The 230,686-nt window shown below is 47.4% G+C and carries 163 protein-coding genes, 5 tRNA genes and 1 pseudogene (2 of these 169 cut by a window edge); 93 read left to right on the top strand and 76 right to left on the bottom strand.

Annotated features, from left to right (window positions below; genetic code table 11):
- Together NQ510_RS02030 and NQ510_RS02035 are read right to left on the bottom strand one after the other, a co-directional pair.
- Positions 1-92: the 5' end (the start) of a Rid family hydrolase gene (locus NQ510_RS02030; RefSeq protein WP_005825000.1), read on the bottom strand. Its footprint begins 1,036 nt before the window's first position; 92 of the gene's 1,128 nt are visible here — the first part of the coding sequence; its start codon is at positions 90-92; its stop codon lies beyond the left edge, outside the window.
- Between the two features lie 260 nt (positions 93-352).
- Positions 353-1,681 carry a VapE domain-containing protein gene (locus NQ510_RS02035; protein ID WP_005825002.1) on the bottom strand — a complete coding sequence of 443 codons (1,329 nt, stop codon included), beginning with the start codon at positions 1,679-1,681 and terminating at the stop codon, positions 353-355.
- A gap of 359 nt (positions 1,682-2,040) precedes the next feature.
- Here NQ510_RS02035 and NQ510_RS02040 point away from each other — a divergent pair, with 359 nt between their 5' ends.
- The gene (locus NQ510_RS02040; RefSeq protein ID WP_005834825.1) at positions 2,041-2,682 is read left to right on the top strand and encodes an HU family DNA-binding protein; all 642 of its coding nucleotides are present in this window, start codon (positions 2,041-2,043) and stop codon (positions 2,680-2,682) included.
- A 321-nt stretch (positions 2,683-3,003) separates the two neighbouring features.
- Here NQ510_RS02040 and NQ510_RS02045 read toward each other — a convergent pair whose 3' ends face one another.
- The 14 genes from NQ510_RS02045 to galA form a co-directional block, all read right to left on the bottom strand.
- Complete coding sequence (locus NQ510_RS02045; protein WP_005825006.1) at positions 3,004-3,726, bottom strand: hypothetical protein; 723 nt, start codon at positions 3,724-3,726, stop codon at positions 3,004-3,006.
- A 70-nt stretch (positions 3,727-3,796) separates the two neighbouring features.
- Positions 3,797-4,654 carry a hypothetical protein gene (locus tag NQ510_RS02050; RefSeq protein ID WP_005834823.1) on the bottom strand — a complete coding sequence of 286 codons (858 nt, stop codon included), beginning with the start codon at positions 4,652-4,654 and terminating at the stop codon, positions 3,797-3,799.
- 26 nt (positions 4,655-4,680) lie between these two features.
- Positions 4,681-6,450: a RagB/SusD family nutrient uptake outer membrane protein gene (locus NQ510_RS02055; protein WP_005825008.1), complete on the bottom strand. Its 1,770-nt coding sequence runs from the start codon at positions 6,448-6,450 to the stop codon at positions 4,681-4,683.
- A gap of 12 nt (positions 6,451-6,462) precedes the next feature.
- Positions 6,463-9,711, bottom strand: coding sequence for a SusC/RagA family TonB-linked outer membrane protein (locus NQ510_RS02060; protein WP_005825009.1), 3,249 nt, complete (start codon positions 9,709-9,711; stop codon positions 6,463-6,465).
- A 405-nt stretch (positions 9,712-10,116) separates the two neighbouring features.
- On the bottom strand, positions 10,117-11,814 hold the full coding sequence (locus tag NQ510_RS02065; RefSeq protein WP_005825012.1) for a glycosyl hydrolase: 1,698 nt from the start codon (positions 11,812-11,814) through the stop codon (positions 10,117-10,119).
- 67 nt (positions 11,815-11,881) lie between these two features.
- Entirely contained in the window at positions 11,882-13,867 is a 1,986-nt protein-coding gene (locus NQ510_RS02070; protein ID WP_005825014.1) for a hypothetical protein, read from the bottom strand.
- Between the two features lie 21 nt (positions 13,868-13,888).
- Positions 13,889-15,190, bottom strand: a complete 1,302-nt coding sequence (locus NQ510_RS02075; RefSeq protein WP_034525433.1) for a glycan-binding surface protein — start codon at positions 15,188-15,190, stop codon at positions 13,889-13,891.
- Between the two features lie 16 nt (positions 15,191-15,206).
- Positions 15,207-16,928, bottom strand: a complete 1,722-nt coding sequence (locus tag NQ510_RS02080) for a RagB/SusD family nutrient uptake outer membrane protein (protein ID WP_005825019.1) — start codon at positions 16,926-16,928, stop codon at positions 15,207-15,209.
- A gap of 20 nt (positions 16,929-16,948) precedes the next feature.
- Positions 16,949-20,215, bottom strand: a complete 3,267-nt coding sequence (locus NQ510_RS02085) for a SusC/RagA family TonB-linked outer membrane protein (RefSeq protein WP_005825021.1) — start codon at positions 20,213-20,215, stop codon at positions 16,949-16,951.
- 225 nt (positions 20,216-20,440) lie between these two features.
- A complete protein-coding gene (locus NQ510_RS02090; RefSeq protein WP_005825023.1) occupies positions 20,441-21,421 on the bottom strand; it encodes a glycoside hydrolase family 5 protein in 981 nt (326 codons plus the stop codon).
- A 112-nt stretch (positions 21,422-21,533) separates the two neighbouring features.
- Complete coding sequence (locus NQ510_RS02095; RefSeq protein ID WP_005825026.1) at positions 21,534-22,826, bottom strand: glycoside hydrolase 5 family protein; 1,293 nt, start codon at positions 22,824-22,826, stop codon at positions 21,534-21,536.
- 91 nt (positions 22,827-22,917) lie between these two features.
- The gene (locus NQ510_RS02100) at positions 22,918-24,201 is read right to left on the bottom strand and encodes an acetylxylan esterase (protein WP_005834805.1); all 1,284 of its coding nucleotides are present in this window, start codon (positions 24,199-24,201) and stop codon (positions 22,918-22,920) included.
- Positions 24,202-24,273: 72 nt separating this feature from the next.
- Positions 24,274-25,161: a helix-turn-helix domain-containing protein gene (locus NQ510_RS02105; protein WP_009037794.1), complete on the bottom strand. Its 888-nt coding sequence runs from the start codon at positions 25,159-25,161 to the stop codon at positions 24,274-24,276.
- Between the two features lie 304 nt (positions 25,162-25,465).
- Positions 25,466-27,910 carry a beta-galactosidase GalA gene (gene galA, locus NQ510_RS02110; RefSeq protein ID WP_005825033.1) on the bottom strand — a complete coding sequence of 815 codons (2,445 nt, stop codon included), beginning with the start codon at positions 27,908-27,910 and terminating at the stop codon, positions 25,466-25,468.
- A gap of 222 nt (positions 27,911-28,132) precedes the next feature.
- Between galA and NQ510_RS02115 the strand changes: the two genes are divergently transcribed.
- The 5 genes from NQ510_RS02115 to NQ510_RS02135 all read left to right on the top strand — a co-directional run bounded on the left by NQ510_RS02115 (position 28,133) and on the right by NQ510_RS02135 (position 35,247).
- The gene (locus tag NQ510_RS02115; RefSeq protein WP_005825037.1) at positions 28,133-30,619 is read left to right on the top strand and encodes a GH36-type glycosyl hydrolase domain-containing protein; all 2,487 of its coding nucleotides are present in this window, start codon (positions 28,133-28,135) and stop codon (positions 30,617-30,619) included.
- Between the two features lie 18 nt (positions 30,620-30,637).
- Positions 30,638-31,642, top strand: coding sequence for an aldo/keto reductase (locus NQ510_RS02120; RefSeq protein WP_005825039.1), 1,005 nt, complete (start codon positions 30,638-30,640; stop codon positions 31,640-31,642).
- Positions 31,643-31,648: 6 nt separating this feature from the next.
- Positions 31,649-33,664, top strand: coding sequence for a glycoside hydrolase family 97 protein (locus tag NQ510_RS02125; protein WP_005825041.1), 2,016 nt, complete (start codon positions 31,649-31,651; stop codon positions 33,662-33,664).
- 191 nt (positions 33,665-33,855) lie between these two features.
- Positions 33,856-34,494, top strand: coding sequence for a DUF4136 domain-containing protein (locus NQ510_RS02130; protein ID WP_005825043.1), 639 nt, complete (start codon positions 33,856-33,858; stop codon positions 34,492-34,494).
- Positions 34,495-34,617: 123 nt separating this feature from the next.
- Positions 34,618-35,247 (top strand): outer membrane beta-barrel protein, encoded by a 630-nt coding sequence (locus NQ510_RS02135; RefSeq protein WP_005834794.1) that lies wholly within the window; start codon positions 34,618-34,620, stop codon positions 35,245-35,247.
- A 107-nt stretch (positions 35,248-35,354) separates the two neighbouring features.
- Here NQ510_RS02135 and NQ510_RS02140 read toward each other — a convergent pair whose 3' ends face one another.
- Genes NQ510_RS02140 through NQ510_RS02155 form a run of 4 tightly spaced genes read right to left on the bottom strand, consistent with a single transcriptional unit; the run spans position 35,355 to position 43,146 of the window.
- Positions 35,355-38,399: a glycoside hydrolase family 3 N-terminal domain-containing protein gene (locus tag NQ510_RS02140; RefSeq protein WP_005825051.1), complete on the bottom strand. Its 3,045-nt coding sequence runs from the start codon at positions 38,397-38,399 to the stop codon at positions 35,355-35,357.
- Positions 38,400-38,419: 20 nt separating this feature from the next.
- Complete coding sequence (locus tag NQ510_RS02145) at positions 38,420-41,434, bottom strand: glycoside hydrolase family 3 N-terminal domain-containing protein (RefSeq protein ID WP_005825053.1); 3,015 nt, start codon at positions 41,432-41,434, stop codon at positions 38,420-38,422.
- A 1-nt stretch (position 41,435) separates the two neighbouring features.
- Complete coding sequence (locus NQ510_RS02150; RefSeq protein ID WP_005825055.1) at positions 41,436-42,353, bottom strand: bifunctional metallophosphatase/5'-nucleotidase; 918 nt, start codon at positions 42,351-42,353, stop codon at positions 41,436-41,438.
- A gap of 22 nt (positions 42,354-42,375) precedes the next feature.
- Entirely contained in the window at positions 42,376-43,146 is a 771-nt protein-coding gene (locus NQ510_RS02155; protein WP_016273980.1) for a 5'-nucleotidase C-terminal domain-containing protein, read from the bottom strand.
- Positions 43,147-43,405: 259 nt separating this feature from the next.
- On the opposite strand from NQ510_RS02155, the gene rplS reads away from it, so the two are divergent.
- On the top strand, positions 43,406-43,759 hold the full coding sequence (rplS, locus tag NQ510_RS02160; protein ID WP_004292313.1) for a 50S ribosomal protein L19: 354 nt from the start codon (positions 43,406-43,408) through the stop codon (positions 43,757-43,759).
- 757 nt (positions 43,760-44,516) lie between these two features.
- On the opposite strand, the gene NQ510_RS02165 is transcribed toward rplS, so the two are convergent.
- A complete protein-coding gene (locus NQ510_RS02165; protein ID WP_005825067.1) occupies positions 44,517-45,497 on the bottom strand; it encodes an ROK family protein in 981 nt (326 codons plus the stop codon).
- Between the two features lie 176 nt (positions 45,498-45,673).
- Here NQ510_RS02165 and NQ510_RS02170 point away from each other — a divergent pair, with 176 nt between their 5' ends.
- From NQ510_RS02170 to NQ510_RS02190, 5 genes are all read left to right on the top strand, one after another.
- The gene (locus NQ510_RS02170) at positions 45,674-46,390 is read left to right on the top strand and encodes an ABC transporter ATP-binding protein (RefSeq protein ID WP_005825069.1); all 717 of its coding nucleotides are present in this window, start codon (positions 45,674-45,676) and stop codon (positions 46,388-46,390) included.
- A gap of 54 nt (positions 46,391-46,444) precedes the next feature.
- On the top strand, positions 46,445-47,704 hold the full coding sequence (locus NQ510_RS02175) for an ABC transporter permease (protein WP_005825072.1): 1,260 nt from the start codon (positions 46,445-46,447) through the stop codon (positions 47,702-47,704).
- A 5-nt stretch (positions 47,705-47,709) separates the two neighbouring features.
- Positions 47,710-48,951 (top strand): ABC transporter permease, encoded by a 1,242-nt coding sequence (locus NQ510_RS02180; RefSeq protein ID WP_005825074.1) that lies wholly within the window; start codon positions 47,710-47,712, stop codon positions 48,949-48,951.
- A gap of 78 nt (positions 48,952-49,029) precedes the next feature.
- A complete protein-coding gene (locus tag NQ510_RS02185; protein WP_005825076.1) occupies positions 49,030-50,133 on the top strand; it encodes an efflux RND transporter periplasmic adaptor subunit in 1,104 nt (367 codons plus the stop codon).
- Positions 50,134-50,163: 30 nt separating this feature from the next.
- Positions 50,164-51,492, top strand: coding sequence for a TolC family protein (locus NQ510_RS02190; RefSeq protein WP_005825078.1), 1,329 nt, complete (start codon positions 50,164-50,166; stop codon positions 51,490-51,492).
- 84 nt (positions 51,493-51,576) lie between these two features.
- Here NQ510_RS02190 and NQ510_RS02195 read toward each other — a convergent pair whose 3' ends face one another.
- From NQ510_RS02195 to NQ510_RS02205, 3 genes are all read right to left on the bottom strand, one after another.
- A complete protein-coding gene (locus NQ510_RS02195; RefSeq protein ID WP_005825085.1) occupies positions 51,577-52,494 on the bottom strand; it encodes a hypothetical protein in 918 nt (305 codons plus the stop codon).
- Between the two features lie 14 nt (positions 52,495-52,508).
- Positions 52,509-53,201 (bottom strand): DUF4476 domain-containing protein, encoded by a 693-nt coding sequence (locus tag NQ510_RS02200; RefSeq protein WP_005825088.1) that lies wholly within the window; start codon positions 53,199-53,201, stop codon positions 52,509-52,511.
- Positions 53,202-53,301: 100 nt separating this feature from the next.
- Positions 53,302-54,138: a CvfB family protein gene (locus tag NQ510_RS02205; protein ID WP_005825090.1), complete on the bottom strand. Its 837-nt coding sequence runs from the start codon at positions 54,136-54,138 to the stop codon at positions 53,302-53,304.
- Positions 54,139-54,331: 193 nt separating this feature from the next.
- Here NQ510_RS02205 and NQ510_RS02210 point away from each other — a divergent pair, with 193 nt between their 5' ends.
- The 3 genes from NQ510_RS02210 (at position 54,332) to NQ510_RS02220 (ending at position 55,631) form a co-directional block, all read left to right on the top strand.
- On the top strand, positions 54,332-55,333 hold the full coding sequence (locus NQ510_RS02210; RefSeq protein ID WP_005825092.1) for a malate dehydrogenase: 1,002 nt from the start codon (positions 54,332-54,334) through the stop codon (positions 55,331-55,333).
- A 137-nt stretch (positions 55,334-55,470) separates the two neighbouring features.
- Positions 55,471-55,543: transfer RNA gene (locus tag NQ510_RS02215), tRNA-Phe, on the top strand.
- 15 nt (positions 55,544-55,558) lie between these two features.
- Positions 55,559-55,631: transfer RNA gene (locus NQ510_RS02220), tRNA-Pro, on the top strand.
- 41 nt (positions 55,632-55,672) lie between these two features.
- Here NQ510_RS02220 and NQ510_RS02225 read toward each other — a convergent pair.
- The 6 genes and pseudogenes from NQ510_RS02225 to NQ510_RS02250 form a co-directional block, all read right to left on the bottom strand.
- Positions 55,673-56,588, bottom strand: a pseudogene (locus NQ510_RS02225) (AraC family transcriptional regulator).
- Positions 56,589-56,710: 122 nt separating this feature from the next.
- Positions 56,711-57,865, bottom strand: coding sequence for a lactaldehyde reductase (fucO, locus tag NQ510_RS02230; RefSeq protein ID WP_008662885.1), 1,155 nt, complete (start codon positions 57,863-57,865; stop codon positions 56,711-56,713).
- Between the two features lie 25 nt (positions 57,866-57,890).
- Complete coding sequence (gene rhaD, locus NQ510_RS02235) at positions 57,891-58,700, bottom strand: rhamnulose-1-phosphate aldolase (protein ID WP_005825102.1); 810 nt, start codon at positions 58,698-58,700, stop codon at positions 57,891-57,893.
- A 47-nt stretch (positions 58,701-58,747) separates the two neighbouring features.
- The gene (locus tag NQ510_RS02240) at positions 58,748-59,758 is read right to left on the bottom strand and encodes an L-rhamnose/proton symporter RhaT (RefSeq protein ID WP_005825105.1); all 1,011 of its coding nucleotides are present in this window, start codon (positions 59,756-59,758) and stop codon (positions 58,748-58,750) included.
- 22 nt (positions 59,759-59,780) lie between these two features.
- A complete protein-coding gene (locus NQ510_RS02245) occupies positions 59,781-61,034 on the bottom strand; it encodes an L-rhamnose isomerase (RefSeq protein ID WP_005825107.1) in 1,254 nt (417 codons plus the stop codon).
- 41 nt (positions 61,035-61,075) lie between these two features.
- On the bottom strand, positions 61,076-62,548 hold the full coding sequence (locus NQ510_RS02250) for a rhamnulokinase (RefSeq protein WP_005825109.1): 1,473 nt from the start codon (positions 62,546-62,548) through the stop codon (positions 61,076-61,078).
- Positions 62,549-62,862: 314 nt separating this feature from the next.
- On the opposite strand from NQ510_RS02250, the gene argR reads away from it, so the two are divergent.
- The 10 genes from argR (at position 62,863) to NQ510_RS02300 (ending at position 72,168) form a co-directional block, all read left to right on the top strand.
- The gene (gene argR, locus NQ510_RS02255) at positions 62,863-63,336 is read left to right on the top strand and encodes an arginine repressor (protein WP_005825113.1); all 474 of its coding nucleotides are present in this window, start codon (positions 62,863-62,865) and stop codon (positions 63,334-63,336) included.
- Positions 63,337-63,372: 36 nt separating this feature from the next.
- Positions 63,373-63,930 carry a GNAT family N-acetyltransferase gene (locus NQ510_RS02260; RefSeq protein ID WP_005825115.1) on the top strand — a complete coding sequence of 186 codons (558 nt, stop codon included), beginning with the start codon at positions 63,373-63,375 and terminating at the stop codon, positions 63,928-63,930.
- Positions 63,931-63,943: 13 nt separating this feature from the next.
- Positions 63,944-65,149, top strand: a complete 1,206-nt coding sequence (locus tag NQ510_RS02265) for an argininosuccinate synthase (protein WP_005825117.1) — start codon at positions 63,944-63,946, stop codon at positions 65,147-65,149.
- On the top strand, positions 65,150-65,368 hold the full coding sequence (locus NQ510_RS02270; protein WP_005825120.1) for a PspC domain-containing protein: 219 nt from the start codon (positions 65,150-65,152) through the stop codon (positions 65,366-65,368).
- Positions 65,361-66,329: an N-acetyl-gamma-glutamyl-phosphate reductase gene (argC, locus tag NQ510_RS02275; protein WP_005825122.1), complete on the top strand. Its 969-nt coding sequence runs from the start codon at positions 65,361-65,363 to the stop codon at positions 66,327-66,329. The genes NQ510_RS02270 and argC overlap by 8 nt, the downstream gene beginning before the upstream one ends.
- Before the next feature lie 5 nt (positions 66,330-66,334).
- Positions 66,335-67,456, top strand: coding sequence for an aspartate aminotransferase family protein (locus NQ510_RS02280; protein ID WP_005825124.1), 1,122 nt, complete (start codon positions 66,335-66,337; stop codon positions 67,454-67,456).
- A 129-nt stretch (positions 67,457-67,585) separates the two neighbouring features.
- Positions 67,586-68,359, top strand: coding sequence for a pyrroline-5-carboxylate reductase (gene proC, locus NQ510_RS02285; RefSeq protein WP_005825128.1), 774 nt, complete (start codon positions 67,586-67,588; stop codon positions 68,357-68,359).
- 121 nt (positions 68,360-68,480) lie between these two features.
- The gene (locus NQ510_RS02290) at positions 68,481-69,035 is read left to right on the top strand and encodes a helix-turn-helix domain-containing protein (protein WP_005825132.1); all 555 of its coding nucleotides are present in this window, start codon (positions 68,481-68,483) and stop codon (positions 69,033-69,035) included.
- 7 nt (positions 69,036-69,042) lie between these two features.
- The gene (locus tag NQ510_RS02295) at positions 69,043-70,698 is read left to right on the top strand and encodes an AMP-binding protein (RefSeq protein WP_005825134.1); all 1,656 of its coding nucleotides are present in this window, start codon (positions 69,043-69,045) and stop codon (positions 70,696-70,698) included.
- Positions 70,699-70,917: 219 nt separating this feature from the next.
- Positions 70,918-72,168, top strand: coding sequence for an acyloxyacyl hydrolase (locus NQ510_RS02300; RefSeq protein WP_005825139.1), 1,251 nt, complete (start codon positions 70,918-70,920; stop codon positions 72,166-72,168).
- A 349-nt stretch (positions 72,169-72,517) separates the two neighbouring features.
- Here the strand turns inward: NQ510_RS02300 and NQ510_RS02305 are convergent.
- From NQ510_RS02305 to prmC, 7 genes are all read right to left on the bottom strand, one after another.
- Positions 72,518-72,601, bottom strand: a tRNA-Leu gene (locus NQ510_RS02305).
- A 20-nt stretch (positions 72,602-72,621) separates the two neighbouring features.
- Positions 72,622-72,694: transfer RNA gene (locus tag NQ510_RS02310), tRNA-Gly, on the bottom strand.
- Positions 72,695-72,796: 102 nt separating this feature from the next.
- Positions 72,797-74,137 carry an argininosuccinate lyase gene (gene argH / locus NQ510_RS02315; RefSeq protein ID WP_005825140.1) on the bottom strand — a complete coding sequence of 447 codons (1,341 nt, stop codon included), beginning with the start codon at positions 74,135-74,137 and terminating at the stop codon, positions 72,797-72,799.
- Between the two features lie 28 nt (positions 74,138-74,165).
- Positions 74,166-74,576, bottom strand: a complete 411-nt coding sequence (locus tag NQ510_RS02320; RefSeq protein ID WP_005825141.1) for an SRPBCC family protein — start codon at positions 74,574-74,576, stop codon at positions 74,166-74,168.
- Between the two features lie 93 nt (positions 74,577-74,669).
- Positions 74,670-75,308 carry an orotate phosphoribosyltransferase gene (gene pyrE, locus NQ510_RS02325; protein ID WP_005825142.1) on the bottom strand — a complete coding sequence of 213 codons (639 nt, stop codon included), beginning with the start codon at positions 75,306-75,308 and terminating at the stop codon, positions 74,670-74,672.
- Positions 75,309-75,390: 82 nt separating this feature from the next.
- Positions 75,391-75,870, bottom strand: a complete 480-nt coding sequence (locus NQ510_RS02330; RefSeq protein ID WP_005825143.1) for a regulatory protein RecX — start codon at positions 75,868-75,870, stop codon at positions 75,391-75,393.
- Complete coding sequence (gene prmC / locus NQ510_RS02335) at positions 75,867-76,703, bottom strand: peptide chain release factor N(5)-glutamine methyltransferase (RefSeq protein WP_008662876.1); 837 nt, start codon at positions 76,701-76,703, stop codon at positions 75,867-75,869. The genes NQ510_RS02330 and prmC overlap by 4 nt, the downstream gene beginning before the upstream one ends.
- Positions 76,704-76,777: 74 nt before the next feature.
- Here prmC and ribD point away from each other — a divergent pair, with 74 nt between their 5' ends.
- From ribD to NQ510_RS02390, 11 genes are all read left to right on the top strand, one after another.
- Positions 76,778-77,833: a bifunctional diaminohydroxyphosphoribosylaminopyrimidine deaminase/5-amino-6-(5-phosphoribosylamino)uracil reductase RibD gene (gene ribD, locus NQ510_RS02340; protein ID WP_005825145.1), complete on the top strand. Its 1,056-nt coding sequence runs from the start codon at positions 76,778-76,780 to the stop codon at positions 77,831-77,833.
- Positions 77,834-77,967: 134 nt separating this feature from the next.
- The gene (locus tag NQ510_RS02345; protein ID WP_005825147.1) at positions 77,968-79,332 is read left to right on the top strand and encodes a DUF6242 domain-containing protein; all 1,365 of its coding nucleotides are present in this window, start codon (positions 77,968-77,970) and stop codon (positions 79,330-79,332) included.
- Positions 79,333-79,337: 5 nt separating this feature from the next.
- Entirely contained in the window at positions 79,338-80,072 is a 735-nt protein-coding gene (locus tag NQ510_RS02350; RefSeq protein ID WP_005834753.1) for an isoprenyl transferase, read from the top strand.
- A gap of 52 nt (positions 80,073-80,124) precedes the next feature.
- A complete protein-coding gene (gene bamA / locus NQ510_RS02355) occupies positions 80,125-82,764 on the top strand; it encodes an outer membrane protein assembly factor BamA (RefSeq protein ID WP_005825149.1) in 2,640 nt (879 codons plus the stop codon).
- Between the two features lie 41 nt (positions 82,765-82,805).
- Positions 82,806-83,321, top strand: a complete 516-nt coding sequence (locus NQ510_RS02360; protein WP_005825150.1) for an OmpH family outer membrane protein — start codon at positions 82,806-82,808, stop codon at positions 83,319-83,321.
- A gap of 128 nt (positions 83,322-83,449) precedes the next feature.
- Positions 83,450-83,956, top strand: a complete 507-nt coding sequence (locus tag NQ510_RS02365) for an OmpH family outer membrane protein (protein ID WP_005825151.1) — start codon at positions 83,450-83,452, stop codon at positions 83,954-83,956.
- Positions 83,957-84,065: 109 nt separating this feature from the next.
- Positions 84,066-84,905 carry a glutamate racemase gene (gene murI, locus NQ510_RS02370; RefSeq protein ID WP_005825152.1) on the top strand — a complete coding sequence of 280 codons (840 nt, stop codon included), beginning with the start codon at positions 84,066-84,068 and terminating at the stop codon, positions 84,903-84,905.
- A 75-nt stretch (positions 84,906-84,980) separates the two neighbouring features.
- A complete protein-coding gene (locus NQ510_RS02375) occupies positions 84,981-85,220 on the top strand; it encodes a DUF2007-related protein (protein WP_005825154.1) in 240 nt (79 codons plus the stop codon).
- Positions 85,210-86,289 (top strand): glutamate 5-kinase, encoded by a 1,080-nt coding sequence (proB, locus tag NQ510_RS02380; RefSeq protein ID WP_005825155.1) that lies wholly within the window; start codon positions 85,210-85,212, stop codon positions 86,287-86,289. The genes NQ510_RS02375 and proB overlap by 11 nt, the downstream gene beginning before the upstream one ends.
- Before the next feature lie 66 nt (positions 86,290-86,355).
- The gene (locus tag NQ510_RS02385) at positions 86,356-87,603 is read left to right on the top strand and encodes a glutamate-5-semialdehyde dehydrogenase (protein WP_005825156.1); all 1,248 of its coding nucleotides are present in this window, start codon (positions 86,356-86,358) and stop codon (positions 87,601-87,603) included.
- 44 nt (positions 87,604-87,647) lie between these two features.
- Positions 87,648-88,601, top strand: a complete 954-nt coding sequence (locus NQ510_RS02390) for a Rossmann-fold NAD(P)-binding domain-containing protein (RefSeq protein ID WP_005825157.1) — start codon at positions 87,648-87,650, stop codon at positions 88,599-88,601.
- A 141-nt stretch (positions 88,602-88,742) separates the two neighbouring features.
- Here the strand turns inward: NQ510_RS02390 and NQ510_RS02395 are convergent, their stop codons facing one another.
- From NQ510_RS02395 to rpmH, 7 genes are all read right to left on the bottom strand, one after another.
- On the bottom strand, positions 88,743-89,129 hold the full coding sequence (locus NQ510_RS02395) for a rhodanese-like domain-containing protein (RefSeq protein ID WP_008662859.1): 387 nt from the start codon (positions 89,127-89,129) through the stop codon (positions 88,743-88,745).
- A gap of 13 nt (positions 89,130-89,142) precedes the next feature.
- Positions 89,143-89,811, bottom strand: coding sequence for a NigD1/NigD2 family lipoprotein (locus tag NQ510_RS02400; RefSeq protein ID WP_005825161.1), 669 nt, complete (start codon positions 89,809-89,811; stop codon positions 89,143-89,145).
- A gap of 4 nt (positions 89,812-89,815) precedes the next feature.
- Positions 89,816-90,973: a hypothetical protein gene (locus NQ510_RS02405; RefSeq protein WP_005825164.1), complete on the bottom strand. Its 1,158-nt coding sequence runs from the start codon at positions 90,971-90,973 to the stop codon at positions 89,816-89,818.
- A gap of 12 nt (positions 90,974-90,985) precedes the next feature.
- Entirely contained in the window at positions 90,986-91,966 is a 981-nt protein-coding gene (locus NQ510_RS02410; protein ID WP_005825166.1) for a D-alanine--D-alanine ligase, read from the bottom strand.
- Positions 91,963-93,033, bottom strand: coding sequence for an RluA family pseudouridine synthase (locus NQ510_RS02415; protein WP_005825168.1), 1,071 nt, complete (start codon positions 93,031-93,033; stop codon positions 91,963-91,965). The genes NQ510_RS02410 and NQ510_RS02415 overlap by 4 nt, the downstream gene beginning before the upstream one ends.
- 53 nt (positions 93,034-93,086) lie before the next feature.
- Positions 93,087-93,734: a PASTA domain-containing protein gene (locus NQ510_RS02420; protein ID WP_005825170.1), complete on the bottom strand. Its 648-nt coding sequence runs from the start codon at positions 93,732-93,734 to the stop codon at positions 93,087-93,089.
- A gap of 170 nt (positions 93,735-93,904) precedes the next feature.
- Entirely contained in the window at positions 93,905-94,066 is a 162-nt protein-coding gene (gene rpmH, locus NQ510_RS02425) for a 50S ribosomal protein L34 (RefSeq protein ID WP_004292199.1), read from the bottom strand.
- A gap of 194 nt (positions 94,067-94,260) precedes the next feature.
- On the opposite strand from rpmH, the gene efp reads away from it, so the two are divergent.
- The 3 genes from efp to radC all read left to right on the top strand — a co-directional run bounded on the left by efp (position 94,261) and on the right by radC (position 96,680).
- Entirely contained in the window at positions 94,261-94,827 is a 567-nt protein-coding gene (gene efp / locus NQ510_RS02430; protein ID WP_005825176.1) for an elongation factor P, read from the top strand.
- Positions 94,828-94,972: 145 nt separating this feature from the next.
- A complete protein-coding gene (locus NQ510_RS02435) occupies positions 94,973-95,962 on the top strand; it encodes a glycosyltransferase (protein ID WP_005825178.1) in 990 nt (329 codons plus the stop codon).
- Between the two features lie 31 nt (positions 95,963-95,993).
- Positions 95,994-96,680, top strand: coding sequence for a RadC family protein (gene radC / locus NQ510_RS02440; protein WP_005825180.1), 687 nt, complete (start codon positions 95,994-95,996; stop codon positions 96,678-96,680).
- Positions 96,681-97,165: 485 nt separating this feature from the next.
- Here radC and NQ510_RS02445 read toward each other — a convergent pair whose 3' ends face one another.
- Together NQ510_RS02445 and NQ510_RS02450 are read right to left on the bottom strand one after the other, a co-directional pair.
- The gene (locus tag NQ510_RS02445) at positions 97,166-98,167 is read right to left on the bottom strand and encodes an IS3 family transposase (RefSeq protein ID WP_227212994.1); all 1,002 of its coding nucleotides are present in this window, start codon (positions 98,165-98,167) and stop codon (positions 97,166-97,168) included.
- Positions 98,149-98,529 (bottom strand): transposase, encoded by a 381-nt coding sequence (locus NQ510_RS02450; RefSeq protein ID WP_005828537.1) that lies wholly within the window; start codon positions 98,527-98,529, stop codon positions 98,149-98,151. Before NQ510_RS02450 ends, NQ510_RS02445 begins: the two co-directional genes overlap by 19 nt.
- Before the next feature lie 178 nt (positions 98,530-98,707).
- Between NQ510_RS02450 and NQ510_RS02455 the strand changes: the two genes are divergently transcribed.
- From NQ510_RS02455 to NQ510_RS02470, 4 genes are all read left to right on the top strand, one after another.
- On the top strand, positions 98,708-99,019 hold the full coding sequence (locus tag NQ510_RS02455; protein WP_005824875.1) for a metal-sulfur cluster assembly factor: 312 nt from the start codon (positions 98,708-98,710) through the stop codon (positions 99,017-99,019).
- Between the two features lie 39 nt (positions 99,020-99,058).
- Entirely contained in the window at positions 99,059-99,823 is a 765-nt protein-coding gene (locus tag NQ510_RS02460; protein ID WP_005824878.1) for a UDP-2,3-diacylglucosamine diphosphatase, read from the top strand.
- A 41-nt stretch (positions 99,824-99,864) separates the two neighbouring features.
- Positions 99,865-101,721 carry a serine hydrolase gene (locus NQ510_RS02465; RefSeq protein ID WP_005824880.1) on the top strand — a complete coding sequence of 619 codons (1,857 nt, stop codon included), beginning with the start codon at positions 99,865-99,867 and terminating at the stop codon, positions 101,719-101,721.
- A 99-nt stretch (positions 101,722-101,820) separates the two neighbouring features.
- On the top strand, positions 101,821-102,033 hold the full coding sequence (locus NQ510_RS02470) for a hypothetical protein (protein WP_005824882.1): 213 nt from the start codon (positions 101,821-101,823) through the stop codon (positions 102,031-102,033).
- Between the two features lie 106 nt (positions 102,034-102,139).
- Here the strand turns inward: NQ510_RS02470 and NQ510_RS02475 are convergent, their stop codons facing one another.
- The 3 genes from NQ510_RS02475 to pta form a co-directional block, all read right to left on the bottom strand.
- A complete protein-coding gene (locus tag NQ510_RS02475; protein WP_005824885.1) occupies positions 102,140-103,540 on the bottom strand; it encodes an alkaline phosphatase in 1,401 nt (466 codons plus the stop codon).
- A gap of 180 nt (positions 103,541-103,720) precedes the next feature.
- Positions 103,721-104,917, bottom strand: coding sequence for an acetate/propionate family kinase (locus tag NQ510_RS02480; RefSeq protein ID WP_005824887.1), 1,197 nt, complete (start codon positions 104,915-104,917; stop codon positions 103,721-103,723).
- A gap of 21 nt (positions 104,918-104,938) precedes the next feature.
- Positions 104,939-105,958, bottom strand: coding sequence for a phosphate acetyltransferase (gene pta, locus NQ510_RS02485; protein ID WP_005824889.1), 1,020 nt, complete (start codon positions 105,956-105,958; stop codon positions 104,939-104,941).
- 322 nt (positions 105,959-106,280) lie between these two features.
- On the opposite strand from pta, the gene NQ510_RS02490 reads away from it, so the two are divergent.
- Genes NQ510_RS02490 through NQ510_RS02505 form a run of 4 tightly spaced genes read left to right on the top strand, consistent with a single transcriptional unit; the run spans position 106,281 to position 109,337 of the window.
- Entirely contained in the window at positions 106,281-106,619 is a 339-nt protein-coding gene (locus NQ510_RS02490; RefSeq protein ID WP_005824896.1) for a CidA/LrgA family protein, read from the top strand.
- Positions 106,616-107,311: an LrgB family protein gene (locus NQ510_RS02495; RefSeq protein ID WP_005824898.1), complete on the top strand. Its 696-nt coding sequence runs from the start codon at positions 106,616-106,618 to the stop codon at positions 107,309-107,311. The genes NQ510_RS02490 and NQ510_RS02495 overlap by 4 nt, the downstream gene beginning before the upstream one ends.
- Positions 107,312-107,363: 52 nt before the next feature.
- Entirely contained in the window at positions 107,364-108,278 is a 915-nt protein-coding gene (locus NQ510_RS02500) for a DUF2156 domain-containing protein (RefSeq protein ID WP_005824900.1), read from the top strand.
- A 42-nt stretch (positions 108,279-108,320) separates the two neighbouring features.
- Entirely contained in the window at positions 108,321-109,337 is a 1,017-nt protein-coding gene (locus NQ510_RS02505; RefSeq protein WP_005824902.1) for a GNAT family N-acetyltransferase, read from the top strand.
- A gap of 2 nt (positions 109,338-109,339) precedes the next feature.
- Here NQ510_RS02505 and NQ510_RS02510 read toward each other — a convergent pair whose 3' ends face one another.
- The 4 genes from NQ510_RS02510 to folP all read right to left on the bottom strand — a co-directional run bounded on the left by NQ510_RS02510 (position 109,340) and on the right by folP (position 113,942).
- Positions 109,340-110,659 (bottom strand): TldD/PmbA family protein, encoded by a 1,320-nt coding sequence (locus tag NQ510_RS02510; RefSeq protein ID WP_005824904.1) that lies wholly within the window; start codon positions 110,657-110,659, stop codon positions 109,340-109,342.
- A 22-nt stretch (positions 110,660-110,681) separates the two neighbouring features.
- On the bottom strand, positions 110,682-112,220 hold the full coding sequence (locus tag NQ510_RS02515; RefSeq protein ID WP_005824906.1) for a TldD/PmbA family protein: 1,539 nt from the start codon (positions 112,218-112,220) through the stop codon (positions 110,682-110,684).
- A 79-nt stretch (positions 112,221-112,299) separates the two neighbouring features.
- Complete coding sequence (cdaA, locus tag NQ510_RS02520; RefSeq protein WP_005824908.1) at positions 112,300-113,064, bottom strand: diadenylate cyclase CdaA; 765 nt, start codon at positions 113,062-113,064, stop codon at positions 112,300-112,302.
- Positions 113,065-113,090: 26 nt separating this feature from the next.
- On the bottom strand, positions 113,091-113,942 hold the full coding sequence (gene folP, locus NQ510_RS02525; RefSeq protein ID WP_005824910.1) for a dihydropteroate synthase: 852 nt from the start codon (positions 113,940-113,942) through the stop codon (positions 113,091-113,093).
- A gap of 184 nt (positions 113,943-114,126) precedes the next feature.
- Between folP and NQ510_RS02530 the strand changes: the two genes are divergently transcribed.
- Positions 114,127-115,425, top strand: a complete 1,299-nt coding sequence (locus tag NQ510_RS02530) for a UDP-N-acetylmuramoyl-tripeptide--D-alanyl-D-alanine ligase (RefSeq protein WP_005824911.1) — start codon at positions 114,127-114,129, stop codon at positions 115,423-115,425.
- 2 nt (positions 115,426-115,427) lie between these two features.
- Here NQ510_RS02530 and NQ510_RS02535 read toward each other — a convergent pair whose 3' ends face one another.
- A complete protein-coding gene (locus tag NQ510_RS02535) occupies positions 115,428-115,811 on the bottom strand; it encodes a VanZ family protein (RefSeq protein ID WP_005824913.1) in 384 nt (127 codons plus the stop codon).
- A gap of 103 nt (positions 115,812-115,914) precedes the next feature.
- Between NQ510_RS02535 and NQ510_RS02540 the strand changes: the two genes are divergently transcribed.
- The 3 genes from NQ510_RS02540 to NQ510_RS02550 all read left to right on the top strand — a co-directional run bounded on the left by NQ510_RS02540 (position 115,915) and on the right by NQ510_RS02550 (position 120,688).
- Positions 115,915-117,282 (top strand): sodium-dependent transporter, encoded by a 1,368-nt coding sequence (locus tag NQ510_RS02540; RefSeq protein WP_005824915.1) that lies wholly within the window; start codon positions 115,915-115,917, stop codon positions 117,280-117,282.
- Positions 117,283-117,288: 6 nt separating this feature from the next.
- Complete coding sequence (locus NQ510_RS02545) at positions 117,289-118,239, top strand: helix-hairpin-helix domain-containing protein (protein WP_005824917.1); 951 nt, start codon at positions 117,289-117,291, stop codon at positions 118,237-118,239.
- A gap of 124 nt (positions 118,240-118,363) precedes the next feature.
- Positions 118,364-120,688 (top strand): TonB-dependent receptor, encoded by a 2,325-nt coding sequence (locus tag NQ510_RS02550; protein ID WP_005824919.1) that lies wholly within the window; start codon positions 118,364-118,366, stop codon positions 120,686-120,688.
- A 2-nt stretch (positions 120,689-120,690) separates the two neighbouring features.
- On the opposite strand, the gene NQ510_RS02555 is transcribed toward NQ510_RS02550, so the two are convergent.
- From NQ510_RS02555 to NQ510_RS02565, 3 genes are all read right to left on the bottom strand, one after another.
- Positions 120,691-121,350, bottom strand: a complete 660-nt coding sequence (locus tag NQ510_RS02555) for an ABC transporter ATP-binding protein (RefSeq protein WP_005824920.1) — start codon at positions 121,348-121,350, stop codon at positions 120,691-120,693.
- A gap of 64 nt (positions 121,351-121,414) precedes the next feature.
- Positions 121,415-122,125, bottom strand: coding sequence for a tRNA threonylcarbamoyladenosine dehydratase (locus NQ510_RS02560; RefSeq protein WP_005824922.1), 711 nt, complete (start codon positions 122,123-122,125; stop codon positions 121,415-121,417).
- A 1-nt stretch (position 122,126) separates the two neighbouring features.
- Positions 122,127-124,256, bottom strand: coding sequence for a cation:proton antiporter domain-containing protein (locus NQ510_RS02565; protein ID WP_005824924.1), 2,130 nt, complete (start codon positions 124,254-124,256; stop codon positions 122,127-122,129).
- A 154-nt stretch (positions 124,257-124,410) separates the two neighbouring features.
- Here NQ510_RS02565 and NQ510_RS02570 point away from each other — a divergent pair, with 154 nt between their 5' ends.
- Positions 124,411-125,418, top strand: coding sequence for an aspartate-semialdehyde dehydrogenase (locus NQ510_RS02570; RefSeq protein WP_005824925.1), 1,008 nt, complete (start codon positions 124,411-124,413; stop codon positions 125,416-125,418).
- A 200-nt stretch (positions 125,419-125,618) separates the two neighbouring features.
- Here the strand turns inward: NQ510_RS02570 and NQ510_RS02575 are convergent, their stop codons facing one another.
- From NQ510_RS02575 to NQ510_RS02590, 4 genes are all read right to left on the bottom strand, one after another.
- Positions 125,619-127,037 (bottom strand): C10 family peptidase, encoded by a 1,419-nt coding sequence (locus tag NQ510_RS02575; RefSeq protein ID WP_005824927.1) that lies wholly within the window; start codon positions 127,035-127,037, stop codon positions 125,619-125,621.
- A 143-nt stretch (positions 127,038-127,180) separates the two neighbouring features.
- Positions 127,181-128,995, bottom strand: a complete 1,815-nt coding sequence (locus tag NQ510_RS02580) for a RagB/SusD family nutrient uptake outer membrane protein (protein WP_005824929.1) — start codon at positions 128,993-128,995, stop codon at positions 127,181-127,183.
- Between the two features lie 7 nt (positions 128,996-129,002).
- A complete protein-coding gene (locus NQ510_RS02585; RefSeq protein ID WP_005824930.1) occupies positions 129,003-132,326 on the bottom strand; it encodes a SusC/RagA family TonB-linked outer membrane protein in 3,324 nt (1,107 codons plus the stop codon).
- A gap of 407 nt (positions 132,327-132,733) precedes the next feature.
- The gene (locus tag NQ510_RS02590) at positions 132,734-133,582 is read right to left on the bottom strand and encodes a hypothetical protein (RefSeq protein ID WP_005824933.1); all 849 of its coding nucleotides are present in this window, start codon (positions 133,580-133,582) and stop codon (positions 132,734-132,736) included.
- A 403-nt stretch (positions 133,583-133,985) separates the two neighbouring features.
- On the opposite strand from NQ510_RS02590, the gene NQ510_RS02595 reads away from it, so the two are divergent.
- The 5 genes from NQ510_RS02595 to NQ510_RS02615 all read left to right on the top strand — a co-directional run bounded on the left by NQ510_RS02595 (position 133,986) and on the right by NQ510_RS02615 (position 141,526).
- On the top strand, positions 133,986-137,381 hold the full coding sequence (locus NQ510_RS02595) for a SusC/RagA family TonB-linked outer membrane protein (RefSeq protein WP_005824938.1): 3,396 nt from the start codon (positions 133,986-133,988) through the stop codon (positions 137,379-137,381).
- A 22-nt stretch (positions 137,382-137,403) separates the two neighbouring features.
- Complete coding sequence (locus tag NQ510_RS02600) at positions 137,404-139,089, top strand: RagB/SusD family nutrient uptake outer membrane protein (protein WP_005824940.1); 1,686 nt, start codon at positions 137,404-137,406, stop codon at positions 139,087-139,089.
- Positions 139,090-139,297: 208 nt separating this feature from the next.
- A complete protein-coding gene (locus NQ510_RS02605; RefSeq protein WP_005824945.1) occupies positions 139,298-140,851 on the top strand; it encodes a hypothetical protein in 1,554 nt (517 codons plus the stop codon).
- Between the two features lie 90 nt (positions 140,852-140,941).
- On the top strand, positions 140,942-141,214 hold the full coding sequence (locus NQ510_RS02610) for an HI0074 family nucleotidyltransferase substrate-binding subunit (protein ID WP_005824947.1): 273 nt from the start codon (positions 140,942-140,944) through the stop codon (positions 141,212-141,214).
- Between the two features lie 3 nt (positions 141,215-141,217).
- Positions 141,218-141,526: a nucleotidyltransferase domain-containing protein gene (locus NQ510_RS02615; RefSeq protein ID WP_005824948.1), complete on the top strand. Its 309-nt coding sequence runs from the start codon at positions 141,218-141,220 to the stop codon at positions 141,524-141,526.
- A gap of 148 nt (positions 141,527-141,674) precedes the next feature.
- Here the strand turns inward: NQ510_RS02615 and NQ510_RS02620 are convergent, their stop codons facing one another.
- Complete coding sequence (locus NQ510_RS02620) at positions 141,675-142,298, bottom strand: HU family DNA-binding protein (protein WP_005824951.1); 624 nt, start codon at positions 142,296-142,298, stop codon at positions 141,675-141,677.
- A gap of 371 nt (positions 142,299-142,669) precedes the next feature.
- Here NQ510_RS02620 and NQ510_RS02625 point away from each other — a divergent pair, with 371 nt between their 5' ends.
- The 15 genes from NQ510_RS02625 to NQ510_RS02695 all read left to right on the top strand — a co-directional run bounded on the left by NQ510_RS02625 (position 142,670) and on the right by NQ510_RS02695 (position 167,302).
- Positions 142,670-144,763, top strand: coding sequence for a BT4734/BF3469 family protein (locus NQ510_RS02625; protein WP_005824953.1), 2,094 nt, complete (start codon positions 142,670-142,672; stop codon positions 144,761-144,763).
- A gap of 230 nt (positions 144,764-144,993) precedes the next feature.
- The gene (locus NQ510_RS02630) at positions 144,994-146,160 is read left to right on the top strand and encodes an exo-beta-N-acetylmuramidase NamZ family protein (protein ID WP_034525429.1); all 1,167 of its coding nucleotides are present in this window, start codon (positions 144,994-144,996) and stop codon (positions 146,158-146,160) included.
- 158 nt (positions 146,161-146,318) lie between these two features.
- Positions 146,319-147,773 carry a sodium:solute symporter gene (locus tag NQ510_RS02635; RefSeq protein ID WP_005824960.1) on the top strand — a complete coding sequence of 485 codons (1,455 nt, stop codon included), beginning with the start codon at positions 146,319-146,321 and terminating at the stop codon, positions 147,771-147,773.
- 15 nt (positions 147,774-147,788) lie between these two features.
- On the top strand, positions 147,789-150,899 hold the full coding sequence (locus NQ510_RS02640) for a golvesin C-terminal-like domain-containing protein (protein ID WP_005824962.1): 3,111 nt from the start codon (positions 147,789-147,791) through the stop codon (positions 150,897-150,899).
- A 19-nt stretch (positions 150,900-150,918) separates the two neighbouring features.
- A complete protein-coding gene (locus NQ510_RS02645; protein ID WP_005824965.1) occupies positions 150,919-152,778 on the top strand; it encodes an outer membrane protein assembly factor BamB family protein in 1,860 nt (619 codons plus the stop codon).
- Positions 152,779-152,802: 24 nt separating this feature from the next.
- Positions 152,803-154,263 (top strand): glycosyltransferase family 2 protein, encoded by a 1,461-nt coding sequence (locus NQ510_RS02650; RefSeq protein WP_005824967.1) that lies wholly within the window; start codon positions 152,803-152,805, stop codon positions 154,261-154,263.
- A gap of 1 nt (position 154,264) precedes the next feature.
- Positions 154,265-155,197: a DUF4922 domain-containing protein gene (locus NQ510_RS02655; protein ID WP_005824968.1), complete on the top strand. Its 933-nt coding sequence runs from the start codon at positions 154,265-154,267 to the stop codon at positions 155,195-155,197.
- A 41-nt stretch (positions 155,198-155,238) separates the two neighbouring features.
- On the top strand, positions 155,239-156,558 hold the full coding sequence (locus NQ510_RS02660) for a SpoIID/LytB domain-containing protein (protein ID WP_005824970.1): 1,320 nt from the start codon (positions 155,239-155,241) through the stop codon (positions 156,556-156,558).
- Between the two features lie 27 nt (positions 156,559-156,585).
- Positions 156,586-157,908 carry an MFS transporter gene (locus NQ510_RS02665; RefSeq protein WP_005824972.1) on the top strand — a complete coding sequence of 441 codons (1,323 nt, stop codon included), beginning with the start codon at positions 156,586-156,588 and terminating at the stop codon, positions 157,906-157,908.
- A gap of 48 nt (positions 157,909-157,956) precedes the next feature.
- Positions 157,957-159,198 (top strand): exo-beta-N-acetylmuramidase NamZ family protein, encoded by a 1,242-nt coding sequence (locus NQ510_RS02670; RefSeq protein WP_005824974.1) that lies wholly within the window; start codon positions 157,957-157,959, stop codon positions 159,196-159,198.
- A 176-nt stretch (positions 159,199-159,374) separates the two neighbouring features.
- Positions 159,375-162,335 (top strand): FAD-binding and (Fe-S)-binding domain-containing protein, encoded by a 2,961-nt coding sequence (locus NQ510_RS02675; protein ID WP_005824976.1) that lies wholly within the window; start codon positions 159,375-159,377, stop codon positions 162,333-162,335.
- Positions 162,336-162,368: 33 nt separating this feature from the next.
- Complete coding sequence (locus tag NQ510_RS02680) at positions 162,369-163,553, top strand: acyltransferase family protein (RefSeq protein ID WP_005824978.1); 1,185 nt, start codon at positions 162,369-162,371, stop codon at positions 163,551-163,553.
- A 129-nt stretch (positions 163,554-163,682) separates the two neighbouring features.
- Positions 163,683-164,522 (top strand): BadF/BadG/BcrA/BcrD ATPase family protein, encoded by an 840-nt coding sequence (locus tag NQ510_RS02685; RefSeq protein ID WP_005824980.1) that lies wholly within the window; start codon positions 163,683-163,685, stop codon positions 164,520-164,522.
- 46 nt (positions 164,523-164,568) lie between these two features.
- Positions 164,569-165,378, top strand: coding sequence for an N-acetylmuramic acid 6-phosphate etherase (murQ, locus tag NQ510_RS02690; RefSeq protein ID WP_005824981.1), 810 nt, complete (start codon positions 164,569-164,571; stop codon positions 165,376-165,378).
- A gap of 28 nt (positions 165,379-165,406) precedes the next feature.
- Positions 165,407-167,302 (top strand): serine hydrolase, encoded by a 1,896-nt coding sequence (locus tag NQ510_RS02695; RefSeq protein ID WP_005824982.1) that lies wholly within the window; start codon positions 165,407-165,409, stop codon positions 167,300-167,302.
- Positions 167,303-167,446: 144 nt separating this feature from the next.
- Here the strand turns inward: NQ510_RS02695 and NQ510_RS02700 are convergent, their stop codons facing one another.
- The 12 genes from NQ510_RS02700 to NQ510_RS02755 form a co-directional block, all read right to left on the bottom strand.
- A complete protein-coding gene (locus NQ510_RS02700; RefSeq protein WP_005824983.1) occupies positions 167,447-168,091 on the bottom strand; it encodes an FKBP-type peptidyl-prolyl cis-trans isomerase in 645 nt (214 codons plus the stop codon).
- A 68-nt stretch (positions 168,092-168,159) separates the two neighbouring features.
- A complete protein-coding gene (locus NQ510_RS02705; RefSeq protein WP_005824984.1) occupies positions 168,160-169,701 on the bottom strand; it encodes a glycine--tRNA ligase in 1,542 nt (513 codons plus the stop codon).
- A 238-nt stretch (positions 169,702-169,939) separates the two neighbouring features.
- The gene (locus tag NQ510_RS02710; RefSeq protein WP_005824986.1) at positions 169,940-172,276 is read right to left on the bottom strand and encodes a beta-glucosidase; all 2,337 of its coding nucleotides are present in this window, start codon (positions 172,274-172,276) and stop codon (positions 169,940-169,942) included.
- 13 nt (positions 172,277-172,289) lie between these two features.
- Complete coding sequence (locus NQ510_RS02715) at positions 172,290-173,486, bottom strand: esterase (RefSeq protein ID WP_005824987.1); 1,197 nt, start codon at positions 173,484-173,486, stop codon at positions 172,290-172,292.
- 35 nt (positions 173,487-173,521) lie between these two features.
- On the bottom strand, positions 173,522-175,063 hold the full coding sequence (locus tag NQ510_RS02720) for a DUF1593 domain-containing protein (RefSeq protein WP_005824988.1): 1,542 nt from the start codon (positions 175,061-175,063) through the stop codon (positions 173,522-173,524).
- A gap of 21 nt (positions 175,064-175,084) precedes the next feature.
- Entirely contained in the window at positions 175,085-176,632 is a 1,548-nt protein-coding gene (locus NQ510_RS02725) for a RagB/SusD family nutrient uptake outer membrane protein (RefSeq protein ID WP_009037748.1), read from the bottom strand.
- A 20-nt stretch (positions 176,633-176,652) separates the two neighbouring features.
- Entirely contained in the window at positions 176,653-179,709 is a 3,057-nt protein-coding gene (locus NQ510_RS02730; RefSeq protein ID WP_016272477.1) for a SusC/RagA family TonB-linked outer membrane protein, read from the bottom strand.
- A 74-nt stretch (positions 179,710-179,783) separates the two neighbouring features.
- Positions 179,784-180,800, bottom strand: a complete 1,017-nt coding sequence (locus NQ510_RS02735; RefSeq protein ID WP_005834661.1) for a GRP family sugar transporter — start codon at positions 180,798-180,800, stop codon at positions 179,784-179,786.
- Positions 180,801-180,835: 35 nt separating this feature from the next.
- Entirely contained in the window at positions 180,836-182,260 is a 1,425-nt protein-coding gene (locus NQ510_RS02740) for an L-fucose/L-arabinose isomerase family protein (protein WP_005830248.1), read from the bottom strand.
- Between the two features lie 38 nt (positions 182,261-182,298).
- Positions 182,299-183,777 (bottom strand): FGGY-family carbohydrate kinase, encoded by a 1,479-nt coding sequence (locus NQ510_RS02745; RefSeq protein WP_005830250.1) that lies wholly within the window; start codon positions 183,775-183,777, stop codon positions 182,299-182,301.
- Between the two features lie 48 nt (positions 183,778-183,825).
- A complete protein-coding gene (locus NQ510_RS02750) occupies positions 183,826-184,749 on the bottom strand; it encodes a transketolase family protein (RefSeq protein WP_005834658.1) in 924 nt (307 codons plus the stop codon).
- Between the two features lies 1 nt (position 184,750).
- Positions 184,751-185,584, bottom strand: a complete 834-nt coding sequence (locus NQ510_RS02755; RefSeq protein ID WP_005830255.1) for a transketolase — start codon at positions 185,582-185,584, stop codon at positions 184,751-184,753.
- A gap of 254 nt (positions 185,585-185,838) precedes the next feature.
- On the opposite strand from NQ510_RS02755, the gene ribB reads away from it, so the two are divergent.
- Positions 185,839-186,453 (top strand): 3,4-dihydroxy-2-butanone-4-phosphate synthase, encoded by a 615-nt coding sequence (ribB, locus tag NQ510_RS02760; protein WP_005830259.1) that lies wholly within the window; start codon positions 185,839-185,841, stop codon positions 186,451-186,453.
- 7 nt (positions 186,454-186,460) lie between these two features.
- Positions 186,461-187,222 carry a DeoR/GlpR family DNA-binding transcription regulator gene (locus tag NQ510_RS02765; protein ID WP_005830261.1) on the top strand — a complete coding sequence of 254 codons (762 nt, stop codon included), beginning with the start codon at positions 186,461-186,463 and terminating at the stop codon, positions 187,220-187,222.
- A gap of 79 nt (positions 187,223-187,301) precedes the next feature.
- Here the strand turns inward: NQ510_RS02765 and NQ510_RS02770 are convergent, their stop codons facing one another.
- The gene (locus NQ510_RS02770; protein WP_005830263.1) at positions 187,302-188,828 is read right to left on the bottom strand and encodes a MutS-related protein; all 1,527 of its coding nucleotides are present in this window, start codon (positions 188,826-188,828) and stop codon (positions 187,302-187,304) included.
- Between the two features lie 138 nt (positions 188,829-188,966).
- Between NQ510_RS02770 and NQ510_RS02775 the strand changes: the two genes are divergently transcribed.
- Entirely contained in the window at positions 188,967-190,070 is a 1,104-nt protein-coding gene (locus tag NQ510_RS02775) for a glycoside hydrolase family 43 protein (RefSeq protein ID WP_005830266.1), read from the top strand.
- An 81-nt stretch (positions 190,071-190,151) separates the two neighbouring features.
- Here the strand turns inward: NQ510_RS02775 and NQ510_RS02780 are convergent, their stop codons facing one another.
- The gene (locus tag NQ510_RS02780; RefSeq protein ID WP_005830268.1) at positions 190,152-192,149 is read right to left on the bottom strand and encodes a glycoside hydrolase family 2 protein; all 1,998 of its coding nucleotides are present in this window, start codon (positions 192,147-192,149) and stop codon (positions 190,152-190,154) included.
- A 244-nt stretch (positions 192,150-192,393) separates the two neighbouring features.
- Here NQ510_RS02780 and NQ510_RS02785 point away from each other — a divergent pair, with 244 nt between their 5' ends.
- The 18 genes from NQ510_RS02785 to NQ510_RS02870 all read left to right on the top strand — a co-directional run.
- On the top strand, positions 192,394-196,404 hold the full coding sequence (locus NQ510_RS02785; RefSeq protein WP_005830273.1) for a hybrid sensor histidine kinase/response regulator transcription factor: 4,011 nt from the start codon (positions 192,394-192,396) through the stop codon (positions 196,402-196,404).
- A 119-nt stretch (positions 196,405-196,523) separates the two neighbouring features.
- Positions 196,524-199,700 carry a SusC/RagA family TonB-linked outer membrane protein gene (locus NQ510_RS02790; RefSeq protein WP_005830275.1) on the top strand — a complete coding sequence of 1,059 codons (3,177 nt, stop codon included), beginning with the start codon at positions 196,524-196,526 and terminating at the stop codon, positions 199,698-199,700.
- A gap of 43 nt (positions 199,701-199,743) precedes the next feature.
- Complete coding sequence (locus NQ510_RS02795) at positions 199,744-201,366, top strand: RagB/SusD family nutrient uptake outer membrane protein (protein WP_005830278.1); 1,623 nt, start codon at positions 199,744-199,746, stop codon at positions 201,364-201,366.
- 40 nt (positions 201,367-201,406) lie between these two features.
- On the top strand, positions 201,407-202,864 hold the full coding sequence (locus NQ510_RS02800; RefSeq protein ID WP_034525954.1) for a glycan-binding surface protein: 1,458 nt from the start codon (positions 201,407-201,409) through the stop codon (positions 202,862-202,864).
- A gap of 130 nt (positions 202,865-202,994) precedes the next feature.
- Entirely contained in the window at positions 202,995-204,428 is a 1,434-nt protein-coding gene (locus tag NQ510_RS02805) for a cellulase family glycosylhydrolase (RefSeq protein ID WP_005830286.1), read from the top strand.
- A gap of 31 nt (positions 204,429-204,459) precedes the next feature.
- Positions 204,460-206,532, top strand: a complete 2,073-nt coding sequence (locus tag NQ510_RS02810; protein ID WP_005830289.1) for a glycoside hydrolase family 97 protein — start codon at positions 204,460-204,462, stop codon at positions 206,530-206,532.
- On the top strand, positions 206,529-210,254 hold the full coding sequence (locus tag NQ510_RS02815) for a beta-galactosidase small subunit-related protein (RefSeq protein ID WP_229031903.1): 3,726 nt from the start codon (positions 206,529-206,531) through the stop codon (positions 210,252-210,254). Before NQ510_RS02810 ends, NQ510_RS02815 begins: the two co-directional genes overlap by 4 nt.
- A 26-nt stretch (positions 210,255-210,280) precedes the next feature.
- Entirely contained in the window at positions 210,281-212,341 is a 2,061-nt protein-coding gene (locus NQ510_RS02820; protein WP_005830295.1) for a beta-galactosidase, read from the top strand.
- A gap of 22 nt (positions 212,342-212,363) precedes the next feature.
- On the top strand, positions 212,364-215,471 hold the full coding sequence (locus tag NQ510_RS02825; RefSeq protein ID WP_005830298.1) for a glycoside hydrolase family 2 TIM barrel-domain containing protein: 3,108 nt from the start codon (positions 212,364-212,366) through the stop codon (positions 215,469-215,471).
- A gap of 57 nt (positions 215,472-215,528) precedes the next feature.
- The gene (locus tag NQ510_RS02830) at positions 215,529-217,145 is read left to right on the top strand and encodes an alpha-L-fucosidase (protein WP_005830301.1); all 1,617 of its coding nucleotides are present in this window, start codon (positions 215,529-215,531) and stop codon (positions 217,143-217,145) included.
- Positions 217,146-217,159: 14 nt separating this feature from the next.
- Entirely contained in the window at positions 217,160-219,550 is a 2,391-nt protein-coding gene (locus NQ510_RS02835; RefSeq protein ID WP_005830303.1) for a glycoside hydrolase family 31 protein, read from the top strand.
- 49 nt (positions 219,551-219,599) lie between these two features.
- Positions 219,600-222,440, top strand: a complete 2,841-nt coding sequence (locus NQ510_RS02840; protein ID WP_229031904.1) for a family 43 glycosylhydrolase — start codon at positions 219,600-219,602, stop codon at positions 222,438-222,440.
- The gene (locus NQ510_RS02845; protein ID WP_070100546.1) at positions 222,440-222,724 is read left to right on the top strand and encodes a hypothetical protein; all 285 of its coding nucleotides are present in this window, start codon (positions 222,440-222,442) and stop codon (positions 222,722-222,724) included. The genes NQ510_RS02840 and NQ510_RS02845 overlap by 1 nt, the downstream gene beginning before the upstream one ends.
- 137 nt (positions 222,725-222,861) lie before the next feature.
- Positions 222,862-225,543 (top strand): DNA gyrase/topoisomerase IV subunit A, encoded by a 2,682-nt coding sequence (locus NQ510_RS02850; protein ID WP_005830314.1) that lies wholly within the window; start codon positions 222,862-222,864, stop codon positions 225,541-225,543.
- Positions 225,544-225,604: 61 nt separating this feature from the next.
- Positions 225,605-226,459, top strand: coding sequence for a DUF3316 domain-containing protein (locus NQ510_RS02855; RefSeq protein ID WP_005830316.1), 855 nt, complete (start codon positions 225,605-225,607; stop codon positions 226,457-226,459).
- A gap of 44 nt (positions 226,460-226,503) precedes the next feature.
- Complete coding sequence (locus NQ510_RS02860; protein ID WP_085931088.1) at positions 226,504-227,520, top strand: S41 family peptidase; 1,017 nt, start codon at positions 226,504-226,506, stop codon at positions 227,518-227,520.
- A gap of 76 nt (positions 227,521-227,596) precedes the next feature.
- A tRNA-Leu gene (locus NQ510_RS02865) sits at positions 227,597-227,678 on the top strand.
- Positions 227,679-227,846: 168 nt separating this feature from the next.
- Positions 227,847-230,686 carry the 5' portion of a helix-turn-helix and ligand-binding sensor domain-containing protein gene (locus tag NQ510_RS02870; RefSeq protein WP_005830320.1) on the top strand. 25 nt of this gene lie beyond the right edge of the window, so only the first 2,840 of its 2,865 coding nucleotides appear in the window; the start codon lies at positions 227,847-227,849; the stop codon falls past the right edge of the window.

The raw sequence follows: 230,686 nt of genomic DNA on the forward strand, positions 1-230,686 counted from the left end.
ATCATCACATGGTATTCCGTCACTCCGCCGGTCACAACAAATGCAGCCACTTCCGCCCTGCCTGAAGGATAAGAGTATGATGTGTATTTCATATCATTAACAAGAGATTGTTTCAATCGCAAAGATAAGTTTTTTATCCGACAAGGAGTAGTGAAAATCGCAACTTTCGCTTGTTTTGTTCTTATAAAAAAGTTACTTTTATAGAAATCTATAAAATATACAGTTATTATGAGCGAAAATATTTATCCCATCGGCATCTACAACCTGAATTAATAGGAATCTATGTCAATCCGTAATGAGACTATAAACCGGCTTTCTCTTCCTTCACCCCTTCACCTTTCGCATTATTTCCCTATCGTTCAACCCTTTCCGGTGAAACTTCTTTCTTCCTTCTCACCACCTCATATACATTGCCGTACTTCGTATGCCGGCGTTTCAGTCCCACCCGCAGCAGCACCGAACCGAACTGCATGGGATTGCTGCCACGCATCAAGGCGGGATGCGTTTTTTGTAACTCATCAAAGATGTCGGCGGCAGTCAGGTCGAAGCTCTTCTCTGCCGGAAGCGGGGTACGAAACAAGCTGTGAACCGCCTCCTCCACAAGGCTGACACGATAGAAAGCCTCGTTATGCCATTGCAGTTCCTCCTCCTCCGGCTTGGTGAACCAGTTGCGCCGCCCGGCAATGAGTTCCGCTTTCAGTTGGGCAAAAATCTGGTCGTGCTCTATGCCTATGCAGTCAATATTGTGCTTCACCTCGATGCAGAGGAAGCGCCGGCTCCCGGTGGGGTCGGTCAGCAGGTCGAACCGGTTGCTGGTGCCGATGAACGAGGCGATACGGGGCAGTTGCCTGAAGTTCTGCTGATAGGCCTTGCGGATGTTGAGCACCGACATCTGCATCAGATTTTTCAGTAAGGGCATTTTGTTGTCGGCATACTTGTCGAACTCGTCCATATTGAGCAGCCCCATTTCCGCCAGCATTCTCTCAGCTTGTCCCTGCGAGGTCAGTTTCAGGTTGTCGGCGTAGTAACGCGTCAGCACGTCAGGCATCAAGGCGCGACAAAAGCTGGATTTCCGTCGTCCCTGCTCGCGGCTGACGAGAACGGGAGCCACGCTGTTGGCATGCAGTCCGGACACGCCCATCCATTGCGAGGCAAGTCCCAGCATCCAGGTATGGAATCCCCGCACCCAGTGAGGCCGAGAAGAGACGCGGCAGGCAAGCGCAGTCAGCCGGTCCTTGCCGTCCCAATCGGGCAGTTCGTCCATGTAGAGCAGGAAGGGATGGTAGGCAGGGATGTAAGTGGAATAGACGTATCGGTTCAAGTCCTTGTCCCAGCAAGGAATACCTTCGGCATGGGCTTCGATGCAGAAAGTGTTCAACTCGCGCTTGCCCACGGGGGTGAAGGCGGCAGAGCGTTGTCCGGCGGGGCGGAACTCGGTTTCATCCGTCAGCAGATTATAGCGAAAGTCGTAGCGCGAAGTGAGGAACTCCTCGATGTCGCCGCTCAGTGCAGTCACGGTGCTTGCGGCTTTCGCGCTCCGGCGGCGCTGCTCTTCCCGCTCCTTCCAGTTTCGGTCGGTCGTTTCTTTTTGTGCGTGTTTCAGCCTTTCGGAAAAGGCTATCAGTTGTCCCGCTTCCTTCAAGAGCCGGTGTTGCTGCAAAGTCATCAGTTTTTTCTTCATAAATATTTTTTATTAAAATGATTATTGGGAGGTTTCGAGGAAGGGAATCATCCTTTCTTTCCTCTCGCCTCTTCGCCAAAGTTACTGCCTGCCGAGGGCGTTTTGCAAACCATTCTCCGCTTATTCTTCAAAAATCATTCCTGCCGACAAACATACTTATTTATGCTTCGGAACCCTTTATTTTCAGTACCTTTGCACGGTTCTTTATAAGTGAACGCCCCGGGTCGTCCAATCGACTGACTTAGGTCGTTCAATCGAACGACCCGGGTTATTCGTTCGGCCGACCGGAGTCGTTCACTTACAGGAAGACACTTCCGAGGGAAGAAACAAGTATGTTGAACGCACTAAAACCTATTGATATGGCAATACTATATGACTGGTACGAGAATCCGGGCACTAATGAGGAAGCCCCTGAAGAGAGAGGCCTCCATCCCCGCCCGTTGCTCAACGGGAAAGTAACCATGCGGCAGCTCTACAACCGCGTGCATGCCCGCAGCTCGCTCACGGTGGGCGACGTGATGAACGCGATAGACTGCCTGGCGCAAATTTGCGGCGAAGAACTGCGCGACGGCCACGAGGTGCACATCGAAGGGCTGGGCTACTTCGCCCCCACCCTGGAAGCCACACAGAAAGTGACCCGCAGCACCCCGAACAAGCACCTGAAACTCCGGCTGAAAAGCATCAGCTTCCGTCCCGACGTCAGGCTGAAACAAGCGATGACGGGAGTCAATGCCATCCGCAGTAAATACACCCGCCACTCCCTGAAGCTTTCGGAAGTGGAGATAGACATGAAGCTGAAAGAATACTTTGCCGACCACGACGTGCTGATTCGCAGTGACTTCCAAGCGCTCTGCGGCATGGCGCGCACCACCGCGAACGTCCACCTGAAACGGTTGCAGCAAGAGGGCAAGCTGAAGAATGTGGGGAAGCCCACGCAACCCATCTACCGGGCCATGCCGGGATACTACGGCGTGTCGCGCGATGCAAAGGCGGGGCGATGAGGGTGGAAAGCGGTTTCACCGGGAAAGCCAATGAACAGGAGGATGGGAGAAGGAGGTGAAGGAGATGCAGGGATAAAAAGAAACATTCTGCGCCCTGAAATCAGGGGTAATACAAAAAGGAATGTGAATTGCATCCGGAAAGGCAATAGAGAATGAATGCGAAAAGGCGAATCTCACGACTCGCCTTTTCCTGATTTAACCATTAAACAATTGTACTATTCGGTTAATGCATTTACAATTATCCGATGTTACGGGCGACTAATAAAGTCGGGGGGGTAACGACAACTGCTTTGAGTTGAATAATTCATTTATAGATTATTCTTAAAGTGCCTTTTTAGAAAACACAATGGAGAAGAATGACGCAGGAACTGTGAAAGTCCTACCAGCAGAAAGCGGTTGTCTAACATTTCCATACTCCAAATAAATATAATTTCCATTGGTAGCACTCAAAGATTTTATAGTGTATGTGCCTGGCTTAATGTAAAAGTAATGAGCACCGCCTATATGTCCGGTATAATTAAAGATACCATATTCTTTTTTGTCAGAATCAACCAACACCCCACCGCCGTTTGTCTCTATTCCATACACTTTCATTATATTGTAACCTACTTTGGAAGGAGGAACATTATCATCAGTACCCGATGCTTGAACAATACTTGGAGTAGAGATTGTTCCTATATAATTTAAAGAAATATAGCCACCTCCTGTCACTTCGAAAATTGTACCAACCGTAAGTGCGCCCCAATTAGATTGTGCTGTACAATCCTCTAAAGCGACCACGCGGTAAACGCCATAAGCCAAGAAATAACAATATGGAGCAGCATTTGGGGTAGTAGTTCTCAAAACATACTGTTGACCACTTTCGTCACAAACAGTTATGCTTACGGCTACCGAAGCGTCAGCACCTCCTATCGGAAGTACAACCCGAGCATATCCGGTTGGTGTGGGAGGTACATTACTATCCATTGTATACGGTCCCAAAACATCCGCTTTAACAAAAAGAGCACAGAAGAACAGTAATATCAAAAAGAAAGTTCGTTTCATTGTTGCATTTTTTTAATTAGTAATAAAAGTATACGAGTGGTCGTTACCCACCCGTACCTTTCAATATTAACTATTTTTTCTTGAAGTTCCAGAACCATGCCGTACCCCAAGCGCCAGCACCGGGTTCAGGAGCACAAAGACGAAGTTCATCTTCTGTAATCTTCAAAATATGATACTCATACTGACGTGCATTTCCTTGATTCGGCTGTATACCTAACAATGGAATAGTACCAGAGAACTCCATAGTACCTACATCCCAACCGGATTGCACCACATCTTCTGACACCTTGACAGAACCACTTTCACCACGACTTGTCTGAACACCAGTCAAACTAAGTGAGAACCAACCATTTAATCCATCATCAGGCAATCCTTTTCCTACAGCTTGTTCATCAATTTGCCCTCTACCGTTTCCGACATCTCCCACAGCATCACAAATCCACCAACCGGGGCCGGTATTGCCGAGATAACCTCCATTACCCCAACAACCGTCTGCAGCTTCTGTATTCCAGACCCAAGTGGTTGTTCCATAACCACCGTCCGGAGTTGTGCCGAATACATCAGCATAAATAGCGGGAAGATCTGTATACTCCGTTACTGCTATTGATTTGGAAGCCGATTTTGTTATGGAGCCGTCCGAATTAATGGTTGTTACATATACTTGCAATTCTTTATTAGGAGGAGCTACTTGAACCGACGGAGCCGTACCTTCTGCCAACTTGATATCAGACGTAGCATCATAAACCTTCACATAACGTGACGGAGTAGGAACAATCTGAATGTTGTTGTTTCCCTGGTTCTTGGCCACAAGTTCAAAAGTAAGATTTTCCGGTGTGACATTGGGATCCGGACTGATTTCATCCACTATCGGATCGCAAGCCACCAGCAGCATTGCAAACAAAGGTATTGCGAATAATATCTTTTTCATATCTTTTTTCATTTTAAATTCATATTCTATTCTTGCCAACCATTATACTCAGCACTTGCATCCGTATAACCCTCATTTTGTTCTACCTTTCCTTCATTCAGGAGGACTTGGTTTTCGGGAATCTTCTGGAAACCTGCCGTAGCCTTATAACGTGCGGCATAACCACCGTTCTGCGCCACATTACGGCTTTCAGCCCCATTTGTATAAACCTTTGCTCCCGTCTGTCTTTCAAGGGCATCGGCAGCAATATGCCAACGGCGAATATCGTTCCAGCGAGTACCTTCAAAACATAATTCCCAACGGCGTTCATTCTGCAATGCAGCCAACGAATATGTACCAATAGGTTCAAGTCCGGCACGACTACGCACTCTGTTTATACCGGAAACATCTTCCTTCAATTCAGACTGCATCAACAATACATCCGCAAAACGAATCAAAACCAAATCATGAATAGAACCGGTTTGCATCAGATTATCATTAATCCAGCCGTCGGCACCATACATTATCTTCTCAAATACCGGCTCAATCGTTTTATTTCCAGCCGCATCCGTACTATAAGCCATGATAGAACCTATTTTCATCTGATAATAATCCGTTTCTTGGATAAAGCCGTCACCACCACCTTTATTATAACTCGGCATATCCTCCGTCTTGAATACGGAGGCCGGACGACGGGCATCATCTTGTTCTGCCACACTCCAATCATTATAAAAATTGGGAGCTACAGGACCGGCACCCCATCCTTGTCCGAAGGGGAAAGAATTGGCCTGATCATTGCCACGTACACCAAAATGCAGAGCATAACCGTTACCATAACCGATAGTAGTGCTCCAAGATGCAAGTTTATTATATTTAATGGCAAACATGGATTCGGGATTTACCGCTGCATCATCTTCTACCCACTTCAATCCCTGACCGGCAGTAAACGGAAAATCTTCTACCGTACATTTATTGGTATATGCCCACAAATTACGAAACTCAGGAACAAGACTATAACCAGAATTATTCACACAATCATCAATATACCCAACCACATCCTGCTTGGTCAAAGTTGTCCCATCAGGCAAATCAACTGAAGTCAACGGACTATAGTTCGTACTAACCAAATCGTTCAGAGTTTCACCATTGCCATACATACCAGTATAATACAACCAAGCACGTCCTAACATAGCTTCAGCCGTATATTTATCAACATGCCCATCCGACTTGCGAACAGCCGGCATATTTGCAGCCGCATCGCGAAGATCCTGCAGAATCTGCCCCCAGATAACAGCGGCAGTCGGAGGAGTAGTATCTTCGGGCAACAAAGCAGTAATCACCAAAGGTACGCGCCCATACATGGAAGCCAACTCGTAGTAATAAAAAGCACGAAGGAACTTGGCTTCGCCCTCAGCCTGCGCTCTTACTTCCGGATCCATTTCAATACCAGCAAGAGCCTCCAACAACGTATTGGCACGGTTGATTCCTTGATAGCGAGCCACCCAGTAGTCCTGCGTAGCATTTGTACCCGTATTACAAATAAGGTCCAAAGATTGCATCAACTTATCATTGGGACCACCACCACCCAACATATCATCGCAAGCCAGCAGAGAATTATACAAGAAAGACTGCTGTGGAAAAGCATTGACATTATTCAGGTTCTGATATATGGCAGCTAAAGCCTGATTGGCATCTTCAGCCGTTTTAGGAAAATTGGTCGTATCTTTTTCCGTCAGACTCATCGAGTCCAAGCTACAAGAAGCAAACATTCCTGCTATCATCAAAGCTGCACCTATTAAATATGCTATTTTTTTCATCGTGTATCAATTTTAGAATTTAACATTAACACCTACCATATAAGTACGAGGTTGAGGATAGTTACCTACATCAACACCGGTTACCCACGGTTCTTTGTCATTGAGGGCTCTACCATTCTCCGGATCCATCCCTTTATAACCGGTAAAAGTAAATAGATTCTGTGCAGCAGCATACACACGAAGTTGCTGGAACGGACAGTTCTTCCAAATTCTCTTGAAATCGTATCCTATAGTCAGATTTTGAATGCGAACATAGTCGGCATCATCAATATAAATATCTGAAATGGCCTGGAAATTCTGTCCACTATTTCCCGGCGCAAGCAGCGGATATCTGTTTGAGGTTCCTTCGCCATGCCAGTAATCGTAAACTTCTGTCGTATAGTTTTCATACTGTCCATCTGAGAACTTTCGCCAAGAGCGAGCTACCTGTGCACCAAAAGCGCCATAGGTTGTTACAGAGAAATCAAATCCTTTATATTCCGCACTTAACGTAAGACCCATTGTCACGTCAGGATGAGGATTACCCAAATCAGTCTTATCGTCATCATTAATCACCCCATTTCCATCAACATCCACAAACTTCAAATCACCCGGTTTAATACTTGCACCTTGCTTAGAGTTTGCCGCATTTCCTTTACAATTCTGGTCAAGATATGCCTGCAAGTCATTCTGGTTCTGAATGACACCATCCGTCTTATAACCATAAAAATAGCCAATAGGATGTCCTTCTTCCATACGGACAAACCGACCCGTACTTTGAGCCAACAAATCATTACCGCCTTCAATAAAATGATTGGCGTTATTAACCTCCGTTACTTCATTCTTATTATAGGCCATATTGACATTCACCCCATACTTGAACTCCTTACCAATCTGATCTCTCCAGCCCATTGAAAGTTCAAGGCCAGTATTCTTTACCGTACCAGCATTTTGATATTGAGTAGCGAAACCGGAAGCCGCATTGGTACCCACTTCCACTAACAAGTCTTTCGTCTGCTTGCTATACCAGTCCATGGTAAAACTCAGACGGTTATCCAAGAAACGGGCATCAATACCGATATTGGTCTGTTCTGAAGTTTCCCATGTCAAATCGGGGTTAGCCAAACGATTCGGGTAAGCTCCGGTTGTACCTCCATTCTTATCCGAGCCAAATGTATAAAGACCATAATCGCCAAACTCGTAACCGGCACGCCAATTTGAATTAGGGATATTGTCATTACCATTCTGTCCCCAACCAGCACGGACTTTCAAGAAACCAAGCCAAGAAGCAGTATTCTTCATAAAAGCCTCGTTTGAAATAACCCAACCAGCAGAGAATGATGGGAAATATCCCCATTGATTGCCTTTCGCAAACTTAGACGAGCCATCGGCACGAATGATAGCAGAAAACATATAAGTTTCCTTAAAGTCATAATTCAAACGTCCAAAATAAGACATCTTAGAACCATAATCCGAGGGATAACCATTTACTGTAGCAGTAGCTTTACGTTCTGTATTATGCAAATAAGCATGTGTAAAGTCACCAAAAGCACTATTATAACCGGTTGCCTCTACTGATTCGCCATAAGTTGGTCTTGATTTAGAATACTCTGTACCAGCCAAAACATCAAAATGATGTAAGTCTGTAATATCAAACCGATAACTCAACGTATTAGTCAAACTCCAGTTCCAACCCAAAGACACGTTATTTATCGTTTGGTCTTTATCACGGCTATCTCCCTGATTATTAATTTGGTAAACGGGAAGATATGAACGCCATGAACTTGACCATTGTTTGTAACTAACCTGACCTTTATAAATAAGATTCTTAAGTGGTTGTACTTCCAGATATGCCGCTGTGTTCAGATTAAAATTCTTATTCTTATTATTCCCAGCCTGATTATATACCATGTGAGCCATCGGATTAGAAGCATATGCAGTATAATCAAGTATACCATTAGCACTCGTTCCAAAATTCTTCAAATCATCATACATGAAGAAATCACCATTTTCATTATATACAGGAATCAGAGGAATAGCACGCAAAGCATTAGAAAGGTCATTCGAATATTGATTACCTAACTGCACACCTTGATTCTGTTTGTGCTGATAATATATATTCTCACCAAACTTTATCACATCCACATCTCCCTTACGATATATCACATGCTCAGAATTAATGCGGAAAGTAAAACGACGATAGTCAGTCTTCACCGGACCACCGAATGCACCATCCTGATACTGATAGCCTATACCTGTCGAAAATTTGGAGAATTCAGAACCACCTGTTACATTCAACGCATGATTAGTAACCACAGCATTTTTATTCCGGAATTCTTTTACCCAATCTGTACCAGGATTGGTACCATTCTGATAAGCAGTCAGCAAATCAGCATCTACGAATTTTGACCAATCATACGGTTGGCCTCCATTATTATAGGCCACTTGATCCATTACCGCCATATATTCTTTGGCATTCAACATATCAGGCATCTTATATATATTTGCCCAACCTATGTTTCCATCATAAGATACAGAAACCTTTCCTACCTTACCCTGCTTCGTAGTAATAAGGATAACACCGTTGGCACCGCTCGAACCGTAAATTGCACAAGATGCAGCATCTTTCAACACGTCAATACGTTCAATATCGGCAGGATTCAAGGCGTTAATATCGCCACCGGCTACACCATCAATAACGTAAACTGGAGCTGTATTTCCGTTAGTACCAGCACCACGAATATTAATTTTAAACCCATCACCCGGCTGACCGGAAACGGCCTGAATATTTACACCCGGAGACTGGCTTTGTAAAGCGCCCAATGCCTGCGTAGTATTTAATTTTGCGATGTCTTCGCCTTTTACCTCAACCGTAGCACCTGTCACCAGTTTCTTCTTCTGTACACCGTAACCCACTACGACTACTTCATCCAACAATTCCGTATCTTCCTTTAGCTGAATCTTGAAACTAGTCTGGTTACCTACCACTATTTCTTGCGGCTGATAACCGATAAAAGACACAACAATCGTTGCTCCCGGCTGAACATTCAATGTGAAATTACCGTCAATGTCGGTAATGACACCATTTGTGGTTCCTTTCTCCAATACATTGGCACCGATGACCGGTCCCATTGCATCTGTTACAGTACCTGTGATTTTTTTTGCTTGCTGCACAGCATCTATTGCATCGACCGATGCGGCGAAAAGTTGCGGAGTATAAGTCAGGCTGACAGCCGAACAGATACCCACGAGCAGCGCGGTTCTTCTGAAATTTAAATTCATACTTGTATTTTTCTTAGATTAATGAATTGGTATTGCCTGGCGGCATCTACCGTTTAATATAAGGTTAAACTTCTCTTTTTGAGGAAAAATTAAATATACCTTATTCTATAAAGTGGTTGGTATACATATCACTCCTTTCTCATAGGCATTTTTCATTTCATTAGCGGTTAAACATTATATGATTATTATCAAATTTTAATTAGGCTTGACAAAAGTAGACTTTTAGCAGCAAACCTTATAATACTATTTTATCAAATAACGACACTCATTTAACATCCATTACTATTTTTCCTAAAAAGTATAAAGCATGAATTCTATAACCAACAACTAAAAGCTATAAAAGACAGAAAGGGTTGCCCCGATACTAACCAGAGACAACCCTTTCTATTTTATTATTAAAAATTGCTATTCCATAGAAGGAAGCTCTTCACGGGAAACAACAAATTCCTGGCTCATAGCATCCTTCCACCATGCTTCATCAGCATGGACTACCGGGCTACCATCCTCATTTGTCCCGTCATACCACGGCATGAACCAACTCCAACGTGCACCAGATGCCCATTGTTCGGAAATAAGTCCGACCGTACCACATTCACTCAGCGAAACAATCTTGTTTCCATAATTTTCGGCAATGGAAGTATATTCTGAAACACAATCTGCAGTTTCCTTATTATAAACATCACGTCCCACGATGTCTACATATTGATCTCCCGGATACCAATCGGCATCATTGCCCTCGGTAGTCCAAACCCAGATAAGATTATCCAATCCTTCAGTCTTGAAGTAATTGAACATAGCAATCCACAGAGATTTAAAGCTGGCAGCATCCTTACCCCACCAGAACCAGCCACCGGCTGCCTCGTGGAATGGACGCCACAATACCGGAATATCCGCATCTCTCAATAGCTTCAAGTAAGCGGCAGCATTTTTCAAATCTTCGGTAAACACCTTGTTTTCCCAAGTGCCTTCCACTGTGGCATTGGTAGCATCAAACTCCGTATCTGCCTTATAAAAGGCATAATCCTTATTCGGGTCGAGAGCTGTACCGTTATTTTCAAGATAAACAGCAACTGCTGTATAATCATGTCCACCAATGATGAGACCACCTTCTTGCAGGGATTTCAAAACATCTTCGGTAATCACCAATGTATAGTCCCCGGATATGTCAAAATAATCAGTTCCTGAAGCAATCTCGCTCCAACCACTGTTTTTGAACGAACCTTGTGCACCCGCTGCCACATCCTTCACAGCCACGCGTATCACCTGACCCACTTGTGCATCAGCAAAGACAGCTTTTGCAGCATCATCCGTCATCTGTACATTTCCACTCCAATCACCCGGCATTACTGTCTCTCCTTCCCATATTTGGGTAGAAGAAGCTTCGCCTACAGCTTTCTTGGGTACATTCCAATGCCACATGGCAGCTACGATGCCACCTTTGTCAGACCAATCCTTAACAGGAGTAATGTCACCGTAATTAATCCAGTCTGCTCCAGCTACAGATGCCGGCAGATGAACATAGTCGAAACAGTTGATAGCCGGATATTTTCCAGTCCATCCATACACCTTTTCGGACATTTCCGTATTCCAGGCAACATTGGCCATCATAGCTGAAAGTGTCTTCGTCTCGAAGTTATCCAATAGATAATTGTACAGTTTCACAGCTTTGGCCGAACTAGCGGCAACCAGTGCCTTGTCCAAAGCGACAGTAGAGAACTGAACCGATACAGCCGGAGCAGGCATCTGGTTCGGTCCGGTTACTATTCCCTCGGGGATAGAGAGAGAACAAGCCGTCTCTCTCCCGGGAACATTCACTTTTACAGTCAGTATATTGCTTGCGCCAAGTACATCGGCACTTATCAGTTCACCACCGGTAAACTTGATTTCGCTCAGATTGTCTGTTGCAAAGAATATATTCTTGTCATATTTCACCTCAATAGTGATTTCTCCCGTTTTCACTTTGGCTGCTCCACTTTCAGGAGTAGTAGACACCAATACCGGTGTATCCACTGCTGGGATATCATGATCGACATCAGTATCGCAGGAGGCAAAAGTAAAAGCTGCTATCAACGAAAGCATCCATTTTATATTCAGTTTCTTCATCTTAATTATGATTTTATTTCATTCTTAATCAGGGCATCCATAGTCACATTCTTCAAGCCACAATTCATCAATTTACAATCGTTATTTTTGTAAACGTCAAATCACTGCCCTGAATAATGATACCTACATTTGTCTGGTCTTCACAATCTCCTTGTTTAGCTTGAATATTATCAAGTATCTCCTGAGTCAACGTCAACTCCATCACACGGCTCTCGAAACTCCATCCGTAAATGTCTGTCGGTACCATAGTCGTATCAAACAAAGAGAAAGCTATGCCACTCCAATCGCCATAGTTAAACTGAGCCTGTGCCCAAGTCTGGTCTTTCTGATCAAAATAGACTTTCATGACAGTGCCTGCCGTTACCTTGGCAAAAGATACAGCCGGTACCAACACACGTCCTCCATCACCCCAACTAATATCAAGCGGACCAGCCCAAACTGTTTCTTCATTGGCAACTACAAGAACATCATAAGCAATTTCACCATTTGAAGAAATCAGTTTTAGGCTATAAGTTCCATCCAGCTCAGCCGGTACATTCAACATCAATACCCCTTTAGCTGCATCATTGATATACTGAACAGCAGCCTCATTCAGCAATACATTTGTCAGCTTATCAGCATTAACAATCTCAAGTTCCACAATTCGTCCCCGAACCAATTTGTCAGGCAATGCCGGCAAATAGGCACATACCGGTTTCTCTATTGTCAAAGACGGTGCTTCCACAGATTCACCATTGGCCATCTTCAAGAGTAAGGCCCCGGTTTCAGCAGTTGTGGGTACAGTCAAGGAAATGGCAGTAGCGGTGGCATCGGATACGGTAACCTCCACATTACCACTGAATACAACAGCCGAAACTACATCCATATTTACTCCTTTGACAGTCAAAGCCTCTCCTGCCGGGACCGTCGCCGCACTATAAGAAATGTTTTCCGGCTTTGCCGTTGCAATAGATACGGCAGTTGCTTTTCCACTATTTGTATTCAATTGCAAATCACCACTAATAGCCGCAGCCGGCATCAAGACCTTTATTTCAGTCGAGTTTTGTGATTCCAATCCTACTGCTTCTTCTACACCAGGGAACGTTACATCAGTCACCAAATCCATATTGGTACCTTTCAAGGTAATCATATCTCCACCACGCAAGTTTACAGCAGGAACAGCCACTACGTTCGAAGGCGTAGCTACTACAACAGTAGCGACCACAACTTTTACATCCGAAGCAGGAAGTACCGTAACTTCTCCGTCCGAGACATTATCCGGCAATGTAAAAGTAAGTTCATCTCCTTCGGAAGAGGCAGTCATCGTAAATTCAACTTCATCCCCATTCGGCATCTGCACTTTCTTCACCAAATCAAAGTTTTCACCAGAAACTCGAATGACATCCCCCGGCTTCTTATCTACCAGGTCGAGTGGAGCCTCTACCGATGGCAAAGTAACCTCCAGTTCCCCTTCAGAATAAATCCAATTGGGGATTTCAGCTCCATCAGACAAGATGAACTTACCGGTCTGAGCAGAATCAGGAACAATAACTTTAATCTCCTGACGGCTTTGACTGACAAACTCATCAGCAGGCACTGTTACCTCGTCAGCAAATATCACTTCTTTAATCAAATTCAAATATTCACCAGTAATGGTCAATTCACTACCAGGCTTTACTTCTGCCGGTGCAAAAGCCTCCAAAGCAATCGGCTCCGTAAATGTCAACTCGGTTTTTGTTGTAATATCCCCTTTCGGAGTCTTCAAGACAACCAACCCCGGCTGGGCTGTCTGAGGTACAGTGACACGGATTTCCGTATCACTGACTACTTCGATGTCTGTTATATCGTCGCAACCGGGAATAGCGACCGCAGTCACCTTATCCATGCCACTGCCTAGGAAACGGAGTACACCGCCGCGGGATACGGGACTCGGTCCGAATACATTCAGACTGATTCCCCCTTTATATTGGTTGGTATCTTCATCATCCCCATTGTCGCAGGCCGTAAACGTCAAGCAACTGAAGAGCATCAGGCACATCATCCACAGTGCCGGAAATTTATATGTTTTATTCATATCAGTATTCTATTTAAAAGGTTATTCAATAGGTACCACACGGATGTTGTCAATCATAATCACCGGATTGCAATCCTTACCTTCCACACCACCTGCCCAGACAAAGAATGTCAATCCGGTCAGCATAGTCTTGTCAAAAGTTCTATCACACTTATTACCTTCATGCGTCTTGTTGAACTCGGACAGATTCATGGAAACGGTTGTCCATTTACCACCCGTATCATACGAACCCGTATTCTTCCAAGGCAACCACAAACCACGCGGCACATTCGTATCACTAAAATAAGCATTAGTTCCCGTCGCATAAGTCACCACATCATTACCCGTAAACATCACTTGTAGAGCGCAAGACTGCCACGGATTGGAAGAAGGAATATTCACCTCGAATTTCAGTTGCAAGCCATTGACGCCATACTCCTCGAGCAGTTCTGCAAACTCAGGACGTGCAGAAAGTTCGGGATAACCGGCAGACGGTTCCGGCCAATAGTTGAACGAGAACTCATCTTCTGCCCAAGTAGCTCCGATAGCACCGTCAAGTGCTCCGGTGAGACAGATATAAGCACCGTCAATACTGTTTTCATCGGCTTCTCTCAACACCTTGCTACCATCGCGCCAACCGTGGGCAATAGCCATACCGCCATGAGAACCGTCCCAGTCAAAGAGAATGTTACGTGTATCATAATAGCGGAACTTGGAACGTCCGGTACCATAAATGGACTTCACGTTGATATAGCCTGCAGGAGCATTGTCCGGAAGAATAAAGCTGACCGCAGTCTTGGTTATGTTCGTAATATTAGTCACTTCCACATTACCGGCCATCGTAATGGTCAGCGGCACATTCGGGTCATCAATGAAATAGTCACCAATCAGTGTCACCTCACTACCCGGCTTTGCAAACTCACAAGAAATGGAGTTCACGGTAGGAGCCGGAACCAACACCTTGAAATCATAATCTATGGTATCCTTTGCTTTGGTCACCATATAAATCTTATCAGTCACTACCGAAGGAATCTCTTTCGGAACATCTACCATAAGTGTATGGTCAGTGATGTAACTGGTATTAAGTATCGCCTTCTGGTCATTGAAATAGAGCTCGTAAACACTCCGCAGATTTTCACCGACCAGACAAATCGTATTCGCCATATAAGCCCCCGACAGCAAAGAGTCTGCCGCTGCCGGATCAGGGACACGAACATATTTCAAGGTAGGCTTTCCCCCTGCCACTTCATATTTATCCGGTTCATCCTCACAAGCCGCCATGGAAAAGCCTGCTACAACAACAGCTGCCGCGAAGAACCAATTCGTATATCTATTATTTTTCATCTTTTCAAGCATTAAATTAATAACTGAATTCAGAACGTACATCTACGTGTACCGGGTCTTTCATCAAATTAGGATTGAACACCACGTCTTCTGTCGGGAACGGCAATGTAAAGCTGGAGACTGTCACATTCGGCGCCTTTGCATCCGGATTGTAACGGGTCTCGTCCGGATTCACCGTCCAACTGCCGTTTTCATAATAAGCCTTATAAGTAGTACCCAGACTATAATAAACATCACGGCGCTGTGCCTTCAGCTCATTGATAGCACGCTGGGAATCATAATATGCCAAACGTACATAATCATACCAACGGTCGCCTTCGCAAGCCAGTTCCAGCCGGCGTTCCTTCCAGACGTCCTCCCAAGTAATGGAGGTTTTCGGAGTAACTCCCGGAATGGCACGGCCACGTACTGCATTGAAAGCATCCAGTGCACTCTGGTCTGTAGTAGAGGTAGCCAGTCCCATTTTCGCCTCGGCATATACCAGATAGATATCGGACAGGCGCAGGATATGGGTTGCCAGGCCGCTGTACATATTACCAGCCGATACGCCCAAGCCCAATACATGGTCATTATTGTTACCATAGAGATGCTTCACGTGATTGGCACCGGTAGGAGACTGGTAATCGCCATTAGGTCCTCCCTTCCCATATTCGGCATCATAAATAAACCGCAGATAATCAAATCCGCCCTTGTCCTGCCAGAAATAATCGTATACATCACCTGCCATCATCATAGTAGCCTTACGACGGGTATCCGTATCCGAACGCGTCTCAGGACTTTCCAAAGCGGAAATTCCAAATGCATCCTGCAAATCAACCGACGGACCTGCATAGCCGCCCCAGCAATCACCAAATTCATCGAATCCCACCATTGCCAAGTCCGACTGCAACGTATTCTGCTGTGTCCAGGGGTCACGTCCTGCCGACCAGTGCCAGGAGAAGAGACACTCTTCATTCTTGTTGTTTGCCAAACGGAAAACATCGGAATAGTTAGCCAGCAAGTTACGGCCGGAATTATTAATTACATCCTTGGAATATTCTGCCGCTTTCGCCAAATCATCCGCATTGCGGGTACCGGAAAGGCCACTCTTAGTTAGATACACCTTAGCCAAAAGACCTTCGGCACAATAGCGGTCAATACGTCCCGTTTCACCTCTGGCCGGAAGCAACTCCATAGCTTTCTCCAGAGTCATAATGATATATTCGTACACATCTGCTGCCTCCACTTTGAATTTGGAGTTATAATTACCGGAATTCAATTCGTCCGTATTATCATGGATAATGGGTACTGCGCCAAAACTACGTACCAAATAGAAGTAAGCCATGGCTTTCCATGCCAGACACTCGCCCATACACTGATTTTTCACTGCTTCTGACGCATTTGCCGTCTTCAAACGAGTATATACAGTATTGGCATGGCCAATCACTGCCCATAGAGAATAGGACATGTTCACAAGGTTTTCATCCGTACCATTCACCGTAAAATTCAAGTAAGGGCTGTTTCCCTCGTATACGTTTCCGGACAAGATTTCACCGACTTTAATAAAACCGCGCTGAAAGTCATACCAAGGTGAGTTATAAAGATAATTAACCCCCTGCACACATTGTTCGTCATTCTGATAGAAGTTCGATTCGTTATAATTGTCTTCGGTAGGACGGTTCAGGAAATCCTCGCATGAAACTGTTCCCATACCGAGTACAGCTGCAAACGCCCAATATTTAATATATCTGATTTTCATGTTTTCTTCAATTTAAAGTGTTAGAATGAAACGTTCAAGCCGAATGAATAAACTGTAGGAGACGGATAACGTCCGTTGTCCAAACCATAGACATTGACGCTTGAAGTGCTGGCACCAATTTCAGGGTCATAGCCGTCATAACCGGTAATGGTCAGCAGGTTCTGGATATTGGCATAGATACGCAAGTTGCTCAGTCCCAGTTTATCAATCGTCTTTTTCGGGAAAGTATATCCCAAAGAGATGTTCTTCAGACGGATATAAGAACCATCTTCAATATAACGGTCACTGATACGGTCGTTGTCATTCGGGTCATTGATAGTGGCGCGTGGAATGGAAGCTCCCGGGTTTGCCACCATGACGTTAGACACATCATTATACCACATCGTTCCATCTTCGTAGACCTTGTTCGGATTGATAGGAACAAGCTGTGCACGTCCGTTTACAGCATTCAGCTGGTTAGTCCAGGGAGAGTTCATATGTGTCAGCTTCATGGAAAGGTAGTTATACACCTTGTTGCCATAGGAACCGTTGATGAAAACGGACAAGTCGAAGTTCTTGTAACGGAAAGTATTGGTCCAGCCAAAAGTAAACTTAGGCATCGGAGAACCGATATTGGTCTTGTCATAGTCGTCAATAACGCCATCGGGCACACCGTCAGGACCACTGATATCCTTATATTTCACATCACCCACCCATACGGTATTGGTACGGTCGAATACACCGTTTGCCGGGTACTTGGCAGGTTTCGGAGAAGTCTGAAGGTCCTCCAGGTCCTTGTAAACACCATCACAAACAAATCCATAGAAGTTATAAAGTGATTCGCCTACACTGGATACACTGACTACATCGGTCCACTGTCCGTAACCCACAATCTGCGCATTGGCTGTACCAGCCAATCCTTTCAGTTTGTTCTTGTTGAAAGAAATCTGGAAGTCAGAATCCCATTCAAACTTACCCGTAATAGGATGTGTGTTCAGAGAGATTTCAAAACCGGTATTCTCTATGTCACCATAGTTACCTTTCGGAGCAGCCAATGCAGAAGAGGCATTACCGGAAGTACCCATATAAGAAGGCAACTGCAACGGCATCAACATATCACTGGAAGTTTTCTTGTACCACTCTACCGTCAGGTTGATACGGTCGTGCAGGAATCCCAAATCCACACCGACGTTCCATTGCTCCTGGGACTCCCATTTGATGGAAGTATTCGGTATATTGGAGGGGCGATACCCCATACCCAGACCGGAAGGCATACGACTCATGGATGTACCCCAAGCATAACCACCGATGTTGGCATTACCAGTTTGTCCCCATCCCAGACGCAACTTACCGTTACTGATGACCTTCTTCAACGGTTCAAAGAACGTTTCGTTGGAAAAGCGCCAGGAAGTAGCCAATGAATGGAAGCCTGCCCAACGGTTCTCGGGACCGAAGTTTGAAGAGCCGTCATAACGATAGGTATAAGTACCCAGATAACGGTCGGCATAGTTATAAGTCAGACGTGTAAAGAAAGATGCCATAGACGAGCTTCCAAAACCTGCATTGATAGTCGGGGTTCCCGTACCCAAGGCAGGATTGTGCACTTCATCCGAAGGCAGACCGCTATTGAACACACTCGTGAAGTCATAGCTGGACTCCCAGCACTCCTGGCCCACCATGGCTGTATAATGATGCTTGTCGCCTATGTTTCCGGAATAGGTCACATAGTTCTTCAATTGCCAGAATGTACTGCTGTTTTTCTGGATATTGCTTTCATTACTGGAACGTACCCATCCACCCAAATCAACCATCGGCTTGTAGCGCTCACCTTTGCTGGAACTGATGTCATAACCCAATTCGGCATGCCATACCAGATTTTTAATCGGAGTAACCTCAAAGAAAATATTACCCGTCAGTTTCTGACGGTCCAGCAGAATGTCATCCATCATGGCAAGGGCAATCGGGTTAGGATTCGTGTAGCCTTCGCGAACAACGGTGGCATAGCTGCCATCCAGATTATAGATAGGTATATCAGGAAGAGTGGTCAACGAGTAGTTAATCAAACCTTCATCACTGTCTGCCAGTTTCAGGTCATCACCCGTTGCTGTATAGGTGGCGGTCAAACCGAGTTTCAACCACTTCTTCAGTTGGGCATCCAAGTTGGCACGGAAGCTGTAACGGTTAAAGTTTGAACCGATGATGGTACCGTCCTGATCCATATAGGAAGCTGATACGTAGTATTGTATCTTCTCTGTACCACCTTGTGCCGAAATCTGGTGCTGATGCTGCAAAGCAGTCTGGAAGATGGCGTCCTGCCAGTTTGTACCTACTCCCAGCAGAGAAGGATCGGCATAATAATTACTAGGGTCAGAGATTTCACCCATGTTTGCCAAATCATTATAATAAGTGGCATACTCACGCAGATTCATCATATCCAGACGCTTTGTCTGGCGTTGAACGGCAAACATACCGTCATAAGTAAACTTAGCCTCACCCGCCTTACCACGTTTGGTCGTAATCAAAACCACACCATTGGAACCTTGCGCACCGTAAATGGCGGTTGCCGAAGCATCTTTCAGAATTTCCATACTGACGATATCAGCAGGGTTGATGGTGGAAAGCGGAGAAATGGTGGAAACCGAGCCATTACCCAGTGCATCGCCCAAACCATAAGATGAACCGCTTTGTCCCTGACTCTGTACAATCACACCGTCAATTACATACAACGGCTCGGCATTAGCATTGATAGTGGCCTGACCACGTACGCGGATAGAGGAGGAAGAACCCGGAGCACCGGAAGTGCTGACTGCCGTCACACCGGCAGCACGCCCTTGAAGGGACTGGTCGAGATTGGTGATAATAGAACCCTTAATCTTGTCTTCACTCATGGAAACGGAAGCACCGGAAAGGTCGCTTTTCTTCATCGTACCGTACCCCACAACCACCACTTCGTCCAACATCTCGGAGTCTTCCTTCAGCGTGATGTTCACTGTTGTCTGGTTCGTTATCTTTATTTCCTGGCTGACATAGCCTATAAAGGAGACTACAATGGTAGCTCCTGGTTTCACATTCAAGGCAAAGTTACCGTCAATGTCGGTAATTACACCATTCGTTGTACCTTTTTCCAATACATTGGCACCGATAATAGGGCCCATAGCATCACTGACGACACCCGTAATTTTCTTTGTTTGCTGCACTGCCTCAACGGTATCCGTCGATGATACTGCGAAAAGCTGAGGAGCATAACCCAGACTGAACACCGAGCATATCCCCGCAAGCAGCGCTGTCTTTCTAAAATTCAAATTCATACTGTATTTCTTAGATTTAAAACAAACACAAAACCTCCCAAAAGAAGATTTTTTTAGTTAACAAAATGAGAGTAAGTCAAGAAACCGTGACATGCAATCAAGGCGTTGACACTTAAAATTACTTCCAAACAATTCATGTTTTCACAGCATCATTCTTCTTTTCTTCCATAAGCACAATTCTTTTTTCTTAATTATTAATGGTTAAATCATATTGTTTTTAAAGGGCTATTTTTTCAGTGTCGTCAATTCGTCACGAACCATTCTCCCCCACTCTTTCATGTCTGCATCTTTCCAGTTTCCCTCGGAAGAAGCCGACGGATAAAGCATGGAACAAGTCTCGTCTTTGTCCGACAAGGACCAAGCCACCCAACTGATGGAATGCCGCTGCATCCACTCCAGCCAATTCCCCCACTCTTCTTTACTGATGGGGCCGTCCCCACTTGCCTCCATACCGGCGCATTCGGAAACGAAAATCGGCAAGCCCTTGCCCAGAGCATAGTCGGCGCGGTCGCGCAGCCACTGTCCGTGGGTGTTGGCATAAAAGTGGAGTGTATACATTATATTGCTATATCCGGTAATAGGATCGTCCGCTGCCAAATGGATGTCCTGGTCCCAATGCGGACAACCAACGAGGATAACGGCATCCGGTTCTATGGCACGAATCGTCTTGATAACCTCCACAGAGTATGACTTCACCTGCTCCCAACTGTCTTCCACCGGTTCGTTGAAAACCTCATAGATGACATTAGGAACCCCTTTGTAACGGGTAGCCATTTGGGTGAAGAACTCCTTTGCTTCTTCCTGCCGCAGATTGTGGCTATGCCAGTCGATGATGACGTAAACGCCGTTCTCGATAGCAGCATCCACCACTTTCGTAACACACTCAATACCGAATTCGGGCTTGTTCACATAGCAGGCGCTATCCAAATCCACTCCCATAGAGGCCCGAAGCACTTGTGCGCCCCAGTCATTGACCAGATAAGCAACCGAAGAGGCATTGTAGAAACGGGGCCAGAACTGATGCCAGCCATAGCTGACACCGTGCAATACCACCGTGTCTCCTTCGGTATTCATCAACTGCGTACCATTGACCACCAATGCCGGTAGCGTTTCCTTTACATTTTCATTCTTCGACGGGTTTGTTCCACAACCAATGGTCATACCTAGGCAACAAACCGCCAACATAACTTTCCATATGCTTTTCATATCATACTTAGTATTTAGAGTAATAATCTTTCTTATATAACGGTACAAACGCTTTGTACACGCTTACATTCTAATTTTCAGGCAGGGATTACACGGAAAAGCACGGATAGGTTCAATTTTGCAGCTTCCGGTTTTCCGCTTTAATTATTTCAATAGTGCTGTCTGTGGCAAAGACAGAGTTCAGTCCTTGTTGTTCTTGAGCCGGGTCACCGGTATAGTCATCTCCCTTTTCCCAGAATACATGGTCGGGATTTTGTCCGGCAAAACCACCCCATGCCCAGAAGTTGCATCCGGCAAAGAGTCCGCCGCTCTCACGGTCCTGGCGGATGAGGTCGAATACATAACGGTAATATTCATCGCGGGCAGTGGTCGGTGCCTCTTTGGAAAAGCTGAAACCGTCACGGGGAAAACCGAACTCCTCCAAAACAATCGGCTTGCTGTACTTCCGAGCAATGACCATGTGGTCATCTATATACTTCTTAGTATTTTCCTTGGCACGCGGAAGAAGTTCCTTCAGGCTGTCCGCCTTCACCCAACTCCAGTTGTAAGGCCAGATGTGGATATTCAGATAATTGATGTTGGGGTCGGCATGAATCTTCTCGAAAAGATTCATATCCATTTCGCATCCCCACGAGCCCTCACTGCCGGAAGACACCATGTGGTTCGGGTCAAGTGACTTGATTTGTGCAGCCACATCGGCCATCCAGCGGGCAAACGGTTCCTTGTTCTCGTCAGAGAAAGCGCGAGGCTCGTTACCAATCTGCCAAGACATAATAGTGGGGTCATCCACATATTTTATCTGATTATACCTATTGGTGCGTGAAACAATATAATTGACATGATTGGCAAACAAGGCCTTCGCGCTGTCCGATTGGGGGAACTGCTTGACATACTCCATATAGGCGGGCCATCCGTCTACGGCAGGTACCACGGCATCACCGTGTCCGGACCATTGCAGGTAAACGGAATAGCCACCGCTCCATTCCCAGGAATTGTTCAAATAGAGGACAGCTGTCATATCACGTTCACGCAGTTCATTCATAAAATAATCCAATCCGGCTAAAATAGTATCATTATAGACGCCCGGTGCCACTTGTAAAGAGGGCTCTACCCGCGTCTTTATGCCATTTTCACCGTCAGCACCCACCAATACGCGCAGGTTGTTGATGCCAATACTTTTCAGAAAGTCCAGCTCCTTATGCAACCGTTCACGATTGCCGCCTTCACCTTCGGAACCAAGAATGGCACCGTACCAGAAATTGGTACCTACAAAATAATAGGGTTTTCCGTCGCGAACGAACTGTCCATCGGCATTGACCTTAATAAACGAATGCTCCGCAGGCTTAGGGGCACATGCCCCCAAAAGGAATAAAAGTACTGTCAGCAAAAGGAATTGTTTCTTCATATTATCAGTTTTTAAGCGATACACAAAGATACGCGGCTCATATCATAAAAAATGATACTATATTATCAGATTAATGTGCCAATGTGATTAATCACATTGGCACATTAAGTTGTCTCCGTATCCAGTCCAGCCATTCATCCCACTGTTCCTGATACCAGTAATGCCCGGTTTCCAGATAAGGATGCAGTTCCTTCGGAGAAGAAATCACATTGTAGGCTGCATACATGGAAGTGGGAGGACAGACCTCATCGTTATACCCCCAACTGAACCAACCGGGCACATTCAGCAGGCGGGCAAAGTTTGCCGTATCATAATAGCGCACCGTTTCAAGCTGCTTTTCATCGGGAGCACCGTAATAATAGAAATAATGGGGCCAGCCGCAAGCGCGCTTCTTGAAGAACGCTTCGTGGTCGCATAAGGCAGGATGAACAGCCGCCAGGAAAGTAACGCGCGAATCAAGAGCCGCCGTAATCACAGACAAGGCACCGCCCTGGCTGGAGCCCGTAACGCCCAGCGCCTTCCCGTTGTACTGCGGCAGCGAACAGATAAAATCCACAGCACGCAAAGCGCCTACCACCACACGGTTATAGTAAGAAGCATCCCGGCTGTCGCGGCCGAACGTCCAGTAATTGCTCAGCGCCCCACCTGCCAGCGCATCATATACAGACTGCTGCATCGTGACGGGAATGCCGTGGATACCCACCTCCAATGTAATCACCTTTCCAGGAGCCGTATACGTATCTCCCGCATAAGGGCGGACACCCGCACCGGGCACACGCAGCAAAGCCGGATACTTCCCTTCTTTCTTGGGAATACTGAGAATACCGTAAAAACGTCCTCCCCAAGCTTTTGTCTGGAAGCTGACCTGATATACATTATCCGTTTCCGTACAGCGTTCGGGAAGCAGCGTCATAAGGGGATTCAACGGAGTCTTGCGCGCCTCTTCCAAGGTCTTGGCCCAATAATCCCGAAAATCGGCAGGAAGTTTCGTCACAGGTTGCAGCTGCTCGGGAGCATAGGCCGATGTAGCCAGCCCTTCATAAGTCCGGCCGTCCACATGCGCCTTGACCTTGCAACGCAAGAAGCCTGCAGTCTTCATCGTGCCTTGCAACTTCAAGGTACCATCTTTCAGCACCACGTCTTTCTTTACTTCAGTAGGATACATCTCGGGGCCCAGTTCATAGTCAATCTTGACATCGGACAAGAGGTTCTGTGCCTTCAGCACCCGGACGGTAAACGTACACTTCTCATTCAGACGATACACCCAATCGCTATGGTCGGGTGAAACGACTACACGGATTTCATTGCCGCGTATCTGCGCCGTCACAGCACATACACACAGCAGACATAAAAATAAGGAAAAAACTCTTTTCATGATATCAGATATTAGTATTAATCATTGGTGCAAAAATAGGCACTTTCAATGAAGAATACCAATACTTTTTTATCATATCACCAGCTTCTTTTTCCGATAATTCTCACGGAATTCCTTCGGCGAGCATCCCTTCTTCCGCTTGAACATACGATTGAAATTGGACAGATTGTTGAAGCCGCAGTCATAGCACACCTCTGCAATGGTACGCGTGGAATCTACCAACATACGCGTGGCAAAGCCCAGACGGATATCAATAATGTAGTCGGAAAGCGTCTTGCCGGTGCGCAGGCGAAAGAAACGGCTGAAAGAGACCGGGGTCATGCCCACCATATCGGCCAATGAAGCCAACCGGATATCCTCCTGATAATGGGTGGAAATGTATTTCTGCACCTTCTGTACCCGGCGGCTGTCAGAGAAAGTCTCTATCTTGGCAAACGAAGAACTGGACAACACCCGGGCATTGTCATAGAGGGAAAGTTCGTAAAGGATACGGAGAAAGTTCATCACGGCATAAAAGCCCTGCTCCTCGGAAGCCAGCTTATCCAGCCAGTTGTACACCTTCATGATGGCCTGCATGGGGAAACTAAGTCCGCACTGTGCACGCTCCAGCATCCGACGGATACTGTCGAACTGGTTCTTGTTGACAACGTTCCCGAAGAACAAGTCGGGAGAGAACTGAATGGTAATCTCCCGAATATCCCCGGAGGTACATTCATGTTGCTCCCATACATGCTCCAACTCCTTACCGGTTATCAGCACCAGGTCATAATCACCGATAATCTCGGCAGAATCGCCCACCACACGACGTACGCCGGAAGCATGTTCCGTGAAGTTCAGTTCATACTCTGCGTGACAATGGATGGGGTAGGTAAATTCTGTTTTGCGACGATCGGCAATATAGAAACAGTCACGTTCCGACAGAGGGGTTATTTCCCTCATGATATAGTTCTGGTTTTCCATAGGCATTGGTTAAAAAAATATCATGCCACAAATATACTCATTCTTTTTAATCCCACAACAGTACCATTTGTTACATTTAGAGGTAATAATTGTTATATATGAGCAGATACCCGGGAAAGTCCCACCCGGAAAAGCAAAACTTCCGTTCTTCTCCCCCTCAGGCTCTAATGTAAGGATGTATGAGATGCGCATCTCGTACACTTACACACTATAGTTTGAGGAAGAAAGAAGCGGAGATCCCTCTCTTGCCCCATAGACAAGAGAAAGGTCTCCGCTTCGCCGGATGATATAAATGATAAGCCGCTTACTTCTGCAACTTCAAGACACAGGAAGTTTCCGGCAGGTTTTCCGAAACGACCGTCAGTGTGGCTTCTCCCGCTTCGCCGGTACTTTGCAACAGCACCTGTGCAAGTCCGTTGAATGCCTTTACCTGATAGGTGCGGGCATCGGCGTCGGCCGGACGTTCCGTAGCCTGATAAGCGGGGTCTCCATTCCCCACCCCAAGGATGCGTACCGGACCGGAAACGGTTATCGTCAAGTCGTTGCAGGCAGTGGGGACAAAACGTTTCTTTTTGTCCTGCAACTCAATATTACACACTGCCACATCCCGATTGTCTGCCTGAATGACGGGACGGTCTGCCGTCAGGGAGATACGGGCAGGAGCACCGGTAGTCTCCACAGTACGGGCCAATATTTTTTTGCCGTTCTTATAGCCTACAGCCTTCACTGCACCGGGCTGGAAAACGGCTTTCCAGGAAAGATGGCCGTTTCGGGGCATCGGTTTGCGATCCAGTTTCTTGCCGTTCACAGTCAGTTCCACTTCATCGCAGTTGCTGTATACCCAAATATCGATGCTATCACCTTCGTGACCTTGCAGATTCCAGTGAGGAAGGATGTGCAGCACCGGCTCATCCGTCCACCAGGACTTCAGATACCAGGCTTCGTCCTTGGGGAAACCGCAGTAGTCCAGAATGCCGAATTGTGAGCCCGTAGCCGGGAACTTCATGGGGTTGGGCTCGCCGCGGTAGTCGAAACCCGTCCAATAGAAAAGACCCGCCAGATAGGGACGTTCGTCATAGAATTTCCAGCCACGCTCGATGCAGTTCAGCAGGCTGTCAGGTCCGTTCGGCTTGCGGTTGTGCGCCACCATGTGGCCTTTGTCGTGGGCATCGAAGTAGATGCCGCGCGTACCACAGCCCGTAGTCTCTTCCGAACCGAGCGCACGGCGGCCGGGATAATCCTTGCGGTGCTGCTCCACAGGGTTCTGAAGGATGTAGTTATAACCAGCCACGTCTGCGGGAATCAAGATGGCAGGGCCACTGCTCGAAGCAACGGTCATGAGGCGCGTAGGGTCGAAACGGTGGCAATATTCGCGCATCGTGGCAGCAATGCGTGTACCGCTTTCTTTCCACTCGATGCCCCACTCCTCGTTGCCTACACTCCAAAGGATAATGCACGGATGGTTGCGGTCGCGGTCTATCATGCGTTTCAGCAGGCGAGTATGTTCCTCGTTGACACCCGTCAGACGGTTTTCTTCTATCACAAGGATGCCGAGGCTGTCGCAGGCATCGAGCATTTCGGGAGTCATCGGGTTATGGGAAGAACGGTAGGCATTGCAGCCGAACTTCTTCAGTTCCTTCAGTCGGTACACTTGCAAGGCATCGGGAATGCCGGCACCTACTCCGGGGTGGTCTTGGTGCATGTTCACACCTTTCAGTTTCAGAGGCTGTCCGTTCAAGAGGAAGCCCTTGTCGGCATCGAAGCGGATGTCACGAATACCCGTAGTAGTGGTATAAGCATCCACCAGCTTGCCATGCTGATAGACTTCCGTAAGCAGTGTATATAGATAAGGTGTATCCACACTCCAAAGATGAGGTTTGTCCAGCGCTATTTCACCGACGGTGAGCTGGCGGTCTTTCGGCAGTACCGGCTTACCGGCCGTTTCGCAGCGTGCCACTTCCTTGCCGTCGGCATCCCGGAGGATATGGCAGAGGCGGTAATCCTCCGTTTGCAGACCGGAGTTTTCAACAGTAGTCTCTATCGTCAGCTTGGCCTTGTCAAAAGGTGCGGCCAGCGTGCTGTGCACAAAGGTTCCGAAAGGAGCTACATGTAACGGCGCCGTCTTGTTCAGCCATACATGGCGGTAGATGCCCGCACCCTCGTAAAACCAGCCCTCCTCGAGCGTGGCATCCGCACGGACGCAGATAAGATTCTCTTCTCCGTAATTCAAGTATTCCGTAATGTCATACACCTGCGTGGCATAGCCGCTCGGTTCGTGTCCCAGGTAGAAACCGTTTATCCAGATACGGGCATCACGGAAGATACCGTCGAACTGAAGATAAAGATGTTTGCCGAGGTCCTCTTGTGGCACGGTGATGGTCTTTCGGTACCATCCCACAGAGTTTTCGGGGAATTTATAGCCGACGGCTTTATAGCCATGACTGTGGCTCGCCTCTTTGGCATAAGGCAAATCAACCACCCAGTCATGCGGAAGGTTGACCGTCTTCCAGCCCACACCCCACTTCTCCGGATTGAACTTAGGGGAGTAAGGACCCTCATTATGGATAGAGGCTGCTTTAGTCAGATAGTTGAAGTACTCCGTTCCGCAGCCGAAGTCTTTCTCCGGTGAGGAAGCATTGCCAAAAGCAAACTGCCAGCCGTCATCCAGCAAAATACGTTCGCGGACGGATTGGGCGGAAAGAGAAAAGGTAATTCCAAGAAGGAACAAAAATGCGAATAAGTGTTTCATATCGGTTAATCATAAAATGTGTTTACAAAGATAGGGCGAAATAGACTCGTACAGTGATACTTTTGTATCTTTTTCCGGTACTTCATGTTTCCGAAGGGAAAAAACACGCCGGGCAAACAAGGGTGATAGGAGAAAAGTTTTTAAATTTGAAGCGTGCTTCCGGGAAAATGGCCGGATGGCACAACTAACGAAGAATGTATCAAACTAAATACAAGAAATAATATGCAAGACAAAAGATTCGGATATTTCGATGACGACAACCGCGAATACGTCATTACCGATCCCAAGACACCTTGGCCATGGATTAACTACCTGGGCAATGAAGATTTCTTCTCACTCATCTCCAATACTGCCGGAGGCTATTCCTTCTACAAGGACGCCAAGTTCCGCCGCATCACCCGCTACCGCTACAACAACGTGCCGATGGACAACGGGGGACGCTACTTCTACATCAATGAAGGCGGCAACGTATGGTCTCCCACCTGGAAGCCCTGCAAGACTGCACTCGACAGTTACGAGTGTCGCCACGGCATGAGCTACACCCGCATCACCGGATCCAAAGACGGCATCGAAGCCAGCCTGCTCTTCTTCGTCCCACTGAAGACCTGGGGAGAGGTGCAGAAGCTGACCTTGCGGAATACTTCTGCCAAAGTGAGAAAACTCAAACTATTCTCCTTTGCCGAATGGTGCTTGTGGAATGCCGCTACGGACATGGAGAACTTCCAGCGTAACTTCTCCACGGGAGAGGTGGAAGTGGACGGGTCTGTCATCTACCACAAGACGGAATACAAGGAACGCCGCAATCACTACGCCTTCTACAGTATCAATACACCCGTAGACGGTTTCGATACCGACCGCGAAACATTCGTGGGACTCTACAACGAGTTTGCCGACCCGGAACGGGTAGTAGAAGGCAGACCGGGCAACAGCATTGCCCACGGTTGGAGTCCCATCGCCTCGCACTATCTGGAAGTAGAACTGCAACCCGGCGAAAGCCGCGACTTCATCTTCCTGCTGGGCTATGTGGAAAACAAGCAAGAGGCAAAGTTCGAGGAGCATGAAGCATCTCAGCATGAAGCATTCAAGCAGAGTGTACCCTCTTCACCTATTATAAATAAGGTAAAGGCTAAGGCGATGATTTCGGCCTTCGACACTACCGCCAAAGTAGATGCCGCCTTTGCCGAGCTGAAAGCCTACTGGGACCGCCTGCTGGACATCTACGTCGTGAAGACCGACGAAGAAAAGTTGGACCGCATGGTGAACATCTGGAACCAGTACCAGTGCATGATTACCTTCAACATGTCCCGCTCCGCCTCTTTCTTCGAGAGCGGCATCGGTCGTGGAATGGGTTTCCGCGACTCCAACCAGGACCTCGTGGGCTTCGTGCATCAGATACCGGAACGAGCCCGCGAACGAATCATCGACATAGCTTCTACCCAATTCCCCGACGGAGGATGCTACCACCAATACCAACCGCTGACCAAACGCGGCAACAACGACATCGGCGGCGGCTTCAACGATGACCCCATGTGGCTTATCTTCGGTACGGTGGCATACATCAAGGAATCGGGAGACTTCAGTATCCTGGATGAGCCCGTCCCCTTCGACAACAAAGAAGGTTCGGAAGTGTCTCTGTTCGAGCACCTGCGCGTCTCCTTCAACCACGTCATCGAGAACCTCGGCCCCCACATGTTGCCCCTCATCGGCCGTGCCGACTGGAACGACTGCCTGAACCTGAACTGCTTCTCCTGGGACCCGAATGAATCCTTCCAGACCACGGAAAACCAGACGGAAGGCAGCCAAGCAGAATCGCTGATGATTGCCGGCTTGTTCGTGGTATGCGGACGCGACTATGTGGAACTATGCCGCCACCTGGGTAAAGACGACGAAGCAAACAGAGCGCAAACCTATATAGAGAACATGGTGGAAGCCGTGAAAAAACATGGCTGGGACGGTGACTGGTACTTGCGCGCCTACGATTACTTCGGCCACAAGGTAGGTTCCAAAGAGAACGAAGAAGGACAAATCTTCATCGAATCGCAAGGCTGGTGCACCATGGCAGGCATCGGACTGGAAGAAGGCATGGTAAAAAAAGCGCTGGACTCCGTAAAGGAACGCCTGGACTGCGAACACGGTATTGTACTCAACAATCCACCCTTCACCCGCTATGTTGTGGAGTATGGAGAAATCTCCACCTATCCCGCCGGCTACAAGGAGAACGCAGGTATCTTCTGCCACAACAACCCGTGGGTCATCATCGGAGAAACCGTACTGGGACGGGGTGACCGTTCCTGGGAGTATTTCCGCAAGATATGCCCGTCGTACACCGAAGAGCACAGTGCCCTGCATAAAGTAGAACCTTACGTATGCTGCCAGATGGTGGCCGGCAAGGACGCCGCCCGCCCCGGCGAAGGCAAGAACAGCTGGCTGACTGGAACGGCTGCCTGGATGTGGTATGCCATCACGCAATTCATACTCGGCATCAAGCCTTCGTATGAAGGTCTGGAAATCAATCCTTGTATCCCGGCAGGCTGGAAAGGCTTCAACGTGAAGCGTAGGTTCCGCGGGGCAGAATATCATATTACCGTGAAGAATCCCGATGGTGTGTGCAAAGGCATCAAGTCCGTCACAGTAGACGGCCAGCCGATAGAAGGCAATGTGGTGAACCATCTGCCGGGCACGCATACAGTAGAAGTAATAATGGGATAACCCACAAAATACAATATCATGATAAACCCTATTTATTCTCCAGCGCCCGAACGCTATGACAACGGCATGAAATTCCGCCGTTGCGGGCAAAGCGGCATCCTGCTGCCGGAAATATCACTCGGATTGTGGCACAACTTCGGCGACGTGAACACATTTGCCAATTCCCAGGCCATGGCGCACTATGCCTTCGACCGTGGAATCACACATTTCGACCTCGCCAACAATTACGGTCCTTCCTACGGTTCCGCCGAAGAGACTTTCGGAATGATTATGAAGAAATCCTTCATGCCCTATCGGGACGAACTATTCATCTCCACCAAGGCCGGACACGACATGTGGCCCGGCCCCTACGGGGAGTGGGGCTCACGCAAGTACCTGATGAGCAGCCTCAACCAAAGTCTGAAACGGATGAACCTGGAGTATGTGGACATCTTCTACTCCCACCGCTACGACCCGGATACTCCGCTTGAAGAGACCCTGCAAGCACTGGTTGATATCGTACGGCAAGGCAAAGCACTCTATGTAGGAATCTCCAAATATCCCAAAGAGGCGGCCGAGTTTGCCTACAAATACCTGGAAGAACGGGATGTACACTGCCTGCTCTATCAAGGCAGATACAATCTCTTCAACCGCGAACCGGAAGAAGAAGGTATCCTGCAGCAAGCCAAAGGGAACGGAACCGGCTTCATCGCCTTCTCCCCGCTGGCGCAGGGCCTGCTGACCAACCGCTACCTAAATGGTATTCCCGAAGATTCGCGCATGGCAAAGGGGGCTTTCCTAAAGAAAGAAGCACTGACCGACGAGACGCTGCAAAAAATCAAGGCACTCAACGAGGTTGCTGCCTCACGCGGGCAAACCCTTGCCGAGATGTCACTTGCCTGGCTGTTGAAGGACGACCTGGTGACAAGCGTCATCATCGGAGCGAGCTCCGTTGCCCAACTGGCAGATAACCTGAAAGCGACTGAAAATACAGACTTCTCTGCCGAGGAACTGGAGAAGATAAAGAAAATCATTCAAAAATAAATCAACATGAAAAGCCTCCTTATTCAAACCTTTTGTTTATTATTCCTTTGCTTGGGCACGGTCCGTGCACAGCAATACCAACTTGCATCACCCAACGGAAAACTATCCGTTACGGTAGATGCCGGAGAAGCCCTCACCTGGCAGATAGCACACGACGGAACCACGGTGCTGCAACCCTCTGCCATCGCCCTGCAAGGCAGAGATGAAAAATCAGCCAAGAAAGCAATAACTTTCGGTAAAAATGTAAAAGTAATCCGTGCAGAACGCAAGTCTGTAGAGTCCTCCTTCCCCACTCCCCTCTATAAAAAAGCAAGTGTGAAGGATGTCTACAACCAGCTGACACTGAAATGCCGCGGAGGCTACAGCGTACAGTTCCGCGCATACGATGACGGCGCTGCCTACCGCTTCATTTCCGAACAGAACAAGCCGTTTATCGTCCTCAACGAAACTGCGGACTTCAATTTCGACAAGGATTACCAGGCATTTGTACCTTACATAAACGACAACCGCAACGGTGAGCGCTATTGCTTCTCCTTCGAGTCTTACTACGACGAAGCCCCGTTGTCCAAAATGTACACCGACTCACTCTCCATCACCCCACTGATGGTTTGCCTGGACGGAGGAAAGAAAGCCGTTATCATGGAAGCCGGATTGGAAAACTATCCCGGCATGTTCCTCACTGTAAATCCCCAGACACGTCAAGGAGTGCAGGCAGCATTTGCCCCCTATCCGCTGGAGGAAATAATCGGCGGACACAACCGGCTGAACCTGATACCGACAAAACGTGCAGACTACATCGCCCGTTGTGCCAAGCAGGAGCTCCCCTGGCGTGTGGTGCTCGTCACCGAGAAGGACACGCAGCTTGCCGACAATGACATGGCACAGCGTCTTGCCCCCGCCTGCCGCATCAAAGACATTTCCTGGATTAAACCCGGCAAAGTGGCTTGGGACTGGTGGAACACCTGCAACCTGACTGGCGTAGACTTCAAAGCCGGCATGAACACCCCGACTTATAAGGCATTCATCGACTTTGCCGCCGACAACAACCTGGAATATATCATCATCGATGACGGCTGGAGCGGAAACGAATCCTTATTGAAAGACCTGAATCCGGATATCGACTTAAAGGAACTGGTAGCCTACGGAAACCAGAAGGGCGTCGGCATCATTCTCTGGGCAAGCTGGCGAAACTCTGCCAAAGATACGGAAGCTGCATTCAGCCACTATGCACAGATGGGTATCAAAGGCTTCAAGATAGACTTCTTCGACCGTGACGACCAGCCACTGGTACAGTCTGTAGAACGTATTGTAGCCTGCGCCGCCGAGCACCGCCTGGTATTGGACCTGCATGGCCTCAAGCCATACGGTATACAGCGCACCTATCCCAACGTCCTGAACTTTGAAGGTGTAAAGGGATTAGAGAACGCCAAATGGGAACCGATAGTGAACGGAGCCCCCCTCCACAACTTCCCACGCTATGACGTGACTGCTCCCTACCTGCGTATGCTTATAGGCCCGATGGACTACACACCGGGAGCCACAATGAACGCAACCCGCGAAACCTTCCGTGCCGTCAACGACCATCCGATGAGCCAGGGTACGCGCGTCCACCAGATGGCGATGTACACCCTCTTCGAAGCCCCGCTGCAAATGCTTGCCGACAGCCCCAGCAAATATATGAAGGAGCAGGAATGCACGGACTTCATTGCCAAAGTGCCTACCGTTTTCGACGAGACCGTGGCACTGGACGGTGAAGTAGGCGAATACCTTACACTGGCACGCCGCAAGGGAGACGTCTGGTACATCGCCTCCATGACCGACTGGACACCACGCGACTGTACCATCGACCTTTCCTTCCTCGGAGAAGGAAGTTACGAAGCCGAAATCTTTTCCGACGGCATCAATGCCGACCGGGAAGCAACCGACTACAAGAAAGAAGTACGCACCGTGACCTCGGGAGACAAGCTGAACATACACATGGCACCCGGAGGAGGATGGACAGCACGGATATGGAAAAGATGATAGGGTGATAAAGTAATGACATGATAAGTGCAATAGGGTGACAGTTACGTTAAAAGTGCTGTCACCCTATTCCTTTATCACTTTTAACATACCTCTACGTGAACCTTTTATATCCTATCTTGTTTTTTCTCACAAAAGCCTAAGGTACCATAGGGCAGGAATTTATATTAAACCTAAACAATTATAAAAGTATGAAGAAATTTATTCCCCTATTATTAGCGGTCTTTGCAGTGACGCTTGCATCTTGCGAAAAAGACCCTGACATGGATAAGCTGGACAATAATTATCTGGTTTATACCAACTATGACAAGAAGGCGGATTTCAAAACCTTCGAAACTTATTACTTGCCGGACAGCATTCTGGTCATCGGTGATAAGGAAAACGCCGAATACTGGAAAGATGAGAATGCCCAGGAAATTCTCAGCGCTTATGTTGCTAACATGAACAGCCGCGGCTACATCCGTGTGAATGACCGGGAAGAAGCCGACCTTGGCTTGCAGGTAAGCTATGTCAGAAGTACCTATTACTTCACCGACTACGGACGTCCCGAATGGTGGTGGAACTATCCAGGCTACTGGGATGCTCCTTACTGGGGCAACTGGGGCGGATGGTATTATCCCTATGCCGTGAACTATTCCTACAGTACCGGTTCCTTTATCAGCGAATTGTTGAATCTGGAGGCGCCGCAAGGCCAGAGCGAGAAACTTCCTGTTCTGTGGACCAGCTATATGAGCGGCTTGCTGAGTGGTTCTACTTCTGTCAATACCAAACTTGCCGTGCAAGGTGTGAACCAAGCTTTCACTCAATCAACTTACCTGACTAACAAGTAGTGACAAGCTACGAGCTATAAGTGACAAATGACGGGTTACCCAATATTAAGGTAACAAGAATAATACGGCAGCATCCTTTCCGGACTGGGAAGTTGCCATTGAACCAAAAAACAAGAACAAAGTATGAAAACAATAAAATATCTTTCCTTGAGAGTATTTGCGGTTGCCGCTCTTGCTCTCGTCTTCGCCCTACCGACGAAGGCACAGATGACCGATAACGGTTATGCCAATATCGACTGGCAATATAACTTTCCCCTCAGCAACAACTTCGCCGACAAATCAAGCGGCTGGGGTATGAATTTTGAAGGCGGTTACTTCCTGACAGACAATTTTGCATTGGGAGCTTTCTTGAACTACCATAGCAACCATGAGTATTTCGGTCGCCAGACACTTCCCGTAGGCGAAGGCGGCAGTCTGAATACCGACCAGCAGCACACTGCATTCCAGTTGCCTTTCGGTCTGGCCTCCCGCTATGTATGGAACCGTGGAGGTGCATTCCAGCCGTATGCCGGTGTAAAACTGGGTGCTGAATATGCACAGTTGAAGTCAACTTTCAACGTATTCGAAGCCAACAAAGATACATGGGGTTTCTATGTATCTCCTGAAATTGGTTTCAATGTGTATCCTTGGGCTTATGGACCGGGCTTGCATTTCGCAGCCTATTACAGCTACGGTACGAACAAAGGTGACCTCTTTACGTACAGCGTAGACGGTTTGAGCAATTTCGGTCTGCGCGTAGGTATTGCGTTCTGATAAGACACACACTTAAAGCTTAACAGATAGAATTTAATTGTTTCAAAATTGAAGAAGAAAAGAGCCTTTCCTGCGTGAGCAAGGGAGGCTCTTTTTAATTCTACCAGTTATTTTTTTCCTCCCAGCATCGCCTTATATACAGCTTCCTGAATCCTCGTCCTTATATCCAGCCTCATCAACTTGTTATTCCACACATCCGGATAGGTGCGGTTGCTCAAAAAGACATAAACCAAGCCGTTCTCCGGGTCTGTCCAGGCGCAAGTACCCGTGAAACCGGTATGACCATAGACAGAAGCAGGGGCAGACTCTGCGCAGGGACTCTTCTGGGGATTATGCCGGTCGGGCTTATCAAATCCCAGCCCCCGGCGGCTTATCCTTGAGACAGTGGTAGTAAATACCCTGCAGGTCTCCTTGCTCAAATAGCGTTTACCGTCCAGTTCACCCCCATTCAGCAACATCTGATAGACTTTTGCTACTTCTTCGGCAGTGGAGAACAGCCCGGCATTACCGGAAACGCCACCCTGAAAAGCTGCGGATTCATCATGTACAAATCCTTGCAAGGTAGTCTTACGCAAGAAAGGATCTGTTGATGAAGGTACAATATCTTCCTTCTTCAAGAAGCGCAGAGGAAGATACCCCGTACGCTCCAATCCCATCGGAGTATAGAATTCCTTGGCCAAATATTCGTCCATAGACATGCCGGTGCGCGCCTCGACCAACTGCTGCAACAAGATAAAGCCCACACAACTATAACGGTAACGTTTATCTCTAAGCGGAGTATCCACAATCTTCTGCAAGTACTCCTGCTTGAAAGAACGGTTCAGCCAAAGGCTGTCGGACACTTGCATCGTATATTCCGGTGTCTGCACCTTCGACGTCAGTCCCTGACGGAAGCGGAACTTAGGGTTCGCCCAAGTCTGCCGTCCGATGCGTGCGGAATGCCGGGCATCGGGACGTGCCTTGAACAAAGTGCCGGTGTAGCTCTCTTCATCAATCGCTTCCTGATAGAATAGCAAGGTAGAAGGTAGACCGGATTCATGCATCAGCAGTTCGCGTACCGTAATATTCTTCTTGTCCGTATCCTGTAGGAAAGGCAGATAATCCGACACCCGGTCTGTAAGATTGAGGCGTCCGCCATCGTACAACTTCATCACAGCAAGCAGCGTGGCTGTGGTCTTTGTCAGCGAAGCGATGTCGTATACATCCGTCTTCTTTACGGGAAGCGCCTTGCTTCCGGCCTCGTTCCAGACGTGGGTACCGAAAGCTTTATTATACATCTCCCTACCATCCTTCAGCACCACCACCTGGCAGCCGGGGTAAGCCCCTTCACGAATGCCTTCTTCAGCTATCTTGTCTATTTCAGCCAGCAGACGGGAATTCATACCATGCTCTTCGGGTACAAAGCGGGGGGCGCTTTGAGGAGTCAGCGTCACTCCCGCACCGGCAGCAAACCGACTACCGATACTGGCAGACAAGCGTCCCTCTGAACAAGCGCTGCCATAAACAATCCGGGCAACCTGCCGCTGTACCTCCTCGTTGGAGGAGTGTGCCAAAATCACCGCTTCAGCAGCAGCGTCCCCTTGTTTTATCTGCAATACCTGCTTGCCAGGAATAAAGAACAGATAAACCACCGGTACGTCAGGAGCGAACTTTGCAAAGAAATTCTGATAGGGCGTCAAACGGTGTTCGGTGACACAGACCAGAATACGTTTGTACTTGGCCAGCGCATTTCTCAAACGGTTCCCGTCAGCCTCCGGCAGATTCTTGCCCAAACGGAACTCCACAGGACGGGTATACTGCGACAGTTCCTTGAGGAACGGCTGGATTTCCTGCGCTTCTCCCACATTGAGCACGGCAACTTCACCGATGGAAGGGTCCAGCGGAAGTACCTCGTCCCGGTTATCCAGCACAGTGATGGCCGCCAAGTTCAGCCGGCGCATCAAATCACGCGTTTTCGGAGTATTGATGCGGGTCCCCAAACCTGAAAGCTGTACATGGGGTTTCTTTTCCAACCCAAGGGCATATTTATATTTCAGTACTTTACGGCATTTCGCCTCTATCTCTTTCTCTGTCAGCTCCCCTTTTTTCACAGCGGCAAGCACAGCCTCCACTTCTTCCTTAATACGCCGGGGGACAAGCAGCAAATCATTGCCGGCTTTCAGCGCCTGCAAACAGATGCTTTCATTGCCCGATACCCCTTTCATGGCAAGGGCATCCGTAAAGACAAGCCCCTGAAAGCCGAGGTCATTCACCAACAGACCGGAAACTACCTTACGCGAAAGCGAAGACGGGAGCCCCTTTTGCGGCTCTATGGTAGGCACCTCCAAGTGCCCCACCATCATTCCTCCCAATCCGGCACGAATAGCTTTTCTGAAAGGATAAAGCTCTATACTGTCCAGACGGGCACGGGTAAAAGGCAGCACGGGCAACGCCTTATGAGAATCCACATCCGTATCCCCATGTCCCGGAAAGTGCTTGCTGACAGAAAGCACACCACCATCCTCCAACCCTTTGGAGTAGGCAACAACCTTGTTCGCCACATTGAACGGACTTTCACCGAAGGAACGGGTATTGATAACCGGATTCTTGGGATTGATATTCACATCCGCTACGGGAGCAAAATTCACTTGCACCCCCAGTTCACGGCATTGGCGGGCCACCTCGCGCCCATATTCATAAATCAGTGTATCGTTCTGTATGCAGCCCAGCACCATGTTTCGCGGAAAGTTCGGAGTACCGCGAAGGCGCATAGCCAGCCCCCATTCACCGTCAAAGGTAATCATCAGCGGAACTTCCGCCATCCGCTGCGCCTCATTGGTCAACATCACCTGGTTCTGCATCAATCCGCCGGAGAATAACAGACCGCCTACCTTATAGTCCTCCACCACCTTACGCAGCAGTTCCTTGTTGGCCTTGTCCTGCTGGGGGGCAATCGTATAGATGAACAGTTGTCCGATGCGTTCTTTCAGAGTCAGACGCTGCATGACGGAATCCACCCACTGCCTGCACCGCACGTCACTGTTCAAGAGACGTACAAGCGAAGGGTCGTTCGGCGGCACCGGAGTAAACGGCATCGGGCCAAGCTGCGCTTTCAGAAGCGGACAAAGACAACACAATATAGTGATATAGGCAAGCAGGTATATTCTCTTCATTCCTTATAGATAGATTGTTTTTAGGGGATTTGCGGAATAATACTTTTATAAATCAATTCCTGGATATCTCTTCTTATATTCATGTCACCCAGTTTCGTGTTCCATACATTGGGGCACAAGCGGTTGCTGAGGAATACATACACCGTCTTGTTTTCCGGGTCCACCCAAGCACAAGTACCGGTAAATCCGGTATGTCCATATACCGCTTCCGGAGCGGAAGGAGCACAAGGGCTGCGCTTCACAATGGATACATCCGGCTTGTCGAATCCCAGACCGCGACGGCTGATGGCAGATTTCTCCGTCGTAAACAAACGGCAGGTTGCCTCACTCAAGAAACGCTTGCCATTGAATTCACCGCCGTTCAGCAACATTTGATAAACCTTTGCCACCTCTTCGGCCGTAGAGAAAAGTCCTGCATTACCGGACACCCCACCCATGCAGGCAGCAGTCTCGTCATGCACATATCCGCATATATCCTGGCGACGCAGGAAGTCATTGGATGCCGTGGGCATGATTTCCGCTTTGGTGAACTTCGTCAAAGGCAGAAACATAGTACGTTGCAATCCCATCGGGGCATAGAACTCACGGGCAAGGTACAAATCCATCGGCAGCTCCGTCACCTTCTCCACTACCTGCTGCAACAGCACGAAGCCAAGGTCGCTGTAAACATAACGTTTGCCATCCAACTCGCACTTGGCTATCCGCTGAAGGATAGAATTCTTGAAACTCTTGTTCAGCCACATGCCATCTGCCATGTGCAGGGTATAGACCGGTGTATTCTTGTCGGACACCATCCCTTTCCGGAACTTAAAATCGGAACAATAATAGCTATGCTCGCTTACCTGCGTACGATGCCACTCGTCCACCCAACTCTGGGAGTACGGGCCGTGTACCGAATTCGGGTCTATGATGTCCAGGTAGAAGCGGATATAGGGAGGAAGCCCCGATTCGTGGAACAGAAGTTCGCGGATGGTAATGTTCCGCTTGTTGCCATTGCGCAAGAAGGGCAGATAAGCGGAAACCTTGTCATCCAGTTTTATCTTGCCCTCATCATACAGTTTCATGACGGCAAGCAACGTAGCCGTAGTCTTGGTCAGCGAAGCCAAATCAAAAAGGTCCGAAGAACGGACAGTAGTGGTATCCTTATCAGAGTGGGTTCCGAAGCCTTTGTCATATACCGGCAGTCCGTCTTTCCACACCAGCACGCGGCAACCGGGATAAGCTCCCGCTTCCAGTCCCTTTCGGGCAACGGCATCGATACTTTGCAGCACATACGACTTCATGCCGTAATCTTCCGGAACAGTCTTCCCCGGTTTCATGCCCGGCTCAATCATACAGCCCGTTCCCGCTGGAAACAGTTTACCGATACTCATCGACATTCTGCCACTGGCCAGCTTTTTGGCAAAAAGAACATCAGCCACGTATTGCTGCAAATCCGTCTCTGCCGAATGTGCCAGCACCACAGCGCTGGATTTGGCAAGTGCGGGCATCAGAGGTTGCAATGTACGGTAAGAGGTAAAAAAAGTATAGACCAGCGGAGCACGCAGGTTCAAGCCTTCCAGAAAGGCCACATCACGGTCGCTGACATAAGCCGAACCGGTGATGCTGATAACCACGCGACGGAAAGCAGCCAACTGCCCCTGCACTTCCTGCCAGAGAGCCTCATCGGCATTCCAAGGCAAGTGGAAATGGCTGATGCCTGCATTCTTTTTCATAGCTTCCACAAAGGGAGCATCCGCCTCCTTCTCTCCGATGCTGAGCACGGCAATATCACCTTCCACCGGTGCCAGCGGGAGGACATCGAAATAATTGTTCAATACAGTCACTGCCGAACGGCGCAACTTGGCAGCCAACACCTGCGCTTCCTCCGTATTGATGCGATAGCTCATTCCGCTGACCCGAAGTTGCGGCTGGCGGTTTCTCAAACCAAGCATATACTTGTACATCAATACCTTGCGGCACTTGGCATCAAGTTCGTCCTTACTCAGTTGTCCCGACTCCACTGCATCTACCAGCTCCTGCACCGCATTCTTCGTATTGAACTGTACCAGCACCATATCATTTCCCGCCAGCAGCGCTTTGGTAGTTACCTGCGGAATGGCAGACACCCCCTTCATGTCCAAGGCATCGGTAAACACCAGCCCTTTAAAGCCGAGTTCATCCTTCAACAACCCGGTCACCACATTCCGCGACAAGGAAGAAGGAGTCACCCCGTCCGGGTCCAGCGCCTGCACTTGCAGATGGCCTACCATGACACCCCCCAATCCGGCACGTACCATTTCCTTGAAGGGATAAAGTTCCACACTGTCCAGGCGTGCACGGTCGTAGTGCAAGGCAGGAAGCGCCTTATGAGAATCCACATCCGTATCGCCATGCCCGGGGAAATGCTTGCAAACGGAAAGTATGCCCCCGCTTTCGAGCCCACGGCTGTATGCCACCACCTTTTCCGCCACCCGCTGCGGGTTCTCGCCAAAGGAGCGTACGTGTATCACCGGGTTCAGCGGATTCGTATTGACATCCGCATCGGGTGCAAAATTGACGTGTACCCCCAATTCGCGGAACTGGCGGGCCACCTCACGTCCATATTCTTCAATCAGGCCATTGTCCTCGATACATCCCAAGGCGGCATTACGGGGATAGTCCGGAGCGCCTTTCAGCCTCATTGACAGTCCCCACTCTCCATCGAAAGTAACCATAACGGGAATCTTGGCATCCTTCCGGGCCATATTGGTCAAGATAGCCTGCTCTTCCGGAGTACCTTCGGAAAACAGCAAGCCACCGACCTTGTATTTCTTTACCAGCTCGCGCATCTGCTTTTTCGTGGCCTTGTCTGCTCTGGCCGGAATGGTGGCAACGATGAGCTGCCCCACTTTTTCGTGTACATTCAGACCTGACAACACGGAGTCCACCCATTGCCGGCACCGGTTGTCTGCAGCCGAAGGAAGAAACGGGCCTCCCGTCTGGGCGTGAAGTGAAGATAATCCCAATATAAACAATCCTGCAACCCATAAAAGGAGGGTGAGTCTTTTCATCATGCTATTTTTCAGTTAAAGTAAGTACCATTTCTCCTACGTAGATGCCACTCTTTCCGGTGTGCAGCACGGGAACGCTCTTGCCGTCCGCATTCAGATAAACGGCAGGCTTTTCCATAAAAGTATGCGAATGTCCTCCCAAAATGACATCAATGCCACGCGTCTTGCCTACCAGGTTCTCGTCGGAAGCGCCTTCGGGATTTGCACTGCGGATACCCAAATGAGACATGCAAATCACAACCTCGCAATTCTCCTTCTCCCTGAGAAGGTCTGTCATTTCCTGGGCCACCTTTATCGGGTCGTTGTAGACAATGCCTATGCATTTATCCGCCTGCACCAGCCCTTCCATCTTAGGGGCCAGGCCGAAGATTCCGATTTTCACCCCTTCGCGCACCAAGGTGATATAAGGCTTCACCAGCCCTTCGAGTACCGTACCCGTCACGTCATAATTGGAACAGACCACGGGAAAATCCGCCATACGGAACAATTCCGCCATATTCTCAAGTCCGAAATCAAATTCATGATTACCTATCGTCATGGCATCATAGCCCATGAGGTTCATCATCTTGACCTCCAGCTCGCCTTTGAAAAAGTTATAATAAGGGGTACCTTGCGAGATGTCTCCGCAATCCAGCAGCAACATATCCGGATGCTTGCCGCGAAACTGCTTTACAAAACCGGCACGGCGCACCACACCGCCCATCCCGGCATACTCGTCGGCAGCCTCGGCGCTGATGGGTTCTATACGGCTGTGCGTATCGCTGGTGTGCAGGATAAACAGTTGTTTTCCGGATTGGCCGGACGATACAGAATCGGCGGACACCAGGCAAAGGGGTTCTTCAGTAATGACACGCCCCTCTTGCTGTGCCGATGCGGGGAGCATGAAAAGCAGCAGGGCTGCCAAGGAATACATATGTTTCATAGAACTTCTGTTTTTTTAATGCTTACTCTTTAACGACCACTCTTCCCTCCATGCGCGAAGTCACCTTCTTGCCGGCTGCCGTCTGCTTCTCCACATACTTCATGAACAGACCACGCAGTGTAGCCCCATCCGGGCACTCCCTTTTATCCGCCTGCAGGAAAGCCGTCATTCCATCGTTTCCATCAGCCAGATAATCAATCGTGGCAACCGTATAGTCACGGTCATCCTCCACCGGCTTGCCGGCAATGGAAGCCTGGAGCAGCTTGCCATCCTTGCTGATTTCCAACTGTATACCACTCACCCCTTCACCAAGTCTCACCGCAATGTTTTCAAACAAGTGCTTCATGGCAGAGCCTTTCATCGTCAGCACACAGAGCGAATTCTCAAAAGGCAATATCTCATAGATGTTTTCGGTAGTGATATCTCCTTCCGTCAGGGAATTCCGGATTCCACCGATATTGATTAGCCCCATATCGGCCGGTTTGCCCAGCACTTCCACCGCAGCCTCACGCAGTACATCTGCAATCAGATTGGATAAAAGGCTTTCGGGCCGGAATCTGTCCATCGACATTTCTGCGGTTCCCACCACATGATACATAACGCTGTCCATCCGGGCCTTGTAAGGCGCCAGCAGAGCCACGGCTTCGGCATCCGGCTCGGCATCCCAGACAGAGTTCATGGGAATTCTGCCTCCCTCTACCTTGGTCACTTCGTAGGAAGAATGGCAGGAAACCAATAGAAGTGCAACCGCCAACACTGCCCCCGCAAGGAGACTGAAAGTTTGTTTCTTCATATTCATTTAGTTTTAAATTGCTACAAATATACTTTTCTTTTGCGACTGAGCCACACAATTAACCGATTATTTAGACTTGCGTTTAGCAGAATGAAACGCTCAAAAATCATCCCAACTGGCGAAAAAAAGCTTGAAGCACTTGTGTATCTGGCAAATAATTCGTTCCTTTGCACCGCTTTCGCGCAATCGCTGTCAGGACACCAAGAGAGAAGCCTGGTATGTTGCGTTGTAACGATGAAACAATTTAATAATAAAAACAATGGATTTAATTAAAATTGCAGAAGAAGCATTTGCTACCGGAAAACAGCACCCGAGCTTCAAGGCAGGTGACACTGTAACAGTAGCATATCGTATTGTCGAGGGTAACAAGGAACGTGTACAGCTGTACCGTGGTGTTGTTATCAAGATTGCCGGACATGGAGACAAGAAGCGTTTTACAGTACGTAAGATGTCAGGAACCATAGGCGTAGAACGTATTTTCCCGATTGAATCACCGGCTATCGACAGCATCGAAGTGAACAAGGTGGGTAAAGTTCGTCGCGCTAAACTGTACTACCTGCGCGCTCTTACCGGTAAGAAAGCAAGAATCAAAGAAAAAAGAGTTAACGGTTAATTCCAGACTCCTATTTCGAAATAAAAAAGGGAAACTGACAATGTCGGTTTCCCTTTTTTAGTGATATACACAGTAGGCATACACACCATGCGATACTCTACTGCTACTCCCTCATTCAAAACATTGTAAGCCTGCGCTCCTTTCCTTTCACATAAGCCTTCCTTCTTGCTGATATGTTAGTTTATCAGCGCCCAACGGCCGTGAGACGCTCTGCTAACGACCGTCAACAAGGTGCTTTATGGCCGTTAGGCGAACGCCTCACGGCCGTTAAACAGCTCTCATATGCATAGCTTGCCTATACTGAATACCTATCTTATCCATACCAAAAACCTGACTTCCACCTATTATCGCACGGGCTTTTACGAAGTTAATACCGTGTTTGCAGGAAACCAATAGCTTGTTTACACGATATTGGCAAATTGCCCCATATCCTATTAATTTATTGTACTACAAGACATTAATAGATTATTTGGCGTAAATTTAAGGTGGAAGCAAAAGTTGCTTCCACCTTTTCAAGTTGCTTCCACAGCATCCGCAACCCCGATGAATAAAGGGATACAGAGAATGGGTGGAAGTGTGGAAGCAACTTGTGACATAACTTTATTGCTGAGGAATATGTGCCACCAAAGAAAAAAAGGTGTGTCGAAACTCTCATAAACTAAAAATCACCCTCGCCACAGATAGGTGTAGCGAGGGTGACTTCGATAGAAGGGGAGTTTTGACATATCCCCTCCTTTATCAGTTTCCCTAATATTGATTACTTGATATCTCTCAGCTCCCAGCCCAACGCACTGGCACCCAGCACTGCAGCATCAGAGTCCTTCAACTCGGAAGCCAGCAACTTGGTCTTACCTTTGTAGATATTCAATACATTGTCGTCAATAGCTTTCTGGATAGGCTTGAAGATATAGTCTCCCGCTTTTGCCAGACCACCGAACAACACGATAGCTTCCGGACTGGAGAAAGCGATGAAGTCAGCCAAAGCCTCACCCAAGATGGTTCCGGTAAACTCAAAGATGTCTTGAGCAATCTTGTCACCCTTCACCGCTGCATCATACACATCCTTGGAAGTAATGTTTTCTGCCGGAATGTCGCGCAACAAACTCGGTTCGGTACTCTTGGTCAAGAACTCACGTGCAGAACGCGCCACACCCGTAGCCGAACAATAAGTTTCCAGACAGCCGTGACGTCCGCATCCGCAGAGACGTCCGTTTTCACGACGGATAATAGTATGTCCCAACTCTCCGGCAAAACCGTCATGGCCATATACCATCTGACCGTTAATAACGATACCGCTACCTACACCGGTGCCAAGAGTTATCATGATAAAGTCTTTCATACCACGAGCCGCACCGTAAGTCATTTCACCGATACCGGCAGCATTGGCGTCGTTTGTCAAAGCGGTAGGGATACCCAAGCGCTCTTCAAACATGGCAGCCAAAGGAATTACACCCTTCCAGGGAAGGTTCGGGGCAAACTCAATAGTACCGCTGTAATAGTTTCCGTTAGGAGCACCGATACCGATACCTTTTATCTTGTCTACTCCACCGTTGGCAATAATGAGCGGCAACAGATTCTTGCAAACTTCGTCTACGTAATCATTGACGTCCTCATAAGCTCCGGTTTTGATGGAACTGCTTGCAATAATAGTTCCGCGTGCGTCTACAATACCAAAGACGGTGTTTGTTCCGCCTATGTCAATGCCCACTACATAGGGCTTTTCCATGTTTGAATTCATGATATTACTTTTGTTTAAAGGGTTAGTTAATCACATTCATGGTTACAAAAATCACAAAGAAAAACGACACTGCAAAATCTTTTTTTAAAAAAGTTTGCAACTTTTGCAACTTTTCGTAGCATTGCTGCGTCTAATAGTGAAAATTAATAAGAGTAAAGCAATAAACAGGGAAAACAGTGATACAACTAAAAGACATTAACAAGACCTACAACAACGGAGCACCGCTGCATGTGCTCAAAGGTATCAACCTCGACATTCAGAAAGGCGAATTTGTTTCCATCATGGGCTCATCGGGTTCGGGAAAGTCCACTTTACTCAATATACTGGGTATTCTGGATAGTTACGACACGGGGGAATATTATCTGAACGGTACCCTCATCAAGAACCTCAGCGAAACGAAGGCAGCCGAGTACCGCAACCGTATGATTGGTTTCATCTTCCAGTCCTTCAATCTCATTTCCTTCAAGAATGCAGTGGAGAATGTGGCGCTTCCTCTCTTTTATCAAGGAGTGAGCCGCCGCAAACGTAATGCGCTGGCACTGGAATATCTGGACCGCCTGGGGCTGAAAGAGTGGGCACACCACATGCCAAATGAGATGTCCGGTGGACAGAAACAACGTGTAGCCATCGCCCGTGCCCTCATTACCCAACCGCAGATTATCCTTGCCGATGAACCTACCGGCGCGCTCGACAGCAAGACTTCCGTAGAGGTGATGCAGATTCTAAAGGAACTGCACGATACGGGCATGACCATCGTAGTCGTGACCCACGAAAGCGGTGTTGCCAACCAGACGGACAAGATTATCCATATCAAAGACGGTATCATAGGTAGCATCGAGACGAATCTGAACCACGATGCAAGCCCGTTCGGAAAAGACGGATTCATGAAATAATAAAGGAAGAGCCCCCTCCCCCTTTAATTTTTAATTCTTAATTTTTAATTATCAATGATAGACCTTTGGCAAGAAATATACGGAACCATCAAACGCAACAAACTGCGTACATTCCTGACGGGCTTTGCCGTGGCATGGGGAATCTTCATGCTCATCGTGCTGCTCGGAGCCGGAAACGGTATCATACATGCCTTCGAGCAAAATGCGTCGGAGCGTGCCTTGAACTCTATCCGCATCTTCCCCGGCTGGACCACCAAGTCATACGACGGTCTGAAAGAAGGACGCCGCGTCCAACTGGACAACCGGGACATGGATGACACGGAGAAGCAATTCACCGAAAATGTCATCAGTGCCGGTGCCACCGTGCGTCAAAGTAATGTAAACGTCAGCTTCGGACAAGAATATATCAATATCTCTCTGCTGGGCGTATATCCCAACTACACCGAAGTGGAAACCGTGAAAACAGCGGACGGACGTTTCATCAACTACAACGACCTGAAAGACCGACGTAAAGTCATCATCCTCCATAAGAAATCTGCAGATATCCTTTTCGGAAAAACGCATACTGAACCCATCGGACAATTTGTCAATGCCAGTGGAGTGGCCTATCAAGTAGTAGGCCTCTACAATGACCAGGGAGACCGCGAGGCAAACGAAGCGTATATCCCCTTCTCCACCTTGCAGACCATCTATAATAAAGGAGACAAGCTGAATAACATCATCTTTACAACCAAGAACCTGCACAGCATAGAAAGTAACGAAGCCTTTGAAAAAGAATACCGCAAGGCTATTGCCACCAATCACCGCTTTGACCCCACAGATGAGAGCGCCATATGGATATGGAATCGTTTCACCAACTATCTGCAGACACAGAATGCAATGGGTATCCTCCGGACTGCAATCTGGGTTATCGGTATCTTCACACTGTTGAGTGGGATTGTCGGCGTGTCGAACATAATGCTGATTACCGTGAAAGAACGTACCCGGGAATTTGGTATCCGTAAGGCATTGGGAGCAAAACCTTTCTCCATCCTTTGGCTGATTATTGTGGAAAGCGTGACTATCACTACGCTATTCGGTTATATCGGTATGGTGGCAGGCATCGGGGTGACGGAATGGATGAACTCTGCTTTCGGTAGCCAGACGATGGATGCCGGCATGTTCCAGCAGACCATGTTCTCCGATCCTACCGTAGACCTCAGTATTGCTATCCAAGCTACCCTGACCCTTATCATAGCGGGTACGTTGGCTGGGTTCTTCCCGGCTAAGAAAGCGGTAAGTATCAGTCCTATTGAAGCACTTAGAGCAGATTAAAGATTATGAGAATAGACATAGATACGTGTGAGGAAATCCTCATCACAATAACAAGGAACAAAACGAGAAGCCTGCTTACGGCGTTCGGCGTATTCTGGGGTATCTTTATGCTGGTGGCGCTTATCGGTGGCGGCCAGGGCATGCAGGAAGAACTAAAATCCCAGTTCGAAGGATTTGCAACCAACTCGGGCTTTATCGCTGCACAAAAGACAAGCGAGGCTTATAAAGGTTTTCGCAAAGGACGATGGTGGGATTTGGAGATGGAAGATGTGGACCGTGTACGCAATGTGGACGGTGTGGCGCTTGCCACGCCTTCCATTGCCTTATGGGGACAAGTGGCTGTCTACGGAGACAACAAGTACGACTGTAGTGTGAAAGGCTTGTATCCCGAATATGAACAGATAGAACATCAAGAGATGACCTATGGACGTTTCATCAATGATGTCGACATTAAAGAGTCGCGTAAAGTGTGTGTAATCGGCAAACGTGTTTATGAAAGCCTCTTCAAACCCGGTGAAGACCCCTGCGGCAAATATGTCCGGGTAAATGGTATCTATTACCGGGTTATCGGAATGTGTTCATCCGAAGGCAATGTCAATATACAAGGGCAGGCCTCTGAAGCCATTACATTGCCTTTTTCCACCATGCAACAGACCTACAACCTCGGAAAGAAACTGCATGTAGTATGTTTCATCATGAAACCGGGAGTAAAAGTGAAAGACGTGCAGCCCGAAGTGGAACGTCTTGTAAAAGCGGCGCACTACATTGCTCCCGATGACAAACAAGCCGTCATGCTTCTGAATGCGGAAGCTATGTTCTCCATGATGGACAACCTGATGATTGGAGTGCGCTTTCTAATCTGGATGGTAGGTTTGGGGACGCTGTTTGCCGGAGCTATCGGCGTATCGAATATCATGATGGTAACCGTCAAGGAGCGTACAACGGAAATAGGCATACGCCGTGCCATAGGTGCCCGTCCTAAAGACATTCTGCAACAAATTCTTTCGGAAAGCATGGTGCTGACCACTATAGCGGGTATGGCAGGTATTTCTTTTGCCGTATTTGTACTGCAAATACTTGAAAAGGCCGCCAATGACCCTGGAGTTATCAAAACCCACTACCAGGTTTCATTCGGACTGGCTATCGGAACCTGTATCCTCCTCATCGCATTAGGAGTGCTTGCCGGACTGGCACCTGCCTATCGCGCCATGGCAATCAAGCCAATTGAAGCCATCAGGGATGAATAAACTTATAGAGAGACCACTAACCGTAAGCCATGAAATAATGGCTATATCAATCGTAAATAATTAAATCGTAAATATAAGATGAAAACAAAGAAGTTTCTGAAAATCGCATTATTGGTAGTAATTGCTGCCTTATTCATTTGGACATTCGTTTTTCTGTACCAGAAGTCCCAACCTAAAGTAATAGTATACGAAACGATAGTTCCGGAAGTGACAGACCTTGAAAAGACTACCGTAGCCACCGGCAAAGTGGAACCGAGAGATGAAGTCCTTATCAAGCCGCAGATTTCCGGTATTATTGCCGAAGTATACAAGGAAGCAGGACAAAGTGTGAAGCAAGGGGAAGTGCTTGCCAAAGTAAAGGTGATACCCGAACTGGGACAATTGAACTCTGCCGAAAGCCGCGTACGATTGGCGGAAATCAACGCTGCCCAAGCCGAAACGGATTTCGCCCGTACCCAGAAACTGTACAACGACAAGCTTATCAGCGCTGAAGAGTACGAAAAAGGGGAAGTAAGCGTGAAGCAGGCACGCGAGGAACTGCAGACAGCAAAAGATAACCTGGAAATTGTAAAGGAAGGCATCACCAAGAACAGCGCCTCTTTCAGTAGTACCCTGATCCGTTCCACCATTACCGGTCTGATTCTGGATGTACCCATCAAAGTCGGTAACTCGGTTATCATGAGTAACACTTTCAATGACGGAACCACCATCGCTACCGTTGCCAACATGAACGATTTGATTTTCCGCGGCAACATTGACGAAACGGAAGTGGGCCGTGTGCACGAAGGCATGCCGGTGAAACTGACAATCGGCGCCCTGCAGAATCTTTCGTTCGATGCCACACTGGAATACATATCTCCGAAGGGTGTGGAAGAAAACGGTGCCAACCAGTTTGAAATCAAAGCTGCCATTGCCGCACCGGACAGCGTACAGATACGTTCCGGCTATTCTGCCAACGCAGAAATCGTATTGGACCGTGCCCAGAAAACGCTTGCCGTACCGGAAAGTACCGTTGAATTCAATGGTGACAGCACCTTTGTATACGTAATGACGGACAGCGTACCGGTACAAAAGTTCGAACGCCGCCCCATCCAGGTCGGCATGAGTGACGGCATAAAGATTGCCATCAAAAGCGGTATCAGTGCCCAGGATAAGATTCGCGGTGCAGAGAAAAAGGATTAACAAACGGAATAGCTTAAAAAGATATACGATATGAATAAAAAGATATTCTTATACCTCGCAATATTCGGCAGTATCTCAGTGCAGGCGCAGGAACGATGGTCTTTACGCCAATGCATAGACTATGCCATCGAGCATAACATCAGTATCCGCCAGACAGCCAACGCTGCCGAACAGAGTGCTGTCGAAGTAAATACAGCCAAATGGGCACGACTGCCGAACCTGAATGCCAGTGCCGGCCAGAGCTGGAACTGGGGACGTACGCAAACAGCCATCAAAAATGAGGATACGGGAGACTATTCCACTGTATACGTCAACACCAGCAGCCACGGCACTAATATGTCTGTCAATACCAGCATACCTATCTTTACCGGTCTGGAAATTCCCCACCAGTATGCATTGGCCAAACTAAACCTCAAAGCTGCCATTGCCGACCTGGACAAAGCCAAGGAAGACATTGCCATCAATATAGCTTCGGCCTACCTTCAGGTGCTGTTCAATGAAGAGCTCCACCAGGTGGCGTTGGGACAAGTGCAATTGAGCAAAGAGCAATATGTCCGCATCAGCCGGCTTGCCGACTTGGGAAAAGCCTCTCCGGCAGAACTGGCAGAAGCCAAAGCACGTGTGGCACAAGACGAGATGAATGTAGTGCAGACAAACAACAACTATAAGTTGGCCCTGCTCGACCTTAGCCAGCTTATCGAACTGGAAACACCGGAAGGGTTCAATCTGGAATCTCCGGCAGTCAATCTGGATTTAGTCCCTCTCACTCCTCCGGATGAGATATTCCAAACAGCCATGGTGAGTAAGGCTTCCATACAAGCTGCACAGTTCCGCTTGGAAGGCAGTAAACACAATATCCGTATTGCCCAGAGCAACTACTACCCGCAACTGAGCCTGAACGGTAGTCTCGGTACGAATTACTATTCTACCATCGACCGTACTTTCAGCCAGCAGATGAACGATAACTTCAACAAATATGTAGGATTCAACCTCAGCGTACCTATTTTCAACCGTCTCTCTACCCGTAACCGGGTACGCACGGCACGCCTGCAACGTGAAAACTATGCCTTGCAATTGGATAATGCCAAGAAGACACTTTATAAGGAAATCCAACAAGCATGGTACAACGCCGCTGCTGCCGAAAGCAAATATACCAGTAGCCATACAGCCACCGTTGCCAGCGAAGAGTCTTTCAAGCTGATGAGCGAAAAGTATGAGAACGGAAAAGCAAATGCCGTAGAATACAATGAAGCAAAACAGAACCTTATGAAATCCCAATCAGACGAATTGCAAGCCAAGTATGACTATCTGTTCCGTACCAAGATTCTGGATTTCTATAAGGGAGAACCGATTGAATAAAAAAAGAAGTATAATTTTAGTTGTTGTGTTTGATTCTCCCCTCTCCCTGCCTCCAGGCTGACAAGAGGGGAGTTTTTTGTTCTTCTATCTCCTTTCCGAAGAGCGGGAAGAGCTACTGCCGGTAGAACTGCGGGTAGTGCTTGAAGAGCTACTGCGACGGCTTTCGGAACTCCGTACGCCGGAAGCATTTCTTCTTTCCTTGCTTGCCGTCTTTACCCTGCTACGGCTGGGACTCTTATCATTATTTTTAGTTCTTGTGGTTTCTATTTTCTCTTTACTCGACTTTCTGCCACTATCCACACTACTACGTCGCGTACTGCTGTTACGTGTACCTGTGCTAATACGATTATTACTACCGTTACTACGTCGCGTGGTATATACATCATCCCTGCCTGCCGGACGCTTATGCGAATTAGGGCGGATGTTCACCGAACCGAAATCTGAACGGCGGCTGGTGTGGTACGACTTATCATTCCGAATACTCCACGAACCGGTATAGTGCGGATGATGGTAACGACCGCGATAATAGCTGTTGTGATAGTGCGTACGATAATGGCCACCGCAATATGTACGGTAATGATACGGCCGCGGGAAATAGAAATGATTATGGTTGGTGTAAGTGATGTAAACCCTAAAAGACCAACGACCACCACTTACATAAACCGGACGGTAAAAATAGGCGGCCCGCATGAAACGGCCGTACTGCCGGTTATTCAGCACCCATCGAAGGTCGTCATTGCGCACATCCAGATAATCGTAATAGCGATTCAATGCCCATTCCTCCCCCCGAAGAACGTCATCCATCAGATAACGTATACCGGAAATGAAATCATAGTTTATTTCGTACACGTCATTATACTGTTCTGTACTCAGGTTCAATTCATAGGCCATCTTGTCCGTAAGAAAGCGGGTCTCTTTACGCACTTTGCTGTTGCTCATTGCCGCACTACAAACAGCTGTACTCATCATAGCGGCAAAAAATATAAATATAATCCGTTTCATAACCCCTCCTTTTTTTAGTTATTCTTCTCATGATATTGTTTGATGAAGGCATTTATCTCGTTCTTGTCCGACGAGAAGGTCAGCTTGTCTATCGCATAATAGAAATTCGGTTTATCGGCTATTTTAGGATAAATCTTCTTCATCAACTGTTTCTTTTCACTGTCGAAACGATAAAAATCCATCAGACGGATACACTGGTCAGTAGTGAACCAAGAGGTCAGCAAGGCATGGTCGAGCACTTCCTTACGGTCTGAATCGAAACTCTGTTTTTCCATCAGCCCCATAAACTGTTCGAAGGCAGATGGTGACATCACCGGTTCATGCTGCTCGCCTCCTAACGGCCTGTCACCGGGTCTGCCAGGCTTGTGATGATTAGAAGTACCCCAGTTTCCACCAGGTCTTTTGTCCTCTGGAATGAAAATATCTTCCACTTCATTGATGGAGCAATGCACACGTTCATCATATAGGAGTTTTCCTCTTCGGGAATTCTCCCCACGGGATGGCGCTTCATAAACCTCTACCCGACAACTACCACGCAGATTGGCTACAAAACAACTGAAAGTAGGCAGGCAAACCTGCTGTCCGTCGACCAGTACCACCACTCTACGGTATGGACTTTCTATACGGATTCCGTCTATGGGCGCCGCTTTTATTGCGGGAAACGCTACCAGAACTAGACAAACACTTAATATCAAATGACGTATCATGACTTTTCTTTTTTTATTGTACGACAAAAATAGGGAGAGGAAATTCCCCTCCCTAATGATTGTCTCTATTTACAAGTAGGGAAATTCCTAATGACTGGGACTAATTCCTAATCCTGATTCCATCTTCCTCCAATACAACCAGATGTTTTTTGTACAAATCTCCCACAGCCTTTTTGAAGGTTTTCTTGCTGACACCGAAAGTTGCATAGATTTCTTCTGCCGGACTCTTGTCATTCAAAGCTATCCGTCCGCCCTGTTCACAGATATAGTCCAGCAACGTAGCTGAGAAATCTTCTACTTTAGCCTGCCCCGGTTTTTGAAGCAGCAGGTCTATCTTGCCGTCTTCGCGTACCTGCTTCACATAGGCTTTCATCCTCATGCCCGTGTGCAGTGGCTGAAATATCTCGCTCTCATATAGCAAGCCGCTATATTCATCGTTGATGATCGCCTTGAATCCCAAATCCGTCTTCTGCCAAATCAGGATATCCACCTCCTGCCCCGACTCATAGGCGGCCTTCTCTTTGGAAAGATAACGGTCTACCTTGGCCGATGCCACGATACGATAGCTTTCATCATCCAAATGGGCATGAACCACATACTTCTTTCCCACCTGCATCTTCATTTTCTGTTCGCGGAAGGGGACGAAAAGATCCTTCATCAATCCCCAGTTAAGGAAAGCACCATACTGGTTTATCCACGCCACCTCCAAGCAGGCAAACTGCCCGACCTGCACTAACGGTGTCAGAGTAGTGGCTACCAGACGTTCTTCGTTATCAAGATATATAAAAACGTTCAGTTTGTCTCCCACCTTACAGTCTTGGGGGACATAACGCGACGGAAGCAGAATTTCACCTTCTTCGCCACCGTCCAGATACATGCCGAAGGCTACCTCCTTCACCACTTCCAGCGTATTGTACTTTCCTAACTCAATGCTCATAGTTTCTTACTTATCTTCATTTTCCCAACAAAGATAAGTAATTTAGGTACAATACAGCAGTTCGGAAAGAAGAAATAACTTTTTGCTCTAAAAGATAACTTTTTTCTATGAACAACTCTCTTCAAAAAGGGTTATCTTTGTATCGTGACAATCAGCAAGAAAAGATATTACTCACCTTTAAATAAAAAAGATTATGGAATTTCTGACAAATGACAAATTGACAATCGTCGGCGCAGCCGGCATGATCGGTTCAAACATGGCACAGACTGCAATCATGATGCATCTCACTCCCAACCTATGTCTGTACGACCCTTATGCTCCCGGACTGGAAGGGGTGGCCGAAGAGCTGTTCCACTGCGGATTCGAAGGAATGAACATCACATTTACCTCCGATATCAAAGAAGCGCTGACCGGCGCCAAGTATGTGGTATCATCAGGCGGTGCCGCCCGCAAGGCCGGCATGACCCGCGAAGACCTTTTGAAAGGCAATGCCGCTATTGCCGAAGAATTCGGTAAGAATGTAAAAGCCTACTGTCCGGATGTGAAGCACGTGGTTGTCATTTTCAACCCTGCCGACATCACCGGTCTGATTACCCTATTGTATTCCGGCCTGAAACCTTCACAAGTGACCACACTGGCCGCCCTCGACAGCACCCGCCTGCGTAGTGAACTTTCCAAGCATTTCGGCATCGCCCCCGACAAAATCGAAAATTGCCGTACCTACGGCGGTCATGGTGAACAGATGGCTGTATATGCCTCTACCGCCAAGGTGGACGGTAAACCGTTACTTGATATCATCGGTACCCCTGCCCTGACTAAAGAACAGTGGGTCGAAATCCAGACTAAGGTAACCAAAGGCGGTGCCAACATCATCGCCCTCCGTGGACGTTCTTCCTTCCAGAGTCCGGCATACGTCTCTATCGAAATGATAGCTGCAGCGATGGGTGGCAAACCGTTCCGCTGGCCTGCCGGTACATATGTACACAGCCACGGCTTCGACCACATCATGATGGCAATGGAAACTGAAATTACCAAAGACGGTGTACACTATAAGGAACTGAACGGCACGCCCGAAGAAGAAGCCAAACTGAAAGAAAGCTATGCCCATCTCTGCACACTTCGTGACGAGGTGATAGAAATGGGTGTACTGCCTGCCATCAAAGACTGGCACAGCATCAATCCGAATATCGACTGATGTCTTCGATAGCAAATGATTTTTAGAAGTAAGGTGCCTCGCTCCATAGAGCAAGAGGCACCTTTTTTAGATATTTTTCCTCAAAAAGCCTTGCGGTATAAAAAAAACTCTTTATCTTTGCACCCGCAAACGAAAAAGGTGCCATAGCTCAGTTGGTAGAGCAAAGGACTGAAAATCCTTGTGTCCCCGGTTCGATTCCTGGTGGCACCACTTTTCAAAAGCAATCGGAATGTAGCGCAGTTGGTAGCGCACTACGTTCGGGACGTAGGGGTCGGGCGTTCGAGTCGCCTCATTCCGACAGAAAAGACTTAACTTTTAGAAGTTAAGTCTTTTTTTGTTTTATACCTCCTCTCCTCCGGTTTCCCGACCATAAGAGCGATACTCCAATGGAGTAAACCCCGTACGTTTCTTAAACGAGGAGAAGAAATGCTCGGTAGACTTATAGTCGAGCATAAAAGAGATTTCTTTCACCGATAAAGAAGTACCCACCAGCAATTGCTTAGCCTTACGCAACTTTAGCTCTTGGAAATATTTTGCAGGAGCATAGCCGGTATAATCCTTAAATACTTTGCGAAACCAAGAATAACTGATATTCAACTTCATTGCCAGTTCTTCCGGGTCAACATCCTTGAATACATTCTCGTTCATGATGATTTTAGCCTGCTCTATTTTCTGATCGACATCACCCACTTCGAAAATCTTGTTTTTAGAGATGGACAATATCATCCCTATCATATGTAGCACAATACCGGCAAGATATTGCTGGGAAGAAATCTTATCAGCTTCCGCAATTTCCAAAGCGCGAGAGAAAAGTGAAACGAGCTCTTCATTCAACCCCACCTCCAACACTTGATTCTCTTTCGATAGAAAACCACCTTTCACCATATCATCAATCACAGCTCCCTCGAAACCAATATAATATTCATTCCAACCCGTCTGCACATAAGGATAATATGTATGCCACTGACCAGGAAACAGCACCATCAGTCGTCCTTTGCACACTTGCTTCTCTGGCGTGGTCTCCGAGGAGCCCCCCCCTCCCTTTAGTAATATAGACCAACTGGTACTCGCGCAGAATCCGTCCTTTCTGCGCATTGAAAAAATAACCGGTAGGATGATCCTTCAACGGATAAGGAGAATTAGGCTGGATAGACTGAAAGCCCACAGTATTTACCCAAAGACCATATTTCTGGTCCATGTCATTTACAATAAGGTACTTAAACTCTACTCCTAAATCATTATAATTTTTAGTCATAACACGTGCCTTCCATAATAGCTCCGGAACAAAAATAGAGATTATTTATGAAAAATCCCGTCCGCAGCGAATATTATTCATCACGGACGGGAATAGACATGTAACCTAAAATAGCGCTTGCCTTAAAAAGCTTTATGATACAGAGCTTCTATATCTTCCACAGATGTAGGTCTCGGATTGCCACCGGTGCAGACATCATTAAAAGCATCGATAGCCAATTGATGCAAATCCTCTTCCCTAACATTGATTTCACGCAACCGCTGTGGAATGCCAATACTTAAAGACAATTTCCGGACAGCAGCAATAGCAGCACATATACCTTCTTCCACGCTCATACCTTCCGTATTGACTCCCATCGCCTTCGCAATATGGACATATTTAGGAGCAGCCGGGGACGCTGCATTATACTCCATTACGTAAGGAAGAAGCAATGCGTTGGCCACCCCATGCGGAGTGTCATAATGGGCACCCAAAGGATGGGCCATGGAATGAACGATGCCCAGACCGACATTGCTGAACCCCATACCGGCAATGTATTGCGCTTGAGACATGGCCTCGCGGGCAACCGGATCGCTGCCATTGTCTACGGCAGCTTTCAAATGGACAGCAATCATTTCAATGGCTTTCAGTTCGAACATATCCGACATAGCCCATGCACCCGGCGTTATATAGCTTTCTATGGCATGAGTCAGTGCATCCATACCGGTTGCAGCAGTCAATCCTTTCGGCATGGAATACATCAGCTCCGGGTCAACAATAGCTACTGCCGGAATATCATTAGGGTCTACACAAACCATCTTTTTTTTGACCTCTTCGTCAATGATAACATAATTGATGGTCACCTCAGCAGCAGTTCCCGCCGTAGTAGGTAAAGCAAAAGTAGGGACAGCCTTTTGACGAGTATCCGCCACACCTTCCAGAGACTTCACATCTGCAAAATCCGGATTATTCACAACAATACCAATACCTTTTGCCGTATCAATGGAAGAGCCGCCACCCAAAGCCACGATAAAATCGGCACCGGATGCCTTGAAAGCAGCCACACCATTCTGTACATTGGTAATGGTAGGATTGGCCTTCACATCACTGAAGAGCTCATAAGGTATACTGTTCTTCTCGAAAACTTCAATCACTTTATCAGCCACCTTGAAACGGATCAAATCTCTGTCCGTTACAAAGAAAGCCTTTTTGAAACCTCTGCGGGCAGCCTCCACGGCAATCGTTTCGCGACAGCCGGCACCGAAATAAGAGGTCTCATTCAATATCATTCTATACATAATTACACACTATCTGTTAAAACAATTATTTGGGCAAATTAAACGCTACGGACATTTCCTTCATTTGAAGCTGGCTCATACCATCCGGTTCAAAACCCATATTTTTGGCAGCGATATAAATAAGGGCGGATTTATTGAGTACATCCACCTGGTCGAAAGCAGCCATCACATCCACATCCACAGCAAACACACCATGTTTCTCCCACATCACTACATCATAGTCATCCAGTTCGCGGATGGTAGCCTCAGCCAATTCTACCGAACTGGGAAGTTGATAAGGGATGATACCCAAACCGCGGGGACAGAAAGCCTTTGTTTCCGGTATCATACTCCAAAGCAGGTTCGAAGCTACATCTTTTTCCAGAAACTTCTTGTTGTGAGTCATGGCTACCAGCTCAATAGGATGCGTATGCACCGAAGCTTTATAGGGAGAACCTTTCGCTATCAGATTGTTGTGTACACTAAGATGGGAAGGAAGTTCCGATGTAGGCTGTACAGACTGGTCGGCTATAATGACATAGCTGGCACAGTCATCCAAAATGCGGATGACCGAACCGTTCTCCATCGGCCAACGGGCCAAATCGCGCATACGCTTGTTGGTGCCTTTGCAATAAAAATAGCAGTCTTTCAAATAAGGTAAAGTAGCACCGATTGATTTCACCTCACTAATGGCGGGCATAGCCTTGATTTCATCGTCTACAAACTCAGTGATGTTGACCGTAATATTGCCCCCATTACGTTCTGCCCAACCTTTCTGCCAGAGATAACCAGCCACCTCAGCCACCTTATTAACTTCCGCAGCCAGCGCCGGACGATTTTCTAGAATTGATTTCATATATGCAGATATATTTTAGTTTTATATTCAAAGATAGGTATTTAAACTTACCCCAGCAACTGTGGCAGGAAAGAAGAAATTATCAAGACTGCCAAGCCTATGACAAGCACTGTAATTGTCTTGGGTGTACACCCTTTCCATTCCTTCAAAAGGATACCCCAAACATTGGAGAACGTTACGTTCAACGACATCAGGATGCACCACGAGAATGTGAGCAATACCGGAGAGGCAGCAAGGAATCCCTTACCCAAGCTAAGACCAAAGAACTGGCTGTACCACAACACACCGGCCAAAGCACAAAACAAGACATTGTTTACATAAAGGGATTTCTTGCCATAATCGCCCCAACTTTTGTTCCTGGAATTCTGATAGAAACAATAGACGGCATTCGTAATGAAACCACCCAGTGTCACCATCAATGTAGCAGGCAGTGTCTTGAATATATCCGCACTTTCAGCAAAACAGAGTTTCTCTCCAAAACCCAATCCTATACTGAAACACGCACTCATAAATCCGGCAAGAAGGGCTACAATAATACCTTTAGTAAAATTGAAATCCTTTACGGCCTTCTTCTTCTCTTCTTCGCTCAGGCTGGCAGACTTCATGCTACCGGCCAGACCGATAATGCCAATACCTACCAACGTGACCACTACACCAACAATAACCGATGTTGTCAAATCTCCTGCCTTACCAGTAAATACCGGAGTCAATATCGTTCCCAATCCGGCACAAGTACCCAAAGCGATAGACTGCCCAAGAGCTACGCCCAAATAGCGCATAGACAAACCAAACGTCAGTCCCCCCACTCCCCATAAAGCTCCGAAGAACATAGTCCAAAGCGTATCCGCAGGATTGTTTGCATAAATCTCGAACAGCGAATTGCCGGCAGGTACTGCCAGCAACGCGCCCAAGAACGGAAAAACCAGCCAAGCGAAAACACCTTGTACAATCCAATACGACTCCCAGCTCCACTCCTTGATGCGGTTAATGGGTACATAGCAACTGGATTGGCAGAATGCTCCGATGGCAATAATCAATAACCCTAATATTATTTCCATTTCTGTCAGTTACAAGGGTTTCCTATCCTCTTTTAGAGGTTACATTAGCTTCATACTTCTCTATTTCAGCGATGAACTCCTCACCTACCGGAACATTGTTTTTCAGACAGAACATGTCCCAAACAGCGTTCCAAGGCAAAGCCTTAGCCTCTTCGAGCAGAGCAAGGCGCTGGAAACCTTGACCGGTGGCCTCATATTCGCGAAGCTTTGCCAATGGTTCTAGTAACGCACGCAACATGCATTTCTGCGCCGCACGGGTACCGATTACATAAGCACCGATACGGTTGATGGAAGCATCAAAATAATCAAGACCAATGTGTACACGGTCCAGTGCATCGCAACGGACAATTTCTTGGAAAAGTTCAAGAGTGGGGTCATCCATGATAGTTACATGGTCAGAATCCCAACGTACCGGACGGCTTACGTGGAGCATCAGCTCAGGGACAAAGAGCAACATGGAAGACACCTTGTCTGCAGCACTTTCCGTAGGATGGAAGTGCCCGGTATCAATAGTAATAAGTTTCTGATGCTGTACACTATAGCCCATACAGAATTCATTGGAGCCTACTGTATAACTCTCTAAACCTATGCCAAACACCTTCGATTCAAGGCAGTTCTTCATATGCTTGTATTCCGTAGCAAAAATACGGTCGAGAGAATCTTTGAAAAGCACACGATACTTCATACGGTTTACAGTGATATCCTTGCTACCATCATGCACCCAAAGATTCATGATGCAGGGATCTCCCTGGCGGCGCCCCATTTCTTCGGCAATGGCACGACAACGTTTAGTATGTTCGACCCAAAAGTCACGGATACCTTGGTCCGGATGAGCCAGAGAAAGATTACCGCTCTTCGGATGAGAGAAAGAAGTGGAATTAAAATCCAATTTTATACCATTCTCGGCTGCCCATTGCATCCAGCTTTCGAAATGTTTCACCTCTACCTGATCGCGATCTACGAAGGTACCGCCAAAGTCACCGTAAATCTCATGCAAATTCAAACGGTGCTTACCGGGGATATAAGAAGCAGCTTTCAAAATATCGGAACGCAGTTCTTCCATATTACGGGCTTTACCGGGATAGTTTCCTGTTGTCTGGATACCACCGGTCAATGAGCCGGCAGATTCGAATCCCTGAACATCATCGGCCTGCCAACAATGCATGGAGATAGACACTTTCTGAAGTTGCTCCATTACTTTTTCTACATCCAATCCGAGAGCTGCGTAACGCTCTTTAGCAATTTCATACGCTTTGTTTATCAATTCTTCTTTCATGATACGTGATTTGATTATGAGTTATAAGTTATTGGTAATCATTATCCATTATAATTAGTCATCGTCAATTGCTTGAAGTGCAGGTAAGCGGTATTCCAATCCTCCATATCCTGCGGATAGAAAGTCTTTAATGGTATGGAACGGTTGATGAGCTGTCTCATGGAAGCAATGTCTCTAGCTGCTCCGGCAGCCAATGCCTGAACCATAACGTTACCGATAGCAGTAGCTTCGGAAGGTCCGGCAATCACGGGAATACCGACAGCATTGGCTGTCCACTGGTTAAGCAGTTCGTTACGGCTACCGCCACCGATAACATGTAAAGCCTCCACCGGACGTGGTGAAAGATTTCGCAGGCTATCCAGCACCTGACGGTATCTCAAAGCAAGACTCTCAAAGATACAGCGTACTATCTGTCCATGTGTCATGGGAATAGGCTGACGATAATCGGAACAATAGGTCTTGATGGCTTGCTCCATATTCGCCGGATTGGTAAACAAAGCATCATCCGGATTAATTAGACTACGGAATGGTTCACAAGTACCAGCCTCAACGATGAGTTCAGAATAAGGGATTTCCCCCCATTCGGTACGGCAACGTTCAAGCAGCCACATACCACAAATATTTTTTAACAAACGAATGGTTCCTTCCACACCGCCTTCATTCGTAAAATTCAAGGATTCTGTTTCAGCAGTAATGACTGGAGCATCCGTCTCCACTCCCATCAGAGACCAAGTACCACTACTTAGATAAGCAAAATTACGGTCCATGGCAGGTACGGCAGCAACAGCAGAAGCCGTATCATGCCCGGCAACAGCTATCACGGGGACAGCGCCAAGTCCGGTTATTCGTTGTACTTCCTCCGTCAAGCCCCCTATTTTTTCACCAGGATAGACAAAACGCCCGAAATGAGCTTGTGTCAGTCCAATCTCCTGCAGCAAGGCATCCTCCAGCCTGCAGGTATTGGCATTTACCAACTGTGCCGTACTGGCAATAGTATACTCCGTTACCATCTGACCGGTCAACATATAGCTCAAAGCATCAGGCATAAACAGCAATTTATCTGCAGCTGCCAATGCACTGTCATGATTACGGCGTAATGTATCAAGTTGGAACAAGGAGTTGAAATTCATCACCTGAATCCCCGTCCATCCATACACATGGCTACGAGGTATACGTGTGAAGAACGCTTCCGGAGCACCCACCGTATGAGGGTCACGATAGGAATACGGCTGGCGAAGAAATCCCCCATCCTTACCTACACAGACAAAATCTACTCCCCAAGTGTCGATACCGATGGAAGTTATTTCTACACCTTTACGGGCGGCAATCCTTAGCCCTTCAATAATATGACGGTAAAGTTCATAAATATCCCAGTAAAAATGTCTGCCAGCTTCAATCAGATGATTTGGGAAACGGTTTACTTCTTCCATTTCCAAACCATTCGAAGTAAAAGTTCCCAGAATTGTGCGACCACTGGTAGCCCCCAAGTCGACCGCAAAAAAGCATTGTTTCATGGTAATTAGTTTTAGTTGCTATTCAACGATACAAAAATAGGAGATTATCCCCCTACTTTTTGTACAGTTTTTGATTGAAAGGGTGTCAGATTTGACAATTGCATATCTATTCTATATTATATCAACATTTACCAAAGACATACGGAAACAATCTCCAATAACGTAAAAGAACAAACAAGACTCCAACAAAGAGAACAAAAACAACATATACAGTACACCCGATGTATAAAAAGAATAAAAAAGCTCTCCTTTTTGCATATTCTTTCCGAAATAATCCCTAATTTTGCACTACTCTTAGAATAATTATACAGAAAATGAAGAAAAAAGCCAATCGGTTAGACGCCATCAAGATGATTATCTCAAGCAAAGACGTCAGTTCTCAGGAAGAACTGTTGCAAGCTTTGAGCAAGGAAGGCTTTGAACTGACACAAGCCACCTTGTCACGCGACTTGAAACAGCTGAAAGTAGCGAAAGCAGCGAACATGAACGGTAAATACGTATATGTGCTGCCCAACAACATCATGTATAAACGTTCGAACGACCAGAGTGCAAGTGAAATGCTGATGACAAGCGGATTCGTTTCACTTCAATTTTCGGGCAATATTGCCGTCATCCGTACCCGGCCCGGATATGCCAGCAGCATGGCCTACGACATCGACAACCGAGAGTGTCCCGCCATTCTGGGTACCATTGCCGGAGATGACACCATCATGCTGGTGGTGCACGAAGCAGCGTCACATGACGAGGTACGCAGCTTCCTATCGCAAATCATCCCGAACATTAAATGATAGATAACAACAAAAAAACAAGAAATTAAATAAGAAATGGATTCGAAACAAATTGATGTGATGGTGGCTGACGCCTCACATGAAGTTTACGTAGACAAGATTTTGGATACCATCCGGGAAGCTGCCAAGGTACGCGGAACGGGCATCGCAGAACGCACACACGAATACGTAGCTACTAAAATGAAAGAAGGAAAGGCCATCATAGCCTTGTGTGGAGATGATTTTGCCGGTTTCACCTACATAGAGAGCTGGGGTAACAAGCAATATGTAGCAACCTCCGGTTTGATAGTACACCCCAAATATCGGGGACTGGGGCTGGCAAAACGTATCAAGACCGCTTCTTTCCGCCTGGCACGCCTACGCTGGCCTAATGCTAAAGTTTTCAGTCTCACCAGCGGAGCTGCCGTCATGAAAATGAATACCGAGCTGGGATATGTGCCCGTCACCTTCAACGAACTGACCGATGACGAATCGTTCTGGAAAGGTTGCGAAGGCTGTATAAACCATGATATATTGGTAGCTAAGAACCGTAAATTCTGCATTTGCACAGCAATGCTTTACGACCCGAAGCTGCACGAAGAGGATAAAATATAAAAATACTAAGGATATGGAAAAGAAGAAGAAAGTAGTAGTCGCATTCAGCGGAGGTTTGGATACCTCGTTTACGGTGATGTATCTTACCAAAGAAAAAGGGTACGAAGTATATGCAGCTTGTGCCAATACGGGCGGTTTCAGTGCTGAACAGTTGAAGACAAACGAAGAAAATGCCTACAAGCTGGGCGCCAAAGAATACGTCACCCTCGACGTGACGCAGGAATACTATGAGAAAAGCTTGAAATACATGGTATTCGGCAATGTTTTGCGTAACGGCACCTATCCTATCTCTGTAAGTTCCGAACGTATCTTCCAAGCATTGGCCATTGCACGCTATGCCAACGAAATCGGCGCGGATGCCATCGCCCACGGTTCTACAGGTGCGGGTAACGACCAGATTCGTTTCGACATGACTTTCCTCGTCATGGCTCCGGGCGTGGAAATCATCACGCTGACACGCGACATGGCACTGAGCCGTCAGGAAGAGATTGATTATCTGAACAAACACGGCTTTGCCGCCGACTTCACCAAACTAAAATATTCCTATAACGTAGGTTTGTGGGGCACTTCCATTTGTGGTGGCGAGATTCTGGATTCCGCGCAAGGGTTGCCCGAAAGCGCCTATCTGAAACACTGCACCAAAGAGGGCAGCGAGCAGTTGCGCCTCACTTTTGAAAAAGGTGAGCTGAAAGCCGTGAACGACGAGACATTCGACGACCCCATCAAAGCCATCCAGAAGGTAGAAGAGATTGGTGCGGCATACGGTATCGGACGCGACATGCACGTAGGCGACACGATTATCGGTATCAAAGGCCGCGTAGGTTTCGAAGCTGCCGCACCTATGCTGATTATCGGAGCACACAAGTTCCTCGAGAAGTACACTTTGAGCAAATGGCAGCAATACTGGAAGGACCAGGTAGCCAACTGGTATGGCATGTTCCTGCACGAAAGCCAATATCTGGAACCAGTAATGCGCGACATCGAAGCCATGCTGGAATCCTCGCAACGCAACGTAAACGGTACGGCTATCCTCGAACTTCACCCGCTCTGCTTTTCTACCGTAGGTGTAGAAAGCAAAGATGACCTTGTGAAAAACAAGTTTGGCGAATACGGTGAGATGCAGAAAGGATGGACGGCAGAAGATGCCAAGGGCTTCATCAAAGTAACCTCCACAGCACTGCGTGCTTATTATTCAAATCATAAAGACGAGAAAATCTAAATGACCGGCAGGAAGCAAAAACTGACACGTCCCCGGACTGGAAGGATGCTTTCAGGCGTATGTGCAGGACTGGCAAACTTTTTCGGACTCGATGTCTCATTGGTGCGTATCGTTTATACGTTCGCCACGATCTTTACTGCATTTGCAGGCATACCCATATACATTATAATGCTAATTGTTATACCACAAGAACCAAATAGATATTATCGAAATGATTAAAGTAGGAATCATCGGCGGAGCCGGATACACGGCAGGCGAACTGATACGTTTGCTGCTCAACCATCCGGAAGCGGAAATCGTTTTCATAAACAGCTCAAGCAACGCCGGCAACAAAATTACCGACGTACACGAAGGACTGTACGGCGAAACAGACTTGGTATTTACCGACCAGCTCCCGCTGGAAGAAATCGACGTACTCTTTTTCTGTACGGCACATGGTGACACGAAGAAGTTCCTCGAAAGCCACAACGTGCCCGAGGAACTGAGAATCATCGACCTCTCCATGGACTACCGCATAGCCTCTCCCGAACACGACTTCATCTACGGCCTGCCGGAGCTGAACCGCCGTGCCACCTGCAAAGCGAAGCACGTAGCCAATCCGGGCTGCTTTGCCACCTGCATACAGCTGGGCCTGCTGCCGCTCGCCAAACATCTGATGCTGAACGATGATATCATGGTGAACGCCATTACCGGAAGTACCGGCGCCGGTGTGAAACCGGGCGCCACGAGCCACTTCAGCTGGCGCAACAACAACATGAGCGTCTACAAAGCTTTCGAGCACCAGCATGTGCCCGAAATCAAGCAATCGCTCAAACAGCTGCAGAACAGCTTTGATGCGGACATTGACTTCATCCCCTACCGCGGCGACTTCCCGCGCGGCATCTTCACCACCATTGTGGTGAAGACCAAAGTGGCCCTGGAAGAAATCGTCCGCATGTATGAAGAATATTACGCCAAAGATTCCTTTACCCACATCGTGGAGAAGAATATCGACCTGAAGCAAGTGGTAAACACCAACAAGTGCCTCATCCATCTGGAGAAGCATGGCGACAAACTGCTTATCATTTCCTGCATTGATAACCTCCTGAAAGGCGCCAGCGGACAAGCTGTCCATAACATGAATTTAATGTTTAACCTGGAAGAGACCGTAGGATTACGGTTGAAACCTTCTGCATTCTAAAAAAAATGAATTTATTCGACGTATACCCTCTCTTTGACATCAACATCGTCAAAGGAAAAGGCTGCCATGTATGGGACGAGAACGGTACCGAATACCTCGACCTCTACGGTGGTCATGCAGTCATCTCAATCGGACATGCACATCCACATTATGTAGAGATGGTGAGTAACCAAGTTGCTACGTTAGGATTCTACTCAAACTCAGTAATTAACAAGCTGCAACAGCAAGTGGCAGAACGCTTGGGAAAAGTCTGTGGCTATGACGACTACTCATTCTTCCTCATCAACAGCGGTGCCGAAGCCAATGAAAACGCCTTGAAACTCGCCTCTTTCTACAATGGCCGTACCCGTGTGATATCCTTCTCAAAAGCATTCCACGGACGTACCTCACTGGCGGTGGAAGTAACGAACAATCCTAAAATCATCGCTCCCATCAACAACTGCGGGCACGTCACCTACCTCCCGTTGAACGACATCGAAGCCATGAAGGCCGAATTGTCCAAAGGAGATGTCTGCGCAGTGATTATCGAAGGCATACAAGGTGTAGGCGGCATCCAACTGCCGACAGACGAATTCATGCAGGCTCTCCGCCAGACTTGTACGGAACACAACACGGTCTTGATTCTCGATGAAATCCAAAGCGGCTACGGACGCAGCGGCAAGTTCTTCGCCCATCAGTACAACGGCATCAAAGCCGACATCATCACCGTGGCAAAAGGCATCGGCAATGGTTTCCCGATGGCAGGCGTACTCATCAGCCCAATGTTTACACCAGTATACGGGCAACTTGGAACCACTTTCGGCGGAAACCACCTGGCTTGCAGTGCCGCCCTTGCCGTGCTGGATGTGATAGAGCAGGAAAACCTGATAGAGAATGCAGCCCAAGTCGGCAACTTCCTGATAACGGAACTAAAGAAATTCCCTCAAATCAAGGACGTTCGCGGACGCGGACTCATGATAGGGCTGGAATTTGAAGAACCCATCAAGGAACTGCGCCTAAGACTACTGAAAGAGCAGCATGTATTCACCGGTGTAAGCGGTACGAATGTACTTCGCCTGCTGCCGCCTCTGTGCCTCGGCATGGATGAAGCAAAGGAATTCTTGGAACGCTTCAAGAAAGTACTTTAATATTTGACACAAATAATCAGCCAGCAAAAGAAACGACCGAAAAGCAGAATACCTTTCTCTCTCGGTCGTTTTTTGTAGAAAATTTATCTACCTTTGCCAGCAAAACAACTCTTTTAACAACAAAAAGATATGAAAGCAGCAATTATCGGTGCAGGAAATATGGGGGGAGCCATTGCCCGAGGGCTGGCAAAAGGAACAATCATCCCTGCCGGTAACATCATTGTCTCCAACCCCACCCAGGGCAAGCTGGACAAGCTGAAGGCAGAATTCCCCGCATTGCAAGTGACCAATGACAACCAGGAAGCGGCAGCCGGTGCAGATATGATAATCTTTGCCGTGAAGCCATGGCTGATGGAGCCAGTGATAAAGGAACTGGAACTAAAAGGCACAGAGATTCTTATATCCGTTGCAGCCGGCATTCCTTTTGAAAAGCTGACACACTATGTAGCAGACAAAGAAATGACCATGTTCCGTCTTATTCCCAATACCGCCATCAGCGAGATGGAAAGCATGACACTCATCGCCAGCCGCAATGCCACCAAGGAGCAGGAGCAACTGATGCTGGACATTTTCAACCAGATGGGACTCGCCATGCTCATTCCCGAAGAAAAGATTGCGGCAACCACTGCCATGACTTCCTGCGGCATCGCCTACGTGCTTAAGTATATCCAGGCAGCCATGCAGGCCGGCGTTGAAATGGGTATCTATCCCAAAGACGGCATGCGCATGGTGGCACAATCCGTGAAAGGGGCAGCCGAGCTGATTCTGAACAACGACACGCACCCCAGTGTTGAGATTGACAAGGTGTGTACCCCCGGAGGAATTACCATCAAGGGAATCAACGAGCTGGAACATGAAGGATTCACCTCCACTGTGATTAAAGCCATCAAAGCGAGTAAATGATATTTAATGTGCTAATGTAACGATGTCCCGATATGCCTATGAGCTACGGTATAATTAAACATTGTGCAGCCTATTGGCACATTGCCACACTTTAATAACAACCCATTAAAAAAATATAATTATGGACGAACAAATCAGACAAATAGCCGAACGCCTGCGCGGACTGCGTGACGTATTGGAACTGACTGCCGACGATATCGCCCGCGACTGCGACATCTCTGCAGAAGAGTACCGCCTGGCCGAAACCGGAGAATTCGACATCTCGGTCAGCATGCTGCAGAAGATAGCACGGCACTACGGCATATCACTGGACGCACTGATGTTTGGGCAAGAGCCCAAAATGAGCTCCTACTTCCTGACACGTGCCGGAAAAGGAACCAGTATAGAACGTACCAAGGCATATAAATACCAATCACTGGCAGCCGGTTTCATCAACCGCACGGCAGACCCGTTCATCGTGACCGTAGAACCGAAACCGGACAGCGAGCCGATACATTACAACAGCCATACCGGTCAGGAGTTCAACCTCGTACTGGAAGGCCGTATGATGGTCAGCATCGACGGCAAAGACTTAATCTTAAACGAAGGAGACAGTCTATACTTCAACTCCAAACTGCCGCACGGCATGAAGGCGCTTGACGGAAAGACTGTAAAATTCCTGGCAGTAATCATGTAATAAAGTTATGGTAGAAAGATTTTTATCTCAAACATCCTTCACCTCACAGGAGGACTTCATCAAGAACTTGAAGATAAACGTACCGGAGAATTTCAACTTCGGCTACGACGTAGTGGATGCCTGGGCAGCCGAGCAGCCCGACAAACCCGCACTGTTGTGGACCAATGACCAGGGCGAATGCCGGCAGTTTACCTTTGCCGACATGAAACGGTACACAGACATGACGGCTTCCTATTTCCAAAGCCTCGGCATCGGGCACGGAGACATGGTGATGCTGATACTGAAACGCCGTTATGAATTCTGGTTCAGCATTGTGGCACTGCACAAACTCGGTGCAGTGGTGATTCCCGCCACCCACCTGCTGACGAAGAAAGACATCGTATACCGCTGCAACGCCGCAGACATTAAAATGATAGTCTGTGCCGGCGAAAGCGTCATCACCGACCATATCACGGCAGCTATGCCAGAGTCTCCTTCTGTGAAACGCCTCGTAAGCGTCGGGCCGGAAGCTCCCGAAGGATTCGAAGACTTCCACAAAGGTATCGAGGCCGCCGCTCCTTTCGTGAAACCTGAACATCCGAACACGAACGATGACATCTCCCTGATGTACTTCACCAGCGGTACTACCGGAGAGCCTAAAATGGTGGCCCACGACTTCACCTATCCGTTGGGACATATCGTCACCGGCAGCTTCTGGCACAATCTGAAAGAGAGCAGCCTACACCTCACCATTGCCGACACCGGTTGGGGAAAAGCCGTGTGGGGCAAGCTCTACGGACAATGGATTGCCGGTGCCAACGTATTTGTATACGACCACGAGAAGTTCACTCCCGCAGCCATACTGGAGAAGATACAGGATTATCACGTCACGTCGCTTTGTGCACCGCCCACCATCTTCCGGTTCCTCATTCACGAAGACCTTACGAAGTACGACCTATCCAGCCTGGAATACTGCACCATCGCCGGAGAAGCCTTGAACCCCGCTGTATTCGAGACCTTCAAGAAACTGACGGGCATCAAGTTGATGGAGGGTTTCGGACAGACCGAAACGACCCTCACCGTCGCCACCATGCCCTGGATGGAACCGAAACCCGGCAGCATGGGATTGCCCAATCCGCAATACGACGTAGACCTGATAGACAACGACGGCCGTTCTGTGGAAGCCGGTGAGCAGGGACAGATTGTAATCCGTACCGACAAAGGCAAACCGCTGGGATTGTTCAAGGAATACTACCGCGATGCCAACCGTACCCACGAGGCATGGAACAACGGCATTTACTACACGGGAGACGTAGCCTGGAAGGACGAAGACGGCTACCTCTGGTTCGTGGGCCGCGCCGACGACGTTATCAAAAGTAGCGGTTATCGCATCGGCCCGTTCGAAGTGGAAAGTGCATTGATGACCCACCCAGCCGTAGTGGAATGTGCCATTACCGGTGTGCCCGATGAAATCCGCGGCCAAGTGGTAAAAGCTACGATTGTGTTGGCAAAAGAGTACAAGGCACGCGCCGAAGAAGAGCTTGTCAAGGAGTTGCAGAACCATGTGAAGAAAGTGACGGCTCCCTACAAATACCCGCGTGTCATCGAATTTGTTGATGAGCTCCCCAAAACCATCAGCGGGAAAATCCGCCGTGTGGAAATCCGGGAGAACGACCGGAAATAACACTCGCCACCCAGCATCTGAATCATAAGACAACATCCGGGTGAATGAATAAGGAGGGGATAAAACCGAAGTCGGCCATTCTATTGACGATTTCCGTTTTACCCCCTCTTTTTACAAATAGTTGTCTCATTGTGAATACCAAAAGGAGAAAAGAACTATATTTGCACGAAATTAAACTTCACTTGGAACATTTATAAACAAGAAAGACCGACACGGCATATGAAAAATAGAACGCAGATATGGAAAATACTGGCTTTCTTAGGAGCGGTACTTTTCTTGTCTGATACAATATACGCCCAACAATGGACATCCGATAGTCATTCGGAATACAAGCGGGATACACTCCCTTTCTCACAGCGCTTCATCCACAGATTAGGCGTAGAAGGGCGTGCTGGCTATATTTTTCAGACCAGCCCTTTTCTGGAGTACTCCAACCACCAATACAAGGCCATGAAAAATGCCTATGCCGGCCATCTGAAATACTCCTTCCAGCTCCGTCCCCACACCGTTGCCGACCAGGCTTATATAGGAGCCTATCAAGGGATTGGAGTCGGCTATTTCAACTTCGGCAATCCGGAAGAGCTGGGCAACCCGCTGGCGGTCTATCTGTTTCAAGGGGGACGCATCGCCCAATTCAGCCCCCGCATATCCTTGAACTATGAATGGAACTTCGGCGCATCGTTCGGCTGGAAACCCTACGATGAATATGACAACCCGGAGAACCAGATTATCGGCTCGAAAGTGAATGCCTATCTCAATGTGAACCTCTACTTAAAGTGGGCACTCTCCCCCAAGTTCGACTTGATGATAGGAGCTACCGGAAGCCACTTTTCCAACGGAAACACCCAATATCCCAACTCCGGTCTGAACACGGTGGACTGCAAAGTGGGACTGGTATATAACTTTAACCGCAGAGCGGATGAACTCGTCCAATCATGGCAACGCCCTATCGTTCCTCCATTCCCCCGCCACGTCAGCTACGACTTGACTTTGTTCGGCTCCTGGCGAAAGAAAGCAGTGGCCCATGAGGGCAGTAGTGGCCAGGTACCCGCACCCGGCACTTACAACGTGTTCGGTTTCAGCTTTGCACCCATGTACAACTTCGGCTATAAATTCCGTGCCGGTGTGGCGCTGGACGGCGTATACGACCACAGTGCGAACATGAAAGAATCGTACGAAGAAGAGAACGGCTTCTATACTCCGCCCGCCAAGAAGCAGATGGCATTGGGCTTATCTGCCCGCGGAGAATTTGTCATGCCTTACTTCACGGTAGGTATCGGTCTGGGAGCCAATGTTCTGCACGGCGGCGGTGACATGAAGTCTTTCTATCAGATTCTTGCCCTGAAAATAGACGTAACACGCAATTCGTATCTCCATATAGGATATAACCTCCGGGAATTTCATGAGCCCAATTATCTGATGTTGGGTATCGGCTATCGGTTCAATAACAAACGCCCCAAGCTGTTCTGAACAATAAAGAGGAGGCTATTTATATAGATTCTTTTATTTCATCTGCAAGCACATATTACCAAGTGCCACGCGCATATCATCTACTATAGTATTATAGTTAGTTTGTTAGTTCACAGAGATGAACACTTTGTTCAAGTATAGAGAAACAGTTTGTTCCAATAAGGAAAAACAGTCTGTTTTCATATGATGAAACGAAATGTTCTGTTAAGGGAAACAAAGTGTTCGCCATAACGAAACAACTTGTTCTATTAAGGGAAACACTTTGTTCGCTATAGGGAAACGGTCTTTCATATCAAGAGCTTATAAAGAAAAAGCTCTGCAAATCAATGATTCACAGAGCTTAATCGAGTACTCGAAGCGGGACTTGAACCCGCACAGCCGCAATGGCCAAAGGATTTTAAGTCCTTCGTGTCTACCATTCCACCATTCGAGCATCCTAAAAAGGGAAAAGAGAGCGGAAAACGAGACTCGAACTCGCGACCCTAACCTTGGCAAGGTTATGCTCTACCAACTGAGCTATTTCCGCATTTGGAGAACGGGTGCAAAGATAAACAGTTTTCCCGTTTCTGCCAAATTTTTTTTTATAAAAGTACAGTACTCGCAGCGGGACTTGAACCCGCAGAACCTTTTACCTGCCCAGCAACTCTTTCTCTGCAGCTTGCATGGTCTCAAAATTGAAACCATCTACCACTTTCTGCATCAGAGCAGAGACTTCATCGTTGCAAAGGTTTCCGATACTGCCTTCATGGGTATGGTGTACCTCTTTGCTGTGCGAGAAGTTTCCGGCTTCAATATCCAGTCCCACCTTCTTGTAGGCATCGCGGAAAGGCATCCCTTCACGTGCCAAGCGGTTGACTTCCTCCACACTGAAAATAAGCAGATACTTGTCATCATCAAGAATATGTTCGTTCACCTTGATTTCGTTCATAATGTAAGTCGTCATCTGCAGACAGTCTTTCAGTTCCTGAAAAGCAGGCAGGAAGACCTCTTTGATAATCTGCAAGTCACGGAAATAGCCGGAAGGAAGATTGTTGGCTATCATCATAATCTGCTGGGGAAGGGATTGCAGTTTGTTGCACTTGGCACGCGTCAGTTCAAAGACGTCCGGGTTCTTCTTGTGAGGCATGATGCTGGAGCCGGTAGTGCAATCGTCCGGCAGCTTCACAAAACCGAAGTTCTGACTGTTGAACATACATGCGTCAAAAGCCAATTTCGATATGGTTCCGGCCACACTGGCAAGGGCGAAAGCTACATTACGCTCCATCTTGCCACGCCCCATCTGGGCATACACTACGTTGTAGTTGAGGGAATCAAATCCCAAAAGACGGGTAGTCATCGTACGGTTCAGCGGGAACGAGGAACCGTATCCCGCAGCAGAACCCAAAGGATTGCGGTTGCACATCTTGAAAGCTGCCTGAAGGAACATCATATCGTCCACCAGGCTCTCGGCGTATGCCCCAAACCAAAGTCCGAAAGAAGACGGCATGGCTATCTGCAAGTGTGTATAACCCGGCATCAGTACATCCTTGTAGCGTTCGCTCTGCATAACCAGCACATGGAACAATTGTTCCACAGCCTCCGCCACTTCCTTTATCTCTGCACGGGTAAAGAGCTTCAAATCGAGCAACACCTGGTCGTTGCGCGAACGTCCGCTGTGTATTTTCTTACCTATATCACCCAAGTTGCGCGTCAGCATAAGTTCCACTTGTGAGTGAACGTCTTCCACTCCCTCTTCTATCACAAATTCTCCACGCTCGGCCATCGCATAGATTTTCTTCAATTCGGCCAGCAATTGCCGCAGTTCTTCCTTCGTCAACAAGCCAATGCTTTCGAGCATCGTGATGTGCGCCATGGAACCCAGCACATCGTGCTTTGCCAAATAAAGGTCCATTTCACGGTCACGGCCTACCGTGAAGCGTTCGATATCCTTATTTACCTGAACGGATTTTTCCCAAAGTTTCTGAGCCACGTTGTTTCTAATGATTAATGGTTAGTGATTAATATTGTATCATCGCCAACATATCTGCCATCTTCTCCAATCCTTCCTGCAAGGGTTTCTGCACCATGGTCTTCATAAACGGATTTATATCCATGCCGATGGTCAGTTTCATTTTACATTCGGTTTCGGTGACGGGTACAATCTGTATCCACAGATTGAAGGGCAGCGGTGAAGTGGTTGTTGCAAACTTGATACACTTGCAAGGCTCCTTCTCCACAATCTGCAACGTAATCTTTCCCACGGGGGCCACCTCTATCGTCATGCTCTCCGCGTCAAAACTCAAGTTCTTCACTTTGTCTTCAGGCAGACGGTCTTTCACCTTCTCCAGATTACTCAGGTCGGAAAGTTTTTCATAAACAGCTTCTTGTGAAGCCGGTACAACTTTCACTCCACTCTCAAATTTCGTCATAATCAATCGTATTCAAAAAGAAAAAAGAACTATCCGGACAGAATCTATCCGAATGGCTCTTTTATCCATATTAACATTTTTACAAATAAGTTCTTATTTTCCAGATTCCCAATGTGCAGGGTCTTTACGCCATTCATTCAGAGTCTCCACATCTTCTTCCTCGATATAGCCCGTACGCAGTGCCACTTCCATCACAGCCTCGTAATTGGTCAGCGTCACCAAAGGCACTTTGGCATCCTTGAAAGCCTTTTCGGCAACCGGGAAACCATAAGTATAGGCAGCCACCATACCGATGACCTCACATCCGTCACGGCGGATAGCTTCTACAGCCTTTAAGCTACTTCCACCCGTAGAAATCAAATCTTCCACGACTACCACCTTCATACCGGGACGAAGTTCACCTTCAATCAAATTCTCCAGTCCATGGTCTTTCGGAGTGGAGCGTACATATACAAACGGCAAGTTCAATGCATCGGCCACCAAGGCACCTTGCGGGATAGCTCCCGTTGCCACACCGGCAATGGCATCCACTTGTCCGAAACGTTCCAAAATCAGACGCGTAATTTCAATCTTTACGAAATTACGGAGAGAAGGATAAGAAAGGGTTTTGCGGTTATCACAATAAAACGGAGACTTCCATCCGGATGCCCAAGTGAACGGGTTAGCCGGTTGTAGTTTAATCGCTTTTATCTTCAGCAACTTCTCTGCAAACAATCTTTCTAAAGTTTTCATAGCAAAACTAATCTATATATGATAAATATGGCACAAAAATACGGAAACAGAATGAGAATAAAAAAGAGAAAGCCGATAATTTTCATTCGGAGTAGTCATTTTCCTCAGAAACCTCTATGCAACGACATATATCCTTCATTTCGAACCCCCTGCTCAAGGCAAAACGCACCAGTTTGCCATTCAACTCATACTCACTTTCGGCACGGACGCTTTTACGCTTTGCCGCCAGCAGTTTCTGCAAGACGGCGTGGTATTCCTCCTCATCAATCTCGTTCAAATAGGGCCAATAGACAGATGAAGATATCTTTTTCAACTGGAGCGCCTGCCCTATCTTCATCTTGCCCCATTTGGCAAAACGGTATTTGTCGTTGATGAAAGCACGGCAGAAGCGTTCTTCATCAATGTACTTCTCTTGTTCCAGACGGTTGATGATACGGTCTATGGCATCATAGGCAATGCCCCAGCGTTGCAGTTTCTCCGCAATCTCCGCCCGGCAATGCTCGGCAGTGGAGCAATATGCCGCCACTCTGTTCAAAGCTTCAGTTTCAGTTATTTCTATCATCGTTCTGCAATTACGTACCGGTCGTTGCCGGAAATATCTTTTCGGATACGGACATTCGTATAGCCTTGCTTGCGAAGCATCGAAGCGACAGCCTCTCCAAATGCCCGGTTGATTTCAAAATAGAGTCGGCCGCCGACCGTCAGCATGCTCCGTCCCAGTTCACCTATACGCCGATAGAAACGGAGCGGGTCGCTGTCTGGAACAAACAAAGCTCCCGAAGGTTCCCAGTTCAAGACATTTGGCTCCATGTCCTTCTTTTCTGTTTCCGTAACATAAGGCGGATTACTGACGATTACATCAAAGTACTCATCCTCAGCCGGTTGATACGTCAGGACATCACGCTGTACAAATTGTACGGAGGTCTGCAAAAGGCGGTTATTGTCGCCGGCTATGGCAAGAGCTTCTCCGGAAATGTCCCAAGCAGTTACTTCCGCTTCCGGCAACTCTTTAGACAAAGTGACGGCAATACACCCACTTCCGGTGCCAATGTCGAGAATACGGGAAGCCGGAGCGACTTCCTCCAGCATCCTCTCCACCAGTTCTTCCGTTTCGGGACGGGGAATAAGCACCCCCGGAGCCACCCGAAAAGTACGTCCCAGGAAACGGGCAGTACCCTGCACATACTGTATGGGCTCAAAATTGCACAGACGGAAAAGAATGCTTTCCAATTCCTTTTCATCCTTTGGAGATAAAATCATATCTTTGCCCAGGTAATAGTCAATATGACTCTGACCTAACATTTCACAGCAGACAATACGGGAAAGATTGGCTGCCTCCCGGGGAGGATAGCACTCCTGCAAAGCACTGCGGATATGTGAAACGGTTACATTCATTCGGAGTCCGGTTTTATTCGGGCTGCAAAAGTAATCATTAATTTTGATTATTCAACCAAAAGACAAGCAAGGATATGAATTCAGAAGAAGAGAAATATATGCTGCGATGCATCCAACTGGCACAAAACGGACTTTGCAATACAGCACCCAACCCGATGGTGGGAGCGGTAATAGTATGTGACGGGAAAATCATAGGCGAGGGATACCATGTGCGCTGTGGAGAAGCCCACGCCGAGGTCAACGCCATCCGTTCCGTGAAAGACACGTCCCTGCTGAAACGTTCCACCATCTATGTCAGCCTGGAACCGTGTTCGCACTATGGCAAAACTCCTCCTTGTGCAGACCTCATCATCGAGAAGCAGATTCCACGCATCGTCATCGGGTGCCGGGACCCTTTTTCTAAGGTTGCGGGCCGGGGCATACAGAAACTGAAGGATGCCGGACGTGAAGTTATTGTCGGAGTGCTGGAAACAGAATGTCGGCAGCTCATCCGCAGGTTCATCACTTTCCATACTTTGCGACGCCCCTACATCACCCTAAAATGGGCGGAATCTTCTGACAGATATATCGATTACTCCCGCACGGACGGTAAACCGGTTATCCTCTCCAGCCCGCTGACTTCGATGCTGGTACACAAGAAACGGGCAGAGCACAGTGCCATATTAGTAGGTACCCGTACGGCTGAACTGGACAATCCCTGCCTGAATGTCCGCCATTGGTACGGCCGTTCACCGGTACGTATCGTGCTGGACCGGCAACAAAAGCTATCCCCCAGCCTTCACCTATTTGACGGTAGCGTGCCGACCCTCGTTTTTACAGAAGCCCCGCACGCTCCGCTACCGAATGTAGAGTATCTGCCAGTCAGCGACTACCGACGGAATATACTCCCCGAACTCATGGAAACGCTGTATACACGCGGATTACAATCCCTTTTGGTAGAGGGTGGCAGCCAAACGCTCCAATCCTTCATTGATGCCGGATTGTGGGACGAAATCTTTGTGGAAGAAGCTCCGCACCTTCTTCATTCCGGCGTCAAAGCACCCGAAATCAGTGACGGATATCCATTTGCAACAGAGTATTCTTTCGGCAGGAGTTTTCGCCATTATACGGCCTCAAGAAACAGTCAATAGCCTCATTTCAGGGCTTTTTTATCGAGAAAAAGGGGGATATTATCTATAATTTTATATAAAACTTCCCCGTAAAGCTGTTTATAGAAAAAAATGTTCCTATTTTTGCAACTTGTAAATAAACACTAACTTTCAAAATGAGAATAAAGTTTCTATCAGTAATTGTGAGTTTTCTTATTGTGTCATTTGCTCTAAGTTCATGCCTTGACTCTGACGACAATTATGAATTCAGCTCCGATGCTACTATACATGCTTTTGGTATCGATACCATACATGGCAAACATTACAAATTTACAATTGACCAGCTCAATAGGCTCATCTATAACAGAGATTCATTGCCCGTAGGTTCAGATACCATCATTGACCGTATTCTGATTGATACTATGACCGTTACCGGTTGGATAACTTCAGGCTCGCCTACCGACACGGTATTCGTCATGTCGGACTCCGTGGATTTGAGACCCGCCATGAACAACGATGCCGGCATGCTGTTCAAAGCACATGCCGCCGACGGTGTTACAGTCCGCGAATATAAATTGAAAGTTAATGTACATCTGCAAGACCCGGACTCACTCGTCTGGACAGACATGCAGAATAGGGGGAATATATTCTCCAATACCATCAATTTAGGCCAGCAAAAAGCGGTTATACTTGGAGACGAGTTGTTTGTCTACACTTCCAACACTACCGCTTACAAGACATCGACTGCGCCCGATAAATACAACTGGAGTAAAGTCAATGTCAGCAACCTCCCCTCAGACGTAAAGCTGACATCTGCCGTAGAGTATAACAATGCACTCTACATGGTTACAAAAAGCAAAAGAGTATTCAGCTCTACCAACGGCGGCGCCTGGACAGAAGTCACTACATTGGGAGACAATGTCATAGTCCTCATTAATGGTTTCTCCGACCGGCTCTCGGGTATTGTGGAAATCAACGGAAAGCAATATTTCAACATCTGTAAAGACGGAAAGAATTGGGAAGCGGAAAACACGGCTGACAACCTTACCCTTGAGGAAGTCCCGGCAGGATTCCCTACCGAAAACATATCCACCACCCAGACCAACACCGGCAATGGTGTAGAGAAGGTGGTTCTGGCAGGAATGCCGCTGGCCAACGAACAAGAGACAATACCCTGGTTCTCATTGGACGGCAAAGGCTGGGCAAGCCTGGCTAACACGGTGTACGACACATCTTGTCCCGGCATGGTCAACCCTGCCATTATGTACTATGGCGACATGTTCTATTGCTTTGGAGGAGAACTTGACGCCATCTACAACTCCATCACAGGCATTGCGTGGAGCAAGACAGAAACCAAGTTCCTGCTACCCCAGGAATTCAAAGGGAAAGGCGCGTACTCCATTATAGTGGAACCGACGAAAGACAAAACTGTGGCCCCGGCAGACAAACGGGACTTCATTTGGGTGATATTCGGCGGCAACGGCACCAAGAATGAGGTATGGCGCGGACGTCTTAACAGATTGGGCTTCGAAATACAATAATAATGATGTCATATAAGGAAGAAATCGATCTAAACCGGATACCCCAGCACGTGGCGATTATCATGGACGGTAACGGACGGTGGGCCAAGCAGCGTGGACACGAACGCAGCTATGGACATCAGGCCGGCGCAGAGACTGTGCACGTCATTGCAGAGGAAGCCGCTAAATTAGGAGTCAGATACCTTACTTTATATACGTTCTCTACCGAGAACTGGAATCGTCCGTCGGACGAGGTAGCCGCCTTGATGGGATTGCTCTTCGACTCCATAGAGGAAGAGACGTTCATGAAGAACAATATCAGTTTCCGGGTAATAGGAGATATTGAAAAACTGCCTGCCAACGTACAGCAACGGCTCAACACTTGCGTGGCACACACCTCCCACAACACGGGAATGTGCCTGGTACTGGCATTGAGCTACTCTTCCCGCTGGGAAATAACGGAAGCTGCCCGGCAAATAGCCGACCTGGTACAGAAAGGTGAGCTGAAACCCGAACAAATCGACAGTGAGCTCATATCCCGTCATCTGACAACCCACTTCATGCCCGACCCCGACCTGCTGATACGTACCGGAGGAGAGCTCCGCCTTAGTAACTACATGCTCTGGCAATGCGCCTATTCGGAACTTTATTTCTGTGATACCTATTGGCCCGACTTCCGTGAAGAAGAATTACGCAAAGCCATATGTGACTATCAGAAACGCGAACGCAGGTTCGGCAAGACCAGCGAGCAAATCAATTAATCACCGGACACACAAATAGTAAATAGTAAATTGTAAAATAGTAAATAAAAAGATGCACTATCGTATTTTCTCCATACTCGTAACGTTTGTCTGCCTTTTCGGCTGCGCACTGACAACAGCAGCACAGGACGTAAACAACACCGATGAAACCGAAAAGCCGGTTATACTCTATTCGGGAACACCCAAGAAGTATGAAATAGCCGACATTAAGGTCGAAGGAGCCCAGAACTATGAGGATTATGTAATTGTCGGATTGTCCGGACTATCCAAAGGGCAGACTATCACCGTGCCGGGTGACGAGATTACACAAGCTTGTAAGCGCTACTGGCGCCACGGTCTGTTCTCTGACGTGGAAATTACAGCAGACAAGATTGAAGGCGACCAAATTTGGCTGACCATTCATCTGACCATGCGTCCGCGTGTTTCCGACATACGCTACAACGGTGTGAAGAAGTCAGAGCGTGAAGACCTGGAAAGCAGAATCGGCATGATAAAGGGCGGTCAGATTACACCTAATCTGGTGGACCGCGCCAAGACCTTGATAAAGCGCTATTTTGACGACAAGGGCTTCAAGAATGCAGATGTAATCATCACCCAACGTGATGATCCGGAAAAGAAGAATGAAGTGATTGTCAACATCGACATCGACAAGAAGGAGAAAGTGAAAGTACATCAAATCACCATTGTAGGCAACGAGGCCCTCACGACCAAGAAGCTGAAGCGTGTGATGAAGAAAACAAACGAAAAGGGCAAGCTGCTCAATCTGTTCCGCACCAAGAAATTCATTGAGGACAACTACGAAGCGGACAAACAGCTGATTATCGACAAATACAACGAACTGGGTTATCGTGACGCCATCATCGTGACAGACAGTATCAAGCCCTACGATGACCGCACGGTAGACATCTTCATGCAGATTGAGGAAGGACAGAAATACTATCTCCGCAATGTAACCTGGGTAGGTAACACACTGTATCCTTCCGAACAACTGAACTTCCTCCTCCAGATGAAGAAGGGTGATGTCTACAACCAAAAGTTACTTGAAGAGCGTACAATGACCGATGACGATGCCATCGGTAACCTTTACTACAACAACGGTTATCTGTTCTACAGCCTCGAACCGGTGGAAGTAAACATCGTGGGCGACTCCATCGACCTGGAAATGCGTATCTACGAAGGTCGCCAGGCTACCATCAATAAAGTCAGCATCAACGGTAACGACCGTTTGTATGAAAACGTAGTACGCCGTGAACTCCGTACCCGTCCGGGCGAACTCTTCAGCCGTGAAGACCTGATGCGTTCCATGCGTGAAATCCAGCAGATGGGACACTTCGACCCCGAACAAATCCAGCCCGACATCCAGCCGAGACCGGAAGACGGCACGGTAGACATCGGTTATGACCTTGTATCCAAAGCCAACGACCAGGTAGAGTTCTCCGCCGGTTGGGGACAAACGGGTATTATCGGTAAGTTAAGTCTGAAGTTCACCAACTTCTCTCTGTCCAACCTGCTGCATCCGGGTGAGAACTACCGCGGTATCCTCCCGCAAGGTGATGGTCAGACATTGACCATCAGCGGCCAGACCAATGCCAAATACTATCAGTCATACAGCGTTTCATTCTACGACCCGTGGTTTGGCGGTAAACGCCCGAATGCATTCTCCGTATCGGCTTTCTATTCCCGCCAGACCGACATCAGTAGCCGTTATTACAATTCAGCCTACATGAACAGCTATTACAACAGCTATTATAGCGGTATGTATGGCTACGGTATGTACAACTACGGCAATTACAACAACTACGAGAATTATTACGACCCGGACAAATCTATCCAGATGTATGGTCTTGCAGTGATGTTCGGTAAGCGTTTGAAGTGGCCGGATGACTACTTCCAGTTCACAGCCGAGTTGTCTTACCAACGCTATGTTCTGAGTGACTGGCAGTACTTCCCGGTTACCAACGGTAAGTGTAATAACCTCAGCCTCAACCTGACCTTGTCCCGTAGCTCTATCGACAACCCGATTTATCCGCGCCAAGGTTCCGAGTTCTCGTTGTCTGCACAAATCACACCGCCTTTCTCTCTGTTCGACGGTACCGATTACAGCAAGTACAGCACCAGCAGCCAGGAAGACATGAACAAGATGCACAAGTGGATTGAATACCACAAGTGGAAATTCAAATCCAAAGTCTACATCCCGTTGATGGACCCGATTACCGTCAAACGTACTCCGGTGCTGATGGGACGTGTAGAATTCGGTTTGCTGGGACACTACAACAAATACAAAAAGTCTCCGTTCGAAACGTTTGACGTGGGTGGTGACGGTATGACCGGCTACTCCAGCTATGCTACAGAAAGCATCGCCCTCCGTGGTTATGAGAACAGTTCATTGACTCCATACGGTTCTGAAGGTTATGCCTATACACGTCTCGGACTGGAATTAAGATATCCTTTGATGCTCGAAACAAGTACCAGTATTTATGCGTTAACGTTTGTGGAAGCCGGTAATGCATGGCATGATGTCAATAAGTTCAACCCGTTCGAATTGAAACGTTCAGCCGGTGTCGGTGTCCGCATCTTCCTCCCGATGATTGGTATGATGGGTATCGACTGGGCTTACGGTTTCGACAAAATAATGGGTTCCTCGCAATATGGCGGTAGCCAGTTCCACTTCATCCTGGGACAAGAATTCTAAGCAATGGACAATTGATAATTGACAATTAATGCAGTATCGTTATGAAGAAGAGTTTATTGATCCTTTTTACGCTGTTTGCAGTAAGTATAACAGCCGGTGCACAGAAGTTCGCCTTGATTGACATGGAATATATCCTGGAAAATATTCCTGCCTACGAACGTGCCAATGAACAACTGGAGCAAGCCTCCAGACAATGGCAGAGTGAAGTCGAAAAGATTTCCGAAGAAGCCAAGACTCTGTACAAGAACTATCAGTCCCAGATTGCTTCCCTTTCTGAAACACAGAGAGGCAAAAAGGAGGAAGAGATTGTCGCTAAAGAGAAATCAGCAGCCGAACTGCGCCGCAAATACTTCGGTCCGGAAGGCGAACTGTATAAAAAACGTGAAAGTCTGATGCAACCCATTCAAGATGAAATATACAATGCTGTAAAGGAAATTGCGACACAGAACGGATATGCGGTAGTTGTAGACCGTGCTTCCGCATCAAGTATCATTTTTGCCTCGCCGAGTATTGACGTCAGCAATGAAGTACTTGCAAAACTGGGATATTCAAATTAATTTCATACATTTGTTTCAGAATATAGACTGCATTCAAGATTAAAAATAAGCTTGCTTATTTTGTATTGCGTTCAGTTTGCGCTATATTTGCCCCCGACGAATAATCATTCAAATAAATAATAAACATTATGCTTAAAAAAATCGCACTACTCGTAGTTATGTTCGCCCTCCCACTGGGAGCTATGGCGCAAGCTAAATTCGCTCACATGAATTCTCAAGATGTAATCGCTGTTATGCCTGAATTTACCAAAGCCCAAGCTGACTTGGACGCCATGTCTAAAAAATACCAGGATGAAATGCAGCGTACCAACGAAGAATTCCAGAAGAAGTATCAGGAATTCCTGGCACAAGCCGACTCTCTGCCGAAAAACATTGCAGAAAGACGTCAGAAAGAGCTGCAGGATATGGCTCAACGCCAAGAGCAGTTCCAACAAGAAGCTTATCAAAGTATGCAGAAAGCACAGCAAGATGCTATGGCTCCCATCTATCAGAAACTGGACGAAGCCATCCAGGCTGTCGGCAAGGCTGAAGGCGTGGTCTATATCTTCGACTTGGCCCGTACCCCGATACCATTCGTAGGAGCACAGAGCGTTGATGTAACTGCCAAAGTTAAAACGCAATTGGGCATTAAATAATAGAATTATCTATGATAGAGCAAGCGCGGATAGTTTTATCCGCGCTTATTTTTTATACATTACTGAGAAATTTGCATTATCTTTGCATGGTACATAGTCTTTAGAAAGCATGAAACAGACATTACCTTCTGCAGCCGGTCCCATCGGAATATTCGATTCCGGATATGGCGGACTGACCATCCTGAGCAAGATACGGGAAGCCCTTCCCCAATATGATTACATTTATCTGGGCGACAACGCGCGCGCGCCTTACGGAACCCGCTCGTTCGAGATTGTCTATGAGTTCACCTTGCAGGCAGTCACCAAACTGTTCGAGATGGGTTGTCACCTCGTCATTCTGGCATGCAATACAGCTTCGGCAAAAGCTCTGCGCAACATACAAATGAATGATTTGCCTCGCCTCGACCCTATGCGCCGTGTGTTGGGAGTAATTCGCCCAACCGTAGAATGCATAGGGAACATTACCCAAAGCCGCCATGTGGGAGTGCTTGCCACGGCAGGAACCATCAAGTCTGAATCCTATCCGTTGGAAGTGCATAAACTCTTCCCCGACATCAAAGTGAGCGGTGAAGCCTGCCCTCTATGGGTATCCCTCGTAGAAAACAATGAGGCACAAGGTGAGGGTACTGACTACTTCATACGCAAAAACATCGGCAACCTGCTGGCCAAAGACACGCAGATAGACACCGTCATTCTGGGCTGCACGCACTTCCCGTTGCTGCTGCCCAAGATACAGCAATACATGCCCGACGGCATCACGACCGTCACTCAGGGGGAACTGGTAGCAGACAGCCTGAAAGACTATCTTCACCGCCATCCGGAAATGGACAAAAAATGTACCAAAGGTGGAAGATGCGTCTACCGCACCACGGAATCGGAGGAGAAATTCACAGAATCGGCTTCTACTTTCCTGAATGAATCGATAAGAGTTGAGAGGATTGAACTATAAATTCGTCAGCATTAAACATTAAAACAAAAACATTTGTTATATTTGTAAGACAGAAACCTCTAAATTCATACCATCATGAAAGAAGAAGACAAAAGCAAACTCGTTGAGGTGTTCACCGGTTCACCGTGGGAAGCAGAACTCGTAAAGAGCCTGCTGGGAAATAGTGATATTGAAGCTGTAACAAAAGACGGAATGGTAGTAAACGTTGTACTGCCTGCCACTGCGGTAGATGTTTCCGTTCTCGTCAATGAGAAGGACTACGAAGCCGCCATGGAAGTAGTCCGTGAATACGAAAAGAGAGAAAATGGAGATTGATTTCAATAGAATTGCTGTCAAGGTAGGCAGCAATGTTTTAACACGTCGTGACGGCACTCTCGACGTCACCCGCATGTCCGCTTTGGTGGACCAGATAGCCGAGCTGCACAAGGCCGGCATAGAAATAATACTTGTTTCTTCCGGAGCCGTTGCTTCGGGACGTAGTGAAGTGCACCCCACCAAGAAGTTGGACAGCGTAGACCAGCGCCAGCTCTTTTCCGCTGTAGGGCAGGCCAAACTCATCAACCGCTACTACGAGCTGTTCCGGGAGCATGGCATCCCCGTGGGACAAGTGCTCACAATGAAAGAGAACTTTTCCACCCGCCGCCATTACCTCAACCAGAAAAACTGTATGACCGTAATGCTGGAGAACGGCGTCATTCCTATTGTCAATGAGAACGACACCATCTCCGTAAGTGAACTGATGTTCACCGACAACGATGAGCTGTCCGGCCTGATAGCCTCCATGATGGATGCCCAGGCACTAATCATTCTCAGCAATATAGACGGTATCTACAACGGTTCACCCGCCGACCCGGAGTCTCAAGTCATCCGTGAAATAGAACAAGGCAAAGACCTCTCCTCCTACATACAAACTTCCAAATCCAGCTTCGGACGCGGCGGCATGCTGACAAAAACCAACATTGCCCGCAAAGTGGCGGATGAGGGCATCACAGTAATCATAGCCAACGGGAAGCGGGACAACATCCTCGTGAAAATAATGAATAATGAAGAATTAAACTATACCCGTTTCATTCCGTCTCCGGAACCGGTATCGAGCATCAAGAAATGGATTGCGCACAGCGAAGGGTTTGCCAAAGGCGAACTGCACATCAATCATTGTGCCACCGAACTGCTCTTCTCGGACAAAGCAGTAAGCATCCTACCGGTAGGCATCACTGACGTTATAGGCGAGTTCGAGAAGGACGACATCGTACGGATTATCGACTTCGGCGGTAAACCCATCGGTGTGGGAAAAGCCAACTGTGACTCCAGCCAGGCACGGGAAACAATGGGAAAACATGGAAAGAAACCCGTAGTGCACTACGACTACCTATATATAGAATAGGACACAGACGGATACTATCCACGATATTCATACTTGCATATTTATCACTCTATACTCAGTAAGAAAATGAACTTAAACAAAACTTTTGTCGCCGTACAAGATGCCAGCCGTAACATGCTAGCGTTAAGCGACAAAGAAATCAACCAAATATTACTGGCTGTTGCAGACGCTGCCATAAACAAAACAGACTTCATTCTGAGTGAAAACCAGAAGGATTTGGAGCGTATGCCTTCTACCGACCCTAAATACGACCGCCTGAAACTGACAAAAAGCCGTTTGCAGGACATCGCTGCGGACATCCGCAACGTAGCCGCCCTCCCTTCTCCTTTGGGAAAAGTCCTTAAAGAGAACGTATTACCCAACGGATTGAAGATAAAAAGGGTCAGTGTACCTTTCGGTGTCATAGGCATTATCTACGAAGCCCGTCCCAACGTCAGTTTCGATGTATTCTCACTCTGCCTTAAAAGCGGCAATGCCTGTATTCTGAAAGGCGGAAGCGATGCAGACTATTCCAACCGTGCCATAATCAGCGTGATACACGAGGTACTGGAGCATTTCAACGTAGATACACATATCGTGGAACTGCTTCCTGCCGACAGAGAGGCGACTGCCGAACTACTGCATGCCAACGATTATGTAGATTTGATAATTCCGCGCGGCAGCAGCAGCCTGATAAACTTCGTACGCCAGAATGCCACAGTACCGGTTATAGAGACAGGTGCCGGCGTATGCCATACGTTCTTCGACCGCTATGGCGATATAAGCATAGGTCCATCTATCATTGCCAATGCAAAGACACGCCGGGTCAGTGTATGCAACGCTTTGGATTGCCTGATTATCGAAGCCGACAGCCTGGCTAATTTGCCCGACCTATGCCTGCCGCTGCAATCAAGCAATGTAGAGATATTTGCCGATGAACCCGCCTACCACAGTCTGCGTGACAAATATCCCGTCGAGCTGTTGAGACTTGCCACTGAAGACTGCTACGGCAGAGAGTTTCTGGACTACAAGATGGCCATTAAAACCGTGAATTCTTTCCAGGAAGCATTGGCACATATCCGGAAGTACGGTTCCAAACATAGCGAATGCATCATTACGGACGACAAGACACGTGCCGAATGGTTCTGCCGGGAAGTGGACGCCGCTTGCGTATACGTCAATGCACCGACCTCTTTCACCGACGGCGCACAATTCGGACTCGGTGCCGAGATTGGCATCAGCACCCAGAAGCTACACGCCCGCGGTCCGATGGCTCTGGAAGAAATCACCACATACAAATGGATTGTCGAAGGTTCCGGACAGACCAGACCTTGACAGCCGAATAACAAAGATATAGATACACTAAAAAGACTGTAAATATGAAGAACTTTACTTGCGTGCAGGACATCGGTAACCTGAAGTCTGCACTGGACGAAGCATTCGAGATTAAAAAAGACCGTTTCAAATATGTGGAACTGGGACGTAACAAAACGCTGATGATGATTTTCTTCAACTCCAGCCTGCGTACCCGCCTCAGTACACAGAAGGCTGCATTGAATCTGGGCATGAACGTAATTGTACTGGACATCAACCAGGGAGCCTGGAAACTGGAGACAGAGCGTGGTGTCATCATGGACGGTGACAAACCGGAACACTTACTGGAAGCCATTCCCGTGATGGGCTGCTATTGCGACGTCATCGGCGTACGTTCTTTTGCACGCTTCGAAAATAAGGAAGACGATTACAACGAAGTGATACTGGAGCAGTTCATCAAGCATTCCGGCCGGCCGGTATTCTCCATGGAGGCTGCCACACGCCATCCGCTGCAGAGTTTTGCCGACCTGATAACCATTGAGGAATATAAGAAGACGGCACGCCCCAAAGTAGTGATGACATGGGCTCCACATCCGCGTCCATTGCCCCAGGCTGTCCCCAACTCCTTTGCCGAATGGATGAATGCAACTGATTATGACTTTGTGATTACACATCCCGAAGGTTATGAACTCGACCCCAAGTTCGTAGGAAATGCCCGCGTAGAATATGACCAGATGAAAGCTTTTGAAGGAGCCGATTTTGTCTATGCCAAGAACTGGGCGGCCTATACAGGCGACAACTACGGACAAATATTGAGCAAAGACCGCACCTGGACAGTAGGCGAGCGCCAGATGGCCGTTACCAACAATGCCTACTTCATGCACTGCCTGCCGGTTCGACGCAACATGATTGTGACGGATGATGTGATAGAAAGCCCGCAGTCCATCGTAATCCCCGAAGCGGCCAACCGGGAGATTTCAGCAACAGTGGTGCTAAAGAGACTGCTTGAAAGCCTCTAACCAGAGGACAAGACTACTTTATTCTTTTTAGGCGCGGATTACGCGGAAAACGCGGATTCTTTTCTTAAATTTTTTCCGTGAAATCCGCGTAATCCTCGCCTAAAAAGAAATTATAGCAAATGCATTTCAGCTACACCGCTATTACTTTTCCACTTCTTTGCCCGCTTCTTCCCAACCGATGAAACCTTTGTCAAGGTCATAGATTATATATCCTTTTTTGCTCAGTATGGCAGCGGCCTTTTTACTACGCTTACCACTACGACAATATACTGCAACCGGTTTGTCCTTCTGCAAAGTGGAGTCGGCCATCGTTTCAAACGACTCATCCAGCACATTGATATTGATACTATGGGGCACGTGTCCTTCCGAGTATTCGGCAACAGTACGCACATCCAGAAGCTGCACCTCCGGATTGGCTATCAATGTGGAAAAGTCATCTACCGAAACAGACTTGAACTGTCCCTCCTTCTGCTGGCAGGAAAAGAGGGTGGTAAAAACGAGGCAAAGGCCCGCGAACAATGTCTTCATCGAATATTTCATTTTAGTCAGGGTTATAAACAAAATCGTAAGTCTTGATGTCACCGGAATAAGTGTGCACACTGAAATGAACCATAACCTTCTGTATATCCTCTGCCGCATACTGCCGCAAAGGTACGGAAGCGTAGGCACGCCTGGTATAAGACACCACCTCCTCCTTTGCGTCATGATACAGCGTCAGATATACTTCACTACACCCGGTAGCAGTATCCACAATCACTTCATCCTCAATAAAATGGAACTTATGTTCACCATTCTCATTGACTATCAGTGTCATATTGAGATAGTCGAGTCCCATCCAGATACCCAGTACATCAGTAGGGTCTGTCTTGACGCCCTCCTCGAACTTGTCGACCGTTTGGGGAACGACAGAAAGAACACCGCTCAAGGCATACAGCACCGCACCGGCAGTTCCATCGGCAGTTACCTCCGAAGCATAATTACTGATGACACGTACCGAAGCGTTTGCCTCTATTTTCGTCTTTGTCTTGTCCTCCACTACCGGCAAGGTTTCCCCTTCATCCGTCACAACAGACCGCAGATAGCCGTCAGCCCCCGAAAAGGCAGTCAAGAATTCCAGCTTCACGGAAGGATAATGATAATCATCATCGCCACAACCAGCCAACAGACAGGCCAATAAAGGCAAAAGCCACCAATCACAGTACTTCTTCATGTATTCATTCTTTTATAGCCGCCAGATAATTCTTCAACGGGTTGGCATACATCAGCAGCATTTTTCCGCGCAGAAAGTCCACGTCCTTATTAGGAATGGAGATACGCTCCAACTGTTGTTCTATATAGGCCGTGAAGCGCTGCTTATCCTCGGCAGTGTAATGGTCGGAAAAATCCTCCTTCCCCTCGAGAAGGTCGTGTGCCACATAATTATTGGGATACATCCGGTAACTGGCATGAATGCGTTTGTCTATCAGTGCAGACATGCGTGCAAAGAGTTCGGGCTTCGGAAGTGAACGGTCCATCTTCGCCAATTCATCATTCATGCAGGCACCCGTCTGGAAATGTACCCGCCCTTTATAGCCGAACAGTCCGGTCTGCATATTCAGCAAGTCGTCAGCCGTCGTTTTCTTATAGCCTTCAATGTCCCGTTTCAGTTGGAACTCCTGCGCTTTCAGGAAGTCGCAAGGGTCGTATTCATAGGAAATGGCAAGCGGAGCTATATTCATTTCCATTAAGCGGTCAATGACGTCGCCTTCACCGCCTATTGCCAGCATCTTCAGCACACTGTCCTGCGTGCGGTCGTTGGAATCCTTGGCACGCCCTTCACGTTGTGCAATCCAGATAGACTGTTTCTTCTCACTGATGGTATAATGCATATAGCGGGACATGCGTGCGGAAGCCTCCAGCATCTGGCGCATGGTCAACGCACGCAGCACGATGAAGGACTTGTTGACACGCACGAATTTCTTAATCCACGGATAGACAAGCAGGTTGTCGCCAATGGCTATCTCTACCGTATCCATACCCTGGTCTACCAAAAGAATGGACAAGAAACCGGAATCGAGAATAATGTCGCGATGATTGGAGATATAGGTATACGCCGCCGACTTGTCTGCCGGCAACGCGGTATGGTCCAAAGTCAATCCATCCGTAGCCTCCTTCGCCAATTTCCACAGAAGCCCATAGCAGAAGGTCTTCTGAAATTCCAGCTTGGTTTTACACGCGCGCATTTTCTGCGACCAGACTTCAAAAGGTACACCAGGCATCACAGTATCCACTGCCTGCCGGAACGCCGCATCGGCAATCAGTTCCTCATAGACTTGAGGAAGTTCCTCATCATGATAAGGACGGATTTCATCAAATTCCACGTTCGCATTCATAATGAATAATGATTAATCCTTAAACTTGTTTTCTATAATATCTGTCATTACATCCTTCATCTCCATTCCGGCAGCACGAACCTGCTGGGGAATAAAGCTGGTGGCAGTCATTCCGGGGGTGGTATTCACCTCCAGCAGATTGATTTTTTCCCCTTCGGTAATGATATAGTCCACGCGGATAATGCCATAGGCCCCGAGTATATCATAAATGGCAGAAGTCAGCGTCTGCACCCGGCGGGTCAAATCGTCCGAGATGCGGGCGGGAGTAATCTCGTCAGACGCACCATTATACTTAGCTTCATAATCGAAGTACTCGTTGTGGCTCACCACCTCCGTAATGGGGAACACTACGGACTTGTCTTTTGTTTTGTAACAGCCGCAGGTAATCTCGGTTCCGTCCATAAAGGCCTCCACCAGTACTTCCTGCGCTTCCGCAAATGCCTTGGCTATGGCAGGTTGTATCTGCTCTTTCGCCGTCACCTTGGTCACGCCGAAGCTGGAACCTCCCAAGCTGGGCTTAATGAAGCAAGGCAGACCGATTTTCTCCATCACATCTTCATCCGTTACCGACTGTCCGCCGCGCAGCAACAACGATTCGGCAATGCGCACACCGAAACCTTTCAGATACTGGTTGCAGGCAAACTTATCGTACGTGAGCGACGCTGCCAGTACTCCGCAACACGAATAAGGGATGTGGAGCATATCAAAATAGCCCTGCAGACGGCCGTCCTCACCCGGAGTTCCGTGGATGGTGATATAGGCAAAGTCGAATGTCACTTTCTCGCCATCCAGCACGAAGCTGAAGTCATTGCGGTCTACCGGAGTCTTAGCGCCGTCGGGCAGCTGTACATGCCAGTCCAGTCCGTGCATTTCTACAATATATAAGGTATACTTCTCCTTGTCGATGAAGGAGTAAATCCCCTGTGCACTACGCAGGGAGACGTGGAATTCGGAGGTATCTCCTCCGGCTACAATAGCAATCGTGCGTTTCATTCTAATTCTCTGTTACTGATATAGCCTCTCCATTTGTCTATCAGCCGGGTCATGTCATCGGGCAATTCCGAAGTGAAGTACATTTCTTCTCCGGTGACGGGATGCACAAACCCCAGCGTCATGGCATGCAATGCCTGCCGCGGACAAGTGTCGAAGCAGTTGTTTACAAATTGTTTGTATTTAGCGAAGTGGGTTCCTTTCAGGATTTCGTGTCCACCGTAACGTTCGTCGTTGAAAAGTATGTGTCCGATGTGCTTCATGTGCACACGGATTTGATGGGTGCGTCCCGTTTCAAGGATACATTCCACCAGTGTGACGTATCCCAAACGTTCGAGCACCCGGTAATGGGTGACGGCATGCTTTCCCTGGTCGTCGGGGAGGACGGTCATCTGCATGCGGTCTCTGGGATTACGACCGATATTGCCGACAACGGTCCCTTCATCCTGCTCTACATTTCCCCAGACCAGCGCCCGGTAACGGCGTTTTGTCGTCTTGTTGAAGAACTGGTTGCCGAGATTCGTCTTGGCATCCGGAGTCTTGGCTATCACCAGCAGGCCGGAGGTGTCCTTGTCGATGCGGTGCACCAGTCCCACATGCGGGTCATTGGCATCATAATCGGGATTATCCTTCATATGCCAGGCTATGGCGTTGACAAGCGTACCGTGATAGTTGCCATGACCGGGGTGCACCACCAGACCGGCAGGTTTGTTCACTACCATCAGATACTTGTCCTCATATACTATATCAAGGGGGATGTCTTCGGGGATGACTTCATTCTCATAGCGTGGACGGTCCATCATCACAGTGATTACATCCATCGGCTTCACCTTATAGCTGCTTTTCACAGCCTTGCCGTTCGCCATCACGAAGCCTGCATCGGCAGCCTTCTGGATGCGATTACGCGAGGAGTTCGTCAAGCGGTCGAACAGATACTTGTCCACCCGCACCATCTCCTGCCCCTTGTCCACCACCACACGGAAGTGTTCATAGAGTTGCGCCTCGTCACCCACCGGCTCTACGTCGTCCAGCTCATCATTATCTATATCATCCGGCAATTCTTCTATCATCACGGCATTTACAATTTGACTATTTACAATTTACGATTGGAGTCAGATGTTTATCAGAACCAGGACTCATCTGCCGCGGAGTCTTCGGACAACACGGGTTCAACGGTACCTCCCACGGCATCCACTCCCAGGGAGTCTGCCTTCAAGGCGCCTCCATCTCCCACCATCAGCGTCAGCACTGCGCCGGTGGGCACTTTCTCGCCGATGGAAAGCTGACGCCCCTTATACTTCACGCCATACACCCAGTCCTTCTCACCCGGAATATACTGTATCTCGGCCAGCTTGAAGCCCGAAGCCAGAATACGCGCTTCCGCCTGCCGCAGCGAACTGTTGTCCGCCACATCGGGCACTATGTGCAGAGGGACTTCAATCGTATTGATTGTAAGATAGATGGTACGTCCTTCCTTTACCTTTTGTCCGGCTGCCGGATTATATTCGAGGATGCAGCCGGCAGGAAGAGTCTTGACATAACTGGAATCCGAAACGATGCAGACCAAGCCGCGGTTACGGAACATTTTCTCGGCTTCCTCCACTCCCATACCCTTCACATCGGGCACTATCACAGCCTCGCCGTGGCGGGTATATATATCCAGTCCTTTCAGCACTCCGAACAGCAATCCCACTACCACAACGGCCATCGCAAGGATGTTCGCCCAGAAGAACCGGTTCTGCCGGAAAGAGAAAAAATCTTTTATTGTCATAATCGATAATGCATTATTTGGGACAAAGATACAATTTTCACCACATAGTACACGGAGTTGGCAATAGTTTTTTCCGGAGAACCGGGCACAATACATAAGAAAAGCTGCAAAAGACCAGAATCAGTCTTTTGCAGCTCCCTTATTTCTTTAATACGAACGAGAACGGCCTATTATGCCTTTACTCCGTTGTATTCGTCAGAAACAGTCAGTTTCTTTCTGCCTTTAGCACGACGTGCTGCCAATACTCTGCGGCCGTTTGCTGTAGCCATTCTCTCACGGAAACCGTGTTTGTTCTTTCTCTTTCTGTTCGAGGGTTGAAATGTTCTTTTCATTACTGTATCTTGTTTTATGTTATTATTCTCACGAATTCGGGCTGCAAAAATAGGTACTTTTTTCAAATAAACCAAGAGATAACTCATTTTCTCTCAAAAGTTTTTGTGTTTTTTACCGAATTCCATTACTTTTGCACCCGCAAACCAGCACTAAAGAAGTAAATACCAATATAATAATATTAAAGACTATAAGTATGATTAATGCCCAAGACATTAAAATCGGAACTTGCATCCGCATGGACGGCAAGCTGTATTTCTGCATCGACTTCCTGCATGTAAAGCCGGGAAAAGGTAATACCTTCATGCGTACCAAGCTGAAAGACGTGGTGAACGGCTACGTTCTGGAACGTCGTTTCAACATCGGTGAGAAACTGGAAGACGTGCGTGTAGAACGTCGTCCCCACCAATACCTCTATCATGACGGTGACAACTACCAATTCATGAACCAGGAGACTTTTGACCAAATTCCCATCGCCCACGACCTCATCAACGGTGTTGACTTCTTGCTCGAAGGAATGATAGTAGACGTGGTATCAGACGCTTCCACAGAAACCGTGCTCTATGCCGACGTGCCCATCAAGGTTCAGCAGAAGATTACCTATACGGAACCGGGACTGAAAGGCGACACAGCCACCAACACGCTGAAGCCCGCCACAGTAGAATCCGGCGCCACAGTCCGCGTCCCCTTGTTCATCAACGAAGGCGAGACTATCGAAATCGATACGCGCGACGGTTCTTACGTAAGCCGCGTAAAAGCATAAGCCCTTTTGGAAATCAGGCAAATGCCCTTTTCATATCATCCCCGGTGCTCCACTTGGCATCCGGGGATTTTTCTTTCCATTTATTCATCTACAAAGCTTAAATGATATATCTTTGCGGAGACAACCAAAACATAAAGCCATACCCATGAGATACTCCGTCATCATCCCCGTATACAACCGCCCCGATGAGGTGGATGAACTGCTGCAAAGCCTGACGCAGCAAAGTTTCAAGGATTTTGAAGTGATTGTGGTGGAGGACGGCTCCTCCATCCCCTGCAAGCCGGTCACAGAGAAGTATCAGGAACTATTGGACGTACATTACTATGACAAGCCCAACTCCGGCCCCGGGCAGACCCGTAACTACGGGGTGGAACGAAGCAAGGGCGAATACCTGATAATACTGGATTCGGACTGCATCCTGCCCGAAGGTTATTTCCTTGCTGTGGAAGAAGAGCTGCAGCACGAAGCCGCCGATGCCTTCGGAGGCCCCGACCGCGCGCACGAATCATTCACAAACATACAGAAAGCCATCAACTACTCCATGACCTCCTTCTTCACCACCGGCGGTATCCGTGGGGGGAAGAAGAAGATGGACAAGTTCTATCCGCGTAGCTTCAACATGGGTGTGCGGCAGGAAGTGTACCAAGCCCTGGGCGGATTCTCGCGGATGCGCTTCGGGGAGGACATCGACTTCAGCATCCGAATCTTCAAGGGAGGATATACATGCCGGCTGTTCCCCGGTGCCTGGGTATACCACAAGCGACGGACAGACTTCCGAAAATTCTTCAAGCAGGTACACAATTCCGGGATTGCCCGCATCAATCTGTACAAGAAGTATCCGGAATCTCTGAAGCTCGTCCACCTGCTGCCGGCTGCATTTACCCTGGGAGTGGCCATATTCCTGCTGGGAACGCCCTTCTGCCCGTACAGCCTGCTGCCCATCGCTCTTTATGCGCTTCTGGTATGCATGGACTCCACTATCCGGAACCGTAGCCTCAGCATCGGGCTCTACTCCGTCGCCGCCGCCTTCATCCAGCTCATCGGATACGGGACGGGGTTCCTGCGCGCCTGGTGGAACCGCTGCATACTTGGCAAGGACGAGTTCGAGGCGTTCAAAAAGAACTTTTACAAATAAGGAGGATTAGGGGTTAAGGATTAGGGATGATATGGAGAAACTGAATATCAACCAGTGGGCTGCAGAGGACCGCCCGCGGGAAAAGATGATGCAGAAAGGGGCGGAAGCCTTGAGCGATGCCGAACTGCTAGCCATCCTCATCGGCTCCGGCAATACGGAAGAAACCGCCGTGACACTGATGCAGCGCATACTCGCCGCCTGCGGCAACGACCTCAACCGCCTGGGCAAATGGGAGGTGCGGGACTTCTCCCGATTCAAAGGCATGGGCCCCGCCAAAAGCATCACCGTCATGGCATCCCTGGAACTGGGCAAACGCCGCAAGCTGCAGGAACGCTCCGGACGTACCGCCATCCGCTCTTCCGCCGACATCTACGAGCTGTTCCATCCCCTGCTCTGCGACCTTGCCACAGAAGAATTCTGGGTACTGCTTATGAACCACGCCGCCAAAGTGATAGACAAGGTACGCATCAGCCGCGGCGGCATCGACCAGACTACCGCCGACGTGCGCAGCATCCTGCGCGAAGCCCTGCTGCAACGCGCCACACAGATAGCCCTTATCCACAACCATCCCTCCGGCAACCCGCACCCCAGTAACGACGACCAGCGGCTGACGGAACTCGTGAGGAAAGCCGCCCAAACCATGAACATACACCTGACCGACCACGTCATCGTCACGGACGGAAGCCATTACAGCTTCAACGACGAAGGATTGCTATAAATAATCCAAGTTACGGACATACTATACGAAAGACAAAAGCGGTCATAACACTAACTATCAGCACATTGTATTTACCTGCTATTTACCAGCCAATGTAAAAGCCGTTACCGCGGTATGTAAAAGCCGTTACCCTATATTGTAACGCTCTTTACCCCATATTGTAAAGACCTTTACCGCCTATTGTAAAAGGAGTTTCCCCAGGGGTAAAGGGAGTTCCCCCAGCGGGTGAAGCGTGTTTCCCCACCGTCAAACTGTCTTTTCCTGATTTAGCTAGACGCTTTTTCTTTTTATAACCGATATCAGTAGACGGTTCTTGGAATGTTGTACTGGTTCAGTAGTCACTTCTTCCCAAGCCCTGCTGATATAGTAGACACAGCAAAGTGAGTTGTCCTGATTCTGTTGACAGTCATCCTGCTGCATTTGCAGAGCCCGTGCTTGCTTGTCCGGCAAGACTGGGTGCCCCTAAAAGAGGCATTCTGTCTTTGTCAGGTGCGCTGTCCTGCGCCTTCGCCCGGACTTGCTGTCCGGCTTTGCAAAGATATTGCATCCTTCTTTTTATTGCTACTTGTGGAAGGATATTTTTTCTTCTTCCACATTTTCTTCTGTATTCCCTTCTCCAGATGCGCCACAGCAGGTATTTTATACCCGATACTCATATGCGGTCTGCGATGGTTATAGAAATGTATGTAGCGAGCTATGACATTTCTTGCATGCCCGATTTCGTTGAACCGGCCTCGAGGATGGCTGCTTTCCGCCTTAATAATCCCGTTGATACGTTCCGCAACGGCATTGTCGGTGGGTTTGTAGTCTTCCGTCATACTGATGGCAATGCCATGTTTCTGAAGAAGTGCCACGTATGGGTCGCAACAGTATTGTACGCCACGGTCCGAGTGATGTATCAGGCCCGTAAGATTTTCATCTCCTGTCATTTCAACAGCCTGCTCTATAGCCTGTTGCAATGCATTGATGGTTGCCGATACCCGTAAGGTGTCGGCAAGCACCCATCCCACTATCTTATGGGAGTAGGCATCCGTAATCAGATGCAGATAACAGACTTCACCATTGGCAAGTGGTATATAAGTAATGTCGCTGACCCACAACTGGTTGGCTGAAGTCAAGGTCAGTCCTTTGATTAGGTTCTTCCACTTGTGGTAGCGATGGTTGGAGTTCGTCGTATGCCGGGTCTTGCGGGCAGGAAGCATCAAGCGGTGTTGCCGGAGCAATGCATAAAAGCTGTCCCGCCCAGGCATGAACCCGGCTCCAAAAAGCACGGTGAGCATAATCCACAGTTTGTAACAGCCTATACCCGGATCTTCGATACGGATATCACGGACAGCATCCAGCATGAGACGTTCCCTATGTATCTGACTCTCAATGTCAGCCTTTGACTGGTAGTAGGCTTGACGACAATGGCCAAACAGACGGCAGGCCAACGCAACTTTCAGGTTGCGCTGACTGACCAGTTCCGTTACGATTTGGCCCCAGATTTTTTTCTGATAGGGATGTTGAAGAGTTCTTCAGCACGCGTAATCATCAACTCACGGGCTTCTGTTTCCAGCTTGGAGAAAGACAGAGCTTTCTCCAGCTCTTTAATGCGCTTTTTTAATTGGGTATTTTCATCTTTGTAGGCTTCCTTGCTGCGATTGGACATATCTGGTGATTCTTGTTCAGAAGGCAAAGATAGCTCTTCTGCTAAATTTGAATACTTTTTAATCCAACTATTTAGCAAGGCAGGGCAACAAATGCCATGTGCCCGGCAAAAGGCATGCTTACTCATACCTGATTGGTAGTAAGAGTGAAGAAAAAACAGTTTTTCATCTTCACGATAAAGCTTTCGTTTTGAAGTCATAATAGTAACACATTTATTAGTTTGTAAATGTGTCTACCTATATCAGGATAAGACATGAAGCATGTTCACCCACCGTCAAACCCTCCCCGAAGTAATGAAAAGGAGGGCGTTCCTTTGCATTTTCAATTAAATTCCATAGCTTTGTTCTTTGAAAACCTATATATAAAACCCTACGAATATGACCAAATTTGAAATAGAAGAGAAAATAGTCTCCATGCTCAAGACCGTATTCGACCCGGAAATACCGGTAAATGTATACGACCTGGGACTGATTTACAAAATAGACGTCTCCGACCAGGGAGAAGCCTCCATCGACATGACGCTGACTGCCCCCAACTGTCCGGCAGCCGACTTCATCATGGAAGATGTGCGCCAGAAGGTGGAATCCATCGACGGCGTAACCTCCGCCACCATCAATCTCGTCTTCGAACCCGAGTGGGACAAGGACATGATGAGCGAAGAAGCGAAACTGGAGCTGGGATTCCTTTAAATCAGTTGAAAGTTCAAAGTTGAAAATGGAAAGTTGAAAATGAAGAATGTATATTTCCTCTCGGATGCTCACCTGGGCTCACGAGCCATCGAACACGGACGAACCCAAGAACGGAGGCTGGTCAACTTCTTGGACAGCATCAAGCACAAGGCATCGGCCGTATACCTGCTGGGAGACATGTTCGACTTCTGGTACGAATTCCGTACCGTAGTGCCCAAAGGATACACCCGCTTTCTGGGCAAGCTGTCCGAACTGACCGACCTGGGAGTAGAAGTCCACTTTTTCACGGGAAACCATGACCTTTGGTGCGGCGACTATCTGACCAAGGAGTGCGGCGTCATGATACACCGCGAACCGCTGACCACCGAAATCTTCGGAAAAGAGTTCTACCTTGCCCACGGTGACGGGCTAGGCGACCCGGACAAGAAGTTCAAGATGCTGCGCGCCATGTTCCGCAGCCGTACCCTACAGACGCTGTTCTCTGCCCTGCACCCCCGCTGGAGCATGGAGCTGGGACTGAACTGGGCCAAGCACAGCCGCTTGAAACGCATAGACGGGAAAGAACCCGCATACATGGGAGAAAACAACGAATACCTGGTGCTCTACACCAAGGAATACCTGAAAAGCCATCCCAACATCAACTACTTCATCTACGGTCACCGCCACATCGAACTGGACCTGATGCTGAGCAGTACTGCCCGCATCCTCATCCTCGGCGACTGGATAAACTACTTCTCGTACGCCGTCTTTGACGGCGAGAACCTCTTCCTTGAGAATTTTGTGGAGGGAGAGACGAAGCTATAACCCGCATTTCCAAACTGTTAACCATCATACCATTACCACCCATGAAACCTTTAAGACTGAAAAACATGATTGCCGGATGCCTGCTCGCAGCAGGAGCATTGCCGGTATGGGGACAATCCGGCGCCCCGACACTTGTCATCCGCATTGACGATCTCGGTGCCCTGCATTCCGTCAACGAAGCCTGCATCCAGACCTACCGCTCGGGTATTGCCCGCAGCGTGGAAGTGATGCCCGTAGCAGCCTGGTATCCGGAAGCCATCAAGATGCTGAAAGAAAATCCGGGACTGGACGTCGGCCTGCACCTCGTCATCACCAGCGAGTGGGAGAACGTGAAGTGGCGTCCGCTGACCCACTGCCCCAGCCTGACGGACGAGAACGGCTATTTCTACCCGATGATGTTCCCTAACCCCGCCTATCCGGGACAGTCCATCATGGAGCAGAAATGGGACATCAAGGAGATAGAGCAGGAGTTCCGCGCACAGATAGAGACGACGCTGAAAAGCATTCCGCAACTCAGCCATCTGTCCGGACACATGCTCTCCACCGGTTTCAGCAAAGAAGTGAACGAGCTGGTGCAACGGCTCGCCAAAGAATACAACCTGCCGTCCATCGACCGCATGGACTCCTCCAAGGACTACCGGTTTACCTACATCGGGTACGACGGCCCCAAAAGAACCGCCGAAGAAAAGGAGGCCAGCTTCATCAAAGCATTGGAGAAGTTGCAGCCGGACCAGCGCTACCTTTTCTTAGACCACCCGGCACTGGACAACGATGAAATGAAAACCGTCTTCCACATCGGATATGAGGACGTGGCGCTGGACCGCCAGGGAGTGACCGACCTGCTGACAAGCCCCCGCGTCCGGAAAGCCATTGAAGACAAAGACATAAAGCTGATTTCCATCAACCAACTGACCAAGGGCCTGCCCCGCGCCGCCGCTACTCCGAAGCTGGACAAGGCCATGAACAGATATCTGGATGCCGTAAAGAAAGCCGGACAAGACCTGCACAGTATCATGATTGTGCAACACGGCAATGTCATTGCCGAAGAATGGATGGGCGAAGGGAAAGAGGATGAGCCTCACATCCTGAACTCCGTCAGCAAGACATTCACCGCCACCGCCGTGGGACTTGCCGCCTCCGAAGGCAGGCTGAAGCTGACGGACAAGGTCATCTCCTTCTTCCCCGACAAGCTTCCGGCAACCGTCAGCGAAAATCTGGCAGCCATGACCGTACGCGACCTGCTGACCATGAACTGCGGGCACGACACCGACCCCACCGGAACGGTACGCAAAAAGGCGGACGCCGATTGGGTGCAGGAGTTCCTTGCCTTCCCCGTGGAGCACAAGCCCGGTACCTTCTACACCTACAACAGCCTGGGAACCTACATGCTCTCAGCCATCGTACAGAAAGTGACGGGCGAGAAAGTGGTGGATTATCTCTATCCCCGTCTGTTCCGCCCACTTGGCATCGTCAACGCCCGGTGGCAGGAAAGCCCGCAAGGCGTCAATACCGGAGGCTGGGGGTTGTACCTCAAAACGGAAGACCTTGCCAAGATGGGACAACTGTTCCTGCAGAAAGGAAACTGGAACGGACAGCAGATTCTGCCCGAAGAATGGGTAAAGGAGGCATCTGCCTGCCAAGTGCCCTCACTGCCCGCCGGCATGAAACCGGAGATGCTGAAGAAAGCGAAGATGAGCGCCAAGACAAGCGACTGGCTGCAGGGCTACGGCTACCAGATGTGGCGCTGCCGCCACAACGCCTACCGTGCCGATGGTGCCAACGGACAATACATACTGGTGTTGCCGGACAAGGATGCTGTCATTGCCGTCACCGCCAACATCCCCGACATGCAGGCAGAGCTGAATCTAATATGGAAGTACCTGCTGCCCGCGCTATAAAACGTTTATTCTTATAAATGATTACGAAAAAGTGAAGGTTACCGGAACTTTTTCCCGGCATGGTTGTAGTAACATCATAACATTAAAAACATTAGCGTCATGGATGATATGATTTACAGAAACGACCCGATTGCCGAAGAGAACATAGACCCGCACGGACGTCCGGCAACGGATGAATTCGAGGAATGGAGCGAAGAGGTCTCCGAACGGACAGATACCGGATACAAGGACCAGAAAGTAAAATCCGCCAAGGAACGGGAGAAACGTATCCGGGAGATGGATGAAATTATAAAGAAGGACCTTAAGGAATAAATAGACAGCCACCACAGATAGCACAGATTCTCACAGATTAGTCTCTTATACTTGATATCAGAGCTTCCAATCTGTGAGAATCCGTGTAATCTGTGGTGACTGTCTATTATTTGTATCCGCCAGCCTTGGCTATGCGTTTCGGGATTTCCGTGTTGTCCATCTTACCCACGAACAGCTTGGAGCCTGCACCTACTGCGAATACCGGCACATATCCGGCTGTATGGCCACCGCTGGTCCAGCCTACCATGGCAATCTGGCTCATTACCTTCTTGGCGGCAACGGCCAGGGGCTCAGTCTTGGCATAAAGACTTTCCTCAAACACTACATGCTTGTTCACAAATGATTCTTCGTAAGCATCACGCAGCATCTTCTCCTGCTCCCAGCTCACCGGCAGCTCTTTCCAGAAACCCATCTTTTCTGCCAGGAATTCCTTCATTTCCGGCCAGTTGATAACCTTGCGCATCTTGCGTAAATCCGTGATGGAACGTGAAAGGATATCCTGAGACTGCTTCTGCTTGGCAAGGGCTTTCAGTTGAAGCTCGTACTTACCGGTACCCAGCCCCAGACCGCCGGTTTCATGGTCGGCAGTTACCACAATCAGCGTTTCTTTGGGATGCTTCTTATAGAACTCGTAAGCCACCTTGATGGCGTTGTCCATATCCACCACTTCCTCAAAGACTGTGGCGGGGTCGTTTCCGTGGCAGGCCCAGTCAATCTTTCCACCTTCAACCATCAGGAAGAAACCCTTGTTACTGCCTTTGGTCAGGAAAGAGATGGCACTCTCGGTAATTTCGGCCAGTGTCAGGTCGCCTTCCTGGCGGTCGATGGCATAGGGCAGACAAGAAGGCTCTGCCCCTTCTTTCTGGATAAGAATCATCTTGTCCGCCTGGGCAGACTTCGACTTGTATTCGTCAAGGCCTCTTGCAACGGTATAGCCGGCTTCTTCAAAGATAGGGAAGATGCTCGGAGCCTCTTTCTTGTCGGCAGTAGTAGTCGGTTTCAAGAAACCACCGCCTGCATAGAAGTCGAAACCGGCTTTCGGCAGGTCGAGGGCTATCTCGTAATACATACCACGGTCCGGCTGGTGGGCATAGAATGCAGCGGGAGTAGCATGGTCTACACTGACGCTGGTAGTTACCCCAACTTTCTTACCGGACTTTTTGGCTCTCTCGGCCACACTCTGAAGCACACTCTTGTTATCGTCCATACCAATGGCGCCGTTATAGGTCTTTGCACCGGTAGCCAGGGCTGTTCCGGCAGCAGAAGAGTCAGTCACCGAGTTGGTGGCAGAAAAGGTAGTTGCCATGCTGGCAACCGGGAAAGAAGTGAACAGCAAAGGCTTTACACCGATGCGCCCTTCTTGTTCGGCCAGATACATCTCCGTACCGTTCACCTGGTTCACACCCATTCCATCACCGATGAAATAAAACACGTACTTCGCCTGCTGGGCATAGGCCATGCCGCTGGTCAGCAGTACAAAGAACAACACATACATTAATCGTTTCATAAGCAGTTCTTATTTAAAGTTATTCGGAAAATTGCCTTTATTGTTTTTAACCGAGTAACAAAGATAAGGATTTTAAAGGATTCGGAAAACATTTCGCCCCTACAAATACATTACATATTTGCAGGGGCGAAACCACATCCGGACTCCGGGAAGCCGGAACCGGGAAATATTACAGCGATATTACTTCTTCAGAATATCCATCGTGTCCGAAGCAATCATCAGTTCCTCGTCAGTGGGGATTACCACCACCTTCACCTGAGAATCTTCGGTAGAGATAACCATTTCTTCACCGCGTACTTTGTTCTTCTCGGCATCCAGCTTTATGCCCATGAATTCCAGGCCTTCACATGCACCCCAGCGGGCACTTGCCTGATTCTCGCCGACACCACCGGTAAATACCACGATATCCACACCACCCAAAGCAGCGGCATAGGCACCGATATATTTCTTGATGCGGTAGAAGTACATTTCTTCAGCCAGAACAGCCTTCGGATTACCGGCAGCTACGGCATTTTCCAGGTCGCGCATGTCACTGGATTCACCGAAGATACCCAGCACACCGCTCTTCTTGTTCAGCAGGTTGGAGATGCCGTTGGCATCCAGACCCTCTTTCTCCATGATGAAAGAAACGGCACCGGCATCAATATCACCGCTACGGGTACCCATCATCAAACCTTCCAGCGGGGTCAAGCCCATGCTGGTGTCTACACACTTACCGTCCTTGATGGCAGTAATGGAACCACCGTTGCCAATGTGGCAAGTGATGATTTTCTTTCCTTCCGGCTCTACACCCAGAAACTCGCAGACGCGCTGCGATACGTAGCGGTGTGAGGTTCCGTGGAAACCATAACGGCGTACGCCGTACTTTTCATAAAGTTCGTAAGGCACGGCATACAGATAGGCATGCTTCGGCATGGTCTGGTGGAAAGCCGTATCGAACACACCAATCTGCGGAACATTAGGCAGAATGGCAGATATTGCATTTACACCCTTCAGGTTAGCAGGATTGTGGAGCGGAGCCAGGTCGTTGCAGGCAGTGAAGGCGGCAAGCACTTCCGGCGTCAGCCGTACAGACTCGCTGAACTTTTCGCCCCCATGCACCATACGGTGACCTACGGCATTGATTTCGTCCAAAGACTTGATGGCTCCATATTCAGGGCTTGTCAAGGTGTTCAGGATAAATTCCACACCTACGGTATGCTCTGGAATGTCCTTCTCAAGAACTTTCTTCTCGCCACTGGGCAAGGTGAACTTCAGGAAAGAGTCCTTCAAACCAATTTTTTCGATACCACCCTGGGCGATAACTTCTTTCCGGTCCATATTAAACAATTTGTATTTGATGGACGAGCTACCGCAGTTCAATACTAAGATTTTCATACTATATATCAGATTTAAAAGTTATTCAGCATTCTTTTTGGCAGCAATGGCCTGGTTGGCAGTGATGGCAATCATGCGGTACACATCCTCGATGGAGCAACCGCGTGAAAGGTCGTTCACCGGACGGGCGATACCTTGCAGGATAGGTCCTACGGCATCAGCATGTCCCAGACGTTGCACCAGTTTGTAGGAGATGTTGCCCACTTCGAGGCTGGGGACAACCAATACGTTAGCATGTCCGGCGATAGAAGAACCCGGAGCCTTGCTTGCACCTACTTCCGGTACCAAAGCTGCATCGGCCTGCAACTCACCGTCGATGGCAATATCGGGAGCCATCTCCTTGGCAATCTTCAATGCCTCGACCACCTTGTCCACCACTTCGTGCTTGGCAGAGCCCTTGGTAGAGAAGCTCAGCATGGCAACTTTCGGGTCGAGACCGGCAACTGCCTGGGCTGTACGCGCTGTACATACGGCAATCTGTGCCAATTGTTCTGCATCGGGCACCGGAGTCACAGCCACGTCACCCATCACCAGGATACCGTTCTTTCCATATTCAGGAGCATGTGTCAGCAGCAGCATGGCACCCGAAACGCAAGTGATGCCCGGGGAAGTCTTGATAATCTGCAAAGCAGGGCGAAGTACATTACCCGTAGTGTTGCGTGCACCTGCCAACTGGCCGTCAGCATCGCCGTTCTTTATAATCAGGCAGCCCAGATAAAGCGGATCGACAACCAACTTGCGAGCCTCTTCGATGGTCATGCCTTTCTTTTTGCGGAGCTCGCAAAGCAGTTGGGCATATTCTTCTTTCTTAGGATGGTCTTCCGGGTCGATAATGGTAGCCTTGTTTATATTTCCCAGCCCCCACTCTTTGGCACAAGCCTCTATCTCGGCAGGTTTTCCAAGGATAATCAAGTCGGCTACTCCGTCAGTCAAGATTTGATTGGCAGCTTTCAGTGTACGCTCTTCCGTACCCTCGGGAAGAACAATTCGTTGGCGGTTTGCTTTGGCACGCTCAACAATTTCGTTAATTAATCTTTGCATGATATTTTAATTGTCTATTAAGAATCGGCAGTATGTGTTATTCACGCCGCAAAAGTACACAATTTTGCAATATCTACATTGCAAACATCGGTCTTTTTACCGTTCAGACCATAATTATTATAATATTTAACATTAGGTATTCCCAGCATTCATGTGTACGCACACGTGCCCCTCTGCAACAAACAATTACCCGTCCGGCAGGAACAACCCGCCCGACTCTACAAACGACATAAAAAAAATCAGGATACAACGATAACAAGCAATACATAGAATACCTACCTTTGCAGCGTTTTCAACGTATAACAATAGGTATTATAATAGTATGATTCGTCAATGCGCCATCCTTTTCGGATGCTTAGCTTTGGGTGAACTGATTGTTTTCTTTACGGGTATCAAGTTACCTTCCAGCATCATCGGTATGCTGTTGCTCACCCTATTCTTGAAATTGGGTTGGATTAAACTGCACTGGGTGCAGGGTATGTCCGACTTCCTGGTTGCCAACCTGGGCTTCTTCTTCGTACCGCCCGGTGTAGCTCTCATGCTTTACTTCGATGTCATCGCCTCCGAGTTCTGGCCGATAGTGACCGCTTCCATAATCAGCACCCTGCTGGTGATTGTAGTCACCGGATGGGTTCATCAACTAACACGTAAAATCAAATGAACTTTTTAGAAAACGAATTTTTCCTATTGGCTGTCACCTTCGGGATTTTCTTTCTGGCCAAACTCCTGCAGAAAAAGACCGGCATCATGTTGCTGAACCCCATCCTGCTGACAATTGCCATCCTCATTGTCTTCCTGAAGATGACACATATCAGTTATGAGACCTACAATGAAGGAGGACATCTGATAGAATTCTGGCTGAAACCCGCTGTTGTGGCCCTGGGAGTCCCCCTATACCTCCAATTGGAAACGATTAAGAAACAGCTGCTCCCCATCATGCTGTCACAACTTGCCGGCTGCATTGTGGGAGTTATCTCTGTCGTGCTGATAGCTAAATTGATGGGGGCTTCCGACGAGATTATCTACTCCCTGGCGCCCAAGTCGGTCACTACGCCGATAGCCATGGAAGTAACCAAGTCGCTGGGCGGCATTCCCTCACTTACCGCCGCCGTAGTGGTCTGTGTAGGCTTGCTGGGAGGAATACTGGGCTTCAAGACCATGAAACTGACCCACATCGGCAGTCCTATGGCACAAGGCCTTTCCTTGGGAGCCGCCGCCCACGCGGTAGGAACTTCCACAGCCATGGACATCAGCCGCAAATACGGCGCATTCGCCAGCCTCGGCCTGACCCTGAACGGTATTTTCACTGCATTGCTGACCCCAACTATTCTGCGATTATTAGGGCTACTCTAACAAAATCTTCTTATTTTTGTTATCTATAATCATAACCAACTAAAAACAACGTATGATTTCATTTAAAGATATCGAATTACAAGACAAAGAACTGATTACTTCCTATACACAGAACAGTCCGCGACGGAATTGTGACCTCTCATTCTCCAACCTATGCAGCTGGCGTTTTCTATACAATACAAAGTTTGCCATCATGGACGGCTTCCTCCTGCTGAAATTCTGGGCAAACGATGAACTGGTGTACATGATGCCGATAGGTAACGGAGATTTGACAAAAGTACTGGACGCACTGGTCGAAGACGCACACCGGGAAGGGGAGCCTTTCTGCCTGCTGGGAATATGTTCGGGCATGTGCTCGGAACTGGAAGCCTTCATGCCCGGAAAATTCCAGTTCACAGCAGACCGGGACTATGCCGATTACCTCTATCTGCGTACAGACCTCGCCACGCTTGCCGGAAAGAAATTCCAGTCCAAACGGAATCATGTCAACAAATTCAAACGCACCTATAATTACGAATATACTCCCATCACTCCCGACCGCATCCAGGAATGTCTGGACCTGGAAGCCGAATGGTGTAAGGCCAACAATTGCGACCAGCATGAAGGAACGGGCAACGAACGTCGCGCACTGGTCTACGCCCTCCACAATTTTGAAGAACTGGGATTGACCGGAGGCATCCTGCATGTAGACGGCAAAATTGCCGCCTTCACTTTCGGAATGCCCATCAACCAAGATACCTTCGGAGTACATGTGGAAAAGGCCGACACCAGCATAGACGGAGCGTACGCAATGATTAACTATGAATTTGCCAACCATATCCCCGAACAATATGTCTACCTCAACCGTGAAGAGGATTTGGGTATTGAAGGATTGCGCAAGGCCAAACTTTCGTACCAGCCTGCCATTATTCTGGAAAAATACGTGGCATGCCTGAAAGATGAACCGGTGGAAGCTATCAAATGGTGAGAGTAAGGATTAGAGATTAAGGATTAAAAGGATAAGGGATTGATGATACGGGAAAAGGTAAAGAACTTATGGAAGCTCTGTTTCAATGATAGCGAGGAATTTACTGAACTGTATTTTCGGCTCCGCTACAACAATGATATCAATATTGCCATCCAAAGCGGCGAAGAAGTGATTGCCGCCCTACAGATGTTGCCTTATCCTATGACGTTCGAAGGAGAAGATATTCATACGGCCTATATATCCGGCGCCTGCACACACCCTGATTACCGTAACCGGGGCGTAATGCACGAGCTGTTATCACAAGCCTTTGCACGGATGCTACACAATAATGTCGCCTTATCCACCCTGATACCGGCAGAACCGTGGCTGTTCGACTACTATGGCCGCAGCGGTTATGCCCCCGTATTCCGCTATGCCGAAGAGACCTTTATCGCTTCCGGTACACCGACAGCCGATACGGGCCTTACTTTGGAAATGTCTGCCGAATATACTGAAAAAAGATATGAATATCTCGACCGGAAATTGCGGGAGCGCCCTTGCTGCATCCAGCATACGGAAGAGGATTTTCAGGTTATCATTGCCGATTTACAACTGGGGCAGGGTTTCATTTGCACTTTGAGCAATGGGGAGGAAATCACGGCTTTGGCCATTACCTATCCGATAGGGAAAGCCAACTGGCGCATTGGAGAAATCGTGTCGGATACTCCCGCTACAAAAACTTTACTGCTTCAACATATCTGCCAAAGCTTGAATCTCCCGTCCATCCGGGTTCTCACTCCTCCCGCTACCGGTGAAAGCCAACTTTTGGGCATGGCACGCATCATCAATGCCAAAACCATGCTGCAACTCTATGCTACGGCCCATCCGGAACTGGAACTCAGCATTCATCTCACCGATGAGCAGGTCAGTGCCAATAACGGCTACTACTACCTGAACAATGGTAAATATATGAATAGTGCCAAGCGTCTGCCGGGCAGCCACTTGGCACTTACAATCGGTGAACTCACCGAAAAAATATTTGCAACATCAAGCCCATATATGAGCCTGATGTTGAACTAGCATTATAATCCGCTGAAGTCGACTCCCTCAAATACCAGCGAAGGAATCTGCCATGAACGGTTCGGTTGAGGGTCATTGCCCACAGCAACCAAGGAATTCCATAAAGTAACCATGTTACCCGTCACATTCATTTCGTTGACGGGCTGTGTCAGCTTGCCGTCTTCAATAAGGAAACCCTCTATACCATAAGAGAAGTCACCGGTACTGCTATTGCTGTTACCGCCATTGAAGCCCGTAACCAAGATGCCTTGTTTAATATCTGCAACCAATCCGTTCAGGTCCTTATCGCCCAGTGTCAGAATTAGACGTGAAGGTGCACTGATAGTAGGAGCTATATCCATCTTCTTACCATTGTAGGTATCGATGAAATAAGTTTTCAGCACGCCTTTGTCAAAAACAGTGCGGGGTTCGGTAGCCACACCCTCATTATCGAAATAGCGTGAACCGTTTGCACCGATAGCATGCGGCTCGTCACGCAACGTGAAGAGGTCGGAAGCCACTTTCGTATCCAGCTTATCCATCAGGAAGGAGTTCTTTTGTTGCAAAGCACTGCCATACAATGCACTTAGCATCGGACTGAGCAGGTTTCCCACATTCATAGGGTCAACCACCATTGTATATTTACCCGACTTTGCTTTCTTCTGTCCCAGCTTGCGCAATACGCGTTCCAATGCCTTGGCACCGATTCCCGTCTTCGTCAATTTATCATAGAACAGAGCCGAGTCGTACCAGTAATCCTGAGGGCGAGCTTCGCCTTCTCCCTTAATGGATACACTGGCTGAGACAGAGAACCAGGTACTCTTCGACTCGCCTTCAAATCCGTTGCTTATCAAACGATAGGAAGAACCCTCGCCATCACTATAAGAAGAATCAACCGAAATGATACGCTCATCCTTGCCCAATACCTCCTCTGCAGCAGCACGTGCAATCGCCACTTTATCATCCGGGTTGACTTCATAGAGTTTCTTGTCAAAAAGCTGCAAGTCAGGCTTGCCTCCTTTATAGTAGCGTGCAGGGTCGGCCAGCATACGCGACTCATCCACCGCCAGATAGCGGGTAGACTCTATACCATTCGTGATAAGAGTTTCCAATTCTTTCTTATCCAGCCGATTGGTGGAAAAAGAGCCGAAACGTCCGTCCACATAAAGATTCAATCCCAAACCATTCTCCGTAGACTGCTGCAAACGGTCCATTTTGCCGTCACGCAGTTCAAAAGAAGAATTAGAATTTGTATATAGCACCAGTTTGGCTGCCTGGCAACCGTTCTTCAAGGCATATTCCATTGCCCATTGTGCCAATTTCTTATTGTCGTCTGTAATCATGTCTTTAATTGATAGTTGATAATTAACTTTCTCCTCCTACAGTCAGCTTGCTGACTAGTGCCGATGGCATACCGCAGGTAACGGGACAAGACTGACCGTCTTTACCACAGGTCCAAGTACCGTTGTCAATCTTATCGTTATTTGCCACCATCGTGATGTCAGCCAATGCTTTCGGACCATTACCGATGATATTTATATCCTTGACGGGCTGCGTCAACTTGCCATCCTCAATCAAGTAACCCGACTTCACAAAGAAGGTAAAGTCTCCGGCACCGATTTGCACCTGGCCATTGGTAAACTGGTCACAATAGATACCTTTCTTCACGGTGGAGATAATGTCCGCTTCCTTCATATTGCCGGCTTCCATATAAGTGGCACGCATACGGGGGATAGGAGTATTACGGAAAGTATCGCGACGTCCGTTTCCAGTAGGAGCCACCCCATAATGCTTGGCACTGATGCGGTCGTGCAGATAACTGGTCAGGATACCTTCCTTCACGATATAGGTTTTCTGGCCTTCCACACCCTCATCGTCGAAATTCACGGCTCCACGATTGAAAGCGATGGTACCGTCATCCACCACGTTGATATGCTCATCGCACACCTTCTTTCCCAAAAGGTCGCAGAAAATGGAAGTACGTTTACGGTTGAAGTCAGCCTCAAAAGCATGTCCTATGGCTTCGTGCAACAAGATACCCGAACCGCCAGCCCCCATCACGACGGGCATTTCGCCACCTTTGGGTTTCACAGCCTTGAACAAGATAGCAGTCTTATCCACCGCCTCACGTGCAATAATATCCACGATGTCATCCGTCATGAATTCAAAACCCTTGCGGTAAGAACGACCGGCATAACCGTTCTCCATCTTTCCATTCTCTTCCATGATGCAGACTGCCATAAAAGAAACCATCGGACGGTAGTCGTAGTAGCTCACGCCCTCGGAATTACAGAACAGCACGTGCGATGTACTGTCAGAAAGAGAAGCCTGCACCTTACGTACACGATTGTCCAAAGAGAAAATCTTTTCGTTCAGCTTTTCTAAATAAGGTATTTTTGCCTTGACACTCACGTCCTCCCAAGGTTCAGTGACGGCATAGCGGCTTTTGGTAATTGTCTTTTCCGTCAGTCCTACAGATTTTCCGGCCTTGCCCGAAGAGGCGATACGGGCAGCAGTACGTGCAGCACGCAGCATTTCTTCCATAGTTACCCCTTCCACATAAGCATACCCCGTCTGGTCGCCTGCCAATACGCGTACGCCCATACCGAAGTCAATGTTAGCTCCACAGTTGTTTACTTTGCCGTCCATCAGAACCACACTGTTGTTGAATGTGTGTTCAAAATAAAGGTCGGCATAATCGCCGCCTTTTTCCAGAGCGGCAGCCATCACTTTCTTCAAGTCAGCCTCCGTCACACCGAAGTGAACCATTGCCGAAGCTACGGCAGACTGATTATCTGCTCCTCCTAAAGCTCCGCGTACTGACGCAGGCATAGCCAACGAGGGTACTGCCAGCGAACCTAACATCGCCAGACTTCCCGTCCGTAAGAAATTTCGTCTATCCATCCTTTTCAGTTATTAGTTATAAGATATTGTTTTTTATATCATAGTTATATGACGTAAAAATAGGAGATTTTGTCACACCTTAGCTTTCCTTTGTTAACAAACTTTCCAATTCCTCTGCATTCAGACGCAGATAGAATTGTCCTTTGTAAGCCACTGAAATACCTCCGGTCTCCTCCGATACAATGATGGCATGCGCATCAGACACCTGGGAAATCCCCATGGCAGCACGATGCCTCAGCCCCAGTTCCTTAGGAATGTCCAGATTATGGGAAACAGGCAGGATACATCCCGCCGCTTTGATACGTTTCTTACTGATAACCATCGCTCCATCGTGCAACGGACTGTTCTTAAAGAAAATATTCTCAATCAGACGCTGGTTTATATCGGCATTGATAATCTCTCCCGTACGCACCACATCATCCAAAGGCAGATTATGTTCAATGACAATCAGGGCACCAACCTTCTGCTTCCCCATACTGATACATGCCATTACCACCGGCATGATGTCGTCATGTTCCAGCTTCTCTTTCTTGTTACCGGTGAAGAAGCGCACCAGCGCACTGGCATGCTGATGCGAGCCGAGTGTCAGCAAGAAGCGCCGTATCTCGTCCTGAAACAAAATGATAAGCGCCAGCACGCCCACACTGACCAGCTTGTCGAAGATGGAACCGAGCAATTTCATCTCCAGCACCTGCGATACCACCAGCCATATCAGGATAAACACCAGGATACCCGTAAACACATTTATAGAACCGGAGGCTTTCATCAGCTTATACGTATAGTACAGCAAAAAAGCCACTAACAGAATATCTATAAAATCTTTTATTCCAAATTCAAAAAACACGATATTGAATGATTAGGGGTTAGGGACTAGGAATTATTTCGCATGGCTTGCACAATCCGTACGGTTTCCACGGCTTCTTTCACGTCGTGTACGCGGAGAATGTCAGCACCTTTCAGCAAACAGATGGTATCGAGCACCGTAGTACCATTCAGCGCCTCCTGAGGAGTAATGTCCAACAAGCGGTATATCATCGATTTACGTGAAACGCCTACCAGCAAAGGCAACTCAAAAATACGGAACTCTTCCAGATGGGACAGCAATTCATAGTTATGCTCCATTGTCTTTCCAAAGCCGAAACCGGGGTCCAGAATGATGTCTTTTACACCTAAGTCACGTAATTGCTGCACCTTGCGCGCAAAATACAAGAAAACCTCTTTCAGAAGATTGTCGTAATGAGGATGCTGCTGCATACTTTGCGGAGTGCCTTGCATGTGCATCATAATATAAGGTACGTTCAATGCCGCAACGGTATGGAACATATTCGCATCCATCTCACCGGCCGCAATATCATTGATGATGGCAACACCATACTCTTCCACACACATTCTTGCCACATCCGCCCTAAAAGTGTCTACCGACACCACAGCATCCGGCTGTATCTCAAAAAGTATTTTCAGGCCCATACGCAACCGTTCCATCTCTTCCCTGGCAGAGACATTGTCGGCATTGGGACGGGAAGAGTAAGCGCCTATGTCAATAATGGCCGCTCCCTCCGAAACTATCTGTTTCACCCGGCGTGCTATTTCCACCTCTGTCTGTGTACGGCTACCGGCATAAAAGGAATCGGGAGTAACGTTCAGTATGCCCATGACACGGGGTTGAGAGAGGTCGAGCAGCGAACCGTTGACATTTATATATCGGGCAGTTGTAATTTCCATAGGCAGTCTGTTCTATATAGTACCTGCAAATGTAAACAAAAAAGTGGTTTCAAAATACATAAACTCATAAAACTGATAAGTTTTTTGCTTGTACCCGGGAAGGGAGAGGATTAAAACTATATCTTTGCACGATGGTTTACCACAGATTACACAGATTCACACAGATTGATTTAATTATAAAGTCATGGATATAACAGCTATACATCAGATATTCCTAACATGCACCAGTGTCACTACTGACAGCCGTAACTGCCCCCAAGGCTCTTTATTCATTGCGCTGAAAGGCGAGTCATTCAACGGAAATGCCTTTGCCGCCCGAGCGCTGGAAAGCGGAAGTGCTTATGCCATAGTAGATGAAGAAGCCTATGCCCCCGCAGGCGATACACGATACATCGTGGTGGAAAACAGCTTGAAGACCTTGCAACAACTTGCCAATTACCACCGTCGGCAGATGCGTACACCCATCATCGGCATTACGGGTACAAACGGAAAGACTACTACCAAGGAACTGATGTCCACCGTACTTTCGCAAACTCACAACGTGCTCTATACCTTGGGAAATTTGAACAATCACATCGGTGTTCCCCTCACCTTGCTTCGCCTGCGCCCTGAACACGACCTTGCCGTGGTGGAAATGGGCGCCAGCCACCCGGGAGACATCAAGGAGCTGGTAGAGATAGCCGAACCTGACTACGGGATCATTACCAACGTAGGAAAAGCCCATCTGGAGGGATTCGGCTCTTTTGAAGGAATCATCAAGACCAAAGGAGAGATGTACGACTATCTGCGGACGCGGAAAGAAGCTACCATCTTTATCCATAACGACAACCCCTACTTGAAAAAGATAGCCTACGGACTCCACCAGATTGCCTACGGCAGTGAGGACGGGCTGTACATCAACGGACACGTCACCGGCAATTCTCCTTACCTCACCTTCGAGTGGAAAACGGACAACGAAAGCAAATATCACGAAGTACAAACCCGGCTTATCGGTGAATATAACTTCCCCAATGCTCTGGCAGCTGTCACCATCGGACATTTTTTTGGTGTGGAACCGGAGAAAATAGACAAGGCACTGGCCGGATATACCCCGCAAAACAACCGTTCACAACTGAAAAAAACAGCGGACAACACTCTGATTATCGATGCCTATAATGCCAATCCCACAAGCATGATGGCTTCCATTAGTAACTTCCGGAACATGCAGGCCGAAAACAAAATGTTGATATTGGGAGATATGCGGGAGTTGGGTAAAGACAGTGCCGACGAGCACCAGAAGATTGCAGACTATCTGGAAGAATGCGGATTCAAGGATGTAGTTCTTGTAGGGGAATTGTTTGCCGCCACACGCCACTCTTATCAGAGTTATCCCGATGTAACCGCACTCATCGCAGAGCTGCAAAGAGAGAAACCTTGCGGGAAAACAATTCTGATAAAAGGGTCGAACGGCATCAAGCTAAGTTCCGTAGTTGAATACTTATAATCCTATTTCATCCTTGGCCTTAAAATGAAATAGCCGACCATTGATGCAAGCACCGCTCCCGTGGTATTGGCCGCAAAATCCAGCCAGTCTCCACCACGGTATGTCGTGCAGTATTCTTGCAGCAACTCCACCATTCCGCTGAACAAAACGGGACAGACAAACGCCCCTGCCCATGCATGCCATAAAGGGGCGTTGTCTCTCCGGTGAGCGCGAAGAAACTCCAGCCACAGCATTCCTGACATGCCGAAATACATACAGATATGCACCACCTTGTCTATATTGGGAATCTTGCTTATTTCTGTAGAAGGCGGTTTAAAGAATGAAAGATAAATCACCGTCAGAATAATAAAAAGCGACACCGGATATTTCTTAATATAATATAGCATATACCAAATTATCAACGAACTGTGCGCAAAAGTACAGAACATTTTCTATATTTGCATGTTTTAGCTGGTATTAATAACGAATTGAAAGAAAAATCTACGTTTTATGACAAAAAGTGACAGAGCCAACTTCGGAAGCAAATTAGGCGTCATACTTGCCTCGGCAGGCTCCGCAGTCGGTTTAGGCAATATCTGGCGTTTCCCGTTTGAGACCGGGAATCACGGAGGTGCGGCATTTATCTTTGTATACCTGGTTTGCGTGCTCATTCTCGGCATCCCCATCATGATTGCAGAATTCCTCATCGGCAGGCGCTCGCGTGCCAATACGGCAAGGGCTTATCAGAAATTGGCACCCGGCACGCATTGGCGCTGGGTAGGACGTATGGGCGTACTGGCCGGATTCCTTATTCTGGGATATTACTCCGTTGTGGCAGGATGGACGCTTGAGTTTATCGGCGAAGCGGCTACCAACAGTTTTGCCGGGAAGTCGGCAGCCGATTTCATCGCATCCTTCAACAGCTTTGTCAGCAACCCCTGGCGTCCGGTCATCTGGCTGGTGCTGTTCCTGCTGGCCACCCATCTCATCATTGTCAAAGGAGTGGAAAAAGGTATTGAAAAATCAGCCAAAATCATGATGCCAATGCTATTTGTCCTATTGATAATCCTTGCCATCTGCTCCATATCCCTGCCCGGAGCAGGAGCAGGCATTGAATTCCTGTTGAAACCGGACTTCAGCAAAGTGGACGGCAATGTGTTCCTTGGAGCCATGGGCCAGGCATTTTTCTCCTTGAGCTTGGGGATGGGATGTCTCTGTACATACGCTTCTTACTTCCGCAATGATACGAACCTGCCCAAAACGGCACTCAACGTGGCGGCTATCGACACCATGGTAGCCATTTTGGCAGGATTCATCATCTTCCCTGCCGCCTTCTCTGTAGGCATCAAACCGGATGCGGGTCCTAGTCTGCTATTCATCACCCTACCTAATGTCTTTCAGCAAGCGTTCGGCAATATTCCCTGGCTGGCGATACTGCTGTCTCTGATGTTCTATATCCTACTGGCATTGGCAGCACTTACTTCCACCATTTCCCTGCACGAAGTGGTAACTGCCTATCTACATGAAGAGTTCAAGTTCTCACGCAGCAAGGCAGCCAGATACGTGACAGCGGGCTGTATTTTCTTAGGAGTATTCTGCTCACTGTCTCTCGGTATCGGCAAAAGCTATACCGTATTCGGGCTAAACCTATTCGATTTGTTCGACTTTGTAACGGCCAAGCTAATGCTACCGTTAGGCGGTTTCTTCATTTCCATCTTCATAGGCTGGTATCTGGACAAGAAAATCGTATGGGAAGAAGTCAGCAACAATGGCACTCTGAAAGTATCCGTCTACAAGCTATTGATATTCATCCTGAAATATATTGCTCCGATAGGAATTGCACTGATTTTTATCAATGAACTGGGTTTTCTGAAATAGGCCATCATGCAGAACCCCTTTAAAGAATTCCTTTATTTCTCCCGGGGAGAAAGGCGCGGAATACTGGTTTTGATTACCGGCATTATTCTCGTCTTTCTCTCCGGGTATATTTATATATACCAAAGAGAGAACCGCCCCCTCTCCGATGAAGTAATCCGGCGGCAGGCCACTGCCATGGCAGAATACGAATCGTTCATCGCATCCATACAAGAAAAGGAACAAAAATGGGACAACAGACTTAAACCTTCCTCCCAAAAACAACCGACAACCGTCTCCTTGGCCCGTTTCAATCCCAATATCGCCGACTCCGTCATTTTTTGCCGACTGGGACTGCCCGGATGGATGGCGCGGAACATACTCCGCTACCGTAGTAAAGGAGGGAAGTTCCATAAGGCAGAAGATTTCCGGAAAATATATGGAATGACAGAAAAACAATATCAGACACTCTTACCCTATATCCACATCACTCCGGAAGACACAGAAACAAGAACCGTCCAGTTATACAGCTCTCCTGCAAGCAATGACAGCGCCGTTACTTTCCGAATTGCACCGGAAAAATATCCGTCTGGGACCCTTGTCGACCTGAACCGCGCCGACACCACAGAACTGAAGAAAATACCAGGCATCGGTAGTGGCATTGCCCGTCTAATCATCGGTTATCGGCAACGCTTGGGAGGATTCTACAACATCACGCAATTACAAGAAATCCATTTGGACACCACCCAATTGCAGTCCTGGTTTTCCATCGACACCCGGGCCATCCACCTCATCAACCTGAACCGTAGTAGCATAGAGAGGCTGCGCAACCATCCTTACATCAACTTCTACCAGGCAAAGGCCTTTGTAGAATACCGGAAGAAGAAAGGCGACCTTCATAGTCTGAAACCTTTTGCACTTTACGAGGAATTCTCCGATACCGATTTGGAGAAAATCAGTCACTACGTTTGTTTTGAATAACAGCATCATGCAACATTTTTCAATGTCTGATGCAACCTTTTCACCAGTCATTTCGTCTAACAAGCAGAAACACCCTAAAAACAGGAAGGCCTACTGCAATAAGGATTAGAACCATCGTATCAATATGAAAAAATTAATGATTATAACCATGCTGCTGGGCAGTATGGCACAGAATGCTTTTGCTCAAAAAATAGAAATAAAAGGAACCGTCCGCGATGCTTCCGACAAGAGTATAGAGTATGTCAATGTGGTATTACAGACCATCGACTCTACTTTTGTCGCCGGTGTGACCACAAGTCCAGAAGGAGAATTCATCTTCAAGAACACGGCTGCCGGAGATTACAGACTTGTTCTTTCCAGCATCGGGTATAATACCGGATACATCACCCTCAATGGAGTAAAGCGCCATACCGACCTTGGACCAATCGTATTAGACAGTGCTTCTATCGCACTGGAAGGAGTGACTATCACCGGCTCCAGCCAAATCAGCCGTGCCGACCGTAAACTGGTTTTCCCATCCGAAAGACAAATGAAAACTTCCACAAACGGAGTGAATCTGTTGCAGGAACTGATGCTGCCACGTATTCTGGTCAACCCCATGAACAATGAGATTGGATTGTCCGGCGGTGGAGAACTGCAATTACGCATCAATGGAGTCAAAGCCGAAATAGACGAGATAAAAGCCATTCGCCCTGCCGACATTATACGTATAGAGTACCATGACAATCCGGGACTGCGCTACGGTAATGCCGAAGTCGTTTTGGACTACATAGTGCGCCGACCTGAAACGGGCGGAAACTTCGGTGCCGACATTTCCCAAGGGTTGAACACGATGTGGGGAAACTATAATCTGTACGGCAAAGTAAACCACAAAAAATCAGAATTCGGCTTCTCCTATTACATGGGACCGCGGGATTTTAACGGCATGTACCGCGACAATGAAGAAGAATTCCACCTGGCAGACGGCACCACACTCAGACGCCTGGAGAAAGGAGAGCCCAGCAAGGCAACCATGTACCAGCACAACCTAAACGTAAATTACAGTTTGCAGGCTTCTGAAAATTCCCTTTTCAGCGCCACCCTCCGCCTTCGAGGAAACAATCAGCCGCACTGGGATTATAAAGGAACTCTCTATAACGCCAATGACGAAGCGGACGTGGTAGACATGACCGACCGTACCGACCAGAGCTGGACACGTCCCTCACTCGATTTGTACTACCAACAAGACCTGAAAAACAAACAAACCCTGGTATTCAATGTAGTAGGCACCTACAATCGGGAAAAATCGCAGCGGCTCTACCAAGAAAGCACCCTGGGAAACATATTGACCGATATTGACAACAATATCCGAGGAAACAAATACTCCCTGATTGCCGAGGTCATTTACGAGAAGCAATATTCCAAGGGGAACGCATTGAGCTTTGGATTGAACCATACACAGTCCTACTCCAACAATGAATACAGAAACGGGCATTATTATGAAACCAATATGCACCAAGGAAACACATACATATTCGGAGAATACCGTGGAAAGATAGACAAACTAAACTACCGGCTGGGAGTGGCCATGACTCGTTTCTACTATAATCAGAGCGGCAAGGACAAATCTACCGAGAGCTACAGTTTCAACCCGAGTATCGTTCTGCACTATGCCATGTCAGACAACTCCTACCTCCGCTGGAAGGGAAACATCTATAACGCTTCTCCTTCATTGGGCGACCTCAGCGATGTGGAACAAGCAGTGGATTCATTCCAGATACGTCGTGGTAACCCGAATCTGAAGTCGTACATGTGCTATCATACGGAGCTGACTTACGAGTGGAAAAAAGGCATCTTTTACACCAACTTATGGGGAGCCTATGACTATCGTCCCAATGCCATTATGGACGAGAAGATTCAAGAAGGCAACAAAATAGTGCAGACTTGGGACAATCAGAAGGATTGGCAGAAACTCTCCGGACGTGCCATGCTCCGCGTAGGCCCCATCCGCGACATTCTGCAATTTTCTTTTACGGGCGGTGTCAACCATTACATGAGCCATGGCAATCACTACTCGCATACCTACACCAACTGGTTTTGTGAGGCAGAAGCCTCATTAAACTACAAACAGTTCTCTCTGTTCTGGCAGATAAACACCAATTGGAACAATTTCTGGGGAGAAACCCTCTCGGGAGGAGAAAACATCCAGATGTTAGCTGTATATTACAAGCATAAGAATCTTCGGGTAGGAGTCGGTGCATTCAATCCTTTCACCGACAACTATAAAGTACAAAGCGAAAACTGGAATAAATTCGCATCCTACAAGACAAATAATTACATAAAAGAAAGCTCCCGCATGTTCCTGGTGAACTTTTCCTACAACTTCTCGTTCGGCCGCAGTTTCAAGACAGCACAGCGGAAGGTAAACAACAGTGACAATGACTCGGGAGTAATGGGCACGGGGAAATAGGCTCAGACCATTTTATTGATTTCCCCGTCAATCAGATGTATCGTCCGGTCGGTGAGCTGCGCCAGTCCTTCATCATGGGTTACGATAACAAACGTTTGTCCGAAACGGTTACGTAAATCAAAAAAGAGCTGGTGCAGTTCTTCCTTATTATGGGTATCCAAGCTGCCGGAAGGTTCATCTGCCAGCACCACTGCTGGATGATTGATGAGAGCACGGGCCACCGCCACACGCTGCTTCTCACCTCCCGACAACTCATTCGGCTTGTGGGAGGCCCGTTCGGCAAGCCCCATGAATTCAAGAATTTCCGTAGCCGCCTCCTTGGCTTCCTGCTGTCCTCTTCCGGCAATGAAGGCTGGTATCATTACATTCTCCAAAGCCGTAAACTCCGGCAGCAGTTGATGGAACTGGAACACAAAGCCGATATGGTGGTTGCGGAATGCGGAAAGTTCCTTCTCCCTCATACGGTTGACTTGTGTACCGTCAATAACCACCGAACCGCCATCCGGCATATCCAACGTACCCATGATTTGCAGCAAGGTAGTTTTACCCGCTCCACTGGGGCCTACAATGCTGACAATCTCCCCTTTCTCTATCTCCAGGTCAATACCCCGCAACACTTGCAGGTTACCGAAACTCTTCGTTATATTCTCTAAATGAATCACTAGGCTATTTACAATTTGACAATTTACTATTTACTATTTGATAATTTTCTTTCAAGTGCTATTACTATAGTCTTTTAATTACATATTCGGCCAAATAGCAGCCAAAAACTGCGGGCATGTAGCTCACTGTTCCACAGGTGGACTTCTTGTTCATCTCGTCGTCCGTCAGCAAAACGGCATTCGGATCAGCCTGTTCGGTGCTGAAAACAACTGGAAGTTTCCGCTTTATGCCCATTTTTTGCAAACGCTTACGCACAGCCTTGCTCAACCCGCAATGATAGGTATCCCAGATATCGGCAAAGCGCACTTGCGAAATGTCACTCTTTGCTCCTGCCCCCATGCTGGACACTATCTTGATATGCCGCTTCATGCTTTCCGCTATCAAGTGGCATTTTGGAGCAAGCGTATCGATGGCATCCACCACAAAGTCATAAGCCGCATCATCCAGCAGTTCCGGTATGTTCTCATCTTTCAAGAATACGGGCAACACTCTCAGTTCCAGAGCCGGATTAATGTCCCTGAAACGTGATGCCAATATCTCCGCCTTCTTTTGCCCCAGGGTAGAATGCAGAGCCGGCAACTGACGGTTTATATTCGTAGGCTGCACGGTATCGGCATCGACTATCGTCATCCGCCCCACTCCGGCACGGCATATCATCTCGGCCGCATAAGCACCTACACCACCCAGTCCTACGACAAGTACATGTGCCCGGCGCAGGCGTTCCATTTTTTCATCTCCTAATAAAAGTTGCGTTCGCTGTTTCCAATCTTCCATTCTAGCTTTTCTTAAACCACTTATAGAACCATTTGCCTACCTTCTCGTAATGCTGCGACTCATTGTTGCCACGCGGATTTGAGAAGGATACCGCATCCTGCGGTTCACCCAGTTGGTCTGGATACAACACAATCAGACTATTGTTTGCAAAATATTTACTGATTTGTGCCGGCAACTTCTCGAAGGAGCTGTCATAGGAGATGGAGCCCCGGCGAGCACTGATAATCACTAACAGATGGTCAAAGTTCACTTGTCCGGTCAATATCAGTAAGTCCCCCCAATCGTCCAGGCGGGAAAAGTCTGTCAATGTCTGTCCATATTTGGCTTTCACCAGCCCTTGAAGATGGTCGGTAGTCTCTTCATTGGCATAAAAATGCACCCGACAGCCCAAAGTACTCCCCAACCGGCAGAAATGTTCCACCCACTTCAGGAATCCCGCCTCATACTCGGCTTTCGGAGGTACCGCCACAATCACCCGCCTGATTGTGTTAATGGGCATCAGGAACTTGGAAACCATCACCTCGCGATGCAAGCCTTTCAGCAGATTCTCCGTCAGCATACCGAAGAATGAATCCACAATATTGACTTTACGGTGCAGACCTATAATGACATCCGTTGCCGCATATTCTTTTGCTGTATGGATAATGCCCGAAGCGATATTCAAGTCGTAACGCGTGATTTGCCTCAACGGCACATCTGCCGAGGCCGTTATCATGGCAGCCTTTTCCAGATAGCGTTTCCCACGCAATTCGGCACTTTCAGAACTGCTATCGTCGTTGATGACATTCAGTGCCAACAGATTATCCCGTTGCTTCGGGTCGCGTATCACCAAAGAAAGATTTATCAAGTCTTCAATCGTATCGGGGTTGGCTATCGGAATCAATATCTTCTCCGCTTCCACGGAGCGGTTTTCTTCCAGATGCGCCTCCTCCATGGCAATCTTCCGTGCGGCACGCTCCGTAATGAACGAGCTCACAATGCAAGTTACAAGAATCAGCAGGACGGTACCATTCAAAACATCATCGTTCAGCAAGCGTTCCCCATTGGGCAGAATGATGTTGTACCCCACCAACACAGCCGCCAGCGTTGCCGCTGCTTGTGCATTGCTCAATCCGTACATCAGCTCCCGTTCAATCCCTCCCATCTTATATATTTTCTGCGTCAGCCAGCAGGCAATCCATTTACCTGCCAATGCCACCACAATCATTACAGCCGCTACTTTCAGAGCATCGCCATGACCGAAAATCACATGCACATCAATCAGCATACCCACGCCTATCAGGAAATAGGGAATAAACAAGGCGTTGCCCACAAACTCCAGATGGTTCATCAGCGGAGAGACATGCGGAATCAGCCGGTTCAATACCAAACCTGCAAGGAAAGCACCCAGGATACCTTCCATCCCCACAAACTCCATCAATCCGGCTCCGAGAAAAACCATGGCAAGCACGAATATGAACTGCATCACGTTGTCATCGTACCTCCGGAAGAACCAACGACCTATGCGTGGAAACAGATATACAATCAAAATACCCAGGAAGATAACCTTTATGACAAGCCATACCCAAAAGAAGCCGTCCGACTCCCCCTTGAACATACCACCCACAACGGCCAGAACCAGCAAAGTGAGTGTATCCGTAACCGCCGTCCCCCCCACTGCAATACTCACACTGCGATGCCGCGACACACCGTAACGAATCACGATGGGATAGGCCACCAGCGTATGTGACGCATACATACTTGCCAGTAGAACAGAGGTCAGCACCCCGTACTTCAACAAAGCTATATTCGTTACCAAGCCTATGCCTATGGGCACAATAAAAGCCAAGAGCCCCAGAACAAGCGCTTTGCCCCGGTTCTGTTTGAAGTCTCCCATATTCATTTCCAGACCGGCAAGGAACATAATGTAATACAAGCCTACTTTGCCGAAAAGCTCAAAACTGCTATCACGCACCAAGATATTGAAACCATGCTCCCCAATGACAAGCCCCGCCAGTATCATTCCGATAATGTGCGGAATACGAAGCTTATTCAACAATATGGGAGCAAACAATATAATGAGGAGTACAAGGAGGAATATCCATGTAGGGTCGGTGATGGGAAGTTTCAAGCTGAAGTCAAACCAATCCATAGGCTATAAGTTTTAGGTTTTGAATGCAAAATAACGAAAAACTTTTCACTTTATGCGGTGTTATACAGCATTTTGTTATAAATTTGCGACCAATTCTATCTTTTTAGAGATAGTATTTCACTTTTTTATAAACTTAATTTAAAACAAAAGAAAAATGAAAGTAGCTATTGTTGGAGCAAGCGGAGCCGTGGGACAAGAGTTCCTGCGAGTGCTCGATGAAAGAAATTTCCCGTTGGACGAGTTAGTATTGTTCGGTTCTAAACGCAGTGCCGGAACCAAATATACCTTCCGCGGTAAACAGATCGAGGTGAAACTCTTGCAACACAATGATGACTTTAAAGGGGTTGATATCGCTTTCACTTCCGCAGGCGCAGGCACCTCCAAAGAATTTGCCGAAACCATTACCAAGTACGGAGCAGTGATGATTGACAATTCCAGCGCTTTTCGTATGGACGACAATGTACCTTTGGTAGTGCCCGAAGTGAATGCCGCCGACGCCAAAGAACGTCCTCTCGGTATCATCGCCAACCCCAACTGTACTACTATCCAAATGGTAGTGGCACTGAAAGCCATCGAACAGCTTTCCCATATAAAGACCGTACACGTTTCTACCTATCAGGCTGCCAGTGGTGCCGGCGCCGCTGCCATGGATGAGTTATACGAGCAGTACCGCCAGGTATTGGCAGGCGAACCCGTAACCGTTGAAAAATTCGCTTACCAGCTGGCATTCAACCTCATTCCGCAAATCGACGTATTCACCGAAAACGGCTATACCAAAGAGGAGATGAAGATGTTCAACGAGACCCGTAAGATTATGCACTCTGACGTAAAGGTCAGTGCTACTTGCGTACGTGTTCCCGCTCTCCGCTCCCACTCCGAAAGTATCTGGGTAGAGACCGAGCGCCCCGTCTCCATAGAAGAAGCCCGCGAAGCATTTGCCAACGGCGAAGGCTTGGTTCTGATGGACAATCCGGCAGAAAAGGAATACCCCATGCCGTTGTTCCTCGCCGGCAAAGACCCGGTTTACGTAGGCCGTATCCGCAAGGACCTCAGCAACGAAAACGGATTGACGTTCTGGATTGTGGGCGACCAGATTAAGAAAGGCGCTGCACTGAATGCGGTGCAGATTGCAGAATACCTGATTAAGGAAAAAGCATTCTAAAAAGGGTGAGAGACTGACTTCATTTTGAAGTCAGTCTCTCACCCTTTTTAGAACTTGCATTTTTATCACCTTTTATAAGGGTAAGTTCGCTAATTCATATGAACAAATTTTGCTATAAGTAATTCAAAAAAAACATTTTAAGTCAAAATACTATTTGTTATTCATATATTTCATGACAAAATCAAAAAGACAATAACACCTCACTTAGGAACAATATCAACTATATCTTTACGATTACGATTCCAAGAGAAGCTACCATCAGAACGTTCCAAATACAAATTAGTATCAAGATACATTCCATTATAACTACCTCCCCATCCCCAGTTCATATAAAAATAAGTACGGATATCAAAATCAGTTGTATAAGAATCTGAAATAAGAAAAACGAATGTCCCTCCAGGATGGAACTCCTCTGGCATTGTTAATAGTTCATATTCTGTATAATGATCAATGTCATGATATCCACATGCAACCCACGCATGCCCCACCTTACCATCATCTGTAAAGCCTTGCATAATTACCGGCTGCTTTTTTCTCAAGTTGCCGATAGTTCTTGCTGCCGAATGATTTACAACTTGAGCTGTCGTCGAATAGCCATATTTGGACACTAATGCATTTCGCACATCCGATAATGACGCACTAGTCCCATCTAATGCATAATCTGCGTTAATTGCATCTGCAACATCTCTGATAAATGCAGCAGTGACAGAAGAGGCATAACTATTTGGCATTGAATTCCAATTAAAAAAAGTTGGATACTCATTATATTTCATTACTTGAGCCATTGCTATTGTTGCACAACCAGCAGGTGGATATTGACCACTTATTTGAGGTAATGCAACATTAAAACCAGATTCTTGTGTCCAAGTTGTTGATAATATATTTCCCATTTTTTCTTCATAACCTTTTTGTTTCCAGCGCAAGTAAGCATGTTGATTATAATCATATTCAATATAAGTCATTCCTTCCGCAACAGCACGAAATTGCTCGTATATACTTTCCGGCAAATAATCCCTAGCACCAGCAAACGGAATATATCCATAGCCTTCCTTTTTCCATTCACGGCAACAATCTGCTATGTAATTTTCAAACTCAGCTATATTAGAACGCGTATATACCTTATCTTTCATAGCAGGTATATATTCTTCCCACATTGCTCTATATTGAAAAGTACTATCAATCGGCATTTTATCTCGTTCCTCAATAACATTCTTCATATCTCCCAGCCAATCAGAAAGTCCATCCGGCATTCTATTATTAGCATTAAAACTACCTCTCTCAGCATAAGCCAATATAGGTTGGAAGTTTTTGGTAGCACTAACAAGTAAAAAGCCTTGTTCATTATCATAATTGATAATATACATACTTGGCTTATTAACTTCTCCCTCAATAGTAATTATTTCCTTGACAGATTTACTAACGCGAGTCCGAGGAGCATCCTTTACAGTAAAAAGTTCAGCAACATTTCTTGCATCTTCCACAGATACAGAAGTCTCATACATTTTCGTATCAAAGTTTTTTTCATCTATCGTCGCATCAATTGCGTCAATCACATTGTCCTGACAAGAAAAAACAACTCCTAGCAATAAAATCCACAAAAGCTTCGTTAATGTTCTCATAAATATTAATTTAAGTTTATAACAACTCAACTATTTGTAATCTTTCAAATATTAAGGCAAGTATACCGCCATTATAGATTCAACTAAATAAACATGCATCACAATGGGTAGCAATTAATCAGCTCCCATTGTGATGCATCTTATTACCAGCCTGGGTTCTGCTCTAACTTAATAGAAGAATCTCCCAGTTGTTCACTCTTACTGTTATACAAGGATATCTGTCCTGTCGGGATAGGATAAAGATAATCTTTTTCTCCATAAGTACGCAATAATGAAGAAACCTGGATAGGTTTGATATAACCTGAATTACCTTCACGATCCAAAAGAATGTCTTTCAAATCATCAATGGTATATGACGTTCCGTTAGCTTGGTTATATTCTTTCAAATAAGCTTCCTTATCCAACCATGCCCCCAAGTTTAACTTTTTGTTAATCTTCATATCCGCATAATGCAATTTTCCCCAACGGCGAATATCATCGAAGCGAATGCCTTCATACACCAATTCGATGCGTCTTTCACGACGTACTTCCCAAAGGATAGGCGAAACTTCATAGTCACCAACCACTTCGGAGTTTCCTAAATCACGATCTGGGTCATTGATAATCACCCCATTCACACTAAAGTTCTTACCACTTAATGTAACAGCAGGCATGTTTACAGAAGCCCTCTTACGAATTTCATTAATTGTAATATCCAAATCTTTTTGTGACAAGGTATAAGCTCCCATATCATTTAATTCAGCAGCAGCCTCCAAATAATTCAATAGCACCTCATTCAGTTTCATAATAGGTGCGTCGGTTGTATTAGTATTACTCTGTCCTGCAGCAGTATTGAATAAATCTTCGTTAACAAAACGAGTACCAAAATAACCTCCAATACCATATACCGCACCTGCAATACCATTTAAACGTACACCTTCAAGATCAATATTGGCTGCCAAACGTGGGTCGCGGTCAGTCATTTCATCCTTGAAAACCTTATCACCTTTAAATACTGTATTTCCGTCTTGATGAATAGGCAACCCATTAGTTGTCAAATAGCTATCAACCAAATCCTTAGAAGGTCCATTGCCCAATGTTTGTTCTGATTGCCATGACATTTCAGCATGAGTAAGAATACCTTCCACATAAGAACGATATAATATCATTTCAGGATTACCAGCCAAGTCCAGTGAAATAGTCAATGCTTTGTAATCACTAGAAATTTTATATTTTTGCGCAGACATTACTCTATTCGCGGCAGTCTTTGCAGCCTCTAAATACTTCTTTGCCAATTCTGTATTTCCCTCACGATACTTCTGCCAGGTTCCCTCAAATAACATAATACGAGACTCAAAAGCATTCACCACATGCCGATTTACACAAAGCCCATCTGTTCCATCAGCCTCTTTTACATTGTCTGCAGCAAATTCCAAGTCTTCCAACACTTTATCCATTACAAAATCTCTGGAATCTCTCCCTTTATAAAGAGCTTTTTCATCCGTATTATCTACAACATGGTCATAATATGGAACATCACCAAACATCCTTACCAAACGAGCATATTCCATACCACGGAAGAAGCGTGCTACGCCTATCCAATGGTTCTTAACGCTCTCAGGCAAGGTGGAATTTACAAGTCCGTCACACACAAGGTTAATACGGCGAACGTTTGCAAAAGACCAGTCGGCACTAGTTGCAGGGGCTGTATTTGTAAAGAAAGTCGCTTCTTTCTGCGCCAAATCATCTACCCAATTAGCAACATTAGTTCCGTCGAAAAAATCCGATTTCACCCAACCGCTTTGATAACCGGTAAAATAAATATCATACCATCCATATATCGTAGAGCGAATATTATTCTCACTATTATAGAAATCTGCACTATTCTCTATCTGATCCATAGGCGGACGATCCAGAAAGTCCGAGCAGGAAGAGAGACCAGCAGCCAATGCTAAAACTGCAAATATTTTTGTTTTCATAATTTTATTAGAATGTAAGTTGAACACCAAATGAAATAGATCTCATAAACGGATAACTCTTACCAAATTTGTACTCACCGTTAGAAGCAGCAGCTTTCTCTGTCGTTTCAGGGTCAACCGGAATATTAGTGTGATCAAACTCGAACAAGTTTTCCGCACTAACATAAATACGACCACTTGTAAAAGTTATTACTTTCATCCATTTTTCCGGAACAGTATAACCTAATGTAATATTCTTACAACGCAAATATGACATGTTCTGCAAATAACGAGTTTGACGCAGGAAATTCTGTCCGTTGTTTATCCAAGAGTGAGAAGTCGGTGTAGGATAGAATGCATCTGTATTTTCAGGAGTCCAATAATCCATCTGATGCTCTAACCACCCTTCGCCTGGCATAAATCCCGGAATACCAGTTTGCCCAACAGCCCATACATCTCTTGAGCCAATACCTTGGAAGAATGTGCTGAAGTCAAAATCCTTATATGTCAATGCTACAGAGAAACCGTATTCAAAGTTTGGTAAAGTATTACCAATGCGTTTCAAGTCACCATGATCCTCCAAAGTCTGTTCACCATAAGTAATCTCACCATTACCGTCCAAATCTTTATATTTTACATCACCCGGACCATATTTGAATGCACCGGTTTCATACAATGCCTGCGAAGGTACTTTATTGGTATCAATAAACCATTTTCCATCTGCATCTTGATAGCAGTCTTCATATTGGAACAGACGATCTGTCTCATATCCCCAGATTTCACCTATAATCTTGCCTTCGTAGTTACCATAAATATTCTTATTCGGGTTGTTATACTTCGTAATCTTTTCGCGAATCTTAGATAAAGTTGCACGTGCTGTTAAACCAAGCCCACAAGCAAATCTTTTATTATAATCTATTGACAACTCAAAGCCGCGTCCTTGTAATTCCCCGGAATTAACCTTAGGCATTGTTGTGCTTCCGAAAGTAGAAGGCAATGTTTCACCTGGTGAATGCATATCAGAAGTAGTACGCTGATACCAGTCAAAACTGACACCAAGTTCATTATTGAAAAAACGGGCATCAAAACCCAGATCAATAGTAGTAACACGTTCCCAAGTCAATGACGGAGAAACAACGGAAGGAATACCAATATAAGGTACTTGCTTACCATCAATCACCCAGCCCGAGGACTTATTTACAGACATTACAGAAAGGAAAGAGTTGGCAGCTACATCCTGATTACCAATTGTACCCCAAGAACCGCGTACTTTAAAATCAGAAAGAACTGGTTTTGCCCATTTCATAAAAGTTTCTTCACTTAAACGCCATCCAGCAGAAACAGAAGGAAACAGAGCCCATTGATCTCCCGAGGGAAATTTAGAAGAACCATCATAGCGTGCATTCACCTCAAGAAGATATTTACCCATATAATCGTAGTTAATACGTCCGAAGAAACCGGCTGCCGCAAAATCATTATGATAGGTAGTACCATCTACATACTGATCACCAATGGCCAGATTAATTTCCGGTTTATCAAAGTTCACTAATGTCCGTCGGTCTGAACTATGACCCAGTTTTTCACGGGTTTCAGCATCCATACCGACCATCACTTTCAAGTTGTGCTTTTGTACAAAAGATTTTTCATAAGTGGCATAAGCTTTGAAAGTATTGGACATTGTATATCGACTACGTTCAACTACACGATTATGGGTAGCACCATAAAAACTTGAATTATAAGTCAAAGGATTACTACTGTTGAACATATCCCAACCACCAACTTCACCACCGTTACGCTTCTGATAATCATTAAGTAGAGCGAAAGTGTAGTCAAAATTAATGGCCAAATCCTTAATCGGATTAATAGTAGTTCCTAAATTAACACGAGTAAAGTTATTAGTTAAACTTTCACGATTAGCCTGTGCTATCTCAGTCATAGCTGAACGGAAAGGAATCCCCTGGTAATCAGCATAAGGATAGAAAGAAGGCCAACGCAACAAATAGTACCAAACGTCTGTATAACCACTTGTGTATTGATATGGTTCTGATTTTGTGGAACGAGAGAACATAACATTTGCTCTCACAGACCACCAGTCACGAATCTGTGTATTGACATTGGCATTGAAATTATAACGGTCATACTCATCTGTATTAACCTTTAAAATACCTTGTTGATTCAAATAGCCTAAACTAATATTATAGGTTGTCTTATCACTACCGCCGCTGACAGAAAGATTATGCTTCTGTTGGGGAGTCCAATCTTTCATAAACATATCTAACGGATCAAACTGACGATAAAAATAATACTTGCCACCACGTTCTTCAAAATCTCTACCTAATTGCATTTCGCCTAATTCCGATTGTGACATTCCACCATAAGTGTTGTACCATTCCTTCATCTTCTGAACTGCAATTTCATCGACATTATATCCTATCGAACTTACAGTAGAAGCGCCGCTTCTATTGGCAGCCAGTAACATAGCTTGTGCTCCCTCATAGGTTTTAGCGACTTGTGGCATCACAGTCGGAGTACTCCAAGAGAAGTTATTAGAGTAGGTAACACGCGGTTTATCATTTTTTTTACCAGTCTTTGTCGTAATCAAGACTACCCCCCAGGCAGCACGTGTACCATAAATAGAAGCAGATGCAGCATCTTTCAAGACAGAGATGCTGGCAATATCGTCCGGATTCACCAAACTTAAACTGGGAACTTCCACATTATCCACCAAAATCAGTGGACTTGTCCCTTCCGTAGCACTCAAAGAACCAGTAGCACCACGCAACTTGATATTAGAATCAACGCCAATACCTCCTACATTAGTCGTGATACTCAAACCAGGAGTTATACCTTGCAAAGCTTTTGCAATATCTGTTACCGGACGGCTTGCAATCGCCTCTTGGACATCTACATTAGCCACCGCACCGGTCAGGTTCACCTTTTTCTGTGCACCATAACCTACTACGACAACTTCATCCAACAATTCCGTATCATCTTTCAAAACAACCTTCATTACCGAAGTTGCCTTAACTTCTTGAGTAGTATATCCCACAAATGATACTTGCAGAATAGCACCGGGCTTTACATTTAATTTGGAAACTCCATCCAAATCCGTAATGCCACCATTGGTCGTACCTTTCTCAATGACATTGGCACCAATAATAGGTTCACCTTTTGTATCTACAACTGTGACAGTTACAGAGATAGATTGCATCTGTTCTTGTACTCCTTGTGAGTCGTTGGATGCTGTTTGGGCAGCCATCACGTTGCCACTGCCTAAAAACAGAGCACAGATTGCCACCGCCGTAAAGAACTTACCATTGGCAAGTCCTCGTTTTTTGCGATCTTCATTCATAAGTGATTGATGATTTTGTTAATTAAACCAGTTTTTCAAAATTAGGGTAAGGGAATCATATAGTTCGGATTAGTCAGACTATTTCCGAAGGCTTCTTTAATTTCTCATAGGCGTTTTCTTTATTTAAAGGTTCACATTTTTATATTATCTCTCTTTTTTCTATTTATTTACCAAGTCCAGACGGAACTTAGTTATATATTATACAAGGTTAAAATCTTATTATTAACTCTATTGGTTGTTTTAAGAGATAAAAAACTCGTTATTAAAAAGGTGAGAAATGATGATTCATTTATGAGCTAAAAAGATACATAAAATTATTTAATATCAAGAAATTCCTTTGCATTTATTTAACTATATATTTTATACATTTCAAAAAAGGTTAACTACCTTGAAATTATATAAAGAATTTAAGGTTCTTCTATATTTAAAGAATGGAATTCAATCAGGCCATTCATTGGTGTTTCTTCAATGATTTCCAGTTCGATGCCAAATTCACGGGCAACTTCCCGCAAAATGGTCGCGTAGCTGTAAGCCAATGAACCCACAAAACGAATAGGATAATTTTTGTAGTCATATTGGCAGACATTACGAGTAAAGAAATTTCTCAGATTACCGGTAATCAGCTCAAATACATAGTCATCATTGGTATAATCAGCCAAAAAATAAGATATAGTAGACAAAAAGCGATTGGGGAACGGGCGGTTATACACAGATTCCATAACCTCATTCGGACTTATACGGAACTTCTCAAAGAAATCCGCCGTTACATCTTTAGGAGCCAAACCTTTCAGTACATCAGACAAGAACATTTTGCCCAATACAGCACCACTACCCTCATCCCCCAGGATGTAACCTCCTGCCCGGACATTCTTTACAACGATTTTCCCATCATAAAAACATGAGTTTGAGCCGGTTCCCAAAATACAAGCAATGCCGGCCTCGCATTTGAACAAGCCACGTGCAGCTGCCAGCAAATCACTCTCTACCTGAATTGGAGTTTTGAATTGTGCTACCAATGAAGCTCCCAATACATTTTTCTTTTCATAAGAAGTACATCCGGCACCATAATAATAGACTTGTTCCAATTTCCTTTTGAAAAAATGCTCGGGTAATCCTAACCGCACACTTCGGCTAATCTCTCTTCTCGTTTGAAAGAAAGGATTTAAGCCCTCTGTGAAGGCTCGCTGTATCAGACGATTATCTTCAACCAGCGCCCATTCTGTTCTCGTAGAACCACTTTCTGCAATTAGTTTCATAGGTAGTTAGTTTTAGAATTGAATACAAATATATAGCTTTTTTTAATCTTTCCAAGGCTATTTCAAGAAAAAATCATTTTACTGGCCATACATCTCCCTTTTGCTCATATCCTCAATCATCCAACAAAGTATTCCCACTTTTCCAACGCAACCGCGTTTTAGTCAAAACAAGACGATAACAGACTAATAATAAGATACTATCTGACTGAATTCCAAGTTCCGTCTGGACTTGGCAAACAAATAGAAAAACAAGAGATAATATAAAGTTATAAACCTTTAAAAAGAGAAAATGCCTATGGAAAAAGAAACAATCCTGCAAGTTGAATAGTCTCACTATTCGGTCCTTATTACCCTTACCCTAAATTTAAGAAGTATTTAATTAACAACAAATCATCAATCATTTATGAATGAAGATCACAAAAAACGAGGACTAACACATAGCAAACTCCTCACAGCAGTGGCAATCAGCTCACTGTTATTAAGCAGCGGCAACGTGATGGCTGCACAAGCCAATCCTGATAATTCGCTTGGCGTAACAGAACAATTACAAGCTATCACTATCAGCGGTTTAGTTATCGATGCAGCCGGCGAACCGATTATCGGTGCCAGCGTAGTAGAAAAAGGGACTACCAACGGCGGAATTACCGACTTAGACGGTAAGTTTACATTGACCATAACACCGGGAGCAACACTAAAAATATCATTTGTGGGCTATCAGACACAAGAAGTGAAGGCAGCCAAAACGATGAGAATAACTCTGAAAGAAGATACCGAGATGCTGGATGAAGTAGTAGTAGTAGGCTACGGTGTACAAAAGAAGGCTAACTTGACAGGAGCAGTTTCTACAGTGGACTTAAACAAGACAATGGCAGGTCGTCCACAACAAGATGTAGCCAAAGCATTGCAAGGGGCTGTTCCGGGACTAAGCATTCTCACCACAAGTGGTGCCATCGACGAGACAGCCTCCATGCGTATACGTGGTTTGGGGACATTGAGTAATGGAGAAGTCAGCAATCCACTCATTGTAGTGGACGGCGTTCCGATGGATGACATTTCTTTCCTCGATACGCAAGACATCGAAAATATTTCCGTACTGAAGGACGCTTCCGCTTCCTCCATTTATGGAACGCGCGCCGCTTTCGGTGTGATTCTAATCAATACCAAGAGCGCAAAGCCTAGCGAAAAGGTTACCATCAATTACAGCAACAATTTTGCATGGGATCAAGCTACTTACCTGCCGGACTATCCCGATGTACCCACACAATTAAAGATGGGTATCGAAGCCAGTATGAACGGTGGTGCCGGTATGCCTGAATTGTTCGGTATGTATTTCGACAAATTGTTACCTTACGCCGAAAAGTGGCAGCAACAGAACGGCGGCAAGACCGGCTACCGTCCTATGAACCTCTACCAAAGCGATAGTAACGTGGGTGACTATATCGTATTGGACGGCACTCCTTTTTATTATGCTGACTGGGATGTACAGGACATCTACTTCAACAAAGCTGCTCCTTCCATGAGCCACAATGTTTCTATACAAGGAACATCTGGTAAGACCAATTACTACCTATCTTTCGGCTACAACGAAAAGCAAGGACAGATGAAGATTCACCCGGACGAACTAAAAAAGTACAATGCCTCAGTCAATGTCACCACTAATGTTTACGACTGGCTACAGGTGGGTGCACGCATCAACTATAGTCGTAAGAACTATAAACGCCCGGACACATGGGCCAACACCTACCAATATTTGTGGCGTTGGGGTTCTTATTTCATTCCTTCGGGCACAATCGACGGCTATGACACACGCGTCATGGCCATGCAGAAGCAAGCTGCCGATCGTGAAGTGACAACAGACCTGACCCGTATGAACACCTTCTTGAAAGCTGAAATCGTTAAAGGACTGACCCTTAATGCAGACTTTACATATGCCATTCAGAATATGAACAGCGGTTCGCAGGACAACTCCGTTTACGGCATCAATTGGAGCGGGAAACCGGTACCCTCTTACATCGTCACTAAAGGCAATAGCGGCATCTGGAGAGACTTTTCCAAACAGAACACATGGACGGCCAACGCATACGTAAACTATACCAAAACATTTGCCAAAAAACACAACCTGAATGTAATGGCAGGTGTCAACGCAGAAGAAGAGGAATACAAATATCTGTATGGTACCCGCAATGTGATGTACGATCAAGAGGGATACCCCGAACTGAATATGGCTGGCAAGGATGGACAAGATTTGAGTTGGAATCATACATCCCGCGCTTCTGCCGGTTATTTCGGCCGTATCAATTATGACTACAAAGGCATTTATTTATTGGAACTGAACGGACGTTACGACGGTTCTTCCCGTTTCCCCCATACCGACCAGTGGGCCTTCTTCCCTTCTGCATCCATCGGCTACCGCTTCTCCGAAGAAGCCTACTTCGCCCCACTGAAACATATTGTCAGCAATGGTAAGTTGCGTGCTTCTTTTGGCGAAATCGGCAACGAGGCTGTGGGCGACTACATGTTCGAACAATTAATAAGCCAACGGTTGAACAATAAAAGTACCGGCTATATCTATTGGATTGAAAACAATAATGCCAACGCTAATCTCCTGACCATGTATAACATGCCGGATTTGGTATCAAGTACTTTGACCTGGGAGCGTATCCGCACCCTCAATATAGGTCTTGACCTGGGTCTCTTGAATGACGAACTGACTATAGGTTTCGACTGGTTCCAACGTGAGAATCGTGACATGCTGGCACCGGCACAAGTATTGCCGAACACTCTGGGTGCTTCTGCTCCTTATGAAAATGCCGGTACCTTACGTACACGTGGATGGGAGTTGAACTTGAACTGGCGCCATACCTTCGGCGACTTCGACGTATATGCCAACTTCAACATCGGTGACTCCAAGACTAAAGTAACAAAGTGGGACAATGATTCCAAACTGCTCAGCACCTATTACACCGGTAAAACCTACGGTGACATTTTCGGTTTTGAAACCGACCGTTACTTCGAGGAAAAAGACTTCACCAGCCAAAATGCAGACGGCTCATGGAATTATGCAAACGGCATTGCAAGCCAGGCAGGACTGGAATCCGGTAATTTCCATTACGGCCCGGGAGACGTCAAGTTCAAGGATTTGGACGGCAATGGCAAGATTGACGGTGGAAAAGGCACAGCAGACGACCACGGCGATTTGAAAGTCATCGGAAACTCTATGCCACGCTACGAATACAGCTTCCATTTAGGCGGAGCGTGGAAAGGTATCGACCTTGACCTCTACTTCCAAGGTGTAGGCAAACGTGAGGACTGGACGACTTCTTCCCTAAACCTTCCCGCCATGGTACATGCCGACGTAGCCATCTATTCCCACCAAACAAGCTATAACAAAGTGCTTTGGAATTCAGACTATACCGCCATTACCGGTTATGAGGTAAATCAAGGCAACCGTTATCCACGTCTTTATCGTGGTACAAATAATAGTGGAGGTACCGTATCCGGTATAGCTAACGGCTGCAACAACTACTATCCCCAATCCCGCTATTTGACAGACATGTCCTATCTTCGTCTGAAGAACGTAACTGTGGGATATACCCTTCCGAAAGAGTGGACACGCAAAGCCTACATTGAGAAAGCACGTATCTACTTCAGTGGCAGCAACCTCTTTCTGCTCCACAAAGGGAATGACCTTCCAGTCGACCCCGAAATCAGTACAGGCAATGGACTTACAGCTGGTGGATGGGGACGTATAGCTCCTATTACACGCACATTCTCATTTGGAGTCCAGGTAACATTATAACAACCTCAAAAACTTAAGAACAATGAAGAAATTATTTATATATGGGGTCACAGCGCTGGCGATGTTAACCGGTTGCAACGATTTGCTGGACAAATCCCCCTTGGATACCTTCACGAATACTCCGGCATACTGGAGCAACACCGATAATTTGGATAATCAGTGCAATACTTTTTATAACAACTTTACCGGCTTTGGCAACGGAGCCAGTGGAGGATGGTTCTACTTCAAAACAATAAGCGATGACCAGGTAGATGCAGAAAGCCATAACTGGACTTACACTAACGTGGTCGCATCTTCCACAAACTGGTCAGCCCCTTTCACAGAAATCCGACGCGCCAACTATATCATTGCCGGTGTACAGTCTTCCTCTCTTGATGAAGCAACAAAGGCCCACTATGAAGGTCTTGCACGCATGAACCGTGCGTGGGAATACTATCAGTTGGTCCGTATGTACGGCGATGTTCAATGGATAGACAAAGTTATCGACCCAGCCGACAACGAAGCCCTCTACGGACCACGCACCGACCGGGATGAAGTGATGGACCATGTGCTGGCAGACATCAATTATGCGTGCGAACACATTACCGCAAACAGCAATCGGCAACGTTTCAGCACCGACATGGCATATGCCATGAAAGCAGACATCACCTTATATGAAGGTACATACTGCAAATATCGCACTCAAGCAGAGAATGGCAAAGCCGCTGATGAGAGCCGCGCCAACAAATACTTGCAAGAATGTGTATCAGCCTGCGAATATCTTATGGCCAAAAACTACTCTCTAAGTAACAGTTACAAAGCCAACTATAATTCTGTCAGCCTGGCAAGCAATCCGGAAATGATTTTCTACAAGCCTTATGCACAAAGTTCGTTAAGGCACTCCACCATTGACTACACAATCAATACAAGTGGTACGCACGGCATTTCAAAGGACGCATTCGACAGTTTCCTTTTCCTTGATGGAAAACCGTTGGCAACAACCTCGAAAAACAAGGACGATGCAGCCGTATTGGATGCAGACAAAAATTACTCTATAAGAGAGGTTTTGGCCGTACGCGACAAGCGCCTGTCCGAAATTCTTGACCCGGTACTTTCTTTCAGAGGCCACGCCTACAGCCGTGCCGGTGTAGCAGCCTTCACCACATCGACCGGTTATGGCATCGCCAAGTATGATAACCCCGAAGAATTGAGTGTTAGCGACCGAAACAACATCGGCTACCAATACACCGACTGCCCGCTCTATTGGATTTCAGTTATTTATCTGAACTTTGCAGAAGCCAAAGCCGAAATGGGTTCTCTCACACAAGACGATCTCAACAACTCCATAAACAAGCTTCAGGCTCGTGCCGGCCTGCCGGCTATGACAACTACTCCAGATGCCGATCCTGCCAATAATATGGGAGTAAGCAATCTGATTTGGGAGATACGCCGCTGTCGCCGTTGCGAACTGATTATGGATAACTGGTACCGATATTGGGATTTAATCCGTTGGCACCAGCTCGACAAATTGGATTCAACCAAGTACCCGAACACCATGTTGGGCGCCAACGTAAGCAATGTGCCTGACTGTGAAGAAGCGACCAAGAACGGATATATAGATGCCTCCGATGCACAAATCCGTACTTATGAAGCCAAACATTATTTCTACCCGATTCCAACTACACAGTTGACCCTGAATAAAAACATGAAGCAGAATCCGGGTTGGTAATCAACTAAAAACAGCATATCGCGCTGTACCTCGTTTGGATTTAATTAAAGCGTTCATACATTCCATGTATCTAAATACAAATGTATGGACGCTTTTGTTATTCCCTTTAAAAGGTGTATAGAAACACGAATAGCACCTTCTAAAAGGAACCATAAATCAATATCATATACTTTCCCTTCGTTCATAACATACTAACAAGAAACATATCATGAAAAAGAAGAACATATTTTTCGTACTACTAATCTGCTTCATCAATAGTAGTTGCAACAAAGAAGAACAAACAGACGAGTTACAAGATAAGGATTTCTATTCTGATGTCACAACACGTGCTTCCTACATAAGCGGTACTATTACGGGCGAAATGAACCCCTATGTTAGTGATGGTTACTACACTTATGATTTAAGTATTCCTATACAAAAACAATCTGTAGGTATAAGAATTTCAGCAGTCGGTGGAGAAGCACGATTCAAAACAAACTACCAAGAACGATTCGAGAGTACATGGGTAACCCAAATTCCAGCAGGAAAAAACCATTTTCCAATAAATGTATTATGGACTAAAGCAGGTAGTAATTCTACCCTGATGGTACGTCCTGAAAAAAGTACAATCGAACTTACCGCAGATCTAAGAAACATCAATGTCAAAATGAAACCTATGCCAATCAATGCCCCTTCAACATTTGAATTGGGAGATACGATAACACTTTGGTGCAATTATTCCATAAACAAAGATACGGGCATAAAGTGGACTTACGATAAAAATCTATTCGCTGAAGTCTCTCAAAGTGCATCTGTCACACAAAGTAGATTCCAAATAAATTTGAAATCAAAGCAAGCCTTCAAGAACAGCGATGTCGGAGTAGAAGTCCATGATTTCTACATAAATTCTATCGGAGCAAAAGAGTATTTCATGGCTCGGAAAAGCAATATCAGTTTTCCCAATATGGGTCCTCAAATAGATGGCTACAGAAATATTGAACAATATAAAGAATACATATATTCCATCAATGACAGCAAGGCACATACATTTTATTGGACCGGGAAGAATATTAAGATAGTAAGTGGTCAGAACAGCTCTACGGTAACAATCGTACCGACACAACCCGGTAACGCAAGTGTCAAAGTGAGCTACAAATATAAAAATCAAACCGATAATTTTACCAATGAGCTACCTTTGAGTGTATCTAAGACATCAATGCAACTGATTGGCCCTGACGTAATCTGTGACAACGGGACATTCAGTATCAAGAATTTTCCCACAAAAGCAACAGTGGATTGGATTGTTGGCAACGATTTATATTCGCAATTAAATCAGGCATCACCTGCTATCACCCTGAATAATTTAGGGACACCCGGAGGCAGTTCCATTTATACGACCTTAACCGCAATAGTACACACAAAGGAATACACTGTTCAGTTTTCCAAACCAATTACTTTCAATGTATCAGGAATACAAGAAAATGACCATGACATTATATATGGCTATCTGTCACAAAGCGGAGGTGAATGCGGATTGAATCCTATTCCTGAAGGTGCGCATGATTTTCATTGGAGTGTTGACTGCGATTGGGAGGTAGACATGCAAGGATATTATTTCACTACTTTCAGCAGTCGGAACAGTCATGAAATTGAACGAGTTTGCGTAACGGTTGATTTCATAAATGCATGTGGAACCAGAACATACATATATAACTATTTCGACATCGGCTCAACAAATTCAGGAACTTATTCCACACCTAAAAACAGCCTTTCTCCAAAATAGCCCCAGACAGCTTTCACGAAAAAGCCCCCATCCATTTGCTCGTTACACAAAAGAAGCTTATATTTGCTTACTTAAAAACAGACAGCTATCATGGTACAGCAAGACATACGATGGATACAGCGTTTTGAATATACCCACGAACTGGCCTGGAAAGTGATGAAGGACTATGCAGAATATCAGGGGTATACCGACATCCGCAGCTCCCGTGATGCCATACGCAAAGCCCTTGAAATGGGATTGATTGATGACAAGCAATGGACGGAGACTATAGAAGCCCGAAATCTGACATCGCACAATCATGACAACGATGTAGTCTCTGAAGAGAAAATGCAATCCTTGAATACACCATCCTTATTCGATTGAGCTATGTACGGATTGACCGACAATGAACTGGAAAAGCTATGCAATCTCTTCCGGAAACATGAAGAAATAGAGCAGGCTGTTTTGTACGGCTCACGAGCCAAAGGAAATTTCAAGCCTTTTTCCGACATAGACATCACGCTGATGGGAGACAGACTTACGTATAATACTTTAAGTAGCCTTTCCGATGAAATAGACGACCTGCTTTTGCCTTACAGCGTAGACCTTTCCATCTATGGCAAATTAAAGAATGCCGACCTTTTGGAACATATACACCGTATGGGAATACCCATATTCAGCCGCCCATCAAACTAAACTAAATTTCACACATCCACCCTCACCACCCTCACCTTTCGCACGCATCGCCCTATTCATCGGCATTCAAGAGGTGGGTGAGAGCAAATTTAAAAAGTGAGGGCAAAATTTGCCCTCACCACAAGATTTCTTCGTTCAAAGTTATAAGTCACTCATTCTTACCGTAATATCCTGAAACGGGTACATAAATCGGTTGCAGCATTGTTCCCTCATTCTTCAACTTTCCTTCGGTGCGCAGCCGACGGATATGCCGCATGGCAGTAGTACGCATCATGCCGCAAACGCTTTGAAAGTCATTCCGTGTCATAAAAGGGCGAGTGGCGAAATAGTTGGTCAGCCGACGGTCTATCTCTTTATCCGTCAGTTTAGCCGAATGCTCGTTTGCCTTCAAAGCCTTTGCCTTGATGGTACCAATTTCATTTTTCAGTTTTTGGTCGGCACGAAATTTCACACCCGCCATCTTCACCTTCGTCAACTTACGCTTGGTAGCAGCCACTACCGGTTCGATCGTGGTGAGCGACACGCGAAAGTAGCCGATGCCGTCGAGATGCACCTGCCTTCCTTCGGCAAGTTCCCTGCCCATGACGTGCGACACAGCATCAAGCACAGCCGTCACATCGGTTTCTGTCAATGAGCAACGTGCCTGGATGTCCCGCCGCAATTCATCGGTAGACCTGCTCCCATTTAGGCGGAGACGGGGATGAAGGATTTTATCTTCCGGAGATTTGTCGTACGAGTCCGGATTCTCGTACCAATCAAACAAAATAGCCATAGTTCAAACTGCGTTAAAGGGTTACATTATACGATAAAGCACTGCACGGAACACGTGCGAAGTACGTACGCAGTCTGTTGAAGTACCAAGGTTATATCACAGCCCAGCCCGTGAGCAGAACCGTTCACTGTAGTGAGCTGCTCCGTTCACTAATATGAACAAGAAAGACCACTTTAGTGGACTGTTCATAAACTCTGGTGTAAAAGTAGACAAAACTATGGGGATAAGCAAAGAAACGAACACCTTTTATAAAAGAAACATATAGACATTCCACCCCAAAAAAGAAGCCAATCGGAAAATAATCCTTGAAAAGCTTGTATCCACCCCTTTCCCGGCGTATCTTTACAAGAATATTACATACACGATAAAGAATGAAAATCACACTGATCAGAGAGGAACGCGAAAGCGGAAAAGAGGCCGTCAGCACACAAGAAACGGACATGTTGATGGAAAAGCTGAAAACCGAGAACAAGACCGGATACATTACGGAGCTGCGTAGCATCATCCCGCATTTGAAAGGGACCAACGCCCGATATGAGCATATCGACAGACTGCCGCGTCTCTATCCCGCCGTAGAAATGACCCGCACCAAAGCAGGAGAACACCGGATAAAGACTTACAACGGGCTGGTACTACTGGAAGTAAACAACCTGGCCGGGGTGGCCGAAGCCGAACTGGTGAAACAACAAGCCGCCCTGCTGCCGCAAACCTTTGCCGCCTTCTGTGGCTCCAGCGGACGAAGCGCCAAAATATGGGTACGCTTCACCCTGCCCGACGGAGGGCTTCCAAAGAATGAAGACGATATCGCCTTATTCCACGCCCACGCCTACCGCCTGGCAGTGAAGTGCTACCAACCCCTTCTCCCTTTCCCCATCACCCTCCGGGCTCCTTCACTCCTACAAAGCTGCCGGATGACCGTGGACGAACAGCCCTATTATAGCCCCACTGCCGTGGCCTTCTGCCTGGAACAGCCCTGCGCCCTGCCCTCGGAAGACAACTACCGCCAACGGAAACAGCAGGAAAGCAATCCGTTGCTGAGAATGACTCCCGGCTACGAAGTGGCGGACACATGCAACCTGCTCTTCGAGGCTGCCCTCGACCGCGCCTTCCGCGATTTGGACAACTGGCGACGGGGCGACGACCTGCGCCCGCTGCTGTCCCGCCTTGCCGAACATTGCTTCAAAGCCGGCATTCCTGAAGAAGAAGCGGTGCGCCAGACACTGATGCACTACTACCGGGAGGCAGACGAACCCCTTGTACGCCTGACGCTGCATAACCTTTACGGGGAATTGAAAGGCTTCGGCACCCGCAGCAGCCTGAACAAAGACCAGGAAACTGCTTTCCGGCTGGAGGAGTTCATGAAACGCCGCTACGAATTCCGCTACAACACCGTGCTTGGCGACTTGGAATACCGGCAGCGCGACTCCATCCACTTCTACTTCCAGCCTGCCGACCAGCGCGTACGCAGCAGCATCGCCATGAAGGTACTGAAAGAGGGAGTACGTGTGTGGGACCGCGACATCACCCGCTTCCTGTCTTCGGACTACGTGCCGCTATACAACCCCATCGAAGAATATCTCTATAACACCGGACGCTGGGACGGCAAAGACCGCATCCGCGCATTGGCCGACCTCGTGCCCTGCCACAATCCCCACTGGAGGGAACTGTTCTACCGGTGGTTTCTTGGCATGGTGGCACATTGGCGGGGAATCGACAAACAGCACGGCAACAACACCTCGCCCCTGCTCGTAGGTCCGCAAGGTTACCGCAAAAGTACTTTCTGCCGCATCCTATTGCCACCGGAGCTGCGTTTCGGCTACACCGACAGTATCGACTTCAAGAGCAAGCAGGAAGCGGAGCGCAGCCTTGGCCGCTTTTTTCTGATTAACATCGACGAATTCGACCAGATAAACGCCAATCAGCAAGGCTTCTTGAAGCACCTCCTGCAAAAACCGGTTGCCAACCTGCGAAAGCCCTACGGTAGTACTATTCAAGAAATGCGCCGCTATGCCTCCTTCATCGGGACCAGCAATCTGAAAGACCTGCTGACCGACCCGTCGGGAAGCCGCCGTTTCATTTGCATCGAAGTGACCGGCCCTATCCAGACAAACGTCACTATCAATTATCGCCAGCTCTATGCCCAAGCCATGCACGACATCATGAAGGGTGAACGCTACTGGCTGGACGACACTGACGAAGCAATCGTAAAGGAGTACAACCGGGAATTCGAGCGGGCAGACCCATTGGAAGAACTTTTCCTTTGCCATTTCCGTGGCGCGGAGGAGAGCGAAGAAGGCGAATGGCTCACAGCCATGCAGATTTTCAACGACCTGCAACAGAAAACGAGGGATAAGTTGGCCATCAACCGGATAGCAGCTTTCGGGCGCACGCTCCGCAAGCTGGACATCCTCAACAAGAAATCGAACCGGGGAACACTTTATCATCTGGTAAGAATAGAAGAATGAACCGGCACTCCCACCGATTGTACCAAAGTGAGGGCAAACTTGGCCCTCACTCTTTTTATAAAAAGTATTTCCGTAGGCAGCTGATGCAGTTCAACCATTATTTAATAAGGTGAACAGTTGACTATTTGCAAATTATGATTGATAATACTAAAAATACCCAAATAAGTGTTTTTGATATTAAAATAAAACGTATCTTTGTTGCAAACAACGTCCTCCTTAATAATACTATTATGAAGAAACTGCTGCTTTTAGCCTTTGTGCTATGTAGTTCTTTACTGTGCCGGGCACAAGAAGAACGAGTTATTTTAGGTGATGAACAGACTTCCGAGTATTTTCCAATCCTAAAAGATAAACGAATTGCCATATTCTCCAATCATACAGGAATGATAGGAGACAAGCATCTGCTGGACATTCTGCTGGAAAACAAGTTCAATGTAGTAGCCATTTTCTCCCCTGAACACGGTTTCAGAGGAGATGCCGACGCAGGCGAACATGTGTCCAGCTCGGTAGACAAGAAGACCGGAGTACCTATCCTCTCGCTGTACGACGGGAAATCCGGGAAACCAAGCGAAGCATCCATGCGCAAGTTCGATATCCTTGTGGTAGACATCCAGGATGTAGGCCTGAGATTCTATACTTATTATGCCTCTATGTGCCGGCTGATGGACGCTTGTGCAGAATACAACCGAAAGGTGCTGATACTGGACCGCCCCAATCCGAACGGACACTACGTGGACGGCCCGATACTGGACATGAAATATAAATCCGGTGTAGGTTGGCTGCCGATTCCCGTGGTGCACGGCATGACGCTGGGCGAACTGGGCCTGATGGTAAACGGCGAACGCTGGTTGCCGGCGTCACGCACTTGCGACCTGACCGTCATTCCCTGCAAGAACTATACGCACCAGACCCTATACAAGCTGCCGATTCCCCCGTCCCCCAATCTGCCGAACATGAAGTCCATCTATCTGTACCCCTCGACCTGCTACTTCGAGGCCACTCCGGTCAGCCTGGGAAGAGGAACCGACCTCCCCTTCCAGGTCTACGGGCATCCCAACATGACGGGCTACAGCTACAGCTTCACCCCACGCAGCATCCCCGGAGCCAAGAATCCGCCCCAGCTGGGCAAACTTTGTCATGGCGTAAACCTGAGCAATATGAGTGATGAAGAAATCTGGAAACGCGGTATTGACCTGAGTTACGTGATAGACGCTTACCGGAATCTGAACATGGACGACCACTTCTTCCGTTCCTTCTTCGAGCTGTTGATAGGCACCGACTACGTGCGCAAAATGATAAAGGAAGGGAAAAGCGCCGAAGAAATCAAGGCAAGATGGAAAGACGACGTAGAGAAATTCAAGGTACAGCGCAAGCCCTATCTGCTCTACGAAGAATAAAGGGATGTACGATTTGACGATTTACGATTTACGATTAAAAAATGAACGTGAATTGGAAGAGAACGTCAGAGCGTACATAGGATAATCAAAGTCGTACATATCATCAAAAGAAGTAATTTCAATCGTAAATCGTAAATCATAAAATCGTAAATAACCTCATGACTCCACTTTCCGTAATCATTACCATCGCTGCCTACTTCGTGATATTGTTCACGGTATCTTATATTGCAGGAAGAAAGGCTGACAACGCAGGATTCTTTGTCGGTAACCGCAAGTCATCCTGGTATGTCGTGGCGTTCGCCATGGTCGGTTCCGCCATTTCAGGTGTGACCTATGTATCCGTACCCGGCATGGTTGCCGCCAGCAGCTTCGGTTATCTGCAAATGGTGTTGGGCTTCATTGCCGGACAGCTCATCATAGCCTATCTGCTGGTACCGCTGTTCTACAAAATGAACCTGGTATCCATCTACGAATATCTGGAGAACCGTTTCGGCATGTCTTCCTACCGTACGGGTGCCTGGTTCTTCTTCATCTCCAAAATGCTCGGTGCCGCTGTCCGTCTGTTCCTCGTATGCCTGACGCTGCAACTGCTGGTATTCGAACCTTTCGGACTGCCTTTCCTGCTGAACGTGGCCATCACGGTGGCACTGGTCTGGTTGTACACTTTCCAGGGTGGCGTAAAGTCTCTTATCTGGACAGACTCTCTGAAGACATTCTGCTTGGTGGTGTCGGTCGTACTCTGCATCTGGTATATCGCTTCCGACCTCAATCTGTCATTTATCGGTATGGTAAGCACTATTGCCGACAGTGACATGTCCCGCATCTTCTTCTTCGACGATGTGAACAGCAAGCAGTACTTCTTCAAGCAGTTCCTCGCCGGTGCCTTCACCATGATTGCCATGACCGGGCTGGATCAGGACATGATGCAGCGCAACCTGAGCTGCAAGAACTTCAAGGACTCACAGAAGAACATGATTACCAGTGTCATTTCGCAGTTCTTCGTCATCCTGCTTTTCCTGATGCTGGGCGTGCTGCTCTACATCTTTGCCGCCAACCAGCAGATTGCGGTGGAGAAGAGTGACGAACTGTTCCCGCTGATTGCCACCGGCAACTATTTCCCTGCCATTGTGGGCATACTGTTCATCATCGGCCTGATTTCTTCTGCCTATTCAGCCGCAGGCTCGGCACTCACCGCGCTGACCACTTCCTTCACCGTAGACATTCTGGGAACGAAAGGCAAGTCGGAAGAGACGGTTGTGAAGATGCGCAAGAAAGTGCACATCGGCATGGCGGTTGTCATGGGAATCACCATTTTCGTATTCAATCTTCTCAACAACACCAGTGTCATCGACGCTGTATATATTCTGGCAAGTTATACCTACGGTCCTATCCTGGGTCTGTTTGCTTTCGGCATTTTCATGAAACAACAAGTGCGTGACAAGTACATCCCGTTAGTTGCCATCGCCTCCCCGGTTCTCTGCTTCATTCTGCAGAAGAATTCCGAAGCCTGGTTCGGAGGTTATCAATTCAGCTACGAATTGCTGATTTTCAATGCACTGTTCACTTTCATCGGTCTCTGTCTATTGATTAAGAAAGATAAAAAGAACAATTAACTTAATACATCATCTATGAATGTAAGACGTCAGTTTTTACTTAGTCTGCTTGCCGCCTCCCTCTTCCCCCAATGGGGAGGTGCGCAAGAACTTCCGACGGATGTCCGCCAGGAAATCGGGAAATTCCTGGATACCACCGCACGGAAAGAAGTTTCCGTAGGACGTATCAGCATCGACTCAGTGGCCGTGGAAGGAAATACGCTGCAACTGTTTGCCAACATGAACTGTGCCTATATTCCTTTCCGCGAGGACAATGTAGCCGAAATATACCAGGGCGTAAGTGCCCTGCTACCGGCGGAGTTTACCAAATACAAGCTGCAAATCCGTACCAACAAGCGCAGCATCGAAGAACTGGTTCCCCAAGTCCTGCGTAGTAAAAAAGACAAAAAGACGAAGACATTCAATCCCGTCGCTTCCAAGCCTTTAGTTACCGACATTTCCGCCCCCTACACCCCTACCAACGGCTTGCAGAACCGGCACATCGCCCTATGGCAAAGCCACGGCTGGTACTACGAGCCGAAACTCGACCGTTGGGAATGGCAGCGTGCACGTATCTTCCAGACCGTGGAAGACCTCTACACCCAAAGCTACGTATTGCCTTTCCTCGTGCCGATGCTGGAAAATGCCGGTGCCAACGTGCTGCTTCCCCGCGAACGCGATTGCCAGACGGCAGAAGTCATCGTAGACAATGACGGTTGCCTGACCGGCCGTTCCGTCTATACAGAAAATTCCGGTGACAAGCTCTGGAGCCAGGGAGCAGGACAAGGCTTCGCCCACCTGCGCCCCCAATACATAGACTTTGAGAATCCTTTCAAGGAAGGCACTTACCGCGCTATAGAAACCATCAAGAAAGGAAACGCAAGCACCGCCGAATGGATTCCCGAAATCCCTTCGACCGGACAATACGCCGTATACGTCTCTTACCAAACCTTGCCAAACAGCGCGGACGATGCCCTTTACACCGTCTATCACAAAGGCGGCACCACGCAGTTCAAGGTAAACCAGCAAATGGGAGGCGGCACCTGGATTTACCTCGGCACCTTCGGCTTCAATGCCGGTCGGAACAATGAATGCAAAGTCGTTCTGAGCAACCTTTCCTCCAAAGTAGGAAGAATCATCACCGCCGACGCCGTGAAGATTGGCGGCGGTATGGGGAACATCGCCCGCCGCATCTCCAACGAGGGCGCTACGGAAAACCTGAAAAGCTCCGACACCCGCAACCTGCAAAACACCCATACAGGCAACATCCAAGACCGTGTAACCTATTCTCCATTGTCCACTATCAATTATCAACTATCTAACTATCCCCGTTTCTGCGAAGCCGCCCGCTACTGGCTGCAATGGGCAGGCATACCGGACAGCGTATATTCAGAAAGCAACGGAAAGAACGACTATACCGACGACTACAAATGCCGTGGTATCTGGGTGAACTACCTTTCCGGAGGCTCTGCCGTGAATCCGACGGAGAGAGGGCTGAACATCCCCGTCAACATGGCCTTCGCCTTCCACTCCGATGCAGGAACTACACTGAACGATTCCATCATCGGGACACTCGGCATCTACTATACCAACGCCTACAATGAGAAGTTCGCTAACGGAGCATCACGCTATCTGAGCCACGACCTGACAGACTTGATTCAGTCCAACATCGTGCGTGACGTGCGTACCCTCTACGAACCTCAATGGACACGCCGTGGCAAATGGAACCAATCTTACTATGAGGCCCGTGTACCCCGCGTACCTACCATGCTGCTCGAACTGCTTTCCCATCAAAACTTTGCAGACATGCGCTACGGACTGGACCCACGTTTCCGTTTCACCGTAAGCCGCGCCATCTATAAAGGTATGTTGCAGTTCCTCTGCTCACAATACCACATGGATTATGTAGTGCAACCGCTACCGGTAGACCACATGGCCTTGCGCATGACCAGCGAGAACGAAGTGGAACTGACCTGGCAACCCGTAGCGGATGCGTTGGAACCAACTGCCGTAGCAGAGAAATACATTGTTTATACCCGTATCGGCGACGGGGATTTCGACAACGGAGTATTGGTGGACGGCAACAGTTACCGAACCACGCTCCCCGCCGGCATGGTATGCAGTTACAAGGTAACCGCTGTCAACAAGGGCGGTGAAAGTTTCCCTTCCGAAATTCTTTCCGCCGGACGGGCGTTCAATTCCAAAGGTACCGTATTGGTGATAAACGGATTCGACCGTATCAGTGCCCCTGCCGACTTTACGGCCCCCGCCCCCGCCGACACCCTCCTTGCCGGATTTCTGGATGAGCAGGACCACGGGGTCCCCTATATCCATGACATCAGCTACATTGGCAAGATGAAGGAATACCGCCGTTCCATTCCCTGGATGGACGACGACGCCTCCGGTTTCGGCGACAGTTATGGAAATTACGAGACCCAAGTCATCGCAGGAAATACGTTCGATTATCCTGCCATACATGGTGCCGCTATCCTGAAAGCGGGATATTCGTTTGTATCGGTTAGTAATGAAAGTCTCTCCCCCGTAGGAAAGGGAGAGAAGAATATTCCGGTGGATATGAGGGAGTATAGGTATGTGGACTTGATACTTGGGAAGCAATGCCAGACCAAGATGGGACGGGGAGGCGTAAAACCGTTGGAGTTCAAGACTTTCAGCAAACCGATGCAGGAGGCTATTGCGGCTTATTGTAAGCAAGGTGGAAATATCTTTGTTTCGGGCGCTTTTGTAGGAACGGATTTATGGGACAACCGCCTTGCAACCGCCGACGAAGCCGACAAGAAATTTGCGATGGAAGTACTGAAATATAAGTGGCGTGTGGGACAAGCGGCTACAATGGGTAAGGTGAAAAGCGTAGCTTCTCCGTTCCCCGCCCTTTCAGGAAACTATACCTATCACAATGAGCTGAATGCCGATTCGTATGTGGTGGAATCACCGGACGCCATTGAACCGGCAACCAAAGATGCACACACCGTGATGCGGTATTCTGAAAACAACCTGAGTGCCGGTGTGGCTTATCAAGGCAATTACAAGACTTGTGTCTTGGGATTTCCCTTTGAAGCCATACGTACTGATTCTGAAAGAGAGGCACTCATGAATGCTGTACTGACATTCTTCAACGACAACAAGTAATATCAACCAATCATCATCTATGAACAGAAGACTGTTAATAATCGTCCTGATGGCTTGCCTGCTCCCCCTGGGGATGCAGGCACAGCAAGGGACATTCCGTTTTGCCCAACTGACGGACATTCATCTGACCCCGAACAATCCGAATCCCACAGAGGACCTGCTGCGTTCCGTGGCACAGATTAATGCCACCGACAGTATCGACTTTGTCCTGGTGACGGGCGACCTGACCGAAGAAGGCGACCGTACTACCATGGAAAAAGTGAAATCGTGCCTTGACTTGCTGAAGGTCCCCTACCACGTAGTCCTAGGCAACCATGAAACGAAATGGAGCGACTCCGGCTGTACCGCTTTCGGAGAAATCTTTGGCGGCGAACGCTTCGAGTTCGAGCATAAGGGATTCCTTTTCCTCGGCTTCAACTCCGGTCCGCTGATGCGTATGGCCTACGGGCATGTAGTGCCGCAAGATATCCGTTGGATGACGGAAGAAATGGATAAAAACGGCAAAGACAAACCGGTGATACTTGTCACCCACTACCCGCTAATGGAAGGTGATGTGGACAATTGGTATGAGGTGACGGATGCCGTCCGCCCCTACAACGTGCGCTTGTTTATCGGCGGACACTACCACAGCAACCGGGATTTACGTTACGACGGCATTCCGGGCGTACTGATGCGCAGCAACCTGTGCGACAAAGAAGGGAAACCGGGTTACGGCATCTATGAAGTAACCGGGGATTCCATCCGGGTATACACGCAACGTATCGGCGAGCCCAAGAAGCAGTGGACAGCATTCTCGCTGACCGGACAGTATTACGACCGCAACGGAAAGGCAGAGAAATATCCTGACTTCTCGGTCAACAAGGAGTATCCGCAAGTAAAGGAGCAATGGATGGTGCAGACGGGCGCAGGCATTTACTGCTCTCCCGCCGTAGAAAAAGATAAAGTGTTCGTAGGAGACGATATGGGACAGCTGACAGCCTACGCCCTGAAAAACGGTAAAAAGCTATGGAGCTTTGAATCCGGCAAGCGCATTGTCGGTACTCCGGCCGTAAGCGAGGGTATCGTTGTATTCGGGTCTGCTGACCGTCGCATCTACGGATTGAACGCCAAAGACGGCAGCCTGCTCTGGACGGTAGAAGCCGCCGAACCGGTGCTCGGAGCCGTGACCATCGCAGACGGCAGAGCATACATCGGTGCCAGTGACGCCACTTTCCGTGCCATAGACATCCATACGGGAAAAGTAATCTGGGCCTACACCAGCGTGAAGGGCTACATCGAGACCAAGCCGTTGGTGACGGAAGACAAAGTTATCTTCGGCGCATGGGACAATACACTGTATGCCCTGAGCAAGGCAAACGGGCATGAACTATGGAAATGGACGGGCGGACTGACCCGTATGCACTTCTCTCCAGCCACCGTATGGCCGGTAGCCACCGACGGCAAAGTATTCATTACCGACCCGCAACGCGCCATGACCGCCATAGACATCCATACGGGCAATACCGTGTGGCGCACCTTCCAGTCCATGGTGCGCGAGACCATCGGACTTTCCGAAGACGGTGAACGTATCTATAGCAAAACGATGAACGACAGCATTGTTTGCTATGCAGCTCAAGGAGATACTCCGCGGGAGTTGTGGGCAACCAATGTAGGTTTCGGTTATGAGCATGCCCCCTCCATGCAAGTGGAAAAAGAGGGGGTAATGTTTGGCAGTACCAAAGAAGGACTTATCTTCGCACTGGAAGGAAAAACAGGCAAAGTACTGTGGAAACATAAAATAGGAAATTCACTCATCAGTACCGTAGTTCCGTTGAACGGCCACGAAGTGCTGTTCACGGCAACCAGTGGAGAAGTGGGACTTCTGAGAATTAAAAATTGAGAATTAAAAATTAAAAGATATATCATGAATAAAATCAGTTGCTTTCTTCCCTACGCAGGAAAAGAACAAGTAGAAAAAACAGTGAACAGCCTACAGGCGACAGGACTTATAGAAGAAATCCGGTTAATCACGACCGATACCACTCTGGAATCGCTCCCGGGCTGCGAAATATTGTTTGTTGACATGCCCTACAGCAGTGCAACCCTCAAAGCTATTGCTAATGCAGCCAAAGGAGAATACACATTGCTTTATACCAAAGAGACTACGCTCGAAATGGGTATGTTTGCACTGGAACGTATGATACACATCCTTGAAGATTCAAGCGCCGGTATGGTATATGCCGACCACTACCAAATAGCAGACGGCAAGCAGAGCAACGCTCCGGTAATCGACTACCAATTCGGTTCCTTGAGGGATGACTTCAACTTTGGCTCCCTGCTCCTTTTCAACACCGAAAAACTAAAGGAAGCCGCCGGACACATGAAGTCTGACTACAACTTCGCCGGACTTTACGACCTGCGCTTGAAATTGAGCCAACATTCAAACTTGGTACATATCAACGAATACTTATACAGCGAGGTGGAAAACGATACCCGCAAGAGCGGCGAAAAGATTTTCGACTATGTAGACCCCAAAAACCGTGACCGCCAGATTGAGATGGAGCAGGCATGTACCGAACATCTGAAAGAAATCGGGGGATATCTGGCACCGGAGTTCAAGAAGATTGAGTTCTCTGCCGGTAACTTTGAGTATGAAGCTTCGGTCATCATTCCGGTGCGCAACCGTATCCGTACCATCCGCGATGCCATCAAGTCGGTACTGATGCAGAAGACAGACTTCAAATATAATCTTATCATCATCGACAACCATTCCACAGACGGCACAACGGAGGCCATCGACGAATTCAAGGACGACGAACGCCTCATCCATATCGTCCCCGAACGCAACGACCTCGGTATCGGCGGTTGCTGGAATGTAGGTGTACACCACCCCAAGTGTGGCAAGTTTGCCGTGCAGCTGGACAGCGATGACGTATACAAAGACGAAAATACACTCGCCATCATGGTCCGCGCCTTCTACGAGCAGAACTGCGCCATGGTAGTAGGCACCTATATGATGACGGACTTCAACATGAACATGATTGCTCCGGGCATCATCGACCACAAGGAATGGACTCCGGCAAACGGACGCAACAACGCCCTCCGCATCAACGGTCTGGGTGCCCCGCGCGCCTTCTACACCCCGGTGCTGCGCGAAGTGAAAGTTCCCAACACCAGCTATGGCGAAGACTATGCACTGGGACTGAACTTCTCCCGCCAATACCAGATAGGACGTGTGTACGACGTGGTCTACCTCTGCCGCCGTTGGGACGACAACTCCGATGCCTCACTGGACATCGTGAAAATGAACGGACACAACCTCTACAAAGACCGCATCCGTACCTGGGAACTTCAGGCACGCATAGCGATGAACAAAAACAAGTGATATGAATCAAACGATACACCATCTTCTGACTGGACAATTGGCATCCTGGGAGACGGCACGCAACAACTATGCCGCCCTCTCCGGTGTGCGGGTGAAAGAGCTGAATGTAAACGGGATACTTTATAAGGTACAGTTCAACCCCGCACGCATCGTTTCCTCCGGTGCCAAAGTGGATGCCAAGTCCATCCTGGAACGGAAATGCTTTCTGTGCCCGGCCAATTTGCCGCCGGTACAGAAAGGTATCCCGTTCGGAGGACACTACAATATTCTGGTGAATCCGTTCCCCATCTTCCCCCGCCACCTGACAGTACCGGAACTGGCACATACCCCTCAACGCATAGCCACCCGCTTCACCGACATGCTGGAGCTGGCCGAGGCGCTGACGGATTACACCATCTTCTACAACGGTCCCAAATGTGGTGCTTCCGCCCCCGACCATGCTCATTTCCAGGCAGGAAACAAAGGGTTCATGCCTATTGAAAAGGACTGGCGCGGACAGACTGCCGGGAAAATAGCCGATTATAGGAAAGCAGCACTGTGGTATCTTGACGACGCTCCCCGTGCCACACTTGTGATTGAATCCACCTCCAAAGAGGACGCGGCAGACTTGTTCGACATCATTTACCGTTCTCTGGACGTGAAACCCGAAGAAGACGAGCCGATGATGAACGTACTGGTCCTATACGAGGCCGACCGTTGGGTGGTCTTTGTCTTCCCGCGCGAGAAACACCGCCCCGCCTGCTATACTGCCGAAGGAGAAGCCAATCTGTTGAGCAGCCCGGCATCCGTCGACTTGGGAGGTGTCTTTATCACCCCCGTAGAAAAGGATTTCTTGAAAATCACTGCGGAAGACGTGGCGCAGATATTAAGTGAAGTATGCCTCTCTGCCACAGATTTCCACAAGGTACGGCAGCGTATCAGGGAAAAAATATGACTTCTGAAATCCAAGAACTCTAATTTTAAAGAAATACCATTATGAAAGAGCCCAAAGTACAAGTAGGCATTCTGTTTGAACCGCAGATAGAATTCGTTTTGCTGAACCCGTATCGCATGGACGGAACGGAAGTCAGCGGCAAGCAGGTAGTGACCTACGACGAAGGCAAGATTCTCTGGAATGGACGCCGGTATGACGAACTGTTGTTCGAACCGCAACACGAGCAGACCGATGCCTTCGAACTATTGGACGTTACCATCGGCATCAATTTCCATTGGGAGCGCAAGGAAGACCAGTGTTTTCTGGGTGCCCTCAAAATCATCGTTGAGAATGGAAAGCTCACCGGCATCAACGTCATCCATGTAGAAGATTATCTGACCAGCGTCATCTCCTCCGAGATGAGTGCCACCGCATCTCTGGAACTGCTCAAGGCACACGCTGTCATCTCCCGAAGCTGGCTACTGGCACAAATACAGAAGAATAAGGAAATCACCGAAGCCCAAGCCAACTACTCGGCCTTTACGCAGACCGACGAAGAGCTGATTCGCTGGTACGACCGAGAGGACCACACCCACTTCGATGTATGCGCCGACGACCATTGTCAGCGCTACCAGGGCATTACACGTGCCTCTACCGATATTGTGAAACAAGCCATCTCCGCTACCCGCGGCCAGGTACTGACATCTGATGGTAAGATTTGCGACGCCCGTTTCTCCAAATGCTGCGGCGGTGCTTTCGAGGAATTCCAATACTGCTGGGAAGACATCAAATACCCCTATCTTGCCCAACAACGAGACAGTAAAACACATACCACACTACCCGATTTGACGCAGGAAGTCGAAGCGGACCGCTGGATTCGTACCTCCCCCGAAGCATTCTGCAACACCACCGACAAGAAAATCCTCTCGCAGGTACTCAATAACTATGACCAGGAGACTACGGACTTCTATCGCTGGAAAGTGGAATATACCCAGGAAGAGCTTTCAGCCCTCATTCTGAAACGTTCAGGCATTGACTACGGACAAATCATCGACCTTATCCCCATAGCCCGCGGAACCAGCGGACGCCTCTGGAAACTGAAGATTGTGGGAACCAAACGCACACTCACCATCGGCAAGGAACTGGAAATCCGCCGCACGCTCTCCACTTCACACCTCTACAGCTCTGCCTTCGTGGTAGACAAAGAGGAGTTGTCCGCCGAAGGCATTCCCGGACGCTTCATCCTCACCGGTGCCGGTTGGGGGCATGGTGTGGGACTTTGCCAAATAGGTGCAGCCGTGATGGGCGAGCAAGGGTATAAGTATGATGCAATACTGCTGCACTACTATATAGGTGCCAGCATTGACAAGCTGTATGAATAATCGAATAGAACACAATAAATCAATATCATGAACCATACAAAAAACATATCGCCATGGGCATGGGTACCCACCTTGTACTTTGCACAAGGCATTCCATATTTTATCGTAAACAACATCTCCGTGATGATGTTTACTAAAATGGGCGTACCGAACGGAGAAATGGCCTTGTTCACAAGCCTGCTCTATCTGCCATGGACTATCAAACCCTTCTGGAGCCCGTTTGTCGACATCATCAAGACCAAAAGATGGTGGACCCTTTCCATGCAGATTCTGATGTCTGTGGCATTCATCCTGCTGACGCTGTCCATTCCACGGCCGGACGAGGCGACTATGGCGGCCGGAACAACCCCCATCAGCATGTTCAGCATCACGCTGATGCTGTTCATCATCACGGCTTTTGCCTCTGCCACACACGACATTGCCGCCGACGGCTTCTACATGCTGGCACTGAAACAGAGTGACCAGGCAGCCTTCGTTGGCATCCGAAGCACGTTTTACCGGCTCGCCTCTATCTTCGGACAAGGCGTGCTCGTAGCCATTGCCGGCGCCATCGAACTGAGAACCGAAAACATTCCGCTGTCATGGACCATCACGATGCTGGTTACAGCCGTTCTGTTCAGCCTGGTGACGTTCTATCACCTCTTTGCAGTCCCCAAACCCACCTCAGATAAGTCAACACTGGCTGCCGATGCCGCCACTGCAGGAGCCATATTCAGAGAATTCGGACGAACATTCGCCACCTATTTCACCAAACCGGGCGCATTGCTGGCCATCGTGTTCATGTTGCTGTACCGCCTGCCTGAAGCATTCCTCATCAAAATGTGTATGCCTTTCCTGGTTGCCTCCAAAGAATCGGGAGGTCTGGAACTATCGACAGCAGAAGTAGGTATCGTATACGGCACCATCGGAGTCATATTCCTCACCCTGGGCGGTATCCTCGGAGGATTGTTCGCATCACGCATTGGCTTGAAAAAATCCATCTGGTGGATGGCAGGATGCATGACTCTGCCATGCCTGACGTTTGTCTATCTTGCCATTGCCCAGCCCGACAATCTGTTTGCCATCTCCACCGCCATCGCCATCGAGCAATTCGGCTACGGCTTCGGTTTCACGGCCTACATGCTCTACATGATGTACTTCTCCGAAGGTGAATTCAAAACATCCCACTATGCCATCTGTACCGCATTCATGGCACTAAGCATGATGATACCAGGTATGTTTGCGGGATATATCCAGGAGGCTATCGGATATACGGACTTCTTCTGGTTGGTAATGATATGCTGTTTCGCCACGGTTGTTGTCACCATTTTTGCAGACAGAAGGATAGACCCGGAATATGGAAAAAAATGATTAATGGTTAATGATTAATGTTTTGTGAGTAATATTTAGTGATTGGTTATGAAGAGGACTATTATTATATCCTTGCTCTGCCTCCTTTGCGGAGGTGCGATGCAAGCACAGAAGATCAGAATAAAGACCGGTATCGAGGTACTGAAAGAACAGAATTTCCGATGCCTGGAAGGTAAGCGTGTAGGATTGATTACCAACCCGACGGGGGTGGACAACCGGATGAGGTCCACCATTGACATCCTGCACGAGGCGCCCAACGTGAACCTTGTGGCACTCTACGGCCCCGAACACGGTGTGCGCGGCGATGTGCACGCAGGCGACCATGTGACGGACATCAAAGACGCGACTACCGGACTGCCCGTCTATTCGCTTTACGGAAAGACCCGCAAGGCCACGCCGGACATGCTGAAAGATGTGGATGTATTAGTGTATGATATCCAAGACATCGGTTGCCGTTCCTTTACCTACATCAGCACCATGGGACTGGCCATGGAAGCCGCTGCCGAAAACGGCAAGGAATTCATTGTGCTGGACCGGCCCAATCCCGTAGGCGGATTGAAGATTGAAGGCAACTTGGTTGAAGATGATTGCATTTCTTTTGTAAGCCAGTTTAAAATTCCGTACCTTTACGCCCTCACTTGCGGTGAGCTGGCACTGATGCTCAATGGCGAGAAGATGTTGAAGGATGGGGAACAATGCAATCTCCACGTAGTGAAGATGAAAGGCTGGAAACGCAAGATGGATTATACCCAAACCGGACTGCAATGGGTTCCCTCCTCTCCACACATTCCACATCCTCATTCTGCATTCTTCTACCCCGTCAGCGGCATTCTGGGTGAACTAGGATATATGTCTATCGGCGTGGGGTATACCATTCCGTTCCAGATGTTTGCCGCACCATGGATGGAAGCGGAAAAGCTGGCCGGAAACCTGAACCGTCTGAACGTACCGGGGGTCATCTTCAGACCGATGTACCTGAAGCCGTTCTATAGCGTAGGCAAAGGCGAGTTGCTGCAAGGTGTGCAAGTGCACATCATGGATTTCGGCAAAGCACCGTTGAGCGACCTGCAATTCCTGGTCATGCAGGAAGTCGCCGCCCTCTATCCTGACCGTGCCGTGTTTGACCATGCCGACAAGGGACGTTTCAACATGTTCGACAAAGTAAGCGGTTCGCGGCAGATACGCGAGCGCTTCTCGAAACGGAACCGTTGGGAGGACATACGCGACTACTGGTATAAAGATGCCGAAGACTTCCGTAAGCTGTCGAAAAAGTATTATTTATATAAATAAATTTACAGATAAATAAGGAAGGGAAAAGAGCCTGATACGGAGACTATTTCAGTCGTATACAGAACCACATTCAGTCGTATACTTAAATATATTCAGTATACGACTGAATGTACCCCCTCGTAAGACACGTTTACAGAGCACTTTGAAGCGAAGTGATGCAATAAAAAAAAGTGAACATGAAAGAGCATAGTTACATGGCTTTCCTGCAGGAAGCAAAACAATTCATTCCGCAGGAAAGGATTTACACCGACGAACTTCGCCGGCTGGCTTGGGGTACGGATGCCGGTTTTTACCGACTGATTCCCCAGATTGTAATCCGTTCGAAAGACGAAGATGAAGTTTCACAACTGTTGAAACTGGCGAGCCGCCACGGGCTGCCCGTCACCTTCCGAGCGGCAGGGACCAGTTTGTCGGGTCAAGCCATTAGCGACTCCATCCTCATCGTAGCCGGCAAGAATTGGGAAAAATACAGCATATCCGCCGACTACGAACAGATAACCCTCCAACCGGGCATCATCGGACAACGTGTGAACGAACTGTTGGCTCCCTACGGCCGTAAGTTTGCACCGGATCCCGCCTCGGTGAAAAGCGCCATGGTAGGCGGTATTGTCATGAACAATGCTTCCGGCATGAACTGCGGTACGCACGCCAATAGCGACAAGGTGCTTATTTCCGCCCGTATTATCCTGATGGATGGTACCCTGCTGGATACCGGAAATCCCGTCAGCCGCGCCTCCTTCGAAGTGAGTCACCGTGACTTCATTCGCCGCATCTGCGAACTGCGCGATGAAATACGTACCAACGAAAAACTGGCCGAACGCATCCGTTACAAATATTCCATCAAAAATGTAACCGGGCTCAATCTGTTGCCCTTCGTCCGTTTCGACGACCCATTCGAAATCATTGCCCACCTCATGGTAGGTTCCGAAGGTACACTGGCGTTCCTTTCGGAAGTGACGATGAAGACTGAATATGATTATCCCTACAAGGCCAGCGCTATGCTCTACTTCAAGACCATCAAAGAAGCGAGCCGCGCTGTGGTAGCCATGAAGAAGCTGGTCGACGAAACCGGCGAATGGACAGTAAAAGGGGCTGAAATGCTAGACTATAAGAGCCTTTCTTCCGTCAACGACCCCGTATTCCTAAAATACAAAGGCGAAGTTGCCTCCTCTGCCCTCCCCGGCGTGGAGCCCGGCGACGAAACCGGGTTGACAGCAGTGCTGACCGAAACCAAAGCCCGTACCCCGGAAGAACTGCAACAGAACATATCTGCCATTGAAGCTTGCCTGCAAGCCTTCACCACCTATATTCCGGTACGCTTCACCGACCGTCCGGAGGAATATTCCAAATACTGGGCCATCCGTTCCGGCATCTTCCCCTCTGTGGGAGGTACGCGCCAGCCGGGAACCACTTGCCTCATCGAAGACATCGCCTTCCACATTGAAGACCTTCCGGAGGCAACGGCAGAACTGCAACAGCTCATAGCCCGCCACGGATATAATGACGCCTGCATCTACGGCCATGCTCTCGAAGGCAACTACCACTTCATCATCAACCAGTCCTTCAGTACCCAAGCGGAAGTGAAACGCTACGAAGACTTGATGAATGACATCAAGACCTTGGTAGTAGATAAATATGACGGTTCCCTGAAAGCCGAGCATGGCACGGGCCGGAATATGGCTCCCTTTGTCTGCCATGAATGGGGAGATGACGCCTACAAAGCCATGAAAGCCGTCAAAGAGCTGTTTGACCCACAAGGATTGCTAAACCCCGGTGTCATTTTCAATGATGACCCGCAATGCCATATCAAGAACTTCAAGCCGCTGCCTTTATTAGTGATGAGTGACAAGAGACAAGCTACGTCACTCGTAGCTGACAAATGCATCGAGTGCGGTTTCTGCGAAGTCAACTGTCTCTCCTGCGGCTTTACCCTTTCCTCGCGCCAGCGTATCGTGTTGCAGCGCGAAATATCCCGGCTGAAACAAAGCGGCGAGGACCCGACACGCCTTGCACTGCTCGAAAAACAATACCGCTATCCCGGCAACCAGACTTGTGCCGGAGACGGCCTCTGCTCCATGTCGTGCCCGATGGGTATCAATACGGGCGACCTTACCCATATAATCCGCCAGGAAGCATTACCCAAAGGCAGTCTGGGATACAAAGCCGGAGACTTTGTCGCCAATCATTTCGCTGGTGTCAAGAGTGCACTGCGTCCCGTATTGTCCTTAGCCAACTTCGGACATTCACTATTAGGGACAAAGGCGATGAGCGGCATTACCAAGGGGCTGCACAATGCATTAGGCATACCTCTATGGACGCCGGCTATGCCGAAAAGTTATCAGTTACAAGCTACGGAGTTACAAGCTACAAGCACTATGCAGCATAATAGCGCAGCACTTGTAGCTCGTAGCTCTGTAACTCGTAACTACAAAGTCGTCTACTTCCCCAGCTGCATCAACCAGACTATGGGTCTGGCAAAGAAGTCTCCCGTAGAGCAGCCATTGGTAAATAAAATGGTGTCCTTGTTGCAAAAAGCCGGTTACGAAATCATCTTCCCGAAAGATATGGACAAGCTTTGCTGTGGCACCATTTGGGAAAGTAAAGGGATGCTGGACATTGCCGATCGCAAGACAGCCGAACTGGAGGCCGCACTTTGGGAAGCCAGCGAACAAGGCAAATACCCCGTCCTCTGTGACCAAAGCCCTTGTCTGCACCGCATGCGCGAATGTATCAAGAAGATGAAACTGTATGAACCTGCAGAATTCATCTATACATTCTTACGTGAGAAGCTGATTTTCACACCTATTAACCGCCCCGTAGCAATCCACATCACCTGCTCCATGCGGAAAATGGGACTGGCAGATACCATTATAGCCCTTGCACGCCTTTGCTCCAGTAAAGTCATCGTGCCGGAAGAAGTAGGTTGCTGCGGTTTTGCCGGAGACCGGGGATTCACCTATCCTGAGCTGAACTCGTACGCCCTACGCAAACTCCGCCCGCAAATAGAAGCGTCCGGAGTGAATATAGGCTACTCTAACAGCCGTACTTGTGAAATCGGATTGACAACAAACTCAGGTATCCCCTATGTATCCATTGCCTATCTGGTAGACGAATGTACAAAGGCAGCTGATAATTAGGATTGATAATTAACTTAACACACAAATATTACAATGAACAGTACAAAAGTAAGTAAACGCATCCTTGCACTCGACATTCTCCGTGGTGTCACCATCGCAGGTATGATTATGGTAAACAACCCCGGTTCGTGGGGACATATCTATGCCCCCTTGCGGCATGCAGAGTGGAACGGTCTGACCCCCACCGACCTCGTCTTTCCCTTCTTCATGTTTATCATGGGAATTTCCACATACATTTCCCTGAAGAAATACAACTTCGAGTTCAGCCACGCCGCCGGCATGAAGATACTGAAACGCACCATCGTCATTTTCCTTATAGGCATGGCTATCGGCTGGTTCTCGCGTTTCTGCTATTACTGGGCCTCCGCTCCGGACGACCTCAGTTTCGGAGAGAAGCTATGGGCTTCCGTCTGGACATTCGACCGTATCCGTATTCTGGGTGTCATGCAACGGCTGGCCCTTTGCTACGGAGCAGCCTCCATCATTGCACTAACCATGAAGCATAAACATATACCTTATCTGATAGCCGGCCTATTGACAGGCTACTTCATACTGTTGATGTGCGGCAACGGTTTCGCCTATAATGAAACAAACATTCTTTCCGTGGTAGACCGTGCCATCCTGACCCCTGCACACATGTACAAGGATAACGGCATAGATCCCGAAGGTTTGTTAAGCACCATTCCTGCCATTGCACATGTGTTGCTGGGCTTCTGTGTAGGGCGGCTGATGCTGGATGGCAACAAGTCGGAAGACCGTGCCTCATTTCTCAATTCGCAGCTTATCACACTGTTTCTGGTAGGTGTTATCCTTACTTTCTCCGGTTTCCTGCTAAGCTACGGTTGCCCCATCAACAAGAAAATATGGTCTCCTACCTACGTACTCGTCACTTGCGGACTGGCATCCAGTTTTCTGGCATTGCTTATCTGGATTATTGATGTGAAAGGCTATAAGAAGTGGAGCATGTTTTTCGAGGCATTCGGTGTGAATCCGCTGTTCATGTATGTATTGGGCGGCGTACTTAGCATACTTTTCGGTAGTATCAGTTTCCCGTGGGGAAACAGCAGCATCAGCATACACGGATTCTTATACAATATAGTCCTCATGCCCGTTTTCGGTGAAACCGCCGGTTCCCTTGCCTTTGCCCTGCTGTTTATCGCCATTAACTGGTGTATCGGCTACCAGTTGTACAAACGAAAAATATATATCAAAATATAAGGATTAGGGGTTAGTGATTAAGGATTAGTGATTAATGGTAGGTGATACTGTTTCTTAATTATAGGCAACGTATTAATCACTAATCCTTAATCACTAACCCCTAATCCCTAATCATTAAACATTATTTATATGATTCTAATAGCAGACAGTGGCTCTACAAAGACCGATTGGTGTGTTGTAGAGAATGGAGTACTTCTCCAACAGATATTCACGAAAGGGACGAACCCTTTCTTTCAGTCGGAAGAGGAAATCAGTAATGAAATAGCAACAGCGCTATTACCTCAGCTGAAGACAAGTGAGCTGGATGCCGTATACTTTTATGGTGCAGGATGCGGATTTCCCGACAAGATAAGTATGGTGCACCGTGCCATAACCAAACACCTCAGTGTGAAAAATGAAGTGGAAGTCAATACCGATATGCTGGCTGCCGCACGTGGCCTCTGCGGACATGACTCAGGCATTGCCTGCATCATGGGGACCGGCTCCAACTCATGTTATTATGACGGAAAAAGCATTGTCACCAATGTATCTCCTCTGGGATTCATCTTGGGAGACGAAGGCAGCGGAGCCTGCTTGGGCAAACTGTTGGTAGGCGATATCTTGAAAAATCAGATGACACCCGAGCTGAAAGAGAAATTCCTCAAACAGTTCGACCTGACACCTGCTGATATCATCGACCGTGTCTACCGTAAACCTTTCCCCAACCGTTTCCTGGCAAGCTTGTCACCATTTCTTGCACAGAATCTGGGTGAACCTTGTGTACGCGCTCTGGTACTGAACAGCTTTAAGGCATTCCTTAAACGCAATGTCATGCAATATGAAGACTATCAGCATCAAAAAGTACATTTCATCGGTTCCGTAGCCTTCTATTACAAGGAAGTTCTGGCAGAAGCTGCCAAAGAAATGGGTATCCAACTGGGTGCAATCATCAAGAGCCCCATGGAAGGACTCATCAAATATCACAACTGAAAGTGACAAATCGTAAATAGTAAATCGTCAAATAGTAAATAGCCTTATGTTCGTAAAAATCTCAGAGCAACCATCGCTCTACAATGACTTGGAAAAGAAATCAGTCCGTGAAATTCTGGAAGACATCAATACCGAAGACCAGAAAGTGGCGCTTGCCGTACAGAGGGCAATCCCTCAAATAGAAAAGTTGGTAACCCAGATTGTGCCCCGCATGAAACAAGGCGGACGCATCTTCTACATGGGTGCGGGTACCAGTGGACGTCTGGGCGTACTCGACGCTTCGGAAATTCCACCGACTTTCGGTATGCCCCCCACGCTGGTTATCGGCTTGATTGCCGGTGGTGACACTGCATTGAGAAATCCGGTAGAGAATGCCGAAGATGACATTCACCGCGGTTGGGAAGAACTGACGGAACGCAATATTACAGATAAGGATACGGTCATCGGTATTGCTGCATCCGGTACCACCCCCTACGTGATTGGTGCCATGCACGAGGCACGCGAACACGGCATACTGACCGGCTGTATTACCAGCAACCCGGACTCTCCAATGGCAGCAGAGGCAGATGTAGCCATCGAAATGATTGTAGGGCCTGAATATGTGACGGGAAGCTCACGCATGAAATCGGGAACAGGACAGAAAATGATACTGAATATGATTACTACTTCCGTCATGATACAGTTGGGACGCGTGAAAGGCAACAAAATGGTGAATATGCAGCTCAGTAACAAAAAGCTTGTGGACCGTGGTACCCGTATGATTGTAGAGGAACTCGGACTGGACTATGGCAAAGCCAAGGCGCTGCTGTTGATGCACGGTTCGGTGAAAAAGGCAGTGGATGCGTACCGGATTTAGCTATTACTCACTCTTAAATTCCTTTATTATGAAAGCAATATATTTTTTTCTCTTTTCTCTTTGTCTGCAAGCTGCCACCGCGCAACCCTTGCAACGCGTAGCCCCTGAACAAGTGGGAATGGACTCACGCAAGTTGATGTATGCTGACGAAGCGATTGAAACAGCCATCTCCAACAAGGATATTCCCGGTGCCGTACTTGCTGTAGTACGTAACGGCAAGATGGCCTATCTGAAAGCTTACGGCAACAAGCGTATTTATCCCAATGTGGAGCCTATGACTGCCAATACTATCTTTGATATGGCATCTTGCAGCAAATCCATGTCGACCGCCGTATGTACGATGATACTGGCAGAACGCGGCAAGCTCCGTATGCTGGACCCCGTCAGCCTCTACATACCCCATTTCAAGAATTGGGAAAGCGAAGACGGCAAAGAGAAAAAGGTAATCCGCATTGCCGATTTGATGACACACACTTCCGGTCTTCCTCCCTATGCACCGGTAGCCGAGCTAGAAAAGCAGTACGGTTCTCCCAATCCTGATGGGCTTATGGAATATATTGCTACTTGTAAACGCGACTTCAAGCCGCAGACTGATTTTCAATACAGTTGCCTCAACTTCATCACTTTGCAGCACATTATCGAGACTATAAGCGGACAGAGCCTGCGTGACTTTGCACGTGAAAACCTATTTGATGTACTCGGCATGGAGCATACCGACTATCTGCCTTGCCAACGTGATAAGGATGGTAACTGGATTACGATAGTTGACAAAGGAACGAGAAAACAAGGACACAAGGAAAACAACGTAGCCAATTCTCAATTTTCAATTCGCAATTCTCAATTGAATAACATTGCCCCCACTGAAAAGCAACCTAATGGACAAGTTCTCTGCGGACAAGTTCATGACCCGCTGGCACGTGTCATGAACGGAGGTATCAGCGGTAATGCAGGAGTATTCTCTTGTGCTGATGATATTGCCATACTCTGCGCAGCCCTGCAAAACGGAGGTGAATGGAACGGACGCCGCATCCTGAGTCCGCTGGGTGTAAAAGCCATGCGTACTGTGCCACGCACTACCGCCAGTCTGGGACGCACTCTCGGTTGGGATAATTTTACAGCCTATGCCTCCAACAATGGAGATTTGTTTGGTCCTAATACCTATGGGCATACCGGCTACACGGGTACCTCCATCATTATCGATCCGGACAATGACACTTCCGTCATACTCCTTATCAACGCCGTACATCCGGAAGACGGACACAGCGTAGTTCGCCTGCGTTCATTGGTTGCCAACGCTGTGGCGGCTTCCATCTACCCCATTCCGCGTATTTATACAGACCATTACTACAAACGTTTCCTACAGTTTATGGATGAGCCTGCCATTACAAGCAAGGACATCGTCATGCTTGGCAATAGCCTGACTGAAGGTGGCGGTGACTGGTCTGCCCGTCTTGGTAAGAAGAATGTACGTAATCGCGGCATCATCGGTGATGAAGTGATGGGTATCTATGACCGCCTGCATCAGATACTTCCCGGACATCCCGCCAAGCTGTTCCTGCTTATCGGAGTCAATGACATTTCCCATGACTTGGCACCAGACAGTATTGTAGACATGATTCGCATGACGGTGGAACGCATCCGGAAAGAATCTCCCGACACAAAACTCTACCTACAAAGCCTACTCCCTTTCAATGAAAGTTTCGGCCGATACAAAAAACTGACTGGAAAGACAGATATGGTTCCTGAAATCAACTCCCGTCTGGAGGCGTTTGCCAAAGAGGAAGGCATTGCCTATATCAATCTTTTTCCACTATTTACAGAGAAGGGAACAAATGTACTACGCAGTGAGTTGACCGGCGACGGACTGCATTTGAATGAGGATGGATACAAAATCTGGGTAAAGGCCATTAAGAAGAAAATATAAAACGAACCAGTCTCCGAACGTCTGCCACACTACCAACAGGCTAAAGAAGACATCTCTCCATTAACTAGATTCCCCCTGCCATAGACATCTATAGCAGGGGGAATTCTTATATTCGGGGCGTTTCGGCACACACCCTCTTTTATCTCATTCGGCAAAGCTAACCAGTTGCAAGTCAAACGTCAACAGAGAGCCTCCGGGGATTGTATTTGTAGAATAAGGAGCAGTATAATCATTTATACCATATCCGCTTTGATAAGGGATATACAACATCCACCGCTCACCCATCCGCATAAGCTGCAAGGCAGCTGCCCAACCGGCAACGACACCCGAAACTTCAAAATCCACGAATGAATCAAAAACCGTAGGTTCTTTTACCGGAGGAATAGGTATATCGCGGTCAATAGCACTATAACCGTCAAAGCAACCGTCGAATTCTTCGCCATTCACATAAGTCCCATAATAATAAGCATTCACCTTTGAATGATAACCCGTATACAACGGGCGTTCACCCGTCTCATTCTTCACAAGCTTCTTGCAATAGACATACTGAGCACCTTCAGAAGTGCTTGCAGTCGTCTGTATGGCATACAGTTTCCCGAGTTCCATAGCATCGGCCTGCTCTGCTGTGGCGACATAATTCTCGCCAGTCAGCCTTTTTATCGAGTCAACAAAAGCCTCGCCGCGTTCTCTCCAATTATCATACTTTCCAGCCTCTTCCACTTCTTCACAAGAGATAAAAGCACCCACCAGCAACAGCAAGAAAGGCAAAAACAAAAGGGACTTTTTCATTTACTATTTTACTATTTTACTATTTACTATTTCAGTTTGTTCACGCACCGGTCTATTCCATAACCGCTTTATTGCAAGGTTTTCAGCAACGATGTGATGCTTACACGGTCTGCAATAATATTATTCAGTTCAGAGATAGCCACGCGCTCTTGCTGCATGGTGTCACGATTACGCAGTGTCACACAGTTATCTTCCAAAGTCTGATGATCCACGGTGACACAGTACGGAGTACCAATGGCATCCTGGCGGCGGTAACGCTTACCAATAGAATCTTTCTCATCATACTGACAATGGAAGTGGAACTTCAGATTGTCAATGATTTCGCGCGCTTTTTCGGGCAGACCATCTTTCTTTACCAACGGCATTACGGCCAGTTTCACCGGTGCCAGTGCAGCAGGCAACTTCAAGACAACACGGGATTCACCGCTATCCAACGTCTCTTCACAGTAGGAAGCAGACATGATGCTGAGGAACATGCGGTCTACACCGATACTAGTCTCGATGACATACGGGGTATAGCTTTCGTTGGTTTCCGGATCGAAATACTTGATGTTCTTGCCGGAGAACTTCTCATGCTGGGACAAGTCGAAATTTGTACGGCTGTGAATACCCTCTACTTCCTTGAAACCGAAAGGCATCAAGAACTCGATGTCTGTAGCAGCATTAGCGTAGTGGGCCAGTTTGTCGTGGTCGTGATAACGGTAATGGTCATCACCGAAGCCCAGCGCCTTGTGCCATTTCAGGCGAGTAGCCTTCCAACTCTTGAACCAGTCAAGCTCTGTACCCGGCTTCACAAAGAACTGCATTTCCATCTGCTCGAACTCGCGCATACGGAAGATGAACTGGCGGGCTACAATTTCGTTACGGAAAGCCTTACCAATCTGGGCGATACCGAAAGGAATCTTCATGCGACCGGTTTTCTGTACATTAAGGTAATTTACGAAGATACCTTGTGCCGTTTCCGGGCGAAGGTATATCTTCATGGCACCATCGGCGGTAGAGCCCATTTCAGTTGAGAACATCAGATTGAACTGGCGTACCTCTGTCCAGTTCTTTGTGCCACTGATAGGGCAAACGATTTCTTCGTCAAGGATAATCTGACGGAGTTCGTCCAGATTATTATCGTTCAAAGCCTTGGAAAAACGTTCATGCAAGGCATCACGTTTGGCCTGGTGTTCCAGCACACGACCGTTGGTACTGCGGAACTGAGCCTCATCGAAAGCCTCACCAAAACGCTTGGCAGCTTTGGCCACTTCTTTGTTTATCTTGTCATCGTACTTAGCAAGCTGGTCCTCTATCAACACATCGGCACGATAACGTTTCTTGGAATCGCGGTTGTCAATCAAAGGGTCATTGAAAGCATCTACGTGTCCGCTGGCTTTCCAGATGGTGGGGTGCATAAAGATTGCTGAGTCGATACCGACAATATTTTCGTGCAGCAGCACCATACTCTGCCACCAGTATTGCTTGATGTTATTTTTCAGTTCCACACCCATCTGACCATAGTCATACACAGCTCCCAGTCCATCATAAATCTCGCTGGAAGGGAACACAAAACCATATTCCTTACAGTGTGATACGAGTTTCTTAAAAACGTCTTCTTGTGCCATTTTCTGTTGTATCTAAATTAATTTGAATCTTATTTTCAGCTAAAAAGCGCCACAAAGATAGGGATTTATATCGTAAGTAGGACACGGAGGGTATTAATTTATCTTATTACCAAATAAAAGAAGAAGCTACCTCATAACTCCGAGGCAGCTTCTTTCCCAATTTTACCCAATTACAATTAATTTACCTAAGCACTACAAATCAACCTAATCACAACCAAGAATAATATTATACTCACCTTCAGCGTTTTATCGTATTAACAGTCTCTTGTGGTTTCAATATGTCATTTGTTTTTTCCACAACTGATACCACATCAACATCAAGTACAGCCTTAATATCCTTGGAAGAGGTTCCAATCAAAAACTTATAATTTCCAGCATCCACTACCCATGAAGAAGAAGCTTCATCATAAGAAGCCAAATCCGTAGTGTTCAGTTTCAAAGTGGCAGTAACAGTCTCACCTGGCCTCAATTCCTTAGTTTTGGTAAAAGCTTTAAGTTCTTTTTCCGGTTTGTTCATCTGAAACCTATTGGGAGCGGAGACATAAAGCTGAACAACCTCTTTCCCTGCAAACTTACCAACATTCTTCACATCAATAGAAACAGAATATATACCATTATCAACTTTGACAGACGGATTGACATACTCGAATGTTGTATACGAAAGACCATAGCCGAAAGGATAAGACACTTGCTTTCCGAAACTATCGAAATAGCGATAACCGACAAAAATATCTTCTTCATAATCCGTATAGTCTACATTCTTCACTGAAGAGCTTTTGTCCTCCTTATTCCTCACATCTGTATTAGCCCTAGCATCCATAGGAAAATTGGTCGAAGAAGCAACGTCCATCAACTTGTTCGGGAAAGTCATTGTCAACTTACCCGATGGAGATACCTTACCGCTCAACACATCCGTCACACTATTTCCACCCTCCTGTCCTGCCTGCCAAGCCAGCAAAATAGCATCCGGTAGTTTTTTCCAAGAAGCTGTTTCAATTACACCTCCGATATTCAATACCACCACCACTTTCTTCCCAGCAGCATGGAAAGCTTGGCTGACGGACTTCAGCAGTTGCAATTCTTCCTCACTCAGTTCAAAATCACTGACATTACGGTCTACAAATTCACCGGAAGTACGTCCCAGCGTAACCAATGCAACATCCGCTTTAGCAACTTGTTCTGACAACACCTTTGTAGTAGGGATAAGTTCTGTCGGGCGAGGTACCGGCATAAATCTGGAGAAAGGCTGAGACGAGTCAGGAGTATTTTTCTTATTCTCGGCCTCAATATACTGTTCATAATCGGCCTTCAATGCTTCATCTATCTGGTATCCAGCATTCTTCAAACCATCCAATAATGAGACTGTATAGGCACGATTCACATTACCTGAGCCGGTACCTCCTGCTATGAAATCATAGGAAGTACACCCGAAAAGAGCTATATTTCTGACCTTCCTTTCAAATGGCAAGGTTTCGTTATTATTCTTCAACAAAACCATTCCTTCAGTCGCTGACTGGCGGGTAACTGCTGCGTGCGCCTTCAAATCAGGTTTATTGGAATATTTGTATTCTTTAAAATGAGGAGTTTGGAGAATAAGTTCAAGAACACGCTTCACATTACGATTCAGTATGGATTCATCCAATTTTCCGGATTTCACCCCTTCGATAATCATATCATACTGGTTAGCCCTTCCCGGTTGGAGCATATCATTACCTGCTATCATCTGAGCCACGGCATCCTTCCCTCCAAACCAGTCAGTTACCACCATACCCTCGAAATTCCACTCATCACGCAATAAAGTGGACAGCAAGTCTGTATTCTCAGAAGCATAGGTGCCATTAATATGATTGTAAGAGGACATTACTGTCCATGGTGCCGATTCCTTCACTGCAATTTCGAACCCCTTCAAATAGATTTCCCGTAAGGCACGAGGAGTGATACGAGCATCATTAGCATTCCGATTGGTTTCCTGGTTGTTAACAGCAAAATGTTTGATGGAAGTTCCCACTCCGTTGCTCTGTATCCCTCTAACATATGCAGCAGCTATCTTGCCAGACACCAACGGGTCTTCGGAATAATATTCAAAATTACGCCCGCACAAAGGATTCCGATGGATATTCAAAGCAGGAGCCAGTAAAACATCCGCACCATATTCCAACACTTCATTACCAATTGATTTTCCAACTTCCTCTACCAAATCCTGATTCCAAGTAGAAGCAAGTAACGTACCGATAGGAAAATGTGTACAATAATAAGTAGCAGAATCCCCTTCGCGGATAGGATCTATACGTAAACCTGCAGGTCCATCAGCCAACACAATGGCAGGAATTCCCAAACGGGGTATCGGATAAGTAGTACCTGCTGCACCGGGAACCAACTTCTTTGTAGTGCCAATCACCGTACTGTCACCCGAAGTACCCACCATTCCGGTACCGATAACCAAATGTGCCTTTTCTTCCAAAGTCATGGCACCAATAACATCCTCAACAGAATCTTTACCCAATTGAGGAGCCGCAGGGCCACAAGCGCTCAACACGCCTGCAGCCAACAGCAAATAAAACAGTTGTTTTTTCATAGCCTAGTCAGATTTATTTAAACAACTTGGGAGCAAATACAGAGAGATAAATACGCCAGCAGGTCCATACATGTCCACCAGGAGTTTCCATAAACTCATATTTATATCCTTTTTTATCCAAATCAGCGCGATAAGCTGCATTGTTTCTATAAAGAAAATCGTCTTTACCGATACCCAACCAGTAAAGTTTGGGAGCCTTATCAAACTGAACAGCTAACTTTTTATCCATATCCTGATAAACCGGACTATTTTTCTGACCTGCACTCTGGACATTAAGGGCCGCAGAGAATAAACCTACATAGTCGAACATATCAGGATAGTTCAAAGAAATATTGGCAGAATGAAAACCACCCATTGAAAGCCCCGCAATAGCACGATGAGCTTTGTCCGCTTGTACACGATAATTACTTTCTACAAACGTGATAATCTCAGGGAAATAGGCTTCAAAAGCACCGTCCATGGTTCCATTCTTCATATGGTAAGGTTTATAGTATCCCAGACTACTCTCACCAGGTGCAGCCTCCATGGCAGCATGCCCATTGGGCATCACAACAATCATCGGTTCAGCCTTGCCTTGTGCAATCAAATTATCGAGAATCTGTGCAGCACGTCCAAAAGTTGTCCACTCATCTTCATCCCCTCCCATACCATGCAATAAATAGAGTACCGGATACTTCCTATCACCGGATTGTTCATAACCTGCCGGCGTGTAGATATTGATACGGCGATCCATTTTCATACCATCAGAGTGATACCAACGATGGGCCAATGTTCCATGAGGAACTTTATTTACCTTATATAAATCTGCCTTACCATTCCCTACAATAAACACATTGCTTGTGGTAGCAAAGTCACGATAGACATAAACATTGTTAGGGTCTATAGTCGGCACACCATCTACCATGAATTCATAGCTATAAAGTTCTGAATCCAACGGCTTGGTAGTATAGGTCCAAATTCCTTCTGAATTCTTTGTCATGTCTATCAAACCTGCTCCCACCATACCTCCAATGTGTTGTCCCTCCGCCTTTTCGGCAAAGTCACCGGCAATCTGCACCTTTTGGGCATCAGGAGCCTTAAAGTTAAAAGTCACTGTGTTATCTTTGTTCACAATTGCAGACTCGAGGTCTTGCGCTACAAACAAATTCTGCTGGGCAGACATTTGCAGTCCACAGGCTGCCATAAATGCGGCCAATATAATCTTTTTCATTTCAGTTCTTCAAATTAAAGTTCATTGATTCAAGTTCATTCTGCCACTGTAATAATCAGACGATGATAGCGGTTCATCTGTGGCGTACCGTTATCCGTAGCTTCCAAAATCAAGTGGATGGTATCACCGGGGTTGGCATCAGCCGGAACAGTAAAAGTTGTATTTGCAGAAGCAGGGTCATCTACCGCTACTTTGCCCCGATATGTACCGGCTGACACATATTGCCACCATTTAATGGTAAGGGCATCCTTATCCGGATCGGTTACAGTGTATTTAAGTTTCAGCTTCTCACCCGGCTTGGCACTCATGGCAAGCGCCCCTTTTATCACCGGTTCATGATTTGCGTCGGCATAGTTTGGAGTGACCGACCATTTAAAACGGGCAGCCAATCCATTCATTACCGGAGCAGTGAAGTCGGGCAAAGGATAGTGCTCGGCTCTATACTTTATCTGTTCCATGCGCGGAAGATTCTTCACCGAATCGGGAAGGACGGTTCTTCCACCGCACCATCCCCCATAAGTGGGGTCTTCGTGACCACGCAGGCCGTTACCTATCAAATTCAGGAAACAGTAAGTGTCGCCTTCAGCCAGATAGGACCCTTTCGGCTGGATTCCGGTCCAAACCACATAGCCTTGCTTTTTCAATTCATCAACCGTATAACCCGACAAACCGAAGAAATCGAACTTATCACCTTTCACCATCTGCTTACCGTCTCCCCAGACCCGATACATCTCGCCGAAAGGACCTTTACTGCGGATGTTCTCCTGCATCCATTCCGGAGAGTAGAAAATCTGATTTTCCTTGGAGGCTCTTAACTGTGCATTATAAGCCAGGCCGACTGTCATGCCCCCCATCTCCATTTGTCTGAGTTCCGGCCAGAAAGGTCGGATATACCGTGCATACGTATCATCCTGATCACCCGAAAGGGAAAGGACCACTTTTCCTATTATCTTCTCACGGATGCCTTTCCAGGCATCGGTATGCTCATAAATATCCTGAATGGACTTCAAGGCACGGGCGATGGTGCTGCCACCTCCCCAAGCATTGATGAATACCGGATCCGTACAATCATCGAGCAATACAGCTTTAATCAGCTCCGACCCCGGAGTGTCCTTGGAAATATCACCGTCGAACTCGATATTACCGATACGCACTTTAGACTTCAGGTATTCGGGAGTCGGATAAGACGAGTCGTGCACTTTCAGATTGGGATATACTTTCTCATAAGCTTCCACAGCATCGTCAATGAAACGTTCATCCGGATCCCAACGCCAACTTTCCATCGGTCCGTAGTCTATGCCATTACGGGAATATTCACGTCCCGGCACATACCACTTCGTGCCGTGCCCGTCACCTTTCCAATGGAACTGGCTGCTGGCATAAATCAAGCCTTCCACACGGAAATCCGTACTGAAAAGCAGGAAACGTATCAAAGAGTTCAGGTCATCAAGTTCCGGGTCACAAGTAATGATGACACGCGGTTTTGACGATTTTTCACCGGGCGTCTGCTGTCCGCTCATGCAAACCGGCATCACAGCCATAAGGCCTGATAGGAATAAGCATTTTAATTTATTCATAAACTAAGTTTTATTGATTAATTACCAACCCGGGTTCTGGGTCATATTCTTATTGACATTCATTTCAGTGGCAGGGAACGGAAGCAGTTCATGCTTACCACTCTTGAAGCCGGCAGAAGCATTTTTCTGCTCATCCCAGCTTACACGGCCGTCTTTGTAAAGAGCCGGTCTTTCCTGCCCTCTCTTGGCAAGTACCGTAGCAGCATCACCCCACCGAATCAAATCCTGGTAACGGCAGCCTTCCATCCAAAGCTCCAGACGCTTCTCCTTCTTGATATCATCCATAGAAACGTTGCCCAATGCAGGCAACTGGGCACGGTCACGCACTTTATTCACATATCCGGCAGCCTTACTTGCATTTCCGGACTGAAGACTCGCTTCAGCAGCAAGCAGCAGAACCTCGGCATAACGCATGGCACGGGTATTGTTAGGACAACGCAACCACCAATAGTTGATGACATCTGCTTCATAAACACGGTATTTCCAGCTGAAGTAACCGGCATTGTCCGGCATATAAGCTATGGCATTGCTCAATGAGATACCCATATCCTCCATTTGCCGGTATGTCTTGATAGAGGCATTCAACCGATAAGTATCTCCCATTTCGACAAACGCATCGTAGCTTTCCTTCGTCGGATTAAAAAATCCCCAGCCTCCATGAGAATAGATTTGAGTAGGCTCATTGAATGCAAGCATGTCTCCACGCCAATGCACATATACCCAAATCATGTTACTCATAATGCCGGTAACATTGTTGGCGTCGTAAACATAATTACTTTCAAACAGACTTTCACAATTCGCCTCGCCTTTGGTAGTCTGGATATTCTCATAATCACTGTAAAGGTCGTACTTCCCGCTATTGATTACCTCATCCAAAACTGTAACAGCAGCACCATAATTCTTCTGGAATACGTATGCCTTGCCCAACAAGGCTTGTGCAAATTGTTTGGTGATACGATAGGTAAAGTTGTCCAAGCTTGTCTTTTCCTCCAAATTGCCACTGTTGACAGCTTCGGTCAAATCTTGGTTCACCAATGCCCAAAGCGCCTCTGTATTACCATTTGCCTGGGAATATTCGTTTGCTTTCAACGGATGGTCCACCAACGGCGGAGTTCCCCAAAGACTGATCAATTCGATGTAGGACATCGCACGGAAAACCTTTGCCTCTGCACGTGCACGAAGCTTAACCTCAGAATCATCGCCTACATACTGCAAAACAATGTTGGCGGCATAAATCACTTTATAAAGATTCGTATACAACGTTTTAATATGGGAAAAATCAGAGTCGAACGTATAGGTCGACAGCAACTGCGCACTGGCAGCCGTCCAGCTTTCCCCTGCCGAATAGCAATCGTCAGAAAGAAGATTCTTCAGCCAGAACGCAGGCTCATAGGTGTCCTTCCAATTGCTATAGCAGGCTATAATGGCTTCTTCCGCATCGGCATCCGTTTTATAGAAATTTTCGAAAGTGCTTACCCCATGCTGCGAAATATCCAGATTGTCCTCACAAGAGGAAAAGAAAGTGCAGCCGGCAAGTAACAGACTTGATAAAATATATTTTGCTTTCATATTTCGTATTGAATTAAAGATTAAAATACTACGTTAAGACCGAGCACGACTTTCTTGCTGGACGGATAAGAGCCCATATCCAAACCCATCGCATTGCCTGTACTCGTAAATTCAGGATCAAATCCGGGATATTTGGTAAATGTGAAGAAGTCGTCTAAAGAACAATACAAACGAAGGTTACTCAAACCCACCTGCTTCAACAAATTCTTAGGCAGGTTATAGCCCAACTGTATCTGCTTGATTTTAAAATATGAGCCGTCGAATACAAATTTGGAGCTCTTTAAATACTTATCATAATTGCTGGGATTGGAACGGGCATATTTTGCATTGTCTCCCACAGCAATCCACCGTCCGTCATAGAATTCCTTCAAGGTATTCGCTTTCATACGGGAAGTACGGTTATAGCCGGCAAACACATCATTGCCATGAGAACCGGAACCAAAGATTGTCAGGTCAAGGCCTTTCCAGGCAGCTGTCAAAGTAATACCATAAGTAAAGTCGGGAATGGCAGAACCGATCTCTGTCTGGTCGGCATCTCCAATAATGTCATCATCATTCTTGTCTTTGAACATTGGGTCACCCGTTTGCGGATCAATACCCGTGCACTCATAACCGCGCATGTACCAAATGGGATGTCCTTCTTCAAAATAATTCATAGTGCCGATACCTGCACTTGTTGTACTGGCAATACGCTCCAATGTTTCATGAAGATAAGTTACTTTATTCTTCAAAGTAGCGATGTTAGCTTTTACACTATAACTGAAATCTTTGATATGATCACGCCATGAGAGTTCAAACTCAAATCCGCTGTTCTTGACATTTCCCGCATTCATAGGTGAAGTAGTGTTACCCACAATCAAAGAAGGAGTAATACCGGTTACAATCAAGTCTTTGGTTTTCTTCTCATAATAGTCAAATCCGAAGCTCAAACGGTCATTCAGCATCCGGAGGTCGATACCCAAGTCTATCTGTTCGGAAGTTTCCCACTTCAAATCATAGTTACCGGTTGCAGATGGCAACGAACCTGTTTCATAAGACACATCACCTGACATCGGATAATTGATTCCAGACAAAATCGTAGCATCATACATATAGTCTGCCAAACCGGCGATACTACCATTCTGTCCCCAGCTTGCACGCAACTTCAAATGAGAGATTGACTTGAGGTTTTCCATAAATTTCTCGTTGGAAAGTACCCAGCCGACAGACACAGCCGGGAAATAGCCCCAACGTTTCTGCAAAGGAAGGATAGACAAGTCGGCTGCATCCGCACGAAGGGTGAATTGGGCAAAATACTTGCCTGCATAGTCATAAGATGCCCGGCCAAAGTAAGAAAGATTGGCATACCTCCGCTTCTCTCCACCACTTACCGTACGAGTGGCAGTACCGGTCCGAAAAGCAAAATAGGCATAATTGGGATCCAACTTGGTAATACCCAAATCAACCTTGTCGCCGGAACGGCTACCATTGATTCCTCCCGTCACTCCAAAGGAAGTATTGGAAGAATAGGACATACCAAGCATCACGTTTACATTGTGCTTATCTGCAAATGTCTTGGTATAGTTGGCAAAGTTTTCCCATTGCCAGTACGTGGTGTTGGAGCTTGTCGCACTTACCGATACATAGTCCTGATAAAGGTCAGAGCAAGTAATGTTAGGCATAACATAGCCGTAGGAATTGCTGTAAGTATAACGGTATCCCAAACGTGAAGTGATGACCAACTCTTTGATCGGAGTAAAATCCAGATAAGTGGAACCGCTGAATACAAAACCATCCCTTTTCGTTGTGCCACGGTCACGCATGATATACGGATTGATATTATTGGAGTCGCCATAAGGGGAAATGGAATAATAATCACCATTGGCATTCTGAAGCAGAGTATGTCCCTGATTCATATAGTTAATCATAGTGTCGGGCAGTTTGTCCGGTGCATAGGTGACCGGCGTCAGAGGGTCAAGCTGAATGGCAGACAGCATCAGAGAACCGGTTGCCGAACCTTCGCTTACAGACTGTACATGATAACGGGAAAATGAATTGTTTGTCGTGAACTTCAACCAATCCTTTATTTTATAATCTGCATTGACAGTGCCGGTAATGCGGTCAAAAACATCCTTATTGCCAACAATGGGACCATTATTACTTAAATAAGAGAGTGAGGCGAATAATGAGCCATTATCATTGGCACCTTGGAAATTGACATTGTGACGCTGCATCATGGATGATTCAAATGTCTCTTCTATCCAATCGGTATTTGTCTTTCCATCCCAATACCTATCTATTGTTTCTCTGGGAATAAGATTACCTTCAGTCATATAATTGACATATTCCTGAGCATTCAGAATATCAGGAGTACGACCTAAAGACTGGGAGGACAACTGGAAATCATAAGAAATACGACGAACTCCTTTTTTTGCCTTCCGGGTGGTAATCAAGACAACACCATTACCGGCCTGGGCACCATAGATAGCAGCAGAAGCAGCATCCTTCAACACCTCCATACTCTCAATATCATTCGGATCGAGGTTACTGATGTCTTTCGTACGCAAACCATCGACCACATACAAAGGATCTGAACTGGCATTACTGCTATATCCACGGATACGAATGGCGGGATTCGAACCAGGAGCCGCAGATGCAGAAATAATTTGCACACCGGCTGTTTTACCCTGCAGGGCCTGCTCAGCATTGGTTATGGTACGATTTTCAAAATCTTCTGCTTTTACGGAAGAAATCGCCCCTGTTACGGAACTTTTCTTCTGTACACCATATCCTACAACAACCACTTCATCCAAAGTCTTGCTATCTTCCTTCAGTATAATATTCATAGTACCTGCAACGGCTTTCTTTTCCTGGGTCACATACCCGATATACGAAAAGACAATAGTGGAACCCTCGCTCGCTGATAAGGTATAATTGCCATCCAAATCAGTTATAACACCATTTGTCGTTCCTTTTTCCAATACACTTACACCAATCATCGGTTCATTAAGTTCATCGGTGATTCTGCCAGATACACTTACATGTTTCTGTGCAAAAACAGATGTCATACCTACCAAAAGGAACAGCACCAAGACCATTAACCTTTTCTGTTTAATTTGTCTTACAATCGTTTTCATTTATTATTATTTTGGGTTAACAATGAATTAAAATATCAGTTTGAAAGCGTAATCAGTACCAGCCCCACAACAAAGAGTACAAACATAGTCGCAATCATAGGTACAGTTCCTTTGGGAGCTCCTTTGAACTCTTTCCATACAAAGAATCCCCAAATCATGGCTACCACCGGTGCGGCATTGCTCAGCGCATAGGCTATGGCCGGATTGGCTGATCCGGCTCCCATAAAGCTGACCACCATACCGCTCATCCAGATAAAGCCGCCCAACATACCGATCAGGTGTGTACGGGTATCACCTTTCAGATAGTCCTTCATTGTGACCTTGTTTCCTTGAGCCGGATGACTCATGGCAAACGTATTGAAAATGGGAGTAGTGATAAGGACACCGGCGGCAAAGCAAAATACGCCGGTATAGGGAGTCAGTGTTCCCGTACCACCCGCAACATACTGGGGATCGAGTGATTTTACAACCAATCCATAGAAAAACATGATGGCCAATCCTGCCACAATAGCCAATAAGATACCTTTTTTAGGGGTGGATGCCTGACTCGCCGACATCTTTCCATAAGCCTTCCCGCAAATGCAGATGGCTACAATGATAACAACTACCCCTATCCAAAGCAATGCCTGGTTTCCGGGGTATACTTCACCGGCCAAAGTTATCAGCAGATAATTAAAAATTATACCGCCTATCCAGGCTAAGCCTCCGCCAATGGGAAACCCTATCGACATACCGGCCACAGCGATGGCTGCCGTCAGAAAGATATTACCGAAATTCCAGACAATACCACCCAACAGTGCATACTTCATACTGTTCCAGTCCATTGCCGCCAAGTCCTCAAAGAAAGTACGGCCTTCACTTCCCAAGCTTCCCAATGTCAGAGCCCCCAACAGAGCCGTGAAAAACAAACCGAAAGCCAAGTCCCAATAGAAAAGCTCGAAACTCCAGCTTTTCGAGGTCACCATCTTCTGCGTATTCGCCCAAGAGCCCCAACAGAGGCAGCAATAGACACAACACAGAATGGCCAAAATATAGTTGTCAACAAGTATCATAATTTATCTTCTGTTGTTTACCGTGTGTTTACTTTTCATTCATGCACATATAGATTCCAGCCCAAATAGTCCTCGATGGCTTCGTTCAGAATTTCCTTCACATCATTGCGAACCATAGCCACATGATGTTCAAAACCATTTTTACAAATATACTTCATCAGAGTCTGCAAGTTATTCACCTTGGTGACAGCTATGCATCCATCCATTCCATACGGGTCATCCGTGATTTCACCAGTACCCAAATAAGCCTTGATAGCGCCTTTTGTATCATCTGTGGAAATACGGAAGAATGTGAAATCACCTTTGGTCACTTTACCATATACGGCACCGAATGTATTGACCTTGCCCAGCGTACGTCCCAAAACGCCCAGTGTACCAAGCTTCAAGTCATTTCTGACAAACGATTTCGGGAAGTTACCGCAATGGGTACATACACATTTGTTCCGGTCTTCTGCAAAATTGTTATTCCAGTCAAGCAATGCCGATTGACCTTGCGCTGCCAATGTCAAAGCATACATGGACACAGCGCCGGCAATATCTACCTCACAAGCGGCAGGAAGTAATTTTTCACCCAGCATACTCATTGTCACACATGCTGCACAACCATAATTTTGTTCCAAAGAGTCCCAACACTGAACAGCAACAGCATCAATCTGATTGGCTTCGATCCAACGTTCTACAGCCACACCGAATTTTGCCTGAAGCACCAGCTTGTCACTATATTCCTTGGGAACTGCCGCATAGCACTTAATTTCTTCAAGCTTCTTCAGCAACTCCGCATCCGTATCCTCAATCTTACGGGCAGCACCGAGTATTTCAGAAAGGTCGACCGGAACGACTGTAATGCCACTCTTCTGTAACAGTTTCTCACTTGCACGTACAGTCTGGAAACCAGCCGGACGAGCACCGATAGCACCGATACGTGCATGGCGCAAGCCATTGACTACACGACAGATACCAGCAAACTTATTGATATCCTTGGCCAGTAATTCGGAGTATATAGAATAGGTGTGTAGCGTGGTATCTGTAAAAGGTATGCCATATTGATACAGATTGTTACAAACAGAAATCTTACCGCAAAAAGCATCACGGCGGCTGTCCAGATCCACCTTGTCGTTCTCGTCGTCACAAGCCTGTACCAAAACGGGGACATTCAAATCGGCCACGCTGATAGCATTGATGATTCCAATCTCAAAGCCAAAGTTGGGCAGGGAAACTATGATACCGTCAATGCGGTCACGATTCTGTCGGAACAGTTCCGCACACTTCAATCCGTCTTCGCGGGTTTCAATACTGCTACTGCCGGTAGGAGTAGCGTCTTCAGGTAAGATCACATAATCATAGCCTTCGTCGGCAAGTGTTTTCAACAATTGTTTGCGAACATCTTTAGCCAATTCTGAATTAAAATAAGCACGAGTGCCGATAATTATACCGAAACACATTCTTTCCTTGTTTTTCATTGTAGATAGTGGGTATTTAAATTATACTTTGAAAATATTTATCTGATTAATTGGTTTACCGCTTTCAACCAGCCTTCACACCATTTTTCTACCTGTGATAGGTTACTTTGCGGCTCTATGCGGTAGCGGCTCCGGCGTAATACGGACACCTGCTCAAAGCTCGTCCATATCTTGCGAGCCATTCCGTTCATTACAACGGCTCCCAAGGCCGAAGCTTCTTCAACATCCGAACAATTGATCGGTACACGTAAGCAGTCGGCCTGGAACTGCATCAGGAATTTATTTTTTGTAGGTCCTCCATCGGCTCTGACTTCTTTCAGCTTTATACCTGCCTGACTGGTCATCGCTCTGACCAAATCATTCACTTGATAGGCTATGGATTCAAGTGCTGCCCTGAGAACATGCGGTTTCCCGGTACCTAAGGTCATCCCTAAAATGGCAGCCTTTACATCCCCTTGCCACCAAGGAGCTCCCAACCCGGCAAAAGCCGGTACGACATACACACCTCCATTGTCTTTTACTGTAGCCGCCAACTCTTCCGCTTCGTCTGGCGAACTAATCATCTGCAATCTCTGTTCTAGCCACTTGATGGTAGCACCAGTACAATGGATATTGCCTTCAAAAGCATAGAATATTTTTCCAAGTGCGGCAAAACCGATGGAAGTGACCAATCCACGGGGAGCAACGGCAGCTTTTTCACCAATATTCACCATCACTGATGAGCCGGTTCCATAAGTGACCTTGCCCAGCCCTTCTTCAAAGCACATCTGACCGGCCAGTGCACCGTGTGAATCCCCCAATACACCGGCTATGACAATAGGATTCTTAAATAATCCTCCCACCGTAGTTTCTCCAAAAACAGCATCACATGGCAGTAATTCAGGCATCATAGTTTCGGGGATGGTAAATAGCTCCAGCAGGTCACTGTCCCATTGCATCGTATGAATATTAAACAAAAGAGTCCTGGAAGCATTGGTATAATCTGTCACATGGCGTTTACCATCAGTCAATTTCCAAATCAGCCACGTATCAATGGTTCCCATCAATAAGTCACCGTTATCAGCAGCCTGACGGGCTCCTTCCACATTGTCAAGTATCCACTTCACACCACTGGCTGAGAAATAAGGATCCAATAGCAAACCGCTTTTCGCCTGTACTATTTCGCTGTACCCACTGGCTTTCAACTCATTACAGATATCAGCACCACGCATGCATTGCCATACCACAGCATTGCATATCGGTTTGCCCGTATGCTTATTCCATACAACCACTGTTTCACGTTGATTGGTGATGGCCAACGAATACATATTGTCTGCCACTTCCTCCTTTATCAGTTCGGCTATACTTTTCTGTACATTCCGATAAATTTCTTCAGCATCATGCTCCACCCATCCGGATTTGGGATAATATTGTTCATGGGTGACATTGACGCGCCTCAGCATTTCACACCTCTCATTGAATAGCATGGCTTTGGTAGCCGAGGTGCTTTGGTCTATTGCAATTATCAGGTTTTCCATTTTAGGTATTATTAAAGGCTAATTGATTTCAAATTTATCGAATCGGAGTTACTTAAGGAAGTCAAGGGCAGTTTTCACGATACCGGATGAGTCGAGTCCATAATGGGCAAAAATTTCCAGGGAGTTCCCATGCACCACATTCTCATCAGGGATACCCAGGATTTTCACCGGTACGGGATGCTCGGATATGATTTCAGTCACCATCGCCCCAAGACCTCCATACTGGCTATGCTCCTCAACCGTGATGATTCGCCCGGTTTCGGAAGCGGCTTTCAAAACAGCTTCCTCATCACAAGGTTTAATAGAGGACATATCCAATACCCGGGCCGAAATACCATATTCGCGTAACTTCAAAGCCGCCTGACGTGTGTGGTATACGGTTTCACCGGTTCCGATAATAGTCAGATCTGTTCCGTCCAGCAACATGTTGGCCTTACCTATGGCAAAATCAAAATCATCATTTTCATAGACATCGGGAACTGCTGCACGACCTACACGTACATAAACCGGTTCGGGATAATCAACCAAAAGCTCAACCAGTTTTTTAGTCTGTCGGGCATCGCAAGGTAACACGATATTCATTCCGGGAAAAGTACGCAGCACGGCAATGTCGTGTAAGCTATGATGGGTAGCCCCCAAAGCTCCGTAAGCTACTCCTCCACTTACTCCCAATATTTTTACGTTGTTCTGGCTATAAGCCAAGTCCACCTTTACCTGTTCCAAGCTACGAGCCACATAAAAACAAGCCGGACCACATACAAACACTTTCTTTCCGCTATGAGCCAACCCGGCTGAAATACCCACAGCATCCTGCTCCGCAATACCACACTCCACGAATTGCTGCGGCAATTCTTTGGCAAAATCATTTAACGTCACCGAGCCACGGGCATCCGTCGTCACAGCAATGATGTCCTTGTCCATCCGAGCCAATGACAACAAAGTGTCGGTGAAACTTTTTCTGCAAGCTATCATATCAATTATATTCTAAATCCTTAATTCTTTCTGATATTTCTTGAATGGCCTGTTCATACTGTTCGTTACTCGGAACCCCATGATGCCATTTAGCTACCCCTTCCATGAAAGATACTCCTTTCCCTTTTGTCGTATGAGCCACCAGCAAATGAGGGTGACGGTTTGCATAATCAATGGAACGGAAAGTCCGGATAATATCTTCCATGTCGTCACCATTCATATCCTTTACCTCCCAGCCGAATGCCGTCCAGCGATCATGGATATCATCAATTCCCATCACATCTTCCGTATTTCCGCTAATCTGCAAATGATTACGGTCTATTATAGCCACCAAATTATCTAATCTATACTGCCGGGCAGCCATTGCTGCTTCGTAGATGGAACCTTCACCCTGTTCACCATCCCCCATCAACACATAGGTTTTATAATCCCTGTTGTCCATTTTGGCAGCTATCGCTATACCTACCCCAACAGACAAACCATGTCCCAAGGCTCCGGTATTCACTTCAATACCCGGAACTCCGATAGTGGGATGTCCCGAAAGGATAGAGCCATATTGTCCCAATGTATCCAAAATGCCTTCTGTTATAAACCCTTTGGATTCCAGCGTCACATACAAAGCCTCCACACAATGCCCCTTGCTCAAAATGAAACGGTCACGCAAATCATCTTTAGGACTGTCCGCATTCACATTCATCACATCAAAGTAAAGAGCCGTAAGAACATTGAGGCAAGACAAATCTCCGCCGATATGACCGGCTTTTGCCTTATAGATAATTTCAATTAATCTTTTTCGATTCCTTTCTGATTGAAGAGTCAATTCTTTTGTTTTCATAGCTTATTTGCTTTCATTTCTTTGCAAAGAAAACAAATAAAAACCACAAAACGAAAGAAAACGAAAGTTTTCCATTATTTATTAACATGTTTTATAATTAGACCAGGGCGAAAAACGAAACAAATAAATAAAAAAGAGAAAGGAACTACAGTGCAAAAGATAATATATAGAATAAAAAAGAAGAAAAACAGCAAGAATAGACTTTCATTTGACTTTTTCTGACTACCTTTGCGGAAAAATTAAATGATTATACAATGCTCAATACTGTAGACGAAGGAATAGAAGCGGTTCGACAAGGGAAAATAGTGATAGTTGTCGATGATGAAAATAGAGAAAACGAAGGCGATTTTATTGTATCCGGTGAAAAAATAACTCCTGACATTGTTAACTTCATGATTACACACGGAAGAGGGCTTCTTTGTGTACCGCTACCGCGTTCACGTTGCAAAGAACTCCAACTGCCCCCAATGTCGGAAGACAACACTTCCCTTTTAGGCACGCCGTTCACCATGTCCGTCGATCTGAAGGGCTATGGCTGCACAACGGGAGTTTCCGCCTATGACCGCTCCGCTACCATACGTGCTTTGGTTACCGGTAATATAAAGCCCTCGGAACTGGCACGTCCCGGACACATTTTCCCCCTTTACGGACATGAGGACGGAGTATTGGGACGTGACGGACATACAGAAGCATTACTCGACCTGACAAGAATGGCAGGATTGACACCCGGCGGCGCTCTCATTGAAATACTGAACCAGGATGGGACAATGGCCCGCTTGCCACAACTACTTGAAATGGCAAAAAAGTTCCGACTGAAGATTATAGCGATCAAAGATATACAGGATTATCGTAGAAACAACAATATATAAAGTAGATATGGCACTAAACCAAAGAAGAGTCAAGATTCTGGACCTTATCCGCGAAGACGGGCATGCAAAAGTTCAAGAATTAAGCAGGATTTTCAATGTAACGGATGTAACAATCAGACAAGACCTGGAAGCCCTTGAAAAATTAGGGTATATCCAAAGAGAACACGGCGGAGCCTTCCTGAAGGATGTGGGCTCATTTGCAAAAACCGGAAAGGTTTTCAATCAGACCCATATTGAGGAAAAAAGAGAAATAGCCCAAAAAGCAGCGTCGTTTATCAGTGAAGGTGAATGTATCATTCTCGACTCCGGTTCTACTACCACAGAAATAGCCAAACTACTTACACAATACAAAGAGCTGACCGTCATTACCAATGCTCTGAACATAGCACTTATATTGGGCGAAAATCCAGGCATCAACCTCATTGTGACAGGAGGAGAATTCAAAGCACCCACCCTTTCATTGACAGGAAAGATGGCAGCCGATTCACTCAAAGGTTTCCATGCCAACAAACTATTCCTTGCCACAGCAGGAATATCCCCAGACATGAGTCTGACCTATCCGAGCCTCAGCGATCTGATGGTTAAATCGGCCATGATAAAAGCCGCCGAGGAAGTCATTCTGGTAGCTGATTCCTCCAAGATAGGAATTAGTGCATTTGCCAGTTTAGGTTCAATATCTATGGTAAATTCTTTCATCACAGACAGCAATATCTCGGAAGAGAATATCGAAAAGATGAAAGAAAAGAACATAAACCTTCTAATTGGATAACTTAAAAGATTACCCCTTCCAGAAGATATTGAACAGACAATATAGTAACGATTGGAATAAGGAACAATTAGAAGTAAAACTATAAAACATGTTTTTTAGCCAGCCGATACGCTTCCCCGACCACTTCCTTCGGATAACCGCACATCTCGATAATCCGGATGGCATTACGTTCCGTCGCCGGTCCCGGTTTCAGCTTATAATCAAAAGACAAGGTATTGTCGGCAACACATTCACAAAAATGAAACGATTCATATTCGTTCTCAAGTAAGGAAGCCAGTTCAACGTCGTGAGTGGAAGCAAACACGATACTGTTCTTGTGTGCCAAAGCAGATAGCACAGCTTTGGCTATAGCTATCCGTTCCACCGTGTTCGTCCCTTTGAACAACTCATCCAGCAGGAAAAGCTGCCTACGTCCCTTTCCGACCTCCAGCATCTCTCGAACAATCTGTACCTCCTGCAGAAAGAAACTTTTTCCTTCCATCAGACTATCCTCCAGATGGATAGCAGAAAACAATGCGGTATCCATGGGAAAACGAAAACTGCGGGCGAAACAAGTATGGAACACTTGTGCGGAAAGCAGGTTAAGTCCGATAGCACGGATAAAGGTTGTCTTACCAGACATATTGGAGCCGGTAACAAGGACAGAACTGCCACAAAGCGTAATGTCATTGGGGATACAATGCTCTATAAGCGGATGATAAAGGCCCTCTGCATGAAGCGTTTCACCCTCGTCACAAGCTTCCGGAAGAGTATAATAGGGCAGCCCATCCCGAAGCTCGGAAACAGAGCAAAGCGCATCCACCAATCCAAAATAGCGGAAAACCTCTTCAATCTGTTCTTGCCTGCCCTGCAATAGAAAGAAAGCCTTGGAAACCGGAATAACCTCCCGCAGGAAAAACACATTCACCATCTCGATGAAGAAATAAGCAAGAATGGCGATGTCGCTCTCCAGCTTGATACTGAAACGGAAAGTGGAAAGTTGCTTTCGTAACGGACGCAGCGCCTGCAAAGTCTTTTGGATATCCCGATGCACCGATACACACAACGGAATCTGTGCCAGCCTCTCCGCTTGCCTGAGCAGCAGCCATAACTGAGGGATGGAAAAGAAATAGCCCTGAATCCGTGCCTTGCTGCGATAGTGCAATACCATGTTCACCAATACCGATATACACAATAACCCCAGAACGTAAAGCGAAGATGTAACATAAACCATCCCTGACAAAACAAAAGGCACGAACTGCAATATACTTAGCAAACGGTAAAAGCGGCGGGAATATATGGGATGGGAAATGGAAAACAACGATGCAATGGCGCAAGCATCCGGCGTATCCAGTTTCTGCAACTCCGACCGGATTTCTGCACGCAACTCCTTGTCGGCAGAGAGTTCGCGAATCACTTCCTCCTGTTCCGAAATCTCCGAAAGGCGGTTGTAATGCAACAAGTCGTAGAGGTACTGTCGGCCCACACAAGAAGAGGTACGGTCGGCCCATTCGAAAAAGTCATCCAGATTGAGGTCGTCCCAGGTTTTCTGTGACACCAAATGTTCTTTCTCCTTCACCGACCGGTACTCGTGGTATAGCGATATATCCGAAAATGACTGTCCCATCAAAGAATTATTTAGAATGATGCACAAAAATAATGAAAAGCTTGCATTCTATCTAATTTCCTTGCAGCTTTCCCTATATTGTGTTTACTTTGCAGATACAAACACTTTTCGTTACTTCAACATTTAAATTCTAACAAGATGAAGCACACCCTTTTCACATTGGCACTGGTCTTATTGACTCTGCTGTCAGCATCATGCGGAGATAAGAAAAAAGTAGTATATCAGAACCCACTTCCCATGGCCTTCGGAGACCCGTTCCTCCTGAAAGCTTCCGACGGGAAATTCTATATGTACGGGACGGGGGGAGTACAGAACGGCTTCAAAGTATATTCCTCCGATGACCTGGTGACATGGAAAGATGAGGGTCCCGTCTATCAAGGCGGCACATCCGACTCATGGGGCACCGACTGTTTCTGGGCGCCCGAAGTGTATGAGCGCGACGGCAAATACTACTTATGGTTCAGCGCCAACTGGAAGGAAAACCCCACTCAGGAGCAAGAGAACTTCCGTATCGGCGTAGCCGTAGCCGATAAACCCACCGGGCCTTTCAAAGATTTGTCCGACCGCCCGGTATTCGATCCCGGCTATCCTATCATCGACGCAAACATACTCTTTGACGATGCATCCGGAAAGACCTACCTCTACTACTCCCGCTGCTGCTACAAACATGCCGTCGAGAGCGAAGTCTCAGCATGGGCCAAAACAAAGGGCTGGTTTGACGAGATTGAGGAGAGCTGGATTTACGGCGTGGAGCTGAAACCGGATTTCTCCGGTGTCATCGGAGAGCCGGTAGCATTGCTTTGCCCGCCCAAAACGATGGACGACCCTCAAGCGAAATGGGAGAACCGTTCGGTGACTACACATGAGGTCAACAGACGCTGGACAGAAGGTTCGTATATGGTGAAACACGGGAATCTCTATTACATGCTTTACTCTGCAAACTTCTTCGGAGGAAAGAATTATGCGGTGGGCTATGCAACCTCCCAAAGTCCTTTAGGCCCATTCACAAAGGCTGCCAACAATCCGGTGCTGCAAAAGAACACAGAGCAAGGCGGCATCGTGACCGGAACCGGGCATTGTATGCTCATCGACATTCACAATCGTCTCTACTGTGTCTACCATGGACGCACCGAAACCACCGGTGACGAACGAATGGTATTCATCGACCTCATAGACATCCAACCAGACGGGAAACTGGTAGTCCACGGACCGAATACGGATTTACAGAAAATCACATATTAAAGCTATCAGGCGCAGACTGTACAGCATTTCACGGTTCATTATTCCCCGTGGCTCTCCTATACATTCCGCGCCTGATGAAAATTAAAAAGGACATATCCATACACAACAATCCGCTCCATATTTGTTCCTGACTTCAATTCTATTTTCACCGGTATCCAATACAATGCCTTTCCATTCCAGTACATTTACGGAATCAGGTTTTGCAGTCCCATATGCTTTGCCATTGATATACAATTTGGCAGCTCCGCTATTGCTGAATACTTGCACATCAACGGTTTTGCGGGTTCTGTTTACCAATCGTTTTCCTGCGATATATACAAACTTATCTTCTTGATTCCAGTTTGCCTTATAAAAGTAAAAGGCATCTTTCTTTATTTTCCGGTCGTAAGTCACCAGCCCCTTATCGTTGCGTCCCATAATGGATCCCTCCCTACGGCCTGCCGCCGAAAAGTCGAACATGCACCAGATGAAGTTGCACCACAAGAATTCGCGTTCCTGAAGCTGTTTCCAATTCTCCACATGATAATAAGTCTGCCAGTTTTCGGGATGCCATTGCCCCCACGGTTCCGGATGCCTCAGCGAGTCCTCCTGCTGGAATACGCATGCCCCGGCACCATACTCGCTGATGCCCATCTTCCGCTCCGGATGTGCTGCATGCTCGCGGTCTATCCAGCGCCCCATGTCATCCATGTTGTCGCCATACCAGCCGAAATACTTGTTGAAAGCAATCAGGTCGGTGAATCCGTTGAAGTCGTCATCCTGATTACTGGCTCCCATAGTGGGACGGCTCGGGTCCAACTGACGGGCCAAAGCATGAAGCTCTGCCGCCATACGCGAAGGACGGTCCAGCCAACCGGAATTTATCTCATTGAACAGCCCCCAGAACAAAATGCAGGGGTGATTGTAGTTCTGTAAAATCAGTTCCTTCAATTGCAGGCGCAAGTTTTCATCATAAGCAGGATTATTCACATAAACATTGACAAAAGGAATCTCAGCCCATGCCACCAGTCCCCGCTTGTCCATCTGTTGATGCATGTATTTGGCTTGCGGATAGTGACAAAGACGCACGGCATTGCATCCCATTTCCTGCATCAAGTCCAAATCTTCATCATGGTCTTGCGGATAAAATGCCGAAGCGCGTTCTGCCCTATCCTGATGCCGGTTCACGCCATTCAAGCGATAAGGCTTTCCATTCAGGAAGAAACCTTTCTCCGCATCGGCATGAAAGTAGCGGAAACCTATCTCTTCTTCGCGGCGGTCTATCTCTTTTCCATCCTTACGCAATATCACCACTCCTTTATATAAATAGGGATTCTTCACTCCATCCCACAAATGAGGCCTTTCAAGCACTATGTCCATCATCACCTTTTTATCCTCACCCACCTCTGCACTGGCAACACGGCAAAGCAACTTTTCCTTGTCATATAGTCGAAACTCCACCTCGCAACCGGTCACAGTAGTTTCCCTTGCCGAAAGCAGTGCTTCAATTTTCAAATGGGCCTTTTTCTCCGATACATCGGACTGAGTGAAGAATACACCTGAAGAGGCATAATAAGCAGGTTCTATGCAGACATCCTCCGTCACCAGCAGTTCCACCCCCCGATACAACCCACCAAACATATTGAAGTCGCCGCAAATGGGAGCGACATCCATAGTCTGAGCATTGCTGACACGAATTTCCAATACACTTTCTGTTCCCGGGACCAGGAAATCAGTCAATTCTGCCACAAATGCCGTATAACCACCCTTATGTTGCATCACAAAATGATGGTCGATAAAAATGTCGGCAACCGTCTGTGCAGCCATCACTTTCAAGAAAAAACGTTTGCCCCGATAATGGGCAGGAACAGACAACTTACGACTGTAATTGCATAATCCCCTATAATAATCGGCATTGCCAAACATGCCATCGCCCGCATTCCAAGTGTGAGGCAAAGTAACCTTCACTATTTCCGAAGCAGGTGCCTGAAAACCCCGGTGGAAATTCCATCCTTCATTCAGTGGAATCACCTCTACGGCAAATACACATGTTGACAATATTCCCAAAGAGAATAAAAATAAAATGATGAATCTGTTCATTTTCGATAAAGTATTAGAAGGTTAATCATATTGGCAGGAACCAGTCCTTCCCTGCAAAGGTATGAAATAAATGTTGAATAATAAATGAGAAAAACACTTCAAGACACGCAAGACAACAAACGGATGGCATGTTTAAGACTTATACGACCGCGATGCAACATTACAGACCTATTAATGCAACATATTTACGTTTATTTAAATAAGATATTGCTATCTTTGAGAATTCAATTTCAGATTATATAGTATGTCTTTTACAAACTATTTACACAAATTAGTGTTCCCCCTCATTATTCTGTTACTGGCTTATCTGCCGTTAGCAGGACAAACTCCGTATGTATTTCGCCATCTGAAAGTAGAAAACGGGCTTTCAAACAATAACGTAAAAACCATATTGAAAGACTGTGAAGGCTTTTTATGGATAGGGACCGCCAATGGATTGAACCGATACGACGGATATAGCTTTAAAGTGTATCAACCCAAAGAAAAAGACATCCATTCTTTATTGTCTAACGACATCTGGAACTTACAGGAAGACGGTTTGGGCAATTTGTGGATTGGAAGCGAGGCAAGATATTGTATATACGACCGAGACAAAGACAACTTCATTACCGATATTCCCTCATACCTCCTTAAAATAGGCATCCAGATAAATGGTACCTACAAAGTACATGTTGATAAAAGACACAATTTATGGGTACTGCAAGGCCAAAATGCTTTTTACTTCAATTTTTCTCATAAAACCCTTAAAACATTCAAAATAGACAACTTTCCAGAAGAAACTCCGGAACTGAGTATCAGCGATGATGGTGAAAACCTATATCTTCTTTGGAATTCGACCTTATTGAAACTAGAGAACAACGCAAAAAAATGTAAACGGGTAGATAACATCAGCTTACCCTCCAACTCTATTATCGAAAAGCACATATACATTGATTATCATGGAGGCATCTGGCTATATTCATATACCGATGAACAAATATTCTATAAGAAAAACATAAAATCGGAATGGAACCAAATCAATCTCCATTCTAAAATAGAGACAAAAAGTAATGCGGTAAGGAGCATACTGGATGACTCGAACGGACATGTCTGGATAGGAACGGACCATAAAGGAGTATTCATTTATGACTACGTAAATGATAACCTTGTCAACCTCCTGAATACCCCTATGTCTTCCACATCCCTTGCTTCCAACAGAATAAATACAATCTACCGTGATGATTCAGGCGTCATTTGGTTAGGAAATTTCAAAAAAGGAGTTTCTTATTATCACGAAAGCTTCCATGAATTTATTGATACCCAGCATAAAGAATGTGGTGATATAGCCTCCATTTTAGAGGATAAGGCCGGAAACATTTGGCTGGGAACAGATGGGAACGGACTTTATGTAAAAGAAAAGCAAAAAGGATTTGCCATTCGCAAACTATCCATCCCCGACATAGCCATCATCAGTCTTCTCGAAGACCATAAAGGACGGATTTGGGCAGGAAGTTATCAAGACGGATTGTTCTGCTATGAGAACAACAGTATTCGCCATTTTACTCCAGAGAACAGCCAACTGCCATACAGTGGCGTATGGAGTATGAAGGAAGACCGATATGGAAACTTATGGATAGGTTATGTACTGGAAACTTTGGTTTGTTTTAATCCGGACGCAAATACTGCGACAAGTTATCTACTACCTGATGGGAATAATATCAATGTACTCAATATCTGTTATGACTATGGAGACAAAATGTATATTGGGACTACATACGGACTCTGTGTAATGGACATCGTGACGAGAAAACCCGAAATGATTTATGCCAATCGAAAAGAGACACAGCCATTCAAGCAGCTCTTCATTTCCACTGTATTCAAGGACGACAGAGATATATTGTGGTTAGCCCATAAACAAGGATTGACTGCCTGGGACTTAAAAAATGATTCACTACACTGGTTCGACGTAAACAACGGATTGTGTGACAATCTCATTAACAGTATAACCCAAGACAATCATGGTAACATGTGGCTTGCAACAAGTAACGGATTGTCTATATTGGAAGTAACCCCAGACACCCAGGAAGGAGTAGACTTTTCTTTCAAGAATCTTTCTACCAGAGACGGATTGCCAGAAAATCATTTCAACTCCCATTCCGCTTGTAAATTGTCCAGCGGAGATTTACTGCTGGGAGGCACCAGTGGCTATACATCTATAAATCCGAACAAGCTGACCGAAAAGAGCCGACCGCTGGCAAAGGTGTATTTTACAAATCTGACCATTGGCAATCAACATATAGAAGTAGACTCAATATATGAAGGGCGTAAACTATTAACAACTGTACTTGGCAGAACCCCATCATTGTCTGTCAGATATGACGATTATTTAATCTCCATCGAATTTGCCGCAGGCGATTTGCTGAATGCTGATAAAATAAGATATGCCTATAAACTGGAAGGATTAAATACCCAATGGTACTATACAAACGAGAACAAAGTAGCTTTCACCACCCTTCCTCCTGGCAATTACAAACTATTGATTAAAGCTTGTAACAGTGACGGTATATGGAATGACGAAGCTAGTGAGTTGAATATAACCGTTTCATCTCCAATATATTTATGTAATGTTGCTATCATCTTATACATATTGTTTGCCATTGGTATAATATCCTATGTAATATACCGATTCAAAAAGCATCACAACATAAGACTGGAGCAACAACGAGCAAAACTGGAGCAAGAACAAAAGTTGCTCCTGAATGAGATGAAGCTAAAGTTCTTTACAAATATAAGCCATGATTTACGTACACCACTGACGCTTATCATTAGCCCGTTACAAATGTTATTGTCAGAAACCCTGGATGACGGAATACGCAAAAAACTAAATACAATCAATAAAAATGCACAACAATTACTTACATCGATAAACTCTCTGCTTGATTTCCGGAAACTGGATGTAGGAGCCGAGACAGCTCATTACAAATCGGGAGATATTGTCAACTTTATCCGCGAGATTTGCAGTACTTTTCAAGAGTATGCTCTTGACCATACCATCAGCTTCTGTTTCATGTGCGAAGTAGAAAACCTGAACATGTCCTTCGATCCGGTTAAAATAAAAAAAGTAATGAACAACTTGTTGTCCAATGCCTTCAAATACACTCCTGATAAAGGAGAAATCAATGTACATCTTTATCGCGAAGATGACAATGTATGCATCTGTGTGGCAGACAACGGACAAGGTATCATAGACAAAGACAAGAAACATATCTTCGAACGTTTTTATCAGGTGCAACAAACTTCGGAAAAAACCGGCAGTGGAATCGGCCTGCATATTGCAAACGAATATGTACATCTACACAAAGGAACAATCTCCGTTACAGACAATTTTCCTAAAGGTTCCGTATTTACCGTTAAATTGCCTATCGTCACATATGCCAGTGAAAAGGAGGAATTACTTCCGGAACTGCTAAACAATGACAAAGCTCCGAATGAACTTCCCGTTCCAAATGCGGAAGAATTGCGGTATACCATCTTGTTGGTGGACGACAACAAGGATTTCTGTAGTTTCATGTCTGAATACCTGTCCGATGAATACGCCATACAGGTTGCCTACAATGGAGCAGAGGCATTGAAGATATTAGAAAAAAACAGTGTCAATATTGTAATAAGCGACATCATGATGCCAGTGATGAATGGAACAGAGCTATGTCGGCAAATCAAAACAAACATGCAATGGTCCCACATTCCCGTTATATTGCTTACAGCCCGTATGGCAGAAGAATACAAAAGTGAAGGATTTGAGCAAGGAGCCGATGACTATATCGTAAAGCCTTTTGACTTCAAATTACTAAAGCTGCGCATCAGGAAATTTATTGAATGGACAGAAAAAAGCCATCGTAAATTCAGTCAGAAAATAGAAGTGACACCTAATGAAATAACAATCACTCCACTAGACGAACAATTTATTGAAAAAGCTATCAAAATAGTAGAAGAGCGCATGAGTGATTCCGACTTCTCTGTGGAAATGTTAGGAGCAGAATTGGGGTTGAGTCGTAGCCATCTCTACAAAAAGCTGATGTGTATCACCGGTAAAGGTCCGGCAGAATTCATCCGGATTATCCGTTTGAAGCGCAGTAAGCAACTTCTAAAGGAAAGCCAGAAACAAATTGCAGAAATTGCCTATGAGGTGGGATTCAGTTCTCCAAAAAGGTTCACTGTAAACTTCAAGAATGAATTTGGAATATCACCATCTGATTACATCCGCAGTCTAAAATGATAACTTGAAACATAAAGGTATGTTATTTGAGACATGATAGACCTATGCTATTATGATAACTTTCCATATTTGCAGTAGCTTTTAATAACAGTTATTTTTAAATCTTAAATTAAAGTATTATGAAGTTACACGCAAATGTATGCTCTCAATGGGAATGGACAAAATTGAGACAATTGCTTGTTATCGTGTTACTAGGTTTGGGTATTGTTTCCACGTATGGACAAACCAAAACAGTATCCGGTATCGTTAAATCAGAATCGGGCGGTGAGCCACTTGTAGGAGCCACCGTCAAAGTGAAAGAAACCAATACGGGCGGCATTACCGACATCGACGGCCGTTACACCATCCAGGCAAATCTGGGACAAACATTGATAGTCTCTTACATCGGCTACCGCACCAAAGAGGTGAAAGTAGAGCGCACCATCCGCATCGACATACTGCTGCAAGAAGACAATGAGATGCTGGACGAAGTAGTAGTAGTGGGATACGGTACGATGAAACGCAGTGACCTGACCGGTTCCGTAGTCAGCGTGACGGGTGACGAACTGAAAAAGTCCGTAGTCACCTCGCTCGACCAAGCTTTGCAAGGACGTGCCGCCGGTGTGCAGGTGACCCAGAATTCCGGAACTCCGGGTGGCGGTATCTCGGTCAGCATCCGTGGTATCAACTCCTTGAACGGCAACGAACCGCTCTACGTTATCGACGGTGTAGCCATCTCAGGCAACAACACCAGCAACAGCAGCGTGCTCAGTTCCATCAACCCTGCAGACATCGTTTCCATGGAAGTATTGAAAGATGCATCGGCCACAGCCATCTATGGTAGCCGCGCCTCCAACGGTGTAGTACTCATCACCACCCGTCAGGGCGAAGAGGGCAAAACGAAGGTCTCCTACGAAGGTTACTATGCCTTGCAACAGCTTCCCAAGAAACTGGAAACACTGACACTCCCCGAATATGCAGTTTACCAGAACCTCCGCGCCGCCACCATCGGCTTCGGTGCACGCGAAGAGTTCAAAGACCCCTCACTCCTCAGCCGCGGTACCGACTGGCAGAATGAAATCTTCCGCACTGCCCCGATGCACAACCATCAGATAAACATCTCCGGAGGTTCGAAGAGCATGAAATACTCGCTCTCCGGCGGCTACATGCAGCAAGACGGTATTGTATTCGGTTCGGACTTTGAGCGTTTCTCTTTCCGCGTCAACATGGACAACGACATCAACAAGTGGCTCACCACCGGCTTGCGCGCCTCCGTAGCCCGTACACAGCAGACCAACAACGTAGACGGTTCGGGTGCCATCTACAATGCCCTAAACCAGCTCCCCGAAGTGCCTGCCCGCAACCCGGACGGCAGTTTCGGCATGCAGACGGAGAACATGTATGGAACTTACTTCTCCAACCCCCTCTCCGACCTTATCCAAAACGAAAACTATAGTCGCAACACACAAGTCTATGTCAACGCCTTTGCCGACATCAAGCTGTGGAAAGGACTCGTATTCCGCACGGAATATGCCGCCAACTTCAATTACAGCAACGACTATAAGTTTACCCCCTCCTACGACTACGAGCACTTCAAGCAGCAGTCGTCAGCAAGCCGTGGAGCCGGCAACGGAAGCAACTGGACATTGAAAACTTACTTTACTTATAATAATACCTTCGGCAAACACGGCCTCTCTGCCATGCTGGGACACGAAGCGCAAGAAAACAAGTACGAGTCGCTGAGCGGCAGCCGTACCAACTTCCTCTTCAACTCCGTACACGAACTGGATGCGGGTGATGCCACAACAGCAAAAGCCAACAGTTCCCGTGGTTCATCCGCCATCGAATCATACTTCGGCCGTCTGAACTACAACTACAACGACCGCTACTTGCTGACCGCTACGCTCCGTGCCGACGGTTCGTCTTCGTTTGCCAAAGAAAGTCGTTGGGGTTGGTTCCCTTCGGTAGCATTGGCTTGGAAAGTCAACAACGAAGCTTTCCTCAAAGATGTGGAAGCCATCAACTCACTGAAACTCCGCCTGGGTTGGGGTGTAGTAGGTAACCAATGGGCGGGTTCCTATGCCTACGGCGTCACCATGGCTTCGGCAGCCTCCATCTGGGGTACTGGTTTCTATGCAGGCAACTATCCTAATCGTGAACTGAAGTGGGAAGAAACAAACTCCTTCAATGTAGGACTCGACCTCGCCCTCTTCAACAACCGCATAGAGTTCATCGCCGATGCTTATTACAAGAAAACGGACAATCTGCTGATGCAAGCTTCTCTTCCTACCTACGTAAGCGGTCTGATTCGTGCACCGTGGGTCAATGCCGGTGCCATGACCAACAAAGGTGTAGAATTTACCCTGAACACGCACAACATCCAGACACGTGATTTCACCTGGACCTCAGGACTCACCTTCTCCATCAACCACAACGAAGTGACGAAGCTCTACTCCGAATCATCCGCTATTTCGGGAATCAACGGTTCGGAAACACTGACCTACACCATGGTGGGCGAACCGGTCGGGCAGTTCTACGGCTATAAAGTAATCGGTATGTTCAAGGAAGAAGGAGATTTCTACAAGAAAGGTGCCGACGGCAACTTCCTGCTCGACGAAACGGGCAACCGCATCCAAGTAGCCATCCCGAAAGACCAGACCATCGGCAAATCGGGCATCTGGGTAGGTGACTACATCTATGAAGACCGCGACAACAACGGTGTAATTGATGAGAAAGACCGCACGTTCCTCGGCAATCCGGCACCCAAATTCACGTTCGGCTTCAACAACTACCTTTCTTATAAAGGATTTGACCTCAACATCTTCCTGAACGGCTCGGTGGGCAACAAGGCTATCAACCTGATTCGCCGCACCTTCACCGATCCCATGCGTAACAGCAACCTGCTGAAAGAAGCTACCGGCATTGCCCAAATCGCCATGCACGACCCCGAAGTGGGCGACGAGGTACTTTCCAATGTTTACGTGGCCAACGCCGATGCAGCCAAAGTACAACGCATCACTACCAGTAGCGCCAACGACAACAACCGTATCTCCGACCGCTTTGTTGAAGACGCTTCCTACCTCCGCATAAAAAACATCTCGCTGGGGTACACCTTCCCACAGAAATGGTTGCGCCGTTTGCAGATAGACCATCTGCGCCTCTACGTCAACATCCAGAACCTCTGTACCATCACAGGCTACAAAGGCTACGATCCCGAAATAGGCGCTTTGAACTACAATGTATTGCTACGTGGTGTGGACGATGCGCGCTATCCTTCGCAACGTATCTATACATTTGGCCTTAACTTCAATTTCTAATGAGCCAGACAAATCATTTATCATTTAAAATCTCAATATAGTTATGAAACACAGATTTCTAACCCTTATATCATCGCTCCTTCTGCTTACGGCATGCAGCGACTCATTTTTGGAACGTGCTCCCGAAGGAAACTACGTAGATGTGACATACTACACTTCCGACGATGCACTCGAACAAGCCACTGCACCGCTTTACAACCGTGCATGGTTCGACCTCAACTCCCGCGCCATCGTGCCGCTGGGCAGTAACCGTGCCAACGATAACTTCAGTCGCTGGGGAGCTCCCGAGTTCACCAACTTCAAGGTGACAGCCCTGAGCGAAAACCTTGCCAATGCATGGACAGGTTTCTACTCGGTCATTACAATGGCCAATGCAGTTATCAGTGATGTGCAGACCAAATGTAGCAACAGCGTAAGCGAACGTGCCAAGCGCACAGCCATTGCCGAAGCCCGCCTGATGCGTGCTTGTGCCTACTTCTACATGGTTCGCCTCTGGGGACCGGTTATCATCATCGAAGACAACGACAAAGTGGTTGCCAATCCCATGCAACCGCTCCACCGCGAAGAAGATGTGCTGGAACTCGTTATTCGTGACCTCACTTATGCAGTCGAGAATCTTCCTGAAGTGGCAACCGCCAAAGGACGTGTCAACGCATGGGGTGCAAAAGGCATGCTTGCCAAAGTCTACCTCGCCCGCTCAGGCTGGAAAGGAGGCACACGCGACAACGCCGACCTGGAGAAAGCCAAGGAACTGGCCGCTGACGTGATAAACAACAGCGGCATCAGCCTTTACGAAAACTATGAAGACCTCTTCAAGTATAAGCACAACAACAATCCCGAATCGCTCATTGCCATGCAGTGGGTGCCACTGGGTGATTGGGGCGTATGCAACACTCTGCTTGCCGACCTCGCCGGCAACAGCAAGATGACCGGCGGTGTAAACGTATGGAGCAGCTATCAGGCAAGTATAGATATGCTCCAGCAATATGAGTTGGGCGACACTATCCGCCGCAACGCCACCTTCTGCACACCGGGTACATACTATTCATACATCTGCATTGCCGACGGTGGTTATACTTACGACGGCGCCACCTCTTGCATTAAAAAAGGTGTACCGGGCGGTCCGGACGACGACAACGACGGTTATATCCAGTCCATGAACTCTCCGCTCAACACCTACATCCTACGCCTTGCCGATGTTTACCTGACCTATGCCGAAGCTTGTCTGGGCAACAGCGAAGAACTGGCCGGTGGTCCCGGCCTGGAAGCATTGAACCAAGTGCGCGACCGTGCACGTATCCCCCGCAAGGAACGCGTAACCTTCGAAGACATCATTCGCGAACGCCGCGTAGAGTTCTCGATGGAGTATTGTAACTGGTATGACATGGTATCGTGGTATCACTGGAAACCCGACTACATGCTGAATTACTTCCAGAACCAACACCGCGGCTACACAGTAGACCTCATCGTGAAAGACGAAGACGGTTACCTCCACTTCGGCAAGAAAGAAGGCGACACTTTCCTCGAAGGCATAGAAAATTGGCAGGAACCGGGCGAGAACATCGAAATCCACCACGGCAACATCCTGATGCCTTATCCGGAAAGCGATGTCATCCAGAATCCGCTACTGAACGAAGAACCGGTAGCATACGAATTCAGTGAATAAACCAAGTTATACATTCATTATCTCAAATAACGACTTTAATATGAAATATATACATTTTCCTTTTGTGTTGCTCACCATCCTGTTGGCATGCAACCTTTTCACCGCCTGCAACGATGACGAGGGCGGCGGTGTTCCCGTAATCCACCACATCCGTCTTGTCGACCCAGAGAAGGCCGACAGTACGTTCACCGATGTAAATCCGGGCACCATGATTGTAGTCATCGGCGAAAATCTGAATGATGTGCGGAAAGTGTTCATCAACGAACAAGAAGTTTCGTTCAATAGCAACTACGGCACTTCCACCAGTCTCATCCTCACTATCCCCGGCGAATTGCAACTGACGGGTGCCAACCCCGAACTGAAAGGCGAACTGCGTATCGAGACCTCGCACGGCATTGCCACGTACTCCATGCATGTACTCTCGCCCGCACCCTACATCACCCGTGTAGCCACAACCTTCCCCGTGGAGACGGGCACGCCTCTGCGCATCGTGGGCGGTAACTTCTACGAAATTCAGCGCGTTTATTTCACCACTGCCGTGGACGACATCACCAATGCACCTGTTTCGGTAGAAGTAACGGACTACACGGTAAACAAGAACTTTGACGAAATATCATTCAATGCTCCCGCAGGCCTGATTGATGAAGGCAGTCTGGTAGTGGAGTGCTATACCGCATCCGCATTTACTCCCTTCCGTCGCACAGCCCTCCCACCAAGTATCAGCAAGGTAAGCTCCATGATGCCTATCACGGGTACCACAGTTACCGTACTGGGACAGAATTTTATGGATATCGTCTCCATCACAATGGGCAATCGCTCGGTAGATCTCTCTACTGTTACCGTAAGCGAAGCTAACGATATGCTTACCTTTACCATGCCGCGTGCACCGCAAGGCACTTGCTCACTCGCCATTACCACAATGGGCGGTACTGCCGAAGTTCCGGGCTTCTATCCTTTGGAGAATATAGTATTGAACTATGACAACATCGGTTGGTTCTCCTGGGGCGGGCAAGCTGTACCCGTCACTGCCGACGGTACAGCAGCTCCTTTCTTCTCGGATGGTAAATGCTACAGCATATCAGGGGAACTTTCAGCATGGAATTACTGGTGGGGCCAATTGCAGAACGGTGCCGTATGGGGCATTGACACAGCCTTCCTGCCTACCGATACACCGACTTCCGAACTGGCTTTGCAGTTCGAATGCTTCGTGGCAGTGGAATATGGCGAAGGTCCTGTATTCCGCATCTACCTCAAAGGGAATGAGGCTCACAACTACACGAACTATCGTCCGGTGAGCGACTTCACCGGAAAAACCGAAGTAGGCCAATGGATGCAGTGCAGCATTCCGCTCTCCGAACTGGTAGACGAAACCACTTGGGGCGAGTTCCAAAAACGTGACGGTGACGAGTTGGCACTCCAGATGACAAACCCCAGCGAAAACGGTCCATACAACATCGAAATGTATTTTGATAATTTCCGAGTTGTCAAGATACAATAATTTGAATTAAATTCTGGCACAGGATTACACAAAGTGACACCTTCTTTTAAACTCTTAGACGCTGATTCAATTGAATCAGCGTCTAAAAATAAATACACCGAAATTATTAAAACGAAATTTTACCGATACCATGACACAAATCTTCAAGAAAACCTTATTAACCAGCCTGGTTCTATTTCTGATGACAGCTTGCTCTGACGATAAAAAGGAGCTGAAAATCATCGTAGAGCCTACTTCTTTCCATTTTGAACAAACGGGTGGTAGCAAGAAATTCGGTATCACCCCCAATGAACCAGCCACTTTCCAAAGTTCGGAAGCATGGTGCAAAGTAACCTCGGAAAGCAGCACTCCCGTACAGGCAATCTATAACATAACCGTAGAACCCAACACTACGCCCGACGTGCGCAACGCCATCATCACCGTCAGCGTAAAGGAGCATATACAAGAAATCAACGTGGAGCAGGCGGCCTATATCCAAAGCGATGAACCGGAAAAATACACTGTACGCGAGAATCTCACAACCCACCAACTGATTAACGAAATGGGACTGGGCATCAACCTAGGCAACACGCTGGATGCCGTGGGCGACTGGATAGACCCAAGCAACATTCTCAATTACGAACAAGCATGGGGAAGCCCTATTATCACACAAGAAATCATTGAAGGATATGCCAAAGCGGGCTACTCATCTCTGCGCATACCGGTCAGCTGGGGCAATCTGCTGTCCGACGACTTCAAAGTGCATCCTGACCTGATGGACCGCGTAGAGAAAATCCTAAACTGGACCCTCGACTGTGGCATGGTGGCTATCATCAATATCCACCACGAAAACGAATGGATTAAACAAGTACCCACCGACAGCAAAGCAAAAGAAAAATTCACTTCCATCTGGAAACAGATATGTGAACGCTTCGAAAAGTACGGTGACCACTTACTGTTCGAGCCAATGAATGAAATCGGATACGATGAGATTTGGACTCCGTGGGGCGGTAGTGAAGCCGACAAGGCAAAGGCACTGGGATACGTGAACGACCTCAACCAGCTCTTTGTCGACATAGTAAGAAACAGTGGCGGCAACAACGCCAAACGTCATCTGTTGGTGGAAATCTACAACACCAACTTGGAGTATGCTTACGACCCCTTGTTCAAGATGCCGAATGATCCCGCAAACCGACTTGCTCTTACAGTGCATTACTATACTCCCGCAAACTTTGCCATACTGGGTGGAGGCGAGGTTGTCGATTGGGGTGTAGGCCGGGAAAGCTGGGGAACGGAAGCTGACTTCAAGGAACTGAACGACAATATGGACCTACTGAAGAAGAATTGCGTAGACAAAGGAATCCCCGTCATCATAGGCGAATATTGCGCCGACTCCAGAAACAGAACAAAGGAAGTGATAAGACTCTTCTGTGTTTCCGTAACCGAAGCCATCTACTCGCGCGGCATGTGCCCAATGCTATGGGACACTCCGGGGGGACAATACAACCGACAGACTTGCCAGTTCGACGACCCTCTCTTCTTAGAAGAAATGATGGCTATTCCGGTTAAATATCCACGGAATTAAACAAATATTCATAATCAATAATCAAATAAAAATGAACAGAATCAGCACTTGTTTCGCCAGCCTATTGCTTTCTTGTGCATTGACGGCACAAGCACAGCAATATCAACTGAATTCACCGGACGGAAAACTAATTGTCAACATCGAAGCCGGGAAAAACCTCAACTGGGCGATTGCCCACGACGGTACCAGCGTTCTTTTGCCTTCGGACATTGCCATGCAATGCACCGAAGCTGAGGGAAAGCCCATTGCTTTCACCTTCGGCAAAGATGTGAAGGTGACCAAAGCTACCCGTACTTCCGTCGACACTTCCTTCCCCACTCCTTTCTACAAAAAGGCGAGTGTGAAGGACACTTATAACCAACTCACGCTGAAATGCCGTAACGGCTACAGCATACAGTTCCGTGCCTACGACGACGGAGCCGCCTATCGTTTTGTTTCCGAACTGCGCAAGCCTTTCTGCGTGAAGAACGAGATTGCCGAGTTCAACTTCGACCGCGATTACCACGCTTTCGTGCCCTATATTAACGACAATCGCGCCGGCGAGCGTTACTGCTACTCCTTCGAGTCCTACTACGATGAGGCCCCCCTCTCTCGCATGTACAAAGACTCGCTTGCCATTACTCCGCTGATGGTAGAACTGGAGAACGGAAAGAAAGCCGTCATTATGGAAGCCGGATTGTCCAACTATCCCGGCATGTTCCTCACTGCCAACCCACAGATGCCCCACGGAGTGAAGGCAGAATTCGCCCCCTATCCACAGGAAACAGTCATCGGAGGCTATGACCGCTTGAACCTCGTCCCTACCAAACGTGCCGACGTTATCAGCAAGCCCAACAATGCCCCCTACTTCTGCCCCAACGGGCGTCCCACAGGGAAACAGACCTATCCTTGGCGTGCCGTGCTTGTTGTTACCCACGACACACAACTCGCCAACAACGACATGATGCAACGCCTCGCACCCGAATGCCGCATCGCTGACACATCCTGGATTAAACCCGGAAAAGTGGCATGGGACTGGTGGAATACTTGTAACCTGACCGGCGTGGACTTCAAGGCAGGCATGAATACGCCCACCTATAAGAAATACATCGACTTTGCCGCCGAAAACCAGCTGGAGTATATCATCATCGACGAAGGTTGGAGCGGAAAGGAATCATTAATGGAAGACATCAGTCCCGAAATCAATCTCGAAGAACTGGTGGCATATGGCAACAAAAAAGGCGTAGGTATCATCCTCTGGGCAAGCTGGCGCAATCTTACGGGAGGAGGCGACATCTCCCCTGCCGTGGAACAAGTTATCAGCCACTATGCACAAATGGGAATCAAAGGTTTCAAAATTGATTTCTTCGACCGCGACGACCAACTCGCCATCTCTTCTACCGAACAACTCGCAGCATGTGCCGCCAAGCATCACATGTTGCTTGACCTACACGGACTGAAACCCTTCGGCATCCAGCGCGCCTATCCCAACATCCTCAACTTTGAAGGTGTGAAAGGACTGGAAAACAGCAAGTGGGAGCCCATCGTGAACGGTGCACCCTTGCATGACTTCCCGCGCTACGACGTTACCGCCCCCTATCTGCGCCAACTCGCCGGTCCGATGGACTATACGCCGGGAGCTATGGTAAATGCCACCCGTTCCCTGTTCCGCTCCGTCAACGACCACCCCATGAGTCAAGGTACACGTGTACACCAGATGGCTATGTACACCGTCTTCGAAGCACCCTTGCAGATGCTTGCCGACAGTCCTAGCAAATACATGAAGGAACAGGAATGCACCGACTTCATCGCCAAGGTTCCCACTACCTTTGACGAAACCATTGCTCTTGATGGTAAAATAGCCGAATACATCACGATAGCACGCCGCAAAGGAAACACTTGGTTTGTAGGCAGCATGACCAACTGGACTCCGCGTAGCTGCACCATCGACCTCTCCTTCCTCAGCGAAGGCAACTACGAAGCCGAAATCTTTGCCGACGGCATCAATGCCGACCGTGAAGCTACCGACTATAAAAAAGAAGTACGCATCGTCACTGCCAAAGACAAACTCAATGTACAACTGGCACCCGGCGGTGGATGGACAGCACGAATTACAAAAAAATGAATCTGAGAAAACTGTTTCTGCCATTGTGTTCAGTAGCCTTGTGCCTGCAATCCTATGCACAAGACAAATCCTTCCTTAAGGATATGCTCTGGTATATAGACAACCCTTCTGTATTTGAAAAAGGACAAGAGGAAGGACACGCTTGGCATATGCCCGAAAAGAGCATGCTACTGAATGGGACATGGAAGTTTTTCTGGTGCGATACACCGGAAGGGATACCTGCACACTTTTTTAACCCCGAATTCCCGGATAAGCAATGGGGCGACATCAAAGTTCCCTCAAACTGGGAAATGCAAGGTTATGGTGACAAGCTGTTCAGAAATGTATCTGCTCCCTTCGGGGTGAATCCACCACATGCTCCCAAAGAGTATAACCCTACCGGACTATACCGGCGAACATTCAAGGTACCTGCAAGTTGGGCAGCAAAAGACCAGATATTTTTAAGGTTCGAGAAAGTGGCATCCGCTTCTTTTGTATGGGTCAACGGTCATGAAGTGGGCTACAATGAAGGAGCACAAGAACCTGCCGAATACAACATCACTCCTTATTTGAAGCCGGGCGAAAACACGCTGGCTGTCTGTGTACTAAAGTATTCGGACGGCTATTACCTGGAAGGACAAGATTATTGGCGACTGGCCGGAATCTTTGACGACGTATGGTTGTACGCCACACCTGCTGTCAGGATATTCGACTGGCAAGTAATCACAGAGTTTGATAATACGTATACCGATTCGCAGTTAAGTATTCAGGTAAAAATCAAGGACTACCAAAAGAAGCCAAATGAGAATTATGGATTGAAAGCTTACTTAAAGGATAAAAACGGCAAGATTATCTGTAACTTTTCCGCAGCTCCATTTGAAATGGACGCTGCGGAAAAGACAATACAGTTGCATACCTTGGTACAAGAACCCCGGAAATGGACAGCCGAGACACCCGAGCTTTATACGCTCGGTCTGGAATTATCCAATCCGGCCGGTCTGCAGAAAGACAAGATAGAAACGGTCATCGGATTCAAAAAGACGGAAATCAAAGACGGTGTTTTTTATCTTAACGGTATCCCACTGAAAGTCAATGCACAAAATTCGCACATGCAGCATCCCGAAGAGGGACATGTCATGGACGAAGCCACCATACGCAAGGATTTTGAATTGTTGAAACAGTTTAATTTCAATGCCGTACGTACCTCTCACTATCCTCCGGTGAATAAGTATTTGGAACTGGCCAATGAATACGGGCTTTATATCATAGACGAGGTGGGCGATGAAGCCCATGCCTCGGAATGGATTTCAAGTCTCCCGGAATACGAAGAGATGTATCGCGAGCGATGCCGCAGAATGGTGTTACGGGACAGAAACCATCCCTGCGTCTTGTTCTGGAGCGCAGGAAACGAAAGCGGTGAAGGTATCAACATTACCCACACCATTGAAGAAGGGAAATCGCTGGACCCCACCCGCTTCTGGATGTATGGCGGAAATGCATTCTCCCATCCGGCAGAAGATATTATCGGACCCCGTTACCCTACTCCTATGGAACTGGAAATGCAGGTAGGCATAGGAGAGGATTCCCGACCATCGTTTATGGATGAATACTTATCGGTTGCAGGCAATGCCGGCGGTGCCCTGGACGATTATTGGGAAGCCATCTACCGACATCCCCGCCTGATAGGAGGGGCCATCTGGGATTTTGTAAGTCCGGGACTGACCGAACGGATAAGGCAAGTGGACGACCTTTCGCCCTTCCATACTCCCGCCCATCTGATGGGAAATGCCCGCTTGGTGAAGGAAGGAAAGAACACGGTGCTGGACTTGAACGGTCACGACCAATGGGTAGAGGTCTATCGTGCAGACAATGTGGAGTTGAACAGTAATGAACTGACACTCACTTGCAGAATCTACCCCCGGAAACTGGTAAGCAGTTGCGGCTCATTCATCACAAAAGGCAATTATCAGTTCGGGCTGCAACAACGCGGTAAAGACAAACTGGAATTTTATATCTATACTGATAAAAAGCATTCCGTATGCGCCTCCTTGCCTACTGACTGGGAATACAACTGGCATCAAGTGACGTGCGTCTACGACGGACAGAAAATGTCCATCTATATAGACGGAGCAGAAAAGGCCTCCACACAAGCATCGGGCAATATCCGGAACTTCCCCTACCCCGTCAACATCGGTCGGAATGCAGAAACACACGGCCAAGAGACTTCGGTCTACATCTGCGATGCTCAAATGGACGAAGTCGGCATTTTCGCCAAGGCACTGACTTCCTCTTTTCACCCGGAAGAAGCCGCTCTGTGGCTAGATTTTGAGCAAGAGACGGAAAATGGTACATTCTACAGTTACGGCATCGGTGCACGTACGTACGGCAGCATCTGGCCCGACCGTAGCGTACAGCCCGAAATGTGGCAAATGAAGAAAACCGGACAACCTCTTTCTTTTTCCATGTCGGATGTGACAGAGGGAGTCGTTGAGTTATGGAATCGCAATCATTATACAAATGCTTCCCGATATGCCATACGATGGGAATTGAAAGAAGATGACAAGGTTATTCAATCGGGCGACTTGGCACTCTCAACAGCGCCGCTTAGCCAAGAGCTGGTGCACATACCTTATAAGAAGCCAGCCCTGATTCCCGGCAAAGAATACCGCCTGATGCTTCATGCCGTCCTGAAAAAAGATGAATTGTGGGCAAAAGCCGGACATGAGGTGGCATGGGAAGAACTTGAACTGCCTTGGAGCCTGCCATGCTCTTCGGAAGAAAAGGCTCAAGGCGTACCTTCCTATTCACTTTCGGAGAAAGAATTGGTTGTCTCCGGAGATGGCTTCAAATATGTATTCAACCGTACCGACGGACAACTGACGTCGATGGTTGTTCAAGATATGGAACTGCTGGAATCACCGCTCCGGCTGAATCTTTGGCGTGCCCCGCTGGCCAATGAGCTGGACAACTGGAATGCCTCCAGCGCCCGCTCCTCCAACTGGAAAGAAGGTTACGGATACACGGTAGCCACAGAAATGTATTCTGCAGGGATTGAACGCCTGACACATCAGCCCCTCTCTTTTTCGGTGTCCGAAACCACCGAAGGCGTACATATACACATCATTGATGCGGAATTGATGGGCAAAGGAGAAAAAGAGAAAAAAGACCTCTACATCGAAGGAGTACAGAACAACGGCATCATCAACCACTATGAGTATATTATCAATAGTGAAGGGACGATAGAGATACGCCATGTATTGAAGCCTGAAGGGAAAATGCCGCTTTGGTTTCCTCGCATAGGACTTACGCTGACCGTAAGCGATGCGCTCGACCAAGTGAAATGGTACGGCCGAGGACCGCAAGAGAACTATCCGGACCGGAAAACCGGCTATCCGATGGGGATATATGCCTCTACCGTACAAGCTATGTACGAGCCCTATCTAATGCCACAAGATTACGGATTGCGGACAGATGTACGCTGGCTGCAACTGACCACGGACAAAGGCATCGGCCTTCAATTCAAGATGAACGAATGGTTCAACTTCAACATTTATCCGTACAGCACAGACAATCTGACGAAAGCGATGTATACCTACCAATTGCAGAAGCAGAAAGGCATGACCCTGAATCTCGATTATGCCACTACCGGGGTCGGCTGTACGGCCCGCGGTGTATTCGGTGCTTACAAGGCGATGCCGCAGGAATATCGGAGAACCATCAGCATAAGACCTATGATGAAATAAAAATATTGTATCGGACTGGTAAGATTATGAAAAACAAAAATTACTTTATTCTATTAGTGTTGTTTTTAAGCGCTTTACAAATAAAAGCGCAGTATTCATTCGACAACGTGCTTTATGGTGCAGCCTACTATCATGAATATATGCCCTATGAGCGACTGGATGAAGATATCCGGCTGATGAAAAGAGCCGGCCTGACAGTAGTGCGCGTTGGAGAATCTGCCTGGGGAGTATTTGAGCCGCAAGAAGGAAATTTTGAATTTGAATGGATGGACCGCATTCTGGACAAGATGCATGCAGCAGGAATCAAAGTCATCTTGGGAACTCCCACCTATTCCATTCCTGCATGGCTGGCATACAAACACCCGGAAGTGCTGGCAGAACACGCCAAAGGAAACAAAGCCTATTATGGAATCAGACAGAACATGGATTTTACAAACCCGACCTACCAATTCTATTGCGAACGGATTATCCGCAAGATGCTGGAAAGATATGCACAGCATCCGGCAGTCATCGGGTATCAAGTGGACAACGAAACAGAAGCGCGCGGAGTAAACAACAGAGACTATTTCTTCGGATTCAGGAACTACATCAAACAGAAATTCAACAATGACCTGAATCTGCTTGCCAAGGAATGGGGAATGAACTACTGGGGAATGAACATCAACACCTGGGAAGAGTTCTATCCGCGCGATGGAGTGACAAGCCCCTCGTACAAGAATGAATGGGAACGCTATAACCGGAAGGAAGTGGCCGATTTTCTGAATTGGCAGTGCGACCTTGTAAATGAATACAAGCGTAAAGACCAATTTGTCACCCACTGCTTTATGCCCGACTTCCATAATATAGACCAAGTGGAAAGTTTCAGGCAGATGCAATATCCTGCCATCAATGTCTATCACGATGTACAGGATAAACAAGACGGCCAGCGCATCGCTTATGCCGGTGACTTCGTGCGCACCGTGGCCGACAACAATTACATCGTCATGGAAACCAACGCACAAGGCATCGGCTGGGATGCCCGCACCCAGTTTCCTCCCTACGACAACCAGTTGCGGCAGAATGTGTACGCACATTATGCTTCCGGAGCCAATATGGTGGAATACTGGCACTGGTCTACCCTGCACTACGGGCAGGAGACATACTGGCGAGGCGTGCTGGGCCATGACCTCCAGCCCAACCGCATATACAAGGAATTCACCACCACCGCCAAAGAGTTGGAAAGAATAGGCAGCCACATCGTGAACTTGAAAAAGAAAAACCGGGTAGCTATCCTCTACAGTCATGATTCTTATCATGCTCTCGGCTTCATGCCCTACACTTACAAGAGCAATTATCCCATTGATATGGTGCATAAAGCCCTCTATTTCCAAAACATAGAAACGGACATCATCCCTTGTGACAAGACAACCGATTTCAGCGGATATGACATGCTTGTCATTCCCCCTTTGTATGTGGCTACCGACCAATTGCTATTAGCCATTGATGAATTCGTACAGTCCGGCGGACACGTGGTAATGATGCACAAAAGCGGTTACTGCAATGAGCACTCCGCAGTTCGGGCCACCTTGGCTCCCGGGCCGCTACGCAAAGCCTGCGGCTTCCATTACCAGGAATTCTCCACTATCGGTGACTTATCATTAAAGGATAACCCCTTTCAATTAGAGGGAAAGAACCAGATAAGCGACTGGTATGAATTCCTGATTCCCGAGACAGCCACCCCGTTGGCTTATGCAGAGCATCCGTTCTTCGGCAAATGGCCCGTTGTCACCGAAAACAAGTATGGCAAAGGCAAACTGACCTACATAGGAGCCTACCCTTCGCAGGAATTGCTGAATGCCATCGTGCGAAAGGCAGCCATCCATGCCGGTATCATCTCTTCAGAGAGCGACGTGTTCCCCATCATACAGCGTTCGGGAATAAACAAAGCCGGAAAAGCCATCCGTTACTTCTTCAATTACAGCAGCGAGAGTAAAGAAATCACTCATAACTATCCGACATCCAAAGAGCTGATTTCCGGCAAGACTGTAAAAGAAGGAGACCATGTAACATTGCCCCCCTGGGGAGTTCTCATCATGGAAGTTTATTGACCATCAGAAAACATGAGAAAAAATGAGAAAAAAGATATTTGCCTTTCTATTGCTAAGTGCCCTATATGCCGGCGCCCAAGAAGCTCCGGACTGGGAGAATCCTATTGTAGTCGGCATCAACAAAGAGCCGTATCATGCCACACTGACATTGCCTTCGCAAAAAGTCGATTGCAAAGAAATCATATCCCTGAACGGCAAGTGGCGATTCCAATGGTCTGCCGACCCGGGAAAGCGCCCGGCCGACTTCTACAAGAATGATTTCAATACCGACACATGGGATACCATCACAGTGCCGGGAGCATGGCAATTGCAAGGTTATGGGAAACCTATCTATTCCAACGTAAACTATCCCTTCCAGAAGGATGCACCCAGAGTGACAAGCGAGCCTCCCGCCGAATATTACAGTTACGGGCACAGAAATCCCACAGGCTCTTATGTCACCACGTTCGAAGTGACGCCCGATATGAAAGACAAGTGCCTATACCTTCACTTTGAAGGAGTAAAATCGGCCATGTATGTCTGGGTAAACGGAGAGCGGGTAGGCTACAGCCAGAATTCGATGTCGCCTGCCGAGTTTGACATAACCGAATTTGTGAAGAACGGAGCCAATCGTCTGGCAGTGGAAGTGTATCGGTGGTCGGACGGCAGTTATCTGGAAGACCAGGACATGTGGCGGCTTAGTGGAATACTCAGGCCGGTAGAGCTATGGGTACGTCCCCGGACAAATATCCGGGACTATAGGTTCAGCAGCGACTTGTCGGACGACATGCGTTCAGCTACATTCGGAACCGAAATTTGGATAAGAAACCAGACCGACCGTAAAGTAAAAGACCTGACCGTAGAAATAAACCTGGTGGGGAAAGACAACAGAGGAAATAAACTCGACAAAAAAATGGTGGCTCCCGTAGGTACTATTCAGGCCTTTTCTGAAACGAGCGTCACACTGTCCGAAATGCTCCGGGAGCCTCAACTATGGTCTGCCGAAAAACCGCATCTATATGACATCCACATCAAGCTTCGCAGGAAGAATGAACTTTTGGAATCGTTCGAATACCATTGGGGCATACGGAAAATAGAAATCGCGGGAGACGTCTTCAAAGTCAACGGGAAAGCCGTCAAGCTGAAAGGAGTGAACCGTCACGACTTCCATCCCCGTATGGGATTCTTTGTCGACAGCCGGACGATGGAGAGAGATATCCGGCTGATTAAACAAGCCAACATCAACATGATACGCACGTCCCACTATCCACATCTGCCATTGCTGTACGAGCTATGTGACAAGTATGGAATCTACGTAATGGACGAAGCGAACCACGAAAGTCATGCCTACGGTTTGGGGAACAAAGTATTAGGAGACAACCCTCAATGGACACTGGCCCATGTGGACCGGGCAGTAGCCGTGGTGGAAAGGGACAAGAACCATCCGTGCATCCTATTCTGGTCATTGGGCAACGAGGGTGGAAGCGGTGCCAATTTGCGAGCTATGGCAGACACAATCCGTGCCTTAGACCCCACCAGACCGATATACGACGATACAGACCGCACCGTATCCGATGTCTATGACGAAGCTTATCTGCATCCCAACGCTTTGAAGGAACTTGGCGAGAAAATAACCGACCGCCCCGTATTCATGAGAGAGTATGCCTACGCCATGGGAAATTCCATCGGCAACCTCAAGGAGTATTGGGATGTGATTGAAAAGGACGAAAGTATTATCGGAGCTGCCATTTGGTGCTGGGTAGACCAAGGCATTCCTAAAAAGCTTAACGGTGCACCGTTAAGTTTCGGCGAGAGCCCCTCGTCACTCCCATTACTGCCCGATGAATTCTGGGCGTATGGAGGAGATTTCGGGGACTATCCCAACGACGGTCCCACCGGCATTAACGGGCTGGTATCTCCCGACCGGGTGCCTCACCCCCATTACTATGAAGTACAAAAAGTATATCAATACATCAAGTTTGAAAAGAAGGGAACACAGCAAATCAAATTGACCAACGGGTATGCGTTTTCCGATTTGGATGAATTCGATTACAGCTATGAGTGGATATGCAACGGAAAGGCTGTACGCAACGGCGACCTCCACTTGTCCGAAGGGAATCTGCTGGAGGTACCTTCAAGACCGGATAAGTGTGGGGAACTTTGCCTCAATGTATATGCCACGTTGAAGGAATCCACGACGTGGGCAGAGAAGGGCTTCAAAGTTGCCAAGGAACAACTTACGTATCATGACTATGAATTCCCACAATTGAAGGATGACGGCGGGAAGGCCACGTTTAAGGAGACACCCGAAGCGGTGGAAATTATAGCCGCCGATGCCTTGTTCACCATAGAAAAAGGTACCGGTGCTTTGGTGAGTTGGCGAGTCAAGGGAGAAGAGTTGTTGCACAGTGCCTTGGAACCCTATTTTTGGAAACCGGCAAATGACATTCAGGTCCGCAACGGCTACAATGAACGTTTGAGCGCTTGGAAAAATGCAGAGCAAAAACGTATCGTAAAGGCATACCAAGCAACCGTAAACGATGGTATGGTGATAGTGGATGCCAGTCTCTCCCTCCCCCGGATAGGAGCCGGTTACCATCTCCGCTACACTGTGGACGGCAAAGGCCGCATACAAGTAGAAGCAACCTATCAGCCTGAAAAGGAAGATATTCCGCTGATGCCCAAATTCGGTATGCGCATGAGAATGCCCTCGGCGCTGAATCGGATAGCCTGGTACGGACGCGGCAAGTTCGAGAACTATCCCGACCGCAAGAGCTCCGCTTTCCTGGGAGTCTACGAGTGTGGCATACACGAATTTATCACGAACTACATCGTACCGCAAGACAATGCCAACCGGTGCGATACACGCTGGTTCATGCTGGGAGACAGTGAGCGATGGAAAATACAAGTCAAAGGCCTGCAACCCCTATGTTTCCGTATATGGCCCTACGGGGAAGAAGACCTAGAAGGGAAAGAACATGCGCACGAACTGCCCGAACGCGACTTCATCAACCTGAATATCGACTCCAACATACACGGAGTAGGTGGAAACGACGGATGGGGCGCACAGACCATGAAGCCATACACCATTGACGGCAATCGCTCCTACCGATATGGGTTTATCATGGAGTATATGGACAAAACAGAATAATCCGTTCATCAATGTATTCAAAAAGGAAATAAACATTTTGTAAACAACAATAAAGGTATGAAAAGAAACATCTTTAAAACAATTCTCCTATCCGCCTGCATCCTGCAAGGGGGCAGTGCATTGGCACAACAAGAGAAAGCAGAACCGGGCAAGTTCTCACCTACCTGGGAGTCATTGTCCCAATACGAAGTGCCCGAATGGTTCCGCAACGCCAAATTCGGCATATGGGCACACTGGGGTCCGCAATGCCAACCCGAAGCCGGCGACTGGTACGGTCGTGGCATGTACGAAGAGGGCGGTGCTGCCTACAAGTGGCACTTGGAGCATTACGGACATCCTTCGGAATTCGGCTTCAAGGATGTAATCAACGAATGGAAAGCCGAAAAATGGAACCCGGAGAGGCTGGTAGCCCTTTTCAAGAAAACCGGTGCCCGATATTTCTTTGCCATGGGCAACCATCACGACAACATGGACTTGTGGGACAGTAAATACCAGTCATGGAACTCCGTCAACATGGGCCCCAAGCGAAACGTACTGGGTGAATGGGAGAAAGCGGCTCGCAAAAACAAACTGCCCTTCGGTGTCAGCATCCACTCCTCCCATGCTTGGACATGGTATGAAACTGCACAAGGAGCCGACAAGAAAGGCCCATACGCAGGAATCTCCTACGATGCCCGCGTAGTGACTAAGGAAGACGGCAAGGGAAAATGGTGGGAAGGCTACGACCCGCAAGAGCTATACGTACAGAATCATGCCCTGAGCGGACATGCTTGGGTGGCATGGGACTGGCCCGAAGGAACCTCTGTCCCCCCGCAGAGCTACTACGACAACTTCTTCGACCGCACAGTGGACATGATAAACAAATATCATCCCGACCTGGTCTATTTCGACGACAGCATACTCCCCTTCTGGCCCATCAACGATACGGGGCTGAAAGTCGTGTCGCACTACTATAACCAAAACATGAAGCTTCACAAGGGCAATCTCAATGCCGTAGTCTTCGGAAAGAAGCTGGAAGCTAAACATAAAGAGGCCATCGTATGGGATGTAGAAAAAGGGGTTCCATCGGAATGCCAGGACAAGGCGTGGCAAACCTGTAGTTGCCTCGGTACTTGGCACTATAACCGCTTTGCTTACGAAGACAACTGGTATAAATCAGCCGAGACCGTCATCCACATGCTCATTGACATCGTCAGTAAAAATGGCAACCTATTACTAAGCGTACCAATGAAAGGAAACGGTACCATCGACGACAAGGAAGAAAAAATTCTGGAAGACATAGCCGCCTGGATGGAGGTGAACGGAGAAGGAATATTCGACACACGTCCCTGGTGTATTTATGGTGAAGGTCCCTCCACAGAAACAGCAATACCTTTGGACGGAGCAGGATTCAACGAAGGCAAGAACGCACCCTACACTTCTGCCGACATCCGGTTTGTGAAAAAAGGGAAATACTTGTATGCCCATATCATGAAATGGCCCTCAGACAGAAAAATACAGATAAAATCACTGGCTACCGGCAGTCCCTACTGCAAAGGAGAAATCGAAAAGGTAGAATTATTAGGAGGCGGAAAGGCAAAGTTCAGAAGAACTTCCAAAGGCTTGCTTATTGACCTTCCCAAAGACAAGACTCCCAATCCTATTTCTTTGGTACTGAAAATCACTAACCGTTAAACTGCTGATATTGTATGAAAAAGGGATTTTTTTTAAGACTATTTGTCCTGCTGATGCTGACATTTTTCATAGCAGAACAAGGCAGAGCACAAACCTACCAACGCACCTCACAAGGCATTAAAAGCACTGTGCAAGGTATAAATATAGATATTAGCTTCTTCTCTCCTGTCACAGTGAGAATCTTAAAATCGCCTGACGGCTGGAAGTATACCAAAGAAAGCTTGTCGGTCATCGGGCAACCGGAAAAAGTAAAACTATCCGTCTCTTCGAAAGGGGGCATATTGACTATCAAAAGCCATCAGCTTACAGTCCATCTCAACGAAGAGACCGGACAAATAACTTTTGCCTCTTCCGATGGAAAATCGCTGTTGCAGGAACAAAATAAAGGCGCACGTTTTGATGATTTCAACGATGCCGGCACAAAAACCTTCAGCGTTTATCAATCGTTCACCTTAGAGAAAGACGAAGCTATTTATGGATTGGGACAATTGCAAAACGGCAAAATGTCGCAACGTAACCAGACCAAACGCCTTATCCAAGACAATCTTGAGGATGTGATTCCCTTCTTCCAGTCCGTCAAAGGCTACGGTCTCTTTTGGGACAACTATTCGCCAACCATCTTCAAAGACAATCAAGAAGAGACATCCTTCCTTTCTGAAGTCGGCGACTGCATTGACTACTACTTCATGTACGGCGAAAATGCCGATGGAGTAGTTGCCCAGATGCGCTACCTCACAGGACAAGTGCCCATGTTTCCATTATGGACATATGGATTCTGGCAAAGCCGTGAACGCTACAAAAGCCAAAAAGAGATTGTTGGCGTAGTGCAAAAATACCGCGAACTGGGTGTGCCCCTCGATGGAATTATCCAGGATTGGAGATACTGGGGAAGCAACTACCTGTGGAACGCAATGGATTTTTTGAACGAAGAATTCTCCGACCCCAAAAAAATGATGGAAGACATACACGGAATGAACGCCCACATTATTATCTCCATTTGGTCAGCTTTCGGACCACATACCAAACCCTATCGCGAGTTAGACAAAGGGAACATGCTCTTCAACTTCCGCACATGGCCCGAATCCGGTTCCGAGAAGTGGCCTCCCAATATGGACTATCCATCCGGTGCCCGCGTGTACGATGCCTACCATCCGCAAGCACGCGACATCTATTGGAAGTACCTGAACGAGAACCTACGTTCTGTGGGTATAGACGGCTGGTGGATGGACTCTACCGAACCCGACCATTTTCACCCCATTCCTGAAGATTTTGACACGCCCACCTATTTGGGGTCATTCCGTAAAGTACGCAATGCCTACCCTTTAATGAGTGTAGGTGGAGTGTACGACCACCAGCGTGCCGTAACTTCGGATAAACGCGTATTTATCCTTACCCGCTCAGCCTTTGCCGGCCAGCAACGTTATGGTGCCAATACATGGACAGGAGATATCACAGCATCATGGGAAGTTTTGGAGAAGCAAATACCTGCGGGATTAAACTTCTCACTATGCGGCATTCCCCATTGGAACAGCGATATCGGCGGATTCTTCCTATGGCAATATCCCTTGATGCTGGATGACCCGGATTATCGCGAGCTTTATGCCCGTTGGATACAGTTCGGTACATTCTGTCCCATGATGCGGTCACATGGGGAAGGTGCTCCCAGAGAAATCTATCAATTCGGCAAAAAAGGCGAGCCAATATACGATGCGATTGAGAAATACATTCGGTTACGCTACAGTTTGTTACCATACATCTACACAACTGCCTGGGAGGTAACTGCCAATCAGTCCAGCTTCATGCGTGCCTTGGCAATGGATTTTGCCCACGATCGCAACGTGTGGAACATCCACAATCAGTATATGTTTGGCAAATCCCTATTGGTATGCCCTGTAACCCAACCCATGTATACCCAAACAGTTTCGGACACCATCCGTGTAGAAGATTTCAGTACCGTTAAGTCTATGCGAATATATCTGCCTAAAAATACGGAATGGTATGATTTTTGGACCAATCAGAAACACTCCGGCGGACAATATATCGTGAAAGATACCCCTATTGACATTTTACCACTTTATGTGAAAGCAGGTTCCATCCTGCCAATAGGTCCCGAAGTGCAGTATAGCACCGAAAAATCATGGGACAACTTGGAGATAAAAGTGTATCCCGGTTGTAACGGCGAATTCACACTTTACGAAGACGAGAATGACAACTACAATTATGAAAAAGGAATGTACAGCACCATTACGATGAAATGGAATGACCGTACTCGCATGCTCACTATTGAAAATCGGAAAGGAGAGTTTTCCGGTATGTTGAAAGAACGGAAATTCAACATAGTAACTGCTGATGGCGCAAAAAAGGCAGTGGCTTATAATGGGAAAAAAGTAACGGTTAAAATGTAATGGTTTCTAAAAACAGCTATTAATTTGCATTATGGAAATAAATACTCGTATGAAAAAATATCATCATTATCTTACCCTTTTAAGTTTATTTATGCTGCTCGGCATCCTGAAATTGCAAGCAGCGATACAACTCCCTGCCATATTTTCCAACCATATGGTGCTACAACGTAACTCAGAACTTACTTTCTGGGGATGGGGTATTCCGGGAGAAACAATTTCCATCGCCCCCGAATGGATGAAAGGAGAAATAATCAAAACCCAAGTCAATAATACGGGGAAATGGTCAGCCCGTGTACCTTCCGGCGAAGCCGGCGGACCTTATGAGATTCGTTTCAGCGGCTCGTCAGAAGTAACCTTGACCGATGTCATGCTAGGCGAAGTTTGGCTGTGCAGCGGACAATCCAATATGGAATGGAGCGCCAACCACGGCATAAAGAACGGAGACGAGGAAACGGCAAATGCCCATTGTCCCAATCTCCGAATTTTTCACGTGGCCAGAATAGCCGCCCCGTTCCCTCAAGAAAACTGTTTCTCGCAATGGACACAGTGCACGCCCGAAACGATGCGCAGCACGAGTGCCCTGGCCTACTTCTTCGGCCGCAACATCCAGGAAGAGCTGGACGTGCCGGTAGGAATCATCGTAGCCGCATGGGGCGGAACCACCGCCGAGACATGGACGCCCCGCGAATGCGTAATGAGCGACCCGGTCTTGTGCGACTATCCGTATGAATCCAATCCTTGGTTTCCGGCTGAAACAGGCACGTTGTACAACAGCATGATTTATCCCGTGATGCCCTACGGCATTGCCGGATGCATCTGGTATCAGGGAGAAGCCAACCAAGGCCGTGCCAGCTCCTACGCCCGGGTGATGCAGCGGCTGATAGGCTCGTGGCGTACCGGATTTAACAAGGAATTCCCATTCTATCTGGTCCAGATAGCCCCCTTCCAATACCACTCCAAAGACAACGGACCGGCACTGCTACGCGAGCAGCAGGCCATGTTGCCCGAAATGCTGGACAAGGTCAAGATGATTACCGTGTCAGATTTGGTGGACAATGTGCAGGACATCCATCCACGTGACAAAAGAAGCGTAGGCAAACGTCTCGCCAATCTTGCACTGGACGATACATACCATATATATGCAGGCCCCTATAAAAGCCCGGTCTTTGAAAGCGCCTGCCGCAAAGGCAACCATGTGACAATCTCTTTCAAAGACATAAAGAACGGACTGGCCGTACACGGGAAAAGGATAGAGGGGCTGATGATGGCCGCAGCCGGCCAGGAATGGCAAGAGGCCCGGGCCAGGATAGACGGGGGAAAGCTGATTGTCCCGGTAAAAGGAATCGAAAGCCCGGTTTCCATTCGCTACTGCTTCAGTGACGCTGCTCAAGGCAACCTTTTTTCAACGGAAGGCATCCCCTTAGCCCCCTTCCGGGCAGACAGCATTGCCTCTTCTGAAAACATTCCGGTTTCTACAGACAGCGCTTTGGAAGAATCTTTTGAATTCTCGCCCAAGTTCTCTACCGGCAATGCCAATCCCCTTCTCGACTTCCAATACATGGCCGACCCCACAGCAGTGGTGCACGACGGCCGCATTTATGTGTACGGCACTAACGACCACCAGCAATATGATGTAGTGGGCCGTAACGGGAAAAACACCTATCAGCACATCCATTCGCTGACGATGGTCTCTTCTGACGACATGGTGAACTGGACTTATCACGGAGTAATCAATGTAAAGGCTCTGGCTCCCTGGGGAATGGCTTCGTGGGCACCTTCCATCGCTTCGCGCAAGGAGGCCGACGGCAAAACCCACTTCTATCTGTACTACTCCAACAGCGGTTCCGGTGTAGGTATGCTGACTGCCACTTCCCCCGTGGGGCCCTGGACAGACCCATTGGGCAAATGTGTGGTAGACGGTAATACTCCAGGACTCGGCAAGTGTAAAGCTCCCTTCGATCCGGGAGTAGTCATCGACGACAAGGGCATCGGCTGGCTCTCCTTTGGCGGGGGCGACAGCGACGACTACATTCCCGGAGACGCACGCATCGTGCGGCTGGCAAATGACATGAAGACGCTGGACAGCGAAATAGTTGAAATAAAAGCGCCATACCACTTTGAAGCAAACGAACTGAACTATCTGAACGGCACTTGGATTTACACCTACAACACCAACTGGAAGAACCGGGATGCATGGCCCCACAAGGATATAGACAAGCCGAGCCGGTGCTGCATGAGCTACATGACGAGTCGCACGCCACTTGAGACAGACAGCTGGACCTATCGGGACAACTACTTCAAAAATCCCGGCGACTATGGCATGTCCGACAGCAACAACCATACACATCTGGTAAAATTTCAAGGGAAGTACTATCTCTTCTACCACTCACTGGGCTTGCAGGACAGCCGCGACCTCAAAGTGGGTGTCCGCAGTATCTGCGTGGAAGAAATAGAGGTGGACGAAAAGGACCTCACTATCCACATGGGCACAGCCACAGCCAAGGGCGTTTCACAAATCAAGCCTCTCGACCCGTTTGCGCAGCAACAGGCCGAGACCACAGCCGCCACACGCGGCGTTGCCTTTGAACCTACCGGACAGACAGGCAACATGTCTGCCGTAGGAAACAAGAGCGGACAGGCCATCTGTGTCCGCGGTGCGGAATTCCCGCAATCACCTCAAGCCATACAGATGAAGATAAAAGGGAAAGGCTCCATCGAAATACACATGGACAGTCCAGACGGTCCGCTCCTATCCACCTTGACCTTTGATACCGATACGTGGCAAACATTGACAAAGCCGTTGGACAAACGGATAAAAGGCAAACACGACATTTACTTCGTATTCGGGAACGGAAAGTTCTTATTTGACGAATGGAAATTCACAAAATAATGAATCCGTCGGCAGAATCTGCCCAGTATCTCTTCACCCTTGTGATGATATCGCTGCACAATTCGAGCCAACACACAACAAGCCAGCAAGTTACTTTGCCAGCGTTTTGCCACCATATTGGCAAAGTTTTGCCATGCCTTTGGCAAAGCTTTGCCAATGTGGTGGCAAAACCTTGCCAACTTGTCGGCAAGAAAGACAAAAGCAACATCGCTGTCCGCAAAGAGGCGGAAGCACGTCCTCAATATAATTCCGCTAACGGGAAAGAGACAGATTGGTTCCATTAACGGGCAGAAGTTTTAAAAAATGGGAAGGATTTGGCACAATAGTTCCGCGCAAATTCTCATTTATCGAACAAAAATTGTATTTTTGCCTGCGACTGAAAAATCAGTAATATCATAGAATAGACAATTCCCGAACAAATATGAGCGAAGATTTTGAAGCACCGAAAGATGATTTGGACAAGGAACTCCCGGCCGGGAGCGAAGAACACTCGGATTACAAACCTGCGGACGCAAAGGATGCCAATATAAAGCACCAACTGAGCGGCATGTACCAGAATTGGTTTCTGGACTACGCCTCATACGTTATATTGGAACGTGCCGTACCCCATATCATGGATGGTCTGAAACCCGTACAGCGGCGTATCCTCCACTCCATGCGCCGCATGGAAGACGGGCGCTACAACAAGGTGGCGAACATCGTAGGACATACCATGCAGTTCCATCCGCACGGTGATGCTTCTATCGGCGATGCTCTGGTACAACTGGGACAAAAGGACTTGCTCGTGGATTGCCAGGGAAACTGGGGTAACATTCTGACGGGTGACAGCGCCGCTGCCCCCCGTTATATCGAAGCACGTCTCTCCAAGTTCGCACTGGACGTGGTATTCAACCCCAAGACCACCGAATGGAAACTCTCTTATGACGGGCGAAACAAAGAACCGGTTACACTACCGGTAAAATTCCCACTGCTGCTTGCACAAGGTGTGGAAGGTATTGCCGTAGGCCTGTCATCCAAAATATTACCACATAACTTCAATGAGCTGTGCGATGCTTCCATCAGCTATCTGCACAACGAAGAATTCAAGCTGTACCCCGACTTCCAGACGGGAGGCAGTATCGATGTATCCAAATACAACGACGGTGAACGTGGCGGTGCGATACGCGTGCGCTCCAAAATAGAAAAGATAGACAACAAGACACTTGCCATTAAGGAAATTCCTTACGGGAAAACGGTGGCCAGTGTATGCGACTCCATCGTAAAGGCCAGCGAAAAAGGAAAAATCAAGATACGTAAGGTAGAGGACCTAACATCCGGCAGTGTGGAAATATTAGTGCATCTAGCCCCGGGTGTATCATCCGACAAGACCATCGATGCCCTCTATGCCTTCACCGACTGTGAAGTGAGCATCTCTCCCAACTGCTGTGTCATCGACGACCAAAAGCCCCACTTCCTCACCGTGAGTGATGTATTGCGCAAATCAGTCGACAACACATTGGCACTGCTACGCCAGGAACTGGAAATCCGTAAGGGAGAGATACTGGAAAGCCTGCATTTCGCTTCACTCGAAAAGATATTCATTGAAGAACGTATTTACAAGGATAAGGAGTTTGAACAAGCCAAAAACATGGATGCCGCCTGCGAACATATCGATGAGCGCCTGACTCCCTACTACCCGACTTTTATCCGCGAAGTGACCAAGGAAGACATCCTCCGGCTGATGGAGATAAAGATGGCACGTATCCTCAAATTCAACTCCGACAAGGCAGAGGAACTGATAGCACGCATGCGAAAGGACATAGAGGAGATAGACTGCCATCTGGCAAACATCGTGGAATATACCGTCGACTGGTTCCGTATGTTGAAGGACAAGTACGGCAAAGCCTTCCCCCGCCGCACGGAACTGCGTAACTTCGACACCATCGAAGCAACCAAAGTCATCGAAGCCAACGAAAAGCTGTACATCAACCGCGAAGAGGGTTTCATCGGAACTGGATTGAAGAAAGACGAATTCATAGGCAACTGCTCGCCCATAGATGACGTGATTATCTTCTTCCGCGATGGAAAATATATCATCACACCGGTGGCCGACAAGAAGTTCGTGGGCAAGAATATACTTTATGCCAACATTTTTAAGAAGAACGACAAACGTACCATCTACAATGTCTGCTACCGTGACGGCAAGGAGGGGACAAGCTATATCAAGCGTTTTGCCGTCACTTCCGTGGTGCGTGACCGCGAATACGATGTGACGCAAGGTACTCCCGACTCCCGTATCACCTACTTCACCGCCAATCCCAATGGAGAAGCTGAAATCATCAAGGTAACCCTGAAACCCAATCCCCGTGTACGCCGTATTATCTTCGAGGAGGATTTCAGCAACATCAATATCAAGGGACGGCAGGCCATGGGAAATATACTCACGAAACTCCCCGTACACAAGATAGCCTTGAAACAACGTGGAGGCTCCACGCTGGGTGGACGGAAAGTCTGGTTCGACCGTGATGTGCTACGTCTCAACTACGACGGGCGCGGAGAATATCTCGGAGAATTCCAGAGCGAAGACACCATCCTTGTCGTACAGAACAGCGGAGAGTTCTATGCCACCAACTTCGACTTGAACAATCACTATGACGATGGCATACGCGTATTGGAGAAATACGATCCGAACAAAGTATGGACCGCCGTACTCTACGATGCCGACCAGCAGAACTATCCTTACATCAAGCGTTTCTGCTTCGAGGCAACCGCCCGCAAGCAAAACTACTTGGGAGAAAACAAGAACAGCAGCCTCATTCTGCTGACAGACGAGTGCTACCCGCGTTTAGAGGTGGTGTTTGGCGACCACGACAATTTCCGAGAGCCGATGGTGGTGGAAGCCGACGAATTCATCGCCGTGAAAGGCTTCAAAGCAAAAGGTAAGCGCCTGACCACCTATACTATAGAAACCATCAACGAATTAGAGCCTACCCGCCAACCTGAACCCTCGCAGAAAACCGAAGAGCAGGAAACGGATGAAGAACCGGAAATTCTGGACCCCGACCACGGTAAAAGCGAAGGGGACATACTGGACGAGATGACAGGACAGATGAAACTCTTTTGATGAAGGACGGAAATGAAGTATTAGTGGCTAACGATTACTAATTTGTAATTGATAATTTAATATGTACATATACAAGATAATAATCCTATGCGGACTGCTCTTGGGAAGTGTCGGACTGAAAGCACAAGAAGCACAATGCAGCATCGACCGGAAGCTACGGGCTGACTCCACCAACCGTAACCGTATTATCACCCGTGCCACCATGTATGGTGTCGGCTTCACCAACGTGTTCGACACTTATCTTTCACCTCAGGAGTATAAGGGAATCGATTTCCGTATCTCCCGCGAAAGCATGCGGATGACACGGTTGATGGACGGCAACGTGTCTCTGCAAACTTTCTTCCAGGCAGACTTGGGATATACACACAACAAAGTAGACAATAACAATACATTCTCCGGACTGGCCAACTGGAACTACGGCCTGCATTATAATTTTCCAATCACGGGCAATTTCAAACTGCTTGCCGGAGGAGTCGGCGACTTCAACGGTGGCTTTGTCTATAATCTGCGCAACGGAAACAACCCCGCCCAAGCACGTGCCTATATCAACCTTGCCGCATCTGGAATGGCTATTTGGGACTTGCGCATCAAGAACCGTCCCATCACACTACGCTATCAGGTAAATCTTCCTTTGGCAGGTATCATGTTCATGCCCAACTATGGACAGTCCTACTACGAGATATTTACGTTAGGACATTGGGACGGAGTAGTGAACTTCACCTCCCTGCACAACCAGCCCTCTCTGAGACAAATGCTGACCGCAGACTTTCCGGTGGGACGTGCCCGGATGCGTTTCGCTTACATATGGGACGCACAACAGTCCAAAGTAAATGAAATAAAGACACATACTTACTCGCATGTATTCATGGTGGGGTTCGTAAAGGAACTCTATCTGTTTCCTAACAAGAGAAAGTAAAAAGTGACAAGGTGATAAACGATAAGATGATAAGGATAATGTGCATGAAAAGAAGATATATTTTAATAATTTGGAGTATCCTACTCACGTTATTGCCCCTATTGAACGGATGTATTCGTGAGGAAGAGTTCGACAATACCCCACAAGGCAATTTCGAAGCCTTGTGGAAAATAATAGACGAACAGTACTGCTTCCTGGACTACAAGCAAATAGACTGGGATGCCATCCATGACAAGTATCAGCCACTCATTACCCCGGGAATGAGCTACGACGGTCTATTTGAAATATTAGGTAACATGCTTGCCGAGTTAAAAGACGGACATGTCAACTTGTACTCTTCCTCCAACATGGCGCGCTACTGGGACTGGTATCTGGATTATCCTCGTAACTTCAACGAAAGTATCATTGAAAAGTACCTGGGAAGAGACTACCGCATTGCTGGAGGCGCCAAATATACCATATTGGAGGACAACATAGGATATATCTATTACGGTGATTTCTCCAGCGGCATCGGAAACGGCAACCTGGATGAGATTCTGTTATACCTTTCCGCTTGTAACGGCCTGATTATCGACGTGCGCAACAATGGTGGCGGCAACCTGACAAACGCCACCCGAATGGCACAACGCTTCACGAATGAAAAAGTACTGACGGGATATATTCAGCACAAGACCGGCAAAGGCCATAGCGATTTTTCAGATCCGACTCCCATTTATGTGGAACCTTCCAACAGTATCCGCTGGCAAAAAAAGGTAATTGTCCTGACCAACCGTCATTCCTATAGTGCAACCAATGATTTTGTCAACTCCATGCGCTGTTTTCCCAATGTCACCCTGGTTGGTGACAAAACCGGCGGCGGGTCGGGCCTGCCATTCTCTTCGGAACTGCCCAACGGATGGGGGGTACGCTTTTCTGCCAGCCCGCACCTCGATGCCCAAAAACAGCATATCGAGTTCGGCATCGACCCGGACAAGAAAGTGGATATGAGCAAAGAAGATGAGAACAATGACTTGGACACCATCATTGAGGAAGCAAGAAAAATACTGAAAGTGACTTTCTAAAACGACTTTATCTACAAAACAATTTGCCAAAACGAAAATTCTTTCTATCTTTGCTCCCGCTAATCGGAATTATTCCGCGGATGTGGCGTAATTGGCAGCCGCGCCAGACTTAGGATCTGGTGCCGTGAGGCGTGTAGGTTCGAGTCCTATCATCCGCACAATCCCTATAATAAATTTCAAAAGACAAACAACTAAGAGGGGAGGATATTCATTAAGAAACATCCTCCCTAACCGCTTCAAGTACCTTTTTTATCTCATCAAAACACAATATTTAGAATACTTATTGTATCTTTGCTTCCAAGAAACACTTCGATTAACCTGAAAAAATGAAACAAAATACGATAAGACCGATGCTTTTCAAGTATTGGGTAGTGTGCCTTCTATTGTTCATCCTCTTCATCCAGGCCAGGGCTTCTTCCTTCATGCCCGCCGTCACCAACTATCTTGCCAAAGACTATGAAGCCGGTTATCAGAACTGGGCATGTGCGCAAGGCAGCAACGGCGAAATGTATTTCGGCAACAGCCAGGGGCTCCTGGTATATGACGGTTATCGCTGGACTCTCCACAAAGTGCCGGGGAACCATATTGTCCGTTCGGTGTATGTGAAAGAAGACCGTATCTATGTGGGGGCATTCGAGGAATTCGGCTATTTCAAGTATTCGGAGGCAGGCACTCTCCGGTACCATTCTTTGAGCAAATTCCTGAAAAATTTCCCCATGGAGAACAACGAGATATGGAACATTGTAGAGCTGGACGGTCGCATCTACTTCCAGTCGTTCAGCGCCTGGTTCTCCTACGACGGGAAGATGGTACACGCTTTCCGCAACAGACAGCAACAGCCGCTCTACTTCTACACCCAAAACGGACATATCTACACACAGATGATTGATGAGGACTTCTATGAATTCGACGGCAAGGATTTCCTTCATCTCTTCCCCCGCAGCCAAGTGAACGATGACAATGTAGTGGCATTACTGCCCGACGGGGACGACAGCTTCCTGATGGTCACAGAGAATAACGGATTGTTCCGCTACAACGGTGACATCACCCCCTGGAAAACAGACATTGATGCAGAGCTGAAGAAACAGCGGGTGAACCGCGCCGTCATGACCAATGATTCCATATTCATGATAGGTACAGTCTTGAATGGCATATACGCCATCGACCGCAAAGGACATTGCCTCTGGCACTTCAATCTGGATAACCGTCTGGACAACAACACAGTCCTGGGCTTGTTCTGTGACAAAGATAACAACGTATGGGCAGCATTGGACGACGGCATCGCATACATCCACCACAACTCACCCGTCATGCTGCTGACTCCTGCCAACCATGAAACCAAACTGGGCATGGTGTACGACATAGCCCACCGGGGCGACTGTTTCTATCTGGCCACCAACCAGGGCTTGTACGAATACCACCAGGTTACCGAGAATCTGCGCCTGCTTCCCCATACTGAAGGACAGAACTGGTATGTGAAGGACATTGACGGGCAACTCTTTGCAGGCAACAATGCCCATACCTTATTAATAGGCGAAAAAGGGAATGTTTCCGTCATAAGCAATACCAACAGCAGTACGTGTCTGATAAAGTGCACCCTCTATGGCGAAGAGATACTGTTGGAATCATCCTACGCCAATTTGCGTATCTATAAAAAGAAGAACGGGCAATGGACCTTTTCGCATGTCATAGACGGCTTCATTGCACCGGTCATGCACTTGGAGGTGGACCAAAGCGGTGTCATCTGGGCTTCACACATGTATCAGGGAGTCTATAAAATAGTCTTGAGCGATGACTTGTCGGCTGTAAAAAGCGTACGGCACATCTCCCATTTAGGCTCGGAATATATCATCGGCCCTATCCAAGTAATGAAAATGCGAGGACGTATCGTCTTTTCCAGTCCCAACGGCTTCTATACCTATGACGACATCACCCGGCAGATTATCCCCTTCCAAAAGCTGAATGCCATTCTGCCTTACATCAGGAATGCTCATTCTGTGGTATCCGTCACGAACGACCGCTTCTGGCTGTCCGGTTCACATGAGTACGTATTGGTAGAGTACGCAGAAGGAGAGTACATCGTGAAGCAGCGCATCCTCATCGAACTGTTTGATTCTCCATGCATAGAGAACTACAACAATGTGTTCGTCGACAATGACGTTGTCTATTTTAATCTGAACAACGGAATCGCCAGTTACAGCAAAAACACAGACAGCCTCAGTCCTACTCTGGAGTCCGCCCTCTCACTGAGCTCGGTCACTGCTTCCTCTTCCGATAAAAAGGAGAAACGCCTGCCTCTGTCTGGAAATGTCGAACTGGAAAGCAATTACCGGGATTTGCTGTTCTCAGTAAGCCTGCCGCATTACAATAAATTGTCCGTACATTTCCATTATGTCCTGCAAGGAGGACAAGGCATGGCGCTGACATCGGACCTGAAAGAGCCCGAAATCCGCTACGGTAGCCTGGATTACGGAGAATACACATTCCAGGCAGAAGCCTATAATGATTTGGGACAGAAAATCGGTGAGGTGGAATATCATTTTGCCATAGCCCGCCCTTTCTACCTCTCCTATTATGCCTTTGCGCTCTATCTCATAGTTCTCACAGCGCTTGTCTACTTTTTCTCCAAGTGGCGCGCCAACCGTGCCATGGAAAAGAAACGGAAGGAGTATGAGGCAGAGCAGGTGCAGCAGAACATCAAGATGCGCGAGCAGGAGCATCTGATAACTCTGCAGCAACAGCAATTGCTGGAAGCCGAGTTGTCGGCAAAGAGTAAAGACCTTGCCAGCATGGCACTGGGTGTATTTGCCAAGAACGAGGTCCTGGAGAAACTTCGTACTGTCGTACAAGAGTCCCTGGTGAAAGGGCAATATGGACGCAAGAACCTCGAATCTCTGCTGAAGCTCATCAACGAAAACATCGAGACACAGGAATTTTGGGATGTATTCCAGAACAATTTCGACCTGATTCATGAGAAATTCTTCCGTAATTTGCGCGAACGTTATCCCAGTCTTACCGCTACCGACCTCCGTTTTTGTGCGCTGCTGCGCCTGAATCTTTCTACGAAAGACATTGCGCAAATGACCAACCTCACTATCCGGGGAGTAGAGGCAGCACGCTACCGTTTGCGCAAGAAACTGGATATCCCCGACGGAACGGGATTAGT

It is taken from the genome of Bacteroides uniformis (assembly GCF_025147485.1).
GTDB lineage: Bacteria > Bacteroidota > Bacteroidia > Bacteroidales > Bacteroidaceae > Bacteroides > Bacteroides uniformis.

Excerpts from the sequence above, each read along its gene's own strand:
- NQ510_RS02730 (WP_016272477.1), bottom strand. The coding sequence starts at position 179,709 with ATGGTCTTGGTGCTGTTCCTTTTGGTAGGTATGACATCTGTTTTTGCA.
- NQ510_RS02115 (WP_005825037.1), top strand. The coding sequence starts at position 28,133 with ATGCAAGACAAAAGATTCGGATATTTCGATGACGACAACCGCGAATAC.
- NQ510_RS02120 (WP_005825039.1), top strand. The coding sequence starts at position 30,638 with ATGATAAACCCTATTTATTCTCCAGCGCCCGAACGCTATGACAACGGC.
- NQ510_RS02585 (WP_005824930.1), bottom strand. The coding sequence starts at position 132,326 with ATGAATGAAGATCGCAAAAAACGAGGACTTGCCAATGGTAAGTTCTTT.
- NQ510_RS02400 (WP_005825161.1), bottom strand. The coding sequence starts at position 89,811 with ATGAAGAAGTACTGTGATTGGTGGCTTTTGCCTTTATTGGCCTGTCTG.
- NQ510_RS02265 (WP_005825117.1), top strand. The coding sequence starts at position 63,944 with ATGGAAAAGAAGAAGAAAGTAGTAGTCGCATTCAGCGGAGGTTTGGAT.
- fucO (WP_008662885.1), bottom strand. The coding sequence starts at position 57,865 with ATGTATAGAATGATATTGAATGAGACCTCTTATTTCGGTGCCGGCTGT.
- rplS (WP_004292313.1), top strand. The coding sequence starts at position 43,406 with ATGGATTTAATTAAAATTGCAGAAGAAGCATTTGCTACCGGAAAACAG.
- NQ510_RS02195 (WP_005825085.1), bottom strand. The coding sequence starts at position 52,494 with ATGAAACGGATTATATTTATATTTTTTGCCGCTATGATGAGTACAGCT.
- NQ510_RS02850 (WP_005830314.1), top strand. The coding sequence starts at position 222,862 with ATGAGCGAAGATTTTGAAGCACCGAAAGATGATTTGGACAAGGAACTC.
- NQ510_RS02345 (WP_005825147.1), top strand. The coding sequence starts at position 77,968 with ATGAGAATAAAGTTTCTATCAGTAATTGTGAGTTTTCTTATTGTGTCA.
- NQ510_RS02685 (WP_005824980.1), top strand. The coding sequence starts at position 163,683 with ATGATTCTAATAGCAGACAGTGGCTCTACAAAGACCGATTGGTGTGTT.
- NQ510_RS02175 (WP_005825072.1), top strand. The coding sequence starts at position 46,445 with ATGATAGACCTTTGGCAAGAAATATACGGAACCATCAAACGCAACAAA.
- ribB (WP_005830259.1), top strand. The coding sequence starts at position 185,839 with ATGCTCAATACTGTAGACGAAGGAATAGAAGCGGTTCGACAAGGGAAA.
- NQ510_RS02710 (WP_005824986.1), bottom strand. The coding sequence starts at position 172,276 with ATGAAAAAACAACTGTTTTATTTGCTGTTGGCTGCAGGCGTGTTGAGC.
- NQ510_RS02835 (WP_005830303.1), top strand. The coding sequence starts at position 217,160 with ATGAAAAAGGGATTTTTTTTAAGACTATTTGTCCTGCTGATGCTGACA.
- NQ510_RS02675 (WP_005824976.1), top strand. The coding sequence starts at position 159,375 with ATGAAAGAGCATAGTTACATGGCTTTCCTGCAGGAAGCAAAACAATTC.
- NQ510_RS02595 (WP_005824938.1), top strand. The coding sequence starts at position 133,986 with ATGAATGAAGATCACAAAAAACGAGGACTAACACATAGCAAACTCCTC.
- NQ510_RS02700 (WP_005824983.1), bottom strand. The coding sequence starts at position 168,091 with ATGAAAAAGTCCCTTTTGTTTTTGCCTTTCTTGCTGTTGCTGGTGGGT.
- NQ510_RS02580 (WP_005824929.1), bottom strand. The coding sequence starts at position 128,995 with ATGAAAACAAAAATATTTGCAGTTTTAGCATTGGCTGCTGGTCTCTCT.
- NQ510_RS02455 (WP_005824875.1), top strand. The coding sequence starts at position 98,708 with ATGACCAAATTTGAAATAGAAGAGAAAATAGTCTCCATGCTCAAGACC.
- NQ510_RS02590 (WP_005824933.1), bottom strand. The coding sequence starts at position 133,582 with ATGAAACTAATTGCAGAAAGTGGTTCTACGAGAACAGAATGGGCGCTG.
- NQ510_RS02845 (WP_070100546.1), top strand. The coding sequence starts at position 222,440 with ATGAATCCGTCGGCAGAATCTGCCCAGTATCTCTTCACCCTTGTGATG.
- NQ510_RS02165 (WP_005825067.1), bottom strand. The coding sequence starts at position 45,497 with ATGAATTCAAACATGGAAAAGCCCTATGTAGTGGGCATTGACATAGGC.
- NQ510_RS02665 (WP_005824972.1), top strand. The coding sequence starts at position 156,586 with ATGAACCATACAAAAAACATATCGCCATGGGCATGGGTACCCACCTTG.
- NQ510_RS02150 (WP_005825055.1), bottom strand. The coding sequence starts at position 42,353 with ATGAAACATATGTATTCCTTGGCAGCCCTGCTGCTTTTCATGCTCCCC.
- NQ510_RS02820 (WP_005830295.1), top strand. The coding sequence starts at position 210,281 with ATGAAAAACAAAAATTACTTTATTCTATTAGTGTTGTTTTTAAGCGCT.
- NQ510_RS02840 (WP_229031904.1), top strand. The coding sequence starts at position 219,600 with ATGAAAAAATATCATCATTATCTTACCCTTTTAAGTTTATTTATGCTG.
- proC (WP_005825128.1), top strand. The coding sequence starts at position 67,586 with ATGAAAGCAGCAATTATCGGTGCAGGAAATATGGGGGGAGCCATTGCC.
- NQ510_RS02145 (WP_005825053.1), bottom strand. The coding sequence starts at position 41,434 with ATGATGAAAAGACTCACCCTCCTTTTATGGGTTGCAGGATTGTTTATA.
- NQ510_RS02635 (WP_005824960.1), top strand. The coding sequence starts at position 146,319 with ATGACTCCACTTTCCGTAATCATTACCATCGCTGCCTACTTCGTGATA.
- murI (WP_005825152.1), top strand. The coding sequence starts at position 84,066 with ATGAAACAGACATTACCTTCTGCAGCCGGTCCCATCGGAATATTCGAT.
- NQ510_RS02535 (WP_005824913.1), bottom strand. The coding sequence starts at position 115,811 with ATGCTATATTATATTAAGAAATATCCGGTGTCGCTTTTTATTATTCTG.
- NQ510_RS02210 (WP_005825092.1), top strand. The coding sequence starts at position 54,332 with ATGGAATTTCTGACAAATGACAAATTGACAATCGTCGGCGCAGCCGGC.
- rhaD (WP_005825102.1), bottom strand. The coding sequence starts at position 58,700 with ATGAAATCAATTCTAGAAAATCGTCCGGCGCTGGCTGCGGAAGTTAAT.
- NQ510_RS02260 (WP_005825115.1), top strand. The coding sequence starts at position 63,373 with ATGGATTCGAAACAAATTGATGTGATGGTGGCTGACGCCTCACATGAA.
- NQ510_RS02550 (WP_005824919.1), top strand. The coding sequence starts at position 118,364 with ATGAAAAAATTAATGATTATAACCATGCTGCTGGGCAGTATGGCACAG.
- NQ510_RS02615 (WP_005824948.1), top strand. The coding sequence starts at position 141,218 with ATGTACGGATTGACCGACAATGAACTGGAAAAGCTATGCAATCTCTTC.
- pta (WP_005824889.1), bottom strand. The coding sequence starts at position 105,958 with ATGCAAAGATTAATTAACGAAATTGTTGAGCGTGCCAAAGCAAACCGC.
- NQ510_RS02205 (WP_005825090.1), bottom strand. The coding sequence starts at position 54,138 with ATGAGCATTGAGTTAGGAAAGTACAATACGCTGGAAGTGGTGAAGGAG.
- NQ510_RS02505 (WP_005824902.1), top strand. The coding sequence starts at position 108,321 with ATGATACGGGAAAAGGTAAAGAACTTATGGAAGCTCTGTTTCAATGAT.
- NQ510_RS02075 (WP_034525433.1), bottom strand. The coding sequence starts at position 15,190 with ATGAAAAATAATAGATATACGAATTGGTTCTTCGCGGCAGCTGTTGTT.
- NQ510_RS02415 (WP_005825168.1), bottom strand. The coding sequence starts at position 93,033 with ATGATAGAAGAATTGCCGGATGATATAGATAATGATGAGCTGGACGAC.
- NQ510_RS02810 (WP_005830289.1), top strand. The coding sequence starts at position 204,460 with ATGAACAGAATCAGCACTTGTTTCGCCAGCCTATTGCTTTCTTGTGCA.
- NQ510_RS02780 (WP_005830268.1), bottom strand. The coding sequence starts at position 192,149 with ATGAACAGATTCATCATTTTATTTTTATTCTCTTTGGGAATATTGTCA.
- galA (WP_005825033.1), bottom strand. The coding sequence starts at position 27,910 with ATGAAACACTTATTCGCATTTTTGTTCCTTCTTGGAATTACCTTTTCT.
- NQ510_RS02815 (WP_229031903.1), top strand. The coding sequence starts at position 206,529 with ATGAATCTGAGAAAACTGTTTCTGCCATTGTGTTCAGTAGCCTTGTGC.
- NQ510_RS02600 (WP_005824940.1), top strand. The coding sequence starts at position 137,404 with ATGAAGAAATTATTTATATATGGGGTCACAGCGCTGGCGATGTTAACC.
- NQ510_RS02435 (WP_005825178.1), top strand. The coding sequence starts at position 94,973 with ATGAGATACTCCGTCATCATCCCCGTATACAACCGCCCCGATGAGGTG.
- NQ510_RS02085 (WP_005825021.1), bottom strand. The coding sequence starts at position 20,215 with ATGAATTTGAATTTTAGAAAGACAGCGCTGCTTGCGGGGATATGCTCG.
- NQ510_RS02750 (WP_005834658.1), bottom strand. The coding sequence starts at position 184,749 with ATGATAGCTTGCAGAAAAAGTTTCACCGACACTTTGTTGTCATTGGCT.
- NQ510_RS02475 (WP_005824885.1), bottom strand. The coding sequence starts at position 103,540 with ATGAAACGATTAATGTATGTGTTGTTCTTTGTACTGCTGACCAGCGGC.
- NQ510_RS02495 (WP_005824898.1), top strand. The coding sequence starts at position 106,616 with ATGAACTTTTTAGAAAACGAATTTTTCCTATTGGCTGTCACCTTCGGG.
- NQ510_RS02790 (WP_005830275.1), top strand. The coding sequence starts at position 196,524 with ATGAAGTTACACGCAAATGTATGCTCTCAATGGGAATGGACAAAATTG.
- NQ510_RS02105 (WP_009037794.1), bottom strand. The coding sequence starts at position 25,161 with ATGGAAAACCAGAACTATATCATGAGGGAAATAACCCCTCTGTCGGAA.
- NQ510_RS02705 (WP_005824984.1), bottom strand. The coding sequence starts at position 169,701 with ATGGCACAAGAAGACGTTTTTAAGAAACTCGTATCACACTGTAAGGAA.
- efp (WP_005825176.1), top strand. The coding sequence starts at position 94,261 with ATGATTAATGCCCAAGACATTAAAATCGGAACTTGCATCCGCATGGAC.
- NQ510_RS02420 (WP_005825170.1), bottom strand. The coding sequence starts at position 93,734 with ATGACAATAAAAGATTTTTTCTCTTTCCGGCAGAACCGGTTCTTCTGG.
- bamA (WP_005825149.1), top strand. The coding sequence starts at position 80,125 with ATGCACTATCGTATTTTCTCCATACTCGTAACGTTTGTCTGCCTTTTC.
- NQ510_RS02270 (WP_005825120.1), top strand. The coding sequence starts at position 65,150 with ATGACCGGCAGGAAGCAAAAACTGACACGTCCCCGGACTGGAAGGATG.
- NQ510_RS02065 (WP_005825012.1), bottom strand. The coding sequence starts at position 11,814 with ATGAAGAAACTGAATATAAAATGGATGCTTTCGTTGATAGCAGCTTTT.
- NQ510_RS02860 (WP_085931088.1), top strand. The coding sequence starts at position 226,504 with ATGAAAAGAAGATATATTTTAATAATTTGGAGTATCCTACTCACGTTA.
- NQ510_RS02725 (WP_009037748.1), bottom strand. The coding sequence starts at position 176,632 with ATGAAAGCAAAATATATTTTATCAAGTCTGTTACTTGCCGGCTGCACT.
- argC (WP_005825122.1), top strand. The coding sequence starts at position 65,361 with ATGATTAAAGTAGGAATCATCGGCGGAGCCGGATACACGGCAGGCGAA.
- NQ510_RS02090 (WP_005825023.1), bottom strand. The coding sequence starts at position 21,421 with ATGAAAAGCATATGGAAAGTTATGTTGGCGGTTTGTTGCCTAGGTATG.
- NQ510_RS02405 (WP_005825164.1), bottom strand. The coding sequence starts at position 90,973 with ATGAATGCGAACGTGGAATTTGATGAAATCCGTCCTTATCATGATGAG.
- NQ510_RS02720 (WP_005824988.1), bottom strand. The coding sequence starts at position 175,063 with ATGAATAAATTAAAATGCTTATTCCTATCAGGCCTTATGGCTGTGATG.
- NQ510_RS02655 (WP_005824968.1), top strand. The coding sequence starts at position 154,265 with ATGAATCAAACGATACACCATCTTCTGACTGGACAATTGGCATCCTGG.
- NQ510_RS02460 (WP_005824878.1), top strand. The coding sequence starts at position 99,059 with ATGAAGAATGTATATTTCCTCTCGGATGCTCACCTGGGCTCACGAGCC.
- murQ (WP_005824981.1), top strand. The coding sequence starts at position 164,569 with ATGTTCGTAAAAATCTCAGAGCAACCATCGCTCTACAATGACTTGGAA.
- NQ510_RS02570 (WP_005824925.1), top strand. The coding sequence starts at position 124,411 with ATGAAAGTAGCTATTGTTGGAGCAAGCGGAGCCGTGGGACAAGAGTTC.
- NQ510_RS02470 (WP_005824882.1), top strand. The coding sequence starts at position 101,821 with ATGGATGATATGATTTACAGAAACGACCCGATTGCCGAAGAGAACATA.
- NQ510_RS02055 (WP_005825008.1), bottom strand. The coding sequence starts at position 6,450 with ATGAAAAAAATAGCATATTTAATAGGTGCAGCTTTGATGATAGCAGGA.
- NQ510_RS02855 (WP_005830316.1), top strand. The coding sequence starts at position 225,605 with ATGTACATATACAAGATAATAATCCTATGCGGACTGCTCTTGGGAAGT.
- NQ510_RS02775 (WP_005830266.1), top strand. The coding sequence starts at position 188,967 with ATGAAGCACACCCTTTTCACATTGGCACTGGTCTTATTGACTCTGCTG.
- NQ510_RS02185 (WP_005825076.1), top strand. The coding sequence starts at position 49,030 with ATGAAAACAAAGAAGTTTCTGAAAATCGCATTATTGGTAGTAATTGCT.
- NQ510_RS02610 (WP_005824947.1), top strand. The coding sequence starts at position 140,942 with ATGGTACAGCAAGACATACGATGGATACAGCGTTTTGAATATACCCAC.
- NQ510_RS02715 (WP_005824987.1), bottom strand. The coding sequence starts at position 173,486 with ATGAAAAAGATTATATTGGCCGCATTTATGGCAGCCTGTGGACTGCAA.
- prmC (WP_008662876.1), bottom strand. The coding sequence starts at position 76,703 with ATGAATGTAACCGTTTCACATATCCGCAGTGCTTTGCAGGAGTGCTAT.
- NQ510_RS02240 (WP_005825105.1), bottom strand. The coding sequence starts at position 59,758 with ATGGAAATAATATTAGGGTTATTGATTATTGCCATCGGAGCATTCTGC.
- NQ510_RS02625 (WP_005824953.1), top strand. The coding sequence starts at position 142,670 with ATGAAAATCACACTGATCAGAGAGGAACGCGAAAGCGGAAAAGAGGCC.
- NQ510_RS02480 (WP_005824887.1), bottom strand. The coding sequence starts at position 104,917 with ATGAAAATCTTAGTATTGAACTGCGGTAGCTCGTCCATCAAATACAAA.
- NQ510_RS02060 (WP_005825009.1), bottom strand. The coding sequence starts at position 9,711 with ATGAATTTAAATTTCAGAAGAACCGCGCTGCTCGTGGGTATCTGTTCG.
- NQ510_RS02200 (WP_005825088.1), bottom strand. The coding sequence starts at position 53,201 with ATGATACGTCATTTGATATTAAGTGTTTGTCTAGTTCTGGTAGCGTTT.
- NQ510_RS02510 (WP_005824904.1), bottom strand. The coding sequence starts at position 110,659 with ATGATTACAGACGACAATAAGAAATTGGCACAATGGGCAATGGAATAT.
- NQ510_RS02565 (WP_005824924.1), bottom strand. The coding sequence starts at position 124,256 with ATGGATTGGTTTGACTTCAGCTTGAAACTTCCCATCACCGACCCTACA.
- NQ510_RS02785 (WP_005830273.1), top strand. The coding sequence starts at position 192,394 with ATGTCTTTTACAAACTATTTACACAAATTAGTGTTCCCCCTCATTATT.
- NQ510_RS02330 (WP_005825143.1), bottom strand. The coding sequence starts at position 75,870 with ATGATAGAAATAACTGAAACTGAAGCTTTGAACAGAGTGGCGGCATAT.
- NQ510_RS02540 (WP_005824915.1), top strand. The coding sequence starts at position 115,915 with ATGACAAAAAGTGACAGAGCCAACTTCGGAAGCAAATTAGGCGTCATA.
- NQ510_RS02350 (WP_005834753.1), top strand. The coding sequence starts at position 79,338 with ATGTCATATAAGGAAGAAATCGATCTAAACCGGATACCCCAGCACGTG.
- NQ510_RS02465 (WP_005824880.1), top strand. The coding sequence starts at position 99,865 with ATGAAACCTTTAAGACTGAAAAACATGATTGCCGGATGCCTGCTCGCA.
- NQ510_RS02390 (WP_005825157.1), top strand. The coding sequence starts at position 87,648 with ATGAAGAACTTTACTTGCGTGCAGGACATCGGTAACCTGAAGTCTGCA.
- NQ510_RS02320 (WP_005825141.1), bottom strand. The coding sequence starts at position 74,576 with ATGACGAAATTTGAGAGTGGAGTGAAAGTTGTACCGGCTTCACAAGAA.
- NQ510_RS02800 (WP_034525954.1), top strand. The coding sequence starts at position 201,407 with ATGAAATATATACATTTTCCTTTTGTGTTGCTCACCATCCTGTTGGCA.
- NQ510_RS02605 (WP_005824945.1), top strand. The coding sequence starts at position 139,298 with ATGAAAAAGAAGAACATATTTTTCGTACTACTAATCTGCTTCATCAAT.
- NQ510_RS02125 (WP_005825041.1), top strand. The coding sequence starts at position 31,649 with ATGAAAAGCCTCCTTATTCAAACCTTTTGTTTATTATTCCTTTGCTTG.
- proB (WP_005825155.1), top strand. The coding sequence starts at position 85,210 with ATGGAGATTGATTTCAATAGAATTGCTGTCAAGGTAGGCAGCAATGTT.
- NQ510_RS02660 (WP_005824970.1), top strand. The coding sequence starts at position 155,239 with ATGAAAGAGCCCAAAGTACAAGTAGGCATTCTGTTTGAACCGCAGATA.
- ribD (WP_005825145.1), top strand. The coding sequence starts at position 76,778 with ATGAATTCAGAAGAAGAGAAATATATGCTGCGATGCATCCAACTGGCA.
- NQ510_RS02530 (WP_005824911.1), top strand. The coding sequence starts at position 114,127 with ATGGATATAACAGCTATACATCAGATATTCCTAACATGCACCAGTGTC.
- NQ510_RS02500 (WP_005824900.1), top strand. The coding sequence starts at position 107,364 with ATGATTTCATTTAAAGATATCGAATTACAAGACAAAGAACTGATTACT.
- NQ510_RS02365 (WP_005825151.1), top strand. The coding sequence starts at position 83,450 with ATGCTTAAAAAAATCGCACTACTCGTAGTTATGTTCGCCCTCCCACTG.
- pyrE (WP_005825142.1), bottom strand. The coding sequence starts at position 75,308 with ATGAAAACTTTAGAAAGATTGTTTGCAGAGAAGTTGCTGAAGATAAAA.
- NQ510_RS02245 (WP_005825107.1), bottom strand. The coding sequence starts at position 61,034 with ATGAAAGAAGAATTGATAAACAAAGCGTATGAAATTGCTAAAGAGCGT.
- NQ510_RS02745 (WP_005830250.1), bottom strand. The coding sequence starts at position 183,777 with ATGGAAAACCTGATAATTGCAATAGACCAAAGCACCTCGGCTACCAAA.
- NQ510_RS02650 (WP_005824967.1), top strand. The coding sequence starts at position 152,803 with ATGAATAAAATCAGTTGCTTTCTTCCCTACGCAGGAAAAGAACAAGTA.
- NQ510_RS02545 (WP_005824917.1), top strand. The coding sequence starts at position 117,289 with ATGCAGAACCCCTTTAAAGAATTCCTTTATTTCTCCCGGGGAGAAAGG.
- rpmH (WP_004292199.1), bottom strand. The coding sequence starts at position 94,066 with ATGAAAAGAACATTTCAACCCTCGAACAGAAAGAGAAAGAACAAACAC.
- NQ510_RS02155 (WP_016273980.1), bottom strand. The coding sequence starts at position 43,146 with ATGAAGAAACAAACTTTCAGTCTCCTTGCGGGGGCAGTGTTGGCGGTT.
- NQ510_RS02770 (WP_005830263.1), bottom strand. The coding sequence starts at position 188,828 with ATGGGACAGTCATTTTCGGATATATCGCTATACCACGAGTACCGGTCG.
- NQ510_RS02490 (WP_005824896.1), top strand. The coding sequence starts at position 106,281 with ATGATTCGTCAATGCGCCATCCTTTTCGGATGCTTAGCTTTGGGTGAA.
- NQ510_RS02095 (WP_005825026.1), bottom strand. The coding sequence starts at position 22,826 with ATGAAGAAACAATTCCTTTTGCTGACAGTACTTTTATTCCTTTTGGGG.
- NQ510_RS02640 (WP_005824962.1), top strand. The coding sequence starts at position 147,789 with ATGAATGTAAGACGTCAGTTTTTACTTAGTCTGCTTGCCGCCTCCCTC.
- NQ510_RS02755 (WP_005830255.1), bottom strand. The coding sequence starts at position 185,584 with ATGAAAACAAAAGAATTGACTCTTCAATCAGAAAGGAATCGAAAAAGA.
- NQ510_RS02630 (WP_034525429.1), top strand. The coding sequence starts at position 144,994 with ATGAAGAAACTGCTGCTTTTAGCCTTTGTGCTATGTAGTTCTTTACTG.
- NQ510_RS02620 (WP_005824951.1), bottom strand. The coding sequence starts at position 142,298 with ATGGCTATTTTGTTTGATTGGTACGAGAATCCGGACTCGTACGACAAA.
- NQ510_RS02130 (WP_005825043.1), top strand. The coding sequence starts at position 33,856 with ATGAAGAAATTTATTCCCCTATTATTAGCGGTCTTTGCAGTGACGCTT.
- NQ510_RS02050 (WP_005834823.1), bottom strand. The coding sequence starts at position 4,654 with ATGAAAAAGATATTATTCGCAATACCTTTGTTTGCAATGCTGCTGGTG.
- NQ510_RS02765 (WP_005830261.1), top strand. The coding sequence starts at position 186,461 with ATGGCACTAAACCAAAGAAGAGTCAAGATTCTGGACCTTATCCGCGAA.
- NQ510_RS02385 (WP_005825156.1), top strand. The coding sequence starts at position 86,356 with ATGAACTTAAACAAAACTTTTGTCGCCGTACAAGATGCCAGCCGTAAC.
- NQ510_RS02825 (WP_005830298.1), top strand. The coding sequence starts at position 212,364 with ATGAGAAAAAAGATATTTGCCTTTCTATTGCTAAGTGCCCTATATGCC.
- NQ510_RS02670 (WP_005824974.1), top strand. The coding sequence starts at position 157,957 with ATGAAGAGGACTATTATTATATCCTTGCTCTGCCTCCTTTGCGGAGGT.
- NQ510_RS02190 (WP_005825078.1), top strand. The coding sequence starts at position 50,164 with ATGAATAAAAAGATATTCTTATACCTCGCAATATTCGGCAGTATCTCA.
- NQ510_RS02070 (WP_005825014.1), bottom strand. The coding sequence starts at position 13,867 with ATGAATAAAACATATAAATTTCCGGCACTGTGGATGATGTGCCTGATG.
- NQ510_RS02360 (WP_005825150.1), top strand. The coding sequence starts at position 82,806 with ATGAAGAAGAGTTTATTGATCCTTTTTACGCTGTTTGCAGTAAGTATA.
- NQ510_RS02575 (WP_005824927.1), bottom strand. The coding sequence starts at position 127,037 with ATGAGAACATTAACGAAGCTTTTGTGGATTTTATTGCTAGGAGTTGTT.
- radC (WP_005825180.1), top strand. The coding sequence starts at position 95,994 with ATGGAGAAACTGAATATCAACCAGTGGGCTGCAGAGGACCGCCCGCGG.
- NQ510_RS02250 (WP_005825109.1), bottom strand. The coding sequence starts at position 62,548 with ATGAAACAATGCTTTTTTGCGGTCGACTTGGGGGCTACCAGTGGTCGC.
- NQ510_RS02100 (WP_005834805.1), bottom strand. The coding sequence starts at position 24,201 with ATGAAAAGAGTTTTTTCCTTATTTTTATGTCTGCTGTGTGTATGTGCT.
- NQ510_RS02280 (WP_005825124.1), top strand. The coding sequence starts at position 66,335 with ATGAATTTATTCGACGTATACCCTCTCTTTGACATCAACATCGTCAAA.
- NQ510_RS02695 (WP_005824982.1), top strand. The coding sequence starts at position 165,407 with ATGAAAGCAATATATTTTTTTCTCTTTTCTCTTTGTCTGCAAGCTGCC.
- NQ510_RS02450 (WP_005828537.1), bottom strand. The coding sequence starts at position 98,529 with ATGACTTCAAAACGAAAGCTTTATCGTGAAGATGAAAAACTGTTTTTT.
- NQ510_RS02045 (WP_005825006.1), bottom strand. The coding sequence starts at position 3,726 with ATGAAACGAACTTTCTTTTTGATATTACTGTTCTTCTGTGCTCTTTTT.
- NQ510_RS02375 (WP_005825154.1), top strand. The coding sequence starts at position 84,981 with ATGAAAGAAGAAGACAAAAGCAAACTCGTTGAGGTGTTCACCGGTTCA.
- NQ510_RS02295 (WP_005825134.1), top strand. The coding sequence starts at position 69,043 with ATGGTAGAAAGATTTTTATCTCAAACATCCTTCACCTCACAGGAGGAC.
- NQ510_RS02135 (WP_005834794.1), top strand. The coding sequence starts at position 34,618 with ATGAAAACAATAAAATATCTTTCCTTGAGAGTATTTGCGGTTGCCGCT.
- NQ510_RS02560 (WP_005824922.1), bottom strand. The coding sequence starts at position 122,125 with ATGGAAGATTGGAAACAGCGAACGCAACTTTTATTAGGAGATGAAAAA.
- NQ510_RS02140 (WP_005825051.1), bottom strand. The coding sequence starts at position 38,399 with ATGAAGAGAATATACCTGCTTGCCTATATCACTATATTGTGTTGTCTT.
- NQ510_RS02395 (WP_008662859.1), bottom strand. The coding sequence starts at position 89,129 with ATGAAGACATTGTTCGCGGGCCTTTGCCTCGTTTTTACCACCCTCTTT.
- NQ510_RS02680 (WP_005824978.1), top strand. The coding sequence starts at position 162,369 with ATGAACAGTACAAAAGTAAGTAAACGCATCCTTGCACTCGACATTCTC.
- NQ510_RS02830 (WP_005830301.1), top strand. The coding sequence starts at position 215,529 with ATGAAAAGAAACATCTTTAAAACAATTCTCCTATCCGCCTGCATCCTG.
- NQ510_RS02410 (WP_005825166.1), bottom strand. The coding sequence starts at position 91,966 with ATGAAACGCACGATTGCTATTGTAGCCGGAGGAGATACCTCCGAATTC.
- NQ510_RS02290 (WP_005825132.1), top strand. The coding sequence starts at position 68,481 with ATGGACGAACAAATCAGACAAATAGCCGAACGCCTGCGCGGACTGCGT.
- NQ510_RS02645 (WP_005824965.1), top strand. The coding sequence starts at position 150,919 with ATGAACAGAAGACTGTTAATAATCGTCCTGATGGCTTGCCTGCTCCCC.
- NQ510_RS02805 (WP_005830286.1), top strand. The coding sequence starts at position 202,995 with ATGACACAAATCTTCAAGAAAACCTTATTAACCAGCCTGGTTCTATTT.
- folP (WP_005824910.1), bottom strand. The coding sequence starts at position 113,942 with ATGGAAATTACAACTGCCCGATATATAAATGTCAACGGTTCGCTGCTC.
- NQ510_RS02180 (WP_005825074.1), top strand. The coding sequence starts at position 47,710 with ATGAGAATAGACATAGATACGTGTGAGGAAATCCTCATCACAATAACA.
- NQ510_RS02740 (WP_005830248.1), bottom strand. The coding sequence starts at position 182,260 with ATGAAAAACAAGGAAAGAATGTGTTTCGGTATAATTATCGGCACTCGT.
- NQ510_RS02795 (WP_005830278.1), top strand. The coding sequence starts at position 199,744 with ATGAAACACAGATTTCTAACCCTTATATCATCGCTCCTTCTGCTTACG.
- NQ510_RS02735 (WP_005834661.1), bottom strand. The coding sequence starts at position 180,800 with ATGATACTTGTTGACAACTATATTTTGGCCATTCTGTGTTGTGTCTAT.
- NQ510_RS02035 (WP_005825002.1), bottom strand. The coding sequence starts at position 1,681 with ATGAAGAAAAAACTGATGACTTTGCAGCAACACCGGCTCTTGAAGGAA.
- NQ510_RS02300 (WP_005825139.1), top strand. The coding sequence starts at position 70,918 with ATGAAAAATAGAACGCAGATATGGAAAATACTGGCTTTCTTAGGAGCG.
- argR (WP_005825113.1), top strand. The coding sequence starts at position 62,863 with ATGAAGAAAAAAGCCAATCGGTTAGACGCCATCAAGATGATTATCTCA.
- NQ510_RS02515 (WP_005824906.1), bottom strand. The coding sequence starts at position 112,220 with ATGGATAGACGAAATTTCTTACGGACGGGAAGTCTGGCGATGTTAGGT.
- NQ510_RS02080 (WP_005825019.1), bottom strand. The coding sequence starts at position 16,928 with ATGAAAATCAGATATATTAAATATTGGGCGTTTGCAGCTGTACTCGGT.
- NQ510_RS02040 (WP_005834825.1), top strand. The coding sequence starts at position 2,041 with ATGGCAATACTATATGACTGGTACGAGAATCCGGGCACTAATGAGGAA.